Annotated in this window: 197 protein-coding genes, 6 pseudogenes, 1 riboswitch and 1 other annotated feature (2 of these 205 only partly in view); of the genes and pseudogenes, 96 read left to right on the top strand and 107 right to left on the bottom strand. The window is 67.3% G+C overall.

Annotated features, from left to right (window positions below):
* The 5 genes from MBR110_RS19860 to MBR110_RS19840 form a co-directional block, all read left to right on the top strand.
* Positions 1-559 carry the 3' portion of a hypothetical protein gene (locus tag MBR110_RS19860; protein ID WP_181709276.1) on the top strand. It extends 134 nt beyond the left edge of the window, so 559 of the gene's 693 nt are visible here — the last part of the coding sequence; its start codon lies off the left edge, out of view; its stop codon occupies positions 557-559.
* Between the two features lie 100 nt (positions 560-659).
* The gene (locus MBR110_RS19855) at positions 660-1,493 is read left to right on the top strand and encodes an arylamine N-acetyltransferase family protein (RefSeq protein ID WP_014725258.1); all 834 of its coding nucleotides are present in this window, start codon (positions 660-662) and stop codon (positions 1,491-1,493) included.
* A 102-nt stretch (positions 1,494-1,595) separates the two neighbouring features.
* Entirely contained in the window at positions 1,596-1,739 is a 144-nt protein-coding gene (locus tag MBR110_RS19850) for a hypothetical protein (RefSeq protein ID WP_158348939.1), read from the top strand.
* A gap of 1 nt (position 1,740) precedes the next feature.
* A complete protein-coding gene (locus MBR110_RS19845) occupies positions 1,741-1,902 on the top strand; it encodes a hypothetical protein (RefSeq protein WP_166677067.1) in 162 nt (53 codons plus the stop codon).
* Positions 1,899-2,756 (top strand): class I SAM-dependent methyltransferase, encoded by an 858-nt coding sequence (locus tag MBR110_RS19840; RefSeq protein WP_059463107.1) that lies wholly within the window; start codon positions 1,899-1,901, stop codon positions 2,754-2,756. The genes MBR110_RS19845 and MBR110_RS19840 overlap by 4 nt, the downstream gene beginning before the upstream one ends.
* A 21-nt stretch (positions 2,757-2,777) precedes the next feature.
* Here MBR110_RS19840 and MBR110_RS19835 read toward each other — a convergent pair whose 3' ends face one another.
* The 8 genes from MBR110_RS19835 to MBR110_RS19805 all read right to left on the bottom strand — a co-directional run bounded on the left by MBR110_RS19835 (position 2,778) and on the right by MBR110_RS19805 (position 14,257).
* Positions 2,778-7,619: an NAD-glutamate dehydrogenase gene (locus tag MBR110_RS19835; RefSeq protein ID WP_181709275.1), complete on the bottom strand. Its 4,842-nt coding sequence runs from the start codon at positions 7,617-7,619 to the stop codon at positions 2,778-2,780.
* A gap of 171 nt (positions 7,620-7,790) precedes the next feature.
* Complete coding sequence (locus MBR110_RS32205) at positions 7,791-7,913, bottom strand: hypothetical protein (protein WP_258569974.1); 123 nt, start codon at positions 7,911-7,913, stop codon at positions 7,791-7,793.
* Positions 7,914-7,924: 11 nt separating this feature from the next.
* Entirely contained in the window at positions 7,925-8,818 is an 894-nt protein-coding gene (locus tag MBR110_RS19830; RefSeq protein WP_181709274.1) for an urea transporter, read from the bottom strand.
* Positions 8,819-8,993: 175 nt separating this feature from the next.
* Entirely contained in the window at positions 8,994-9,857 is an 864-nt protein-coding gene (locus tag MBR110_RS19825) for an alpha/beta fold hydrolase (RefSeq protein WP_181709273.1), read from the bottom strand.
* Positions 9,858-9,861: 4 nt separating this feature from the next.
* On the bottom strand, positions 9,862-10,767 hold the full coding sequence (locus MBR110_RS19820; RefSeq protein WP_014725254.1) for a metal-dependent hydrolase: 906 nt from the start codon (positions 10,765-10,767) through the stop codon (positions 9,862-9,864).
* Positions 10,764-11,702, bottom strand: a complete 939-nt coding sequence (locus MBR110_RS19815; RefSeq protein ID WP_175658269.1) for an SDR family NAD(P)-dependent oxidoreductase — start codon at positions 11,700-11,702, stop codon at positions 10,764-10,766. The genes MBR110_RS19820 and MBR110_RS19815 overlap by 4 nt, the downstream gene beginning before the upstream one ends.
* Positions 11,703-11,723: 21 nt before the next feature.
* Positions 11,724-13,337 carry a flavin-containing monooxygenase gene (locus tag MBR110_RS19810; RefSeq protein ID WP_059668688.1) on the bottom strand — a complete coding sequence of 538 codons (1,614 nt, stop codon included), beginning with the start codon at positions 13,335-13,337 and terminating at the stop codon, positions 11,724-11,726.
* Positions 13,338-13,585: 248 nt separating this feature from the next.
* Positions 13,586-14,257: a lysoplasmalogenase gene (locus MBR110_RS19805; RefSeq protein WP_014725251.1), complete on the bottom strand. Its 672-nt coding sequence runs from the start codon at positions 14,255-14,257 to the stop codon at positions 13,586-13,588.
* Between the two features lie 347 nt (positions 14,258-14,604).
* On the opposite strand from MBR110_RS19805, the gene speB reads away from it, so the two are divergent.
* On the top strand, positions 14,605-15,567 hold the full coding sequence (speB, locus tag MBR110_RS19800; protein WP_181709272.1) for an agmatinase: 963 nt from the start codon (positions 14,605-14,607) through the stop codon (positions 15,565-15,567).
* A 192-nt stretch (positions 15,568-15,759) separates the two neighbouring features.
* Here speB and MBR110_RS19795 read toward each other — a convergent pair whose 3' ends face one another.
* From MBR110_RS19795 to MBR110_RS19780, 4 genes are all read right to left on the bottom strand, one after another.
* On the bottom strand, positions 15,760-16,740 hold the full coding sequence (locus MBR110_RS19795; protein WP_034195219.1) for a sulfonate ABC transporter substrate-binding protein: 981 nt from the start codon (positions 16,738-16,740) through the stop codon (positions 15,760-15,762).
* 123 nt (positions 16,741-16,863) lie between these two features.
* Positions 16,864-17,730: a MerR family transcriptional regulator gene (locus MBR110_RS19790; protein ID WP_011882470.1), complete on the bottom strand. Its 867-nt coding sequence runs from the start codon at positions 17,728-17,730 to the stop codon at positions 16,864-16,866.
* 9 nt (positions 17,731-17,739) lie between these two features.
* Entirely contained in the window at positions 17,740-18,300 is a 561-nt protein-coding gene (locus MBR110_RS19785) for a GNAT family N-acetyltransferase (protein WP_011882469.1), read from the bottom strand.
* A 96-nt stretch (positions 18,301-18,396) separates the two neighbouring features.
* Complete coding sequence (locus tag MBR110_RS19780) at positions 18,397-19,494, bottom strand: LysR family transcriptional regulator (RefSeq protein WP_181709271.1); 1,098 nt, start codon at positions 19,492-19,494, stop codon at positions 18,397-18,399.
* Positions 19,495-19,619: 125 nt separating this feature from the next.
* Between MBR110_RS19780 and MBR110_RS19775 the strand changes: the two genes are divergently transcribed.
* Positions 19,620-20,618, top strand: coding sequence for a quinone oxidoreductase family protein (locus MBR110_RS19775; RefSeq protein ID WP_181709270.1), 999 nt, complete (start codon positions 19,620-19,622; stop codon positions 20,616-20,618).
* Positions 20,619-21,071: 453 nt separating this feature from the next.
* Here the strand turns inward: MBR110_RS19775 and MBR110_RS19770 are convergent, their stop codons facing one another.
* On the bottom strand, positions 21,072-22,586 hold the full coding sequence (locus MBR110_RS19770; protein WP_181709269.1) for an MDR family MFS transporter: 1,515 nt from the start codon (positions 22,584-22,586) through the stop codon (positions 21,072-21,074).
* A 233-nt stretch (positions 22,587-22,819) separates the two neighbouring features.
* Here MBR110_RS19770 and MBR110_RS19765 point away from each other — a divergent pair, with 233 nt between their 5' ends.
* Complete coding sequence (locus MBR110_RS19765; protein WP_041494308.1) at positions 22,820-24,379, top strand: methyl-accepting chemotaxis protein; 1,560 nt, start codon at positions 22,820-22,822, stop codon at positions 24,377-24,379.
* A gap of 87 nt (positions 24,380-24,466) precedes the next feature.
* Here the strand turns inward: MBR110_RS19765 and MBR110_RS19760 are convergent, their stop codons facing one another.
* A complete protein-coding gene (locus tag MBR110_RS19760) occupies positions 24,467-26,134 on the bottom strand; it encodes an ATP-binding domain-containing protein (protein WP_045577880.1) in 1,668 nt (555 codons plus the stop codon).
* Between the two features lie 111 nt (positions 26,135-26,245).
* The gene (locus tag MBR110_RS19755; RefSeq protein ID WP_011882463.1) at positions 26,246-27,100 is read right to left on the bottom strand and encodes a helix-turn-helix domain-containing protein; all 855 of its coding nucleotides are present in this window, start codon (positions 27,098-27,100) and stop codon (positions 26,246-26,248) included.
* A 385-nt stretch (positions 27,101-27,485) separates the two neighbouring features.
* Here MBR110_RS19755 and MBR110_RS19750 point away from each other — a divergent pair, with 385 nt between their 5' ends.
* The gene (locus MBR110_RS19750; RefSeq protein WP_034195215.1) at positions 27,486-27,695 is read left to right on the top strand and encodes a hypothetical protein; all 210 of its coding nucleotides are present in this window, start codon (positions 27,486-27,488) and stop codon (positions 27,693-27,695) included.
* Between the two features lie 209 nt (positions 27,696-27,904).
* Positions 27,905-28,186, top strand: a complete 282-nt coding sequence (locus MBR110_RS19745; RefSeq protein ID WP_034195214.1) for a hypothetical protein — start codon at positions 27,905-27,907, stop codon at positions 28,184-28,186.
* 104 nt (positions 28,187-28,290) lie between these two features.
* On the opposite strand, the gene MBR110_RS19740 is transcribed toward MBR110_RS19745, so the two are convergent.
* Entirely contained in the window at positions 28,291-28,620 is a 330-nt protein-coding gene (locus tag MBR110_RS19740) for a hypothetical protein (RefSeq protein ID WP_175999515.1), read from the bottom strand.
* Between the two features lie 200 nt (positions 28,621-28,820).
* On the opposite strand from MBR110_RS19740, the pseudogene MBR110_RS19735 reads away from it, so the two are divergent.
* The 4 genes and pseudogenes from MBR110_RS19735 to MBR110_RS19720 all read left to right on the top strand — a co-directional run bounded on the left by MBR110_RS19735 (position 28,821) and on the right by MBR110_RS19720 (position 32,032).
* Positions 28,821-29,471: pseudogene (locus MBR110_RS19735) on the top strand (diguanylate cyclase).
* Between the two features lie 165 nt (positions 29,472-29,636).
* Positions 29,637-29,954, top strand: coding sequence for a co-chaperone GroES (locus MBR110_RS19730; RefSeq protein ID WP_011882458.1), 318 nt, complete (start codon positions 29,637-29,639; stop codon positions 29,952-29,954).
* 80 nt (positions 29,955-30,034) lie between these two features.
* Positions 30,035-31,657, top strand: coding sequence for a chaperonin GroEL (gene groL, locus MBR110_RS19725; protein WP_181709268.1), 1,623 nt, complete (start codon positions 30,035-30,037; stop codon positions 31,655-31,657).
* A gap of 96 nt (positions 31,658-31,753) precedes the next feature.
* Positions 31,754-32,032: a hypothetical protein gene (locus MBR110_RS19720; RefSeq protein WP_045577884.1), complete on the top strand. Its 279-nt coding sequence runs from the start codon at positions 31,754-31,756 to the stop codon at positions 32,030-32,032.
* Between the two features lie 18 nt (positions 32,033-32,050).
* On the opposite strand, the gene MBR110_RS19715 is transcribed toward MBR110_RS19720, so the two are convergent.
* From MBR110_RS19715 to MBR110_RS19700, 4 genes are all read right to left on the bottom strand, one after another.
* Positions 32,051-32,569, bottom strand: coding sequence for a ferritin-like domain-containing protein (locus MBR110_RS19715; RefSeq protein ID WP_011882455.1), 519 nt, complete (start codon positions 32,567-32,569; stop codon positions 32,051-32,053).
* Positions 32,570-32,637: 68 nt separating this feature from the next.
* Positions 32,638-33,543 carry a manganese catalase family protein gene (locus tag MBR110_RS19710; protein ID WP_041494193.1) on the bottom strand — a complete coding sequence of 302 codons (906 nt, stop codon included), beginning with the start codon at positions 33,541-33,543 and terminating at the stop codon, positions 32,638-32,640.
* 527 nt (positions 33,544-34,070) lie between these two features.
* The gene (locus MBR110_RS19705) at positions 34,071-34,355 is read right to left on the bottom strand and encodes a hypothetical protein (protein WP_014725235.1); all 285 of its coding nucleotides are present in this window, start codon (positions 34,353-34,355) and stop codon (positions 34,071-34,073) included.
* A gap of 373 nt (positions 34,356-34,728) precedes the next feature.
* The gene (locus MBR110_RS19700) at positions 34,729-35,376 is read right to left on the bottom strand and encodes a hypothetical protein (protein ID WP_045577885.1); all 648 of its coding nucleotides are present in this window, start codon (positions 35,374-35,376) and stop codon (positions 34,729-34,731) included.
* Between the two features lie 194 nt (positions 35,377-35,570).
* On the opposite strand from MBR110_RS19700, the gene MBR110_RS19695 reads away from it, so the two are divergent.
* From MBR110_RS19695 to MBR110_RS19670, 6 genes and pseudogenes are all read left to right on the top strand, one after another.
* Positions 35,571-36,905 carry an NAD(P)/FAD-dependent oxidoreductase gene (locus MBR110_RS19695; protein WP_034195208.1) on the top strand — a complete coding sequence of 445 codons (1,335 nt, stop codon included), beginning with the start codon at positions 35,571-35,573 and terminating at the stop codon, positions 36,903-36,905.
* A gap of 81 nt (positions 36,906-36,986) precedes the next feature.
* Positions 36,987-38,081, top strand: a complete 1,095-nt coding sequence (locus tag MBR110_RS19690) for a potassium channel family protein (protein ID WP_011882450.1) — start codon at positions 36,987-36,989, stop codon at positions 38,079-38,081.
* A 101-nt stretch (positions 38,082-38,182) separates the two neighbouring features.
* Positions 38,183-38,457, top strand: a pseudogene (locus MBR110_RS32200) (IS3 family transposase); the annotation flags it as partial.
* Between the two features lie 560 nt (positions 38,458-39,017).
* Positions 39,018-40,208, top strand: a complete 1,191-nt coding sequence (locus MBR110_RS19680; protein ID WP_011882448.1) for an EAL and HDOD domain-containing protein — start codon at positions 39,018-39,020, stop codon at positions 40,206-40,208.
* A 211-nt stretch (positions 40,209-40,419) separates the two neighbouring features.
* Positions 40,420-42,117: pseudogene (locus tag MBR110_RS32525) on the top strand (methyl-accepting chemotaxis protein).
* A gap of 654 nt (positions 42,118-42,771) precedes the next feature.
* A complete protein-coding gene (locus MBR110_RS19670; protein WP_046423489.1) occupies positions 42,772-43,647 on the top strand; it encodes a helix-turn-helix transcriptional regulator in 876 nt (291 codons plus the stop codon).
* An 11-nt stretch (positions 43,648-43,658) separates the two neighbouring features.
* Here the strand turns inward: MBR110_RS19670 and MBR110_RS19665 are convergent, their stop codons facing one another.
* The 7 genes from MBR110_RS19665 to MBR110_RS32185 all read right to left on the bottom strand — a co-directional run bounded on the left by MBR110_RS19665 (position 43,659) and on the right by MBR110_RS32185 (position 51,410).
* Positions 43,659-44,567: a D-aminoacyl-tRNA deacylase gene (locus MBR110_RS19665; protein WP_258569992.1), complete on the bottom strand. Its 909-nt coding sequence runs from the start codon at positions 44,565-44,567 to the stop codon at positions 43,659-43,661.
* 79 nt (positions 44,568-44,646) lie between these two features.
* Positions 44,647-45,249 (bottom strand): LysE family translocator, encoded by a 603-nt coding sequence (locus MBR110_RS19660; protein ID WP_011882443.1) that lies wholly within the window; start codon positions 45,247-45,249, stop codon positions 44,647-44,649.
* The gene (locus MBR110_RS19655) at positions 45,250-46,062 is read right to left on the bottom strand and encodes a formyl transferase (RefSeq protein WP_034195176.1); all 813 of its coding nucleotides are present in this window, start codon (positions 46,060-46,062) and stop codon (positions 45,250-45,252) included.
* On the bottom strand, positions 46,059-48,641 hold the full coding sequence (locus MBR110_RS19650; RefSeq protein ID WP_181709496.1) for a lyase family protein: 2,583 nt from the start codon (positions 48,639-48,641) through the stop codon (positions 46,059-46,061). Before MBR110_RS19650 ends, MBR110_RS19655 begins: the two co-directional genes overlap by 4 nt.
* Positions 48,642-48,644: 3 nt before the next feature.
* On the bottom strand, positions 48,645-49,619 hold the full coding sequence (locus tag MBR110_RS19645; RefSeq protein WP_258569991.1) for a PLP-dependent cysteine synthase family protein: 975 nt from the start codon (positions 49,617-49,619) through the stop codon (positions 48,645-48,647).
* A gap of 39 nt (positions 49,620-49,658) precedes the next feature.
* Positions 49,659-50,561, bottom strand: a complete 903-nt coding sequence (locus tag MBR110_RS19640; RefSeq protein WP_011882439.1) for a GHMP family kinase ATP-binding protein — start codon at positions 50,559-50,561, stop codon at positions 49,659-49,661.
* Between the two features lie 483 nt (positions 50,562-51,044).
* Positions 51,045-51,410 (bottom strand): hypothetical protein, encoded by a 366-nt coding sequence (locus MBR110_RS32185; RefSeq protein WP_258569990.1) that lies wholly within the window; start codon positions 51,408-51,410, stop codon positions 51,045-51,047.
* Positions 51,411-51,422: 12 nt separating this feature from the next.
* On the opposite strand from MBR110_RS32185, the gene MBR110_RS19635 reads away from it, so the two are divergent.
* From MBR110_RS19635 to MBR110_RS19555, 17 genes are all read left to right on the top strand, one after another.
* Positions 51,423-51,971, top strand: a complete 549-nt coding sequence (locus MBR110_RS19635) for a hypothetical protein (protein ID WP_224022606.1) — start codon at positions 51,423-51,425, stop codon at positions 51,969-51,971.
* A 69-nt stretch (positions 51,972-52,040) separates the two neighbouring features.
* Positions 52,041-52,877 carry an alpha/beta fold hydrolase gene (locus MBR110_RS19630; protein ID WP_069240307.1) on the top strand — a complete coding sequence of 279 codons (837 nt, stop codon included), beginning with the start codon at positions 52,041-52,043 and terminating at the stop codon, positions 52,875-52,877.
* A gap of 82 nt (positions 52,878-52,959) precedes the next feature.
* Positions 52,960-54,561: an amino acid adenylation domain-containing protein gene (locus MBR110_RS19625; RefSeq protein ID WP_059463126.1), complete on the top strand. Its 1,602-nt coding sequence runs from the start codon at positions 52,960-52,962 to the stop codon at positions 54,559-54,561.
* Positions 54,494-54,751 (top strand): acyl carrier protein, encoded by a 258-nt coding sequence (locus MBR110_RS19620; protein ID WP_034195170.1) that lies wholly within the window; start codon positions 54,494-54,496, stop codon positions 54,749-54,751. The genes MBR110_RS19625 and MBR110_RS19620 overlap by 68 nt, the downstream gene beginning before the upstream one ends.
* Positions 54,752-54,780: 29 nt before the next feature.
* Positions 54,781-55,704 carry a chlorinating enzyme gene (locus MBR110_RS19615; RefSeq protein ID WP_011882434.1) on the top strand — a complete coding sequence of 308 codons (924 nt, stop codon included), beginning with the start codon at positions 54,781-54,783 and terminating at the stop codon, positions 55,702-55,704.
* Positions 55,705-55,793: 89 nt separating this feature from the next.
* Positions 55,794-56,030 carry a phosphopantetheine-binding protein gene (locus MBR110_RS19610; RefSeq protein WP_011882433.1) on the top strand — a complete coding sequence of 79 codons (237 nt, stop codon included), beginning with the start codon at positions 55,794-55,796 and terminating at the stop codon, positions 56,028-56,030.
* Complete coding sequence (locus MBR110_RS19605) at positions 56,027-56,932, top strand: alpha/beta fold hydrolase (protein ID WP_181709494.1); 906 nt, start codon at positions 56,027-56,029, stop codon at positions 56,930-56,932. Before MBR110_RS19610 ends, MBR110_RS19605 begins: the two co-directional genes overlap by 4 nt.
* A 104-nt stretch (positions 56,933-57,036) precedes the next feature.
* On the top strand, positions 57,037-57,507 hold the full coding sequence (locus MBR110_RS19600; RefSeq protein ID WP_230939021.1) for a GNAT family N-acetyltransferase: 471 nt from the start codon (positions 57,037-57,039) through the stop codon (positions 57,505-57,507).
* Between the two features lie 65 nt (positions 57,508-57,572).
* Complete coding sequence (locus MBR110_RS19595; protein WP_011882430.1) at positions 57,573-58,196, top strand: LysE family translocator; 624 nt, start codon at positions 57,573-57,575, stop codon at positions 58,194-58,196.
* Positions 58,197-58,217: 21 nt separating this feature from the next.
* Entirely contained in the window at positions 58,218-59,045 is an 828-nt protein-coding gene (locus MBR110_RS19590; RefSeq protein ID WP_014725218.1) for a thioesterase II family protein, read from the top strand.
* A gap of 98 nt (positions 59,046-59,143) precedes the next feature.
* A complete protein-coding gene (locus tag MBR110_RS19585; protein ID WP_258569988.1) occupies positions 59,144-60,616 on the top strand; it encodes a gamma-glutamyltransferase in 1,473 nt (490 codons plus the stop codon).
* A gap of 34 nt (positions 60,617-60,650) precedes the next feature.
* Complete coding sequence (gene ilvA / locus MBR110_RS19580; protein ID WP_059734383.1) at positions 60,651-62,174, top strand: threonine ammonia-lyase, biosynthetic; 1,524 nt, start codon at positions 60,651-60,653, stop codon at positions 62,172-62,174.
* 31 nt (positions 62,175-62,205) lie between these two features.
* Positions 62,206-62,802, top strand: coding sequence for a LysE family translocator (locus MBR110_RS19575; protein WP_230681291.1), 597 nt, complete (start codon positions 62,206-62,208; stop codon positions 62,800-62,802).
* Positions 62,803-63,165: 363 nt separating this feature from the next.
* Positions 63,166-63,969, top strand: coding sequence for a transporter substrate-binding domain-containing protein (locus MBR110_RS19570; protein ID WP_041494186.1), 804 nt, complete (start codon positions 63,166-63,168; stop codon positions 63,967-63,969).
* A 5-nt stretch (positions 63,970-63,974) separates the two neighbouring features.
* Entirely contained in the window at positions 63,975-64,709 is a 735-nt protein-coding gene (locus MBR110_RS19565; protein ID WP_060082317.1) for an ABC transporter permease, read from the top strand.
* Positions 64,706-65,470, top strand: a complete 765-nt coding sequence (locus tag MBR110_RS19560; RefSeq protein WP_059668585.1) for an ABC transporter permease — start codon at positions 64,706-64,708, stop codon at positions 65,468-65,470. Before MBR110_RS19565 ends, MBR110_RS19560 begins: the two co-directional genes overlap by 4 nt.
* Positions 65,471-65,496: 26 nt before the next feature.
* Positions 65,497-66,879, top strand: coding sequence for an LLM class flavin-dependent oxidoreductase (locus MBR110_RS19555; protein WP_059475849.1), 1,383 nt, complete (start codon positions 65,497-65,499; stop codon positions 66,877-66,879).
* Between the two features lie 413 nt (positions 66,880-67,292).
* Here the strand turns inward: MBR110_RS19555 and MBR110_RS19550 are convergent, their stop codons facing one another.
* Positions 67,293-67,481 (bottom strand): hypothetical protein, encoded by a 189-nt coding sequence (locus MBR110_RS19550; RefSeq protein WP_126220882.1) that lies wholly within the window; start codon positions 67,479-67,481, stop codon positions 67,293-67,295.
* 156 nt (positions 67,482-67,637) lie between these two features.
* Here MBR110_RS19550 and MBR110_RS19545 point away from each other — a divergent pair, with 156 nt between their 5' ends.
* The 3 genes and pseudogenes from MBR110_RS19545 to MBR110_RS19535 all read left to right on the top strand — a co-directional run bounded on the left by MBR110_RS19545 (position 67,638) and on the right by MBR110_RS19535 (position 70,016).
* Entirely contained in the window at positions 67,638-68,825 is a 1,188-nt protein-coding gene (locus tag MBR110_RS19545; RefSeq protein ID WP_181709493.1) for a porin, read from the top strand.
* A gap of 222 nt (positions 68,826-69,047) precedes the next feature.
* Positions 69,048-69,507 (top strand): annotated as a pseudogene (locus MBR110_RS19540) (hypothetical protein); the annotation flags it as partial.
* Between the two features lie 176 nt (positions 69,508-69,683).
* Positions 69,684-70,016, top strand: coding sequence for a cupin domain-containing protein (locus tag MBR110_RS19535; protein ID WP_059894053.1), 333 nt, complete (start codon positions 69,684-69,686; stop codon positions 70,014-70,016).
* A gap of 89 nt (positions 70,017-70,105) precedes the next feature.
* Here the strand turns inward: MBR110_RS19535 and MBR110_RS19530 are convergent, their stop codons facing one another.
* Together MBR110_RS19530 and MBR110_RS19525 are read right to left on the bottom strand one after the other, a co-directional pair.
* The gene (locus MBR110_RS19530) at positions 70,106-71,035 is read right to left on the bottom strand and encodes an alpha/beta hydrolase (protein ID WP_059464063.1); all 930 of its coding nucleotides are present in this window, start codon (positions 71,033-71,035) and stop codon (positions 70,106-70,108) included.
* 61 nt (positions 71,036-71,096) lie between these two features.
* Positions 71,097-72,200 (bottom strand): OpgC domain-containing protein, encoded by a 1,104-nt coding sequence (locus tag MBR110_RS19525; protein ID WP_034195153.1) that lies wholly within the window; start codon positions 72,198-72,200, stop codon positions 71,097-71,099.
* A gap of 389 nt (positions 72,201-72,589) precedes the next feature.
* Between MBR110_RS19525 and MBR110_RS19520 the strand changes: the two genes are divergently transcribed.
* Positions 72,590-73,744, top strand: coding sequence for a porin (locus MBR110_RS19520; RefSeq protein ID WP_011882406.1), 1,155 nt, complete (start codon positions 72,590-72,592; stop codon positions 73,742-73,744).
* Positions 73,745-73,799: 55 nt separating this feature from the next.
* Here MBR110_RS19520 and MBR110_RS19515 read toward each other — a convergent pair whose 3' ends face one another.
* Entirely contained in the window at positions 73,800-74,186 is a 387-nt protein-coding gene (locus tag MBR110_RS19515) for an ester cyclase (protein WP_045577908.1), read from the bottom strand.
* Positions 74,187-74,239: 53 nt separating this feature from the next.
* Positions 74,240-75,136 (bottom strand): LysR substrate-binding domain-containing protein, encoded by an 897-nt coding sequence (locus MBR110_RS19510; RefSeq protein WP_034195151.1) that lies wholly within the window; start codon positions 75,134-75,136, stop codon positions 74,240-74,242.
* Positions 75,137-75,653: 517 nt separating this feature from the next.
* Between MBR110_RS19510 and MBR110_RS19505 the strand changes: the two genes are divergently transcribed.
* The 3 genes from MBR110_RS19505 (at position 75,654) to MBR110_RS19495 (ending at position 78,656) form a co-directional block, all read left to right on the top strand.
* Positions 75,654-76,514 (top strand): peptidoglycan DD-metalloendopeptidase family protein, encoded by an 861-nt coding sequence (locus MBR110_RS19505; protein ID WP_175983924.1) that lies wholly within the window; start codon positions 75,654-75,656, stop codon positions 76,512-76,514.
* A 216-nt stretch (positions 76,515-76,730) separates the two neighbouring features.
* Positions 76,731-77,630 (top strand): class A beta-lactamase, encoded by a 900-nt coding sequence (gene bla / locus MBR110_RS19500; protein WP_181709492.1) that lies wholly within the window; start codon positions 76,731-76,733, stop codon positions 77,628-77,630.
* 153 nt (positions 77,631-77,783) lie between these two features.
* Entirely contained in the window at positions 77,784-78,656 is an 873-nt protein-coding gene (locus MBR110_RS19495; RefSeq protein WP_059459402.1) for a LysR substrate-binding domain-containing protein, read from the top strand.
* 25 nt (positions 78,657-78,681) lie between these two features.
* Here MBR110_RS19495 and MBR110_RS19490 read toward each other — a convergent pair whose 3' ends face one another.
* From MBR110_RS19490 to MBR110_RS19480, 3 genes are all read right to left on the bottom strand, one after another.
* Positions 78,682-79,017, bottom strand: a complete 336-nt coding sequence (locus tag MBR110_RS19490; RefSeq protein ID WP_059474845.1) for a hypothetical protein — start codon at positions 79,015-79,017, stop codon at positions 78,682-78,684.
* Positions 79,018-79,377: 360 nt separating this feature from the next.
* Positions 79,378-79,686: a hypothetical protein gene (locus MBR110_RS19485; RefSeq protein ID WP_034195148.1), complete on the bottom strand. Its 309-nt coding sequence runs from the start codon at positions 79,684-79,686 to the stop codon at positions 79,378-79,380.
* A gap of 336 nt (positions 79,687-80,022) precedes the next feature.
* Positions 80,023-80,958, bottom strand: a complete 936-nt coding sequence (locus MBR110_RS19480) for an NmrA family NAD(P)-binding protein (protein ID WP_045577910.1) — start codon at positions 80,956-80,958, stop codon at positions 80,023-80,025.
* 117 nt (positions 80,959-81,075) lie between these two features.
* On the opposite strand from MBR110_RS19480, the gene MBR110_RS19475 reads away from it, so the two are divergent.
* Positions 81,076-81,972 carry a LysR family transcriptional regulator gene (locus MBR110_RS19475; RefSeq protein WP_059894064.1) on the top strand — a complete coding sequence of 299 codons (897 nt, stop codon included), beginning with the start codon at positions 81,076-81,078 and terminating at the stop codon, positions 81,970-81,972.
* A 147-nt stretch (positions 81,973-82,119) separates the two neighbouring features.
* Here MBR110_RS19475 and MBR110_RS19470 read toward each other — a convergent pair whose 3' ends face one another.
* The 8 genes from MBR110_RS19470 to sapR all read right to left on the bottom strand — a co-directional run bounded on the left by MBR110_RS19470 (position 82,120) and on the right by sapR (position 89,390).
* On the bottom strand, positions 82,120-82,374 hold the full coding sequence (locus MBR110_RS19470; protein ID WP_011882395.1) for a GlsB/YeaQ/YmgE family stress response membrane protein: 255 nt from the start codon (positions 82,372-82,374) through the stop codon (positions 82,120-82,122).
* Between the two features lie 137 nt (positions 82,375-82,511).
* Positions 82,512-83,273: an ABC transporter ATP-binding protein gene (locus MBR110_RS19465; RefSeq protein ID WP_014724754.1), complete on the bottom strand. Its 762-nt coding sequence runs from the start codon at positions 83,271-83,273 to the stop codon at positions 82,512-82,514.
* Positions 83,270-84,184, bottom strand: a complete 915-nt coding sequence (locus tag MBR110_RS19460; protein ID WP_059669038.1) for an ABC transporter ATP-binding protein — start codon at positions 84,182-84,184, stop codon at positions 83,270-83,272. The genes MBR110_RS19465 and MBR110_RS19460 overlap by 4 nt, the downstream gene beginning before the upstream one ends.
* Position 84,185: 1 nt before the next feature.
* The gene (nikC, locus tag MBR110_RS19455; RefSeq protein ID WP_011882392.1) at positions 84,186-85,100 is read right to left on the bottom strand and encodes a nickel transporter permease; all 915 of its coding nucleotides are present in this window, start codon (positions 85,098-85,100) and stop codon (positions 84,186-84,188) included.
* A gap of 66 nt (positions 85,101-85,166) precedes the next feature.
* Positions 85,167-86,237, bottom strand: a complete 1,071-nt coding sequence (locus MBR110_RS19450; RefSeq protein WP_014724756.1) for an ABC transporter permease — start codon at positions 86,235-86,237, stop codon at positions 85,167-85,169.
* A 10-nt stretch (positions 86,238-86,247) separates the two neighbouring features.
* Positions 86,248-87,849, bottom strand: a complete 1,602-nt coding sequence (locus MBR110_RS19445; RefSeq protein WP_181709491.1) for an ABC transporter substrate-binding protein — start codon at positions 87,847-87,849, stop codon at positions 86,248-86,250.
* A 73-nt stretch (positions 87,850-87,922) separates the two neighbouring features.
* Complete coding sequence (ddpX, locus tag MBR110_RS19440) at positions 87,923-88,486, bottom strand: D-alanyl-D-alanine dipeptidase (protein ID WP_046426370.1); 564 nt, start codon at positions 88,484-88,486, stop codon at positions 87,923-87,925.
* Positions 88,487-88,502: 16 nt separating this feature from the next.
* Positions 88,503-89,390 carry a sap1 transcriptional regulator SapR gene (gene sapR, locus MBR110_RS19435; RefSeq protein ID WP_059459397.1) on the bottom strand — a complete coding sequence of 296 codons (888 nt, stop codon included), beginning with the start codon at positions 89,388-89,390 and terminating at the stop codon, positions 88,503-88,505.
* Between the two features lie 255 nt (positions 89,391-89,645).
* On the opposite strand from sapR, the gene MBR110_RS19430 reads away from it, so the two are divergent.
* From MBR110_RS19430 to MBR110_RS19415, 4 genes are all read left to right on the top strand, one after another.
* A complete protein-coding gene (locus MBR110_RS19430) occupies positions 89,646-89,894 on the top strand; it encodes a helix-turn-helix domain-containing protein (protein ID WP_011882387.1) in 249 nt (82 codons plus the stop codon).
* A 3-nt stretch (positions 89,895-89,897) separates the two neighbouring features.
* A complete protein-coding gene (locus MBR110_RS19425; RefSeq protein WP_011882386.1) occupies positions 89,898-91,232 on the top strand; it encodes a type II toxin-antitoxin system HipA family toxin in 1,335 nt (444 codons plus the stop codon).
* A gap of 319 nt (positions 91,233-91,551) precedes the next feature.
* Positions 91,552-92,808: an oxalate decarboxylase family bicupin gene (locus MBR110_RS19420; protein WP_181709508.1), complete on the top strand. Its 1,257-nt coding sequence runs from the start codon at positions 91,552-91,554 to the stop codon at positions 92,806-92,808.
* A gap of 94 nt (positions 92,809-92,902) precedes the next feature.
* A complete protein-coding gene (locus tag MBR110_RS19415; RefSeq protein WP_045577914.1) occupies positions 92,903-94,180 on the top strand; it encodes an Nramp family divalent metal transporter in 1,278 nt (425 codons plus the stop codon).
* Positions 94,181-94,408: 228 nt separating this feature from the next.
* On the opposite strand, the gene MBR110_RS19410 is transcribed toward MBR110_RS19415, so the two are convergent.
* The 4 genes from MBR110_RS19410 to MBR110_RS19395 form a co-directional block, all read right to left on the bottom strand.
* Entirely contained in the window at positions 94,409-95,998 is a 1,590-nt protein-coding gene (locus MBR110_RS19410) for an ABC transporter substrate-binding protein (protein ID WP_011882383.1), read from the bottom strand.
* Between the two features lie 103 nt (positions 95,999-96,101).
* Positions 96,102-96,434 (bottom strand): hypothetical protein, encoded by a 333-nt coding sequence (locus MBR110_RS19405; RefSeq protein ID WP_011882382.1) that lies wholly within the window; start codon positions 96,432-96,434, stop codon positions 96,102-96,104.
* A 202-nt stretch (positions 96,435-96,636) separates the two neighbouring features.
* Entirely contained in the window at positions 96,637-97,557 is a 921-nt protein-coding gene (locus MBR110_RS19400) for a bestrophin family protein (RefSeq protein ID WP_011882381.1), read from the bottom strand.
* A 12-nt stretch (positions 97,558-97,569) separates the two neighbouring features.
* Positions 97,570-99,894, bottom strand: coding sequence for an FdhF/YdeP family oxidoreductase (locus tag MBR110_RS19395; RefSeq protein ID WP_059734401.1), 2,325 nt, complete (start codon positions 99,892-99,894; stop codon positions 97,570-97,572).
* Between the two features lie 162 nt (positions 99,895-100,056).
* Between MBR110_RS19395 and MBR110_RS19390 the strand changes: the two genes are divergently transcribed.
* Positions 100,057-101,478 (top strand): aminotransferase-like domain-containing protein, encoded by a 1,422-nt coding sequence (locus tag MBR110_RS19390; protein ID WP_059464072.1) that lies wholly within the window; start codon positions 100,057-100,059, stop codon positions 101,476-101,478.
* Positions 101,479-101,555: 77 nt separating this feature from the next.
* Here the strand turns inward: MBR110_RS19390 and MBR110_RS19385 are convergent, their stop codons facing one another.
* The 6 genes from MBR110_RS19385 to MBR110_RS19360 form a co-directional block, all read right to left on the bottom strand.
* Positions 101,556-102,995 carry a DHA2 family efflux MFS transporter permease subunit gene (locus MBR110_RS19385; protein WP_034195136.1) on the bottom strand — a complete coding sequence of 480 codons (1,440 nt, stop codon included), beginning with the start codon at positions 102,993-102,995 and terminating at the stop codon, positions 101,556-101,558.
* Positions 102,992-103,555 carry an isochorismatase family protein gene (locus MBR110_RS19380; RefSeq protein ID WP_011882377.1) on the bottom strand — a complete coding sequence of 188 codons (564 nt, stop codon included), beginning with the start codon at positions 103,553-103,555 and terminating at the stop codon, positions 102,992-102,994. Before MBR110_RS19380 ends, MBR110_RS19385 begins: the two co-directional genes overlap by 4 nt.
* A 70-nt stretch (positions 103,556-103,625) precedes the next feature.
* Positions 103,626-104,081 (bottom strand): MarR family winged helix-turn-helix transcriptional regulator, encoded by a 456-nt coding sequence (locus MBR110_RS19375; RefSeq protein ID WP_046426380.1) that lies wholly within the window; start codon positions 104,079-104,081, stop codon positions 103,626-103,628.
* A gap of 115 nt (positions 104,082-104,196) precedes the next feature.
* Entirely contained in the window at positions 104,197-104,433 is a 237-nt protein-coding gene (locus tag MBR110_RS19370; RefSeq protein ID WP_046426382.1) for a DUF7661 family protein, read from the bottom strand.
* Positions 104,434-104,463: 30 nt separating this feature from the next.
* Complete coding sequence (locus MBR110_RS19365) at positions 104,464-105,555, bottom strand: serine hydrolase (protein WP_181709507.1); 1,092 nt, start codon at positions 105,553-105,555, stop codon at positions 104,464-104,466.
* Positions 105,556-105,734: 179 nt separating this feature from the next.
* On the bottom strand, positions 105,735-105,977 hold the full coding sequence (locus tag MBR110_RS19360) for a hypothetical protein (protein WP_224019912.1): 243 nt from the start codon (positions 105,975-105,977) through the stop codon (positions 105,735-105,737).
* Between the two features lie 93 nt (positions 105,978-106,070).
* On the opposite strand from MBR110_RS19360, the gene MBR110_RS19355 reads away from it, so the two are divergent.
* Entirely contained in the window at positions 106,071-106,946 is an 876-nt protein-coding gene (locus tag MBR110_RS19355) for a LysR family transcriptional regulator (protein WP_034195132.1), read from the top strand.
* Between the two features lie 71 nt (positions 106,947-107,017).
* Positions 107,018-107,302, top strand: coding sequence for a hypothetical protein (locus MBR110_RS19350; protein ID WP_034195131.1), 285 nt, complete (start codon positions 107,018-107,020; stop codon positions 107,300-107,302).
* Positions 107,303-107,349: 47 nt separating this feature from the next.
* On the opposite strand, the gene mgtA is transcribed toward MBR110_RS19350, so the two are convergent.
* Together mgtA and MBR110_RS19340 are read right to left on the bottom strand one after the other, a co-directional pair.
* Complete coding sequence (mgtA, locus tag MBR110_RS19345; protein ID WP_081056100.1) at positions 107,350-110,133, bottom strand: magnesium-translocating P-type ATPase; 2,784 nt, start codon at positions 110,131-110,133, stop codon at positions 107,350-107,352.
* Positions 110,134-110,853: 720 nt separating this feature from the next.
* Positions 110,854-112,500, bottom strand: a complete 1,647-nt coding sequence (locus MBR110_RS19340; protein ID WP_181709490.1) for a S8 family peptidase — start codon at positions 112,498-112,500, stop codon at positions 110,854-110,856.
* A gap of 429 nt (positions 112,501-112,929) precedes the next feature.
* Here MBR110_RS19340 and MBR110_RS19335 point away from each other — a divergent pair, with 429 nt between their 5' ends.
* A complete protein-coding gene (locus MBR110_RS19335; RefSeq protein ID WP_011882367.1) occupies positions 112,930-113,826 on the top strand; it encodes a glutamate/aspartate ABC transporter substrate-binding protein in 897 nt (298 codons plus the stop codon).
* An 87-nt stretch (positions 113,827-113,913) separates the two neighbouring features.
* On the opposite strand, the gene MBR110_RS19330 is transcribed toward MBR110_RS19335, so the two are convergent.
* Positions 113,914-114,453: a hypothetical protein gene (locus MBR110_RS19330; RefSeq protein ID WP_011882366.1), complete on the bottom strand. Its 540-nt coding sequence runs from the start codon at positions 114,451-114,453 to the stop codon at positions 113,914-113,916.
* A 422-nt stretch (positions 114,454-114,875) separates the two neighbouring features.
* Here MBR110_RS19330 and MBR110_RS19325 point away from each other — a divergent pair, with 422 nt between their 5' ends.
* Entirely contained in the window at positions 114,876-116,123 is a 1,248-nt protein-coding gene (locus MBR110_RS19325) for a multidrug effflux MFS transporter (RefSeq protein ID WP_041494112.1), read from the top strand.
* Positions 116,124-116,173: 50 nt separating this feature from the next.
* Here MBR110_RS19325 and MBR110_RS19320 read toward each other — a convergent pair whose 3' ends face one another.
* The 3 genes from MBR110_RS19320 to MBR110_RS19310 all read right to left on the bottom strand — a co-directional run bounded on the left by MBR110_RS19320 (position 116,174) and on the right by MBR110_RS19310 (position 125,259).
* Positions 116,174-116,854 (bottom strand): hypothetical protein, encoded by a 681-nt coding sequence (locus tag MBR110_RS19320; RefSeq protein ID WP_181709489.1) that lies wholly within the window; start codon positions 116,852-116,854, stop codon positions 116,174-116,176.
* A 124-nt stretch (positions 116,855-116,978) separates the two neighbouring features.
* Complete coding sequence (gene pbpC / locus MBR110_RS19315) at positions 116,979-119,207, bottom strand: penicillin-binding protein 1C (protein WP_059568394.1); 2,229 nt, start codon at positions 119,205-119,207, stop codon at positions 116,979-116,981.
* Between the two features lie 10 nt (positions 119,208-119,217).
* Positions 119,218-125,259 carry an MG2 domain-containing protein gene (locus tag MBR110_RS19310; protein WP_181709488.1) on the bottom strand — a complete coding sequence of 2,014 codons (6,042 nt, stop codon included), beginning with the start codon at positions 125,257-125,259 and terminating at the stop codon, positions 119,218-119,220.
* Between the two features lie 302 nt (positions 125,260-125,561).
* Between MBR110_RS19310 and MBR110_RS19305 the strand changes: the two genes are divergently transcribed.
* From MBR110_RS19305 to MBR110_RS19285, 5 genes are all read left to right on the top strand, one after another.
* Complete coding sequence (locus MBR110_RS19305) at positions 125,562-126,068, top strand: sugar dehydrogenase complex small subunit (RefSeq protein ID WP_011882361.1); 507 nt, start codon at positions 125,562-125,564, stop codon at positions 126,066-126,068.
* Positions 126,068-127,687 (top strand): GMC family oxidoreductase, encoded by a 1,620-nt coding sequence (locus tag MBR110_RS19300; RefSeq protein ID WP_011882360.1) that lies wholly within the window; start codon positions 126,068-126,070, stop codon positions 127,685-127,687. Before MBR110_RS19305 ends, MBR110_RS19300 begins: the two co-directional genes overlap by 1 nt.
* Before the next feature lie 2 nt (positions 127,688-127,689).
* On the top strand, positions 127,690-128,967 hold the full coding sequence (locus tag MBR110_RS19295) for a c-type cytochrome (RefSeq protein ID WP_011882359.1): 1,278 nt from the start codon (positions 127,690-127,692) through the stop codon (positions 128,965-128,967).
* 166 nt (positions 128,968-129,133) lie between these two features.
* A complete protein-coding gene (locus tag MBR110_RS19290) occupies positions 129,134-129,553 on the top strand; it encodes a DoxX family protein (RefSeq protein WP_043292263.1) in 420 nt (139 codons plus the stop codon).
* A 90-nt stretch (positions 129,554-129,643) separates the two neighbouring features.
* Positions 129,644-130,720 (top strand): porin, encoded by a 1,077-nt coding sequence (locus tag MBR110_RS19285; RefSeq protein WP_441301375.1) that lies wholly within the window; start codon positions 129,644-129,646, stop codon positions 130,718-130,720.
* Positions 130,721-130,805: 85 nt separating this feature from the next.
* On the opposite strand, the gene MBR110_RS19280 is transcribed toward MBR110_RS19285, so the two are convergent.
* Complete coding sequence (locus MBR110_RS19280) at positions 130,806-132,128, bottom strand: MFS transporter (protein WP_014724782.1); 1,323 nt, start codon at positions 132,126-132,128, stop codon at positions 130,806-130,808.
* A 42-nt stretch (positions 132,129-132,170) separates the two neighbouring features.
* On the bottom strand, positions 132,171-132,404 hold the full coding sequence (locus MBR110_RS19275) for a hypothetical protein (RefSeq protein ID WP_045577924.1): 234 nt from the start codon (positions 132,402-132,404) through the stop codon (positions 132,171-132,173).
* A gap of 180 nt (positions 132,405-132,584) precedes the next feature.
* On the opposite strand from MBR110_RS19275, the gene MBR110_RS19270 reads away from it, so the two are divergent.
* Together MBR110_RS19270 and ppnP are read left to right on the top strand one after the other, a co-directional pair.
* Positions 132,585-133,487, top strand: coding sequence for a LysR substrate-binding domain-containing protein (locus MBR110_RS19270; RefSeq protein WP_014724784.1), 903 nt, complete (start codon positions 132,585-132,587; stop codon positions 133,485-133,487).
* 163 nt (positions 133,488-133,650) lie between these two features.
* A complete protein-coding gene (gene ppnP, locus MBR110_RS19265; RefSeq protein ID WP_014724785.1) occupies positions 133,651-133,971 on the top strand; it encodes a pyrimidine/purine nucleoside phosphorylase in 321 nt (106 codons plus the stop codon).
* A gap of 123 nt (positions 133,972-134,094) precedes the next feature.
* On the opposite strand, the gene MBR110_RS19260 is transcribed toward ppnP, so the two are convergent.
* The 4 genes from MBR110_RS19260 to MBR110_RS19245 all read right to left on the bottom strand — a co-directional run bounded on the left by MBR110_RS19260 (position 134,095) and on the right by MBR110_RS19245 (position 138,345).
* The gene (locus MBR110_RS19260) at positions 134,095-134,427 is read right to left on the bottom strand and encodes a hypothetical protein (RefSeq protein WP_174479779.1); all 333 of its coding nucleotides are present in this window, start codon (positions 134,425-134,427) and stop codon (positions 134,095-134,097) included.
* A gap of 401 nt (positions 134,428-134,828) precedes the next feature.
* Entirely contained in the window at positions 134,829-136,616 is a 1,788-nt protein-coding gene (locus tag MBR110_RS19255) for a chloride channel protein (RefSeq protein ID WP_011882351.1), read from the bottom strand.
* 28 nt (positions 136,617-136,644) lie between these two features.
* Entirely contained in the window at positions 136,645-137,058 is a 414-nt protein-coding gene (locus MBR110_RS19250; protein WP_011882350.1) for a MarR family winged helix-turn-helix transcriptional regulator, read from the bottom strand.
* Positions 137,059-137,169: 111 nt separating this feature from the next.
* The gene (locus tag MBR110_RS19245) at positions 137,170-138,345 is read right to left on the bottom strand and encodes an HPP family protein (RefSeq protein WP_181709487.1); all 1,176 of its coding nucleotides are present in this window, start codon (positions 138,343-138,345) and stop codon (positions 137,170-137,172) included.
* Here MBR110_RS19245 and MBR110_RS32180 point away from each other — a divergent pair.
* The 3 genes from MBR110_RS32180 to MBR110_RS19235 all read left to right on the top strand — a co-directional run bounded on the left by MBR110_RS32180 (position 138,284) and on the right by MBR110_RS19235 (position 140,752).
* Positions 138,284-138,412 carry a hypothetical protein gene (locus MBR110_RS32180; RefSeq protein WP_014724788.1) on the top strand — a complete coding sequence of 43 codons (129 nt, stop codon included), beginning with the start codon at positions 138,284-138,286 and terminating at the stop codon, positions 138,410-138,412. The two genes, MBR110_RS19245 and MBR110_RS32180, sit on opposite strands and share 62 nt — an antisense overlap.
* Positions 138,413-138,706: 294 nt before the next feature.
* Positions 138,707-139,675, top strand: coding sequence for a LysR family transcriptional regulator (locus MBR110_RS19240; protein WP_011882348.1), 969 nt, complete (start codon positions 138,707-138,709; stop codon positions 139,673-139,675).
* Between the two features lie 171 nt (positions 139,676-139,846).
* Positions 139,847-140,752 carry a LysR substrate-binding domain-containing protein gene (locus MBR110_RS19235; RefSeq protein WP_014724790.1) on the top strand — a complete coding sequence of 302 codons (906 nt, stop codon included), beginning with the start codon at positions 139,847-139,849 and terminating at the stop codon, positions 140,750-140,752.
* A gap of 79 nt (positions 140,753-140,831) precedes the next feature.
* Here the strand turns inward: MBR110_RS19235 and MBR110_RS19230 are convergent, their stop codons facing one another.
* The gene (locus tag MBR110_RS19230) at positions 140,832-141,920 is read right to left on the bottom strand and encodes a calcium:proton antiporter (protein WP_011882346.1); all 1,089 of its coding nucleotides are present in this window, start codon (positions 141,918-141,920) and stop codon (positions 140,832-140,834) included.
* 529 nt (positions 141,921-142,449) lie between these two features.
* Here MBR110_RS19230 and MBR110_RS19225 point away from each other — a divergent pair.
* The 5 genes from MBR110_RS19225 (at position 142,450) to MBR110_RS19205 (ending at position 148,160) form a co-directional block, all read left to right on the top strand.
* The gene (locus MBR110_RS19225) at positions 142,450-144,003 is read left to right on the top strand and encodes a 3-hydroxyacyl-CoA dehydrogenase (protein ID WP_059734412.1); all 1,554 of its coding nucleotides are present in this window, start codon (positions 142,450-142,452) and stop codon (positions 144,001-144,003) included.
* A gap of 58 nt (positions 144,004-144,061) precedes the next feature.
* Entirely contained in the window at positions 144,062-145,384 is a 1,323-nt protein-coding gene (gene paaK, locus MBR110_RS19220) for a phenylacetate--CoA ligase PaaK (protein WP_059497075.1), read from the top strand.
* 40 nt (positions 145,385-145,424) lie between these two features.
* Positions 145,425-146,225 (top strand): enoyl-CoA hydratase-related protein, encoded by an 801-nt coding sequence (locus MBR110_RS19215; protein ID WP_014724795.1) that lies wholly within the window; start codon positions 145,425-145,427, stop codon positions 146,223-146,225.
* Between the two features lie 115 nt (positions 146,226-146,340).
* A complete protein-coding gene (locus MBR110_RS19210) occupies positions 146,341-147,015 on the top strand; it encodes a MarC family protein (protein ID WP_011882342.1) in 675 nt (224 codons plus the stop codon).
* Positions 147,016-147,179: 164 nt separating this feature from the next.
* Complete coding sequence (locus MBR110_RS19205; RefSeq protein ID WP_059464082.1) at positions 147,180-148,160, top strand: aldo/keto reductase; 981 nt, start codon at positions 147,180-147,182, stop codon at positions 148,158-148,160.
* A gap of 48 nt (positions 148,161-148,208) precedes the next feature.
* Here the strand turns inward: MBR110_RS19205 and MBR110_RS19200 are convergent, their stop codons facing one another.
* From MBR110_RS19200 to MBR110_RS19185, 4 genes are all read right to left on the bottom strand, one after another.
* Positions 148,209-149,075, bottom strand: a complete 867-nt coding sequence (locus MBR110_RS19200) for a CPBP family intramembrane glutamic endopeptidase (protein WP_014724797.1) — start codon at positions 149,073-149,075, stop codon at positions 148,209-148,211.
* Positions 149,076-149,161: 86 nt separating this feature from the next.
* Positions 149,162-149,818 (bottom strand): VC0807 family protein, encoded by a 657-nt coding sequence (locus MBR110_RS19195; RefSeq protein ID WP_011882339.1) that lies wholly within the window; start codon positions 149,816-149,818, stop codon positions 149,162-149,164.
* 477 nt (positions 149,819-150,295) lie between these two features.
* Positions 150,296-151,360, bottom strand: coding sequence for a 2,3-butanediol dehydrogenase (locus MBR110_RS19190; protein WP_034195115.1), 1,065 nt, complete (start codon positions 151,358-151,360; stop codon positions 150,296-150,298).
* A gap of 517 nt (positions 151,361-151,877) precedes the next feature.
* Entirely contained in the window at positions 151,878-153,077 is a 1,200-nt protein-coding gene (locus MBR110_RS19185) for a GNAT family N-acetyltransferase (RefSeq protein WP_181709486.1), read from the bottom strand.
* 168 nt (positions 153,078-153,245) lie between these two features.
* Between MBR110_RS19185 and pdxR the strand changes: the two genes are divergently transcribed.
* Positions 153,246-154,772 (top strand): MocR-like pyridoxine biosynthesis transcription factor PdxR, encoded by a 1,527-nt coding sequence (pdxR, locus tag MBR110_RS19180; RefSeq protein WP_181709485.1) that lies wholly within the window; start codon positions 153,246-153,248, stop codon positions 154,770-154,772.
* A gap of 118 nt (positions 154,773-154,890) precedes the next feature.
* Here the strand turns inward: pdxR and MBR110_RS19175 are convergent, their stop codons facing one another.
* A complete protein-coding gene (locus tag MBR110_RS19175) occupies positions 154,891-156,144 on the bottom strand; it encodes an MFS transporter (protein ID WP_181709484.1) in 1,254 nt (417 codons plus the stop codon).
* Between the two features lie 154 nt (positions 156,145-156,298).
* On the opposite strand from MBR110_RS19175, the gene MBR110_RS19170 reads away from it, so the two are divergent.
* From MBR110_RS19170 to MBR110_RS19160, 3 genes are all read left to right on the top strand, one after another.
* Positions 156,299-157,174, top strand: coding sequence for a LysR family transcriptional regulator (locus MBR110_RS19170; protein ID WP_046426409.1), 876 nt, complete (start codon positions 156,299-156,301; stop codon positions 157,172-157,174).
* A gap of 275 nt (positions 157,175-157,449) precedes the next feature.
* Positions 157,450-159,069 carry a trypsin-like peptidase domain-containing protein gene (locus MBR110_RS19165; protein ID WP_181709483.1) on the top strand — a complete coding sequence of 540 codons (1,620 nt, stop codon included), beginning with the start codon at positions 157,450-157,452 and terminating at the stop codon, positions 159,067-159,069.
* 4 nt (positions 159,070-159,073) lie between these two features.
* Positions 159,074-159,196 carry a hypothetical protein gene (locus tag MBR110_RS19160; RefSeq protein WP_341767260.1) on the top strand — a complete coding sequence of 41 codons (123 nt, stop codon included), beginning with the start codon at positions 159,074-159,076 and terminating at the stop codon, positions 159,194-159,196.
* Between the two features lie 126 nt (positions 159,197-159,322).
* On the opposite strand, the gene MBR110_RS19155 is transcribed toward MBR110_RS19160, so the two are convergent.
* The 7 genes from MBR110_RS19155 to cobA all read right to left on the bottom strand — a co-directional run bounded on the left by MBR110_RS19155 (position 159,323) and on the right by cobA (position 165,404).
* Positions 159,323-160,021 carry a fumarylacetoacetate hydrolase family protein gene (locus tag MBR110_RS19155; protein WP_011882330.1) on the bottom strand — a complete coding sequence of 233 codons (699 nt, stop codon included), beginning with the start codon at positions 160,019-160,021 and terminating at the stop codon, positions 159,323-159,325.
* A 128-nt stretch (positions 160,022-160,149) separates the two neighbouring features.
* Positions 160,150-161,118 carry a helix-turn-helix transcriptional regulator gene (locus MBR110_RS19150; RefSeq protein ID WP_011882329.1) on the bottom strand — a complete coding sequence of 323 codons (969 nt, stop codon included), beginning with the start codon at positions 161,116-161,118 and terminating at the stop codon, positions 160,150-160,152.
* Positions 161,119-161,250: 132 nt separating this feature from the next.
* Entirely contained in the window at positions 161,251-162,033 is a 783-nt protein-coding gene (locus MBR110_RS19145; protein ID WP_011882328.1) for a YkgJ family cysteine cluster protein, read from the bottom strand.
* A 22-nt stretch (positions 162,034-162,055) separates the two neighbouring features.
* Positions 162,056-162,700, bottom strand: a complete 645-nt coding sequence (locus tag MBR110_RS19140) for a uracil-DNA glycosylase family protein (RefSeq protein ID WP_011882327.1) — start codon at positions 162,698-162,700, stop codon at positions 162,056-162,058.
* A gap of 112 nt (positions 162,701-162,812) precedes the next feature.
* Positions 162,813-163,856 carry a CmpA/NrtA family ABC transporter substrate-binding protein gene (locus tag MBR110_RS19135; RefSeq protein WP_011882326.1) on the bottom strand — a complete coding sequence of 348 codons (1,044 nt, stop codon included), beginning with the start codon at positions 163,854-163,856 and terminating at the stop codon, positions 162,813-162,815.
* A 5-nt stretch (positions 163,857-163,861) separates the two neighbouring features.
* Entirely contained in the window at positions 163,862-164,455 is a 594-nt protein-coding gene (locus tag MBR110_RS19130; protein ID WP_011882325.1) for an ANTAR domain-containing response regulator, read from the bottom strand.
* Between the two features lie 178 nt (positions 164,456-164,633).
* Positions 164,634-165,404 carry a uroporphyrinogen-III C-methyltransferase gene (gene cobA / locus MBR110_RS19125; RefSeq protein ID WP_034195107.1) on the bottom strand — a complete coding sequence of 257 codons (771 nt, stop codon included), beginning with the start codon at positions 165,402-165,404 and terminating at the stop codon, positions 164,634-164,636.
* 670 nt (positions 165,405-166,074) lie between these two features.
* Here cobA and MBR110_RS19120 point away from each other — a divergent pair.
* The 6 genes from MBR110_RS19120 to MBR110_RS19095 all read left to right on the top strand — a co-directional run bounded on the left by MBR110_RS19120 (position 166,075) and on the right by MBR110_RS19095 (position 179,002).
* Positions 166,075-167,400 (top strand): MFS transporter, encoded by a 1,326-nt coding sequence (locus MBR110_RS19120; protein ID WP_045577938.1) that lies wholly within the window; start codon positions 166,075-166,077, stop codon positions 167,398-167,400.
* A 21-nt stretch (positions 167,401-167,421) separates the two neighbouring features.
* Positions 167,422-170,004 carry a nitrite reductase large subunit NirB gene (gene nirB / locus MBR110_RS19115; protein WP_181709482.1) on the top strand — a complete coding sequence of 861 codons (2,583 nt, stop codon included), beginning with the start codon at positions 167,422-167,424 and terminating at the stop codon, positions 170,002-170,004.
* A 37-nt stretch (positions 170,005-170,041) separates the two neighbouring features.
* Positions 170,042-170,389, top strand: coding sequence for a nitrite reductase small subunit NirD (gene nirD / locus MBR110_RS19110; RefSeq protein WP_014724812.1), 348 nt, complete (start codon positions 170,042-170,044; stop codon positions 170,387-170,389).
* 16 nt (positions 170,390-170,405) lie between these two features.
* A complete protein-coding gene (locus MBR110_RS19105; RefSeq protein ID WP_181709481.1) occupies positions 170,406-174,614 on the top strand; it encodes a bifunctional nitrate reductase/sulfite reductase flavoprotein subunit alpha in 4,209 nt (1,402 codons plus the stop codon).
* Positions 174,615-175,130: 516 nt separating this feature from the next.
* The gene (mprF, locus tag MBR110_RS19100) at positions 175,131-177,725 is read left to right on the top strand and encodes a bifunctional lysylphosphatidylglycerol flippase/synthetase MprF (protein WP_011882318.1); all 2,595 of its coding nucleotides are present in this window, start codon (positions 175,131-175,133) and stop codon (positions 177,723-177,725) included.
* Entirely contained in the window at positions 177,722-179,002 is a 1,281-nt protein-coding gene (locus MBR110_RS19095) for a virulence factor family protein (protein ID WP_014724816.1), read from the top strand. Before mprF ends, MBR110_RS19095 begins: the two co-directional genes overlap by 4 nt.
* Before the next feature lie 179 nt (positions 179,003-179,181).
* On the opposite strand, the gene MBR110_RS19090 is transcribed toward MBR110_RS19095, so the two are convergent.
* Positions 179,182-180,615, bottom strand: coding sequence for an aminotransferase-like domain-containing protein (locus tag MBR110_RS19090; RefSeq protein ID WP_059738626.1), 1,434 nt, complete (start codon positions 180,613-180,615; stop codon positions 179,182-179,184).
* A 229-nt stretch (positions 180,616-180,844) separates the two neighbouring features.
* Between MBR110_RS19090 and MBR110_RS19085 the strand changes: the two genes are divergently transcribed.
* Positions 180,845-181,981, top strand: coding sequence for an extracellular solute-binding protein (locus tag MBR110_RS19085; protein WP_181709480.1), 1,137 nt, complete (start codon positions 180,845-180,847; stop codon positions 181,979-181,981).
* On the top strand, positions 181,978-183,753 hold the full coding sequence (locus tag MBR110_RS19080; protein WP_181709479.1) for a diguanylate cyclase domain-containing protein: 1,776 nt from the start codon (positions 181,978-181,980) through the stop codon (positions 183,751-183,753). The genes MBR110_RS19085 and MBR110_RS19080 overlap by 4 nt, the downstream gene beginning before the upstream one ends.
* 105 nt (positions 183,754-183,858) lie before the next feature.
* On the opposite strand, the gene MBR110_RS19075 is transcribed toward MBR110_RS19080, so the two are convergent.
* From MBR110_RS19075 to MBR110_RS19065, 3 genes are all read right to left on the bottom strand, one after another.
* Positions 183,859-184,161, bottom strand: coding sequence for a DUF4148 domain-containing protein (locus MBR110_RS19075; protein ID WP_011882313.1), 303 nt, complete (start codon positions 184,159-184,161; stop codon positions 183,859-183,861).
* Positions 184,162-184,379: 218 nt separating this feature from the next.
* Entirely contained in the window at positions 184,380-184,640 is a 261-nt protein-coding gene (locus MBR110_RS19070; protein ID WP_011882312.1) for a hypothetical protein, read from the bottom strand.
* Between the two features lie 117 nt (positions 184,641-184,757).
* Positions 184,758-185,597, bottom strand: a complete 840-nt coding sequence (locus MBR110_RS19065; protein ID WP_041494124.1) for a sulfite exporter TauE/SafE family protein — start codon at positions 185,595-185,597, stop codon at positions 184,758-184,760.
* 217 nt (positions 185,598-185,814) lie between these two features.
* Between MBR110_RS19065 and MBR110_RS19060 the strand changes: the two genes are divergently transcribed.
* On the top strand, positions 185,815-186,711 hold the full coding sequence (locus MBR110_RS19060; RefSeq protein WP_059894110.1) for a LysR family transcriptional regulator: 897 nt from the start codon (positions 185,815-185,817) through the stop codon (positions 186,709-186,711).
* Between the two features lie 125 nt (positions 186,712-186,836).
* A complete protein-coding gene (locus tag MBR110_RS19055) occupies positions 186,837-187,469 on the top strand; it encodes a LysE family translocator (RefSeq protein WP_014724823.1) in 633 nt (210 codons plus the stop codon).
* Positions 187,470-187,606: 137 nt separating this feature from the next.
* Here MBR110_RS19055 and MBR110_RS19050 read toward each other — a convergent pair whose 3' ends face one another.
* The 3 genes from MBR110_RS19050 to MBR110_RS19040 form a co-directional block, all read right to left on the bottom strand.
* Positions 187,607-189,310, bottom strand: a complete 1,704-nt coding sequence (locus tag MBR110_RS19050; RefSeq protein WP_014724824.1) for a purple acid phosphatase family protein — start codon at positions 189,308-189,310, stop codon at positions 187,607-187,609.
* A gap of 488 nt (positions 189,311-189,798) precedes the next feature.
* Complete coding sequence (locus MBR110_RS19045; protein WP_045578418.1) at positions 189,799-191,187, bottom strand: DHA2 family efflux MFS transporter permease subunit; 1,389 nt, start codon at positions 191,185-191,187, stop codon at positions 189,799-189,801.
* 1,113 nt (positions 191,188-192,300) lie between these two features.
* Positions 192,301-193,380 (bottom strand): linear amide C-N hydrolase, encoded by a 1,080-nt coding sequence (locus tag MBR110_RS19040; protein ID WP_059696255.1) that lies wholly within the window; start codon positions 193,378-193,380, stop codon positions 192,301-192,303.
* Between the two features lie 462 nt (positions 193,381-193,842).
* Between MBR110_RS19040 and MBR110_RS19035 the strand changes: the two genes are divergently transcribed.
* Both MBR110_RS19035 and infA read left to right on the top strand, forming a co-directional pair.
* Positions 193,843-194,046 carry a cold-shock protein gene (locus MBR110_RS19035; protein WP_011882304.1) on the top strand — a complete coding sequence of 68 codons (204 nt, stop codon included), beginning with the start codon at positions 193,843-193,845 and terminating at the stop codon, positions 194,044-194,046.
* A 462-nt stretch (positions 194,047-194,508) separates the two neighbouring features.
* The gene (infA, locus tag MBR110_RS19030; RefSeq protein WP_011882303.1) at positions 194,509-194,772 is read left to right on the top strand and encodes a translation initiation factor IF-1; all 264 of its coding nucleotides are present in this window, start codon (positions 194,509-194,511) and stop codon (positions 194,770-194,772) included.
* Between the two features lie 277 nt (positions 194,773-195,049).
* On the opposite strand, the gene MBR110_RS19025 is transcribed toward infA, so the two are convergent.
* Entirely contained in the window at positions 195,050-196,438 is a 1,389-nt protein-coding gene (locus tag MBR110_RS19025) for an MFS transporter (RefSeq protein ID WP_181709478.1), read from the bottom strand.
* A gap of 395 nt (positions 196,439-196,833) precedes the next feature.
* Here MBR110_RS19025 and MBR110_RS19020 point away from each other — a divergent pair, with 395 nt between their 5' ends.
* On the top strand, positions 196,834-197,082 hold the full coding sequence (locus tag MBR110_RS19020; RefSeq protein WP_014724831.1) for a hypothetical protein: 249 nt from the start codon (positions 196,834-196,836) through the stop codon (positions 197,080-197,082).
* Positions 197,083-197,102: 20 nt separating this feature from the next.
* Here MBR110_RS19020 and MBR110_RS19015 read toward each other — a convergent pair whose 3' ends face one another.
* Positions 197,103-198,266, bottom strand: coding sequence for an MFS transporter (locus MBR110_RS19015; RefSeq protein ID WP_181709477.1), 1,164 nt, complete (start codon positions 198,264-198,266; stop codon positions 197,103-197,105).
* Positions 198,267-198,544: 278 nt separating this feature from the next.
* Here MBR110_RS19015 and MBR110_RS19010 point away from each other — a divergent pair, with 278 nt between their 5' ends.
* From MBR110_RS19010 to MBR110_RS18985, 6 genes and pseudogenes are all read left to right on the top strand, one after another.
* Complete coding sequence (locus tag MBR110_RS19010) at positions 198,545-199,189, top strand: DUF1326 domain-containing protein (protein ID WP_011882299.1); 645 nt, start codon at positions 198,545-198,547, stop codon at positions 199,187-199,189.
* Positions 199,186-199,977, top strand: coding sequence for a DUF2182 domain-containing protein (locus tag MBR110_RS19005; protein ID WP_011882298.1), 792 nt, complete (start codon positions 199,186-199,188; stop codon positions 199,975-199,977). The genes MBR110_RS19010 and MBR110_RS19005 overlap by 4 nt, the downstream gene beginning before the upstream one ends.
* A 181-nt stretch (positions 199,978-200,158) precedes the next feature.
* Positions 200,159-201,231, top strand: a pseudogene (locus MBR110_RS19000) (IS630 family transposase).
* Positions 201,232-201,251: 20 nt separating this feature from the next.
* Entirely contained in the window at positions 201,252-201,494 is a 243-nt protein-coding gene (locus MBR110_RS18995; protein ID WP_011882296.1) for a DUF6429 family protein, read from the top strand.
* Between the two features lie 32 nt (positions 201,495-201,526).
* Positions 201,527-201,676: pseudogene (locus MBR110_RS18990) on the top strand (integrase core domain-containing protein); the annotation flags it as partial.
* A 352-nt stretch (positions 201,677-202,028) separates the two neighbouring features.
* Complete coding sequence (locus tag MBR110_RS18985) at positions 202,029-202,364, top strand: MFS transporter (protein WP_014724836.1); 336 nt, start codon at positions 202,029-202,031, stop codon at positions 202,362-202,364.
* A gap of 69 nt (positions 202,365-202,433) precedes the next feature.
* On the opposite strand, the gene MBR110_RS18980 is transcribed toward MBR110_RS18985, so the two are convergent.
* The 12 genes from MBR110_RS18980 to MBR110_RS18930 all read right to left on the bottom strand — a co-directional run bounded on the left by MBR110_RS18980 (position 202,434) and on the right by MBR110_RS18930 (position 211,404).
* Positions 202,434-203,654, bottom strand: a complete 1,221-nt coding sequence (locus MBR110_RS18980) for an MFS transporter (RefSeq protein WP_081064113.1) — start codon at positions 203,652-203,654, stop codon at positions 202,434-202,436.
* A 33-nt stretch (positions 203,655-203,687) separates the two neighbouring features.
* On the bottom strand, positions 203,688-204,224 hold the full coding sequence (locus MBR110_RS18975) for a GNAT family N-acetyltransferase (protein ID WP_011882294.1): 537 nt from the start codon (positions 204,222-204,224) through the stop codon (positions 203,688-203,690).
* Positions 204,225-204,262: 38 nt separating this feature from the next.
* The gene (locus MBR110_RS18970) at positions 204,263-204,817 is read right to left on the bottom strand and encodes a carbamoyltransferase C-terminal domain-containing protein (RefSeq protein ID WP_258569987.1); all 555 of its coding nucleotides are present in this window, start codon (positions 204,815-204,817) and stop codon (positions 204,263-204,265) included.
* Between the two features lie 24 nt (positions 204,818-204,841).
* A protein-coding gene (locus tag MBR110_RS18965) for an IS3-like element IS1416 family transposase (protein WP_105819029.1) occupies positions 204,842-206,079 on the bottom strand; the annotation gives its coding sequence in 2 pieces (ribosomal slippage) (positions 204,842-205,788 and positions 205,788-206,079; 1,239 coding nt in all).
* Positions 205,682-205,798 (bottom strand) — a sequence feature (AL1L pseudoknot). Its footprint overlaps the gene before it by 117 nt.
* Positions 206,080-206,230: 151 nt before the next feature.
* Complete coding sequence (locus MBR110_RS18960; RefSeq protein ID WP_148278585.1) at positions 206,231-206,878, bottom strand: DUF386 domain-containing protein; 648 nt, start codon at positions 206,876-206,878, stop codon at positions 206,231-206,233.
* Between the two features lie 76 nt (positions 206,879-206,954).
* Positions 206,955-207,653, bottom strand: coding sequence for a hypothetical protein (locus MBR110_RS18955; RefSeq protein ID WP_011882291.1), 699 nt, complete (start codon positions 207,651-207,653; stop codon positions 206,955-206,957).
* Between the two features lie 62 nt (positions 207,654-207,715).
* Positions 207,716-207,991, bottom strand: coding sequence for a hypothetical protein (locus MBR110_RS18950; protein ID WP_146125945.1), 276 nt, complete (start codon positions 207,989-207,991; stop codon positions 207,716-207,718).
* Positions 207,992-208,328: 337 nt separating this feature from the next.
* Entirely contained in the window at positions 208,329-208,631 is a 303-nt protein-coding gene (locus MBR110_RS32175) for a hypothetical protein (protein ID WP_226103202.1), read from the bottom strand.
* A gap of 61 nt (positions 208,632-208,692) precedes the next feature.
* Positions 208,693-209,367: a hypothetical protein gene (locus MBR110_RS18945; RefSeq protein ID WP_258569986.1), complete on the bottom strand. Its 675-nt coding sequence runs from the start codon at positions 209,365-209,367 to the stop codon at positions 208,693-208,695.
* A 93-nt stretch (positions 209,368-209,460) separates the two neighbouring features.
* Positions 209,461-209,703: a DUF6429 family protein gene (locus MBR110_RS18940; protein ID WP_181709475.1), complete on the bottom strand. Its 243-nt coding sequence runs from the start codon at positions 209,701-209,703 to the stop codon at positions 209,461-209,463.
* A 20-nt stretch (positions 209,704-209,723) separates the two neighbouring features.
* Entirely contained in the window at positions 209,724-210,794 is a 1,071-nt protein-coding gene (locus tag MBR110_RS18935) for an IS630 family transposase (RefSeq protein WP_011882297.1), read from the bottom strand.
* Between the two features lie 145 nt (positions 210,795-210,939).
* The gene (locus tag MBR110_RS18930; RefSeq protein ID WP_011882286.1) at positions 210,940-211,404 is read right to left on the bottom strand and encodes an Lrp/AsnC family transcriptional regulator; all 465 of its coding nucleotides are present in this window, start codon (positions 211,402-211,404) and stop codon (positions 210,940-210,942) included.
* Between the two features lie 115 nt (positions 211,405-211,519).
* On the opposite strand from MBR110_RS18930, the gene MBR110_RS18925 reads away from it, so the two are divergent.
* Positions 211,520-212,158, top strand: coding sequence for a LysE family translocator (locus MBR110_RS18925; RefSeq protein ID WP_011882285.1), 639 nt, complete (start codon positions 211,520-211,522; stop codon positions 212,156-212,158).
* A gap of 80 nt (positions 212,159-212,238) precedes the next feature.
* On the opposite strand, the gene MBR110_RS18920 is transcribed toward MBR110_RS18925, so the two are convergent.
* The 4 genes from MBR110_RS18920 to MBR110_RS18905 all read right to left on the bottom strand — a co-directional run bounded on the left by MBR110_RS18920 (position 212,239) and on the right by MBR110_RS18905 (position 216,996).
* The gene (locus MBR110_RS18920; RefSeq protein WP_059991578.1) at positions 212,239-214,167 is read right to left on the bottom strand and encodes a TonB-dependent receptor domain-containing protein; all 1,929 of its coding nucleotides are present in this window, start codon (positions 214,165-214,167) and stop codon (positions 212,239-212,241) included.
* Positions 214,168-214,377: 210 nt separating this feature from the next.
* Positions 214,378-214,570: riboswitch (cobalamin riboswitch) on the bottom strand.
* A 246-nt stretch (positions 214,571-214,816) separates the two neighbouring features.
* Positions 214,817-215,794 carry a threo-3-hydroxy-L-aspartate ammonia-lyase gene (locus tag MBR110_RS18915; RefSeq protein ID WP_011882283.1) on the bottom strand — a complete coding sequence of 326 codons (978 nt, stop codon included), beginning with the start codon at positions 215,792-215,794 and terminating at the stop codon, positions 214,817-214,819.
* A 45-nt stretch (positions 215,795-215,839) separates the two neighbouring features.
* Positions 215,840-216,478, bottom strand: coding sequence for a helix-turn-helix transcriptional regulator (locus MBR110_RS18910; protein ID WP_011882282.1), 639 nt, complete (start codon positions 216,476-216,478; stop codon positions 215,840-215,842).
* Positions 216,475-216,996 carry a YbaK/prolyl-tRNA synthetase associated domain-containing protein gene (locus MBR110_RS18905; RefSeq protein WP_011882281.1) on the bottom strand — a complete coding sequence of 174 codons (522 nt, stop codon included), beginning with the start codon at positions 216,994-216,996 and terminating at the stop codon, positions 216,475-216,477. Before MBR110_RS18905 ends, MBR110_RS18910 begins: the two co-directional genes overlap by 4 nt.
* A 396-nt stretch (positions 216,997-217,392) precedes the next feature.
* Here MBR110_RS18905 and MBR110_RS18900 point away from each other — a divergent pair, with 396 nt between their 5' ends.
* Together MBR110_RS18900 and MBR110_RS18895 are read left to right on the top strand one after the other, a co-directional pair.
* Positions 217,393-218,979 (top strand): isocitrate lyase, encoded by a 1,587-nt coding sequence (locus tag MBR110_RS18900; RefSeq protein ID WP_011882280.1) that lies wholly within the window; start codon positions 217,393-217,395, stop codon positions 218,977-218,979.
* Positions 218,980-219,659: 680 nt separating this feature from the next.
* Positions 219,660-221,525 (top strand): phosphoenolpyruvate carboxykinase (GTP), encoded by a 1,866-nt coding sequence (locus tag MBR110_RS18895; protein ID WP_014724844.1) that lies wholly within the window; start codon positions 219,660-219,662, stop codon positions 221,523-221,525.
* 166 nt (positions 221,526-221,691) lie between these two features.
* Here the strand turns inward: MBR110_RS18895 and MBR110_RS18890 are convergent, their stop codons facing one another.
* The 3 genes from MBR110_RS18890 to MBR110_RS18880 all read right to left on the bottom strand — a co-directional run bounded on the left by MBR110_RS18890 (position 221,692) and on the right by MBR110_RS18880 (position 228,485).
* A complete protein-coding gene (locus MBR110_RS18890; protein ID WP_011882278.1) occupies positions 221,692-223,356 on the bottom strand; it encodes an acid phosphatase in 1,665 nt (554 codons plus the stop codon).
* Positions 223,357-224,170: 814 nt separating this feature from the next.
* Positions 224,171-225,577, bottom strand: coding sequence for an alpha,alpha-trehalose-phosphate synthase (UDP-forming) (otsA, locus tag MBR110_RS18885; RefSeq protein ID WP_046426467.1), 1,407 nt, complete (start codon positions 225,575-225,577; stop codon positions 224,171-224,173).
* 886 nt (positions 225,578-226,463) lie between these two features.
* Entirely contained in the window at positions 226,464-228,485 is a 2,022-nt protein-coding gene (locus MBR110_RS18880) for a TonB-dependent receptor (RefSeq protein ID WP_181709474.1), read from the bottom strand.
* A gap of 474 nt (positions 228,486-228,959) precedes the next feature.
* Between MBR110_RS18880 and adhP the strand changes: the two genes are divergently transcribed.
* Positions 228,960-229,988 (top strand): alcohol dehydrogenase AdhP, encoded by a 1,029-nt coding sequence (adhP, locus tag MBR110_RS18875; protein ID WP_014724850.1) that lies wholly within the window; start codon positions 228,960-228,962, stop codon positions 229,986-229,988.
* Between the two features lie 67 nt (positions 229,989-230,055).
* Here adhP and MBR110_RS18870 read toward each other — a convergent pair whose 3' ends face one another.
* Positions 230,056-230,686, bottom strand: partial view of a sialidase family protein gene (locus tag MBR110_RS18870; protein WP_080938646.1) — the 3' portion only. The gene runs 854 nt beyond the window's last position; only the last 631 of its 1,485 coding nucleotides appear in the window; its start codon lies off the right edge, out of view; its stop codon occupies positions 230,056-230,058.

The following is a 230,686-nucleotide window of genomic DNA, read 5'->3' as shown; positions in this document are numbered from 1 at the left end:
TCAGCAGCAGGCCGCGCCTTCGCAGGGCGGCATTGCGCAGCTGATGCAGGCCTACCTCGGCGCGAACCAGCAGGTGCTGGCCGGCCAGTCGTCGCTCGCGTCGGCGATGGGGCTCACCGGTGCGGCCGGCCAGGCGCAACAGGCCGCCAGCCTGCTGGGCGGCGGCAATGCGCTGACGCCGGCCGTGCTGTCGCAGATGGGCGGCGCGCAGCAGTCGGTGTCGCAGGCGCTCGGGCAGGCGTTCGCGAGCGGCGGCGCGACGCATGGCGCGGTCGACAAGCAGGCGTTCAGCAACGGCCTCGCGTCGCTCGGCCAGGGCCTCACGCAATATTCGAAATTGCAGTCGGGGCTGAGCGGCCTCGGTTCGACCAGCGCCGCATCGCTGCTGCAGGCCGGGCTCGATCCGCAAAACATGCAGGCCGCGTCGTATATCGCGCAGAGCGCGCCGAGCCAGTTGCAGTCGCTCGCGTCGACGCTCAGCCAGGCCGTGCAGTTCGCGACGAGCCAGGGCATTTCGGTGCCGCCGGTGGCGTCTTCCGCGCTGAAGCTGCTGCCGTAACGCCGGCGGCGCGCGCCGCCGCTGCGCGCGATGGCCCCGTGCAACCGGGGGATTTCGCGCGATGCTATCGTGACGTGTTCTCCGCTTCCGGTGCCGCTTCATGACTGACTCGTTCGACCTTTCGCGCTACTTCGCCCGCATCGGCTACGACGGCCCGGCCGAGCCGACGCTCGACGTGCTGCGCCGCCTGCATCTGCTGCATCCGCAGGCGATCCCGTTCGAAAACCTCAATCCGCTGACCGGCGCGCGCGTCGCGCTCGACGTGCCGGCGATCGTCGCCAAGGTCGTCGCGCGCCGCCGCGGCGGCTATTGCTTCGAACTGAACAAGCTGTTCTACACGGCGCTCACGACGCTCGGCTTTCGCGTCACGCCGCTGATTGCGCGCGTGCGCTGGATGCGGCCGCCCGAGGCCGTCACCGCGCAGACGCACATGCTGCTGCGCATCGATCTGGACGGCGCGGCGTGGCTCGCCGACATCGGCTTCGGCAGCGCGACGCTCACCGCGCCGCTGCGCTTCGCGCCGGGCGAGCGGCAGCTGACGCCGCACGGCGCGTTTCGCGTCGTCGACGCACCGGTCGACGGCGAGTTCGACATGCAGTTCGAGATTCCCGACGGCTGGCAAACCACCTACCGCTTTTCGCTGAAGCCGGCCGAGTGGATCGATTACGACGCCGCGAACTGGTTCACGTCGACCTATCCCGAATCGATCTTCGTGAACGACCTGATCGCGTGCCGCGTGCTGCCGACCGGCCGCGCGGCGCTGTTCAACACCGTGCTGACGCTGCGCGACGCGGCCGGCGCCGGGCGCACCGTCACGTTCGACGACGCGGCCGCGTGGGGCGCGTGCCTGCGCGACACGATCGGCATCGACACCGCCGGCTTCGATCTCGACGCGCTGTTCGCGCGGGTCGCCGCGCGGGCCGGCAACATCTGAACGCGGATTGCGCGGCCGTGGGGCCGCGCCTCGGCGTTTGACTTTTGCTATTTTGCCAGCACGCTGGCAATCACGAACGACGAAGAAGGGAAGCAGTTCAACGTGTACCTGCCGCTCAGCCTGATCCGGCAGGGCAAGTTCCGGGCCATCGAAGCGCAGCAGTCGTTGTCCGCGCTGGTGGCCGACGCATTGCGCGCCTATCTGGCCGCGCCGCAGTCGGGGCGGCCGCCTGCCGAGGAGGAATGACGTGTCGTCCGAGCGAATCGAAGCGGCGTATCTCACCACGCACAACTGGGGCAAGTCGGCGAAGTTCTTCCCGGCGCCGGCGTTCACGCTGGAATTCGAGACCGATCACAACAACTCGCTTGCAGGCGCCGCGCCAGCCGGCCGCGTGAGGGGACGGCGATGAGCGATGCGAAAGCAGCACCCGACAGCACCGCCGCGCGCGTCGCGCTGTGGCGCGCGCTGCACGTCGAGCTCGACGCGCCGCCGCACGTGCTCGCCGACGAAATCGGCTTGCGCCTGCTCGCGCCGGCGCCCGGCTGGCAGCAGCGCGGCGACATGGACCCGAAGTTCACGCGGCCGTTTCGCGCGTCGATCGTCGCGCGGGCGCGCTTCATCGAAGACCTCGTCGTCGAGCAGGCCGCGCAGGGCGTGAGCCAGTACGTGATCCTCGGCGCGGGCCTCGACAGCTTCGTGCAGCGCCGGCCGGAGATGGCGTCGCGCGTGACCGTCTTCGAAGTCGATCCGCCCGCGCCGCAAGCGTGGAAGCGCCGCCGGCTCGTCGAGCTCGGTTTCGGCGTGCCGGACTGGCTGCGCTTCGTGCCGGTCGACTTCGAGGCGAAGCAGTCGTGGCGCGACGCGCTGGTGCGCGCCGGTTTCGACGCGGGCAAGCCGGCGGTCGTGGTGTCCACCGGCGTCAGCATGTACCTGACGCGCGAAGCGAACGCGGCGGCGTTGCGCGAAGTCGCGTCGCTCGCGCCGGGCACGACGTTCGCGATGACGTTCCTGCTGCCGCTCGAGCATGCGGACCCGGACGTGCGGCCGGGGCTCGAGATGGCCGAGCAGGGCGCGCGCGCGAGCGGCACGCCGTTCATCAGCTTCTTCATGCCGGACGAAATCCGTGCGCTCGCGACGGCCGCCGGCTTCGCGCGCGCCGAGCACGTGTCGGCCGACGCGCTCGCGCGCCGCTATTTCGCCGGCCGTGCCGACGGCCTGCGGCCGCCGAACAACGCCGAAGAGCTGCTCGTCGCGACGGTCTGACGCCCGTCGCGTTGCCGCCCGTCACGCGCGTTCGAGCACCGCGATCTCGCGCACGACGACGAGCAGCACCGCGAGGCTCGCGCCGCCCGACGCCCGCAGATCGGCGAGCAGGTGGTCGTAGCGCTGCAGCGCGGCGTCGCGCCGCTCGCGCCATGCGTGGACGATCGTCTCGGGTGCCGTCGAGTCGGCCGATTCGGCGAGCGCGCTGGTCGCGAGCGTGCGCTTGAGCCGCGCGATCTCGGCCAGCGCGGCGGCGCGCGCGAGCATGTCCCAATGCGTCGGTGTGGGCAACGTGGCGGCCCGTTCGGCGATCCAGCCGTAGTTCAGCAGCGTGCCGAGCGAGAAGTACACGCCCGCGACCAGTTCGAGACTGCGCTCGCAGGTGGCCGCCACTTCGGCGATGTCGAGCAGCGCGGCCGAGATGTCGCCGCTCGCGACGCGCGCGGCGAGCGTGCCGTCGACGCCCGCGTCGACCAGCACGCGTTGCCGCTCCGACAGCGCGTCGAGGTCGCTCGCCGGCAGCAGCGACGGCAATTGCGGCGCGATGCGCTGCACCGCGTCGCGGCAGCGCGCGATCAGCCCGGCCACGCTGCCGTCGGCCACCGCGCCCGACTGCAGGTGCCGCAGGAACCACAGCGCCGCGCGTTCGAGCAGCCGCGCGACGTCGACGAACATGCGCGCCTGCACGTCGTCGGCGACGCGGTTGTCGAGCGCGTCGATGTCGCGCCACACCGCATCGAGATCGAACACGTCGCGCGCCATGATGCACGCGCGCACGATGTCGCCCGGCTTCGCGTCGGTTTCCTCCATCAGCCGGTGCACGAACGCGCAGCCGACCCGGTTGACGAGCGCGTTGGTGAGATGCGTCGCGAGAATCTCGCGGCGCAGCGGGTGGCGCTGCATCGGCTCGCTGAAGCGCTGCTGCAGCGGCTTCGGGAAATAGTCGACCAGCATCGCGGCGACGAGCGGATCCTCGGGCACGTCCGACTCGAGCAGCGCGTCGTACAGCCACATCTTGCTGTACGCGAGCAGCACCGCGCGCTCGGGCGACGTCAGCCCCTGTTTCGCCGCGTGGCGTTCGGCGATCTCGTCGTCGGTCGGCAGGAATTCGATCACGCGGTTCAGCCGGCCCGCGCGCTCCAGCCAGCGCATCAGCCGCGCCTCGGCGTCGAGCAGCTCGACGCCGTAGCGGCCCGCGATCGACAGCGCCTGCGTCTGGTAGTAGTTGTCGCGCAGCACCAGCAGCCCGACTTCGTCGGTCATTTCCGCGAGCAGCGCGTTGCGCTGCTTGTCGGTCATTTCGCCGTCGCCGACCACGAGCCCGAGCAGGATCTTGATGTTGACCTCGTGATCCGAGCAATCGACGCCGGCCGAGTTGTCGATCGCGTCGGTGTTGATGCGCCCGCCGCGCTGCGCGAACTCGATGCGGCCGAGCTGCGTGCAGCCGAGGTTGCCGCCTTCGCCGACGACCTTGCAGCGCAGCTCCGCGCCGTTCACGCGCACCGCGTCGTTCGCGCGGTCGCCGACCTGCTGGTGCGTCTCGTGGGTCGCCTTCACGTAGGTGCCGATCCCGCCGTTGTACAGCAGGTCGACCGGCGCCTGCAGGATCACGCGGATCAGCTCGGTCGGCGGCAGCGCGTGCGCGTCGATGCCGAGCGCCGCCTGCACGGCGGGCGACAGCGCGATCGTCTTCGCGGTGCGCGGGTAGATGCCGCCGCCCGCCGAGATCGTCGACGCGTCGTAGTCGGCCCAGCTCGAACGCTCGAGCGCGAACATCCGCTGGCGTTGCGCGAAGCTCGCGGCCGGATCGGGATCCGGATCGAGGAACACGTGCCGGTGGTCGAACGCGGCGACGAGCCGGATATGCGGCGACAGCAGCATGCCGTTGCCGAACACGTCGCCCGACATGTCGCCGATGCCGACCACGGTGAAGTCGGTCGTCTGCGTATCGACGCCCATCTCGCGGAAATGCCGCTTCACCGACTCCCACGCGCCGCGCGCGGTGATCGCCATCTTCTTGTGGTCGTAACCGACCGAGCCGCCGGACGCGAACGCGTCGTCCAGCCAGAAGCCGTATTCGTGCGAGATCGCGTTCGCATAGTCGGAGAAGGTGGCCGTGCCCTTGTCGGCCGCGACGACGAGATACGGATCGTCGGGATCGTGCCGCACCACGTCGGGCGGCGGCACGATCGCGTTGCCGGCGAGATTGTCGGTCAGGTCGAGCAGCCCGCGCAGGAACGTCTGGTAGCACGCGATGCCTTCGCGCAGCCATGCTTCGCGATCCGTCGGCGGCGGCGGATTCTTGACGACGAAGCCGCCTTTCGAGCCGACCGGCACGATCACGACGTTCTTCACCATCTGCGCCTTCATCAGCCCGAGCACCTCGGTGCGGAAGTCCTCGCGCCGATCGGACCAGCGCAGGCCGCCGCGCGCGACGCGCCCGCCGCGCAGATGCACGCCCTCGACGCGCGGCGAGTACACCCAGATCTCGAACATCGGCTTCGGCTCCGGCAGGCCGGGCACCTTCGCGGGGTTGAACTTGAACGACAGGTAGGGCTTCGCTTCGCCGTCGCCGTCGTGCTGGAAGTAGTTGGTGCGCTCGGTCGCGTTGATCACGCCGAGGAACTGGCGCAGGATGCGGTCTTCGTCGAGGTTCGGCACCTGGTCCAGCGCCGTCTCGATTGCCTTCAGCATGCGCTCGACCTGCACCTCGCGCGTGCCGCCGGTCGCCGGGTCGAAGCGCAGCAGGAACAGCTCGACGAGCTGGCGGGCGAGCGCCGGGTTGCCGGTCAGCGCGCGCTCGATGTACGCGTCGCTGAACGTCGAGCCGACCTGACGCAGGTATTTCGCGTACGCGCGCAGGATCGTCACTTCGCGCGCGCTCAGATGCGCGCGCAGCACGAGGCGGTTGAAGTCGTCGTTCTCGATCCGGCCGCTCCAGATGCGGTCGAATGCGTCCTCGAACAGATCCTTCACGCGTTCGATGTCGAACTCGGTGTCGTCGGCGAGCTCGAGGCCGAAGTCGTGCACCCACGCATGCGCGCCGTCCTGAGTGTGGATCCGGTACGGGCGCTCCTCGTCGACGCGCACGCCGAGATGCTCGAGCATCGGCAGGCTGCGCGACAGCGCGATCGGGTCGCCCGCGCGATACACCTTGAAGCGGAACGCGCGCGCGCCGGCCTCGATCGGCCGGTACAGGTTCATCGCGAGCCGGCCGGACGCCTTCACGCGCTCGATCAGCTCGATGTCGCGCACGGCGGTGCGCGCCGGATAGTCGTCGCGATAGCCGGCCGGGAACGAGTCCGCATAGCGCTGCAGCAGCCGGTTGCCTTGCTCTTCGCCGAACGCGTCGAGCAGCGCATCCGCGAGGTCGTCCTGCCAGCGGCGCGTGACCTGCACGAGCCGCGTTTCGAGCTCGCGCGTGTCGACGTCCGGCATCGTGCCCGGTTCGGCATGGACGACGAAGTGAATCCGCGCGATCGCCGATTCCGACAGCAGCGGCGTGAACTCGACGTTCACGCCGTTGTACGCGTCGACGAGCAGCTTCGCGATGCGGCGCCGCAGGTCCGTGTTGTACTTGTCGCGCGGCACGAACGCGAGACAGGACACGAAGCGGTCGAAGCGGTCGCGCCGCACGAACAGGCGCGTGCGCTGATGTTCCTGCAGTCGCAGGATGCCGAGCGCGATGTCGTAGAGCTCGTCTTCGTCGGCCTGGAACAGTTCGTCGCGCGGATAGGTCTCGAGCACGGTCACGAGCGACTTGCCGAGATGCCCGTTCGGCAGGAAGCCCGCGCGCTGGACGATGTTCGCGCATTTGCGCCGCACGATCGGGATGTCGGCGTACGAACCGAAATAGGCGGTCGACGTGTAGAGGCCGATGAAGCGGCGCTCGCCGCTGACCTTGCCGTCAGCGCCGACCAGCTTCACGCCGACGTAGTCGAGATAGCCGGGGCGGTGGACCGTCGCGCGCGAATTCGCCTTCGTCACGAAGATCGGCCACGCGCCGGTGATGATCTCGGCGGCGGCCGGCGGCAGCGGCGTCACGTCGGTTGCGCCGGGCGGGCGCAGCGATTCGCGCAGCAGGCCGAAGCCCGAGCCTTCGACGCCGCGCAGCGCGAAGCCGTTGCCGTCGGCCACGAGCGCGTAGTCGCGCTGGCCGAGGAAGGTGAAGTGATCGGCGACCATCCACTCGACGAACGCGCGCGCCTCGAGGTCTTCCGCGCTCGATTCGCGCGCCTTCATGTCCTTGATCGTCGCGCGGGCGATGTCGACGATCTTCGGCCAGTCCTCGACCGACGCGCGCACGTCGCCGAGCACGCGCGCGATGTCGTTGCGCAGCGTCTCAAGCAGCGTCGCGTCGCCGCAGCGATCCACCTCGAAATGGATGAACGACGCGAGCTGCGAGCTGCCGTCGCCGGGCGTCGCGCCGCCGGCGTCCACGCGCTCGATCGCGCCGTTGCCGCCGCGCCAGATGCGGAACACCGGGTGCAGCGCCGAGTGCAGTGCGAGGCCGAGGCGGTTCACCGCCATCGTCACCGAGTCGACCAGAAACGGCATGTCGTCGTTGACGATCTCGATCACCGTGTGATCGGAATGCCAGCCGTGCTGTTCGAGGATCGGGTTGTAGACGCGTAACCGCTCGCTGCCAGGGACGAATTTCTGCGCGGTCTGCCAGTGCGCCATCGCGGCGCCGTAGAGATCGGCGATGCTGCGGTTCTGCAGATCGTCGGCGTCGACGAAATCGTAGTAGTGGCGCAGGAACGGCTCGACGATCCGGAACGTGGCTTCGGGCAGGCGGGCGCGCGCGAATTCGACGACGTCGGAGAGCAGATGTGCGACCACTTCCTCGTTCTTCGCTTCCATGGCGGTCTCCTGGACGGGTGGCCATCGGCTGCTGCGGGTGTGTTCGGCATTATGCGCCGATTGGTGTGCCGATCGCGTCACCGCGCGATGTGCGGACGCACAACGGCGGCCTGCGCAGAGCGCCGCATGCTGCGTGCCGGCCGATAGGGTCACGCGGCCGCGCGGCGACTGTCAGCGCGCGTCGCTCGACAGCTTGCCGGCCGTCGCGCGGTTGTCCTTTTTCATGTCGGTGAGCGCGATGTACAGCGAGCGCCGCTTGCAGCTGGCGCTCGGCAGCCGAGACCGGGCCGCCACGCTTCACGGCGTCAGGACGGCGTGCGAACGACGATATCGGTTTCACCGAGGGATAAGCGTCGCGCGACGGCCACCGTGATCCACGATGCGAGCGCGAACGGCGCGGTGAGCGCGACGAGGCCCACACGCATCGCGAGCCACTGGAGCAATGCGGCGAGCGCGGCTGCGGCGAGCGCCGTGCGGGTGCCGCGCGACATCAGCGCGAGCGCCGCGAGTGCGCCGTTGACGCCGAGCTGGCCGGCGTCGAACGCCGCGCCGCTGGCGCCGAACGCGACCAGCAGCACGCTCGACACGATCGCGCCGCCGAGCGCGAACGCCGCTGCGCGGCGCGATGCGGCCGCGATGCCGGCGACGATCAGCGCGGCGGGCCATGCGCCTTGCGCGAAGGTGGTCTGCGCCATCCCTGACGACAGTGCGCACGCGATCGACGCAGGCGTCAGCGTCGCGCTCGTCGCCGCGTCGATCGGGTGTTGCACCGCGACAAGCGGCATCCATAACGCGGTGGCCGCGATGTACGGGGCGGAATACGGGCACTGCCGCCATTTGGCGAGCGGCGTGCGCAGCGCACGCTGCACGAGCGCTGCGCCGAGCGCGGCCGACGGCGCGAGCGCGAGCGCCGCGAGCGGAGCAGGCGCAAACGAAACGGCCGCCAGCGCGGCCAGCGCGCCGTTGAAGCCGTGCCGGCCCTGTTCGACGTGGCAATGCGCGGCGCCGCTCAGCGCCGCCGTCAGGTTCGCGACGGCCGCGCCGACGAGTGCCGCGCCCGCGAGCCGCAAGTCGGTCAGCGCGAGCGCGGCGATCAGCATGACTCCGGTGAACGCGTTGGCCTGCAGCACGATCTGCCCGATGCTGCGCAGCAGAATGCGCAGGGCGGTCGACGGGCTGGCTGGATGGGCGGTAGGCATGGCAGCGGACGAACAGGGCGAGCCGCGAGCATAGGACACCAACCGCCGCTTCGGAACGGGGTATTCCGGATACCGGGAATTTGTCGTCGAGCACAGACGTGGCCGATTACGACACGCCTGGCGACGCTGAATTGCCGCTACCGCTCATCGCCCGCCCGTGCGCCCCTGCGCCCGCTTATGCGACCGTGACCGCGCGCCTTTCATGCATGGTCGCGAATCGGTCGATCCGCGCCGCGATCAGATCCGGATGGCGCAGCACGACCCAGTGCGCGCCGTCGATCTCCTCGCGCACGTACTGCCCGAGCCAGCGATCGAGACCGACCGACATCTCGGGCGTCACGTAGCGATCGCGCACCGGCGCGAGAATCTGCACGGGCGCCTGCGCATATCGCTCGCGCGGCCGTCGCGCCGTGGCGATGAAGTTCGCGCGATACAGCTGCAAGCCGTTCAGCGCATTCTTCAACTGCGCGGGATCGCGCGCGGGCCGCACGCGCTCGGTCAACTGCAGCCAGCGCGGCCACAGTGCGGCGCCGCCGAGCCGCCACACCAGCGACGGCACGACCGGCAGATGAAAGAACGCGATGTACCACGATTTCAGGCTTTGCTCGAGCCGCATCTTCGCGCGGAACACGTGGTCGAGGCATGGCCCGGAGATCGACGTATACGACGCGATGCGGCCGCGCCACGCCGGATCCGTGACGGCTTCCCAGCACTGGATCGAGCCCCAGTCGTGTCCGACCAGATGGAACGGCCGGTCGCCGCAGGTCGCGGCGGCGACGGCTTGCAGATCGTCGGCGAGTCGCGCGAGCGCGTAGTCCGCGCGCCGGCGCGGCGCATCGGACGCGCCCGCGCCGCGTACGTCATAGGCGATCACGCGGTAGCGCGTCGCGAGCCGCGCGCGCACCGGCGCCCATACGGCCGCGGAATCGGGATAGCCGTGCACGAGGATCAGCGGCGGCGCGCGTCGCGGGCCGCTGACGTAGACGGCCAGTTTCACGTCGCCGGAGCGAACGGTCAGCATCTCGCTTGCGCGCGCCATCGCGTCATGCCTGTGCGGCCGGGTGCAACGGCACGCGGCGCGGCGCGGCCTGCGCCGAGTAGCGCGCATTGGTCGCATCGATGTTCGCGAGCAGCGTGTCGAGCCCCTGCAGATACTGATGGTTGTCGTGGTCCCACGGATGGAAGCCCGGCCGGAAGTAGTCGAGCCATTCGCGCGCGATGCTCGGGAACACGCCCGTTCTCGGGCCGTACAGATACTTGACGAGGCGGCCCATCCCGCCGAACCGCCCGTGCTTGCGACGGTGCGCGAGCATCAGCCGCACGTGGAAGTCGAACACGATGGTCCAGAACATCGCGGTGGTCAGCAGCATCGTGCCGGTGCGCAGCAGGTAGCTGCCGATTCCCGGCTTCATCACCGCGTTCCATACGTCGTACGACACCGCCTTGTGCTCCGTTTCCTCCATCGCGTGCCACATCCACATCTGCTGATAGCCTTCGACCGAGCCGTCGATCCGGTGCTCGTGGCCGGACAGCAGCTGGTTCGCGAGGATCGCCGTATAGTGCTCGAGCGCGATGGTGATCGCGAGCTGCATCGAATGCGGCAGCACCTTCTTGAAGAAGCCGAGGATCGCCCACAGCCGCTTGTCCAGCTTGTGCGCGGGCAGGCCGGCCGACTGCAGCAGGTCGTTGTACTCGATGTGCTCGCGCGTGTGCATCGCTTCCTGGCCGATGAAGCCGAGCACCTGCTTCTTCAGCTGCGGATCCTCGATGCGATCGCGGTAGTTGCGCACCGAATCCATGAAGAAGCGCTCGCCGGCCGGAAACAGCAGCGACAGCGCGTTCATGAAGTGCGTGACCGGCACGCCCTGCACGTGCCAGTCCTTCGCGCGTTCGGGCGGCAGCGCGAAACGGATGTCGCGCCGCACCGGCATCATGTTCGGGGTCGTCATGATTGTTCTCCTCCCTGATTGCCTGCGTTGTTGTAAGTCGCGTTCAGCGGCGCGCCGGCCGCGGCGCCGTAGCGGGCCGCCGCGCGGCGCGCCTTCGCGGCCTCGCGGCGCGTCGCGAGCACGACGAGTGCCTGGTATGCGGCCGGCAATACGCGCGCCATCCAGTCGGCGGCCTTCGCGTCGCGGCCGATCAGCACGCGGCGCTTGTTGCCGCGCACGCCCGCGAGGATCGTGCGCGCGGCGTCGTCCGCGGTCGTGATGAAGAACTTCTCGAAGCTGTCCTTGCCTTGCTGCTCGCTTTCGACGATGAAGCCGACCATGTTCTTCGCGACGCGGCTCGACTGCGCGATGTTGGTGCGGATGCCGCCCGGATGCACGCAGGTGGCCGACACGCCGCACTTCATCATGTCGAGCTCCTGGCGCAGCGATTCGGTGAAGCCGCGCACCGCGTACTTCGTCGCGTTGTAGCCGCTCATCCCCGGCTGCGCGAAGATGCCGAAGATGCTCGACGTGTTGATCACGTGGCCTTCGCCCGACGCCTTCAGATACGGCAGGAACGCCTTCGTGCCGTGCACGACGCCCCAGAAGTTGATGTTGACGATCCACTCGAGGTCGGCGTAATCCATTCCGTCGATCGTGCTCGACAGCGCGACGCCCGCGTTGTTGAAGATCAGGTTGACCTTGCCGTGTTCCTGCGCGGTGTCGGCGGCCCACGCGTACATCGCGTCGCGGTCGCCGACGTCGAGCACGCGCGTCGACACGCGCACCTTCGGCGCGATCGCGCGCACGATCCGCTCGGTTTCGGCGAGGCCGACGGCGTTCTTGTCGGCGAGCGACAGATGGCAGCCGGCCTGCGCGAGCTGCACCGCGAGCGAGCGGCCCATCCCCGAGCCCGCGCCGGTGATCGCGGCGACCTTGTTGGAGAAATCTCTCATGTCGGTTGCTCCTTGTCTGTCTCAGGCCGCTTCGGCGGAAGTGGATGCGGAAGTGGATGCGGAAGCGGCCGGCGCTGCTGCGGGCCGCGCGCCCGCAGCGTGCTGCGGCGCGCGGTACGCGTGGTAGTCGGCGATCGAGAAGTGCGCGGTCGCCTGCCGGAAGCGCCACGTGAAGCCTGGCCACAGCGTCGTGTTCTTGCCGGTGCGTGGATCGAGGTACCAGCTCTTGCAGCCGCCCGTCGACCAGATCGCCTTCTTCAGCTTGCCCTGCAGCGCGCTGTTGTACTGCGCCTCGACGAGGGGGCGCACCTCGATCGCGTCGGCGCGTTCGCGCTGCATCGCGCGCAGCGCGCCGAGGATGTACTCGATCTGCGATTCGATCATGAACACCATCGAGTTGTGGCCGAGCCCCGTGTTCGGGCCGACGATCATGAAGAAGTTCGGGTAGCCGGGCAGCGTCGTGCCGAGATACGCATGCGCGCCGTCGCGCCACGCATCGACGATGTCGAGGCCGCCGCGGCCGATGATCGCGCCGCGCGGATACGGGTCGGCGACCTGGAAGCCGGTGCCGTAGATCAGGCAGTCGACCTCGTGCCGCTTGCCGTCGGTCGTCACGACCGCATCGGCTTCGATGTGGTCGATGCCGGTCGTGATCACGTCGACGTTCTTGCGCGACAGCGCCGGGTAGTAGTCGTTCGAGATCAGGACGCGCTTGCAGCCGAGCGTGTAGTTCGGCGTGACGGTCCTGCGCAGTTCCGGATCGGGGATCTGCTTGCGGATGTGCCGCAGCGCGAGCTTCTGCACGTTCTTCATCAGCGACGGATGGATCGCGAAGCCGAGCACGCGCGATTCGAGCATCCAGTAGATGCCGCTGCGCACGAGCTTCTGCGTGAACGGCAGCGTGCGGAACAGCCACTTCTCGACGCGCGTCAGGTTGCGGTCGGGCTTCGGCATGATCCACGGCGGCGTGCGCTGGAACAGCGCGAGGCTTTTCACGCGCGGCGCGATCTGCGGCACGAACTGGATCGCGCTCGCGCCCGTGCCGATCACCGCGACGCGCTTGCCTTCGAGCGGGTAAGCGTGGTCCCACTGCTGCGAGTGGAACGCGCGGCCCTCGAAGGTTTCGATGCCGGCGATCGCGGGCAGCGCGGCGCGCGACAGGCCGCCCATCCCCGACACCAGCACGCGCGCCGACAGGCGCTTGCCGTTCGCGAAGGTCAGGCGCCAGCGCTGCGCGGCTTCGTCGTACTCGGCGCGCTGCAGCTCGTGGTTCATTCGCAGATGCGGACCGATGCCGAAACGCTGGACGCAGTCTTCGAGATACGCGCGGATTTCCGGCTGAGGCGCGAACATGCGCGTCCAGCGCGGGTTCGGCGCGAACGAGAACGAGTAGACGTGCGATTGCACGTCGCAGGCACACCCGGGGTAATGGTTGTCGCGCCACGTGCCGCCGACCGACGCGGCCTTCTCGAGGACGACGAAGTCGGTCGCGCCCGTCTGCCGCAGGCGAATGGCCATCCCGAGACCGGCGAAGCCGGTGCCGATGATGGCGATGTCGGTGGTTTCGTCCGGGCCGTCATGACCGTCATGACCGTCATGGCCGGGCGGGCCGAAAGGCAACGTGCGAGCATTCATCCGGGTGTCTCCGATCTGGCTCATTTTTGAATGTTACATTGGTTGATGTAACGATAGGGCGTGAACCGGGAAACCGCAAGCGCCTAGAACGCTCGCTCTAATGGCCGGAAGCCGCGTGGCAGAAGGGTTTTCGCCGTTTGGAACGGTATGGTGTTGCGGCGGTGCGGGAGGGCCGCAAGCACCCGCCGGCGGTGTTCGGCCGCGCGGCCAGATGAGAGCCGGTCGGCGGCCGCCCGTTTGAAACACGCTCAGGGCCGGATCGTTGCGCCCGTCGTCTCATGGAAAACCCCGGCCACGATCGTGAGCTGCGCGAGCGCATAGAGGCCCCAGATCAGCAGCTCGATACCCGGAAACACGCCGATGAAGCGGCCGACGCCGATCAGCGTGTCCGAGCCGACGAAGATCAGGCTACCGAGCGCGACCAACGGCCCGCGCGTGCGGGCCGCGAGCGCGAGGCTCGCCATCGTGCACAGCGCCAGCATGTAGACGGCCACCGGTACGAGCAGATCGCCGAGGTGTGCGAAGAACGCGACGTAGCAGGCGGCCGCCGCGATCCACAGCGCGATCGAAGCGCCGACGCGCCAGCCGCGCGGCCGCGCGCGCCAGCGCAAGAACAGCGCGCAATAACACAGGTGCGTGAGCAGGAACGCGCCGAGGCCCAGCACGAACGACGGCGGCCACGCGGGCAGCGCGAGCAGCACGTCGCCGAGCACGGCGGTGGCGAGCGCCGCGCACAGCCACGCGCGCTCGCGCGGCGCGGGGCACGCACTGCCCGCGGCGAGCAGCAGGATGCCCATCGCCGCTTTGGCGACGGGTTGGCCGGGATAGGGCGCGGTGACCAGCGACAGTCCGTACAGCAGCGCGGCGACGGCGGCGAGCGGCCAGAGCCGGCGATAGGGGGCGGGAAGCGTGGCGATCAACGCGGTGTCTCCGGATCGTGGTGGTCTGCGATGGTTTGCGATGGACGGCGCGCGGGCGAGCGCGCGGCTGCACGCATTATCGGGAACAAACGGCGCGCGAAAACTGGCGAATCCCTCTAGGAAACGACGGCGCGCGAGCGGCGCGACCGAGCGGTTTTTTTGCACGTTGCCCCGGTCGCGCCGGGGCAAGGGTTGCGGTCCGCCTTGCTATGCTCGCCTCGGTATTGACGTTGTCCCGCCCGGCCGTGCGTAGCGATGCGCGCCGGTGCGAGCCCGATGAACCCGTGCCCGGCCCGCGCCATTGCGCAGGACGGCCTCCACGCATTCCACGCATGATAGGTCCCACCATGACCGAATTTCTGCATGGCGACGGCGCGATCCGTCGCACGACGCCGTACGGCTCGTCGATCGAGAACACCTACGCGGGCGTGCTGTCGTTCATGCGCCGCAACTATTCGCGTGTGCTCGACGGCGTCGACGTCGCGATTTCCGGCGTGCCGCTCGATCTCGCGACGACCTATCGCTCCGGCGCGCGGCTCGGGCCGGCCGCGATCCGCGCGGCGAGCGTGCAGCTCGCGGAGCTGCATCCGTATCCGTGGGGCTTCGACCCGTTCGACGATCTCGCGGCCGTCGACTACGGCGACTGCTGGTTCGACGCGCACAATCCGCTGTCGATCAAGCCGGCGATCGTCGAACATGCGCGCACGATCCTGCGCTCGGGCGCGAAGATGCTCACGCTCGGCGGCGATCACTACATCACGTATCCGCTGCTGGTCGCGCATGCGGAGCGCTACGGCCGTCCGCTGTCGCTGATTCATTTCGACGCGCACTGCGATACCTGGGCCGACGACGAACCGGACAGCCTCAATCACGGCACGATGTTCTACAAGGCGGTGAAGGAAGGGCTGATCGATCCGGCGACGTCGGTGCAGGTCGGCATCCGCACGTGGAACGACGACTTCCTCGGCATCGAGCGGCTCGATGCAGCGTGGGTGCATGACCATGGCGCGCGCGCGGCGGTCGAGCGCATCGTCGGGATCGTCGGCGCGCGGCCCGCCTATCTGACCTTCGATATCGACTGTCTCGACCCGGCGTTCGCGCCCGGCACGGGCACGCCGGTTGCCGGCGGGCTGTCGTCCGCGCAGGCGCTGGCGATCGTGCGCGGGCTCGGCGCGGTGGAGCTGATCGGCGCGGATGTGGTCGAGGTCGCGCCGGCCTACGATCATGCCGACATCACGGCGATCGCGGCCGCACACGTCGCATGCGATCTGCTGTGTCTGTGGCGCCAGAAGAAGGTGGCTGGACGCTGAGGTGGCGCGTCGTGCACGCGTCGCGCAGCCGGCAAGGTCGGTGGCCGCGAGCGTTCGCCGATGGCGGCTTGCGTGCGACGTCCGCACAGCAGACGCAGAACGCGTGTATCGCAGCGCGCGGCACCGATGAAGCACGAAGGCCGACGGGCAGCGCGCCCGTCGGCCTGTTTCGAGCGGATGCCGCCGCGTGTATTACTTCGCCGCCAGCGCGCCTGCCACCCGCTTGTCGGTCCACGCATTCTCCGCCACGCTCAGCTTCTGCGGAATCAGCTTCGCTGCATAAAACGCGTCGGCCACGCGCTGCTGCACGGCCACGATGTTCTCGTCGATCGGCACCGCGCCGAACGGTACGCGCTGGATCCACGTCTGCACGAGCGGCAGCGGCAGGCCGACCTTCGGGGCGATTAGCGCGGCCGTCTCGGCCGGATGGCCGTTGACCCACAGGCCCGTCTCGCGCACCTGCTTCAGGATCGTGCCGACCACGTCCGCGTGTTGTTCGGCGAACGTGCGCGTAGCTTCGTAGAAGTTGTTCGCGGGCGTGAGGCCCGTATAGTCGGACAGCGTGCGCACCTTCAGCGAATTCTGGGCGGCCGCGTAATACGGGTCCCACACGGCCCATGCATCGACGTTGCCGCTTTCGAATGCGGCGCGCGCGTCGGCGGGCGGCAGGTAGACGGGGCGAATCTCGTCGTAACGCACGCCGGCCTTCTTCAGCGCTTCGAGCAACAGATAGTTCGCGCTCGAACCCTTCTGCAGCGCGACCTTCTTGCCGCGCAATTCGGACAGCGAGCGAACCGGCGAATCGGCCTTCACGAACACCGCTTCGTTGTGCGGCGACGGCGGTTCGGCGGCGACGTACACGAAGCGCACGCCCGCGGCCTGTGCGAACACCGGCGGCGGTGCGCCCGTATAGCCGAAGTCGATGCTGTTCGCGTTCAGCGCCTCGAGCAGTTGCGGGCCGGCCGGGAATTCGAACCACTGGACGTCGTAGCCGAGCGGCTTCAGCCGCGCCTCCAGCGCGCCCTGGCTTTTGAGCACCGACAGCAGCCCGGCCTTCTGATAGCCGATGCGTACGACCTTGTCGGCGCTGCCTTGCGCGAGCGCCGATGTCGCGGCGGCGACGGCGAGCGCCGTCACGGCGATGCGGGCGATCCAGCGGGTGAAACGAATCATCGAACGGACTCCATGCGAGACGTCTTCGGAAAGCGGCGTGTGCCGCTCGGTTGGAAGAATCGTCGCACGGGCGACCGGGCCCGCAAACCAAGCATTGCCGATATGAATATGACCGCGGCGGTCCTATGCTTTGTCGCCGTTGCCTTTCCTGGGCGAGCGGCCGGCGTGCTCGGAAGGGGCGGATGCGCTGGCCTGTCGCGCGGCTTCGTCGCTGAGCTTCTTGTCGAGGATCGTCGCGACGCGGCCGCCCAGATAGGCGCTGGCCGCGTTCTCGAGCGCGCGGTTGGTCTCGGCTTCGACGAACACGGCCGCGAGCGGACGCAGCCGCCAGATGGCGTCGACGAGCGCCGGCACGTCGGTGACCGGCGGCAGCGTGCCTTCGTCGTAGCGGTCGAGCCGCTTCACGACGAGATCGACGAGCAGCCGCGCGATCGCGTCGAAGTGCGGTCGCGCGACGCTGATCACGTCGAGCAATTCGCGCGGCGGGATGCCTTCCTTCGTCATCGCGGCCGCTGCTTCGAGCAGCGCGGGGCTTTTGGCGACGAACGACAGGCCGTGCCGTTCGAGCAGCCCGAACTCGGTTACGCGCGACAGCTGGGACGCCGTCTGCGGGCCGAACATCTGGGCGAGCGCGGCCAGCGAGTAGGTCTTGGGCCGTTCGTGCGACCACCGTCCGCCGATCGCGGTTTCCAGCCCGAGGATCGAGCGCAGGTCGTGGCCTTCGTCGATCGCCATGATCAGATCCTGGATGTTCGACAGCGTGTAGCCGCGCGCGAGCAGGTGGTTGATCAGCTTCAGGCGGGCGACGTGGGTGTCGTCGTAGATGCCGACGCGCCCGCGCTTCTCGGGCGGCGCGAGCAGCCCGCGATCCTGGTATGCGCGGACGTTGCGCACGGTCGTGTCGGATACGCGAGCGAGTTCGTCGACCGTGTACTCGTTGCGGGAATCCGCTGCGGCCTCGTCAGGCGTGTTGGGAGTCTGTTTTGGCATGCGGCCATTCTAGCGCGACGCGCCGGCGTCGGGCGTCGCGGGGAGCGTGCGCGCGCCGTCGCCGAGCGCGCGTTGCAGCAGCGCGGTATCGATCCAGCGGCCATGCTTGTAGCCGACCGCCTTCAGCACGCCGGCCGGCTCGAAACCGAATGCGCGATGCAGCGACGTCGAGCCGCCGGTGCCGCCGTCGGCGATCACGGCGATCATCTGCCGCCACGGGCCGGCCTCGCAACGCGCGATCAGCGCGGCGAGCAGCGCACGGCCGATGCCGCGGCCGCGCTGCGCGTCGTCGATGTAGATCGAATCCTCGATCGTGTGGCGGTACGCGCTGCGCGTGCGATACGGCGTCGCATACGCGTAGCCGGCCACGCGGCCGTCGCATTCGGCGACGAGATAGGGCAGGCCGTGGCGCAGCACCGCGTCGCGGCGTGCGCGCAATTCGGCGACGTCGGGCGGGGCTTCCTCGAACGACGCGACGCTGTGGCGTACGTGGTGCGCATAGATCGCGTGAATGGCGTCGAGATCGGCATCGGTCGCGTCGCGGACGGTGCAGGCGGGAGCGTCGGGCATGGCGGCAAGGCGGGCGGATGAAAACGCTACTATGCCGGCCGTCGGGCGGCGCGGTAAAGGCGGTGGTCAGCGGGCGCGCTGCGTGCGGCGCCGGCTCTACAGATGGCCATCCGCGTCGCGGACCGCTTCAGCGATCGCATCGGCGACGCGTTGCACGCGTGGCGAACGGCGCACGTCCGGGTGGACGACCAGCCAGATCTCGCGCTCGATTTCGCAGCGCGGGGCGGATGTCAGTTCGATTAGGGCGGGTGCGTGGGCGGTGGGGCGATTGGTTGAAGTGGTTTTGGTGATCGAAGCGGTTGTCGCGATCGAAGGGGGCGAAGTGGTCGAAGCAGGTAAAGCACCCGAAGCACCCGAAGCACCCGAAGCACCCGAAGCACCCGATGCGCTCGATGCGCTCGAAGTGGTCGAGGCGGGCGGCGCAGTCGAAGTGATCAAAGTGCCAGGCGCACCCGAAATGCCCGAAGCGACCGAACCCGCCTCCATCCCCGGCAAATCGACGAGAAACCGCGGCAGCAGCGCGATGCCCGCGCCCGCCACACACGCGCGATGCAGCGCGGCGAGATCGTTCGAGATGAACGCGAAACGGCGCCCGGCCGCGAAGCGTTCGAGCCACTGCTGCTGCGGCATTTGCGCGAGCGCGTCGTCGTAACCGACGAACGCCCACGTATCGGGCGGCGCGGCGGCCCAGTCGGGCGACGCGCACAGTGCGAAGCGCATCGTGCCGAGCCGGCGGGCGGCCAGGCCCGGCTCGCTCGGCCGCGACAGGCGCACCGCGAGGTCGGCTTCGCGCGCGTACAGGTTGGCCGCATGCATGTCGCCGATCAGGTCGATCCGTAGCGCCGGCCACGCGCGCTGCGCGCGGGCGAGCCGCGGTGCGAGGAAATGACTCGCGAACACCGGCGACGCCGACACGCGCACGACGCCGTCGAGCGTCGCCGCGCCCTGCGCGGCGCGCGCGAACGCATGCACGTCGGCCTCGACGCGCGCCGCATGCTCGGCCAGATGCAGACCTTCGTCGGTCGGCGGCCAGCCGCGCGGCAGCCGGTCGAACAGCCGGATGCCCAGCGCCGACTCCAGCGCGTCGATGCGCCGCGCGACCGTCGAATGCTGGACCTGCAGCGCGCGTGCGGCGGCGGACAAGCTGCCGCCGCGCATCACCGCGAGGAAGTAACGCAGATCGTCCCAGCTCATCGCCGGCGCGGAACCGCTGGATGGATCGGTCGAATTTTGCACAGGAAGTGGGTGGGAAACGGGAATTTCGCTCGATTATGCACGATGGGATGATCGCGTCACTTCATACGAACGCGAGGAATGCCATGACCCGAACTGAAACCGCGATCCGCATCGGAATCGACCGCTACGGCGACGCCGGTGCGCTGCGCCGCGTCGATGCGCCCGTCGCGCCGCCCGGCCCCGGCGAAGTGCGGATTCGCCAGACCGCCGTCGGCGTGAATTTCGTCGACATCTATTTCAGGACGGGCGCGCATCCGTTGCCGGCGCTGCCGGCTGCGCTGGGCGTCGAGGCCGTCGGCGTGGTGGACGCGGTCGGGCCGGGCGTGGACGCCGTCGTCGCCGGCCAGCGGGTCGCCTATGCGGGGTTGCCGACCGGCAGCTACGCGAGCCTGCGCACGCTGCCCGCCGAGCGCGTGGTGCCGGTGCCAGACGGCGTGAGCGACGAAACGGTGGCCGGCGGCCTGTTGAAGGGGATCACCGTCTACATGCTGTTGCACCGCGTGCGGCAGGTGGCGGCTGGCGATAGCGTGCTCGTCCACGCGGCAGCGGGTGGCGTCGGCCTGCTGGCGACGCAGTGGGCGCACGCGCTCGGCGCGCGCGTGATCGGCACGGTCGGCTCGACGGCCAAGGCCGCGCTGGTGCGCGCGCATGGCGCGCAGGCGGTGGTCGATTACCGTGACGAGGATTTCGTCGCGGCCGCCCGCGCATTCGGCGGCGGCGCGGGCGTCGACTACGCGATCGACGGGATCGGCGGCGACGTGCTGACCCGCACGCTCGGCGCCATCCGGCCGTTCGGGATGGTCGCGAGCATCGGGCAGGTGGCCGCGATCGGCGCGCGACAGACGATCGATCTCGACGAGCTCGGCCCGGCGCGCTCGATCGCATTGGCGCGGCCGAGCGTGCTGGGCTTCATCGCGCGCGACGTGGCCGGCTATCGGGACGCGGCGCACGCGACGCTCGAGCGGTTCGCGCGCGGGATGCACGTGGAGGTCGGCGCGCGGCTGCCGCTAGAACAGGCTGCCGATGCGCACCGCCTGCTTGAATCGAGGCAGACGACCGGCGGCGTGGTGCTGCTGCCGTGAGCGCGGGCGGGCAGGGCTGCCGCTCGAGCAGGCCGCCGCCGCGCATCGCTTGCTCGAAACGCGGCAGACGACCGGCGGCGTGGTGCTGGTGCCGTGAGCGCGGGCGGCAGGGCTGCCGCTCGAATAGGCCGCCGACGCGCATCGCTTGCTCGAATCGAAGCAGACGACCGACGGCGTAGTGATGCTGCCGTGAGCGCGTGCGGCGCGACTGCCGCTCGACCAGGCCGCCGCCGCGCACCGCTTGCTCGAAATGCAGCAGACGACCGGCGGCATGGCGCTGATGCCGTGAGCGCGGCAGGCGCGGTTACCGCTCGACCAAGCCGCCGCCGCGCACTGCTTGCTCGAATCGAGGCAGACGACCAGCGGCGTGGTGCTGCCGCCTCGCGCACTTTCCGCCTCGCGCGACTACGCCCGGCCGACAGCGCTGCCGCCTCGCGCGCCGCCACCGCCAATTCAACGCCACGTCCGCAGCGGCGCGCGCTCGACGAACCACGCGAGCACGAATGCGATCGCGATCACGCCCGTCGCTGCGAGGTACACACCGTGCAGCGAGCCGGCGAACGCATGCAGGTACGCGTCGCGCACCGCGGCCGGCAACTGCTGGACGGCCGTCGGCCCGAGCGCGGCCGGCAGCGTCACGTCGGCCGGCAGCGCTTGCTCGAGCCGCGACTGCAGCCCGTGCGAGAACAGCGCGCCGAACGCGGCCACGCCGAGCGAGCCGCCGATCGAGCGGAACAGCGTCGCACCGGAGGTCGCGACGCCCATGTGCCGGAATTCGACGGCGTTCTGCACGGCGAGCGTCAGCACCGGCATCACCATGCCGAGCCCGATGCCGAGCAGCGCCATGTACGCGTAGATCGTATGCAGCGACGTGTCGAGCGACAGCGTCGACAGCAGCGCCATCGCGACACCGCCGAGCAGCGTTCCGGCGATCGGAAACGGCCGATAGGTGCCGAGCCGCGCGATCAGCCGGCCGCTCGCGACCGACATCGTCAGCATCCCGCCCATCATCGGCAGCAGCTGCAAGCCGGCCTGCGACGGCGTCGAGCCCTTGACGACCTGCAGATAGAGCGGAATGAACGTGACGGAGCCGAACAGCGCGATGCCGACGACGAAGCCGATCAGGCTCATCAGCATGAAGGTGCGCTGACGGAACAGCTCGAGCGGCATGATCGGCTCGGCCGCGAGCCGCTCCTCGTAGACGAAGCCGCCGATCGCGACCGCGCCGAGCACGAGCGTCAGCCACAGTTGCGGCGACGACCACGGCAGCAGCGAACCGCCTTCACTCGTGAACAGGATCACGCAGGTGAGCGCCGTCGCGAGGAACGCGGCGCCCATGTAGTCGATCCGGTGCTTGACGGGCGCTGCCTGCGGGCGGAACGCGACGCCGATCACCGCGAGCGCGAGCGCGCCGAGCGGCAGGTTGATCGTGAAGATCCAGCGCCACGACAGGTGCTCGACGAGGAAGCCGCCGAGCAGCGGCCCGACGATGGTGGCGAGGCCGTAGACGCCGCCGAACATCCCCTGGTAGCGCGCACGGCGATCGGGCGGCACCAGGTCGCCGATCGCTGCCATCGTGACGACCATCAGTCCGCCGCCGCCGAGCCCTTGCAGCGCGCGCAGCACGATCAGCTGCGGCATGTCCTGCGCGATGCCGCATAGCGCGGAGCCTGCGAGGAACAGCGCGATCGCGGCCTGCAGCACGACTTTGCGGCCGTAGAGGTCGCCGAGCTTGCCGTACAGCGGCAGCACGACCGTCGACGACAGCAGGTACGCGGTGACGACCCACGACAGCCGGTCGAGGCCGCCGAGCTCGCCGACGATGGTCGGCAGTGCGGTCGACACGATCGTCTGGTCGAGCGCGGACAGCAGCATGACGAGCAGCAGCGCGGCGACGATCGGCCCGCTCGGCGCGTCGCGGCCGGCCGCGGCGGTGGGCGGGACAGCAACGAGGGTATTGGTTTCCATTGAAATATCTGCCTCGGCAGTGAATCGGTCGAAATATAGGCGTATTCCGTTGTCCGATCAATGATCGTCGTGGCTCGAATTGTTGCAGCGGTAACGGGAGATTTCAGGTCAGATGAATTGACCGAGATCAGTGTGCAAGCACACTTCGCACTCAAGTTTTTTGCAGGGAAACCGTAATAAAGAATGCCGCGGTCCGATTGCCGCGGCATTTTTCATCGCTCACTCCCGACATGATGAACCTGAACGCCCTGTTTTCCCGCTTTTCGATCCGTACGCGGATCTTTTCCACGCTCGGTCTGGTGGCCGTGCTGCTCGTCGTGTCGGGCCTGATCGGCCTTGCCGGGATGCAGAGCTCGAACCGCGCGCTCGACGAGGCCTATACGCGCCAGATGGTCGCGAAGACGGCGCTGTCCGCGGCGAACCTGAACCTGATGATCGTGCGCACCACGCTCGACCGCGCGCTCGTGCATCCGGACGCGCCGGAGGTGCCCGACCTCGTCGGCAAGGCCGAAGGTTATCTCGCGAAAGCCGACGCGGCGTGGCGCACCTACGCGGCGATGCCGCACGACGGCGACGAAGCTCCGCTCGCGAGCCGGCTCGACGCCGCCCGCCAGGCGCTGATCGGGCAGGCGCTGAAGCCGATGATCGACGCGATGCGCGGCGGCCGCCGCGACGACGCCGACCGGCTGCTGATGACGGTCGCGCCGCCGCTGTCGGTCGCGCTCGCGCAGGCGACCGATGCGCTGGACGCATACCAGGCGGCGCGCGGCAAGGACGTCTACGACACCGCGCAGACCTATTACGGCTGGATGCGCATCGGCGCGCTCGCCGGCATCGCGTTCGGGCTGGCCGCCTGCTTCGGCTGCGCGGTCGGGCTGCATTTCGCGATCACGCAGCCGGTGAACCGGCTGCTCGCGCATTTCCGCCGCCTGTCGGACGGCGATCTGACGGCCGAGCTGCACTGGTCGTCGCGCGACGAGATGGCCGAGCTGGTCAAGGGCGTGACGGGGATGCAGCGCAGTCTCGCCGATACGGTGCGCCAGGTCAGCCGCGGCTCCGAATCGATCTCGACCGCCACGCACCAGATCGCGGCCGGCAACACGGACCTGTCGCAGCGCACCGAGGAGCAGGCGTCTGCGCTGCAGCAGACGGCCGCGAGCATGGAACAGCTGACGGCCACCGTGAAGCAGAACGCCGATCACGCGGTCGAGGCGCAGGCATGCGCGGACAACGCGAGCGAGATCGCGACGCGCGGCGCGACGGTCGTCGGCGAGGTGATCGGCACGATGAACGAGATCGACCAGAGCTCGCAGAAGGTCGCCGACATCATCGGCACCATCGAAGGCATTGCGTTCCAGACCAACATTCTCGCGCTGAACGCGGCGGTCGAAGCCGCGCGGGCAGGCGAGCAGGGCCGCGGCTTCGCCGTGGTCGCGGGCGAGGTGCGCACGCTCGCGCAGCGCTCGGCGTCGGCCGCGAAGGAAATCCGCACGCTGATCGGCGAGTCGGTCGAGCGCGTCTCGACGGGCTCGAAACTGGTCGGCGTGGCCGGTGCGACGATGCAGGACATCCAGCAGGCGATCGGCCGCGTGACCGGCATCATGACCGAGATCGCGGCAGCGTCGAACGAGCAGCGCGACGGCATCGAGCAGGTGAACCGCGCGGTGTCGCAGATGGACGAGGTGTCGCAGCAGAACGCGGCGCTGGTCGAACAGGCCGCGGCCGCCGCGGCGTCGCTCGAAGAGCAGGCGGAAGGTCTGCGTCGGGCGGTGGGGACGTTCCGGGTCGCGTGACGCATCGGGCGCCGGCGCATGCAGCGGCCGGCGCGGCTGCCGGCGTGCCGTTGTTGGCGTCGCCGGGGTCGCCGGGGCAGCCGTGCGTCAAGCGGCCGGCAGTTGCGCAGCCGCGCGCGCCGACGCGACGAGCAGCAGCTTCATCGTCGCGCGGGTCGCGCCGACGAACAGCTTGCGGGCCGCGCGCGCATCGAGCGTGTCGAAGTCGACCTCGGTGAGGATCACGCAGGGCGCCGATTGCCCCTTGAACCGGTAGATCGAATCGAGGAGCACGTCGCCTTCGCGGTATTCAGGGTTGCCGAACAGGTCGTACTTCCCCGTGAACCGTTTCAGCCGGTGCGGGCCGAGCTGGTCGAGCCGCGCCAGCACCGAGCTCTCGCGGCCGCGATACGACAGCACGGCGATGTCCTGCTTGCGAAAGCCGAGCGACAGCGCGTGCGTGATCGCGCGCTTGGTCGCGTCGATGCACGCGTCGGCGAGCGCGTCGTCGGCCGCGCCGGCTTCCCCGTATGACGACACGGCCGGATCGGAACCGTCGAACGGGCTGCCGGAGCGCAGCTCGGCCGCGAGTGGCTCCACCCGGCCGACGACGTCGCGCACGAATTCGAGCAGGTCGCGCGGGCTGCGATAGTTGGTCAACGCCTTCAGCGTGACCCAGCCGGGCAACGCGACGGGCTCGCGCAGATACAGGTTCTGCAGCGGATCTTCCAGCCACCACCAGGCGCCGTTCGGCGCGAGCAGGCGCTCGAGGGCCGTCGCCCACGGCGCGTGGAAATCCTGACCTTCGTCGACGATCAGCACGTCGAAGCGCCAGCGCTCCGTCACGGGCGTTTCGGCGAAGCGCGCCTCGAGCCGTTCGAACGCGCCGGGCGCGTCGAAGTCGGGCGTATAGCCGCCGTCGCGGGCGACCCAGTCGCACAGCTGATGATAGTTCGCGATCGTCGCGCCGGGCGGCGCGATGCGTGCGATGTAGTCGGCGAGCGGCCGGTTGAAGCACACGTAGAGCACGCGCTTGCCGGCCGCGAGCGCGTCGCGCATCGCCTGCACCGCGAGCTGGGTCTTGCCCGAACCGGCCGTGCCCGTCACGCGCAATCGGAACGGCGTGAACTCGAGCTGGCGCGCCCATGCGGCGAGCCCGCCCGACAGCCGCGTTACCAGCGTGCCGGCCTGGCCGACGAGCGCGCTGGTATCGGGCGTGAGCGCGAGCTCGTCCGCGAAGAAGTGATGCAGCTTCGCGGCGTTCGGCAACGGCGCGTCGTCGTCGGGGAGAATCTGCTGGATGACCTGCGCGAGCTGCGCCTTGCGCGAGGCATCGACGATGCGGTCCGCCGGGACGCCGGCGATCGCCGTGTCGCGGATCGCGTAGTCGGGGCAGTACAGCAGCGCATCGACGCCGTAGACGCCCGCGCCGAGCGCGGCCGTCAGCCGCCGGTGCAGCGTTTCCTGCGTGCGCGCGAGCTGGATCGGGACGTTGCGCTCCTTCTGCAGGTAGACCTTGACGAGGCCCTTCGGCGTTTCGCGCAGGAAGCCTGCCTTCTGCTCGATCAGCAGCACGCGGCCCGCTGCGCTGACGACCACGAAGGCCGCTTCGCCGAACACCGAGAAGCCCTGGTCGGCGCGCGTCCAGTGGACGCCGTGATAGACGGTGTAGGTGTCCGGCAGCGCGTGTTCGAGCGCGGCGAGCGTCTCGCGCTCGCGTTCGGCCGCGCCGGTGGCGGCAAGGCTTTTCCAGTCGTCGGGAATCAGGCGGGCCATGAAGTCGGGCGGCGAAGGCCGGTCGTGAACGGAATCCGGCCATTGTACTGACGAACCCGTGCGCCACCGCCGAGCGGCCTGCGCCGGCTGCCCGTCAGCGCAGGCCGGCGCTCAACTGCGGGCCAGCCGCTTCGCGAGATCGGCGCTGAGAATCGCCATGCGCGCGGGCTTTTCGTAGCAGACGACGTCGAACGCGCGGATCACTTCGCTGATGTCCGCTTCGCTCGCGCGACCGGTCAGCAGGTCGCCGGTCAGCACGAAGATCGGGGCGCCTGGATTGTCGGACGTGCGCACCGCCTTGATCGCGGTGGCGGCCGTGCCGTCGTCGAACCGCCATTCGGTGACGACCGCGTCGAACGCCTGGCCCTGCAGCGCGTCGACGAACGGCGCGAGGCCGTCGAACGCGGCGGTGGCGAAGCCTTGCCGTTCGAGATAGCGGCACAGTTCGGTCGCGCTGACGCGGTCGGGATCGATCACCGCGACGATCAGCTTGTCGCTTTCGGCGCGGCGCGGATATATCTCGATCTTGTGCACGTCGTACGCGTTTTGATACAGCACGCCGGTGTGGCGCAGCACGCGCCAGCGGCCGTTCTGTTCGTAGGCGACGAATTCGGGGCGGGCGCCCGCTTCGAGCGGCGCGCCGATCCACGCGGTGCATGGAATTTCGGCGACGCCCGCATAGAGCACGGCTTCCTGTGAACAGGCGCCGACCATGCCGGGGTCGAGCGTCTGCGCGCCGAACAGTTGGGCGGCGGGCTCGCCATAGGCTTCGGCGACTTTCTTGATCTGCGAGAGCGTCCAGGGGCTGCTGCCGCGCAGTTTGCGGTGACCCTGCGAAAAGCTCAGGTCGAGGATGCGGCACAGCTCGGTGGTCTGCTGGCGCTTGCCGATGCCGTTGCGGGTCATCAACTCGCGCACGCGCTCGGCAACCGCGAGGGAATCCGTGGTGATTGCTTCAGTGGTCATGCTACGGGAACGGATCGTGACGTTCAGAACGACGCCTTGCGGCAGTCTCGGCGGACAGTCTTGAGGACGTCCAGGGGCGAGCCGACCGGCCACGCGCGGAAACGATAACTTTACCGCAAAACTGCGGCCATTCCGTGGCCGAAAAGATGGGTTTCTGTGAAAGGTGTGTCACGACGTTACGCGATGCGCACCGCTTCGGGGCATGCATAACGGTCGGCGCCGGGCCCGGGTGCGCCGCGTAGGCCTCGGCGCGCAGCGGCGCAGCATGCGGCCCTTTTTCGATGAAATCCTCTAGCGCAACCGATGAAGTTACAGTTGCCGGGCGCTGCGTGCACGAGCCGCACGCCATGCTACGATTTCGCTCGTCTCAAAACAGATCGAAGCGATGCAGAAAAAGTTTGTGATGCGCGGGTATGAGATGAACTGCGAGCCGCGCGTGACCGAGAACGGCAAATATGCCGCGCAAGTCGAGGTGACGAAGCTGGGTTTCAGCCGCGAGGCCGCATTCCGCAAGCTGGGCGAATTCGACACCGAAGCGGAAGCCGTCGCCTACGCGAAGAAATTCTCGGAAGAATGGTTGAGCCGCTACGCATAGCGCGCCGACGGGTTGCGGAACCCTCGGGCAGTACGCTCTCCTGACAGCCGAACGCGTTCAACGAAGCCAGCCATGCCAGGCGTGCCACGTGCGATCGCCTTGATTCATTCCATATGGTTGCGAATGGCGACGTAAATTTGTAGATTGCTCAGGTGAATCGCCGGTATCGGCCGATGATTGGTAGAACGACACGCAACGGGAGACCGTCAATGTCAGCCTTGTGCATGCAGACCATCGTTCACGGCAGGACCGTCCAGGTCGTGCTCTCACCCGAGCGGCGAACCGCCAGGATCCACATCGTCGACGACGAATCGGGAAGCTATCCGCCGCGCACGATCAGCATCGAACGGTACTTGAGCGCCGGGATGACCGACGAGCAGATCGCGCGGCATGTTCTCGAAGTCGTCACGATGTCGGTCGAGCAACTCGCCAGATTGCAGCCGTTCGACCGCGCGAGCGGAAACCGCAACCGCACGCGCCATAGCCACTGATTCGGGTCGCGCCCGAATGGTGGCGTTTGCCGCCGGAGACTCCTTCCACGATTCACGCGCATCGCCGTATGCGGCACCGCATACGGCGAGCATTGCCGCGACTATCAGGTCTGCGTCTGCGGCTGCGCGCTGCCGGCATCGGCGGCCGTCGCGCCGAACCATTGACCGCACTGCGCGTATGGCTCGTTGCGGTCGTGCGCGAGCGCGGGCGGACGACCGCTCGTGCGGCGGCGGCGGGCGCCACTCGCGCCGAACGCGTCGAGCATCGCGAGCCCGCGCGGCGTCAGATGCGCGCGCCGATCGCCGTCGGCGCGATGTTCCAGCATGATCAATTGGCGTGCGAGCAGCGTGTCGATTTCGGCACGGCCGTTGTCCAGTTGATCCGGCGCATGACGGATCAGCATCAAGGTCGCAAATTCGTGTGGACTCAGCATGTTCGTCTCTCATGTCAAAGCATCGCCTGGCGGCAACCCGATGCGCGACGAACCGGTGCGCTACCATGCCGTTGCCTGCCTGGCCGATAACCCATCGAAGCACGCAGCGCGAGAACCGCGACTGCGTCGAGCGACACCTAAAATAGGTCACGCGTTGCGAATTTCAAGGGGCGTCCGCTTTCGAAAGAATGGGACGTTTCATGGACCTTTTCGACATCGTGAACCAGCAGATCGACGCCGTTCGACTGCCGCTCTATGCCGTGACCGTGACCGCCGCCGCACGTGCCGACACGCCGTTGATCGCGATCCTGCACTGGCATGGCTTGCTGCGCGAAACGCCGCTCGCGCTGCCCGGCATCGACGTGCCGCCGCGCCCGGTGCCCGGCAGCGCGATCCAGTTCGAGCGCCCGGGGCCGGCGCTCGAATCCGTCGAGGCGATGCTGCTCGATGCGGCATGGCGGTTGGGCGCATGGGAGCTCGAGCGCGTCGAGCGGCGCGCGTGCAATACGCTCGGCGCGTCGGCCGGCGAAGCGCTCGCGTGTCGCCAGGCGTTCGGCGACTACGGCGATTACGGTGCCGGCGCGTGCGTCGAGCATCATCTGGTCGACGGCGCGCCGGAGCGCGACGCGCTGATGCAAGTGGCCGCGCGCAAAGGCTACGCACGCTGGATGTTCCGTCCGGTCAAGGGCGGCCTCTGGCGCACGCTCGACGAACCCGACGACACACTCGATGCGGACGGCGGCCGACAGCCGCCGTGCCCGATCTTGCCGCGGCCATAGCGGCCGTCGCTGCAGCGCGCGGCGCCTGTTCGCTACCGGCTGGGCGAGGTGCGCCGCATCCTGATCCGTTGAAACATTTTGTTACAAACGCATCGTGCGCGCGGGTCTTGAAGCGCGTTCGCTCGCCACTATTTCGCTTTTCGCCGATCGACGGCACGACAGCGCATCGCGGCTTTCGCCGGTGGCTGCGCTGCCGGATTCCCTTATTCAGGTGATCTCATCGCTCAGGAGATGAAAATGCAGATTCGTCCCCTCTACGACCGGGTTATCGTCAAACGAATCGAACAGCAGCGGACGACGGCGTCGGGCATCGTCATTCCCGATTCCGCCGCGGAAAAGCCCGAACAGGGCGAAGTCATTGCAGTCGGCAGCGGCCGGCTGCTGCAGGACGGCTCGCAGCAGCCGTTGCAGCTCAAGGTCGGCGACCGGGTTCTATTCGGCAAATATGCAGGCCAGACCGTCAAGGTGGACGGCGAGGAACTGCTCGTCATGCGCGAAGAGGACGTGATGGGCGTGCTCGAAGCGGCATCGCCGGCTGCCCGCAAGGCGGCCTGAAGCGCGATGCGCCCGCGCCGCGCCGGCAGGCGGCCGGTGAGCGCGGCATTCCGTTCAACGACTTTACCCGGAGCAACGAAATGACTGCAAAAGACGTGAAATTCCGCGACGGTGCGCGTAGCCAGATCGTCAAGGGCGTGAATGTCCTCGCCGACGCGGTGAAGGTGACGCTCGGCCCGAAGGGCCGCAACGTGGTGATCGAACGCAGCTTCGGCGCGCCCGTCATCACGAAGGACGGCGTGTCGGTCGCGAAGGAAATCGAGCTGAAGGACCGCTTCGAGAACATGGGCGCGCAGATCGTCAAGCAGGTCGCGTCGAAGACGGCCGACGTGGCCGGCGACGGCACGACGACCGCCACCGTGCTCGCCCAGGCGATCGTGCAGGAAGGGATGAAGCACGTCGCGGCCGGCATGAACCCGATGGATCTGAAACGCGGCATCGACAAGGCCGTCGGCGTGGTGCTCGAGGAGCTGCGCACACTGTCGCGGCCGATCTCGACGCACAAGGAGATCGCGCAGGTCGGCGCCATTTCCGCGAACGCGGACGACGCGATCGGCAAGATCATCGCGGACGCGATGGAGAAGGTCGGCAAGGAAGGCGTGATCACGGTGGAGGACGGCAAGTCGCTCGACAACGAACTCGACGTCGTCGAAGGCATGCAGTTCGATCGCGGCTACATCAGCCCGTACTTCATCAACGATCCGGAGAAGCAGGCCGCGTATCTCGACGACGCGCTGATCCTGCTGCACGACAAGAAGATCTCGAACATTCGCGACCTGCTGCCGATCCTCGAAGCGGCGTCGAAGTCCGGCAAGCCGCTGCTGATCGTCGCCGAAGACGTCGAAGCCGAAGCGCTCGCGACGCTCGTCGTGAACGCGATGCGCGGCATCCTGAAGGTGGCCGCGGTCAAGGCGCCGGGCTTCGGCGACCGGCGCGAGGCGATGCTCGAGGACATCGCGATCCTGACCGGCGCGACGGTGATCTCGGAGGAAACCGGCAAGCAGCTCGACAAGGCGACGCTCGACGATCTCGGTAGCGCGAAACGCGTCGAGGTGCGCAAGGACGACACGATCATCATCGACGGCGCCGGCGACGCCGCGCGTATCGACGCGCGCGTGAAGTCGATCCGCGTGCAGATCGACGAAGCGACGAGCGACTACGATCGCGAGAAGCTGCAGGAGCGTGTCGCGAAGCTCGCGGGCGGCGTCGCCGTGATCAAGGTCGGCGCGATCACCGAAGTCGAGATGAAGGAGAAGAAGGACCGCGTCGACGATGCGCTGCATGCGACGCGCGCGGCGGTCGAGGAGGGCATCGTGCCGGGCGGCGGCGTCGCGCTGCTGCGTGCGCGCGCGGCGCTGACGGACCTGAAGGGCGCGAACGGCGATCAGGATGCCGGCATCCGCATCGTGCTGCGCGCGCTCGAAGCGCCGCTGCGCGTGATCGCGTCGAACGCGGGCGACGAACCGTCGGTGGTGATCGCGAAGGTGCTGGAAGGCAGCGGCAACTTCGGGTACAACGCGGCGACCGGCGAGTACGGCGATCTGGTGGAGGCCGGCGTCGTCGATCCGACCAAGGTCACGCGTACCGCGTTGCAGAACGCGGCGTCGATCGCCGGCCTCGTGCTGACGACCGATGCGACCGTCGCCGACGCACCGAAGGACGAACGCGCTGAAGCCGCGCCGTCCCCCGAGCTCGGTTACTGAACGCGCCGACACTGGCGCCGCCGCTGGCCGGCGCGGCACGGTTCGGTGCGCGCGATAGGCGCGCGCACCGTCTTTTTCATGTTGCAGAGACCGATCATGAAACTTCAGCTGTCGATCGATTCGAAGCCGCTGCACATCGAGATCGACGATGTCGTCGCGGGGCTGCTGGCCGCGCGGCTCGGGCTGCCGCCGGACGGCGACCACCGCGATGCGGTGGCCCGCTACCTCGGCGACGCGGCCGGCCCATGGACCCTCGACGACGCACACATGCGCAAGCGCGTGATGCGTCGCCTGATTCTCGACGTCGCGGATCCGACGCTCGTCATTCAGTACCTGATGGCCGACCAGTCCGAGCCCGGCGCAACGGGTGCGTGATCGCGACGCTCGGCGCCGTCAGCGTTTCGCGGGCGCGTCGGTCTCATCGCGGGCGAGATAGGTGCGCACGACGCCCGCCATGTTGTGTTCGAGCCACGCGGCCATCGCCTGCTCCTCGGGCAGGATCCGCTCGCAGATCGTCATCGTCTCGCGGTCGCCGACGAAGCGCGCCGCTTCGATCAGGTTGCGATACGCGGCGATTTCGAAATGCTCGAAGGTGTAGCTCGCCATGCCGCCCTTGACGATCTCGTCGGAGGCGAACATGCCCGCGAGGCCCTGCACCCACGCCATCGTCTTGGCGCCGACGTCCTTCATCGTCGACACCGATCCGCCGCGCCGTTCGATGCAGCCGCGTATCAGGCGTGCCTGCTCGCGCGTTTCTTCGATGTGTTGCTCGATGCGCCGCTTCAGATCCGGATAGTGGTCGATCCGACCGGCCATCGACGTGAGCATCGTCTCCGCCTGTTCTTCCATCGCGTGCGCGTCGCGCAGCCAGTCCATCAGGTTTTCCTCTGCTGCGGTCGTGTCCGTGGTCATTGCGTTCTCTCCGTTCGATTGAGTGAAGGGGCGTTCCGCTCGCGAGCGCACGTCCGTCGCGTGACGGTTCATGCGTCATCGGGTTCGTCGGCGGCGCCCGGCTGCGGCGTCGGTGCGCCGGAACCGAGCTCCGCGCCGGTCAGCGGATCGCTGTTGCGGTCCGATGCCAGCCGTTGCGACATCGCGTCGATCGCGTCTGCCTGCTCCGGTTCCAGCATGCCCTCCGCAATGCCGGTGCCGCCGTCGACCGCAGGCTCGCCGGGACGAATCTCCAGGCCGGCGCCGTGATTCCACGGGCCGACCAGCGGGGCAGCGTCCGGCTGCATGCGGAAGTACACGCGGTCGTAGGGCTCGACCGGCGGCAGCTTGCCCGGCGGGAAGTTCGCGGTGATCGCGTACAGCGCCTTCTCGAACGACTTCTGATGCGATACCTCGCGCGTCATCAGGAAGCCGAGCGCGTCGCGGATGCCGGGATCGTCGGTCACGTTGATGAGCCGCTCGTAGATGATTTTCGCGCGCGCTTCGGCCGCGATGTTCGAGCGCAGGTCGGCGGTCGGCTCGCCGATCGTGTCGATGTACGCGGCCGTCCACGGCACGCCGCCCGAATTGGTGAGCGGCGTGCCGGCGCCGTACAGCAGCTGCGTCACGTGGCTGTCGTTGCCCGCGCCGTGCAGCTTGCGGTACAGCTCGGCCTGCTCGTCGACGGCCTCGGCGAGTTCGCCCTTCGCGCCGCGATTGAGCATCGCGACCAGCGAGCCGATCACTTCGAGGTGGCTCAGCTCCTCGGTGGCGATGTCGAACAGCATGTCCTTGCGGCCCGGATCCTCCTCGGTGACCGCCTGCGTGAAATAGCGCATCGCGGCGGCGAGTTCGCCCTGCGGGCCGCCGAACTGTTCGAGCAGCAGGTTCGCGAGCCCCGGATTGGGCGCATCGACGCGCACCGTGTACTGAAGCCGTGTGTTGTGAATGAACATGAAGTCTCCATGAAGTGGGTTGCGCGTGAAGATCCGCGATGGCCGTACAGCAGGAAGCGATCCCGCAGTCGATCGAGCGGCCGGTTCGTCGCTCGAGCGGTTGCCGCGCAGAGCGTCTGCGCTCGCTGCGCGACGAGCGGCGTGTTCGCGAACGTAGGTGCGGTTCGACGGAGCTTGAGCGGCGTGTGCGGCGTGTGATGCCGCGCGAACGCGTCGTAGTGATGCGCGTAGCGATCGGACGATGACGGTGCGGTTCGGCGCAATGACCTGTGCGGGCCGACAAACGCTTGTGCCGCTACGGCAAAGTTCGTGGCCGTTTGAGGCGCTTTCGCGATGCGGGGAAGACGAGACGCGAGCGGCGCTTTCGCGATGCGTGCAAGCGTCGGCGGATTTTTCAAGCGCTTGTCATTTCGCTTACGCGCGGCAGAAGCAGCTTTATTGGAAGAGTCGATGCGGGGTTGCGTGTGGCCGGGCACGGCAGCCGGCCGGTGGGAAGGCAAGCCCGCGGTTTTCGCAGGCTTGCGTGCTTATCGCGCCTTCAGCATTTCGTCGGCGAGCCGATAGGCGGTAACGGCGCGCTTCGATTCATAGTCGGCGATGGACGACACGTTGCGACCGGCATCGCGCGACAACAGTCCTTGCAGTGCCGCGGCTGCGAAAAAATCGCGCAGATCGGGCATCGGCTGCTGCTCCGGTTGCGGCGCAGGCACGTCGATCGGCGGCGCGGGCTTCCAGAAGGTGGGCGAAGGCTCGGCGGCTTTCGCTACGGAAGCGGGTTTTCTGATGCTCACATCCTGGGACGGCGGCGTCATTTCTTCCCCTTCGATCGGATATCAGTTCGCGAAACAACGTAAGTCCTCGTTTTGCTCGGAGAGCGGCGTATTTTTTGTGTTTTGAAGAAGTACTAACCGATGGATCGACGCGAATATTCGCCGGTTATGCCGATCTCGTCAAAGAAAATAAATGAGTCCCGGCAGGCGGTGTGGCGCAGCACGTTTCGTTCCCGGCCGCGGCAAGGACGACATACGGTGCGCCGCGCGTGGTTGATGGTATGGCCGTGCGAGTGACGTCGCTGTGACACGTGCAACGTGCGATGGCGAACAGACGTGTGCGCGATTTTCGTGGTGATGTAGCGGCCGCGAGCGGATGCATCACCGTACGAACTCGCGCTACGGGACGAACGCGTCAGGACGGCAAGTACGTGAACGGCTCGCCGTCTTCGCGCTCGACGGACAGCAGCCGCCTGAGCTGATCGAGCGCGAACAATTGCTTGCCGTCGGCGGCGGCTTCGTCGATCGCGTCGTCGACCAGTTTGCGCGCACGCGCGAGTATCACCACGCGCTGTCGCGCAATCTCGAGCACCATGCGTCGTTCGAGGCTGTAGTGGCTCGATTGCCGGTCGCTCGAGTGACGCCAGCGTTCGCGCAGTTCGGCCCACGTGACGCGCTCGAACGCCGGCACCGTGCGTACGCGTGCGCCGGCTTGCGCCGGCCCCGGTTGCGCGCGCAATGCGCAGCGCAGCGCTTCGCGAGCGCGCCATTCGTCCGAAAACGGCGCATAGACGTCGCGCGAGCGGCCGATCGGATTGGCGCGTTCGATTTCCTTTTCGAGCAGGTAGGTCAGCCGCCGCAGCGCGGAGCCGTGCGTGAGCATGTCGGGATCGAGCACGCGAATCCGGCGCGATGCGTCGGCGACGTGCGCCTTCAGTTCCCACAGCGTCAGACGCAGATGCTGGACTTCCAGTATCAGGCGCTGCACGTCCGCATAGGTGCACTTCGTCCACCATTCGGTGAGGTCGTTCAGCTTCGGAGGATCGAATGGGGGGAGGATCATTGCCACTGCACAAACACTGTATGGATATACAGTTTAGCGCGCGGTAACATAGCGCCGTCAAGACGAAAAAATGGGGACGGCCGCTCGCATGCCTTGCCGTGCGTTCGCGCACGATCCGACCTTCGACAGCCCGATTCGGCGGCGACCATCGCGAATGGCGATGCGCGGCCGGACACCTCACGCCACCGAGAACGATGACGACCACTTATCCGTTGCACGATGCATTGACCCGCGCCGACGCGGCGTTTCCGGCCGAAGCCGACGTGGTGATCGCCGGCGCCGGCATCATGGGCTGCGCTGCCGCTTACTACTTGGCGCTGCGCGGACTGAAGGCCGTCGTGCTCGACAAGTCGCGCATCGCCGGCCAGCAGTCGACGCGCGCGTGGGGTTTCGTGCGGCAGCAAGGCCGCGAATCCGCCGAAGTGCCGTTGATGATGGCCGGCATGCGGATCTGGGAGGGGCTCGAGCAGACGCTCGGCTTCGACCTCGAGTGGCGCCAGGGCGGCTGCCTGTACATGGCGGACAACGAAGAAGACTGGGCGTCGTTCCAGGCGTGGCTCGCCGTCGCCCGCGAGCACGGGCTCGATACGCGCACCGTCACACGCGCGGAGATCGACGGGCGCGTGAGCGGACTCTCCGCGCACGTGCGCACGCTCGGCGGGCTATATACGGCTTCGGACGGCCAGGCCGAGCCGCGCCGCGTGGCCGCCGCATTCGCCGCGCGCGCGGCCGAAGCCGGCGCGCGTTTCTTCGAAGGCTGCGGCGTGACGGCGATCGAGACGGCCGGCGGCGCGGTGGTCGGCGTCGCGACCGAGCGCGGCACGATCCGCACGCGGCGCGTGATCTGTGCGGCCGGCGCGACCAGCTTCCGGCTGCTCGACGGCGTCGGCATCCGTCTGCCGCAGCACGCCGTGCGCGGTACCTGCATGCGCACCAACGTGCTGCCCGCCGTGTCGGCGTCGACGATCTGGGGGCACGGCCTCGGGATCCGCCAGCGCCGCAACGGTGCGATCAATCTCGCGGACGACATGCAGGTCGACGTCGATCTCACCGTGGGCCATCTGCGCGGCTTGAGCCTGTTCTGGCCGGAATTCTGGTCGCACCGCGAGAAATTCCGGCTGCATCTGAACGGGGCGGCGTGGCGCGACCTCAGCGCACGGGTCCGCGGCACGATCGGGCCGATCGAGCCGCGCGACCCGCAGCCGCAGCCGAATCCTGCGCATGCGCCGCGCGCGCTCGGGAAGCTGAAGGCGATCTTCCCCGCGCTGAAGGACGCGCAGATCGTCGAGGCGTGGGGCGGCCTGATCGACGTGCTGCCCGACGGGATTCCGGTGATCGATGCGCCTGAGGCGCCGTCGGGGCTCGCGATCGCGACCGGCTTCTGCGGGCATGGCTTCGCGATGGGGCCGATCGTCGGCCGGCTGCTCGCCGAATGGATCGACACGGGCGAGCCGTCGCTGGACCTGTCCGCGTTTCGTGCGCGGCGGTTCGTCGACGGAACGATGGTGCGTCCGCGCAGCATGCTGTGACGCGCGTGGGCGCGCACGCTCGCGTCGTAGCCCGTCGTAGCCCGTCGTAGAATCGAGCCCGCATTGTTCAGGAGAATCCCGTTGGCAACGCCTTCCGACCAGCGCCGTTCGTTGCGCTCACGCCTGCGTCGCGCGCGCGAGCCGTGGCAGGCGCCGCGCGTGCGCACGCTGTTCACGCGGCCCGCGACGTCGCCGCGTCGCACGCTGCTGTTTCGTCTCGGCGCGGTGGTCGTGCTGTGCATGCTGGCGTTCCTGGTGCTGTATCTCGACCGTGACGGCCTGCGCGATTCGACCAAGAGCACGCCGATGGGCGTCGCCGATCTCGTGTACTTCACGATGGTCACCGTCGCGACGGTCGGCTATGGCGACATCGTGCCGGTCACGGCGCGAGCGCGGCTGATCGATGCGTTCTTCATCGTGCCGATCCGCATCGGCATCTGGTTCATCTTTCTGGGCACGGCGTATCAGTTCGTGATCCAGCGCGTCATCGAGGAATTCCGCATGAAACGGCTGCAGAAGCAACTGTCCGATCACATCGTCGTGTGCGGATACGGACTGTCGGGTTCGATCGCCGTGCGCGAACTGCTCGAGAGCGGCGTCGACCCGGCGACGATCATCGTGATCGATTCGCAGCAGCAGGCGCTCGAAGCCGCGACGTCGCTCGGCGTGACGGGGCTGCTCGGCGATCCGGCGCACGAGGATCTGCTGCAGCAGGCGCAGGTGCGCGCGGCAAAGGCGGTGATCATCTCGGTGACCGACGATCCGACCGCGATCCTGCTGACGCTGTCGGTGCGCAGCATCGCGCCCGAGACGAAGATCGTCGTCCGGATCCAGGAGAATTTGTACCAGCGTCAGTTGCGGCAGGCGGGCGCGGACGTGATCGTGTCGTCGACGAAGATCGGCGCGCTGTTGCTCGCCGATGCGGTGCACAGCCGTTATATCGTGCCGTTCGTCAACGACATGCTGTCGACGCGCGGCCGGGCGACGCTGGTGGAGCGCACGGCGCTGCCGCATGAGGTGGGATGCATGACGAACGTCGTGCCGGGGGCGATCGTGGTCGGGCTCGATCGCTGCGGGAAGATCCATTCGTTTTATGAGGATCCGCCGTGCCGGATCGAGGCGGGGGATACGCTGGTCGTGATTCAGTCGGCGAGGATTCCGGAGGGGGATGGTTGAGGGATGCTGCCTCTGATTAAATCCAAATTCGCTCGCAAAAAAGATTGAGTTGCACCTTGCGCGCATGAGGTGGCGATGCATGCGCGGTCCAGTAGTGACATTTGGCCCACGGGCGCTGCTTCCGGTTGTTCAACGTGATTGAAGATTTCAACCGCGAAGCCCTTGATATCGAGATCGACTTTTCGCTGCCGTCAGAGCGCGTGAGCCGTGCATGGCGAGGCCCAAAACGCTGCGGTGTGGTAACGCGCCGGAGTCTCTGAGCGCGGCGATTTTCGAATGGGCTCGACAGTACGACATTCGGCTGGACTACAGCCGTCCGTGCAAGACGCAGCAGAACGCATACCTCGAACGATACAACCGAACCGTTCGGTACGAATGCTGCCGGTTTTCCGCTCCCCGCGGATGAGATCGATCGCCTTCGCTGTCGGCACTTCATCGATCTTCACGAATCGATGAGGGTTTATCTGCCGTATCCGCGGACGTTGCAACGACGCGGAAGAAAGATTCATCGATTCCCAATTTCATCTGACGATTTAAACATTTCTCATTACGTCCAACACAATATTTTTCTCATCAGCCAATAAAAAAATTAATTCGCAGTTGATCGTTTGCGAGGGCTGGCAGTCACGCTGACGCGTCCGCGTGGTAGGGCAAGCGAACCGATTTACTCGGCCGTCTTGAGAAATGTCTCCTTGGCCGGCGAGCGCATCAATTACAGTAAGTTTGCAATGTGCCGACATACCGGTAAGAAGCGGAAGAAGAGCACGGGCAGGCGTGTACCTGGGTATCGAGCGACCGGCGATTGTCCGGAACATTTCGTACAGATGGCCCGCACCGCAACGCATCCGAACCGCCCATCGATACGTATACGTTGCAGGAACCGCGCAGCGCAGCCAGCGACAGCAATAAGAGACGAAAAAAACGGGGAATCAGGGAATGATCCAGGCTTGGCAACGGGTACTCAATCAGGGCGCATCGACGTTCGTCGCACGCCAGCCTATCGTCGACCGGGACGGCCGGACCGTCGCCTACGAACTGCTGTTCAGGAACGGCCACACGGCCACCGCCGATGTCGTCGACGGCTTCGGCAGCACCGCACATGTCGTCGAGCGTACCGTGGGTGCGTTGGGCCTCGATACGGTGCTCGCGGGCCTCGACGGATACCTGAATTGCACGTCGCATTTCCTGCACTCCGATGTGCCGCAGATCTTGACCGGTCCGCGATTCGTGCTCGAAGTCCTCGAATCGTGTGAACTCGACGAGTCGCTGAAAAAGCGCTGCAATGCATTGCGCGCAGCCGGCTTTCGCGTGGCGCTCGACGATGTCGCGAAGCTCACGCCCGACATCGTCGCGTTCCTGCCGGCAGTCGACATCGTCAAGCTCGAGTGGCCGGCATTCGACGCGCCGAGCGCGCGCGCGATGGTGGGCGATCTGAAACGCGCCGGCAAGATCGTGGTCGCCGAGAAGATCGATAGCCACGAGCAGTGGCATGCCGCAATCGGCAGCGGCTGCGACATGGTCCAGGGCTTTTACTTCAGCAGACCGCAGGTGATGGAGGCGCGCCGTCTGGTGCCCGACCTGGGGCAACTGGTGGATCTGCTCAACCTGCTGATCGAAGACGCTGGCGATCATCGCGTCATTCACGCGCTATCCGACATGCCCGTGCTGGTGGCGCAGGTTCTGCGCCTCGCCAACTGCTCCGGCAATGTGAATCCGAAGCGCACGGCCATCGCTTCGCTGCATCACGCACTCGCTGCGATCGGCACTACACGGCTATTCCAGTGGTGCAGCCTGCTGCTCTACAACCATCCCGATCCTGAGACGGTCTGTCGAGATCCGCTGATCGCGCTGGCGAGACAACGTGCTTCCTTCATGCTGGACGTCGCGCTCTTCGAGTCCCCGAACGAGACGGCCTTCGCACAGACCGCTTACCTGACCGGCATGCTGTCGCTGTTGCACGTCGTCTACGGCCGGCAACAGGATGAGTTCGCAGAAGAACTGCCGCTCGAGCCGGGTATGAAAGCGGCCCTTACCGGGCGGTCCGGCAAGCTCGGAGAACTGCTTGGCGCCGCCGAGATATTCGAGCGCGGACGGGATTCCACATCGGAGGGGCAAGGACAGAGATAGCCGATGGCACTTCCTTTGCCCGGCACGTCTGCGAAGGCCGAATGCGTCTCGCGGACCACTCGCCGGCCGAAGGAAGTCGCCAGGCGACCCGGAATACCGGGCGCAACTGCAGTGATTTCGATGGCGATCGGATGCGTCGATTTTGCGCTCGATCGCCGGTCGGCTTGATGAGACTAAGTCGTTATATGGAACGTCAAATGGAGAATGGCTTATGAAGTACTTAGTTAACCTGCGCATTGGAACTCGCCTCAGAGTGGGCTTTTGGCATCACGTTGCTGCTGCTGATGGTGACGGGCGGACTTGCCATGTTGCAGGCATCGCGAATTTATGGGGGCACCCGTGAGATCGCCGACAACTGGCTCGTCAGCGTTCAGACATTGGGTGAAATCAGGGCGCTCGCCAACGGTGTCCGGCGGGCTACGCTCCGGTCCGTGCTGGAAAGCGAGGCTTCGGCGAAGAACAGCCAGCGTAGTCAGCACGATGCCGCGCTGGCATCCATGAAAGCTGCGATGGCCAGCTATGAGAAGCTCGTTTCTTCGCCCGAGGAGCGACAGCTTTTCGACAGTATGGGTAAAGCATGGAGCGCATTCCTGGCCTCCGACGCTAAACTTCTGGCGCTGTCGGAATCGGGCGATGCCGGATTTGCTGCGGCCAGATCGCTTGCGACAGGGGAGTCTGCAATGCTGTTCGCGCAGGCATTGACCTCGTCGAGCAAGATGTGAAGCTGAACCGCGCGGGCGCGGGCGTCGCGACGGCCGAAGCGGCAACCAACTATCACTCGACGCTCCTGTTGACCGGTGTGTTGTGCGGCACGGCGCTACTGCTGTCGGTCGCTGTCGCATGGTTGATTACCCGTTCCATCGTCACACCGCTTGGTCGCGCAGTCGGCATCGCGGAGACGGTCGCGCGCGGCGATCTCACGTCCAATATCGAAGTATCCGGTCGCGACGAGACGAGCCAGCTTCTGCTGGCGCTGCGGAATATGAACGCGCGGCTGCAGGACGTGGTGGGGCGCGTGCGCTCGAGCAGCGAAAGCATCGCGTCGGGCTCCGCGCAGATCGCTGCCGGCAACACCGATCTCAGCCAGCGTACCGAGGAGCAGGCGGCCTCGCTCGAGGAAACCGCGGCCAGCATGGAGCAGTTGACGGCGACGGTCAAACAGAACACGGAGAACGCGCGGCAGGGGAACACGCTCGCCGGCAATGCTTCTGAGGTCGCGGTCCGAGGCGGGCAGGTGGTGGCGAAGGTCGTCGATACGATGCACGACATTTCCCACAGCTCGGCAAAGGTCGCTGAAATCATCGCCGTCATCGAGGGCATCGCCTTCCAGACGAACATCCTCGCACTGAACGCGGCCGTTGAGGCAGCCCGGGCCGGCGAGCAAGGTCGGGGCTTTGCCGTGGTGGCGAGCGAAGTGCGGGCGCTTGCGCAGCGAAGTGCTTCGGCGGCCAAGGAGATCAAGGAGCTGATCAGTCAGTCGGTGGCCAAAGTGGAGGCCGGCACGTCTCTCGTCGACAACGCCGGCGCCACGATGAACGAGGTCGTCGTCGCGGTAAAGCGTGTCACCGACCTCATGGGCGAAATTGCGTCGGCGTCGGTCGAGCAGCATACCGGCATCGAGCAGGTCAACCAGGCGGTCATGCAGATGGACGAGGTCACGCAACAGAACGCCGCGCTCGTGGAGGAGGCGTCCGCCGCGGCGCAGTCGATGGCATCGCAGTCGAACACGTTGCGCGAACTGGTTTCGATCTTCCGCCTGCCTGACGGGATGGCGGTTACGGCAAGCCAACCGGAGCGTGCGGCAGAGGTCCAGCCGCGCCCGAAGCCGGCTGTGCGAAAGACGGTTCAACGCAAAACCGAGGCCGCAGTCGTTGCCAATGAAAGCGCTGCGAGCTGGCAGTCGTTCTAGTCCGTGATGTGTTCTGGTTTCTGATGGACCGCCGGCGGGCGCATGCGCCCGCCAGCGTCGTTTCTTGTTGAACGGGGCGCTGTGACTCAGACCAGTAAAAATTGCCGACTTCAAAGTAGAAATTTCCGGCGTGACATTGTCATCGAGACGAGGAGTCACCCCGTGAAAACGGGCAAGTTCACCGAAGAGCAAATCCCCTGCGCGTATTACCGCCAAAGCAGTGGCCGACCATGGCCGCTTAGTTTCTGCTTCTGAATTCCACGTAAAGCGGGGATTATCACGCCAGCCTTCTCCGGGACAGCATTCATCGAATCCCGCTGGCTTCGTTCGCTGCGTGCATTTTCCGACAAATTTCGCCGAGATGGCGTTCCTCGCTTTGCGATTCAGTCCAATCATCTGTCCCGTTCCGAATTCGCGCGATATATACCCGTGCAGTCCGGCGCGAATTCGCGACGCATCGTTCGACCATTTGGGGCGCACTTAAGGTAATCTAACGACGCATGACTACACTCGCCGGTGAGGACAGAGCGGCTTCGCGCGTCACTGGCGGAGCTTCCCCGGCGTGGTGCAACGTGCTTCAGAACGCGCGTGCGGTATCTCTCCGGCAGGAAAGCCGTCGTTTCGCATCAGATTCCCAACCTACGATTGCGACACATGTCTTCTTCAAACTCGATTACGGTTCGAGGCGCGCTGAATTCGGCTGGCGCCGAAGTCGTTCGATCCATGCAATTGCCGTCGGGCATCATCCTGTCAGAATGGACAGGTCATAACACGCTGACCGAATATAAGAGTTCGTCCGAGAACGTGCTGAGCGTCTATTTGTCCGGTGGCGAGAATTGTGCGCAGGTCGATGGCCGGCACATCGTACGCCGAGGCTTTAAAAGCGCGGTCTGTCTGTTCCCGGTCGGCGAAGGCGAATCGCAGTGGCGGATTACCGAGCGCCTCAATTTCCTGCATATTTATTTCGATTTGCCCAATCTGGAGCCCAGTCTGATTCGGTCCTTGCGCCAGCCGGCGGAGGCTTACCGGTTCCGCGAGGTATTCCAGGAGGCGTCCCCCGTCATCAGCGCGGCCGCGACCAGCATCGCGCAGGCCGACTGGAACGACGACACGCTGTCGCTCGGCATCGATAGCCTGATGAGCTGGATTCTGCTGAATGCGATCAGCCGTTACGCGATGGCCGACCTGGAGCGCGTGGATGCGCGCGGCCGGCTGTCGGCGAAGCAGGCCGAGCAGATCCGCGAATATTGCAACGCCAATCTCGGTGAGGCCGTGCGGCTCGAGCATCTTGCCGATCTGGTCAATCTCAGCCGCTATCACTTCCTGCGCAAATTCAAGAACACGTTCGACCGGTCTCCGCACGCATTCTTGACCGAATTGCGGATGCATCGCGCGCACGACCTGCTGAAACATACCGATCACAAGATCATGAGCATCGCACTCGAGTGCGGCTACGCCCAGCACAGCCGGTTCTCCACCGCGTTCAAGCGGCATTACGGCTATTCTCCCGGCGCGGTGCGCGGAAAGTGACAACGCCGACGTCAAGCGACGGTTTTCGCATCGTTGATCAGGCCGGCCAGATCGGGTGACCTCAATTTTCGATGCGAGAGCGCGGGAACGCCAAGTTCGCTCGCGAGACTACGCACCTGCTGCTTGTGCGCGCCCTTCAGGTTGTCATGAAACGCGATCGCATCGACACCGCCCTTGATCGATCGGGCACACGCGAGCAGGTCCGCCAGTCGTTCGGGCGAATCGTAACCGTACGCGACCAGCCAGTGATTGGGCAGCACGTGCGATAGCGCGAGTCCTTGCGTGTCGCCGTAATCGCGCAGCAGTTGCGTGAAGCCGGGCTCGAAGTGGACGCCGCCGATACAGAGCAGCGAGATCGCCGGTCGAGCGATTCGCTCGCCTACCGTCAGCAACGCGCGTGCCAGCACGTCGACGGCATCGGGGCACGCCCAAGCGTCCGCGGTGCTGCCGATTTCCAGATCGATGACCGACGGCTCGACGGCGGAGACCAGGCAACCGGACTGCGCGCCGTAGAGCGGGCCGGACCAGTGCGTGGCTTCCATCCAGGTCGAATACGAATCCAGGCCCGCTTGCTGGCGCGCGTGCTCGACAGCCAGAAACAGGCTGCGTGTGACGGCCGGGTCCACCGGGCTGAACGTTCCGCTTTCCATGTCGCCGGTGGTCTGGATCGTGAAGATCCGGTCGGGCGCGTTTTTCCCTTCATGCCAGTTGACGATCACGATCGCGTCGGCGTCGGCGAAGACGCTGTTCGCCAGCGGGGCGTAGCGCCGATAGTCGTGGCTGAACACGTTGTCGAGTTGCAGGAGGCTGTAGCGCACCGCGCCGGATTGCGTGTGCAGGATGGGGCGTCCGTCCACGACGCCATCGGCGTGCCAGTCGATGCCTGATGCCAGAAGTCGCGCGAGCACGCGCGACGACACCGGGTCCTTGTCGAGATCGGTACAGAATGCCAGGACGATGTGATTCACGGTCGAGCGTTTCCTTGAGGGGCGAGCGAGTTCAGAACAGCAGGAACACGATCGAAGAGGCGGACAGCAGCGCCATGATGCGCTGGAGCGTCTTGCCGTGCAGCATGCGGTGCATCATGAGACCGCATACCGCCCAGATCGAGTTGCACGGGAAGAAAACGATCCCGAGCGTGAGCGACAGGAGCGTCGCGTCGACGTAGGCGTTCCCCGTCAACGGCAGGAACGTCGACGCCGCGCTGGCGCCGAGCAGCCAGATTTTCGGATTGACGATCTGGAGCAGGGCTGCCTCGCCGAACGTGATGGGACGCTCGATCGAGCGGCGTTCGGCGTGTTCGGACTGAGCCGTGTAGAGCTTGTAGGCGAGGTACAGGATGTACGCGGAGCCGACCACCTTGAGTGCGTGTTGCAGCAACGGGTGACGGCTCATCACGCTGAACAGCCCGAGCGCGACGACCATGAACAGGACGACCACGCCGACCGAGATGCCGGTCAGCGATGGCAGCGTACGCCGATAGCCGAATTGCGCGCAGTTGGCGGTCGTCATCAAGTTGTTCGGCCCCGGCGAAATGATCAGCGGGGTCGAGAACAGGATGATCTGCAGCAACTTGCCGACAAGTGCATCGTCAACGTTCATCTAACTGGTCTCCTTGCCGCGATTCGGGCCTGCCGCCAGCCGGCGGCGAATGGCGCCGAGGTGATGCACGAGTTCGACGAGCGGGCCGCGGTCGCGCATGCGATAGGTGGAGCCGACGTTCGGCTGCGGCTCGCTGCTCCATGCGGCGATGTCGGGTTCGCGCTTCAGGCGCGCCACGAGGCTGTCGATTGCGGCTCGTTCGGCGCGCGAATAGAGCGTTTCCGAATTGTCGTCCGCGCAGAACCGAACCGAATGGCGGCTGATGATGGCGCCGGTATCGAGGCCCGCCGACACGCGGTGGATCGTCGTGCTCAGCTTGTCGAGTTCGCCGTGGTGCAGCGCAAAGAAGAAGCAGTGATTGCCTCGGTAGTACGGCAGGTGGCCACCATGGATGTTGATGATGCGGTCGGCCGGGACGAGCGACAGCAAGGCCTCGCCGATCTTCTTGGTGCCCATCACGATATAGACGTCGGAAAGGTCGTCGCGCAGCGCATCGAGCACGGTCGTATCGTTGATCCATGACGTTTCCAGATACCGCACGCCCGCATGACGTCGAAGCGCGTCCCATGTGCGCGGTTCCCGCTCGCGAACGAAGTAGCGCCGCCGGTACGCGTCATAGCCGAACAGCCTGCGTCGCCATTCGTGATAGCGCGTCCACAGATACGCGCGATAGTGGCCGTTGCGCAGCAGGCGCGATGCCTGTTCTCGCCCGGGCTCGACGATGACGCGAACGCGTCCGAACGCGTCGAGGATTTCCGCGGCGAGATACAGATGATGCGGGCCGTCCGAACAAAGCAGTGTGATGTCCGTCATGCTTGCACACTCATGAAGCACCGATCGAGCGCCTGCCTTACCGCTGTCTCGCGCGATTCGCACGATCGCTGGCGTCGGCGCTGCTCCAGCAGGCGGGCGGCGAGTATCGTCAGCGCGGCGTGCGTGTTGCGCGTCGACGGTCCGCCGCCGCCGTCGAGCCGGTCGAACACGTGCGCCCCTTCGAATTCGTCATGGAGACGCCCGAGCAACGCGGCCGCGGCGGAGCCGAGCGGATCCGCTGTGGCATCCGGCGCGGCATCCGGCGGGCTCGACAGTGCACGACCGACCGCCGCGTGGGCGTCCCTGAACGAGGCCATGCGTTGCTGCACCAGCGATTCCGCAACGAGCGTTGCGCCTGCGTTGCCCATGTCGATCGCGCGGCGCGCGGCGCCGGCGTCGAAGCGGATGCCGTCGATCGAATAGACGAGCACGCTCAGCATGTCGATGACGAGTCCGCTCATCTCGCTGACGGTTTCCACCGCAGTGCGACTTGCCTGATAGGAGTTGCCGGTCGGCAGATGCGATAGCGAAGAGAGCGCCGTGGCGCAATGTCCGGCGATGCGATCGTGGCCGAGGCGCAGCCATTCGAGCAGATACGGATTGCGTTTTTGCGGCATGTTGGACGAGCCGCCGTACATGCCGTCGGGCAGCGTGACGATCGCGATTTCGCGCATCGACCAGAGCTGAAGATCCGTCGCGATACGGTTCAGATTGCTGCTCAACTCGGTCAGCAGGCAGGCGCAGCGCAGCGCCGGATTCTTGTCGGTGATCGCGCTCAGCGAGTTGAGCGGCCCCGTCGAGAAGCCGAGCAAAACCGCCGTGCGCCGCGGGTCGGTGACGAACGTGGTGCCCGCACCGGCGCACGCGCCGAGCGCAGAAGAGCCAAGACCGTCGCGCAGCGACGCCAACGCATCGAGCGTGCCGAGCAATATCTCGCACTGCGCGACGAGATAGTGGCCCGCCGACCCCGGCATCGCGGTCTGGTATTGACTGTAGATCGGCAGCAGGACCTCGGCCGAATCCGCGGCGCGTCGTGCGAGCGTCTCGCCGAGATCGACGACGCGCCGCGTGACATGCGACAGCGCCTGACGCACGGTCAGCAGGAGGTGCGTGGCATTGATGTCATTGCGTGAGCGCGCGGCCTGAATCATGCCGCCCGTGTCTCGTCCGCAGCGGTCGATCACGTACTGCTCGTAGTCGAAGTAGTCTCCGCGACCGGAAACATGTTCGCTCAACAATGCCGGATTCGCCTCCAGCGTCGTTACCGCTTCTCGCAGCGAGCGAAACTGTTCCGCGCTGAGAATCCCTTGTTCCCGCAGCATGATCAGATGGGCCTTCTCGATCGCGAGCAGATTGACCGTGAGCTTGCCGAAGCATGGGGGAGAGGATTCGTAGACGATGTCGTGAATCGCGTCGCGGTCGGGAGTCGTCCGCTCCGGATCGTCGTACAGCACGCGCGAACGCTTCCGCAGCGACAGCGCTTTCCGGAGCACCGAGGACGCGCTGCGGCCGACCGAAATCACGTAGCCGGCGCGATCCGAAAAGTCGAACTTGCCGGCGTTGACGCCTTCGTCGCGAAACAGCCCGGCATCCGCGCAGTCGTCCGGAAAATCGATACCGACGTAGCGGCGCCCGACTTCCGGCACGACGAACGCAACGGCGCTGTACAGCGCGGGTGTCGGTACGACGAACTGGCTGCGACGCGACAGATGGCTGCGCACGTACAGGTCGGCGATCGACCACCCATACGCACGTTCCATCAAACGGGGAATCATGCCGCCGGCCAGGCGCGCATTGATCTCGATGATGGTGATCGTGTCGCCGTGGACCTTCAGTTCCGTGTGCGCGGGACCGAACGCGTAACCGACCGCATCGAGCGCCCGCCGCACGGTATCGACGATGCGGGCCTGGGTCATCGCATCGAGGTCGGCAGGCAGGACGTGCGCCAGCTCCAGGAAATGGGGCGGTTTGGTCAGGAACTTGCGTGTGACTGCGAGCACATGGTGTCCGTCGGCGTCGCTGAACGATTCGACGGAGAACTCCGCGCCCGGAATGAAGCGCTGGCAAATGAACGCGCCGCCCGATGTGTCCGGAAAGTCCTGCTCGCGTTCGACAAGGCGCACGCCGATGCTTCCGGTGCCCTGCCTGGGCTTCACGATGACCGGATAGGTCAGCTTGCGCGCGGCATCCGCCGATTCGATCGCCGTCGTGTACGGGTACGGGACGCCATGGTCGCGCAGCGTATCCTGAAGCCGCAACTTGTCCCGGCATAATGCGACGGCCTCCGCGGGCGTGCCAGGCAGGCCCAGGCGCTGCGACAGTCGTGCGGCGTTCTCGATGAACGCGTCGCTCGTCGACGCGATATAACGCACGTCCGGAATCTCGCCGACGACGCGCTCGAGCGCGTCGATAGACTGCGTGTCGCAATCGATCACGCGAACGGCAGGCGACAGTCTCGCGAGAAAGGGATAGCGCGCGCGGTCGCGCACGAGAAAGCAGGTTTCGTCATGGTTCAGCGACGCGTCGAGCAGGCTTTGCCCGAACCCGGTGGTGTTCGATTCGATGTAGACGATCGCCATGATTCATTGAAACCGGTGAATGTCAGAGCGATCCCATTTCATCCACGCCCATTCCGTATTCGCGTCGTACGCGGTGGGGTGCCCGATCTCCACGGGTCGCAGCTGATCGTAGGCCGGGCTGTCGTCGTTGCTGGCGAAGGTCGTGTCGACATAGCGGGAGCCATCGTCCGGGCTCAGGAATACGATGGGTGCATCCGGATATCGGTTGCGCACGAAGCGGACGACGGCAAACGCGGCGCCGGTGGTCGGCCCGCGAAAATGGCCGGTGGCCTTGTAGAGTTTGCGCGTGAAGTGATCGGCGAGTTCGGAGCTGACCCAATGCACGTCGTCGAACAGCATGTGCTTCAGGTTGCCGGGCATGATGGTATTGCCGAGCCCGCGCAACTTGCGCGGGCCGTCGATCTGGCCGAACAGGACGCTGTTGAATGTGTCTACGCCGACGAGCGTGCAATCCGCACCGCCGGCGCGCAGCGCGGCCGCGATCCCGCAGCTCGATCCGCCGGAACCGACCGGTGCGACGAGAATCAGGCGAGGGCCGACGATTTCGAGCAGTTCGCGCGCGATGTTTGCATAAGCGAGCCCGTTGTTCTCGTTGTCGTACTGGCGGCACCAGAAGGCACCTTGCTCGGCGACGAGGATCTCTTGCAGCCGGTCCAGTCGTGCCTTCTGGTATCCCTGGCTGCCCTTCTTGTCCGTGACGATTTCAACCCGGCCGCCCAGCATTTCGAGCTGGCGTTTGAACGCCGGATCGATCGCGGGATCGCCGATCGCCACGAACGGATGGTTCAGGCGGTTGCATACGATGGCCATCCCGAGCGCAAAGTTGCCGCTCGACGTTTCCACCACGGTCTTGCCCGGCTGCAGGTCGCCGCGATCGCGCGCCTTGCTGATGATGTAATGGGCCGGCACGATCTTCATCGCTTTGAACGACACCATGTGCAAGGCTTGCCCGATCGGAAACAGCACGGCGTCCCGCATCGCATCCAGCGACGATTCGTATTGAAGCATGTACGATTCCTATACCGTTGTGTATTGAATGGATTCGATTCGACGGACCTGCAGGCGCGCTTGGGCATAGGCGGCCGCGGTCGCCGTTTCGGGAGCGTTCGCGTCGTAGAGCAGCCCGACGCACGTGCCGGAATGGGTCGCGACGAGGCCGAGCGCGTCGGTCTCGGCGCGCAGCTTGCGCAGGACGTCGATGTGCGGATGAGGATTGAATGCCTGCGACAACTGGCAGCTGCGCGTCGCGATCTCGCCGAGCTCGCGCAGGTCCTGGGCGCGAACCGCCGCTTTCATCCGCATCAGCATGCCGCGATATTCGTCGCGCACTTCCGCGGACGGATCGCGTTTCTTCCGGTTGAACTCGATCGTGTCGCATTCGCCGCCGCGATCGGCGCTGACGATCACGAGCGCGGGGGTCTTGCCGAGTCGCTCGTCGAGCTTTACCTCGCGGTGATAGAACGACACGACGCCGTCGTACATCACGCCGTCCGTCGGTTCGATGGCGCGCAGGATCGACTCGATGGTCTCGGGCGCCGGTGTTCGGCCGTACGCGTATGCGGCCGCACGGATCGCCGCGACCATGTCGGCGGACGAACTCGCCAGCCCCTTGCCGACCGCGAACATCGACTTGAAATGCAGCATGCCGCCCGGTGGCAGCCCGTGCAGGCGCAGATAGTCCTGAACCGCGCGACATGCCTTGGTCTTGAATCCGACATCCACGGCAACGCGATCGGCGCCGGTGATCTCGAACTCGACGACGCTCTTCAGGTTGACCGGCAACGTGACCAGGAAATGTCGATTGTCCGGCAACACGCCCTGCATCAGCTCGCCGAACGTTCCGTGACATTCGCCTCTGGGGAAAAGCGACAGGAACGCGTCGTTTCGTAGCGCATCGTCTTGCTCTGACAGAACGGCCATTTTCTCCTCTCGGAATGAAGGCAAATCGTGATGTCGAGCCCAGAGCATAGCGACGGCCGCTCGTCCGCTTCTTTATGAAAATTGCGCACTAGTATCGAAATGTTGCTCAGCCGCGCGTGGCGGCGCGAGCCGGATCGATTGAAAAACGCGTGCGGCCGGAGCGGATTCCGTCTCGCCAAAAGCGCCGACGAAGCGCTTCGGATCCTTGCTGGGTATGGGTTTGAGGCCGGGTGAGCCGTGCAGCGTCAGGGACGCTGAGATCGCGCGGCGATGCCGGTGGCGTGGCGAGCTCGAGCGAGTCGACCGCTCTTTACGTACGCGGCCGGTGCGGGATAGAGTGTTTCCACCACGGAAGACGGCGTGCCCACTCTCGTTGCAACGAGGCGGTGCGCACGGCATCCGTCATTGCCCGAGTTTCGTCGAAGTCGACATCGCACGATCGAACATGGATCGGACCGCCGTGTCGATGCGTAGTTATCCGATTCAATTCAATCGAAGCTTCGTTTGCGGCGTCGACGCGTCGACGGGTTTTGACTTTCGAGTCAGGACGCGTCGGTTCGCGGGCACGCGGAAATCACTCAACCATTCTGGAAACGTGAAATGGAAACGGTATTCGCTGGCCGGTTTATGACATTCGACGGACAAGGCGTCGACAGGCGCATGACGCTGCGCGAGGCCGCCGAGTGCGTGCGGGATCGGGAAGTTGCCGTGGCATTGCTGGATGTGGTCGGCCCCGACGAAATCGATGCATGGTGGAACGATCGCGGCTTCCCCGATTTGCGCAACCACCAGTACCACCGCGCGCTGAACGCAACCGGGATAACGCTCGGTCAGCTTCAGCGCTCCCATCCCGAATCGTTGGTGAGCAATATCGCCGAGTACTTCGGCCATGCCGGCGTCGCGAATATCCCGATGCGCGACACGCGCTTCATTCAGTTGTTCATGAAGGAGCTGGGCGCGGAAACGCTCCAGTTCGGCAACTGGAGTCAATTCATGCTGGCGACGAAGCGCGAATATCCGCCTTTCGAAGGCGATCCGTTCAGCTTCGCGCCGCACTGCGACTGCATCGACTTCGGGCGCGACGTCGAACGGTGGCCGTTCCGGCTCAATCTCGAGCAGCTGGGCGCCTTCATCACGATACAGAAGGCCGAGAACGAAGCGGGCTTCGTTCTGTGGAACATCCGCCCGGAATCGCGTCGCCAGCTCGACCAGTGGGCCGAAGAGTATGCGCAGCACAAGACGCTGGGCGTGCTCGACGGGGTCGATGCGCTGACGGTGCGGCCACGCAGCGGTCAGCTGTGTGTCTTCAATAGCCGCAATCTGCATGCGGTCGAGCGCTGCTCGTCGCTGCGCCGAACGATCGGCACGTTCCTCGTGTATCACGAGGCGGGCTGGAAACTACTGCACTAGTCCGGTCGACGTCCATCACGCCCGCTCGTCCATCGCAAGATGCATCCAGTCTCGACGAAAACCCTGTCTATGTACGAATCGTTCATTACCGCGTCCGATGGAAAGCAGCTGCGCGTACTGCATGGCGACTGGCTTGAAACGAGGCCGTTCCTGACGTTGATACTTCCGTTCGGGCTTCGCGTCGATGCCGCGCGCACGCTGTTCGCGCTGTTGGCGAGCGAATTCAATGTGCTCACCTGGCAAGGGCGCTCGTTGTGCGATCGGCCCCTCGCGCCGCACGAGAGCGGAATGACGCCGGAGGCGCATGTTCGGGACATGTGCTCGGTGCTGGACGCATTTGACGTGCGCAAGACGGACGTCGTCGGGTTTTGCTCGGGCGCCGGCATCGCGCTCGTCGCCGCAACCATCGAGGGACATCGCATCGATCGTCTCGCGCTGGTTTGCGGAGAGTACATGCTGAGCCCCACGGTCTGCCCGCAATCGAATTTTCAACGGGAAGTCGACAGCCTGTTGCCGCTGGCGGCGCAAAGCCTGAATCATGCGGCCGCCTTGTGCGAGAAGCTCACGGCGAGCCGCGTGCGCGCGCCGGCCAGGACCGAATTCGACGAGGAGGTTCTCGTGCCGTTCTCGTCGGCTGCACGTCTGCATCGCCACGGGTTGAATTACCTGACGTATCGCGGCACCGATTTCATGGCGTTGGCCGGCGGCGTACCGCACCCGACGCGGCTGATCTCGACCGACCGCGACGAACAGGTGAGTGCCGCCAGCTCGCGGGTCATTGCGGCGCTGTTGCGCAATGCCGAGCAACACGTCGTGGTGCCGGGCGATCACTACGAGATCCTGCGGGGCAGGAACGCGGTCAACGATTCGATCGTCGAGTTCCTTGGCGGTAGAGGAGCGGCATGACGACGTGCGCCTTGGTTCGCTACGGACGATTCGTCGGTCCCGAAGCGAGTGTCTGTTTGATGTCGAGCCGGCAGGACTGGAGATGAGCATACTCGAGCGATTCGGACAGATGGTCCGGCGTCATGCCGAGCACACCGCGCTTGCCGCGGAAAGTGCGCGGTACACCTACGCGCAACTTGACGCGCTGTCCGATCGGTTGGCGGCGCGCCTCGCCCGATCCGGCGTTACCGCGGGTTCGCCGGTCGTGCTGCTGTTGCCGCGTTCGCCCGGCGCAGTGATTGCGATGATTGCCGTGCTGAAGGCCGGCGCCTACTACGTTCCGGTCGATCCGGCCGGCCCGGCCTCGGTGCTGAACGAGCAGCTGCGCGAACTCGGTGCGCGCGTCGCACTGACGTTGCCCGAGTCCGTCGCGCAGGTGAGATCCGATCTGGATCTCGCCGGCATCGCGCTTGTCGAGATCGGGCGCGATGGGGTCTTGCCGGACCGGCGCGACGGCGCGCAGACGAGCGCACCCGTGCAGGCGCCGACGCCGATCTCGCCGGCCTACGCGATGTTTACCTCCGGCAGCACGGGCAAGCCGAAGGGCGTACTGGTGCCGCATCAGGCGGTCCACCGTCTGGTCGTCGAGACGAACTACATCGCGCTGAGTCCGCACGATCGTGTGCTGCAGATGGCGCCGATCACGTTCGACGCATCGACGTTCGAAATATGGGGAGCGCTGCTCAACGGCGCGACGCTGGTGGTCGAGGAATCGCCGGTGCTCGATCTGAACGCGCTGGGCCGTCTGTTGCGCGACGAGCGCGTGACGGTCATGTGGTTGACGGCTGCGCTGTTCCATCTGGTGGTGCGCAATCGGCTGCCGCTGCTATCGGAACTTCGCGTGCTCCTCGCGGGCGGCGACGTGGTCCAGGCCGACGCGGTCGCACGCGTGCTCGCCGCATTTCCCTCGCTGACCGTGATCAACGGATACGGACCGACGGAAAACACGACATTTACCTGCTGCCATGTGATGACGGCCGCTGCACCGCCGGTCGCGACGGTGCCCATCGGCAGGCCGGTCACCGGTACCACGGTATGCGTGCTCGACGCGAGCGGGCAGCCGGTACGCCCGGGCGAGGTGGGCGAGCTCTATGCGGGCGGTATCGGCCTCGCGCTCGGTTATCTGAACGATCCGGAGAGAACGAGGGCCGTGTTCGTCGACGATCCGCACGGCCGGGATCACAAGCTTTACCGGACGGGCGATCTCGTGCGGGAAGGCCACGGCGGCGCCTACGAATTCATCGGTCGCGTCGACAGGCAAGTGAAGATACGCGGCTATCGCGTATCGGTCGAACAGGTGCAGCAGGTGCTCGCGACGGCCGACGACGTCGAGGACGCGATTGTCGACGTCGGACGCGACGAGCTGGGGGAAAAGCGTCTCGTCGCGTTCGTGCAGTCGTCGCGGGATCCCGCCGAGGTCAGGGCGGCCGTCCGGCGCCACCTCGGGCGACATCTGGCGAGCTACATGATTCCCGACGTAATCGAAGTGCAAGTGGCGCTGCCGTTGACCGTCAATGGCAAGGTCAACCGGCGGAGCCTGATGAGTTCGCAGGAGAACCGCAATACCGGAGATGAACATGAGCGAATCGCTGCAATTCAAGGAACCCATTCGGAAACGACTGGCCGAGTTGTTGAAGGATCGTGAGATCGGCGACGACGACGACTTTTTCGACCTGGGCGCCAGTTCGCTGTCGATCGTCGAGCTGCAAGTCAAGATCGAGGAGGATCTGGGCGTGACCGTACCCACGGCCAAGCTGATGCTGGCGCCGACGCTGGCCGGCTGGACCGGGCTTTATCGAGCGGCAGCCGTTGCCGCAACCGCCGTAGAGAAATAGCGCAAAGCGACTCAACCGAGAGGATCGACATGACGCAGTTTTCACTGACTCCAGACGAACTTGCCCGATTCCGTGCACAGGGCTTTTTCGGGCCGTTTCGCGTGTACTCGCCCGACGAGGCGCGCGAGCGCTACAGGGCGATTCGCGCCGAGCTGTTCGACAGGGAACACGCCATCTACGATCTGCCGGCGACGAGCCCGATCGCCAATTACGATCGTCACCTCGACGTGAACCTGCTCAGCGAGCACATCGGCCGGCGCGAGATCGTCGATCGCGTCGCGAGCATGCTCGGGCCGGACCTGTTGTGCTGGCGATCGGAGATGTTTCCGAAGTACCCGGGCGACGAGGGGACGGACTGGCATCAGGCCGATACGTTCGCGCATGCATCGGGCGCGCCGCAGATAGTCTGGCCTGGCGAAAGCCGTTTCGGCGGGGCGATTACCGCCTGGACCGCGTTCACCGATGCGACCGAGGAGAACGGCTGTCTGCGCTTCATTCCCGGCACGCACGAGGAAATGTTCTACGACGAGTCGAAGAAGATGGCCTACGACGCTTCGAAGATCAATACCCAGGAGAAGGACGGGATCAAGCGCGGGTTTTTCGGTTACGACTACCGCTCCCTTCAGAAGGATCCGTCGTGGAAGCCGGATGAGTCGCAGGCGGTGTCGATCACGATGCAGGCCGGCGAGTGCGTGATCTTCTGGTCCACGCTGATGCATTCGTCGTTTCCGAATTCGACGGCCGACGTGACGCGGCTCGGCTACGCGAGCCGCTACGTTCCGACCGGCGTGAAGGTGTATCCGGATACGAACGTCGTCGAGGAGTACGGCAGCGCCATTTCGCTCGACAAGTATGGCGTCGTGCTGGTCTCGGGTGAGGACCATTACGGTCACAACCGGCGCGCGCTCAGCAATGCGCGAGGGCGGGCGTTTGCTTTCGACGACCGCGGCTGACGGCCGACGGCTCGATACCAGCGATATCCGGATCGTCGCCGCGCGCGCGGCGACGGCGGTGGCGATCCGATTCACGTGATGGAGTGAACATGCAGACAACCAGGGCACTCGTGAAGCGCCTGTTTTCCGAAGCGCTCGGCGTCGAGCACGTCGCGGCCGATGCGGACTTCTTCGTGCTCGGCGGCGGGTCGCTGGCCGCGGCGGTGCTGGTCACGAAGGTCGAGCAGGCGTGCGGTATCGAAGTGTCGTTGCTGGACTTCATGAATCATTCGACGGTCGACGGTTTCGCCGCGGTCGTCGAACAACGGCTGAGCAACGTCGCATGAGTCACGCAGCCTGCTTGTCGAACCCGATGGACGTAACGCGCGGCGCGATCGACGCGAACGGCATCGAGATTCATTATTTGAGGCAAGGCAGCGGCCCGCTGGTCATCTGCTCGCACGGCTTTCCGGACCATGCGCGCTCGTTCCTGCCTTTGCTCGCCGAGCTGGCGCACGCGGGTTTCACGGCCGTCGCACCGTACCTGCGCGGCTACGCGCCGTCCGGCACCGCCCCGGCGGATCAGTACCACACCTGCTACATGGCGCATGACCTGCGCGCGTTGATCGACGCGCTGGGTGTCGAACAGGCGATCCTGGTCGGGCACGACTGGGGCGCACAGGCGTCCATTGCGGCGGCCATTCTGTTTCCGGAGCGCGTCACGAAGCTGGTGGCGCTCGGATGGAGCCGTCCCGACGCGGCGCAGCGGCTGCACTACGACTACCTGAAAGGCATCTGGCACACGTTCTTCTTTCAGTCGCCGTCGGCCGAGCAGGTGCTGGCCCACGACGATTTCGCGTTCATCGAGGCGTGGTGGCGCGATGCTTCGCGCAACTGGGACGTGCCGCGGGACATCGTCGAAGCGGTCAAGACCACGTTTCGCCAGCCAGGCGTGCTCGACGCGGCGCTCGCGCAATACCGCTGTCGCCATGTCGCGCTGCGCGACCCGGAGCGTCGTGAACAGCAGGCCCGCATCGCCGCCGGGCCGGTCACCGTGCCGACGCTCCTGATGCACGGCACTCACGATCGCGAAGGGCGTCTCGAAGCATTTTCCGGTGACGGCGTGCCGGAATATTTTTCAGCGACGCTCACGCGCGAGATCGTCGACGGGGCCGGGCATTTCCTTCACCTTGAAAAGCCGGCCGACGTGAACCGATCGATCATCGACTTCATTGTGGCGCGATCATGAACAGGATTCATTTGCCGGACATCCGCGTCGACGATTTCGCCGAGCAAGACATCGGCCCTTGTCTCGACTACTGGTATCGGTCGCCGCCGGCGCTGATGGAGTCGATGAACGTCGACGTCGACAAGCTGCCGAGCGAGCAACGCATGCGCGAGTTGCTGACGATTCTGGTACGGCGGGCATGCGGCGGTGTCGCGCCTGCGCCGATATTGACGATCCGTCACATGGGTGAGGCGATCGGCGTCCACGAGCTGACGCACCTCGACCCGGGGCGCAGTGCCGTGATGCACGCCCATATCTGGCAGGCCCGATACCGCGGCGCCGGCATCGGACCGGTGTCGTATCTGGCAGCCATGCGCATCTTCTTCGATCGATTCGATCTGGAGAGCATCCGCTTCGAGACGCCTGCCGAAAACGTTTCGGCGCAGCGCGTCAAAAGCAAGCTCGGGATCGAGCCGCACGGCGAGGGCGTCATCGACATGCCGATGCTGCGCAATCCCGTTAAAACGGTCAGCTATCGCGTGCTGCGCGCAGAACTCGACGCCATCGAGAAATTCGTCAGATCGACCGCACGCTGATCTCGATTCGCCGGCAGCGCGTGCTGTCTTCGTAACGCCGTTGAAATGTCCGTCAGGGGGACCTCATGTCGTTTGCTCTTGCATCAGGAATCGAACAATTCAAGCCGCTGGCCGTCGCCGCGTATATTCTCGCGCTCTCGATTACGCCTGGCCCGAACAACGTGATGCTTGCCGCGTCCGGCGCGAACTTCGGATTCGTGCGCACGTTACCGCATTTGCTGGGCATTACGGTGGGCGCAACCGTTCTGGTCGCGCTGAGTGCGACCGGGCTCGGGGTCGTGTTCACCGAATATCCGGCGGCAAGACTGGCGTTGTTCGTGGTTGGCGCGCTCTATCTGGCATACCTCGCGTTCAAGATCGCGAACGCCGGGCGGCCCGCGGCCAAGGACGCGCAAACGAAGCCCTTTTCGTTCGTTCAGGCCGCGACGTTCCAGTTCGTCAATCCGAAAACCTGGCTGATGGCCGCGAACCTGATCATTCTGTTCTCGGTCGACGGTCAGGGCTTCATTTCATCGGTAATCGGAATCTGCATATTGATGGTGGCGATCAATTTTCCGGCCGTGTCGGTGTGGGCCGCGCTCGGCGTCGGGATGCAGAAGCTGCTGCATACCGATCGTGCGCGCGTGATCTATAACCGCACGATGGCGCTGCTGCTGCTCGCATGCGTGCCGTTGCTGTTCTGGAAATAGGCGCGCGCGGATATGCCCGTCATGCCCGAAACCACGCGGCTTCCCCGCGGTATCGTGTCCTTTCCCACCGACGGGCACGCGGACGCCCGGATTTTCTGTCTGCCCTACGCGGGCGGCAGTGCCTCGATCTTCGCCGGCTGGCGACACGCGCTGCCCGCGAGCCTCGAAGTCTGTGCGATCGAATTGCCCGGGCGCGGCAGCCGATTTGCCGAACCGGCGCTGACGCATATGGATGCCGTGGTCGACGAGCTGGTTCGCATGGTCGGCGACTGTCCGCCTGCGCCGTTCGCGTTGTTCGGCCACAGCATGGGGGCCGTCGTGGCGGCTGAGCTGGCACGTCGGCTGGTCGAGCTCGGGCGGCCTCCGATCGCCCTCGTCGCGTCGGCATGTGCCGCGCCGCACCTGCCGATTCGGCGTGAGCACGTGCTGCATTTGCTGCCGCGCGACGCGCTGATCGAAGCGTTGATCCATCTCGACGGGCTGCCGCCCATTGCGCGCGAGCGCAGGGATTTCCTCGATACCTTCATGCCGACGATTCGCGCCGACCTGCAGTGCCGGGAAACCTGGCGCAGCACGCCGCACGATCTGCGCATACCGGTCCACGTGCTGACCGGCGCGGACGACGGGCTGGTATCGGAAGCGGATGCGCTGGCGTGGCACGCCTTCACGTCGACGGAGTTTTCGATACGTCGTTTCGACGGCGGACATTTTTTTATCCATTCGGCAATGCAAGCCGTACTGGATCACCTGGCTGCGATCGTCCAGCATTCGCTGGCGCTTCGTCACGGCGAATCCGTTGCGCCGGCACGCCATGCGTGTGCGCCCGATCACGACAGAGGGATGAAGTGACGCATCTAGAAAATTGGCAGATCCGCAAGGCCGCGATTTCCGCATCGGGCGGCATCGTCGTGAGCCAGCACTACAAGGCATCGAGCATCGGCGCGGCGGTGCTGGAGGACGGCGGCAACGCGGTCGATGCCGCGATAGCCGCGAGTTTCGCGATCGGCGTGCTCGAACCGTGGCAAAGCGGGTTGGGCGGCGTCGGGCATATGGTCGTTGCGCCGGCCGGCCGAACTGCATTCAGCATCGACTTCGCAGCGAGAGCGCCGTTGGCGCTCGAAGCCGACGACTATCGCCTGACCGGAGAACCGGCGCGGGGCATGTTCGGGTGGCCCGCGGTCGTCGACGACCGCAATCTGGAAGGTCCGTTCTCGATCGGCGTTCCGGGGCAGGTCGCCGGCATGACGCTGGCACATCGCGAATGCGGCTCGTTGCCGTGGCGGCGGCTGGTGGAGCCGGCGGTTCGTTGCGCGCGGGAAGGACTCGAAATCGATTGGTACTTGACCTTGAAGATCGCGTCCGTTGCCGCGGGGCTCGCACGTTATCCGGGAAGCAGTGCATGCTATCTGCGGGACGGACACGCGCCTGCGTCGGACTGGGCGGGCGCGGCATCGCCGATCGTGCTGGAGGATCAGGCGGCCACGCTGGAGGCGATTGCCGAGCGCGGCGGCGACGATTTCTATCGTGGTGCGCTCGCTCACCGAATCGCCGCCGATTTCGCAACCGTGGGGTCGCGTCTGAGCTTCGACGATCTCGCCGCGTATCGGGCCGAAATCACGCCGATCGAAGCGCTGCGCTACCGCGATGCATCCATCCTGACCTCATCGGCGCTCACGGCAGGACCGGCGCTGACGCGCGCGCTGTCCCTGTTCGCGCGGCAAGCGGACGCCGACGGGACGGCACGTCCGGACGCGCGATTCTTCTCGCGCATCGCCGACGCGTTGACGCAGACCTATGCCGAGCGGATCGGCGGCGCGGCGCCGGGCGACGATGCGCGACGCGGGACGTGCACGACGCATATCAGTGTCGTCGATCGACACGGCAACGCGGTCGCGCTGACCCAGACGCTGTTGTCGATGTTCGGCTCCAGAGTGACGTTGCCGCATACGGGGATCGTCATGAATAATGCCGTCATGTGGTTCGATCCGCGACCGGGGAAGGCCAACTCGATCATGCCGGGCGCCGTGCCGCTGTCGAACATGTGCCCGACGGTGGTCAAGCGCGCGACGGGGGACGTACTGGCGCTCGGTGCGTCGGGTGGCCGACGGATAATGCCGGCCGTCATGCAACTCGTCGCGTATCTGGTCGATTGCGGCATGTCGATCGAGGACGCGATTCACTTCCCGCGTGTCGATGCGAGCGGCGACCCGTGGGTCACGATCGACGATCGCTTCGACGCATCGGTTGCGCAGGCCATCGGAGCGGCTCACGAAGTCAGGCGGGCCGCCAATCTCGTCGCACCCAATCTGTTCGGTTGCCCCAACGTCGTCCTGCGCAATGGCCAAACCCGCCAGCTGACCGGGGGCGCCTTCGTCTCGTCCCCGTGGTCGGCGGCGGTGGCCGAGCGCGACGCACATTGAGGCGGCCGCGATTCAGTTCACGTCCGATCACACCATGCACGAAGACTTCAATTATCTGACCAGTATCCTGAACGCTCCCGTCTACGACGTGGCCGTCAAGACCCCGCTCGAATCCCTGTCGCGGCTGTCCGAACGCCTGGGCAGTCGCGTCTTGCTCAAGCGGGAAGACATGCAGCCGAGCTTCAGCTTCAAGGTCCGGGGCGCCTATACGCTGATGGCGCGGCTGTCCGCGGAGGCGCTCGCCCGCGGGGTGGTGACGGCCTCCGCCGGCAATCATGCGCAGGGCGTGGCGCTCGCGGCACACACGCTCGGGTGCCGCGCGCGCGTGTTCATGCCGCACACCACACCCGACATCAAGGTCCAGGCCGTCGCCCGCTATGGCGCCGAGGTCGTGCTGTACGGCGACAACTTCGACGATGCCTGCGATGCCGCGCTGGCCGATGCGCGCGAGCGCGACAGCACCTTCGTGCCGCCGTTCGATCATCCTCACGTGATTGCCGGCCAGGGGACCGTCGGGATGGAAATTCTCCAGCAGACGACCCAACTCGATGCGATTTTCGTGCCGATCGGCGGAGGAGGGCTGGCCGCCGGAATTTGCGCGTACGTCAAGCGCGTGAAGCCGCAGATCAGGATTTTCGGTGTGGAGCCGAGCGACGCCGACAGCATGTATCAGGCGCTCGAGGGCGGTGCGCCGGTGCGGCTGGCGCACGTCGGCCGCTTTTGCGACGGCGTGGCGGTGCGTCAGGTCGGCGCCTATAGCTTCGAGCTGTGCCGGCAGTATCTCGACGGCGTCGTGCGCGTCGACAACGACGAGGTTTGCGCAGTGATCAAGGACGTCTTCGTCGATACGCGCTCGATTCTCGAGCCGTCGGGCGCTCTGGCGCTCGCCGGCTTGAAGGCGTGGCAACGACGCGAGCAGAAGGGCGGGACGCTGGTCGCGATCGCATCCGGGGCCAACATGAATTTCGATCAGCTGCGCTATATCGCCGAGCGTTCGACGCTCGGCGAAAACCGTGAGGCGCGCTTCGCTGTTTCGATCGCCGAGCGTCCCGGGAGCTTTCGCGCGCTCATCGAGCAACTCGGCGATTGTGTGGTGACCGCGTTCGACTACCGCCGCGCAACGGGCGGCGACGCGCAGGTTTTCGTCGGCGTGCGGACGCCGGGAGCCGAGGGCGCGCGCAAGATCGTGCAGGATCTGGCGGCGGCCGGATACCGGGCCACCGATCTCGGCGGGAGTACGCTCTGGCGCACGCATGGTCATCAGCTCGTCGGCGCGGACGCGTTCCGCATCGACGACGAGAAGCTCTTTCAGGTGATGTTCCCCGAGCGCCGCGGCGCCTTGCTGGAGTTTCTGCGCAAGCTCGACGATGCGTGGGACATCAGCCTGTTTCACTATCGTAACGAAGGGTTCGACTACGGGCGCGTACTGATCGGCATTCGCTGCGGCGAGGCGGATTCGGCCCGCCTGTACGGGGCGCTGGAGGCGACGAATTTCGAGTTCAGCGAGCAAGCCGATGCGTCGCCGTATCTGGCTTCGCTGCAGGGCGAGCGACGCTGAAAGACCGGTCACTATCTCGGGCGAGGCTACGTTGAACTCCCATCAATTGATGACGATGTGCTTCTACACGATCCTGGTATTGATCGTTCCGGGGCCGACCAACACGCTGTTGTTTTCGTCGGGAATCAGCGTTGGCCTGGCGCGCACGCTGCCGCTCGTGCTTGCGGAAGCGGCCGGGTACGTCATCGCCATTTCCGTCTGGGGCGTTTCGCTGCTGGCGTTCGCGGCGCAGCATCCTCACGTGCTGAGCGTGATCAAGGTCGCCTGTTCGTCGTACCTGCTGCTGTTGGCCGCCAAGATGTGGACGCGAGGCAGGCTGGAGGAAGATCGACGTCCGAAGGCGGTGACGTGGCGGAATCTGCTCGTCGCCACCTTGCTGAATCCGAAAGCCTTTCTGCTCGCAAGTACGGCGTTTCCATGGCAGACGTTTCACGATTCGAGCAGCGCGGCCCAGGCATTCGGCGTGTTTCTGCTCGTTCTCATACCGGTTGGGACCGGATGGGCCAGCCTGGGGCGCGCAACGCGCATGCTGACATCCGGCTCGCACCATGTCACTGCCGTGCTTCGCTTTTCGTCGATGGTACTGGTGCTGTTTTCAGGGACCGTGCTGTATTCGCTCGTCAAATGAGTTGCTGACGTTGCAACGCGACGATGAACGGCGGGGCGGGGCCGGCTGTGATCGAACACGGCTGCTACCGGCGAGGCGGTGTCGAACGGCGCGGTCGTGGGCAACGTGAAGATCCTGACAGTTGCGCTGGGTGCCGGTCGAGCGGGCTTTCTGCCGACGTTCAACGGCAACTGCCGACGGTGTCGGCGCAGCGCCGAACGGCTTGCTCGTAGCCCCCGCGCGATGCTCGACTCGCCACATATCGTCCGAACAGATATTCATCGAAAAAATAACCATTTGGTACACGCGTCGGCACGCATTACAGTCTCGCCTCGTGCCGGCTGCGGCGCCGGTTGTTCCGACGTTTTTCCAGAAATTCGCCACATGAATCGTTCGATGCTCTCTCCGGTCCGCCGTGCCGCGGCCGCGTTGTTCGTGCTCGGCCTCGTGCCGGTTTCCCATGCAGCCCAGCCGACGCTGCGCGTCGGCATCGATGCCGAGTCGTATCCGCCGTTCTTTTCGAAGGACGCTGCCGGCAAGTGGAAAGGCTGGGAGATCGACCTGCTCGATGCCGCCTGCGGCAAACTGAACGTTCGGTGCGAGCTGACCGACATTGCGTGGGACGGTCTGATTCCCGCATTGCAGAACCGCAAGATCGACGTGATCTGGTCATCGATGACGATCACTGGCGAGCGGCAGAAGGCGATCGATTTCAGTCGTGCATATTACGAATCGCCGACGGTGTTCGTCGGCGCGAAAAGCGACCGGCGTCGCGTCGACTGCGCGGTACCCGCGACTTTCAAGGGGCGTGTGATCGGCGTCGAGGCCGGTACGAACTTCTCGGCGTTCCTCGATGCCCGCTTCAAGCAGGACGCGCAGATCAAGGCGTTCGACAAGTTCGACAACGCGCTCGCGGATCTGGTGTCCGGCCGCGTCGACTACGTGCAGGAAGGCAAGGGACTGTTTACGGCGTTCCTCGCGTCGCGCGACGGCAAGGACTTCGAGATCAAGGCCACATGCGCGGACAATCCGGTGCTGGGCCTCGGCATCGGCGCGGGCCTGCGTCGCGGCGATGCACTACGCGACAAGCTGTCGACCGCGATCGCGCAACTGCAGCAGGACGGCACGTGGGATGCGATCACCGCCCGCTATCCGAACCTGAAGGGCTCGATCGAGAAGGGCCGCTGACGCCGATGGCCGCTGACGATTCACTGCTTGCACTGCTCGCATTCGGCGACGGCGGTTATGGCCGCATGTTCGCCAGTGCATTCGCGTTGACGGCCGCCGTCGCGGCAGCGTCGTTCTGCACCGGCGCGCTGCTCGGCGTTGCCGGCGCGCTCGGCAAACTGTCGCGGCACGCATCGCTGGCATGGCTCGCGCGGCTCTACACGACGCTCGTGCGCGCGCTGCCCGAGCTGTTGTGCCTGCTGCTCGCATTCTATGTGGTGGCGCCGGCCGTCGAGCGTGCGCTCCGCGACAGCGGGATCGTGTCCGACGGCTTCGCATTCGATCCGTTCGTCGTCGCCGCTTTATCGCTTGGATTCATTCAGGGTGCGTATCTGACCGACATTTTCCGTGCGGCCCTCGTCAACGTCCCGGTCGGTCAGGTCGAGGCCGCGCACGCGTACGGGATGACGCCGTGGCAGACATTGACGCGCATCCGCCTTCCGGCTGCTGCGCGGATCGCATTGCCGGGCGTCGGCAACGTGTGGCTGAACGCGACCAAGGATGCGTCGTTCATCAGCGTGCTCGGCTCGTTCACGGATCTCCTGAGGGCGAGCCAGCTCGCGGCCGGCGCGACGCGGCACTACGTGTTCTTCTATTTGGTGACGGCCGCGCTGTTCCTGCTGCTCAGCATCGCGTCGACGGGCGTCTTCGCAGCGCTCGAGCGGCATGCGAATCGTGGGACGAGGCGCGCAACAGCATGATTTTCTCGCTGCCGTTCCTGTTCGATACGGTGATGCCTAAGCTGCTCACCGCAGTGCCGACGACGCTTGCGCTGACGCTCGTGTCCGGCTCGGTCAGCGTGCTGCTGGGCGTACCGCTCGCGCTTGCGGCCGATGCCCGCCATACGCCGCTGCGCTGGTCTGCACGCGGCTGGCTCATGCTGATTCGCGGTACGCCGCTGCTCGTCCAGCTCTACCTGTTGTATTACGGATTCGGCCAGATCGTACCGCGCGAATGGATGCGCGACAGCTGGGCATCGCCGCTGCTGCGCGACGCGTTCTGGTACGCGATCGTCGCGTTGAGCGTGAACGAGAGCGCGTATGTGGCGACGATCCTGCGCGGCGCGATTGCCGGCGTGCCGGCCGGCGAGATCGAAGCCGGTCACGCATACGGGATGACGCGCCTGCAGGTGCTGCGCCGGATCGTCGGCCCACGTGCTTGGCGACTCGCGCTACCGGCGCTCACCGGCGAGGCGATCCTGCTGCTGAAATCGACTGTCCTTGCATCGACCGTCACCGTGTTCGACGTGATGGGGACGGCCAATACGCTGCGCTTCGAGACGCTGCGCGTGTACGAGCCGCTGGGCGGCGCGGCGATCGTCTATGTCGTGCTGGTCGCGCTGTTCACTTTTCCCGCTGCTCGTCTCGAGAAGCGCGTCAATCGCCATCTGGCGCGCGCGCCAGAACCCGGGGTGCCGGTCCGGCACCGCCCGTCATCCGGCGCGTGGGCGGCGCCCAATTGATTCCTGTCTTGATAGCGAACTACACGATGTCCGATCCTCGCCCCTTGTTGTTCACCCTGTATGAGCAAGCCAGCGTCGGCTGCGGTGGCGCGCCGAGTCTGTGGACCCATCCGGCCGACGAACGGCTGCGCGCCAATACGCTCGCGTACTGGTCGGACCTCGCGCGTACGGCCGAGCAGGCGGATCTCGACATGCTGTTCTTCGCGGACGTGCTCGGCCTGTACGACGTTTATGGCGGATCGGCCGACGCGGCACTGCGATGGGCGGTCGAAGCGCCCGCGAACGATCCGATGATGCTCATTCCGGCGCTCGTCGCGCAGACTGAGCGGCTCGCGTTCGGCGTGACAGCGAGCACGACCTATGAGCACCCGTTCGCGCTCGCGCGCCGCTTCAGCACACTCGACCATCTCAGCAACGGCCGGATCGGCTGGAATATCGTGACGTCGTACCTGACCAGTGCGGCGCGCAACTTCGGGCTCGACCGGATGATCGGCCACGACGAACGCTACGCGCGCGCCGAGGAGTTTCTCGACGTCGTGTACAAGCTGTGGGAAGGGAGTTGGGCCGACGACGCGGTCGTCGCCGACAAGCACGCGCCGCGCTATGCACGCGGCGACCGTGTGCGGCCGATCGCGCACGAAGGCGTGCACTATCGCGTGCACGGGCCGCACGTCTGTGCGCCGTCGCCGCAGCGCTCGCCCGTGCTGATTCAGGCCGGCTGGTCGGGGCGCGGACGGGAATTCGCCGCGAAGCACGCGGAGGTGGTGTTCGTCGCGAAGTCGAATCCGCACGAGATCCGTGCGGGCCTCGACGAGATTCGGCGGCTCGCGACGGAACGCGGCCGCGCTGCGGACGATGTGAAATCGCTGACCGTGCTGCGGATAGTGACCGCGCGTTCGTCGAGCGAGGCGAAAGAGAAATACCATTCGCTGCAGCAGCACTATCACCAGCATGCGCAACTCGTCAGCTATGCGGGCGACACCGGCATCGACATCGACCGCTATGCCGACGACGAACCGCTGACGACGCAGACGGAAGGGCTCACGTCCTACGTGGTGCGCGCAGACGGAAGCGGCAAGCCGCTCACTGCCGGCGACGTGCGACGCAAGTTTGCGAGCGTCACGCGCGGCACCGACCTCATCCTCGTCGGTTCACCGGACGAAGTCGCCGACCAGATCGCCGAACATGCGCGACAGTCGACCACGAGCGGCTACATGCTCAATCCGCTGATCAGCCCCGGTACGCTCGACGATTTTGCCGAACTCGTCGTGCCGGAGCTGAAAAAGCGCGGCCTGTATCGGACCTCGTCGCCGGCTGGTACCTTCCGCTCGCGGCTCAGTGGCCGCGACAGGCTGCCGGATACCGCGCATGGCGCATCGTTCCGGCAATCGGCATCCGGCGGACGCTGACGAACGGTTAGCGACGGAGCAAAGATCGGCGCGTTGCGCGGCATGGATCGTGACGCGCTGTTCCGATTGCGAATCCACCGCTCGCGCGAACCGATTCTACCGGTGTCGCTAGCGTGGCGAATGAGTGGAACGGTCCGATGCGCGGCGGTCGATCACATCGGCCGCCATTGCAGCCCATTCTCGCGGCGGCGAGCATCTGACGGTACGCCGACGAGCGACAAGACCGACGGGTCGTGCCGACGATCAGCCGCGTTTCCGTGAGCCGCACGGCGGCACTGCTCGTCGGCCGTGGCCGCCGCGATTAGCCGGCCGACGCAGCGGTGCCGGTATATGCCGCGTCGATCCATGCGTGCCGACGGTGATCGGCGTGGTCCAACGAATCCCGCCACGATGCGCAGGCCCGGCGGTTTCTCTCACAGCGCACCGTGCAATGCGACGTGACGCACGCCCCCGGCGAATCTGCCGCCCTGAATCGATGACGCTGTCAAACGAGAAATCTGGAAATCCATATAGATAAAAAGCGGATCGAGAGCTGTGGCTTGCACCGTATGGACACCGATGCGTTTGATGCACGCGACAAAGGACTCTTCCAGCTTTTGCACTATATCGAAACGTGCGTCGTCGCGAATATTTGCCGACTGGCAATCTTGCTTGCCGCAGCCGTGCTGCGTGGCCAGTGACAGAATCGTTCAAGCATGAATTCGTATTTACTAATTCGTAACCCGAATTGACGGTGACCGGAAGGCAGGCAGCGGAAGATGACGCAAGCAGCACTTTTCAGAACGAGCCATACCATTGCATTCGCGGGCGCGTTGTTGGCGACGACAAGTTCCGCGACGCAGGCGCAGAGCGCCGTCCAGATGTCGGGGATCATCGACGCGGGCATTGCGTACGTGAGCGATAGCGGCAATACCCACGGGCATCAGAGCGCGTGGCAGGCAAAGAGCGGGGACATCAACGGTAGCCGCTGGATCCTGTCGGGCAGGGAAGACCTCGGTGGAGATCTGAATGCGGCGTTCATGCTGGCGAACGGCTTTGCGCCGATGACGGGCACGGCTTCGCAGCAGGGCCGGTTGTTCGGCTTCCAGTCCTGGGTTGCGTTGCAATCGCAACGGCTCGGCTCGCTGATTGCGGGGCGCCAGTTCGACGAGGTCGTGCAGTTCGTCGAGCCGTTTTCTCTGGGAGGGACGCGATATGGCGGCACGGCATTCGCGCACGTCTTCGACAACGACAACCTCGACAACTGGACGCGCATCAACAACTCGGTCAAGTACGTGAGCCCGCTGCTGGGCGGCCTCAAGCTGGGTGTGCTGTACGGCTTTTCGAACCGGGCCGGCGGCTTCGACGACAACCGCGCGTATAGCCTCGGCGCGTCGTATCAATACGGCAATCTCGATCTGGGCGCGGGCTATGTGCAGTTCAACAACGCATCGAATCTCTCCAGCGCCAACGTGAACGGCGCGGCACCGGCCGGCGCACCGTTCAACGCGGCGCGCCAGCGTACCTGGGCCGCGGGCGGCTTGCTCCATTTCGGCAACGGTGCGGCCGGCTTCGTGCTCAGCGAGACGCGGCTCGATCACACCACGTCGATCAACGACGTCGTGGACACGGCGGTCAGCCTGCCGGGCGACGATGTGCGGTTTCAGAACGTCGAGGTGAACGTGCGCTATAGCGTGCTGCAGAACTGGGACGTTTCGGCCGGTTATACGTTTACTGCGGGCCGCTTCGCGACGCCGGCGGGCGTTCGTTATCCGAAGTGGCATCAGGTCGGCATCGTCAACACCTACTTCCTTTCGCCGACGACGGACATCTACGCCGAGGCGGTCTATCAACGGGCCAACCAACTGGCCGGAACAGGTATCCGCGGCGCGCAGATCGCAAACTTTTCACGGGCGTCCGGCGCGAACCAGCTCATTGCATCACTCGGTTTGCGACGCCGATTCTGATCGGTCGCGCCGGATGGGCGCCTGTGGTGGACGCCGCGCGTTTTTCCTCGGCGGCTTGCATCCTACGTCGATTGGATACACGAAGCGCTGCCGGTTATGACGAAGGCCGGCACACGACGCCGGATCCATCTACGCCGCGAGCGGCGCGCCGTCGCTGAGCATGGACCGATTGGCGTGCAGCGTGATGCAAGGTCACAACCCACGAAGTTCAACGCTTATCCGCCCACCCCCACACAAATAGTGCTGTTCGACAACGCGATGACCGCGCGCTTTCTCGGGTCGATGCTGGTGCTCGATGCCGACGGTAACGTCGTCCTCGATTCGGCTACCGACGTGCCGCGGCGCGCCGAGCATCGGCCTCACGCGGCGAATCTCGAACCCGGACGGCTCGTTTGCCGGCGTCGTCCTCATCGCACTGAACCTCGAATACTTCCACCCGCTGTTTACCGGCCTGTCGCTCGGACAGCACGGCTCGATGTCGCTGATCCGCGACGACGGCGCGCTGGTCGCACCGTTCGGTGCGGCGTTCATCGCGGTGTCGGTGATGCCCGGCGCGCAGCTGCGACGCCGGATGTGCGCGGAATCGGAGCTCGTGCTGCTCGCGCGCACCGACGGTCTCACCGGCCTAGGCAATCGCCGCAGCTTCGCGGAAGGTCTGGATCGCGAATGGCGTCGCGCACGGTCGGCGATGAAAAAGCCGACAGCATGATCAAGGCCGCGGATCGGGCGCTATACCGCGCGAATGCGACCGGGCGAAACAAGGTTGCGGCGTTCCGGCCGTCGACATGACGCTGCGCGACAGTGGGCTACAGTGAGCGTCAACCGCCTTGACCCAAGGGCGAACACGAGGATCAGACGATGCAACTTCACACCGGCAACCTGTTCAGTCCCGAAGCAAGCCGCAGCAGCGACGAGCAGGTCGACGTGCTCGTCCACGGCGCGCGCGTCGATATCGAGCGAATCGTGTCGATGGGCCACGCGAGTCCCGCTGGGTTCTGGTACGACGATACGCGCGCCGAATGGGTGGCGTTGCTGTCCGGCGCGGCGGTGCTCGAGTTCGAAGCCGATGGGTCGCGGCTCGAGATGCGTGCCGGCGACTACCTGCTGATCGAACCGCACTGTCGTCATCGGGTCGCATGGACGCATCCGGACGAGCCGTCCGTATGGCTCGCCGTCTATCACGAACGCTGACGCGCAGGTCTGCCGCAAGCGATCGGCCCGTGACTGCGCCCACCGGTGCCAGCGCCGATGCCGGGCGGCCCGCGCAAGATCCCGCGTCCTTACCTCACGCATTCGAGTACGTATCTCAGCCCCTGGCCGAGCAGCCCGCGCCACACGTCCCACGTATGCCCGCCGTCGACGACGCGCAGTTCGGCCGGATTCTGCGCGCGGCGCAGCTGCGTGTACAACAGGCTCGATTCGGCCTGGATCGTGAGGTCGTCGTCGCCGGCCGCGATGAACATCGGCACGCGCCACGTGCGCGTGAAATAAGCGCGCATCAGCGCCGGATAGTTGAGCTCGTGCCATACGCGCGGATCGAATTGCCGGTCGCCGAACACGCCCACATAACGCGCGGCGGAATTCAGCGGCGGCTCGTTCGCATAGATCGCGGGGCTCAGCAGCATCGCGCCGCAGAACAGGCCCGGTTCGAGCAGCGCGAAGCGCAGCGCGCCGAAGCCGCCCATCGACACGCCGCCGATCGCGCGGCCCGCGCGCTGGTTCGACACCGCGAAATGCGCCTCGACCTCCGGCAGCAGATCGTTGAGGAACGCGCTCTGCATCTTCTCCTTGCGGTCGACGTACCAGTCGGTGCCGCCCTGCGGCATCACGATCACGACGGGCGGGATCTCGTGGCGCTCGATCAGCGTGTCGGCCGTGACTTGCAGGCGGCCCTGCGTGATCCAGTCGTTCGCGTTGCCGGCGTTGCCGTGCAGCAGATACAGCACCGGATAGCGCGCGCCTTCCGCGTTGTAGCCGGGCGGCAGGTACACGGTGTACGACCAGTCGCGCTTCAGCGACGCCGACCGGAACGAACGCAGCGCGATGCTGCTGCCCGGATTGAGCGCCGGCTCCTGAGCGGCCGGCGCAGCCGCGGCGGGCGCGGCGAACGACGCGCCCGGCGACACCGCGGGCCCACCGGGCGTGGCATGAGCGGTGGCGAGCGTGGCGGCGAGCAGCACGGCGGTGATTGGCAGGACGAAGCGGCGCATGGCGAAGCGTTTCAATGGAGGCGACCGCTATCGTAGCAGCCGCGCATGACGGCTCGGCCGGTCATCGTCGCGAACGGAACGGCGACGGCAGCCGCGACACGAGCGGCCCATAGAGTTTCGCGACCAGATACAGCAGCCCCATCGCGACGACATCGGCGGTGAGGCCGAGCGGCACGTCGAGATAGCCTTCGGTCGCCTGGTACAGCAGCGAGTCGACCGCGAGCGAGATGCCGGTGCCCGCGACGAAGCACAGCAGCCCCTGGCGGCCGATCGTGCCGATCCACGGCATCGCATGCGCGACCTTCTTCATCCAGCCGAGGTGGACGAGCTTGGCCGCGAGCCACGCGATCGCGACGAAGTTCGCGAGCCGCAGCGCACCGAGGTTCTGCTTGATCGACGGATCGGTCGGGAACGGCTCGATGCGCAGCCGGTAGTACGCGCCCGCGGCGACGATCGCGAGCGAGACGGCCGTGAGCAGCCAGCCCTGCGGTTTCGGCGCGAGCGTCTGGTAGACGGGCTGGCAGCGCGCGATCACGCCGAGCACGAACAGGAACTGCCACGCGAACGGGTTGAAGTCCCAGGGCACGCCTTCGACGGTCGGCAGGAAGCGCGCGGCATGCGGCGCCGCGTACCACAGCGAGCCGCTGAACGCGAGCAGCAGCCACGGCTGCGCGCGCGCGAGCGGCAGCGCGAGCGGAACCAGCAGCGCGAAGAACGCGTACATCGGCAGCACCGACGCGAGATACGGCTGGCGACGGAACAGCAGGATGTCGCGCAGCGCGACGAGCGGCTTCTCGAGCAGGCCGTCGAGATCGTTGGTCGGCATGTTCGGGCCGTCGATCGAGAACGCGTTCAGCATGGCCGTGATCAGCAGCATCAGGCCGGCCGTCACGAGGAACGCACGATAGATCTCGAACGCGCGCCGGATGAAGCGCTGGCGCGCGGCTGCCTCGTCGTGGCGCTCCGCAAGCGAGTTGTAAGCGATGGCGGTCGCGAAGCCGCCGAGGAACACGAATACCTCGGCCGCGTCGCACAGCGCATACGCGTGCAGCGTGACGCGCGACAGGATGCTGCCGCCGATGTGGTCGACGACGATCACGAGCAGCACCAGGCCGCGGAAGAAATCGAGCTCGGCGTAGCGGCCGGCCCGGGCCGGCGCGGTCATCGGAGCGCCTCCCGGCGCCCGCCGCATGCGCGGCTGGCACGTGCCGCGCAGGAATCGGGGTGAAGCATGACTTCGTGAAGAAATGGCGAACGGATGCGCATTGTGCCACCGATGCCGCTGCCACCGGGTTTACGCGGATGGCGGCCCGTCCGGCCAACGCCGGCAAGCCGCGGCGGGCCGCCGGCGCAGTACGCCGCAGTACGCAGTTGGACGAGCGCAACGGTTTGCGCCGCGCACCCGCAGCCCGATGGACGGACGATTTCCGACGTGACACCATTTTGTCCTCACGCGGCCGCACACCGCGTCGTCCGCACGGCGGGCCACGTAAACAACAGACCAAACATGCGCCGGTTGCTCGACCAACCCGGCCCAGGCTCCGGAGATTCGTCATGAAGAAGCACGTCATTCTCACCGCCGCGCTGGCCGCTTGCGCCGCGCCGGTCCTTGCGCAGAACAGTGTGACGCTGTATGGCCTGATCGACGAAGGCTTCAACTACACCAACAACGTGAACGTCAACGGGCTCGGCAAGACCAATTACCAGCTCGCGAGCGGCTACGCGCAGGGCAGCCGCTGGGGCCTGAAGGGCAGCGAGGATCTCGGCGGCGGGCTGAAGGCGATCTTCACGCTGGAAAACGGCTTCGACGTGAACAACGGGCGGCTCGGCCAGGGCGGCCGCATGTTCGGCCGCCAGGCGTTCGTCGGGCTCAGCGAATCGCGCTTCGGTACGCTCAGCTTCGGCCGCCAGTACGACTCGGTCGTCGACTACCTCGCGCCGCTCACGGCCAACGGCAACTGGGGCGGCACGCTGTTCTCGCATCCGTTCGACAACGACAACACCGACAACTCGTTCCGCGTCAACAACACGGTCAAGTACGCGAGCGCCGACTGGAACGGCCTGACGTTCGGCGGCACCTACAGCTTCAGCAACAGCACCGGCTTCTCGAACAACCGCCAGTACAGCCTCGGCGCGCAGTATTCGCTGGCCGGGCTGCAGGTCGCGGCCGCGTATCTGCAGGCGAACAACCCGGGCGCCGGTAACGCCGGCGCGATCGCCGCCGACGACGCGAACTTCGTCGCCGACCGCCTGCGCATCTTCGGCGGCGGCATCAACTACACGTTCGGCCCGGCGACGGTCGGCTTCGTCTATACGAAGACGGACGTGAAGAACCCGGTGTCGACGGTCTACCTGCCGGCATCGACGTTCTCGGGGCTCGGGCTGAGCGCGACCAAGTTCCAGAACTTCGAGGTCAACGGCAAGTACCAGCTCACGCCAGATTTCTATCTGGGCGCGCAGTACGTGTACACCGACGGCAAGTTCGACGCTGCGGCCGGTTCGTTCAAGCCGAAGTACCACACCGTCGGGCTGATGGCCGACTACAGCCTGTCGAAGCGCACCGACGTCTATCTGCAGGGCGCCTGGCAGAAAGTGGCCGGCGACAAGACCGGCACCGCGGCGGACGGCGGCTATGTCGTCGGGACCGACGGGCCGTCGTCGTCGTCGAACCAGTTCGCGGTGCGCGCCGCGATTCGCCACAAGTTCTGAGCGGGCAGCGTAGTGCAGCGCCGGCCGCCGCCGCGCCCGCGGCCGCGCGCGACCATCACAGCTGCGCTTCGATCGCGGCCTTGTCGATGACCGACCAGACCTGCCGGATCCTGCCGTCGTCGAACTCGTAGAAGACGTTTTCGGCGAAGGTCACGCGCCTGCCGTCGACGGCAAGCCCCATGAACGTGCCTCGCGGTGAACACGCGAAGCGCAGCCGCGCCGCGATGCGCGGCGGCTCGCACACGAGCAGCCGGATCTCGAAACGCAGGTCCGGGATGTCGCGGAAATCCTGCTCCAGCATCGCGCGGTAGCCGGCCAGGCCCAGCGGCCGATCGTTGTGGATCACGTTGTCGGCGACGTAGTCGCCCAGCGCCGCCCAATCCTGACGGTTCAGGCAGTCGATGTATGCGCGATAGCGGATCGCGAGGTCGGATTCGGTCATGATGGCAATGCCTCCTCGTATGTCCTCCGGTTGCTTCGATGGCCGCGCGTCGCTCAGCGCGGCGGCGTGTCGTTCGACAGAAACGATACGAACGCCTGCGTGTATTTCGGCAACTGGTCGAACGAGCGCGCGCACAGCGTCAGCTTGCGATGGCTCCATGCGTCGGACAGCTCGACGAGCCGCACGTCCAGCGTCTGCGCCGCGCGCTCGGCCGCATGGCGCGACACGATGCCGATCCCGACGCCGCTTTCGATCACGCGGCAGATCGCGTCGAAGCTCTTCAACTGGACACGGTAGCGGATTCGCTTGCCGAGCGCACGCGCCTGCTCGGCGAGATGGACCTGCAGCGCGCTGCCGTCGGTGAGCCCGATGAAGTCCGCATCGACGATTTCGTCGAACGCGACGTGCTCGCGTGCGGCGAGCGGATGCGCGGCCGGCACGACCGCGATCAGCCAGTCCTCGCGGAAGCGCTTCTGCTCGAGCCCGTCGAGGCCGACCGAATCGGCGACGATGCCGACCTCCGCGGTCTTGTTGCGAATCGCATGCACGATCTCCTGGCTCGAACGCTCCTCGACGCTGATCGACAGTTTCGGATGATGCGGCAGGTATGCGGCGAGCGCGTCGGGCAGGTATTCGCTCAGCGACGCCGTATTGCACAGCAGCCGGATGTGCCCGCGCAGCCCCTGGCCGTATTGCTGCAGCTCGCCGCGCATCTGATCGATCTGTTGCAGCACCGTGCGTGCGTGATGCTCGAGCGCATGGCCGGCATCGGTCGCCTGCACGCCCGACTTCGCCCGGTGCAGCAGCGGTACGCCCAGTTCGTCCTCCATGCCGCGGATGCGCTCGCTCGCGGCCTGCAACGTGATGTGGGTCCGCTCGGCGCCGCCCGTGATCGTGCCGGCCTCGCAGATGTTCAGAAAGAGCCGCAGGTCGGTCAGATCGAAGCGCATGGTCGGAGCGGGGCGTCAGGACGGGAATGGCCGATAAGTTAGCAGGAACGGCCGCGCCGGTCTCGGGCCGGCCTCGTGCCTCAGGCTGAGCCTGAGACACGGTTCGCCGCTTCCGCATTTTCGGGGCGCGATCGGTCACCGATCATCGCCGCATATCGATCCAGGAGGAGACCGGGATGCGCGACGAGCCGTCGTGGGGTGTGTCGTTCAAGATCGCGTTGCACCTGTTGTTCCTGTGCATCGGCGTCGCATGGGCCTGCGCCGAGCTGGTCGACTGGCTGCGATGAAGGCCGCGCCGGCCGTCCGAATGCCGTTCCGGCGGTCCGCAGGCGAGAAAATTTCCGCCTGGCGTGCAGGAAACCGTCAAGTTTTTCCGATTCCGACCGTATTACCGAGAACGAAGGTCCCGCCGACGCGTGCCTCGTGATCGTTTGTCATCATTGTTTGCATCCGGTTACACGTCGGCCGTTCCGTTTTTGAGATGCTTGAAAGATTGTCAAACGGGAGTCGATCGTCCATGAAACTGTGCGAGATGTACCGCAACGCGGCCTGGCTGCCCGGCCTGGCCGCCGTGCTCGTCATGGCCGGTTGTGCAAGTACGGTACCCGTTCCGCCGAGCGATACGCTCGCGGGACCGTCGTCGGAGCAGCCCGCCGCTGCACTGCCGGCTACACCGGCGCCGCCGGCTGCCCCGATCCTCGTCGTACGGAAGTACGTGGTGAAGCGCGGCGACACGCTGAGCGCCATCGCGGCCGCCCACGCTTGCAGCGTGGCCGAGCTGCGCACCTGGAACAAGCTCGATGCGCACGCCAGATTGCGGCGGGGACAGGTGCTGCGCATCGTCCGGCAGCAGCAGCCGGCACCGGCGCAGCGCGCGAGCGACGCGACGGCTGGTGCCGTTCCGGCCGCTCCCGCCGCGCAGACCAATCCCGCGGCTGCCGCGCAGCCGAACGTGTCGCCGGCGAACGAGCGCCGGGTCGTCAACGAAACCAGGCGGCACGCGAGCGCGGTGTCGCTGACGTGGCCGGCCCGCGGCAAGATCGTCGATGCGTTCCGTCCCGGCCAGAACCGCGGCATTCAGATCGCCGGCCGGCCGGGCGACCCGGTGCGCGCGGCCGCCGACGGCCGCGTGATGTATGCGGGCACGGGCCTGAACGATTACGGCAGCCTGATCATCGTCCAGCACAATGCGGATTTTCTGACCGCGTACGCGCATAGCCGCCGGGTGCTCGTGAAGACCGGCGACATCGTGCGCCAGGGCGATGCGATCGCCGAAATGGGCGACGTCGACAGCGCGCATGTCGCGCTGCTGTTCGAGGTGAGGCGCGACGGCAAGCCGGTCAATCCGATGCCTTATCTGCCTTCTTCGCAAGGCTGAAGCGGCGCGCCGCTGGAACGCGGCGGCGCTCGCTGCTACGCTAGGGCCTGTTCACGCGAGGGCCGCCGTTCGCGGCGGCGACGAACGTGTCGCGCGAGGCGCGGCCATTTCGTCGCGAGCCGGCCGCCGCCATGAACGCGCGCGTGCCTCGCCAATGCCCGCGCGTATTGCGCCATGCACCGCTTCGCCACCGTTTCCGACTGAACGCCTTCATTCATGGACCATTCTCCGACTCGTCGTTCGCTGTTGCTCGCCGCCGTGTCCGCGCCGTTCGTCGCCGCGTGCACGTCGGCGCCCATTGCCGATCAGGGGCGCGCGCATGTTGCCCGCAGCGAGCTCGCCGCACTCGAAAAGGCGTCGAACGGCCGGCTCGGCGTCGCCGCGCTCGACACGTCGAACGGCACGCGCATCGCGCATCATGCGCGCGAGCGCTTCCCACTGTGCGGCACCTATGCGGTCGTCGCGGCCGCCGCGATCCTCGCGCGTGCGTCGCTCGATGCATCGCTGCTGCCGCGTCGCATCTTGTATCGCCGTTACGAAGTCGTGGCCGGCTCGCCGGTGACGGAGAGCCACGTCGACACGGGCATGACGATCGCGCAACTCTGCGCCGCAATGCTGCAGTCGGGTGACAAGGGCGCGGGGAACCTGCTGATGAACGTGCTCGGCGGCCCGCAGGCCGTCACGGCGTTCGCGCACGAAAGCGGCGACACCGTGTTCCGGCTCGATCGCTGGGAGCCCGAGCTGAACCGTGCCGCGCCCGGCGACGAGCGCGACACGTCGACGCCGGTCGCGATGGTCGATACGCTGCAGCGGCTGCTGCTCGGCGACACGCTGCAGCAAGCGCAGCGCACGCAGCTCACCGACTGGATGACGGCCGGCGCGCCCGACGCGACCGGCATCGCGGCCGGCGTGCCGCCGGGCTCGCGCGTGGCGGCCAAGCGCGGCACCGGCGGTTACGGCACGACGACCGAGGTCGCGGTGGTGTGGCCGCCGTCGCGCGCGCCGATCGTGCTCGCGGTGTCGTTCACGCAAGCGCAGGCCGACGCCGCTGCGCGCGCGGACGTCGTCGCGTCGGCGGCGCGCATCGCGACCGGAGCGCTCACCGCCACGGCCTGAGCGCGCTGCGCGAGCGACGCGGCTCGCGCAACGCCGCCATTTCGCTTATCGTGTCGGTCAGCCCGCGCCCGTCCCGGCGCGCGGTGTGCCTGCGCGATGCGCGCTTCATGCGCGCCGTTGGTTCGCGCAGTTCGTCTGCTTACCTGCCTCGCCATGCGCCGACTTCCGCCTCTGCACGCGCTGCAGATCTTCTCCACGGTGGCCCGCCACCGCAGCTTCACGCGTGCGGCCGAGCAGCTGTGCGTCACGCAGGGGGCGGTGAGCCGCCAGATCCAGGCGCTCGAGGCGCACTACGGTTTTCCGCTGTTCAAGCGGCACGCGAAGGGCCTTCTGCTGACGCCGGAGGGCGAGCAGTTGCTGCCGGTCGTCAACGAGAGCTTCGCGCGCATCGAGGACATCTCGATGAAGCTCACGCGGCAGCGCACCGATCTCGCGCTGAAGGTGCCGACCTGCGTGATCCGCTGGATGCTGCCGCGCATCATGCGGTTCCAGGGCGAGCATCCGGATCTGCACGTGCAGATCACGACCGCGTGGCAGCACGTCGTCGATTTCTCGACCGAGCCGTTCGATGCGGCGATCGTCTACGGTACGTCGCCGGGCGCGGGCGTCGTCGCGCTGCCGTTGTTCGACGAGCGGCTGACGCCGGTGTGCGCACCGGAGCTGCGGCACGCCGCGCCGCTCGACGCGGTCGGCGATCTCGTGCGCCATACGCTGCTGCATCCGACGCGCGATCATCGCGACTGGCGCGCATGGCTCGAGCATGCGGGCGAGCGCGGCGTCGACGCGCAGCGCGGCCCGACCTTCGACACGCTCGACCTCGCGACGAACGCGGCGATGCAGGGCTTCGGCGTCGCGATCGGCGACGTGACGCTCGTCGACGACGACGTCAGCGCACACCGGCTCGAGCGGCCGTTCGACATCGTGCTCGAGACCGGCGCGCGCTACTACTTCGTCTATCCGGAGAGCATCGGCAGTCAGCAGAAGATCCGCGCGTTCAGCGACTGGATCGCCTGCCATCGCGACTGACGCGCGCAGTATCGGGCGACGCTTCCTACTGGTAGGTGACGACGGCGATCAGCGGCGCATGGGCGGTGCCGGCGCGCTCGGGGACGACGATCGTGCGCGAACCCTGGGAGAACGACGTGGTGGCGACCGTGTGCAGCGTGGCCGCGTCGACGAACGCGACTTGTCCGGTGGCCGGGCGCGGGCAATCGGGACGCATGCGGGCGTGCTCCGCATCGGCGCTGTCGACCGTGAACGAGCAGGGCGGCTCGACGATCATGCCGGTGAAGCGAACTATGCCGGACGCGCCGGCCGCGAAGGAAGACGATGAAACCAGAAGCGCGGCAGCGAGGGCGAACGAGGCGGTAGCACGGCGATGCTTCATGACAGGCTCCAGAGTGGAAGCGCGTCGCAGCGAGGCCGCTCGAATGGCAGGCCGTCAACGCTGCGGTGCTGTATGCGTAAACGGCAAGTTCATCGAACCTCTTGAGTGAGAACGGGGAGACGACGGCACGCAAGGGACGTCGGGTTCCGGTGATCAATCTATCTCGAACTTGTACTACTGCAACTCGGGGTAGTACGGATGGCGCATGCAAGCGCTGTGGAAGGAACGGCGGTTTGCCGGCCAATCGTTGGGGAGTCAACCAACGGCGATCGTGTGGATCGCAGTACCAACAATGGGTTCGTCGTGGTCGCCGTCGGTAAATTGCGCAGGTGGGCACTCGCGTGCCGACGTCGTGCACGCTCAAAACAAGCCTTCGCGGCGTACACGGCCGAAGTGAACCGATGAGAAGACACCTATGACCAGCACGCCGGCGAGCATCGCCGCGCTATCTACGTTCACCCCGGGCGGGAACGGATGATGGAGCAGCAGCGCCAAGCCGATCAGTGCGTTCAGAAAGCCCCAAAGGACATTGACGAGCGGCGACGATGGCCCCTTTCCGTGCGGCTTCGAAAACGGAGACGGAAAAACTTCGCCGCGCAGACCGGCAGTCAGGTGCGGCATCGCGTTGCACAAGAAGGCACCTGCAAAGAAGGCTGAAACGAAGCTCATGACTCGTCCTTTCGAAGGGAGTGAAACGCATGAATGGATAGGGACGCGCGGAATCGCCGAGTCGGCAGCCGAAAGGATTGGCAGCAGCCCGGGTCGCGACGTCGTGAGGCTCGAACTGTCTCGATCGACATCTGCGAGGAAGGCTCTCGCGGTCCAGGCGGGCAAGCCCGCTGGAGCGCGACAGATTCGGTTCGCCGGAATCGATGAACCACGACCGGTGCAAGAAAACTGGCCGACCGCCAACGTCAGGTCAGAGGCGGCACCTTCCAGCGCAAGGCGGCGCTCCCGAGCGCGGCCGTGCGAAAAGCATAAATCACGACAGTCTAACTTGCAAGTTTAGCTGTCGAATTTCGTGCGTGCGCCTTCGTAGTGACGTTTCATGAAGTCCAGGAGCGATGTCGGCCGCACGGTCGGATATTGGTCATTTGCGATGTCGCGCAAGGTGCCTTCGCCCGACATCATCGGCAGCAGATACTGGAGCGGCAGCATTGCCATCGGATGAGCACCGGCCTTCGCCATTCGCCGCAGCTCGGCATAGCCGTCCGCGATCGAGCCTCGACGCACCCGATGAAGCTCCTTGCCGGTCGCTGCTGCATAGTCCGCTGCGATCTGGGCAATGGTGCGGCAGTCGCCTGCCACGGACACTATCCTGTTAGCCGCCGCCGGATCCTCGACGGCAGCCACGGTCCAGGCTGCAACGTCGTTCATGGACGTGAAATCGAGGGGCACCTCGTCGTCGCCCCAGTAAGCGATCGTGCCCGCTTTGGCGTCGATCAGGCCGGGGTTGGAGAACACGGCCTCCATGAAGCCACCGTTCAGGATGTGGGTGTGGCCGATGCCGCTCGGCGCGACCTTGCGATCGAAGGTCCGCCGCATGTCGAGGTAAGGGTTGATGCCTTCCGGAATCGAGAACAGGTTCTCGGAGAAGTCCGACGGGACCAATCGCCGGACGCCTGCCGCGAGCGCTGCCTCGAGCAAACGGGCCTGGCCATCGACGATGATGTCGGGGCCACCCTGAACTGCCGAAATAACGGTATCGACGCCGGCACAGGCTTGCTCGAGGCTGAGCGGGTCGTCCAGGTCGGTATTGACGACGGTTACGCCGTTCGCAAGCCACTGCCTTGCACGATTGCCGTGTTTACCTGCTGAACCGCCGCGCACTCCCGCGCGGATCTCACCGGCGGGTCGCGTGCGAAGTAACGCATCGATGATTCGGTGCCCAAGATTGCCGGCGGCGCCGACGACCAAACAGCTCGTGTGTGTATTGTCCATGACTCCCTCGGTTCGTCACGACGCTCGGTGGACGGCGCCGAGGAGAAGTCTAGGTCGTGCCGAATTTGAATATAAGATGGCTGAATCGAGACTCCGCGTTCCGGAAAACGACACGAAATGGACCAGGCCGACCTCATCATATTTCTTCGCTTAGCCGATAGCGGAAGCCTTTCAGGCACGGCACGCACGCTGAAGTCGCCCAAATCGTCCGTAAGCCGGGCACTCGTCCGGTTGGAGACGGAGATTGGATCGGCGCTCTTCGACCGGTCCACCCGACACTTCCGGCTGACCGATGCGGGAAAACTGCTGCTGCCCTACGCGTCGCGGGCAGTTCACGACCTGCAGGAAGCGCAGGCGATCATCGATGGCTACGCGGGGGAACCGCGCGGGCTGCTACGCATCAACACGACGCAATCGTTCGCACACGGACTCGTTGCGCCCATGCTGCCCGAGTTTCTCGACCGCTATCCGGCGCTCACCGTCGAGCTGACGACGGACTCGAACTACGTCGACATCGCGCGCGAAGGTATCGACGTAGCGGTGCGCGTCGGTACACTTCCCGACTCGTCGCTCGTCGCACGCAGGCTGCCGCCGGTCGAATTGTGGCTGTGCGCAAGTCCATCCTACCTGTCGCGGTCGGGCGCGCCGATGGCGGCAAGCGAGCTTCATGGACATCGGCTCGTCGTTCGAGAGGCGCCCACGAGCTGGGTGTTTCAGGATGGCCAGGCGGAATTGACCATACGGCCGCGTGGTAGCGCAATTATTCCTGATGCGGCTGCGCAGAAGATCGTGCTTGAAGGCGGGGGCGGGATTGGTTTTCTTCCAAGCTACCTCGCTGCTCCCGCCTTGAGGGCAGGTACCTTGGTGCGGGTGCTTCCGTCATTGAGACGAGAACCCATCGAGCTTCACGCGCTGTATCCGACTCACCGCAGTATGTCGGCAAAGGTCCGCGTTTTCATCGATGCCCTTGTTGGTCACCTCGAGACAGTCGGGCTAACGTCCTCGCGCGTCTAGCGGCTGGGGTGTACCAGGCGAGCGCCAGGCAATCGATACAGGCAATTGAACTGGCCGATCACCGACGTGCCTCTTCTGCACTCCACGAAGAACCCAAAAAAACGGCCGCCCATTCCGGGCGGCCGCCTCGTGCTACCGCAGCTTCGCTCAGCCCGCGCGCTTGCGTACGGCCCCGACGATCACGAGCAGCACGATCGCGCCGACGATCGACGCGATCCAGCCCGCGCCCTGGCCGGGCGCATACCAGCCGGCGGCGCGGCCGACATAGCCCGCGATGAGCGAACCGACGACGCCGAGTACGATGGTCATCAGGATGCCCATCTTGTCGTCGCCGGGTTTGAATGCGCGCGCGAGCAGGCCGACGATGAGCCCGACCACCAGCGTTTCGATGAATTGCAGCATGAACGCCTCCCTGTTGCCATTGAGTTGTTGACGAACAGCAATGGACCAGCGCGCGCTGCGCAGGTTCCATTGCTCGGCACACCGATGCACCGGCGCGCGGGGTGCCGAGCATTGCACGCCCATGCGTCGCGCGCGTGTCAGGCCACCGGATCGAGACGGCGATACCCTTCGGTCGCGCGCAGCAGCGTGCGCGTGTAGTCGCGCGCGACCTGTCCGGCACGCACGTCCTCGATCCGCAACTGCTCGACGATCTGGCCGTGCTGCATCACCGCGACGCGCTGACACAGAAAACCGATCACCGCGAGATTGTGGCTCACGACGATCATCGTCAGCTTGCGTTCGCGATGCAGGCGGCGCAGCAGGTTCAGGATCTCGGCCTGCACCGACACGTCGAGCGCGGAGGTCGGCTCGTCGAGCAGCAGCACGCGCGGCTCGACGATCAGCGCGCGCGCGATCGCGACGCGCTGGCGCTGCCCGCCCGACAGCTGGTGCGGATAGCGGAAGCGGAACGTCGGCCCGAGTCCGACCTCCGACAGCGCCCGCGCAATGCGTGCATCGGCGTCGTCGATCCGGTGGATCGACAGCGGCTCGCGCAGCGTCTGATCGACCGTGAAGCGCGGATGCAGCGATGCGTACGGATCCTGGAACACCATCTGCACGTGGCGGCGCGAGGCGCGATCCGGCGTGCCGCCGACGGCCCGGCCGTCGATCGACAGGCTGCCGCCGGCGAGCGGGACGAGGCCGGTCAGCGCGCGCAGCAGCGTCGACTTGCCGGAGCCCGATTCACCGACGAGCCCGAACACCTCGCCGTCGCGGACCGCGAAGCTCGCGTCGCGCACCGCATCGACGTGGCCCGTGCGAGTGGGAAAGCGGATCGAGACGTGGTCGACGTCGATCATCGTGTGGCCTCCGGTGGTTGCATCGGCATGCTTGCGGGCGGCGCGGCCTCGAGCCACGCAGGATCGCGCCGCAGCACGGGGAGTTCGTCGGGCGGGTTCACGAGCGGCGGATTCGCCGCGAGCAGCCCGCGCGTATAGGGATGCGTCGCATCGCGCAGGTCGCGCGCCGCGCAGGTTTCGACCACGCGGCCCGCATACATCACCGCGACGCGATCGCAGAACGACATCACGAGCGGCAGGTCGTGGCTGATGAACATCAGCCCCGTGCCGTGCTGCGCGATCATCGCGTCGAGCACCGCGAGCACCTGCATCGACACCGCGACGTCGAGCGCCGAGGTCGGCTCGTCGGCGATCAGCAGCCGCGGGCCGGTCGACACCATCATCGCGATCATCACGCGCTGGCCCATCCCGCCCGACAGCTCGTGCGGATACGCATCGGCGACGCGGGCCGGATCGCGGATCTGCACGGCCGCGAGCGCGTCGATGATCCGCTCGCGCAACGCGCGGCCGCGCAGCCCCGGCTCGTGCCGCCGGAACGCTTCGGCCATCTGCTTCGCGACGGTCATCACCGGGTTCAGCGAATACTTCGGATCCTGCAGGATCATCCCCATCTGGCTGCCGCACAGCCGACGGCGCTCGCCGGGCGTCATCGCGAGCAGGTCGCGGCCGGCGAAGCGCATGGTGCGCGCCGACCAGCGCGCGGCGTCCGGCAGCAGCCCGAGCAGCGCGCGGCCGGTCAGCGATTTGCCGGAGCCCGATTCGCCGACGATGCCGAGCCGCTCGCCGGGCGCGAGCGTCAGCGACAGGTCGCGCACCGCGTCGGACACGACGCCGTCGTGCCCGCGAAAGCCGATCTTCAGCCCGTCGATCTCGCAAAGCGGCGCGGCCGTTTCAGTGGAATTCGCTTGCATGTCACGCTCCATGACGCGGATCGAAGACGTCGCGCAGCCCGTCGCCGAGCAGGTTGAACGCTAGGCTCACCAGCAGGATCGCCGCGCCGGGCAGCGTCGCGACCCACCACGCGTCGAGCAGCACGTTGCGGCCCGACGCGACCATGAAGCCCCATTCGGGGCTCGGCGGCTGCGCGCCGAGGCCGAGGAAGCCGAGGCCCGCGACCGTCAGGATGATGCCGGCCATGTCGAGCGTCGCGCGCACGATCACCGACGACATGCACAGCGGGACGATGTAGCGCAGCAGGATGCGCGGCCCCGACGCGCCTTGCAGTCGCGCCGCATGAATGTAGTCGGCCTGCGCGATGCGGATCGTCTCGGCGCGCGCGAGCCGCGCGTATGCGGGCCACGCGGTGATCGAAATCGCGACCACCGCGTTGATCACGCCGGGCCCGAGCGCGGCCGCGAACGCGAGCGCGAGCACGATCTTCGGGAACGCGAGCGCGATGTCGGTGATGCGCATCAGCACGCTGTCGACGAAGCCGCCGCAATAGCCGGCCGTGGTGCCGATCAGCAGGCCGATCGGCACCACGATCACGACCACCAGCAGCGCGATGCCGAGCGTGATGCGCGAGCCGCCGATCAGCCGCGACAGGATGTCCCGGCCGAGCTGGTCGGTGCCGAGCCAGTGCGATGGCGAGCCGGGCGGCAGCAGCCGGTCGGACAGCACCTGACGCAGCGGATCGTGCGGCATGATCAGCGGCCCGACGATCGCGACCGCGATCAGCGCGACCAGGATCGCGAGCCCGAACAGGTTCAGCGGATTGGTGGCGAAGCGGCGCCAGCGACGGTACGCGAGGCCGAACGCGGCCTGCGAACGCGACGCGGGGGCGTCGGAAAGAAGCCAGGCACGCAGCGTGGGACGCTCGATGTTCATGGGCGGACGATCTTCGGCAGGAAGGGAAGGGCAGCGCAGCAGGAAGCGGTCATGGCGAAGCGGCCCTCAGCGCGCACGCGGATCGAACACGCGATACAGCGCGTCGGTCAGCAGGTTGACGGTGATGAACATCGCGCCGATCACGAGCGTCGCGCCGAGCACCGCGCTCATGTCGGCATTCAGCAGCGCGCCGGTCAGGTACGAGCCGAGGCCCGGCCACGCGAACACGATCTCGGTCAGCACCGAGCCCTCGAGCAGGTTGCTGTAGGTCAGCGCGATCACGGTGAGCAGCGGCACCGCGATGTTGCCGAACGCGTGCCGCCAGATCACGCGCCGCTCCGACAGACCCTTCGCGCGCGCGGTGACGATGTATTCCTGGCTCAGCTGGTCGAGCATGAACGAGCGCGTCATCCGGCTCAGATACGCGACCGAGTAATAGCCGAGGATCGCGGCCGGCAGCGCGATGTGCGACACCGCGTTGCGGAACACGTCCCATTCGCCCGCGAGCGCCGAGTCGATCAGCAGGCTGCCGGTGCGCGGGTCGACCATGCCGTCGTACACGGGATCGAGCCGGCCGGGGCCGGCCACCCAGTGCAGCCGCGCATAGAACAGCAGCAGCCCCATCAGCCCGAGCCAGAACACCGGCACCGAGTTGCCGATCAACCCGACGAAGCGCGCGATGTGGTCGACCGGCCGGTTGTGCCGGACCGCGGCCACGACGCCGAGCGGCACGCCGAGCGCGATGCCGATCAACGTCGCGATGGTCGCGAGCTCGAGCGTCGCGGGGAACACGCGGCGGATGTCGTCGAGCACGGGGTTCGACGTCAGCAGCGAGATCCCGAGATTGCCGTGCAGCACGTCGCGCACGTAGATCAGGAACTGCGTCGCGAGCGGCTTGTCGAGGCCGAGCGCGATGCGCTCGGCCGCGTAAGCGTCGGCCGACGCGCGATCGCCGAGGATCGCGAGCACGGGGTCGATCGGCACCTTGCGCCCGATCACGAACGTCAGCGCGAGCAGCCCCGCGAACGTGACGGCGAGCGTGAGCGCCCAGCGCAGCACGCGCAGCGCCCAGCGTACGGCCGGGCGCCGCGCGGGCAGCGTGCGCAGCGCTTCGAGGGAGGAGACGGGAGTCGACATGCGGCGAGTGTTATTGCTTCTTCAGGTTACGGTACGACACGAGATCGTTGATCGGCCCGACTTCGAGCCCGCTCACGCCCGGCCGCGTCGCGACCTGCGCGACCTTCTCGAACATGATCACGAACGGCGAGCGCGCGAGCATCGCCTTCTGCATCGCCCGATAGCGCTGCGCGCGTTGCGCGGCAGTGGGTTCGGCGAGCGCGGCGTCGGTGTCCTTCGTCAGTTGAGGAATGTCCCAGCTGTTGCGCCAGGCGAGCATTTTATAGCTCGACTTGTCGGAGTTGTCGGGGTTCCAGGCGAAACCCTGCGCGTTGCTGTGCGGATCGATGTAGTCGGCCGACCATTCGCCGATGTAGATGTCGTGCTGGCGTGCGCGGTACTTCGCGAGCGTCTGCTTGTTGTCGCCCGGAATCAGCTGCACCTTGACGCCCGCCTGCGCGAAGTTGGCCTGCACGGCCTGCGCGATCTCGGTGTACGGATAGTCGTTGCGCACGTCCATCGTCACCGAGAAGCCGTTCGGCACGCCGGCCTTCGCGAGCAGCGCCTTCGCCTTCGCGACGTCGAGCTTGTACGGGTTCGAATTCAGCGTGCCGAGGAAGCCTTCCGGCAGGAAGGTCTGGTGCACCTTGTAGGTCGTCTTGACGACGTTGGCCTGGATGCCGGAATAGTCGACCAGCCATTTCAGCGCTTCCTGCACCTCCGGCTTCGCGAGCGTCGGGTTCTTCGTGTTCAGGCCCAGATACAGCAGCGTCGCCTGCGGCGAGGCCGCGACCTTCGCCTTGCCCGACTTCACGACCGACGCGAGATCGTCGGGGCTCAGGTCGCGCGCCGCATCGACGTCGCCGTTCTCCAGCAGCAGGCGCTGGCTTGCCGCTTCCGGCACGTGGCGCAGCACGATGCGCTTCATCGCGAGCGGCAGCCGGTAGCCGTCGAAGCGTTGCAGCACGATGCTGTCGCCAGCCGTCCACTTGACGAGCCGGTATGCGCCGGAGCCGGCCTCGTTGGTCTTCAGCCACGCGTTGCCGAAGTCGTTGCCCTGCTGGTGCGACAGCAGCAGCTTGCGGTCGAGCACCGATGCGGGCCACGAGCCGAGCACGTTCAGCACGAAGGTCGGCGCGTACTTCTGGTCGGTCGTGATCGACACCGTCTGGTCGTCGAGCTTCTTCACGTTCGCCGCGACGTTCGCCTTCGTGAGGCCGATGCCGGTGAGCACGGCCGCCGGCCCCTTGTCGAGCAGCACCGTGCGCTGGATCGACCACGCGACGTCGTCGGCGGTCAGCGGATTGCCCGAGTGGAACTTCAGGCCCGTGCGCAGCTTGAACGTATAGGTCAGCCCGTCGGCGCTGACCGTCCACGATTGCGCGACGTCGCCGTTGAATTTCGACGGGTCGCGCAGGTCGACTCGCACGAGGCGATCGTAGGTGTTCGCCACGTATTCCTCGGGCACCAGCTCGTAGATCTCGCCGGGGTCGAGCGTCGTGAATTCGTCGAGCAGCGTCGCCATCACGAACATGTCCTTCGGCGTGGCCGCGTGCGCGGCGCGAAGCGGAACGGCGGCGAGAACGGACGCGGCGGCGAGCGCCGCGACGAGCCGGGAGATCGGGAGTTTCATGGGCGCTTCTCCATCTTTCGTTGAAGTCGTTGAAGTCGTTGCACGTGCATCGAAACGGCGGCGTGCCTCGCCGCTACATCAGTCGCCACGGGCCGCTCGCGGCGTTGTCGATCTGCGGCAACGCGCGTGAGCCGGGCAATTCGTAATGCCACCACTCGCTGTCGATATGCGCGAAGCCGGCCGCGTGCATCACGCCGAGCAGCAGCAGCCGGTTGCGCTGCACGTGCTCGGGCAGCCCCGCATGGAAGTGGCCCGACGCGGCCACCATCTCGTCGAAGCCGGTGCCCATGTCGAGCGGCGCGCCGTCCGCGCCGACCAGCGTCAGGTCGAGCGCGGTGCCGCGGCTGTGGTTCGAGCCGCGGCCGAGGTCGGCGACGAAGTTCGGATCGGGCAGGAAATCCCACAGCACCTGCTGCGCCTGCGGCGGCCGATACGCGTCGTAGATGCGCAGCGTGAAGCCGGCCTGCGCGGCGACGTCGATCGCGCGACGCAGCGCGGCTTCCGCCGGTTCGAGCAGCAGGCAGTGCGCGTGGCGGTAGATCGGCTTGCCGGTCAGGTTGCGCGCGCTCGCGTAGACGAGATCGATCTCGACGCGATGCGTGGCGGGGGTGATTTCGACGAGGCGGTGAGGGTTCATCGGCGGTCCGGTTCGCTCAGGATTCGAATTGGTCGAAGGTGCGCTGCAACTCGCGGTTGCGCGCGACGCGCCGGTCGATCGCCGGACCGAGGCGATCGACCACCGCGGTGATCAGCAGGTTGAACAGGCAGGTGAGCGGCGCGAGCGAATCCCAGAACTGGCCGACGTCGGTCTTCACCTGCAGCAGGTCGGCCGGCCATTCGCGCGCCCACGGGCAATACAGGTCGGTGACCAGCGCGAACGGCTGGCCGCGCTCGGCGGCTGCCTGGCAATAGCGGCGCGCGCTGCGCGAATACGCGCGCGTGTCGGTGACGATGCAGTACGGCCGCTCGAATTCCGAGTTCAGCGAATCGACGTACGAGCCCGACTGGCCGTCGGAATAGAACACGCGCGGGCGCAGGTATTCGAGGTAGCTGCTGAATGCGTTGCTGATGCCGCGCGTCGACTGGATGCCGAGGATGAACACCGCGTCGGCGTCGGCGATGCGGTCCGCGACCTGCGCGAACACCGGTTCTTCGGCAAGCCGGTACACGTGGCGGATCGCGTCGAGCTCGCGCTCGAGCGATGCGGCGAGCGGGCTGCCGCTGCGATCGCCGTCGCGCGCGTCGGCGGTCGCAGGCGCGGCGGCGGCGCGGCGGTATTCGTCGAGGCGGTCGGTGATCATCCACGGGCGATCGCCGCCGCCGCGCAGTTCGCGTTTCAGGTCGTCGAGGTTCCGGTAGCCGATGCTGCGCAGGAAGCGCCCGACCGAGATGCCGCTGGTGCCGGTCTGCTGCGCGATCTGGTCGGCGGTTTCGAGGCCGAGCCGGTCGAGGTTCGCGAGCATGTAGCTGGCGATGCGTTTCGCGGTCGGCGTCAGCTCGGCAAAGTGCGCTTCGACGGTGTGGGCGAACGTGCAGGTCATCGGCTGTTAGATAGTTGTCATTTGACGATTCGGTGTCATCTATCTGACAAAGCCAAAATCATCTGCGCCAGCGAATAAAAACTATGGTCTGACGAGAGGCGATAGGGAATTGGCGTGCGCGCAAGGGCCGGCAGCAACGCGCTGTACGGCGGAAATATTCCTGTCAGGAATATTTTGTGTTTATGTCTATCAGAGATAATTTACGTTTATGCCTGTCAGAGATATACTGCATAGATTGCATCCAGGACGCCCGCCGTGAATCTCATCGTCAATACCCCTGCTCAACTGGGCGAAATCCTGTCGTCCGCGCGTCAGGCCAAGGGGCTGACGCAAGCCGAGGCGGCGGCACGCATCGGCGTCGGCCAATCGCGCCTGTCGTCGCTGGAAACGATCCGCACCGAAAGCCTGTCGCTCAAGCAGTTGCTCGAACTGACCGCGCTGTACGGTCTCGAGCTCAGCATCCGCACGAAGGACGGGCGCGACGCTGCCGACGTCGAGTGGTAATCGATGGGACGCAAATCGCACAGCCGCGCGCTATCGATCTGGGCCAATGGCGTGCGGGTCGGAATCTGGCGGATTCCCCCGCGCGGCGACATGGAACTGCTGTACGACGCCGGCTGGAAACAGTCGGATGCCGGCCGCCCGCTGTCGCTGTCGCTGCCGTTCGGCATCGGTCCTGCGCCGTTGCGCGGCGAGCGCGTGAATCACTACTTCGACAATCTGCTGCCCGACAGCGACGCGATCCGGCGCCGGCTTGCGTCGCGGTTCGGCACGGCGACGACCGAGCCGTTCGATCTGCTCGCCGCACTCGGCCGGGACTGCGTCGGCGCGGTGCAGTTGCTCGGCGAGGATGAAACGCCGACCGGCCATGACCGGATCGACGGTACGCCGTTGTCCGACGACGACGTGGCGCGCGTGCTCGATCAGGCGAGCGGGGCGGCGGGCGGTGCGCAGGACGACGACGACTTTCGCCTGTCGCTGGCCGGCGCGCAGGAAAAGACCGCGCTGCTGTTTCACGACGGGCGCTGGATGCGTCCGCATGGCTCGACGCCGACCACGCATATCCTCAAGTTGCCGCTCGGGCTGGTCGGCAACAAGCGTGCGGATCTGACGACATCCGTCGAAAACGAGTGGCTGTGCCTTGCGATCCTGCGCGCGTTCGGCCTGCCGACGGCGCATGCCGATATCCTGCGTTTCGGCGCACACAAGGTGCTGTCGGTCGCGCGCTTCGATCGCGCGCTGCATCGTGACGGCGGATGGCTGTTGCGCTTGCCGCAAGAGGATTTTTGCCAGGCGCTCGGCGTGCCGCCGCATCTGAAATACGAATCGCAGGGCGGCCCCGGCGTGCCCGAGCTGGCCGGCATCCTGCGCCGGTCGGAAACGGCGCAGGCCGACCTCGACACGCTGTTTACCGCGCTGGTGGTGTTCTGGATGCTCGCCGCGCCGGACGGGCATGCAAAGAACTTCAGCCTGCGCCTGCTGCCGGGCGGCCGCTTCCGGCTGACGCCGCTCTACGACGTGATGTCGATCTGGCCGGTGGAGGGGGACGGCGCGAACCAGTGGTCGTGGCACAAGGCGAAGCTCGCGATGGCCGTGCACGGCAAGCGCAAGCACTACGCGATGCGCGACATCACGCGTCGGCACTTCACTGCGATGGCGGAGTATTGCCTGCTCGGCGATATCGCCACGCCGATCGTCGAACGACTCGTAGCGATGACGCCGCACGTGATCGAATCGGTCGGCGCGGCGCTGCCGGCCGGGTTTCCGGCGCGGATCGCCGAACGCATCCTCGGCGGATTGCGCTTCGCTGCGCAACGACTTGCCGACCTGCCGCGGGAGTGACCCGGCCGCCGCCCGGACTCGGCAGCTGAAAGCCGGCGCATCCGCACTTTCGCGTTCCCGTCGATGGCATCGAGCCGCCATCGCGCGGCGCGCATCCCGCTCTCTTCTCCTCTCCTCGACATTCATCCGCTGCTGCATCGCAATAATTACAAAATTAAAGTCGATCAGTTTTATTCATTAATTCAGCTTAATAATTCATTTAATTTTTAGATGAATATGGATTTAATTTGCGTCACGGGACGTTCGATTTTAGATGATTCGAAAACGGCCGGTATTCCGTAATGGGAATTCTCTCGAATGTAAAAATGAAGAGGAAATCATGACGAATCTTTCTCGACGCAGAATGTTGACGAGTACGGCCGGCGCAATTGCCGCCGCGGGCATTGCGGTAACGGCGAAGGCCGCTTCGTTCGGTAACCCGGACAGCCCGCCGGAAGGCGCGGTGAATGCCCGCAACCGCCAGAGCCTGTCCGACCCGGGGCCTAAAAATCCGGCCATCGCCAATCAATTCCCGTCTTTTCAGGATCCGCCGGCCACCGATATCAACGGGATGCCGTCATTCTGGGCGTCTTTCAATAATGCCCATAAACGCATTCAGAATGGCGGATGGGCGCGCGAAGTGACGCAGGACGATTTCGCGATTTCCGAAACCATTTCAGGCGTCAATATGCGGCTGACGCGCGGCGGCATTCGCGAGATGCACTGGCACCAGCAGGCCGAGTGGGCCATCATGCTCGACGGCCGTTGCCGGATCACGGTGCTCGACGAGCTCGGACGGCCGTCGGTGCAGGACGTCAAGACCGGCGATCTGTGGTATTTCCCGCCCGGCCTGCCGCATTCGCTGCAGGGCCTCGGCAGCGACGGCGCCGAATTCCTGCTCGCCTTCGATAACGGTCGCGCGTCGGAATTCAACACGCTGTTGCTGACCGACTGGATCGCGCATACGCCGCCCGACGTGCTCGCGCTGAATTTCGGCGTGCCGGCCGACGCGTTCAAAAACGTGCCGCTCGACAACCTGTGGATCTTCCAGGGCGACGAACCGGGCCCGCTCGCGGACGCGCAGCGCGCGTCGGCCGCGTCGGCCGGTGCGCCGCCGCATCCGTTCGTGTTTTCGCTCGGCGACATGAAGCCGGTCAGGAAGACGCGCGGCGGCGAAGTGCGGATCGCGGACAGCACCAACTTCAACGTGTCGACGACCGTCGCGGCGGCGCTCGTCACCGTGCACCCGGGCGGCATGCGCGAGCTGCACTGGCACCCGAACGCCGACGAATGGCAGTACTACCTGCAGGGCGAAGCGCGGATGACCGTGTTCGACACGGGGCCGAAGGCGCAGACGGCCGACTTCCGCGCGGGCGACGTCGGCTATGTGAAGAAGAGCCTCGGTCACTACGTGCAGAACACCGGCCGCACCGACCTCGTGTTCCTCGAGATCTTCAAGGCCGACCGCTATGCGGAGGTGTCGTTGTCCGACTGGCTCGCGCACACGCCGCCGCAGCTCGTCGAAGCGCACCTGAACATCGCGCCGGACGTGATCGCGCAGTTCCCGCGCAATCGTCCCGACGTCGTGCCGCTGTAACGCCGCCAGCGTCCTGCCGTGGCCGGCATGCGGCTTGCTGGCTTGGCGGGCCGAACCCCGAATCGGTCCACTTCATTCGAACGGAATACTCACCATGATTCCTGTCCCGAGCAAAACCGCCGGCGGCTTCGCGCTGAACGGCCGGTCCGCCCAGCCCAGCGACGGCGCGGCGCGCGCCGCGCTGCTGCCGTTCGTCGGCCCGGCCGTGATCGCGTCGATCGGCTACATGGACCCTGGCAACTTCGCGACCAACATCCAGGCCGGCGCCGCGTACGGCTACCGGCTGCTCTGGGTCGTGCTGGCCGCGAACGCGATCGCGATGCTGTTCCAGGCGATGTCGGCGAAGCTCGGCATCGTGACCGGCCGCAATCTCGCCGAGCTGTGCCGCGCGCGCTTCCCGGCGCCCGTCGTGTGGGGCATGTGGATCGCGTCGGAGATCGCCGCGATGGCGACCGATCTCGCCGAATTCCTCGGCGGCGCGCTCGCGTTCGGGCTGTTGTGCCACCTGTCGCTGTTCGCGGGGATGATCGCGACCGCGTTCGCAACCTGCGCGATCCTGGCGCTCGAAAAACGCGGTTTCCGGCCGCTGGAGGCCGCGATCGCGGCGCTGGTCGGCGTGATCGGCGCGTGCTATCTCGGCGAACTGCTGATCGCGCCGCAGAACTGGCAGGCAGCCGCGTTCCATCTGGTGGTCCCGCAGATTCCGGACCATGCGGCGCTGACGATCGCAGTCGGCATCATCGGCGCGACGATCATGCCGCACACGCTGTATCTGCATTCGGGGCTCACGCAGGATCGCGCAGCGCCGCGCAACGACGCAGAGCGGCGGCGGCTCGTGCGCTTCTCGAACCGCGAGGTCGTGATCGCGCTGGGGCTCGCCGGGTTCGTGAATCTCGCGATGGTGATGATGGCGTCGTCGGCGTTTCACGCGACCGCGCCGGGCATGACCGACATCGGCGACGCCTATCACACGCTGATCCCGGTGCTCGGGCCGGCGGCCGGCGCGCTGTTTCTCGTCGCGCTGCTGACCTCCGGTGTGTCGAGCTCGGTGGTCGGCACGATGGCCGGGCAGGTCGTGATGCAGGGCTTCATCCGCCGCCGCATGTCGATCTGGCTGCGGCGCGCGGTGACGATCGCCCCCGCGTTCGTGGTGGTCGCGCTCGGCTGCGACGTCACGCGCGCGATGGTGGTCAGTCAGGTCGTACTGAGCTTCGTGCTGCCGATGCCGATGATCGCGCTGCTGATGCTGTCGGCGCGCACCGACGTGATGGGCGCTTACGCGATGCGGATGCCGCTGCGGATCGTCGCCGGCGCGGCGACGGTCGTGATCGTCGGGCTGAACGCGTACCTGGTATGGGCGGCATTCAATTGAACGCGATACGGGCGGGCAGCTTGCTGCTGCAGGTCCGGCGCTGCGCGGGCACGGCACGCGCGTTTCGCACCACGCGCGGTCGTTGTCGTCGATCGCTACGCATAGCGTGTGCTCGTCCCGCAACGCGTACCCGGCGTGGTATCCGCGCGATGCCGGTCGTTGAAGATCGCCGCCGCGCGCCGCGCGACGATTACCCGCGCGGCGACGTGGCCGCGCCGGCGGCGACGATTACTTCGCGAGCGTCCGGTACGACACGAGGTCGTTGATCGGCCCGATCTCCGGCCCCGTCGTGCCGGGACGCGTCGCGACCTGCACGACCTTCTCGAACATGATGATGAACGGGGAGTTCGCGAGCACCGCCTTCTGCAGCGCTTCGTAGCGCTGCGCGCGCTTCGCCGGCGACGGCTCCACCAGCGCGGCCTCCGTGTCCTTCGTGAGCTGCGGGATGTCCCAGCTGTTGCGCCACGCAAGCATCTTCGTCTTCGACTGGTCCGAGTTGTCCGGATTCCACGCGAAGCCGCGCGCGTTGCTGTTCGGGTCCATGTAGTCGGGCGACCATTCGCCGATGAAGATGTCGTGCTGGCGTGCGCGGTACTTGCCGATCGCCTGCTTCGCGTCGCCGGGGATCAGCTTCACGCGGATGCCTGCTTGCGCGAAATTCGCCTGCAGCGCCTGCGCGATCTCGATGTACGGGTAATCGTTCGGCATGTCCATCGTCACGTCGAAGCCGTTCGGCAATCCGGCCTTCGCGAGCAGCGCCTTCGCCTTCGCGACGTCGAGCTTGTACGGATTCGATTTCAGCGTGCCGAGGAAGCCTTCCGGCAGGAAAGTCTGATGGACCTTGTAGGTGGTGCTGACGATGTTGCGCTGAATGCCGTCGTAATCGACGAGCCACTTCATCGCCTGCTGCACGTCGGGCTTCGCGAGGTTCGGGTTCTTCGTGTTCAGGCTCACGTACAGCAGCGCGGACACCGGCCACGATGCGATCCGGATCTTGCCGGCCTTGCTCAATGCGGCGAGGCTGTCGGGGCTCAGGTTGCGCGCGGCGTCGACGTCGCCGTTTTCGAGCAGCAGCCGCTGCGCGGACGCCTCCGGCACGTGGCGCAGCACGATGCGCTTCATCGGATACGGCGTGCGGTACTTGTCGAAACGCTGCAGCACGATGCTCTCGTTCGGCGTCCACTTGACGAGCTGGTACGGCCCGGAGCCCGCGTCGTTGGTCCTCAGCCAGCCGCTGCCGAAGTCGTTGCCCTGCTGATGCGACATCAGCAGCTTCTTGTCGAGCACCGACGCCGGGCACGCGCTGAGCACGTTCAGCACGAAGCTCGGTGCGTATTTGCGGTCGGTTTCGAGCACGAAGGTTTGCGGATCGACCGCGCGCACCTTCTGCATCACGTTCGCCTTCGTCAGGCCGAGATCGGCGAGCACGCCGGCCGGGCCCTTGTCGAGCAGCACCGTGCGTTGCAGCGACCACGCGACGTCGTCGGCGCTGACCGGGTTGCCCGAATGGAACGCGACGCCGGGCCGCAGCTTGAACGTGTAGGTCACGCCGTCGGCGCCGACCGTCCACGATTGCGCGATTTGCCCGTCGAAGCGCGTCGGGTCCTTCAGGTCGACCCGCACGAGCCGCTCGTAGGTGTTCGCGACGTACTCGGACGGCACCAGCTCGTAGATTTCGCTCGGATCGAGCGTCGTGAATTCGCCGAGCTGGGTGGCGACGACGAAGATGCCGGGCGGCGTCGCGGCCTGCGCCGGCAACGCCGGAACGAGTGCGACGAGCGCGGCGCTGACGAACAGGCGGGACAGCAGATGCTTCATGCGGGCTCCGTGGAAAGGCAATCGTGGTGCGATTCTCTCATCGACGCCGGCCCGGATGAAAATATTCGGCGGTGCGGGCGGACGCTTGCCGCCCGCGCGGCGCTCAGATCGCGCAGCGCGCGATCGCGAAGCGCATCGCTTCCTCCGCCGGCTCGCTGCCCGAGCCGCGCACGACCTTGATCACCGAGCCGTTGGCCGACGGCGTCAGCGTGACGAAGTAGGAGCGCGACCCGACGGTGATGTCGGTCACGCCGTTGTGCTGCGACCGCTCGGTGTCGGACAGGCGGTTGTCGAGGCAGCTCGCGATCGCATAGGCCGGGCGCGCCGACGACACGTAGATCATCGGCGCCGAGCCGGACGAAGCGGAGTCGGACGACGGCGCGGAGCCGCAGGCGGCGAGCAGGGCGGCGGGAAGGAGCAGCAGGAATCGTTTCATGGTCGGGATCGTCGTGCAGGTCGTGTCGGGGCCGGCGAGCGGGGGACGCGAAACGGGCGGCTTCGCGACGAAACCGCCGGCATCGCGCCGACGGTGACGGTCGACACGGCAGGCGGCTGGATTGACGTCGGAGTATACCTGCGGCATACGACGCGAGTTGACTGCTGAAACGATTCGATACAACCGGCGCGGCCGCATCACATCACGTGAGCCGATACGACGGCCCTGGCGTCAGCTCGTCCGGCAGCGGCTCCTGATTCAGCTCGAGCAACGAGCGCTCGATCGTGCGCGCGATCGCATCGAGTGCCAGATGGTTCGGGCCGTCGCCGAACGGCTCGGCGATCGCATGAGCGATCGCGTCGAGCGCGATCAGCGTATAGGCGACGAACACGGTGACGAACGGCGTCGCCGCGCCGATCGAGTCGACCAGACCGAACGGCAGCAGCGCGCAGTACGCATAGATGGTCCGGTGCAGCAGCACGTCGTAGGAGAACGGGATCGGCGTCGACGCGATGCGCTCGCAGCCGCTCACCATCGCCACCAGTTCGTCGAGCCGCGCATCGAGCATCCACAGCCGCGTCTCGGCGAGCTTGCCCGCGTCCGCGCGTGCGCCGAACGCGCCGCGCAGTTCATGGACGAGCGCGACCGGCGCGAAGCGCGCGGCGGCGATGCGCGCGCAGGCCTCGTCGTCGAGCCGCGCACGCAGGTCGGCCGCCGGATCGGTGCCGCGCAGCTGATGCTTGAGCGCATAGACGAACGCGACGACCTTGTGCACGAACGCGCGGCGCGCGGCCGCGTCGTCGCCGATCGCGCCGTAGCAGAGCGCCTGCGACACCAGTGTGCGCGTGGCGGTCAGCATGCCGCCCCACAGTTGCCGCCCTTCGCGGTAGCGTTCGTAGCTCGCGTTGTTGCGGAACCCGGCGAAGATCGCGAGCGTGAGGCCGATCAGCGTGAACGGCGTCGGATTCAGCGGCACCTTCTCGCCGAGCACGCGGCCGCCGCCCCACACCGCGACGAGGCTGATCGCGAGCGTCAGCACCAGTTGCGGCAGGATCGTCGGCAGCACCGAGCCGTTCCAGACGAGCAGCATCCGCAGCCAGTGTTCGCGCGGGCGAATGATCATCGCGGCGCTCCGTCAGGCGGCGGCCGCCGCAGGCGCCGCCGCGCGATGCAGCAGCACGGGCACCGACTTCGACGTCGGCGTGTTGCAGACGTCGCCGACGCTGTCGAGCGGCACCAGCGGGTTCGTTTCCGGGTAGTACGCGCCGATGCAGCCGCGCGGGATGTCGTATTCGACCAGCAGGAAGCCGTCGGCACGCCGCACGATGCCGTCGTGCCAGACGGTCTCCATGTCGACCCATTCGCCGGCCTGCAGCCCGAGCATCGCGAGGTCGTCGCGGTTGACGAACACCACGCGGCGCTGGCCGTATACGCCGCGATAGCGGTCGTCGAGCCCGTAGACGGTCGTGTTGTACTGATCGTGCGAGCGTGTCGTCATCAGCGTCATCAGGCGTTCGCCGTGCAGCGCGCGGGCGCGCTGGATCGGCGTGTCGGCCGGCAGCGCGTGCGCGATGAAGTTCGCCTTGCCGGTCGGCGTCAGCCATTCGCGATCGCGCGACGCGACGCGCAGGTGGAAGCCGCCCGGCCGCGCGATGCGCGCGTTGTAATCGTGGAAGCCGTCGAAGGTCGCCTCGATCGCGTCGCGGATCTTCGTGTAGTCGTCCTTGTACGCGAGCCAGTCGATCGTGCCGCTGCCGAACAGCGCATGACCGAGGTGCGCGACGATCGCCGGCTCCGACATCAGGTTCGCCGAGGCCGGCTGGTTCATCCCGTACGACACGTGCACCATGCTCATCGAATCCTCGACCGTCACGCCTTGCGCCACGCCGTCCTGCAGGTCGATCTCGGTGCGGCCGAGCGTCGGCAGGATCAACGCGTCGCGGCCGTGGATCAGGTGGCTGCGGTTCAGCTTCGTCGTGATGTGCACGGTCAGGTCGCAGCGGCGCATGCCTTCCCACGTGCGCGGCGTGTCGGGCGTCGCCATCGCGAAGTTGCCGCCGAGGCCGATCAGCACCTTCACGCGGCCGTCGCGCATCGCTTCGATCGTCTCGACGACGTCGTAGCCGTGCGCGCGCGGCGGCGCGAAGTCGAACACTTTGCCGAGCCGGTCGAGGAACGCCTGGGTCGGCTTTTCCTCGATGCCGACCGTGCGGTTGCCCTGCACGTTCGAATGGCCGCGCACCGGGCACAGGCCCGCGCCCGGCCGGCCGATGTTGCCGCGCATCAGCATCAGGTTGGTCAGCATCTGCACGGTCGCGACCGAGTGCTTGTGCTGCGTGATGCCCATTCCCCACGTCGCGATCACCCGTTCGCTGCGCGCGTAGCGCTGCGCGAGCGCGTCGATCTGCTCGTACGGCACGCCGCTTTCGGCGCTCAGCGCGGCCCAGCTTTCGTCGCGCAGATCGGCGGCGAACGCGTCGAAGCCGGCCGTGTGCGTGTCGATGAATGCGGTGTCGAGCACGCGCGGCGTACCGGCGGCGCGTGCGGCGTCGTCGAGTTCGAGCACGCGCTTCGCGATGCCCTTGAGCAGCGCGAAATCGCCGCCGATGGTCAGCTGGATGAACGTCGAGGCGATCTTCGTGCCCGACATCGTCAGCATTTCGAGCGGGCTTTGCGGATCGGCGAAGCGCTCGAGGCCGCGCTCCTTCAGCGGGTTGATCGACACGATGGTCGCGCCGCGCTTCGCGCATTCGCGCAGCTCGCCGAGCATGCGCGGATGATTGGTCGCCGGGTTCTGGCCGAAGATCAGCAGCAGGTCCGCATGCTCGAAATCGTCGAGCGTGACGGTGCCCTTGCCGACGCCGACCGACGCCGGCAGCCCACGGCTCGTCGCCTCGTGGCACATGTTCGAGCAATCGGGGAAGTTGTTGGTGCCGTACCGCCGCACCAGCAGCTGGTACAGGAACGCGGCCTCGTTGCTCGCGCGCCCGGACGTGTAGAACGCGGCCTGGTTCGGGTCCGGCAGCGCGCGCAGGTGGCGCGCGATCAGCGCGAACGCGTCGTCCCAGGCGATCGGCACGTAATGATCGGTCTGCGCGTCGTACACCATCGGATCGGTCAGCCGGCCGTGCTGCTCGAGCTCGAAATCGGATTGCTCGAGCAGTTCGGTGACCGTGTGCGCGGCGAAGAACGCAGGCGTCACGCGCTTGCTGGTCGCTTCGGCGGCGACCGCCTTCACGCCGTTCTCGCAGAATTCGAACGTCGACGCGTGCTGGCGGTCCGGCCACGCGCAGCCGGGGCAGTCGAAGCCGTCCGGCTGGTTCTGGCGCAGCAGCGTGCGGTAGTTGCCGCCGGCGACCTTCTCCTTGATCAGGTTGATCGTGACGGCTTTCAGCGCGCCCCAGCCGGCGGCCGGGTGCGTATATGGTTCGATGCGCGCAGTGGCGGTTTTCTTTTTCATGATGCGTGTGTCGGGGTTGGTGCGTGCAGGGTACGCGCGGCGCCGTGACCGCTGTGTGTACACCTTCTCATATCAAAAAAGAGTACAGTTGCGGCCATTCGGGCCGTACGAGCCATTCGGGCCCGCGACGGCATCGTTGAAGGGAAGCTGAAAGGAGCGCGCGTGAAGCGATACGAACGACTCGCCGACGATCTCCAGGCGCAGATCGAGCGCGGCGTGTACCGGCCCGGCGAGCGCATTCCGTCGGTGCGGCAGGCGAGCCGGCAGCAACAGCTCAGCGTGACGACCGTGCTGCGCGCGTACCTCGTGCTGGAAAGCCGCGGGCTGATCGAAAGCCGGCCGCAGTCGGGCTATTTCGTGCGCGCGCGGGCCGCCGCGCCGGCCGACGCCGAGTTGCACGTGTCGACGCCGGCCGCCGAGCCGTCGGCCGTCGACGTGAGCCGGCTCGTGCTGTCGACGCTGCGCTCGATCGCGCGCGACGACGCCGTGCCGCTCGGCTCACCGTATCCCGACGCGTCGCATTTCCCGGTGCAACGTCTCGCGCGCTACGCCCAGGCGATCGGGCGGCGCCGCACGCGCTGGGGCGTGATCGACGACTTGCCGCCCGGCAACCAGGAGCTGATCCGCCACATCGCGCGGCGCTATGCGGAGCGCGGCGTGGCGGTCGAGCCCGGCGAGATCGTGGTGACGATCGGCGCGACCGAAGCGATCAACCTGTGCCTGCAGGCCGTCGCGAAGCCGGGCGACACGATCGCGGTGGAGTCGCCGACCTTTTACGCGATGCTGCATGCGATCGAGCGGATGGGGATGCGCGCGCTCGAAGTGCCGACGCACCCGGGCGACGGCATCGATCTCGATGCGCTCGCACGGATCCTGGCGAGCGAGCGCATCGCCGCGTGCATGGTGATGCCGAATTTCCAGAATCCGCTCGGCTTCGAGATGTCCGACGCGCGCAAGCGCGCACTCGTCGAGCTGCTCGCGCAGCACGGCGTGCCGGCGATCGAGAACGACGTCTATCACGAGCTGCATTTCGGCGATACGACGCCGAGCGCGCTGAAGTCGTACGATCGCGACGGGCTCGTATTGCATTGCGCGTCGTTCACGAAGAGCCTGTCGCCGCGCTACCGGATCGGCTGGGCGATGCCGGGCCGCTATCGCGACCAGGTCGAGAAGCTGAAATTCCTGAACACGCTCGCGACGCCCGCCATCGAGCAACTCGCGATTGCCGAATACCTGAAGTACGACGGCTACGATTTCCATCTGCGGCGCATGCGCAAGCAGTATGCGCAGCAGGCGAGCGTGATGAGCGCGATGGTGCGGCGCTTCTTCCCCGAGGGCACGCGGCTGTCGCAACCGCGCGGCGGCTACGTGCTGTGGGTCGAGCTGGCGCCGCAGGTCGACGCGATGAAGCTGTATGCGCTCGCGCTCGCGCAGCGCATCACGGTCGGGCCCGGCCATATGTTCTCGGCGAGCGGCAATTATCGGCACTTCATCCGGCTCAACTACAGCTACCTGTGGTCGCGGCAGATCGAGGAGGCGTTGAAGGTGCTCGGCCGGCTCGCGGCCGAATGCGCGGCGCGGTGAGCGGCGGGATGAGCGCGCGCTGTGCCGCGCCGCGCGATGGCGGGCGGCGGCCCGTTTGCCGACCGCTGCGTCGAACCTCAGCGCGTGCCGCCGGGCGGCCGTTCGCCCGCACCGCTTGCCCGCAGCGGCAGCCGCAGCGCCGTCGCGAAGCTCGCCGCATGCAATGCGCACAACAGGCCGAAGGCCCACGCGTACGCGACGCTCGGCGAGCCGCTCGTCGCCGTCTCGACGTGCAGCCGCCACGCGAGAAACAGCGTACAGAGCGTCGTGAAGGTCGGCCCGCCGAGGCGCTGCACGATATTCAGCGACGTCGTCGCCATCGGCAGGCTGCGCCGTTCGACCGACGCATACGCGGCGGAAATCGACGGCGTGCCGATCGCGCTCTGACCCATCCCGCGCAGAAACAGCGCGGGCATCAGCACGTCGCGATCGAAGCCGTGCAACGCGAGGTACGCGAACGGCAGCGTCGCGATCAGCGCGAGCAGCGCGCCGGCGGCGGCGACCCGCCGCACGCCGAACCGGCTCGTCAGCGCGCCCATCGACGGATAGGTGACGAGCATGCCGAGCCCGAGCGGTGCGAGCAGCCAACCGATCTCGCCGGGCGAGCGGCCGCACGCCTGGATCAGAAACACCGGAATCAACATCTGGCCCGCGTAGACCGCGCCGTTCGACAGGAACTGGGTGGCGGCGGCCGCGCCGAACACGCGCGAGCGAAACAGCGCGACGTCGATCAGCGCCCGTTCGCGCAGGCGCCGCTCGACACGCAGGAACGCGGCGAGCAGCAGCATCGCGGCCGCGACGGCGGCGATGCCGGGCGCGGCTTCGATCCGCTGCGCGCCGTACAGGAACAGCACGAGCGCCGGCGACAGCAGCGCGAGGCCGACCCAGTCGAGCGCGCGGCGCTGCGTCTCGTCGCGGTCGGCGGGCAGCAACCAGACGGCGAGCCCGAGCGCGAGCACGCCGACCGGCAGGTTCACGAGAAACAGCCAGCGCCACGAGGCGTGCTGCAGGACCGCGCCGGCGACGACCGGGCCGAGGAGCGGTGCGAGCAGAACCGGCACCGCCGCATAGCCGATCACGCGCGCCATCTGCTGGCCGGCCGCGCGCGCGATCATCATTTGCGCCATCGGCGCGAGCAGCCCGCCGCTGACGCCCTGCAGCACGCGGAACGCGATCAGCGACGCCGCCGACCACGCGAGCCCGCACAGCGCCGACGTCAACATGAACGCGGAGAAACACCACAGGTACAGCGCCTTCGCGCCGATGCGCCCGACCAGCCAGCCGTTCAGCGGCAACACCAGCGTGAGCGCGAGCAGGTAGCCGCTCGTCACCCATTGGATCGTCGACAGGCTCGCGTGCAGGTCGGTCGCGAGGCTCGACAGCGAGACGTTGACGATCGTCGCGTCGAGCTGCGACAGCAGCGCGCCGAGCGTCGCGACCGCGCTGACTTTCCAGACCGTCGGATCGAGCGGGGCGGCCGGGCGGTTCTCCACCGGCTGCGCGTGTCGCTCGCTCACGCGTCGCGGCGCGCGAGCAGCGCGACGATGTCGCGCGTCGAACCCGTTTCGCCGAGGCGCGGAAACACCCGTTCGACGCTGTTCGCGTGCGCGTCGGCGCTGAGGTCGGTCATCGCGTCGACGGCGAGCGTCACGTTGTAGCCGAGGTCGTATGCCTGCCGCGCAGTCGATTCGACGCCGATGCTGGTCGCGATCCCGGCGAGCACGATCTGCGTGACGCCGGCGGCTTTCAGGTACGCGTCGAGATCGGTCGCGGTAAACGCGCCCCAGGTGTGCTTCGTCACGACATGGTCGCCCGGCTGACGGTCGAGCTCGGGCAGCAGTTCGGTCCAGTCGGGCGGCAGCGCCGCGGTGCGCGGCGGTTGTTGCGTGCGGCCCGGTGCGCCGCCCGCGACGTTGACGAGCACGACCGGCAGGCCGCGGCCGCGGAACGCGTCGAGCAGTTCGCGCGCGTGCGCGATCACCGTGGCGCTCGGATGGCAGGCCGGCAGCGCGACGATGCCTTTTTGCAGATCGATGACGACGAGCGCCGTGTTCGGGTCGAGCCGGGTCGTGCTCATGGTGTCGATGCTCCGTGAAGGGGACGATGGAACGCATGCGCGCGACGGCCGCGCGGCATGCGGGCGGCGGTCATTGCTCGCCGAGACGCCGGATCAGCGCGATCGCGTCGGCGAGCGTGCGCATTTCGTCAGGTTCGAGCTTGCCGATCGCGGCGCCGAGCCACGCGTGCTTCGCCGCGTTGCGCTTGCGCCGCGCTTCGCGGCCGGCCGCGGTCAGCAGGAACAGGATTTGTCGGCCGTCGGTCGGATGCGGCTCGCGTTCGACGAGCCCGTCTTCCTCGAGGCTCGCGAGGATCGCCTTCATCGACTGCGGCTTCATGGCCTCGGCGCGCGCGAGCTCGGCGGTCGTCATCGGGCCCTGTCGTTCGAGCCGCGCGAGCGCGCTCGTCTGCGACATGCCGAGCCCTTCGGAGTCGATTTCGGAGCGCAAACGGCGGATCAACTGGCCGACCGCGAGCGTCAGGTCGGTGGCGACGGTGTCGGCGGTAACGCCGGGTGTGCGTGGCGGATTCATGCGGCCAAGCATAGAACACGACAGGCTAACTTGCAAGTTTGACTGTCGATATGGGGCGGCATGCGGCTACGAGTTGAGGCAAACGAGAGGGCGTCGCGTCGCGGCTTTGAATCGGCGAGACGCGCCGCTACCCGCCCGCGGGCGGCGCAACGGGCACGACGTCGGGGTACTTCGGCGATGCATGCTCGTGGAGCAGGTCACCGAGATATTGGGCGAGTTCATCTGCCGCGAGCGTCGCCGGAATCTGCAGGCCGGCCGACCTGCGCTTGCCGTCGGCGCCGAGATCGAACACGCGCCAGCCGTCGCCTGTGCGGACGACGGCAAGCAGGCGGCCGAACGCGTTGAACCGGTACTCATGCTCCATCGCATCGCTCCTGCGCCGGAAGAGCGGCGCTTACTGAATCGAGCAGCTCAGCCAGCGATGGATTTTCAGCGCATCGCTGGACACGCCCGCGCGCGTCGGCGCGCCGAGCAGCACGATGGTTTCGCGGCGCCCGTGCACGCGCGTGCGCATCACGACGCCATGCCCCGATTCGTTGATGAAGCCGGTTTTCTGCAAACGGATCGGCAGCCGGCCGTAGCGCACCAGCGGATCGGAATTCACGTACAGCAGCTCGCCGTCGCCGGCTTCGATGGTCGTCGACGTGTCGGTCGAGAAATAGCGGATCAGCGGGTCGTGCGCGGCGGCGCCGACGAGCCGCGCGAGATCCTCGGCGGTCGATACGTTGTGCGGCGACAGTCCGGTCGGTTCGCGGAAATGCGTCGCGCGCATGCCGAGCTGGCGCGCTTTGCGGTTCATCGCGCCGACGAAGGCGGCGCGGCCGCCCGGATAATCGCGGCTCAGCGCGGCGGCCGCGCGGTTTTCCGACGACATCAGCGCGATATGAAACATCTGCCGGCGCGACAGTTCGGCGCCGACCGGCAGCCGCGAGCCGGTGAACTTGATCGTGTCGCGATCGCGTGTCGTGACGCGCAGCACGCCGTTCAGCGGCCGGTCGGCATCGCGGGCGACGAGCGCGGTCATCAGCTTCGAGATCGATGCGATCGGCCGCACCGTGCGCGCGTTGCGCGCGAGCAGCGGCGTGCCGGAGTCGACATCGACTACGTACGCGGCGCGCGAGTGCAGTGTGCGCACGGCGCGCGGCGTGTAGCCGCAGCTTGCGAGCAGGCGTGGCGGTTCGATGCGACGCGGGCGGTTCGCGTTCGTGCGGGGCTTGCGATGCGTGCCTTTGGCGCGGCGATGCTGCGGCGCGGGCGCCGCGTGATGCTTGACCGGATGGTGCGTGACGCGCGGCCGGCGGTGCTTGATGGCCTTGTGCGCGCGATGCGCGGCCTTGCCCTTGACGACTTTGGGATGCGCGTGCGTCGACGCGGTCCGATGCGCGTTCGCGGCCGACGCATTGGCCGCGAACGCGAGCGTCACGAACGACAGCGCGATGATCAGAGGGGTGCGGGCGCGGCGCAGGCGCGCGATGAGGCCGATCAAGCGAAGTACTCCTTCTCGCGTGCGCGACGGCAGCGCGAAACACGTGGACAGTGGACGGGAGCGGGAAATTATACGGTCGATCGCAGGGCGATGACGATCGATGCATGCGGGTTCGTGAGGGTTCCTGCGATGCGTCGCGGCCGATCGGAGCGGAACGTGCAAGGTAATCGTCGGCGACGTCAGCGCGGCCAGTGTCGCCGCGACACGACCGCGAAGCTGAGCGCGATCGCGCCCGTGACGCGTTGCGGCGGCGCGTCGTCGGGCACGTCGCCGAAGCGCACGCGGTGGCCGCGGCCGCCCGCGCGCGCCGCGCGCCGCTCGTTCGCTGTCGCGTCGGCGTCGGGCTTCGCTGCGGATTCGTCGACGACCGCCGTGTCGGATGAATGATCGGCCGCGCATGCGGCCGCAGGATCGAAGGTCATCGCGGTATGTTCAAGGAAGGGCATGTGCGTATTGAACGCCATCGGATTCGATCAGTAAAATGAATGTTTTGATCGATTGGATTCCTTCGAAGAATGGAATTGAAACTGCTGCGCACCTTCCTGACGGTCACCGAGCTGAGTCATTTCAGCCGTGCGGCCGACGCGCTGCACATGAGCCAGCCGGCATTGAGCAAGCAGATCGGTGCGCTCGAGGCGAGCCTCGGCGGCCGGCTGTTCGAGCGCGGGCGTCACGGTGCAGAACTCACGGCGTTCGGCGAGCGCTTCCTGCCTGATGCGCAGGCGCTCGTGCACGATGCCGACGAGATGCTCGCGCGTGCGCGCGAGGTCACGAGCGGCCAGCGCGGGCAGTTGCGGCTCGGCATCTGCCTGTCCGTGCTGACGCTCGTGCCGAAGCTGATCGCGGAATTCCGGCGGTGCAATCCGGGCATCGCGATCACGCTGAGCGACCTGTCGTCGTCCGAGCAGACGCGCCGGCTGCGTTCCGGCAAGCTCGATGCCGGCTTCCTGCGCTTGCCGTCCGACGAAGGTCTGTCTTCGTTCAGGGTGACCGACGAGGCGCTCGCGCTCGCCGCGCCGCCGCATCTCGGCTTCAAGCGCGTGCCGACCGATCTCGACGCCCTCAACGAAATCGGCTTCATCGCGCTGCAGCGTGCGCGCGGCCCCGGCCTCGCCGCGCAGATCGAGCAGTGGTGCGGTGCGCGGCGCTTCGTGCCGCACGTCATGCAGCAGGCGGAAGACGTGCAATCGGTCCTCACGTCGGTCGCGGCCGGCGTAGGCGTTGCGTTCATCCCGTCGAGCGCGCAATATCTGCTGCGCGATGCGACCGTGCTGCCGCTCGCCGGTCGCGACGCGAAATGGCGCGTCGGCCTGGCGTGGTTGTCCGGCCGCGACGATCCCGTGACCACGCGCTTCGTGTCGTTTATACGCGCGGCGTTGAAGGGCGCGTGAGCGCACGCAGCGCGTCCGCCACGCACCTGCTGCCTGAATGCCGGTCGGCACCGGCGCACCGATCTCGATCCATGACTTCAGAACCTGACGACTCCCCGCTGGACCCCGCGCTCGTGGCGACGCTCGCGACGCTGAACGAGGCCGCGCACGCGCCGTCCGGCGGTACGTGGTCGCTGCCGAAGATCGCGAAGCGCGCGCAGTTGCCGATGAGCATGCTGCGTCGCGTGCTGACGCAGCTCGACGCGGCCGGGATCACCGCGACGACGTTGAACGACGACGGCACCGGCCGCGCCGCGTTGACCGACGAGGGCCGCGTGCTCGCCGCGCAGCTGTTCGGCGCGAACGATGCGCGATAAAAAGCGGGCCGCCCGAAGGCGGCCCGCTGCGCTACGTTCGACGCGGTTCAGAACCACTGCTTGTAACGGCGCACATAGAGCGTCTTGACGATCTGCGCGAGCAGGATGTAGCCGGCCATCGTCGCCGCGAGCCAAAGCCAGTACGTGCCGGGCAGATGCATGAAGCCGAGCGCGTCCGCGAACGGCGAGAACGGCAGCCAGCAGCCGACGGCGATCGCGGTGAACGTCGACAGCAGCACCGGCAGCGCGGCCGTGCTCTGCAGGAACGGGATCTTCTGCGTGCGCAGCAGATGCACGACGAGCGTCTGCGAGACGAGGCTCTCGATGAACCAGCCCGAGTTCATCACGATCTGGCCGCCCGCGCCGCCGTGCAGGTGATACATCGCGCCGGCGCCGAACACGGTCCACATCAGCACGTAGGTCGTGATGTCGAACACCGACGACGTCGGCCCGACCCACAGCATGAAGCGGCCGATGTTGCCGGCCTCCCACTTGCGCGGCTTCTTGAGGAACTCGGGGTCCATCCGATCCCACGGCAGCAGCATCTGCGACGTGTCGTAGATCAGGTTCAGCACCAGCAGCTGGGTCGCGAGCATCGGCTCCCACGGCAGGAACGCACTCGCGACGAGCACCGAGAACACGTTGCCGAAGTTCGAGCTGGCCGTCATGTTCAGGTACTTGAGGATGTTGCCGAAGGTCTCGCGGCCCTTGATCACGCCTTCCTCCAGCACCATCAGGCTCTTTTCGAGCAGGATGATGTCGGCGGTCTCCTTCGCGATGTCGGCGCCGCTGTCCACCGAGATGCCGACGTCGGCGTCGCGCAGCGCCGGCGCGTCGTTGATGCCGTCGCCGAGGAAGCCGACCGTATGGCCGTTCGCCTGCAGCGCGCGGACGATGCGCGCCTTCTGCAACGGCGTGAGCTTCGCGAACACCGTCGTGCGTTCGACGGCCTGCGCGAGCGTCGCGTCGTCGAGCCCATCGATGTCGGCGCCGAGCAGCGGCGTGCCCGGCTGCAACCCGACCTGGCGGCAGACCTTGATCGTGACGGTCGCGTTGTCGCCCGTCAGCACCTTCACCGCGACGCCGTTTTCGCGCAACGCGGCGAGCGCCGGCGCGGCCGATTCCTTCGGCGGATCGAGAAACGTCAGGAAGCCGCGCACGACGAGGTCGCGCTCGTCGGCGGTGCGGTACTGCTCGCGTTGCTCGGCGGGCGGGATCGCGCGCGTCGCGACCACCAGCACGCGGAAACCGTCGTCGTTGTACGCGCTCGCCTGTTCGAGCAGCCGCTCGCGCGCGACGCTGTCGAGCGGACGCACGCCGTGCTCGTCCTGCACGTGGGTCGACACCGCGAGCATTTCCTCGACCGCGCCCTTGCAGATCAGCAGATGCGCGCCATGCGCATCGCCGACGACGACCGACAGGCGGCGCCGCACGAAGTCGAACGGCAGTTCGTCGATCTTCGTGTAGCCGTGCGGCTTCACACGGTCGCCGAGCTCGTCCGCGCGCGCGACGATCGCGACGTCGATCAGGTTCTTCTGACCGCTTTGATGGAAGCTGTTGAGCCAGCCGAGCCGCAGGATGTCCTCGTCGCGCCGTCCGGCCAGGTCGAGATGGTGCTCGAGGATGATGCGGTCCTGCGTGAGCGTGCCAGTCTTGTCGGTGCACAGCACGTCCATCGCGCCGAAGTTCTGCACCGAGTTCAGCCGCTTCACGACGACCTTGCGGCGCGCCATCGCGATCGCGCCGCGCGCGAGATTCGCGCTGACGATCATCGGCAGCATTTCGGGCGTGAGGCCGACGGCCACGGCGAGCGCGAAGGTCAGCGCGCTCAGCCAGTCGCCCTTGGTCAGCCCGTTGATCATGAACACGACCGGCACCATCACGAACATGAACTTGATCAGCAGCCAGCTCACGCTCGCGACGCCGCGATCGAAGCTCGTCTCGATGCGCTTGTGGCTTACCACGTTGCGCGCGAGCGTGCCGAAGTAGGTATCGTCGCCGGTCGCGACGACCACGGCCGTCGCGGTGCCGCTGACCACGTTGGTGCCCATGAAGCAGACGTTCTCGAGATCGAGCAGCGACGTCGACGCGGCGGGCGGCGTATCATGCGGCGCGCCGGCCGCAGCCGGCGCATGTGCTTGCGCCGACTTGCCGGCGACCGCGCCGAGCGTGTCGTACTTCTCGACCGGCAGCGCTTCGCCGGTCAGCACGGCCTGGCTGATGAACAGGTCGCGCGACGTGATGAGGCGCACGTCGGCGGGGATCATGTCGCCGGCCGACAGATGCACGATGTCGCCGACCACCACGTCGCGCATCGGCACGTCGCGGCGCGTCGGCTCGCACGTGTCGGTTGCCGCGCGCTGCACGGTGGCCGTCGTCCGCACCATCGCCTTGAGTTTCTCGGCGGCGCGCAGCGACCGGAATTCCTGCACGAAGCGCAGCAATGCGCTGATCGTCACCATCGCGAGCAGGATCGTCATGCCGACGTAGTCGCGATCGTCGGGCGCCGCGAACCAGACGTCGGTGCAGAAGCTGATCGCGGCGAGCACCAGCAGCACGTAGACGAACGGATTGTGAAACGCGTGCAGCAACTGGCGCGTCCAGTGCGGCGGCTTGTCGTGCGCGATTTCGTTGGGGCCGTGGTGCTGCAGCCGGTCGGCGGCCTGGCCGTGCGTGAGGCCGCGTGCACCGGTACGCAGCGCCTCGAAGGTCTGCTCGAGCGGACGGCCGGCTTCCTGCGCGATGCGCATGATGCGTGGTTCGTTCTGCCGGCCGTTGCCGGCGCCGACGAAGCCGCGCTGCGGGTTCCTGGATGGGTTTCGTTGTGTCATGACTCGCTCCTGGCGCATGCGGCGGCGCGCCGGGAGCGGTCGCGACGTTATCGACGCGCGAACGCTTCCCGCCGCGTCGCGACACGCGCGATCGGCTGTGGATCGGAAAAGGGGGAAACGCTCGCCGGCGCGGCGACTGCGCGCGCAGAGCCGATGCGCAACGCCGCACCGGCGAGCGGTAATCGACTACTGTCGTCTGCGTTCATCTGCGCTCCTTCGGTCGTGGATGGGCGGCACGAGCGATCGGCGGCCGCGCACGCGAGCGTGCGCACGGCCGGTCGGCACGTGAATGAAATACGCGCGGCAGCGCGCAGTGCGTCGCGCGAATGCACGCACGCGACAGCGTGGTGCTGCGCGGCGACGCGCTTCGGCGTCAGCGAAAAATCGGGCGGGGATTCTGGCCGGTCAGGCCGGAAGGACGCCGCATCCTGCTATCCAGGGATGCGGCAGAAGACGAGGCTCTGCGCGTTTCCTCAGGCAGCAGTCGGGTTGGTCGACGACCAACTACAACTCGCATCGGTGTTCACGGAACACTCCATGTAATCAGACGGGGGCGATGGTAATGGTTCGTTACGCGAAGCGTCAACCCTTTACCCGCTTTACCCGCGTTTTTACGGCGTTTTCATCGATGCATCGGCGTGCAGCCGCAACCCGCGGCGATGAAAAAACGCGCGCACGCCGGGCCGGCATGCGCGCGTTCGTGTCGCGGGGACGCAGCGCTTATTGCGCGGCGGCCGTGACGGCCGCGCCCGCATCGGCGATACCGGCGCCGGCCGGCAGGGCGGTGCACGACGTCGTGGCGGCGGGCAGCATCGCCGCGCGTGCGCCGCCTTGCAGCTTCTGCTGAATCTGCACCGGCGTGAGGTTGCCGTTCACCGCCAGCATCAGCGAGACGATGCCCGACACCTGCGGCGTCGCGAGGCTCGTGCCGCTCGCGGTGCCGTACGAGTCGGCACCCGGCACGGTCGTGCCGCTGTTGGCGGTCGACAGGATGCCCACGCCCGGCGCGCTCAGCGAGACGTCGGCGCCGAAGTTGCTGAACGATGCGCGCCGGCCGGTCGCGTCGGTTGCGCCGACGCTGATCACGCCGCGGCAGTTCGCCGGCTGGTCGAGGCCGGTCGACAGGCCGTCGTTGCCGGCGGCCACGACGACCGTCACGCCCTTCGCATTCACGTCGTCGATCGCCTGCTGGAACGTCGTGCTGCACGCACCGACGCCGCCGAGGCTCAGGTTGATGACCTTCGCGGGCGTCGGATTCGTCGGCACGCCGTTGACCGGAATGCCGGCCGCCCAGCGCATCGCGTCCGCGATGTCGCTGGTCGTGCCGCCGCACTTGCCGAGCACGCGCACCGGCAGGATGCGGCCGAGCCACGACACGCCCGCCACGCCGATCCCGTTGTTCGCGCCGGCGCCGATCACGCCCATCACGCGCGTGCCGTGCCAGCTGCTGTTGTTCGGTTCGCTCGCGCAGTGGTAGTACGGGCCGGTCGCGTCGTCGAGTTCCTGCTGCGTGACCCAGTCGCCCGGGTCCGTCGCGTCGTTGCTGCGCGCCTGGCCGTTGTTGCTGGTGTTGGCGTTCGAGATGAAGTTGTAGCCCGGCAGCAGGTTCGCGACGAGATCGGGGTGCGGCCGGTAGCCGGTGTCGAGCACCGCCGTGACGACGGTCGGCGCGCCCTTGGTGCGCGTCCATGCGGGCGGCGTGTTGATGCCGACCGCCGGGTCGGACAGATACCATTGCTGGCTGTACGAGGGGTCGCTCGGCGTGTCGCGGACGTGCATCGGGTGATCCGGTTCCGCGTAGTCGACGTCGCTGTCGGCCGCGAATGCGGCGGCCAGTGCGGCCGCGTCGTCCGATGCGATGCGCTGGCCGATCGACAGGACGGCCGCCCCGTTCGCCAGCGTGCGCTCGACCTGCACGTTCAGCGACGTCGTCGCGGCCGCATAGGCACGCGCGGCGCCGGTGGTCGTCGGCGCGCTCCAGCGCGTCATCGAGCGCTGGATCACCGCGTCGAGCCGCGTGCCGACGTCGAGCGCGGCCATCGCGCGCGTTCCCGTCGACGGCTTCAGCCTGACGATCAGATGATCGACCGGCGGCTCGGTCGGCGCGACCGTCTGCGCGGCCATCTGCACCGCGGCCTGCTGGGCCGCACAGGTGGTGCCGTTGGTCGGCGCGGGCGCGGGCGCCGGAGCAGGTGCGGGAGCCGGCGTCGGCGCGGGGGCCGGCGCTGCGGTCGCCGGGCTCGAGCCGTCGCCGCCACCGCCGCCGCAGCCGGCGATGGGGAGCAGGGCGGCTGCCGACAACATGCCGGCGAGCACGCGCGCGTGAGCGGAGCGGGCCAGTGCGAAATCGAAACGATTGGCTCTCATGGTGAAACTTCGTCCTCGTGGATAACCGTCGTGCCGGCGGTAGTGCGTGGTCCGGCCGATGCCGGATCTGGTCTTTTTTGTCTGGCGATTGCAGCGGCTTGCTGCGACGCGCCATGCATTGGGTAACGGCCGTCCAGCGGGGTTCTTGAGTATGTTTTGGTAGAAAAGGCAGCGTTTGCGCAAACGATTTCGTTGCTGCATCGCAGCGGTGTGTGCGATTCCTGTCGGGCCGCGCGCTCGCCCGTGCGCGACCGGATGCGCTGCGGCGGCCCTGATGACGGAGAGGACGAGGTTTGCGCGCCACGGCAACGCGCGCGCCCGCGCGGCGCGGGTCGCCGGCTCGACGTTTCACTACGCGTTGGCCGATGCGGCGCGAATATTGTCGGGCGTAGGATCGCGATTCGATCAACGTTTCGTCAGGAGAAAAGCATGGATCGCCGCTTTCGTTGGCTGGCCCTCGTGCTGGCCGGTGCGCTGGCCGGCGCCGCGCACGCGCAGGCGCTGACCGGCACGCTGAAGAAGATCAAGGACACCGGCGTCGTGTCGCTGGGTATCCGTGAATCGTCGGTGCCGTTCTCGTATTCGGACAACCAGCAGAACAACATCGGCTACTCGCGCGACATCGCGGCGCGCATCATCGACGCGCTGAAGGCCGAATTGAAGGCGCCGAACCTGACGGTGAAGGAGATTCCGATCACGTCGCAGAACCGCATTCCGCTGCTGCAGAACGGCACGATCGACTTCGAATGCGGATCGACGACCAACACGCTGGAGCGCCAGAAGCAGGCCGCGTTCTCCAACAGCATCTTCTTGTACGGGATCCGCTTCAGCACGCGCAAGGATTCCGGCGTGAAGGACTTCGCGGATCTGGCCGGCAAGACCGTCGCGACGACGGCCGGCACGTCGGACGAGCGGCTGCTGCGCAAGCTCAACGAAGAGAAGGCGATGAACATGACGATCATCAGCGCGAAGGACCACGCCGAAGCGTTCATGAACGTCACGACCGGGCGTGCGGTCGCGTTCGTGATGGACGAGCCGCTGCTGTACGGCGAAATCGCGAAGGATCGCAATCCGGGCGCCTACACGGTGGCGGGCACGCCGCTCGTCCACGAAAACTACGCGTGCATGCTGCGCAAGGACGATCCCGCGTTCAAGCAGCTGGTCGATCGCGTGATCGCGCAGTTGCAGACCTCCGGCGCGGCCGAGCAGCTCTACGACCGCTGGTTCATGCAGCCGATACCGCCGAAGGGCGTGAGCCTGAACTACCCGTTGTCGCCCGAGATGAAGCAGCTGTTCAGAAACCCGACCGATCGCGCGCAGTACTGAGCAGGCCGCGGCGACACGGTTGCAAACGAAAACCGCCGGCGCGGCGGCCGGCGGTTTCGGTTTTGGTTTTGTGCGGGGTCGCTCGCGTCAGGCCTTGATCTCCGGCCCGCGGGCCGCGGGCCTGGCCGGCGCCGACGGTGCAGGCGCGACCGTACGTGTGGACGGCTGCGCCGGCACGATCACGACGACCGGCTCCGGCATTGCCCACATCGGCATCGCGAAGCCGACGGGTTGCGGCGCCGGCATCGCGAACAGGTTGGCGAGCGCCGCGTGCTGCAGCGCCATCATCTGCTGCATGGCGGCCATCTGCGCCTGAGCGGCCTGCATCCGGTACTGCGCGGCCTGCATCTGCCGCCATGCGGTTGCGGGCGCCACGTCGCCCGACGTCGACGACGTCTGCATCTCGAAGCTCGCGCCGCCATGCGGGCTGTGCCAGCTCCACGTGCTGACCTTCATCGGGCCGAGCGCCGTCTGGACGACGCGCGTATCGGCCTTGACCGGCACGGCCTGCCCATCGACGTTGACGAACACCGGTTGTGCGGCCGGCGCCTGCGCGGCTTGCCCGGCGATCGCGAGCACGGGCATCAGCGCTACCGCGCCTGCCGCCATATACGAACGGAATCGCATATTCGTATCTCCATCAAACGATACTGATCGAATCAACATTGAACGAATCGTGCGGCTCACGGACGGAGCCATCGGCGACTATGCGTGGGTCGGCTTAAAACAGGATTAAAACCGCGGCGTAGCCGGTCGGATGGACGTAGGCGGGACGCTGCAGCCGACGCCTGCAACGCCGAGCCGACAGCTCGCAACGCCCAGCCGACAGCTCGAAGCTCGAAGCTCGCGGTGCACGGCGCACCGTGCCGCCATGCCACCGGCGCCTATGTCCCCCCGCGCCGCCGCCCCATTCGACCTCTCCCGCGCCAGGGGATTCCGGCCGGCGCGCGCAACAAAGGGCACAATAGGCGCTTCGCTGCGCACGGCTGTTCGCTATCCGAACGCGCCGGCATGCAGCGATGCCGCCGCCCGTATCCTTCCCGCCCGTCATGAACGCCTCGCTCACTTCCGCGCGCGAATCGAATTCGCCGCGCTTCCTGTTGTTCCTGATCTGCCTGTTCTCGTCCGCCGGCCAGCTGGCGATCGACATCTACGTGCCGGCGCTGCCCGACATGGCGCGCTCGTTCGCGACCACGCCGCAGGCGATCCAGTCGAGCGTGTCCGGCTACATGGCCGCGTATGCGCTGGGCCAGCTGATCTTCGGCCCCATCGCCGATGCGTACGGCCGCAAGCGCGTGCTCGCGTTCGGTCTCGTGATCTACACGATCGGCTGCCTGCTGTCGCTCGGCGCGCCGAACCTCGAGACCTTCCTGCTCGCGCGCTGCCTGCAGGGCTTCGGGATCGCGACGACGAACCTGCTCGCGAAGGCGATCATCACCGATTCGTTCTCGGGTCAGGCGCTGATGCACGCGTTCACCTACATGTCGATCGCGTGGGGCCTTGCGCCGATCGTCGCGCCGGTGATCGGCGCACACCTGCAGGAATGGTTCGGCTGGCGCGCCTGCCTGGTGTTCCTGCTGGTGTACTCGCTCGCGATGTGGGCGCTGCTGTGGCGCTATCGCGAGACCTTGCCGAAACCGGTGCATCTCGCGCCGCGCACGCTGTTCGCGAATGCGGGCCGGGTGCTCGCGAGCCCGGTGTTCCAGAGCTGCTTCCTCGCGCAGGGGCTGTGCTACAGCATCCTGCTGGTGTTCAACATCGTCGGGCCGTTCATGGTGCAGACCACGCTGCACAAGCCGCCGACCTTCTTCGGCTATCTGGCGCTCGGCATCGGGCTGATGTATTTCCTCGGCGGGCTGTCGAACCGGATTCACGGGCGCGGGCTGCCGAGCGCCGAGCAGCGCTTGCGTATCGGTGCGCGCGTGATGGCGGGCGCCGCGGTCGCGATGCTGGTGCTCGCGCTGACCGTCGGCCTGCGCGTGTGGACGCTCGCGACGCCGGTGCTCGTGATGGGTTTCTGCGCGGGCGCGATGTATCCGACGCTGATGGCCAAGGGCAATTCGCTGTTTCCGCATATCGCCGGGCTGACCAGCGCAATCCTCGGCTGCGCGCTGCTGCTCGTGTCGTCCGCGATGATGGGGCTGGCCGGCTTCGTGTCGATTCACGTGCTGACGCCGCTCGCGGTGTTCTTCGTCGTGCTGGCGTTCGTCGTCGTGTGGATGGTGACGAAGCTGCTGCGCCATCTGACCCAGCAGCAGCCGGTCAGCGTCGCGTGCGCGAGCGGGGAAGCGACCTGAGCGCGGCCGGCGCGTGACTTGAGACTTGTGCGCGGCGGCGCGCCGCCCGCTCACAGCGGCTGCGCGGCGCCCGCCTGCGTCAGCAGCGCAACGGTGGCCGCGGCCGGCATGCCGCTGGCGTCGATCGCACCTGCGGCCGCGAGCGCGCCGAGATCGCCGTCGACGCCCGGCTGTCCGACCACGAACGGCGTCGTCAGGAAGGCGGGCGTCGACAGCGTGACCGAATAGCGCTGCTGCAGGTTCGCCACGACCGCCGATTGCGCGGCCAGCACCGTGTTCGCGCTGCCCATTGCCTGCTGGAAATGCGTATTGCGCGGAAAATTGCCGATCAGCCCGGCCGGGTTCGCGCCGAGCTGCGCGGCGAGATAGACGAGCAGCAGCTCGGTTTCGGGCGTCGTGTTGAACGTGCCGCCCGCGTACGCGAGCGAATGCAGGCTCGTGCCGCCCGACGCGACCGCGATCACGCACGGCAGCGCGGCGTTGAGGGCGACGCGGTAGTTGCCGCCGCCGTCGGTCAGCGTGGTGGCCGAGCCCTGCACGCAGCTCACCGTCACCGCCGCGCTCGCGAGCGGCGCGCCGGTGGCGGCCGTGCCGGACAGCGCGACCGATGGCAGGGTGTCGTTGGAGCACACGTCGACGCCGAAGCAGGCTTCGCCGTTGCAGCCTGCGAGCGTGGCCACGAAGGCGGCGCCCAGGATGGGCCGGAGCAAGCGCGGAGGTCGGAGGTTCATGGTCGGGCGATCGGCGGATCGTGAGAGGGGACGCGGCGCGCCGACGCGCCGGCGCACGCTTCGTATTCTAGGTCTGCGATCCGCGTACTGCTTACCCTTTCGTGCGCTGCCGGCGCAGACGGCATCACGGTTTGCGCGCGCCCTTGCGCGCGAACGCGCCGCGCACCTCGAAGCCGATCGCGTCGGCGACGTTGCCGCGCGCATCGACGAGTTCGAGCCGGTGCCGGCCCGGCCACGGCATCCACGCAACGCGGTCGGCATGTCCGATCACCCGATCGTCGAGCCGCCAGGCGAACCGCGCGGCGTGCCCCGACGAACGCTCGAACCAGATCCGCTGATTGTTCGGCGGAATGTCCGGATCGATCGCGAAGATCGTGCCGTCGGTCGGCGCGCCGATCGCGAGCGGCGCACGCGCGCCGTCGTGACCCGGCGTGAGGGGCGCCGCGAGCCGGATCGTGTCGAGCGCCGTGCCCGCGACGAACCACTCGTTGCGCGACGGCTCGACGTCGCGCTCGAACGTGATGCGCCGCGTTTCGACGCCGGCCGGCGGCGCCGGCGCGCGGCTCGGCAGCGCGCGGTGCAGATAGCCGACCACGGCCGACCACACCGGCGACGCGCCCGTGACGCCCGACACGTCCCACATCGGCGAGCCGTCCGCGTTGCCGACCCACACGCCGACCGTGTAGCGCGACGTGAAGCCGACCGTCCAGTTGTCGCGCATGTCCTTGCTCGTGCCGGTCTTGACGGCCGAGAAGAAGGGCGTCGCGAGCGGGTTGTCGAAGCCGAACGTGCGCACGCGCGCGTTGTTGTCCGACAGGATGTCGGTGACGACGAAGCTGGCCGCTTCGCTGAACACGCGCGTGCCGCCGTCGGCGCGCGCCGACGGCGCAGCGGGCAGGTCGACGACCTTGCGCGCGACGCCGCCGTTCGCCAGCGCGCGATACGCGTTGGTCAGCGCCAGCAGCGTGACGTCCGCGCTGCCGAGCGCGAGGCTGAACCCGTAGTAATCGCCTTCCTGCGCGAGCGGCAGGCCGAGCGCTCGCAGCGTGCGCGCGAAGCGGTGCGGCGTGACGAGCACGAGCGTGCGCACGGCCGGCACGTTCAGCGAGCCGCCGAGCGCGCTGCGTACGCTGACCCAGCCCTTGAAATCCTTGTCGTAGTTCTGCGGAATGTAGAGGCCGCCGCCGGCCGCGAGGTTGATCGGCGCGTCGTCGAGTAGCGACGCCGCCGTCAGCCGCTTCTCGTCGAGCGCCTGCGCATAGAGGAACGGCTTGAGCGTCGAGCCGGCCTGACGCGGCGCGAGCACGGCGTCGACGTCGCGCGCGCTCGACAACGCGCCCGACGAGCCGACCCACGCACGAATCTCGCCGCTCGCGTTGTCGATCACCACCACCGCGCCGTCCTGCACGTTGCGCCGGTGGGCCGGAGCATTCAGCTCGGTCAACGCGCGCAGCAGCGTGTCGCGCGCGAAGCGCTGCAGCGGCGCATCGAGCGTCGTGCGCACCTGCGCGCCGGCCGCGGGCCTGACCTCGGCCGCGATCCGCCGCGCGAAGTGCGGGGCGAGCGCGGCGCCGTCGTCGCGCACGCTGTTGGCCGGGCGCGCGAGCACGAGCTGCACGTAGCCGTCGAGCGACGTGCAGGCCTGGCCTGCCTGCATGTCGCGCAGGATCCGGCACGCGCGCTCGGCGACCTTCGCCGGCGCGGCGTTGGGCGCGCGCACCAGCGCGGCCGCGATCGCGGCTTCGCGCGCGTCGAGGCCGGACGGCGCCTTGCCGAACAGCACCTGCGACAGCGCGGCGAGCCCCACCGTCTCGCCCCGGAACGGCACGAGATTCAGGTACGCCTCGAGGATCTGATCCTTGCGCCAGCCGCGTTCGAGCAGCAGTGCGTTCATCGCCTGCGTCGCCTTCTGCGGCAGCGAGCGCTGCCCCGAGCGGCGCGGCGAATCGCTGAGCAGCCCGGCCAGCTGCATCGTCACGGTCGACGCGCCACGGGTGCGCTCGTTCCACAGGTTGCCCCAGGCCGCGCCCGCGATCCCGCGCCAGTCGACGCCGCTGTGCGCGTAGAAGCGCTTGTCCTCGGACACGACGATCGCGTCGCGGAACGCGGGCGACACGTCGGCGAGCGACACCCAGTCGCCGCGCCGTTCGCTGAGGTCGACGCGGGTGCGCTGCAGCGGCGTGCCGTCGCGGGCGAGCAGCACCCAGTCGGAGCTGCGCCAGTTGCGGCGCACGTCGTCGTAGCCCGGCAGCGCGTGCGCGACGAGCGGCGCGGCCAGCAGCACGGCCGACACCGCGGCGGCCCATGCGCGAACGGCGAAACGCGCCGGCCGCGCCGATGCACGATCGTTCATCGCGCGCCCGTCACTTGCCCGCGTCGGCCGGCTTGACCGTCATCGGCGGGTTCGGCCACAGCCCGTACACCGACGGCGCATACAGCGCCTCGACGCGCGTCGGCGGCAGCCCGAAGGTGCCGACGTTGTTCAGCCGCACCGTGTACTCGACCGAGAATTTGCCCTTCGGCAGATAGTCGTAATACGCGCGGTAGCCGTCGAAGTCGCGCTCGACGAAGGCCGGCCATGCGCCGTCGGGCCGCTTCTCGTCCTGCGTCGCGGCTTCCGAATCGCGGCCGAGGCCCGAGCCGAGGATCGTCGCGCCGGACGGAATCGGATCGTTGACGACCACCCACGTCATGTCGCTCTGCGCGTCGATGTCGAGGCGCACGCGCACCACGTCGCCGCGGGTCAGCACGCCGCGCGCGGCCGGCGACACGGGCGTGATCGTCTTCGCGATCCGGTAGCCGGCCGCGAACGGCGCGCGCAGCGGCACGGCCGCGAGGCTCTCGACCGTCGCCCACGGGCGGCCGGTGCCGTCCTGCGTGACCGACAGCGTGGCCGGCCCCTGCGTCGCGCGCGGCCACGGCATCAGCACGCTGCGCGCGGCGGCCGCGCGGGTCGCCGCGGTGGCCGCGGTGGCCGATCCGCCCGCATCGGCTGCCGGCGCCTGCGACCACGAGATCGCGCGCTCGCTGCCGCCGAGCGCGACCTTCGTCGTGCCGGCGACCGGCGTGCTCTCGTAGGTATGCGAGAAGCGCTCGACGGCGAGCTGGCCGAGTGCGTTCGACGTGGTCGTCTGCCACGCGCCCTGGCGTTGCAGCGCGAGCAGGCCGGCCGTCACGCGCGGCATCTCGTCCTTCCACGCCGGGTCGCCGGCGAACTCGAGCGCGAGGCGCGCGGCGTTGGTCTCGTTGCTCGTCATCAGCCACCACAGGTCGTCGTCGCGCGCGGTCGAGAAGACGAGCTGCGTACCCTGGTAGGTCAGGCGTGCGCGCAGGATCTGTTCGGCCTGCGCCAGTTTCGCGTCGCGCTGCGGGATGTCCTTCACGCGCCTGAGGATCGCGTGATAGTCGATCACCGCCGACGTCGGCCACTGGTTCGGCGCGATTTCGATCGAGCCGAGCATGCGGCCTTGCGCGGCGCCGTACCGCGACAGCGCCTCGATCGCGGCGAGCTTGCGCAGGTCGCGATCCTGGCGCGGCGCCCAGGCGTTGCGCTCGACGCGGCCGTCGACGAAGCGCGCGAGGCCGGCTTCGAGCTGCGTGCGCAGGTCTTCCGGCAGCGCGAAGCGCGGGTCGAGGCGGCCGGCTTCGTCGGCGACCACGAGCAGGTACGACGACAGCGTCGGACTGCCGTAGTGCGCATCGTCCGACGGCGGCGGGAAGTAGCTGGCGAGCCCGTCGCTGTCGAGATAGACGGGCATGCGCGCGACCAGCGCCTGCCATTGCGCGGCATCGTGCAGGCCGATCGCGCGCGACGTCTGCTGTTCGAGGCAGCGGTACGGATAGCGCTCGAACCAGCGGCGCACGCCGGGCAGGCCGTCGGCGAGCTTCGCTTGCAGCGATACGGCGATGCCGCCGCGCGTCGCGCCCTGCGCGTCGCTCACGGCGCCCGCGGGCGGCGCGACCGGCAACGTCAGCGTGCCGTCGACCTGCGCGAGCGTCGCCTGCTGCACGGTGACCGGCAGCGCCGGCACGACCTTCTGCGTGACGGCGAGCGCGTCGGACGCATGCTTGCCACCTTGCTCGGCCGCGTCGATGCGCCAGTTCAGCGCGCCGGCCGCGTCGAGCGCCTGTTGCGGCACGGTGATGGTCCACGCGACCTCGGCGGCCGCGTTGGCCGCGAGCGAGACGGACTGCGGCGCGACGTCGAGGCCCGTCACGTGCGGCGTCACGACCACCTGCATCGCGCGCTCGGTCGTGTTGCGCAGCGTGAGCTGCGCGCGGAACGCATCGCCTTCGCGCACCAGCGGCGGCAGGCCGGAAATCAGCTGGAGATCCTGCGTGCTGCGGATCGACGTGCTGCCGGTGCCGAAGCGGTCGGGGCCGACCGCCGCGATCGCGACGATCCGGAAGCGCGTGAGCGCGTCGTTCAGCGGCACCTCGACGGTCGCGCTGCCGTTCGCGTCGAGCGTCACGCGCGGATTCCACAGCAGCAGCGTGTCGAACAGCTCGCGCGTCGGCGCACTGCCGCCGCCGCCGCCGGCCGGCACGGCCTTGCGGCCGAAGTGGCGGCGGCCGACGATCTCCATCTGCGCAGTGGCCGTCTCGACGCCGTAGGCACGGCGCTGCAGCATCGCGCCGAGCAGGTCCCAGCTGTTGTTCGGCATCAGTTCGAGCAGCGCCTCGTCGACGGCTGCGACGGCGATCTGCGTGCCGGCCGGGGCCGACTGTCCGTTCGGCAGCGTGACCTTCACGTGCGCCTGCGCCTTGCCGCGCACCGTGTAGCGCGTCGCGTCGGTGGTCACGGTCACGCCGAGGCGATGCACGGCCGTGCCGACCTTGATTTCGCCGAGGCCGTAGCGGAACGCCGGTTTCGACAGATCGACGAACGCGGTCGGCGCCTCGTAGTGGCGGCCTTCCGTCCAGAACGCGCGCGCCCATTCGACCGGCGCCTTCCAGCCCCACGTGAAGAACGAGTACCACGGCACTTCGCGTATCCGGCCGCGCAGCGCGAGCACCGACACGTAGACGTTCGGCCCCCACGATTCGCCGACCTTCAGGTCGACGGTCGGGTTCTTGCCGTTCAGCTCGACGATGTGCGTCTCCATCACGCCGCCGCGTTCGACCGCGACCAGCGCGGTGGCGTAGCGGAACGGCATGCGCACCTGGAAGCGCGCGGTTTCGCCCGGCTCGTACGAGGTTTTCTCCGGAATCACGTCGATCCGGTCGGTGTTGTCGCCGCCGAACCACAGGTCGTCCTCGCGCGTGACCCACACCGACGTCGCCGCGTTCGACACGCGGCCGTCGCCGTCCTTCGCGACCGCGATCAGCTGCACGTTGCCGGCCTGTTCGAGCTTCGCGTCGCAGGCCATGCGGCCCTTGTCGTCGGTCTTGCCCGAGCACAGCACGCCGATCTCGCGCGTGTCGCTCTTGTTGTCGTACGCGTAGAAGCCGCCGACCATCCGCTTGCGCGACGACGTCGTGACGTGCGCGACGCCCCTGATCTCGATCGGCACCGACGCGCGCGGCTTGCCCTGCAGGTCGACCGCGAGCGCCTGCACCGGCACGCGCTGGCCGACCGACACCCAATGGCCGGCCTTGATGCCGGCCACCACGGCGGCCGGCCAGAGGATCGTGTCGCCGCGGATCGTCTGCACTTCGCCGTTCGGGTCCGCGAAGGTGGCCTCGAGCGCGACGCGCTTCGGCGCGTCGACGTCCGGCAGGCCCTTCAGCGTGACCGAGCCTGCGCCGTTGCGGTCGAGCGTGAGCGGCAGCTTGTCGGCGATCAGGCGGGTCGCGTCGGGATCGTCGTTCGCGGCCGGCGTGTTGTCGCCGTCCTGCGCGTCGTCGTCGGCGTTGCCGTCGCTGCGCTCGGGACGATAGGGCGCGAAGCTGAAGTCCTCGAAGCGGTCGGCGAACGGCGGCGACGCCCATTTCATCAGCGCCGACACCTGCACCGGCAGGTTCGATGCGCCGCCGCCCGACACGTAGTCGATCTGCACCGCGAGCGGCGCTTCCTTGACCGCGACGAGCGGGCTCTTCTGCGCGTCGCGCGCGCCGATGGTGCCTTTGAGCACCGGCAGGCGGAACGCCTCGACGCGGAAGCTGCCGCTGTAGTAACTGGAGGTGGGCGCGTCGTCCGGGCCGCCTTCGAGCGTGACGCTGTATTCGCCGAGCTTCGCCGCCTGCGGCAGCGTGAACTGCGTGTCCGCGCTATGGTCGGCCGACCACGTGAGCGGCAGCTTGTAGGTCTGGTCGGAGCCGAGGTGGCGGATCGTCACGCGGCTCGGGTATTGCGCCGGGAACGCGAGGCTCTGCAGCGTCTCGGTGCGCACGAAGTGCTTCATCGACACCGTCTCGCCGGCCCGCAGCAGCGTGCGGTCGAACACGGTATGCGCACGCACGGTCGGCGCGCTGTCGGTGTCGGTCGGCACGTTGAAGCGCCACGCTTCGATCCCGCGGTTCCAGTTCGAGCTGACGAAGGCCATGTCGGGGCCCGTCTTCGGATCGTCGACGCGCGCGGACACGAAGTAATCGTCGAAGCCTCGCTCCGACGTGTGGCATTCGCGCTGCGGCTCGAACGGGCCGTCGATCTTCAGCAGCCCTTGTGCGTCGGTCTTGCCCGCTGCGATTTCGTCGCCGTTGCAATCCGAGACGCGAATCTGCGCGTTCGGCACCGGCTTGCCCTTGTCGAGCGTCGTGACCCACACGAGGTTGTTCTCGCGGCCCTGTTTCAGGTGCACGCCGAGATTGGTGACCAGCACCGTGGTGCGCACGTACATGCTCGACGGCTTCGCGAGCAGCGAGCGGCCGAGCGCCGGCGACGCGAGTTCGAGCACGTAGAAGCCCGGCTTGTCGATCGGTACGCCGACGATCTCGAACGGGCGCAGCGTCTTCGGATCGGCCTTCGGCAGCGTCAGCGCGTGCGCGCCCGGTGCGCCGGCGAGCAGCGACAGCGAGCGCACGTCGATGCGGCGATCGGCCGGCGCGGGCATCTTTTCCCCGGCCTGCAGCGGCACGTAGACGGGGTGCTGGCCCTTGCGCCGCAGCAGCCCCGGCATCTGCTCGTCGATCGTGCCGGCCGTCATCGACCAGTTGTCGAAGCGCGCGACGGTGCGCATCCATTCGCGGATCGCGGTGTCGTCGTCGACCTTCAGGTTCGAGAATTGCGCACCGGCCGTGTTCAGGCCCGCGACGTGGAGATCGGCTTCGACGTTGCGCAGCGTGACGGGCACCAGCGCAGGCGTGCCGGGCTCCGCGAAGCGTTCGACGATGCCGAACGTGCCCGACGAAAATTTTGCAAGCGGCGGCATCGGCGCGGTACGCGTTGCAAGCGGGAACAGGTCGGCGTTCGCGAGCGGCCGGTCGGTCACGTCGCGCAGGCCGGACGGCAACTCGAGCGTCAGGTTCGTCTGCGCGGGCAGCGGCGGGTTGAACGTGACGGTCGTCACTTCGTCGCTGTGGTCGTCGGCGGCGAAGGTCGGTGAAAGCGAACCGTCAGGGCCGCGCAGCCGGATCGCTTCGGCGTTCTTGCGGGTGATCGGCGCGTTGAACGACAGCGTGAGCGGCCGCAGCGGGGTGCAGGGCGCCTTCGCGTTCTCGCGCTCGCACGAGAAGCTCGCGGCGAACGGCTCGCGCACGGTGAAGTCGAAGCGGCGCTCGGTGTCGTTCGCGATGCCGCTCGGGCTCGCGACGCCGCGGCCGTAGACGAGCTGCATCTTCGCGCTGGCGGGCAGCGCCTGCGCGCACGACAGCGTCAGCACGCGCGCGGCGTCCTTCTTGAGCCCGAAGTGATCGAGCAGCGCGGCGCGGGTGGTGTCGTCGGCGGCGGTGACCGGAATCCGGTTGCCGATGCCGGCCGCTTCGCACCAGATGTTGGCGAGCGCGGAGCGCGGCTCGGCCGGGCCGTTCAGCTTCAGCACGAACACCTGGCGCTCCTCGATCTCGTGCGAGCCGGGGCGGACGCTGACCGGGAACGGGCCGCCGGTTTGAAACATGAAGCGGCGGGGGCCGGCGAGCGCATTGCCGGCGACCGAGCGCAGCGTGTCGTTGAGCGCGAGCGAACAGCGCACGCCCGGCGGCAGGTCGTCCTCGAAGTCGTAGACCCAGGTCTTGTCGTCGAGCCAGTGGCCCTGGCCGCGCGCGGCGGCGGCATCGGTGCAGGTCATGCGCGCGGGAGCCGGCGCGGACGCCGAGCCGAACGGGACCATCGCTTCGTCGAACTTGACGACGCTTTGCCGGACTTGCGTGGCGGTGCCTTGCGGCGACACGCTCACGGTGCGCGCGGCGCCGGCGTGCAGCGACACCGCGGTCGCGGCGCCGAGTGCGGCGAGCGCGCCGATGCGCCAGAGCAGCCGTGTGATGTGGTGAGTTCGATTGGCTTTGTTGTGTTTGTCGTGCTGCTTCATCGCTCGATGCCCTCGGAGGGAAGCTTTCTGTTTGATTGCACGGGATTCTAACCGACGGGCAGGCGAGCGGAGGGCGGGAAGCGGTGTGTGACGGGCTTGCGACAGCGCGACCGGGCGCGCCCGTTGTCGCGCGGCCGACACACAATCTCGGCGAAATCCGGATCGTGTCGGATTGCGGAACAATTATTGAACTATAAAAGGATTGTCCAATTCGGATTGAGCGCGTACATTTCAGGGCCGCGCGAAAGTTTGATAAATATCAAGCGTGGTTTTCCCGAATCCGGTGTTCGAGAGAAGGAAACATGCACAACGACAACACCCCCCAATCGCGTCGCGACAGCGACGCAGCCGCAAGCGGCATCACGCGGCGTCAATGGCTGCAGGGCGCACTGGCGCTGACGGCGGCGGGCCTGACCGGCTCGCTGGCGTTGCGGGCCCTGGCCGACAGTCCCGGCAACGCGCCGCTCGACACGTTCATGACGCTCTCCGAAGCGTTGACGGGCAAGAAAGGGCTGAGCCGCGTGCTCGGCGAACGCTATCTGCAAGCATTGCAGAAGGGCTCCTTCAAGACCGCCGACGGTCTGTCGCAGCTCGCCGGCGCGCTCGCGTCCGGCTCGTTGAGCGCGGACCAGGAAGCCTCCGCGCTGACGATTCTCGGGGCGTGGTATCTCGGCATCGTCGACAACGTCGTGATTGCCTACGAAGAAGCATTGATGTTCGACGTCGTCTCCGACACGCTCGTGATTCCTTCGTATTGCCCCAACAAACCCGGCTTCTGGGCCGAAAAACCGATCGAGAGGCAAGTCTGATGGCCGGTACCGATACGCAAAAAGCCGACGTCGTGGTCGTCGGGTCCGGTGTCGCGGGCGCGATCGTCGCGCACCAGCTCGCGTCGACCGGCAAATCGGTGATCCTGCTCGAGGCAGGCCCGCGCATGCCGCGCTGGGAAATCGTCGAGCGCTTTCGCAACCAGCCGGACAAGACGGACTTCATGGCGCCGTACCCGTCGAGCCCCTGGGCACCGCATCCGGAATACGGCCCGCCCAACGACTACCTGATCCTGAAGGGCGAGCACAAGTTCAATTCGCAGTACATCCGTGCGGTGGGCGGCACGACGTGGCACTGGGCCGCGTCGGCGTGGCGCTTCATCCCGAACGACTTCAAGATGAAGACGGTGTACGGCGTCGGTCGCGACTGGCCGATCCAGTACGACGATCTCGAGCATTATTACCAGCGCGCGGAGGAAGAGCTCGGCGTGTGGGGCCCCGGCCCCGAGGAAGATCTGTACTCGCCGCGCAAGCAGCCGTATCCGATGCCGCCGCTGCCGTTGTCGTTCAACGAGCAGACGATCAAGAGCGCGCTGAACGCCCATGACGCGAAGTACCACGTGGTCACCGAGCCGGTGGCGCGCAACAGCCGGCCGTACGACGGCCGGCCGACCTGTTGCGGCAACAACAACTGCATGCCGATCTGCCCGATCGGCGCGATGTACAACGGCATCGTGCACGTCGAGAAGGCCGAGCAGGCGGGCGCGAAGCTGATCGACAGCGCGGTCGTCTACAAGCTGGAGACCGGCCCGGACAAGCGCATCGTCGCCGCGATCTACAAGGACAAGACGGGCGCCGACCATCGCGTCGAGGGCAAGTACTTCGTGCTCGCCGCGAACGGCATCGAGACGCCGAAGATCCTGCTGATGTCGGCGAACCGCGATTTTCCGAACGGCGTCGCGAACAGCTCCGACATGGTCGGCCGCAACCTGATGGACCATCCGGGCACCGGCGTGTCGTTCTATGCGAGCGAGAAGCTGTGGCCGGGCCGCGGCCCGCAGGAAATGACGTCGCTGATCGGCTTCCGCGACGGTCCGTTCCGCGCGACCGAAGCCGCGAAGAAGATCCACCTGTCGAACATGTCGCGCATCAACCAGGAGACGCAGAAGATCTTCAAGGCCGGCAAGCTGATGAAGCCGGCCGAGCTGGACGCGCAGATCCGCGACCGCTCCGCGCGCTACGTGCAGTTCGACTGTTTCCACGAAATCCTGCCGCAGCCCGAGAACCGCATCGTGCCGAGCAAGACGGCGACCGATGCGATCGGCATTCCGCGTCCGGAAATCACCTACGCGATCGACGACTACGTGAAGCGCGGCGCGGTGCACACGCGCGAGGTCTACGCGACCGCCGCGCAGGTGCTGGGCGGCACGGACGTCGTGTTCAACGACGAGTTCGCGCCGAACAACCACATCACCGGCTCGACGATCATGGGCGCCGATGCGCGCGACTCCGTCGTCGACAAGGACTGCCGCACGTTCGACCATCCGAACCTGTTCATCTCGAGCAGCGCGACGATGCCGACCGTCGGCACGGTGAACGTGACGCTGACGATCGCGGCGCTGGCGCTGCGCATCTCGGACACGCTGAAGAAGGAAGTCTGACCGTGCGGAAATCTACTCTCACCTTCCTCGTGGCCGGCTGCCTCGCGCTGCCGGGCTTCGCGCGCGCGGCCGACTCGGCCGATCCCGCGCAGATCAAGCGCGGCGAATATCTCGCCGTCGCCGGCGACTGCATGGCATGTCACACCGCGAAGGGCGGCAAGCCGTTCGCGGGCGGCCTCGGCATGCCGGTGCCGAAGCTCGGCAAGATCTATACGAGCAACATCACGCCCGACCCGGACACCGGCATCGGCAAGTGGACCTTCGAGGACTTCGAGCGCGCGGTGCGCCACGGCGTGTCGAAGAACGGCGACAACCTGTATCCGGCGATGCCGTACGTGTCGTACGCGAAGATCAACGACGACGACGTGCAGGCGTTGTACGCGTACTTCATGCACGGCGTCGAGCCGGTCCGCCAGACGCCGCCGAAGAACGAGATCCCCGCGCTGCTGAGCGCGCGCTGGCCGCTGAAGATCTGGAACTGGCTGTTCCTGAAGGACGGCGCGTACCAGCCGAAGCCATCGCAGAGCGCCGAGTGGAACCGCGGCGCGTACCTCGTGCAGGGCCTCGCGCACTGCAGCACGTGCCACACGCCGCGCGGCATCGCGATGCAGGAGAAGTCGCTCGACGAAACGGGCGGCAGCTTCCTGTCGGGCTCGGTGCTGGCGGGCTGGGACGGCTACAACATCACGTCGGACCCGAACGCCGGGATCGGCGGCTGGACGCAGCAGCAGCTCGTCCAGTATCTGCGCACCGGCAGCGTGCCGGGGCTCGCGCAGGCGGCCGGCCCGATGGCCGAGGCGGTCCAGCACAGCTTCTCGAAGATGACCGACTCGGACATCGGCGCGATCGCGACGTATATCCGCACGGTGCCGGCCGTCGCCGACGGCGATGCGAAGCAGTCGCGTTCGTCGTGGGGCAAGCCGGCCGAGGACGGGTTGAAGCTGCGCGGCGTCGGGCTCGCGTCGTCGGGCATCGATCCGGCGCGGCTGTATCTCGGCAACTGCGCGACGTGCCATCAGATGCAGGGCAAGGGCACGCCTGACGGTTACTACCCGTCGCTGTTCCACAACTCGACGGTCGGTGCGTCGAATCCGTCGAACCTCGTGCAGGTGATCCTGAACGGCGTGCAGCGCAAGGCCGGCAGCGAGGACGTCGGGATGCCCGCGTTCCGCAACGAGCTGTCGGATGCGCAGATCGCCGCGCTGACGAACTACCTGACCGGGCAGTTCGGCAACCCGGCCGCGAAGGTGACCGAGCAGGACGTCGCGAAGGCGCGCTGACGCGCGCGGCAGTCGCGGCAACACGGACGACAGGAGGAGCACAGCACATCGGTTGGCCCCGATGCCGGTTGTTGCAGAGCGGGGCGGGCGGCGCGAGCGTCGTTCGCCCCGGTTCACAGGCAATCCGGTGCGTGCGGTTGCGCGCACCGCTTTCGTTGATCACACCATGACACCGAATCAACCGTTTCTCGCGTCCCAGCGCGATGTGCTGCTGCTGCTGTCCCGCATCCTGCTCGTGATCCTGTTCGTGATGTTCGGCTGGAAGAAGATCGTCGACTTCTCCGGCACGATCGCGTTCATGGGCAGCGAAGGCGCGCCGGCGCCGATCGTCTCGGCGGCGATCGCCGTCGTGATGGAGCTGTTCGCCGGCATCGCCATCCTGGTCGGGTTCCAGACGCGCGCGCTCGCGCTGCTGCTGGCGCTGTATACGATCGGCACCGCACTCATCGGCCATCGCTACTGGACGATGACGGGCGGCGCGCAGATCGACAACATGATTCATTTCTACAAGAACATCGCGATCGCCGGCGGCCTGCTCGCACTGTGCGCGGCAGGCCCCGGACGTTTTTCGGTCGATCGAGGATGAACGGGCCGCCGGCGCGCGCATGGGGCGCGTGCCGGACGGTCGAGACTCCGAGGGGGCATCATTTTGCGACTCAAACACTTCGCATGGCTGATGGCAGCCGCCGCGCCGGCCACCGCGCTCGCGCAGACGAGCGTGACGCTGTACGGCCGCATCGACGGCGGCGTCGAATACCTGAACCACATCGCGACGCCGAGCGGCAGCGCGACGCGCTGGAGCGCGGAGGGCGGCGACTGGGGCACCAGCATGTTCGGCCTGAAGGGCTTCGAGGATCTCGGCGGCGGGATGTCGACGGTCTTCAATCTGGAAACCGCGTTCCAGGTGATGAACGGCACGACGGGCGGCGGACGCATGTGGTCGCGCCGCGCGTACGTCGGCCTGAAGAGCGACACGTGGGGCCAGCTGCAGGCTGGCCGCAACCTGTTCATCGACAGCGACGGCGTGTGGGAATTCGATCCGTTCGTCCAGCAGGCGTTTTCGTCGGCGTCGCTCGTGCGCGGCCGCAACTGGCAGCAGAGCAGCAACAACGTCGAATATCACAGCCCGGTGATCGGCGGCTTCGACGTGCAGGCGCAGTATGCGTTCGGCAACCAGTCGCGCGGCTTCAACTACGGCGCGGCCGACGATTTCGGCCGCTCGGACGGGATCATGATCTCGTACCACTCGCCGCTGCTCGACGTGCGCGGCATCTACGACGAGCTGCGCGACCGCAACGGCAAGATGAGCAACATCTTCACGGCGTCGCGCGAGTATTTCGTCGGCGCGAACGTGAAGGTGTCGCAGTTCAAGATCCAGGGCGCGTATACGCACTACCAGGCGCCGGACAGCCCGGCCGGCGTCGCGGACCGTGCCGATCACTACTGGCTCGGCGCGACCTACACGGCCACGCCGCAGTGGGCGGTGACGGGCGGCGGCTACTACGTGAAGGTCGGCGACGGCGGCGGCGATGCCTCGCACGATCCGTCCGGCCACGCGATGATGTATGTGCTCGGCACGACCTACAACCTGTCGAAGCGCACCTTCCTGTACGGCACGGTCGCGTACGTGCGCAACGGCGGCAATTCGAACTTCTCGCTGCTCGCATCGCCGCGCGACGCGACGTCCGGCACGAGCCCGCTGACCGGCGAATCGCAGACCGGCGCCTACGTCGGGATGATGCACACGTTCTGAACGTCGCGCGAGCCGCGGGCAATGCACGGACGATGATGGGCCGTGCGTTGCCGCGGTCGTTCATGGCGGGCGCGTCACGCGCCGCTCAATCGAGCGATTTGCCGGCCTTCTCGTCCATGGAGCGGATCGCGAGCAGCGTCAGCGTGCCGCATCCGATCGCATACCACGCGGGCGCGTTCGGATTGCCGGTCGCCGCGATCAGCCACGTGACGAAGAACTGCGCGAAGCCGCCGAAGATCGCGACGCCCACGCTGTACACCAGCGCGCCGCCGGTGGCGCGCACCGCACGCGGAAACAGCTCGCCGAGCATCGCGCCGGTCGCGCCGATGTTGATCGCGTGCACGATCGACAGCGCGGCGATGATCGACAGCAGCGACGCGGCGCCCGGCCAGCGATTCAACGCGATGAACGCCGGATAGATCGCGACCATCAGCGCGATGCGCGTCCACCAGACGATCCGGTTGCGCCCGTAGACGTCCGACAGATAGCCGCCGATCGGCGTGACCAGCATCAGGATCGCGCCGGCGACGCAACCGGCCGTCATCGACAGCCACGTCGGCAGATGCAGTACCTGCACGCCGTAGATCGCCATGTAGAACACGATGATGTAGTGGATCGACGTGCCGCCGATCGTCACGCCGAGCCCCGCGAACACGGCCTTGCCGTGATGACGCAGCACGTCGGCGAGCGGCAGCGATGCGACCGCGGGTTGCGCGGCGTGCGTTGCAGGCGCGGCGGCCGGCACTTCGTCGACGGTGCGGCGCAGCCAGTAGCCGAGCGGCACGAACAGCGTGCCGATGACGAACGGCACGCGCCAGCCCCAGCTTTCGAGCTGCGCGGCAGTGAGCGTCGAGGTCAGCGCGACGCCGGTGAGCGCACCGGCCAGCGCGGCGAGCCCCTGGCTCGAGAACTGGAACGACGCGTAGTAGCCGCGGCGATGCTGCGGCGCTTGTTCGAGCAGCAGCGTCGTCGACGCGCCGACTTCGCCGCCCGATGCGAACCCTTGCAGCAGGCGCGCGAGCACCAGCAACAGCGGCGCGGCGATGCCGATCTGCGCGAAGGTCGGCGCGACCGCGATCGTCGCGGTGCCGAGCGCCATCAGCAGCAGCGTGACGATCATCGCGTTCTTGCGGCCGGCGCGATCGGCGTACATGCCGATCACGAGGCCGCCGAGCGGCCGCGTGACGAAGCCGACACCGAAGCTCGCGACGGCCAGCATCAACTGCCCGAACGACGAATGCACCGGAAAGAACAGCTTGCCGATCAGGATCGCGAAGAAGCTGTAGACCGTGAAGTCGTAGAACTCCAGCGCATTGCCGACGGCGGCGGCCGCGATCAGGCGGCGCTTGTGCGCGGCGGCGCGCGCATCGGCCGGCGAGCCGGCGAGCGGAAGGGCGGACGTTTCCATGAGGTTCCCCTGCTGAGGCGCAGAACTGCGTGATGAAGGCCGTCAGGCCGCGAGCCGGCGTTCGGCCGCGCGCACCCGCTCGCTCGCGGCGATCGCGACGATATCGTCATAGAAATCATGGCCGCAGTCGTGCGCCATGCAGCCGCCGAACGCAGCGCTCGCGAGCGTCTTCTCGACTGCGGGGTGCGGGTGAGCGTGGATGCGGCGATGCGCGTCGACCGGCTCGGCGGCGATCGCGGCGATGCCCGGAATGACGGGGTTCACGGCTTGCAGCATGGACTCTCCTGGCGGCGCGGTGGGATGCTCGATAGGCATATGACGAGCAAGCATATAAATTTCTTTCGCGCACCAGAAGCTGCTAAATTGCTTTGGTGCTCACCACCGGTTGCCGCCCGGGAATACCCCGAGCCGGCCTGCGTCGCGGGGCGCGGGCTTCCCCGATTCACGCGTGTCCCCATGAAATACCATCAACTCAAAGCATTCGTCACCGTTGCGGACGAAGGGAGCATCCGCGCGGCCGCGCGGCGCCTGAACGTGTCGCCGGCAGCGCTGACGAAGGCGGTCAAGGAGCTGGAAATCGCGCTCGGCGTGTCGCTCGTCGTGCGTACCGCGCGCGGCGTGCAGCTGACCGCGTTCGGTCAGCAACTGCAGGTGCGCGCACGGCTGATCGTCGCCGAGATGCAGCGGGCGCGCGACGACATCGAGCAGGCGCAGGGCGCGATGACCGGCTCGGTCGCCGCGGCGATCACGCCGGCCGCCGCGGTGACGATTTTGCCCGATGCGTTCCGCGCGTTTCGGCGGCGCTTTCCGGTCGCGCGCGTCAACCTGATCGAAGGCTTTCCGGGCGTCGCGCTGCCGCGGCTGCACGACGGCTCGCTCGATTTCGCGGTGGCCGTCGTCGTGCCCGAACTGCTCGCGGCGGAATTCGATCACGCGGAACTCTACGCGAGCCGCTCGCTGATCGTCGCGCGCAAAGAGCATCCGCTCGCGTCGGCCACCTCGCTCGCCGAGCTCGTCGATGCCGACTGGTTGATGAATCCGTCGCCGGAAAGCTCGACCCAGGTGCTGTTCAATTCGTTCGTCGCGTATGGGTTGCCGCTGCCGCAGCGGATCGTCGAATGTCCGAGCTTCGGGCTCGCGCACAGCCTGATGACCGGCTGCGATCTGCTCGCGTCGATGCCCGAGCAATTGCTGCAAGGCGAATGGGCGCGCGACCGGCTCACGGTGCTGCCGATTCGCGAGCGGCTGCCGGCCGTGTCGGTTCAGGTCGTCACGCGCCGCGACAGCCCGCTCACGCCGGCCGCCGCGATGCTGCTCGACTGCCTGCGCGATTCCGCGCGTCGCAAGGGGCTGCGATGAACCGCATGGCACGTCGCGCACGACGGACTGGAGGGAAATCCGGATGATCCGGTACGGCGGCCGATCGACCGCCGCCTGCGAGCCGGTATCATAGCGGCCGGCCTGCCGCCCCGGCCGGCTTTCGACAACACGCCAACCGGCATCCAGCAATCAGAGGCATCACATGACCAGTGCAACCCAATTCGACAACGTATCGGTCGTCAAGCGCGCGAACGTCTATTTCGACGGCAAGTGCGTGTCGCATACCGTGCTCTTCCCGGACGGCACGCGCAAGACGCTCGGCGTGATCCTGCCGTGCGCGCTCAACTTCGGCACGGACGCGCCCGAATTGATGGAAGTGCAGGCCGGCAAGTGCCGCGTGAAGCTCGCGGGCAGCAACGAATGGCAAACCTACGGCGCCGGCGAATCGTTCTCGGTGCCGGGCAACAGCCGCTTCGACATCGAGGTGCTCGACACGCTCGACTACGTCTGCAGCTACCTGTAAGCGCGAACGCAGGCACGCCGGCCGCGATGCATGGTGCGCGCCGCGGCCGGCGCGCAAAAATGACAAGCCCCGCAGAAGCGGGGCTTGTCGCATCGGGACGGCGCAAGGCCGTCCGACTCGCCGTTACAGACAGGCGTTGATGTCGCCGGCCGATGCCGCGTCGCCGCGCATGCCGACCCACGTTTTCGCGCCGGGTTGCCGCGCCGGGCGCACCATCGCGGCCGCGCCGTTCGGCGGCTGCTGGCCCGGTGCGTAGACGTCGGTCGCGAGGCCATTGGCCAGCACGTTCTGCGAAATCACCTGTTGCTGCGACTTGTCGGCCCAGGTCTTCGCGATGCACGCAGACACGTCCTGAGCGGGCTTCTGGCTTTGTCCCACGTTCTGCATGGCCGGATCGGCCGCATGTGCAGAAATTGCCACGGTCAGTGCGATGAACGGTAAATATTTCAGATTCACGTTGTATCTCCCTCGAGTCGTGATTGATTGAGTGGGATGCGCAGCAGAACTGCGTGCTTGTGAGATTGCGTCCGACATATGCGGTTCCGGCGATTGCGCAACAAGTTGTTAACGCGCTTGCCAAACTGCAATCCGCACGTTCGCGGTGTCGCTGCATGCGCAACGATGCGCTGCGTGGTCCGCTCGCTGCCCCGAGGGTGTGGTGGTGTGATACGGCGGCGCGCTGCATGTGCCTGCAAGTCGCGCCGCGTCTTTATTGAATGACGAGTGGAATGGCTGAATGGTGGCCCCGTCGCATGAGCATCATGATGACAAAATTTCGTCTGACGAATTGTTAACGAAGTTTAAACGCGACGATGTTCGGGGCGCGGGACGGCGGGGCAGTGCGCACGCCGCGGCGCTCAGCCGGCGTTGCGTGCGCGGGCGTTGCGCAGGTTGACCGGTACGACGGGACGGAACCGCTCGCGCTTGTGCTCGTCGTCGAAGTGCTGGAGCGCGGGTTTGATCAGGTCGCTGCGCGACACGATGCCGACGATGCGCAGCGACTGCGGATCGTCGACGACCGGCAGCCGTTCGAGCCCGAGCATCGCGAGCCTCGACGCGACCACGCGGCACGTCTCGTGCGCCTGCGCGACCGCCGGCGCACGCTCGGCGAATACGCTGGCGAGCGTGGCGCCGGGGCCGGCTTGCGCGCGATGCGCGTCGAGCGTTGCACGATCGACGACGCCGAGCAGGCGGCCGTTCTGCACGACGGGGTACGCGCGATGGGTCTGCTTCGCGCCGAAGTACTGCGCGTCGACGGCGTCGAGCGTCGTGGCGCCGTCGACCGCGACGAGCGCCTCGGCCGGCGTCATCACTTCGGCCACGTCGTGCCGCTCGAGCGGATCGACGCCGTATTCGCGATAGATGTGATAACCGCGGCGCGCGATCTTCTCCGTCATGATCGAGCGCTTCATCACGACGGTCGCGAAGCCGTGCGCGACGAGCGTTGCCGCGAGCAGCGGCAGCAGCGCGTTCGCGTCGTGCGTGAGGCCGAACGCGAACACGATCGCCGTCAACGGCGCGCCGAGCGTGGCGCCGAGCGTCGCGGCCATGCACACCAGCGGCCACAGCGCCGGATCGCCGCCGGGCAACACCGGCGACAACACGGTGCCGAGCCCCGCGCCGAGCATCAGCAGCGGCGCGAGCACGCCGCCCGAGGTGCCGGAGCCGAGCGCGATCACCCACATCACGGCCTTCACGATCAACAGCGCGAGTGCGATCTTCAGCGCGATGTGCTGGTGCAGCAGATCGCCGATCACGTCGTAGCCGACGCCGAGCGCGCGCGGCTCGAGCCAGCCGCCGATGCCGATCACCACCGCGCCCAGCGCCGGCCACCACATCCAGTGGACCGGCAGTTTCGCGAAGCCGTCTTCGACGCGGTACAGCGCAGCGGACAGCCCGCACGCGAGCATCCCCGACAGCAAGCCGGCGGCGATGCACGACAGCAGCGCGACGGGCGTCGGCGACGCGGTGGTCAGCGCAAACAGCGGCTCGACGCCGAAGAACAGGGCGCGCGCAAAGCCGGCCACGGCGCACGCGAGCGCGACCGGCAGGAAACTGCGCGGGCGCCATTCGAACAGCAGCAGCTCGACCGCGAGCAGCACGGCCGCGACCGGCGTGCCGAACACGGCGGTCATGCCGGCCGCCGCGCCGGCCACGAGCAGCGTCTTGCGCTCGGCGGCCGTCACGTGCACGCATTGCGCGATCAGCGAGCCGAGCGCACCGCCCGTCATGATGATCGGGCCTTCGGCGCCGAACGGACCGCCGCTGCCGATCACGACACCCGACGACAGCGGCTTGAGCACCGCCACCTTCGGCGACATGCGGCTCTTGCCGAACAGGATCGCCTCGATGGCTTCCGGAATGCCGTGGCCGCGGATCTTCTCGGAGCCGAAGCGCGCCATCAACCCGACGATCAGCCCGCCGATCACCGGCACCACGATCACCCACGCGCCGAGCGCGTTGGCGGCCGGCGAACGATCCGCAAACGAAAACTGCTGGAAGAAGAACAGGTTCGTGAACAGATGGATCAGGCTCAACAGCACGAATGCGGCCAGCGTGCTGAGCAGGCCGATCACGGCTGCCAGCAGCGCGATCCTGGGCAGGCGCTCGTTGGTCGAGAAATCGCGTTTGTGCGGTGCGTTCATCGGAGTCGGAAGGGTGATAATAGGTGGTTCAGAAATCGATCTGCGGGACCTGGAACGTGCCCTTGAGCGATTTGAGCTCGGCACGATGCATCGCCGCGAGGCGCGCGAGCAGCGTCTCGCCCGCTTCTTCGAGGTGTACCTCGACCTGGCGGCGGTCGGCTTCGCTCGTCTTGCGCCGCACGAGCCCCAGCGCCTCGCACCGCGTCACCAGCGCGACGACGCCGTGATGCTGCGCCTGCAGGCGCTCCGCGAGTTCGCCGATGGTCGCCCATTCGCGATGCGGATAGCCCTTGATGTGCAGCAGCAGCAGGTATTGCAGCGGCGTCACGCCTTCGCTTTGGGCGGCGCGTTCGGAGAAGCGTTCGAAGCGGCGCATCTGGTAGCGGAACTCGGACAGTTGCTGGAAATCGCTTTTGGTCAGGGCGCGTCGGGTATCGGTCATCGCAGTCGGTGTGCAGGCAGTTTCGATAGCGCAAAATATATCACAACATGATATAAGCGGCCGTTTTTCTGCGAAATGGCTGTATTTTCATCGTCGGTGGCGGTTACACGATTACGCGGCTTCTCGCATGCGGGTTTGCTGGTACAGGCCCGTGACGAGGTCCGTCTGCGTAATGATCCCGACCAGCCGGCGCGACGCGTCGACGACCGGAATGTGGTGATGGCCCGAATGCGTGAACAGCGGCACCAGCGCGGTGATCGGCATGGTCTGCGGCACGCATGCGACGTCGCGCGTCATCACCGACGCGACGCTCGCCGGCTGGCCGCCGAACGATTGCGGCAGCCGCGCGGACAGCCGCTGCCACAGCGGCGGCGGGCGGCGCCACGGGCGCGTGAGGTCGGCGCGCGTGACGATGCCGATCAATCGGGCCTCGCCGTCGACCACCGGCAGCGCTTTCACGCGATGGCGATCGAGCAGCGTCAGCGCGGCGGTCACCGACGTGGACGGCGAGACTTCGATTGCGTGCTTCGTCATCAGGTCCGCGCAGCGCAGCTCGCCGAACGTGCGCGTATACGCCTGCATTTCGGTTTCGCGCAGCAGCGTTTCGAGGTCGTCCGCATCGACGTCGAGCCATTCGCCGCGGCGCTTCAGCACTGCATCGAGATCGGCGCGCGTGAAGCCGCCGCGCGGCGCGGCGCCGCCGGCTTGCGATTGCGCGTCGGGGCGCACGCCGCCGTGCGGGTAGCGATGGCCGGTGAGCGCGTGATAGACGAGCGCCGCCGACAGCAGAATGGCCGATTGCAGCGCGATGGGCACGACCACGAAGCCGAAGCCGAGCGCGTGGATAGCCGGGCCGCCGAGCACGGCCGTCAGCGCGACCGCGCCGGACGGCGGATGCACGCAGCGCAGCGCGAACATGCCGCCGATCGCCAGCGCGACGGCGACCGCGGCCGCCGTGATCGGATCGGTGATCCACTGCGCGCAGGCGACGCCGACCGTCGCCGCGACGAGATTGCCGCCGACGATCGACCACGGCTGCGCAAGCGGGCTGGCAGGCACGGCGAACAGCAGCACGGCCGACGCGCCCATCGGCGCGACCAGCAGCGGCACGAGCCCCGGTACGCCGGGCAGCAGCCGCATCGTCACGCCGACCGTCGCGATGCCGACGAGCGCGCCCGTGCACGAACGCATGCGCTCGCGCCAACCGAGCGTCATCGGATGGGGAATGAAGCTGTGCAGCCATTGGCGCAGCGTGCGGCGCGGCGACGGAGTGGGGCCAGACGACATGGACGTATACAAAAAAGAGGCGGCGCTGATCCAGCGCAAGGAAGCCGCAGATTATATCGCGTTGTGATACAAAATGTGCCGCTGCGTCAACGCGTTGCGGGTGCGGGACGTACGGAGTGCGCGGCAAACATTTCATCTGATGAAAGATTCGCACGACGCAATTGCACAAAATTCGTGTGCGGCGGCGTACAATTCAGGCCACCGAATTCCCCGATATGCCACAAGCACGCACGCGATGACCGCTCTCCCGCCCGTACCCCGGCATGGCGATCGCGTGCGCTTGGTCTGCGCGCCCGAGTCGAACCCCGCCTGACGCGAGCGCTGCCGACGTTTCCTCACCGACACTCCCAAAGCCAATTCAATGGACATGCTCGAAAACATGCGCCTGTTCGTGCGCGTCGTCGAAGCCGGCAGTTTCACCGCGGTCGCGAAAGAAATCGATGCGACCACCGCGCAGGTGTCGCGCGCGGTTTCGAACCTCGAAGCGCACGTGCAGACGCGTCTGCTGCATCGCACGACGCGCCATCTCGGCCTCACCGAAAGCGGCGAGCGCTACTTCGAGCGTGCGAAGTCGATCCTGGCCGAGTTCGACTATGCGAATGCCGAAGCGCGCAACGCGCTGCTGCGGCCGAGCGGCAAGATGCGCATTCACGCGATGACGGGGCTCGGGCAGAGTCACGTCGTGTCGTCGATCGTGCGCTATCAGGAGGACAACCCGGACGTGTCGGTCGAGCTGACGCTCGCGCAGAGGATGCCGAACCTCGTCGAGGAAGGCTACGACGTGTCGATAGTGACGGCGTCGCAGCTGCCCGACTCCGGCTACGTCGCGCAAACCTGCGGCACCAGCTGCAGCGTGCTGGTCGCGTCGCGCGAGTATCTGGCGCGTCACGGCACGCCGCAGACGCCCGACGACCTGCCGAACCACGTCTGCCTGCGCCTCGATACGCCCGCGTCGCCGGCGAGCGAGTGGCGGCTCGAGCGCAGCGACGGCGAGGAGACGGTCTACGAGCTGCAGCCCGCGCCGTTCCAGGTCAACGTGCCGGACGCGCTGTGCGTGGCCGTGCGCGCGTCGCGCGGGATCGCCTGCGTGGCGCTGTACACGGTGCTCGACGACATCCGGGAAGGGCGGCTGATCCGCGTGCTGCCGGAATACCGGCTGCAGACGGTGAGCGTCTACGCGGTGTATGCGACACGCCGCTATCTCGACGCGAAGATCCGCACGTTCCTCGACCATCTGCGCACGACGCTCACGCCGGCGCTGGAGAACGACCTGCGCGAACTCGACCGGCTCACGCTCGCGCAGATGCCGGCTGCCCGCCAGAGCGCGTGACGCCCGCCGTGCGGGCACGCCGGGCGGCGCTGCCTGCACTTTCCGCGCTTCAAGCGGCGTGACGCCAATCCGCTCGAAGCTGCCGCACGCCGCGCATCGCGTCCGCTGCGGATGGGAATCGAATCGATATCGGTCTAACATCGATGCGCTATCGATCGATTCAGGACGCGAATGATTGAACTGAACCAGCTTCGCTGCTTCGTCGCGGTGGCCGAGGAGCTGCATTTCGGCCGCGCGGCCCGGCGGCTCTTCATCACGCAACCGCCGCTCAGCCGGCAGATCCAGCTGCTCGAACACGCGCTGGGCATCGCGCTGCTCGAACGCAGCAGCCGGCAGGTGAGGCTCACGGCAGCCGGCGAGCGCTTTCTGCGCGACGCCCGCCACATCCTCGAATTTTCCGCGCGGGCCGAACAGGCCGCGCAGCGCGTCGCGCACGGCCGTGAGGGGCGGATCACGCTCGGCTTCACGGCCGTCAGTGCATACCGGATGATTCCGGCGCTGCTCGCACACGCCGCCCACGCGCTACCGGACGTCGATGTCGAGCTGCGCGAAATGGTGTCGACCGTGCAGATCGACGCGCTCGCGTCGCGCATGCTCGATGCGGGTTTCGTGCGCCAGCGCGCCGCGCGTCATCCGCTCGAATACCGGCTCGTGCAGCGCGAGCCGATGCTCGTCGCGGTGGCGCAGGGCTCGCCGCTGGCCGCGCATGAGCGGATCGGCCCGGACGAACTCGACCGCCAGCCGTTCATCGCCTACTCGCCGAACGAAGGGAAGTACTTCCACGACATGATTTCGGGGATGTTCGCCGGTGCCGGACGCCTGCCGAACTACCTGCATTACGTCGGGCAGACGCACACGATACTGGGACTCGTGCGCGCCGGGCTCGGCGCGGCGCTCGTGCCGGCGTCGGCGCGCGAGCTGCACGTCGACGGGGTCGTGTTCCGGCCGGTGGCCGGCGTCGACGTGGCGGCGGAGCTGTATCTCGCGTGGCGCGCGGACAACGACAATCCGGCGCTGCCGGTGTTCAACGCGATGGTCGGTCAGTTCCTGACCGAAGGCGCGGCCGACGGCGTCTAGCCCGGCGGGCTGAAGCGGCGAGCGCGCCGCGCGTTGCGGGCGCGGCGCAGCGCCGCCGTTGCGCCGGGCGGCCCGCCGCTCAGTGCGTGACCGACAGGAACAGGTACGCGGCGAACAGCGACAGATGCACGACGCCGTGCAGGACGGTCGTGCGTCCCTGGCTCAGCGTGAGCGTGCTGACGAGCAGCGTGAGCGCCAGCAGCACGGTTTCCATCGGGCCGATGCCGAGCGTGAGCGGATGTCCGACCCAGATGAACACGGCGGCGACGGTCGGAATCGTCAGCCCGATGCTGGCGAGCGCCGAGCCGAGCGCGAGGTTCATGCTGGTCTGGAGCCGGTTTGCCCGCGCGGCGGTGACGGCCGCGAGCCCTTCGGGCAACAGCACGAGCGCGGCGATCACGATGCCCACGGCGGCCTCCGGCGCGCCGAGCTTCATCACCGCGTGCTCGACGGCGGGCGACAGCAGCTTCGCGAGCAGCACCACGGCGACGAGGCTCGCGAACAGCAGCAGCATGCTGACTGCCGCGGTGCGTGCGCTGGGCGGCGTCGCGTGGATCGATTCGTTCGCACTGTCGTGACTGGCGAGAAAGTAGTCGCGATGGCGAACCGTCTGCACGAACACGAACACGCCGTACAGCACGAGCGACGACACGCCCGCGAACGCGAGCTGCGAATTCGAGAACTGCGGGCCGGGCGCCGCGTTCAGGTAGTTCGGCATCACGAGCGACAGGACCGACAGAGAGGCGAGCACCGCCAGCGCCTTGCTCGCGCCGCGGCCCTGGAAATCCTGCTCGCCGTGCTTCCACGCACCGACCAGCAGGCACAGCCCGACGATGCCGTTGCAGATGATCATCACGGCGGCGAACACGGTGTCGCGCGCGAGGCCCGACTTTTCCGGGCCGGCGCCGAGCATCACCGACACGATCAGCGCGACTTCGATGACGGTCACGGCGACCGCGAGCACGAGCGTGCCGAACGGCTCGCCGACGCGGTGCGCGACGACTTCGGCGTGATGGACCGCGGCGAACACGGCGCCGGCGAGCGCGGCCGCGAACACCGCGATGACGAGGCCTTCGGCCGGCACGGCGCGCGACAGCGCGAGGACGAGCCATGCGGCGAGCGGAGCCCAGAGGGTCCAGCGCGGCAGCTGATTGGACGAAATCGGCATGAACGGTTTCCTATGCGAGCGGCGGCGCGACACGCGCCGTCACGGGTTGACGAAGCCCGGCCGGGTGATGCGCCGAACGATGACGATGAAGCTCAACGGATGACAGCACGAAACCGTGCTGCGTCGGGTCTGCCGCAGCGGGGCGGCGAGGGGTGCGGGCGGGCCGAAGCCCGTCGCTGGATGAAGCGAGTTGATGCGACCGGCTACCGATGATGGGATGCGCACGCCGACAAGCAGAGCGGCTGACGACCGACCCGAACGCCACAACGGCGGCGAGAGGCGGCTGCGCGCGGTTCCCCAGGATGCTGCAATTTGTCTGATTTTATCACACGTTGAAGGTCTACTGCGCGATTTTCCAGAGATTTAGTGAATTTTCGTTCGATAAAGCGCGCCGTTGCCGCATGATTCCTTTCCTGCAGTTTCCGTAAAGCGGCATTGCCCAACGAATTCGGGCTGGCCCTGACATAAATCTACCGACCGGCCGGTTTATAATTGCTCGCACTTCCACTTTCATGACGGATCGCAAGCGATGGCTGTTTCTTCTGCACATTCGGTGAACTCGGGCGCGCTGGCGCCATCGGCGCTCGTCGGCGTGATCGGCGCAGGTGCGATGGGCGCGGGCATCGCGCAGGTCGCGGCGGCGGCCGGTCATACCGTGCTGCTGTACGACCTCGACGAGGCCGCGTGCGACAAGGCGCTCGCCGGCATTCGTGCGCAGTTCGCGAGGCTTGCGGAGAAAGGCCGCCTCGAGCCGGCGCAGGCGGACGCAGCCGGCAGCCGCATCCGCGCCGTGCGCGCGCTGGCCGAGTTCGCCGGCGCCGCGCTGATCGTCGAGGCGGCGGCCGAGCGGCTCGACGTGAAGCGCGAGATCTTCGCGACGCTCGAACGCCATGTCGACGAGCGCTGCGTGCTCGCCACCAACACGTCGTCGATCTCGATCACGTCGATCGCAGCCGGCCTGCGCGCGCCGCAGCGCGTGGCCGGCCTGCACTTCTTCAATCCGGCGCCGTTGATGGCGCTCGTCGAGGTGGTCAGCGGGCTCGCGACGGCCGCGGAGGTCGCACAGCTGCTGTACGACACGGCCGCCGCGTGGGGCAAGCGGCCGGTGATGGCGAAATCGACGCCGGGATTCATCGTGAACCGCGTCGCGCGCCCTTATTACGCGGAGGCGCTGCGCGTGCTGAACGAGCAGGGCGGCACGCCGGCGTCGATCGACGCCGTGATGCGCGACGCCGGCGGCTTCCGGATGGGGCCGTTCGAGCTGATGGACCTGATCGGTCACGACGTGAACTTCGCGGTGACCGAGTCGGTGTTCCGCGCGTACTTCAACGATCCGCGCTACACGCCGTCGTTGATTCAGCAGGAACTCGTGAACGCCGGCTTTCTCGGCCGCAAGTCGGGGCGCGGCTTCTACTCGTACGCGCCCGACGCGCCGCCGCCGGCGCCCGAGTTCGAAGCGCCTTGCGTCGCACCGGCCGACGTCGTGCTGTTCGAGCAGGAAGGCCCGGCTGTGGCGCTCCACGCGCGCTTTGCCGAGCGCATCCCGAACGCGCGGCAGAACGGCGCACACGCCGACGAGCTGATCGCGGTGGCCGGCCGCGCATCCATCGCGCTGACCGACGGCCGTACCGCGACGCTGCGCGCCGCGCAAACCGGCGTGGCCGATCTGGTGCTTGTCGATCTTGCGCGCGACTACGCTCGGGCCGGCCTGGTCGCGCTCACGCGCGCGCTCCAGTGCAGCGACGCCGCGTACGCGGACGCCGTCGGCCTGTTCCAGCAAGCGGGGTTCCGCGTCGTCGGCGTCGGCGACGTGCCCGGCATGGTCGCGATGCGCACCGTCGCGATGCTCGCGAACGAGGCGGCCGACACCGTCAATCAGGGCGTGTGCTCGCCCGCCGATCTCGATCTCGCCATGGAAAAGGGCGTGAACTACCCATGCGGCCCGCTCGCGTGGGCCGATGCGATCGGCATCGGCCGCGTGCATCGCGTGCTGTCCCATCTCGCGGCGAGCTACGGCGAGGACCGCTATCGCGTGTCGCCGCGCATCGCCGCGCTGCACGCGGCCGGCCGCACGTTCCGTTAGCCGCCGCCCGCATCCCCTCGATCACGACAACGACATCACTCCACTGGAGGAGCACCCCATGACTCACCCGACGCATCCCGCCGCCGCGCTCGAGCCGATCGAGACCGCCAGCCGCGACGAACTGCAGGCGCTGCAGCTCGAGCGCCTCAAGTGGTCGCTGCGCCACGCGTATGACCACGTTGCGCACTATCGCCGGACGTTCGACGCGGCCGGCGTGCACCCGGACGATCTGCACACGCTCGCCGATCTCGCGAAGTTCCCGTTCACGACCAAGAGCGACCTGCGCGACAACTACCCGTTCGGCCTGTTCGCGGTGCCGCGCGAGCAGGTCGTGCGCGTGCATGCGTCGAGCGGCACGACCGGCAAGCCGACCGTGGTCGGCTACACCGCGCGCGACATCGACACGTGGGCGAACGTGACGGCGCGCTCGATCCGCGCGGCCGGGGGCCGGCCGGGCGACACGCTGCACAACGCATTCGGCTACGGGCTCTTCACCGGCGGCCTCGGCATTCACTACGGCGCGGAGCGGCTCGGCTGCATGGTCGTGCCGATGTCGGGCGGGCAGACCGAGAAGCAGGTGCAGCTGATCCGCGATTTCGAGCCGAAGATCATCCTCGTCACGCCGTCGTACATGCTGAACCTGATCGACGAGATGGTGCGGCAGGGGATGGACCCGGCCGACTCGTCGCTGAAGATCGGCATCTTCGGCGCGGAGCCGTGGACGCAGGCGCTGCGCGACGAAGTCGAGACGCGCGCGGGCATCGACGCGCTCGACATCTACGGGCTGTCGGAAGTGATGGGGCCGGGCGTCGCGTGCGAGTGCGTCGAGACGAAGGACGGCCCGGTGATCTGGGAGGACCATTTCTATCCGGAGATCATCGATCCGGCGACCGGCGAAGTGTTGCCGGACGGCAGCGCGGGCGAGCTCGTGTTCACGTCGCTGACGAAGGAGGCGATGCCGGTGATCCGCTACCGCACGCGCGACCTCACGGCGCTGCTGCCGCCCACGGCGCGCGCGATGCGCCGGCTCGCGAAGATCACCGGCCGCTCCGACGACATGCTGATCGTGCGGGGCGTCAACGTGTTCCCGAGCCAGATCGAGGAGATCGTCGTCGCGCAGGCACGGCTGTCCGGACAATTCCAGGTCACGCTGTCGCGCGACGGCCACATGGATCGGCTCGAGCTGGCGGTCGAGCTGCGCTCCGAAGCCGCGGCCGGCATGACCGACGGCGATCGCGCGGCGATCGCGCGCGAATTGCAGCACCGGATCAAGACGATGATCGGCGTATCGGCCGGCGTGACCGTGCTCGCGGCGGGCGGGATTCCGACGACCGCGACCGGCAAGGCGCGGCGCGTGATCGACCGCCGTCAGGCGGCGTGAATCCGACCGTCACCCGTTCTACCCCAAGGAAACCCGTTCGATGGATGGATTGAAGACTTTGGCCGTCGCGGTCGACGCGCGCGGCATTGCGACCGTCGCGCTGCGGCGCGGCGACGTGCTCAACGCGTTCGACGAGACGATGATCGCCGAGCTGACCGACGCCTATACGACGCTCGGCGCGCGCGACGACGTGCGCGCGATCGTGCTGCGCGCGGACGGCCGCGCGTTCTGCGCGGGCGCTGACCTGCAGTGGATGCAGCGCGCGAGCGCGAACGATGCGGCCGCGAACCTGCGCGACGCCGAGCGCTTCGCGGCGATGATGCGTGCGATCCGGCAGTGCGCGAAGCCGACCGTCGCGCGCGTGCAGGGCCACGCGTTCGGCGGCGGCGTGGGCCTGTGCGCGGCCTGCGACATCGTGATCGCGAGCGATCAAGCGCGCTTTTCGGTGAGCGAGGCGCGCTTCGGCATCCTGCCAGCGGTGATCGGCCCGTATCTGGTCGAGGCGGTCGGCCAGCGCCAGGCGCGCCGGCTCGCGCTGACCGCGACGCAGCTCGGCGCGAGCGAAGCCGTCGCGATTGGGCTGATCCATCAGGCCGTGCCGCTCGATGCGCTCGATGCGGCGCTCGAGCGCACGCTCGCCGAGCTGAGCCGCAACGGGCCGAACGCGCTGATGGAGATCAAGCGCTTTTTCGATGCGATCGGCGAATACCCGCCGTCGGCCGAGCGCGCGGCATTCACCGCGCAGACGATCTCGCGCGTGCGCGCGACGGCCGAAGCGAAGGAGGGGTTCGCCGCGTTCTTTGCGAAGCGGCCGCCGGCGTGGGAGCCGGGCGTCGAATAAGGCGGCGCGGGCCGGCTGCGGCGCCGCACGATTTGCGGCGCGCGCGCGGGCGCTTGCTCTACAATGCGTGACCCCCGGCACGCCGCCGGCCCAGCCCTGTCCGTTGATTTCCTCGATGATCGTCAACCGTCTTGTTTCCGAGATCCTGTTCGGCTTCACCGGCCTGATCGGCATCATCAATCCGATCGGCATCGCCTTCCTGTTCCTCGAGCGCACCGAGGCGCTGACCGAACACGAGCGCAACCTGCTCGCGCAGAAGGTGGCGTTCAACGCGTTCATCGTGCTGCTGGTCGCGTTCTTCGCCGGCACGCCGGTGCTGCATTTCTTCGGGATCTCGATGGAAGCGCTGCGCATCGGCGGCGGCTTCGCGGTCGCCGTCGCCGGCTGGCAGATGCTCAACGAGCCGGACGGCCCGGCCGGCGGCGGCGACACGCCGATCAAGCCGATCGATGCGAGCGCAATCATGACGCGCGCATTCTTCCCGCTCACCGTGCCGCTGACCGTCGGTCCCGGTTCGATCGCCACCGCGATCGCGCTGAACGCAAACCGCACGCACAAGCTGTCTGAATTCATGCTGTCGAGCATCGTGTCGATCACGGTGTCCGTGCTGGTTGCGGTCGTGATCTGGCTGACCTACAGCCGCGCCGCGCTGCTCGCGCGCTATCTCGGCACCGAAGGCACCAAGGTCGCGAAGCGCGTGTCGGCGTTTCTGCTGCTGTGCATCGGCGTGCAGATCATGCTGACCGGCTTCTCCGAGTTCCTCCAGCCGCTCGCCGACCAGATCAAGTAAGCCGCTTCGTCGTGGGCCGCATCGGCCGGCGCGGCGTCGGCCCCGCGTGGTGCGGCGGCGCCGCCGCGCGCCGGCGCGTTCGCGCGCGACGGGATACCATCCAGCGTCCGGCCGGCGCGCGATGCGCGTACGGCCGCCATTCCACTTCAACGACGAGGCGTGCGATGCAATACGTGAAATTCGGATCGACCGGGCTGGACGTGTCGAAGCTGGTGCTGGGCTGCATGACGTTCGGCGAGCCGTCGCGCGGCACGCATCCGTGGACGCTGCCGGAGGCGGACAGCCGCCCGATCATCCGGCGCGCGATCGAGGCCGGCATCAACTTCTTCGATACCGCGAACATGTATTCGGACGGCACGTCGGAGGAGATCGTCGGCCGCGCGCTGCGCGACTTCGCGAAGCGCGACGACGTCGTGATCGCGACCAAGGTGTTCTACCGGATGCGGCCGGGGCCGAACGGCGCGGGCCTGTCGCGCAAGGCGATCATGACCGACATCGACCAGAGCCTGAAGCGGCTCGGCACCGACTACGTCGACCTGTACCAGATCCATCGCTGGGACGACGCCACGCCGATCGAGGAGACACTCGAGGCGCTGCACGACGTCGTGAAGGCGGGCAAGGCGCGCTACATCGGCGCGTCGTCGATGTACGCGTGGCAGTTCGCGAAGGCGCTGTACACGTCGAAGCAGCATGGCTGGACGCGCTTCGTCAGCATGCAGAATCACCTGAACCTGCTGTATCGCGAGGAGGAGCGGGAAATGCTGCCGCTGTGCGAGGCCGAAGGCATCGCGGTGATCCCGTGGAGCCCGCTCGCGCGCGGCCGCCTGACGCGCGACTGGAGCGAGACGTCCGGCCGGCAGCAGAGCGACGCGGTTGGCCAGCGGCTCTATGACGCGACGGCCGACGCCGATCGCGCGGTGGTCGAAGCCGTCGCGGCGATCGCGGCCGCGCGCAACGTGCCGCGGGCGCAGGTCGCGCTTGCGTGGGTCGCGCACAAGCGCGGCGTGACCGCGCCGATCGTCGGGATCTCGAAGCCGCATCATCTCGACGATGCGCTCGGCGCGCTGCAACTGAAGCTGAAGGACGACGAGATCGCGGCGCTCGAAGGTCCGTACGTGCCGCACGCGGTGGCCGGCTTCAACTGAGCCGTCGCCTGAGCCGGAGTGGCGCGGCGCCGCCGCGCGGTTCGGCGTTCAGTGCGCGGCGGCGAGCATCGGGTAGGTGAACAGCCCGAAGTGAATCGCGTTCAGCCCGGCATGCGCGAGCGCGGCGGCGACGAGGCCGCCGCGTCGCCATGCAAGCCCGTAGCCGACGCCGGCGAGCGTGCCGAGCGCGATCCACGGCCAGCCGCCCGCCGCGTGCGCGGCGCCGAACAGCAGTGCGCCAACGGCCAGCGCGGCCCACGGCCCCCAGCGGAAGCGGCCGAGCGCGCGGGTCAGCCCGCCTTGCACGTAGCCGCGGAACAGCGCCTCTTCGGCGAGCGTCACGAGCAGCACGTTGTTGACCAGCCAGAGCCAGCCCGAGGCCGGCCATTTCGGCGCCCAGCCGACCATCCCGAACGCGAGCGCGCCGACGAGGCAAGCGGCTGCCGTACCGACGGCCGCCATCGCGCCGACGCGCAGCGCGCGCCGGAGGGGCACCTCGGGCGCCACCCACGGCAGCGTCCACAGCAGCCACAGGCCGACCAGCGGCTTGTCGAAATTCAGGTACATCGTGAACGGCACGGCATCCGGCGTGAAGCGCGTCGGCGCGATCACGCGCGGGTTGTGGAAGCCCGGTATCAGGTGCAGGCTCAGCGCGATCGCGAGCGCCGCGAACACGAGGTGCGCGGCGATCCGCACGGCGAGCGGCCGGCGCGGCGCGACACCCCACGCGGCGGCGGCCAGCAGCGCGAGGGGCGCGAGCGCGATCGGCGCCAGCTTGCCGAATGCGAGCGCGAGCGCATAACCGAACCCGGCGACGGCGACGCTGGTGCCGTGCAGCGGGCGCAGCCAGGCGAGTGCGGCGGCCGTGAACAGCGCGAGCCAGATCGTGGCGAGCGGGAGCAGCGAGAGGGACATGGGGCGATGCAACGGGCGAACGGGACGCCGCGCATCATACCTCAGCGAAGTCGCGATGCTGCGCCGCAGCGTCGCGGCGCGAGCGCTCAGCGGCCCGCGGTTTCGGTGAGGCCGTCGCGGGTCGGGATGTCGACACTGTTGCGCTCGCGGATGCGCCGCCGATACCAGAACGTCCACAGCAGCAGCGTGCCGAACACCGTGTAGCCCATGATCGGTGACACGACCAGCACGCGCTCGACGGGCCACGTCATCACCATCCACAGGCGCAGCAGCATCTCGAGCGTCATGCAGGTGCCCCACACGAACGTCATCAGCCGCAGCATGCGGCGCAGGTACGGTTGCTCGGCCCAGACCGTCTCGAAGCGCTCGGCGCCGCCGGCCATTTCGCGTGCGACGGTGGCACGCGCGAGATAGAAGATCAGCGGCCGGTCGCGAAACAGCGACAACAGGAACACGACGCCGATCGAGCCGGACGCGAGCGATTCGCGCATCAGCAGCGTGCGCGCGTCGCCGCCGAGCGCCATGCCGATGAGCGACAACGCGATGCCGAGCAGCACGATCGCGGCCACCGCATCGACGCGGCGGGAGCGGACGAATTCGACGACGGACCAGACGATCGGCGGAACCGCCGACGCGTAGAGCGCGCCGGTTTCCCCGAAATGTGGATGCGCGACCCGGTAGGCGACCCAGGGCAGCAGCAGATTGACGACGAGTTCGAGGAGCAGGCCGGCGCGTGGTTTCACGGGAGCGGGGCGCGGCGGGCGCGCGGCTGTGAAGGCGTTTCGAGTATATCGAAGTCGGACCCCGTGCGTGGGGTGTGGGGTGTTGGCGGCGGTGTGGGGCGCAGGGGCGGCTGTGAAGGCAGGCAAGGCGGCGGGCGATGCGCGGGTGTCGGCCGGCGCGGCGGCGGCTCAGGGCGCAGTGGCCACCTGCCCGCTAAGCCGATGGTGGCTTGCCCGCCGCGACCTACCGCCGATCGCCCAACGCGTAGCGCGAACTGCCGAACGCCGAACGCCGAACGCCGAATGCCGAACGCCCAACGCCCAACGCCCAACGCCCAACGCCCAACGCCCAACGCCCAACGCCCAACGCGAACTGCGAATGGCCAGTCGCCCATCACCCATCGCCCGCGGCCCGCTGCGCGTTGCCCGTCATTCGCCATCCAGCGCCCATCGGAGCGCGGCACCCGCGCGCCGCGCCCCAGCCGCCTCGAGCGTCCGTCAGGCTGCCACGGGCTGGACGATGATTTTCACGTTGCGGTCCTTGTGATTGACCAGCTCCTCGAAGCCGCGCGCGACGATGTCGCCGAGCGCGATGCGTCCGGTGATGAGCGGCTGCACGTCGATGCGGCCGTCCGCGATGAAGCGGATCACGTCCGCGAATTCGCCGTTGTACGCGAGCGAGCCGATCACTTCCTTCTCGGTCGACACGATGTCGAAGAAGTTGAACGACGTCGGCTCCTCGAAGATGCCGACCATCACCGACTTGCCGGCCTTGCGGATCACGTCGATCGCGAGCTTCGCGGTGGCCGTGTGGCCGATGCATTCGAACGACACGTCGGCGCCGTAGCCGCCCGTCAGCGCCTTGACCTCGGCGATCGCGTCGGACGCCTTCGGGTCGATCACGACCGTCGCGCCCACTTCGAGCGCCTTCTGCTTGCGCGCGGCCGACATTTCCAGCGCGATCACGCGTCCGGCGCCCGCGGCCTTCGCGCACATGATCGTGCACAGGCCGATCGTGCCGGCGCCGACCACGACGACGGTCTGCCCGACGATGTTGCCGGCCTTCTTCACCGCGTGCATCCCGACCGCGAGCGGCTCGATCAGCGCCCCGGCCTCGGTCGGAAAGTTGTCGGGCAGCTTGTACAGCAGTTCGGCCGGCACGTTCACGTACTCCGCGAACGCACCGTTGTTCATCAGCCCGGTGAACGCCAGGTTCTCGCAGATGTTGTACATCCCGTGCCGGCAATACCAGCAGGTGCCGCAATGCTGGCACGCGTCGGCCGTCACGCGCTCGCCGAGCGCGAAGCCCGTGACGCCCGCGCCGAGCGCCGCGATTTCGCCGCTGAATTCGTGGCCGAGGATGCACTGGCCTTTCAGGCCCGTGAGCGGGTGCGGCGCATCGACGGGGATGAACACCGGCCCGGCGACGTATTCGTGCAGGTCGGAGCCGCAGATCCCGCACCAGTGCACGCGGATCTGGACCCAGCCGGCCGGCGGGTGTCCGGGGACGGGAACCTCCTCGACGCGGATGTCGTTGCGGCCGTGCCAGACGGCGGCCTTCATGCTGGGGGCGGTATGCGGTGCCGGTGTACTCACGTTGCTGTCTCCGTCAGATTGTCGTCGGGCGCGCGGCAGGGTGCCGGTGCGTCCGTCGCGCGATTGCGCGAACGTCCGATATGCAGGAATGGGGCCAGCGGGATGAGGCAGCTTGCGCGGCGATGCGGCAGGGCTGTCGATGTGCAATGCAGCACGCCGCGCTGCGTCGACATCGCGCCGGTGGCACGCGAAACCGGCGCCGGATTTGCTGCAATTGCGACGGCACCGTGCGGATGAGACGACGCGACGGTCGTCTCACGCATTTGAGACGGAATGCGAGACGCGGTACGTGCTCGTTGCTGTTGGCGTGGGCGGTGGCACGAGCGTTCTGCGCCGGGGCGCGAGGGGGAGCCGAGCGCCGTATACCAAGCGCCAGCCGGCGACCACCGCCACAAGCCCTCAACGCACGCCGCCGCCAGCGGCCAAAACGCGCCGCCCCATCACACAGTCGCAGCGTGATCCACGTCGCGGCTGCGCCGCACCGTCAGCCGAGATCTTTCCGGTACTGGATGAATCCCGCGTCGTGCGCGAGCTTGTCGTACAGCGCGCGCGCCGAGGTGTTGGTTTCGTGCGTGAGCCAGTACACGCGGCTCGCGCCGGCTTCGCGGGCCCGCTCGTACACGGCCTCGATCAGCGCGCTGCCCGCGCCTTGCCCGCGCGCGTCGGCCGCCGTGAACAGATCCTGCAGATAGCAGTACGGCCCGTCGGTCCAGCACGAGCGGTGGTAGATCGCGTGCACGATGCCGACCAGCTTGCCCGCCGCGTCGAACGCGCCGAGGACGAACATCGGCTCGGCCGGGTCCAGCAGCCGCGCCCACGTCGTCGCGGTCACCGCGTCGCTCGCCGGAGACCGGTAGAACTGTCGATAGCCGTCCCACAGCGGCCGCCACGCGGCTTCGTCGGCGGCGGCGAGCGGGCGCACCGTGACGTGCGTCGCGCGGCTCCCGCGCTCGGCCGCGTCGCGCGCACGGGCTTGCCGCTCGCGGATCGCGACGAGCGATTCGCGTTGCACGCCGTCGGCGTCGAAGTTCGCGGGCGCGAGCCACGCTTCGAACGCGGCGCGCACGTCGGGCCACTCGCCGTCGACGATCGAGAACCATGTGGTGTCGCGATTGCGGCCCTTGTAGACGATCGCCTGCCGGAACGTGCCTTCGTAGCGGAAGCCGAGCCGTGCCGCGGCCTTGCGCGACGGCGCGTTGAGCGCATCGCACTTCCATTCGTAGCGGCGGTAGCCGAGCGTGTCGAACGCGTACTTCATCAGCAGGTATTGCGCGTCGGTCGACACCGGCGTGCGCTTGAGCAGCGGCGAGAACGTGACCGAGCCGACCTCGATCACGCCGTTGGCCGGATCGATGCGCATCAGCGCGAGCGTGCCGACCGCGCGGTTCGTCGCGCGATCGATCACCGTGTAGTGCAGCGGATCGGCGCTCGCCGCCGCGCCGCGCAGGTAGTCGCGGAAGCTCGACTCGTCGGCGTACGGCCCGTGTGCGAGATAGGTCCAGTCGCCGGCGTCGGGCGCTTGTGCATACGCGGCGTACAGCTCGGCGGCATGGCGCTCGGCATCGAGCGGTTCGAGCCGGCAGTAGCGGCCTTCGAGCACGATGCGCTCCGGGCGCGGGCGCGCGGACCAGTCGGGAACGGGACGGCCGATGGGTTGCTGCAAATCGTTGGTGGGCGTGGACAAGATCGATCTCGCGTCGGTTGGCGGTTGGCGGCCGGCGGCTTGCCGGCATGCAGACGATCGTAGTCGCGCCGAGGTACCATGAAAAGCGCCAGACTCATGCAAATTTATGGTGCCACGCGTGCCGCCTCGCGTGGTGCGCACCGCGATACCCCGATGCCGCGAGATTCGATGACGACCGACATTCCTTCCCACGACGCGCCCGCGTTGCCGCTCGACGCGCCGCTCGCCCGCACGGCAGGCGCGCCGTCGTTGCAGCGCCAGCTGCTGCGCCGCGTGCGCGATGCGATTCTCGGCGGCGCGATGCCGGCCGGCACGCGGCTGCCCGGCACGCGCGCGCTGGCCGATACGCTCGGCGTGTCGCGCAACACGACGGCGGCCGTGTACGAGCAGCTCGTCGCCGAGGGCTTCCTGCAGTCGGATCGGCGCGGCACGCGGGTGGTCGGCCTGTCGCGGCCGGCCGCGCCGCGCCGGCCCGCGGCGCCGCCCGCCGTCGCGCAGCGGCTCGGCCGGATCCGCCCGAGCCTGATCGGCAGCGGCGAGTCCGAATTTTTCCGGCCGGGCGTGCCCGCGTTGTCGCACTTTCCGGTGGACGCATGGCGGCATGCGATCGACCGCGCGCTGCGCCGTACCGGTCACGAGCTGCTCGCGTACGGCGATCCGCTCGGCGAGCGCACGTTGCGCGAATCGATCGCGCGACACCTGGCCGTGACGCGCGGCGTGCGCTGCGCTCCCGAGCAGATCGTGATCACCGAGGGCGCGCAGGGCGCGATCGCGTTGTGCGCGCAACTGCTGACGAATCCCGGCGATACGGTGTGGGTCGAGGAGCCCGGCTATCGCGGCGCGCGCAGCGCGATGCAGGCGGCGGATCTCGATGTCGTGCCGATGCCGGTCGACGCGGAGGGGTTGCGCGCGGACGATGCCGACTGGGCCGAACGCACGCCGCGGCTCGTCTACACGACGCCGTCGAACCAGTTCCCGACCGGCGCGGTACTGTCGATCTCGCGCCGCCTCGCGCTGCTCGAGGCGGCACGCCGGCATCGCGCGTGGATCATCGAGGACGATTACGACAGCGAGTTTCGCCATACCGGCGAGCCGATAGGCGCGTTGCACGGGCTCGCGGCCGATTCGCCGGTCGTCTATCTCGGCTCGTTCAGCAAGACGATGTTCCCGGCGCTGCGGATCGGCTTCCTCGTGCTGCCCGACGCGTTGCTCGCAGCCGTGCGCGCCGTGCTGCCCGAAATGCTGCGCGGCGGCACGCGCCACGTGCAGCTCGCGCTGGCCGACTTCATCGAGACCGGCGAATACGGACGGCATCTCGGCCGGATGCGCCGGCTGTATCGCGATCGGCGCCGGCTGCTGCTCGCCGCGCTCGGCGACGCGTTCAGCGTGCCGCACGAGGTCGAGGGCGGCCCGTGCGGATTGCATCTGACGCTGCGGCTGCCGGCGCGCTATCCCGACCGCGCGATCGTCGCGGCGGCGCGCGAGCACGGGATCGGGCCGTTTCCGCTGTCGGGTTTTTCGATCGCTACGGCGCCGGCCGACAACGGGCTCGTGCTCGGCTTCGGCAATACGTCGGCCGATGCGTTCGCACCGATGCTGCGGACGTTGTCGACGATCGCGCAGCGTATCGCGCAAGCGCCGCGCAGCGAGCCGGTTGCGTATGCAGACGATGAGCGGGGAGCCGGCGCTCGGTGAGCGTATGGTGCCGAGGCTATCGGCCGTTGCCGCCTACAAGACGTGCGATGCGCCGCGCAGCGCCGGCATGTCGTGCGCACGCTGCAGCGGACCCGTGCGTTTCGACAGCGCCCGACACTCAGCGCGCCGGTTCCGCGCGCACGATCCGGCGCGCGGCGGCCAGGCCCAACAGCAGCAGAGCCGCCACATACGCGACGACCGCGCCCCACGCGCCGTGTTGCCAGAACGTGCCGCCGACCGAGCCGAGCACGCTCGATCCGACGTAATAGGCGAGCAGGTACAGCGACGCCGCATGCCCCTTCGACGCCCCGGCGAGATGCCCGACCCAGCCGCTCGCGACCGCATGCGCGACGAAGAAGCCGATCGTGATGAGCACGATCCCGACGATGATCGCCACGAGCGACGGCGACAGCGTCAGCGCGAGGCCCGCTGCGAAGACGAGAATGCCGCTGACGAGAACCGGCGCACGCCCGACGCGATCGGCGAGCGCACCCGCGCTCGACGACGACACCATCCCGAACAGATACGCCGTGAAGATCAGCCCGCACGCGGTTGCGCTCAGGTCGAACGGCGGCGCGATCAGCCGGAAGCCGACGTAGTTGTACACGGTCACGAACGCGCCCATCACCAGGAAGCCGATCGCGAACACGAACGGCAGGCGCGGATGACGCAGCTGCGCGCTCCATAGCTGCAGGTGATGACGCAGCTTCAGGTCGGTGCGTTTCACGAAGCGGCGCGACGGCGGCAGCAGCACGACGAACGCGATGGCGGCGGCGAGATCGACGACGCCGATCGTCAGCATTGCGGTGCGCCACGAGAAGTACTCTTCGAGCGCGCTCATCCCGATCCGGCCGATCATGCCGCCGAACGCGGTGCCGCCGACGTACAGCCCCATCGACAGGCCGAGCCCTTCGGGCGCGATCTCCTCGGCGAGATACGCCATCGCGACGGCCGGCACGCCGCCGAGCGCGAAGCCTTCGAGCGCGCGCCACACCAGCAGCAGGTGCCAGCTCGGCGCAACGGCGGCCAGCAGGTTGAACAGCGCGGCGAGCGTCATCGACGCGAACATCGGCCCGCGCCGGCCGACGCGCTCCGACAGCGCGCCCGCGCACAGGATCGACACGGCCAGCATGCCGGTCGACAGCGACAGCGACAGCGAACTCGACGCCGCGCCGACGTGGAATTCGCGCACGAACGCGGGCAGCAGCGGCTGCACGCAGTAGAGCAGCGAGAACGTCGCAAAGCCGGCCAGAAAGAGCGCCAGCGCGATGCGCAGGTAGGCGGCCGAGCGCGGCGACACGCCGGCCGGCAGCACATCGGGCGCGATGGTCGCGCCGCGCGCCGCCGCCGGCGGGTTCGTAGAAGAAGGCATGAGATGCACTGAATGGGCTGGGGGAGGCGGCCATTCTTGCGCATGGTCAAACATATGTCCAATATATGAAAGAAACCGTAGCGATATGTTTTGCATCTGGCTGCGGCCGCTCGTTGCGGCTGCATCTTCCCGTCCACCGTCGATCGCATTGCGCATGGAACTCAGGCATCTCCGCTACTTTCTGGCCGTCGCCGCCGCGTCGAACTTCACGAAGGCCGCGCAGGCGCTGGGCATCGGCCAGCCGCCGCTGAGCCAGCAGATCAGGGCGCTCGAGGACGAACTCGGCGTCGAGCTGTTCAAGCGAACCGCGCGCGGCGCCGAACTCACCGTTGCCGGCGAGGTGTTCGCGGAAGAGGCGCGGCGCGTGCTCGACGACGCCGAGCGTGCTGCCCGTGCGGCGAAGCGGGCGGCACGCGGCGAAATCGGGCAGCTGCGCGTCGGCTTCACCGGGACGGCGGCGTTCAATTCGAAAGTCGCCGACCTGATCCGCCGCTTTCGCGAGGCGTTTCCGGATACCGAGCTGACGCTGCTGGAGGCGACCTCCGGCGTGCTGTTCGACGCGCTCGAAGCTGGCCGGCTCGACGTCGGGATCGTGCGTCCGGAGCGCCGCATCGCCGATACGCTGCACGCCGCGGACTGGGACGAGGAGCCGATGTTCGTCGCGCTGCCGGTCGCGCATCGGCTCGCGCGGCGCCGTCGGATCGAGCTTGCCGAACTCGCCGACGAGGCGTTCGTGCAGGTGCCGCGCGAAGCGGGCAGCGCGCTGTTCGACGACATCGTCGCCGCCTGCAATGCCGCCGGCTTCCAGCCGCGCATGGCGCAGCCCGCACCGCAGATCGCGTCGGCGGTGACGCTCGTCGCGGCCGGGCTCGGCGTGTCGATCGTGCCGATGGCGATCACGCAGGTGCAGGTCGCGGGCGTCGTCTATCGGCCGGTGGCCGGCGACGGCCTGCGCGCGCGGCTCGCGATCGCCTCGCGACGCGACGCGCAGTCGCCGGTGGTGCGCAACTTTCTCGCGTTGGCGTGGTAGCCGGCGTGCCGCGGCGCGTTGGCCGAATTGGCATCGACTCGCGGCTGCCTGCACGCCGTGCACCGTGCGGTGAATATGCCGATTGACGAACCGGCGAGTTTGTCCGGAACGAACGCTGTCGCGGTTGCGGCGCGGCGCGCGTGGTAGGCATCCGGGTTTCGATGCGTAGGTCCGCGACGCGGCGTGGACTATAAATGGAGACGTGTACCGGTGCTTGTCGGGCGTACGCGCGTGCCGCGCGGGTCCGCGCCGCGATCGCCCGGGGGAGGTGCACCGTGGTTCGCCAGACGCTTGCTCGCGCCGTGCTTCACGGCGCGTTGATCGGCGCCGTATTCGCGTGGTCGTGCGCGCCGTCGCCGCTCGTTGCCGGGACCGTCGCGGCGCCGCGCACGCCGCCCGGCATGAAGGTCAGGACGGCCGCGCCGCCGTATTCGATGCCGGTCGATTTCCCCGCGATCGTCGATCGCTACGGGCCGGCCGTCGTGACCGTCTCGACGGCCGCAGCGGAGTCGCAATCCGGCGGCCCGTCGTTCATGGAACTCGATCCCGACGATCCGCTCGCCGCATTCTTTCGCCGCGCAGCGTCGCCGCCGTTGGCCGCGCCACGCGCCCAGACGCCGGCGCAGCCCTCCGATGCGTTGCCGCGCGCGATCGCCGGCAGCGGGTCGGGTTTCATCGTGAGCGCCGACGGGCTGATCCTGACGTCCGCGCACGTGGTGGCCGATGCGACCGACGTGACGGTGCGCCTGGCCGATCGCCGGATGCTCAAGGGCACGGTGCTGGCCGTCGATCCGCAGAGCGACGTCGCGGTGCTGCACGTCGACGCGACGAAGCTGCCGGTCGTGCATCTCGGCGACTCGTCGCGGGTGCGCGCCGGCGAACCGGTGATGACGATCGGCGCGCCGGACGGCGCGGGCAATACGGTCACGGCCGGCATCGTCAGCGCGACGTCGCATCTGTTGCCGGACGGCGGCGCGTTTCCGTTCTTCCAGACCGACATCGCGGTGAACCCCGACAACTCCGGCGGCCCGGTGTTCAACCGCGCGGGCGACGTGATCGGGATCGCGATGCAGGTCTACACGGACGCCGATCGCTACGCGAGCACGACGTTCGCGATTCCGATCGCGCTCGCCGTGAAGGTGCGCGCGCAAGTACAGGCGCAGATGCGCAGCAATGCGCAGGCGCAGCGCGCGGCGTCGGGGGATGGGGCGGGCAATGGGTCGGCTAATGCACTGGGTGTGGACGTGCAGGATGTCGGCGTCGGACTGGCGGCCGCGTTCGGGTTGCCGCGCGCGGCGGGCGCGCTCGTGAACACCGTCGATCCCGGCTCACCGGCCGCGTTGGCCGGCGTGAAGCCGGGCGACGTGATCGTGAAGTTCGGCGACCGGCCGATCGGCCGCGCGGCGGAGTTGAACGATCTGGCCGCGGCGTTGCCGGCGGGCGGGAAGGCGACGCTGCGGGCGATCCGCAATCGCGTGCCGAAGACGCTGGTGGTCACGGGCGCGGCCACGGGCGCCGACGACGCGATCGACGATGCGGCGTCGGCAGGCGTGCCAGGTGCTACGGGGCCGGTCGGCGCCGCCGGTGCGACGGCGCTGACGGTGGCCGCCGCGCGGCCGGCCGACGGCGGCGATCGGCTCGGACTGACGATGCATCCGCTGAGCGACGCGGAACGCCGATCGACCGGGCTCGCCGTCGGAATGATGGTGGATGCGGTGCACGGGCCGGCTGCGCGCGCCGGCATCCGGCCCGGCGACGTGGTGCTCGAACTCAACGATACGTTGCTCGAAACGCCGGAAGACGTGCCGGCGCTGGAAGCGCACGGCGGCAACGTGATCGCGGTGCTGATCCAGCGCGACAACGCGCGCAGATTCGTGTCGGTGCGGGCGCGGTAGTGCGTTGACCGGCGCCGTCCTGACCACCGGCAATGCGGCGTATGCGCCGCTCGCGACGATGTCGCTGTCGACGCTCATCGCGTTGGCGGCGGCGATGTGCATCCGGGCCTTCGATGCCCGCGCGTGAGTCATGTGCGCCGCCGCGCGCGGCCGGCGCGCCGATCAGGCGCAATGTGCGCGCCGCGCCGACCGGAGCCAAACGACGCGACGCGCAGCCGTTCCCGCTGGCGCCCGCGCATCGCCACTACAGTCGTTACGGCTTCGCGCCGACCACGAACTCGAACGTCGCGACGCCGTCGACCCCGCCCGTCACGCGATCGCCCGGCTGCAGCGCGCCCACGCCGGCCGGCGTGCCGGTGAAGATCAGGTCGCCGGCCTTCAACGCGACCGAGCGCGACACGTAGGCGATCACGTCGGGCACGGCCCAGATCATGTCGGCGAGATCGCCTTGCTGACGCGTGTCGCCGTTCACCGCGAGCCAGATCCGCCCGCTCGCCGGGTGGCCGGTCGCGCTCGCGGCGCGCAGCGGGCTCATCGGCCCCGACGCGTCGAAGCCCTTCGCCCAGTCCCACGGGCGGCCCAGCTTCTTGGCTTCGGCCTGCAGGTCGCGACGCGTGAGGTCGACGCCGACGCCGTAACCCCACACGTGCGACAGCGCGTCGGCCGGCTCGATCGAGCGGCCGTCCTTGCCGATCGCGACGACCAGCTCGATCTCGTGATGGAGGTCGTTCGTCAGCGGCGGATACGGGACGGTGCCGGCGGCCGGCACGACCGCATCGGCCGGCTTCGTGAAGAAGAACGGCGGTTCGCGGTCGGGATCGGCGCCCATTTCCCGCGCGTGGTCGGCGTAGTTGCGGCCCACGCAGAACACGCGGCGTACCGGAAAGCGCGCGGACGATTGATCGACTTCGACGGAAGGACGCTCGGGAGCGTCGATGACGTATGCGGACATCGGATGGCCTCGTTCGAATGGAAGACGGATACCGGCCGCCACCCGACGGCGGCGGCCCGGCATGCCTGCAACGATACCGGAGCGCCGCGCGCCGCGATGCGACGCAACTGCGCTTTAACCGGACAAATCTACGCGTCCGCGGCCGGCGCCGCGTCGGTTGCATCGGCCGCATCCGCCGCAGCGACTGCATCGGGCAGCGCGGCGTTCGCGTCGCGGTACGCCTTCGGCGACATGCCGACGCGCGCGCGAAAGCGCCGTGCGAAATACCCTTCGTCGCGGAAGCCGACCGCACGGGCGATGTCCGCGATGCGCCGGCTCGTATGCGCGAGCAGCGATTGTGCGAGCGCGATCCGGCGCTCGGTCACCAGATCGGTGAAGGTGCTGCCGGTCTCCTTGCGCACCAGATGCGCGAGATAGTTCGGCGACAGGAACGCGGCCTCGGCGGTGGCCGCAAGCGTCAGGTCTTCGCGCGTGAGGTTGGCGCGCACATGGCGCAGCACGCGTGCGAGCGCGTCGCGCCGGCCCGCGCGCTGGGCGCCGCGCTGCGCGAGCTTGTCGAGCGCGCCGGCGTACTGCGTGCAGACGAGCCCGATCAGCTGCAGCAGATAGCCGCGCAGCAGCGTGGTCGACCCGAAGGTGCGGACCCGGTCGGCGTCGAGCATGCACAGCGCGAGGCGGCGTGCTTCGTCGAACGCGTCGCCGGTCAGGATGAAGTCGAGATGCTCCTGGAAGCGAAACGGCGTCAGTTCGGGGACGCGGTGCGCGGGCACGTCCTCGAGATCGAGCGGATCGACGTCGAGATCGGTGCGCAGGAACGCCTGGCTGAAGTTGATCACGATGAAGTGAGCGCCTTCCGGATGCGGAATCAGGTGTTCGCGATGCGGCAGCACGAACGCGAGCGCGCCGCGCGGAAACGGCCGCGTGACGCCGCCGATCCGCTGCTCGGTGTCGCCGCCGAGATTGAACTGGATCTGGAAGTAGGTGTGCCGGTGCGGTTCGGTGATCGCCTGGCGCGACGCCTGGTCGCGGATGTAGAAATCGAGCCGGTCGCTGCGTTCGGGCATCCCGTACAGGCGCGGCGGGGCGGAGGAGGGCATGAAGAATTCGGCTGGTCGAGACGCGGTTGAGCCGCGATGGTACAGCGAACCGGGCGCCGCCGGAATCGGCGGGCGCCGGGCGACGGCTCCGCGGGGCGGCTCGACGCTTCGCGCCTCGCTGCACCGGATCGGCTATGCGTCCGGATGGAAGCCGAGATAGCGCACGCGCGGGCCGGCAAGCGCGGCGGCGCTGCGGCTCGCCGCGCCCACCGCCGCGAGCGCGTCGATCGTGGCGGTGCGATTCGACGTCAGCGTCCACTCTGTCGCTTGCGCGTCGTCGGCGGCCGGCGCCGCGCGCACGGCCGTCAGCGCGGCGAGCAGCGCATCCGCGGGCGGCGCATGAACCGCGAAGCCCTCGTTCGCGACGGCCGCCGTATCGATGCCGAGCATCTCGCACAGCCGCGCCCGCAGCGGCGTCTCGGTCTCGCTCGCCGTTCGCGAACGTGCGACGTGCTCGGCCGTCGCCGCGTCGACGAGCGTGCCGCCGCGGAGCAGCGGCGCCTGCTGCCATGCGTCCGACGGACATTGCTTGCCGGGCGGCGCGAGCGGCACGAACGGGTTGATTTCGGCCGGGTAGATGCGGCATACGAGCGGCCGATCGTCGTAGATCCCGCAGCGGAGGTCGTCGCGCAGGTTGGGGCACGGCCCGGCATGCGATGCGACGAGCACGGCCGTCACACGCAGCGGCAGCGTGCCGCTCGAGGCGGGCGTCGAGCGCGCCCGCTTGTACGCGGCGAACGCGTTGCCGGCCTCGGGCTCCTCGAGCCACGGCATCGCGTCGCACAGCAGTTCGACGTGGCCGCCGCGGCGCAGCCACGCGATCGCTTCGCCGATCGTCAGTGGAATGCGCAGGTCGCGGCAGCAGCCGCCGCAGCCGGTGCACGCGAAATCGAGGTCGGCCGGCGTGTCGTTCATGCGCATGTGTCGGGTGCCGCGTTCAAGCGGGAAAGGATGGCGCCGCAGCCGGCGGCCCGGTACATGCGTCGCGCGCCAGCAGCGGCGCGACGCGCCGACGCAGCTCGGGCACGACCTCGGCGTCGAACCACGGATGATGCTTGAACCATCCCTGGTTGCGCGGCGACGGATGCGGCAGCGGCAGCACACCGGGCCCGTAGTCGCGCCACGCTTGCACGGTGTCGGTCAGCGTCGCCTTGCGCGCGTCGCGCAGAAAATGCCGCTGCGCATACTGGCCGATCAGCAGCGTCAGCCGGATCGACGGCAATTCGGCCAGCAGCCGGTCGAGCCACAGCGCCGCGCATTCCGGCCGCGGCGGGTTGTCGCCGCTCGCGCCGCGGCCGGGATAGCAGAACCCCATCGGCACGATCGCGAAGCGCGTCTCGTCGTAGAACGTGTCGGCATCGACGCCGAGCCAGTCGCGCAGCCGCTTGCCGCTCGCGTCGTCCCACGGGATGCCGCTCGCATGGACGCGCGCGCCGGGAGCCTGGCCGACGATCAGCACGCGCGCGTCGCGATGGGCGCGCAGCACCGGGCGCGGCCCGAGCGGCAGCTCGGCTTCGCATGTGCGGCACGCGTGGATTTCGGTGAGCAGCACGTCGAGCGACGTGCGCGTTCGTTTCGGCATCGATTCGGGACCGGGGACGGAGTGGCGATACGGGTGCAGCGGTACGGGCATTGGGCGCCCGCGCATTGCGCTGGGCGGCGGGCCGGCCGCCGCCGCATCTCCGCGGAGGGAGTCAGCGGCCGGCCGTACCGTCTTCGGCGACGGCAGCATCATACAACGCCGTCTGCGCGATCGCCGCGGCGATCTGCGCGTCGTCCTGCGTGCCCTCGAGCATGCCCCAGCGCCGGTATTGCGACAGGAACCACCGCGCCTCCTGCGGATCCGGCCGGTTCACGCCGCCGCCATCGTGGAAACGGATCGGCAGCGGCGGCTGCGCGAACGGGCCGGCGCCGTAGTCGCCGAGCAGGCGCGGCGCGATCAGGCGGGCCGGCACGCCGAGCGCGTCGGGCGACGCGAGCCAGTCGGCGGCGTCGCGGCGGTGCGCCGGGTCGTCCAGCCACGCGCACGCATCGACGACGGTGCGGATCAGCGCGCGCGCGGTCGCCGGATACAGCGCGACGAAATCGCGCCGCGTCGCCAGCACCTTCTCCGGATGATCGGGCCAGATCTCGCTGGTGACGGCGACGGTGCGGCCCGCGCCGCAGGCCTCGGCCACCGCGTGCCACGGCTCGCCGGCGCAGAAGCCGTCGAGTTCGCCGCCCGCGAGCGCGGCGACCATCTCGGGCGGCGGGATCACGACGCTGCGCACGTCGCGCAGCGGATCGACGCCGTGCGACGCGAGCCAGTGGTTCAGCCACATCGCGTGCGTGCCGGTCGGGAAGGTCTGCGCGAGCAGCGGCTTGCGGCCGAGCGTCGCGAACGCGGCGCGGACGTCGCCGCTGGCGCGGTAGGCGTCGGCGAGGCCGCGCGCGAACGTGATCGCCTGGCCGTTGCGGTTCAGCACCATCAGCGCGGCCATGTCGGCCTGCGGGCCGCCGATGCCGAGCTGCAGCCCGCAGACGAGCCCGTACAGCGCGTGCGCGGCGTCGAGTTCGCCGCTCAGCAGCTTGTCGCGCACGGCGGCCCACGACGGCTGGCGGTGCAGCTCGAGCGTCAGCCCGTGGCGCGCGCCGAGATTCAGGCGCTGCGCGACGATCAGCGGGGCCGCATCGCTCAACGCGACGAAACCGAGACGAAGATGCGCGCGTTCGGGCGCGGCGGGAATCGGAGGGTTCATGGTGGTCATTGTGAAGGCGCGTCGAGCAGTTGCCGCGCGACGTCGACGATGCGCAGCCCCTGATCCATCGCGCGCTTGCGCAGCTGCGCGTAAGCATCGTGTTCGGACAGGCTGCGCCTGTCCATCAGCAGGCGTTTCGCGCGATCGATCAGCTTGCGTTCGGCCAGCTCGCGCTCGACGTCGGCGAGCCGGCGACGCAGCGCATCGTCGTGGGAGAAGCGCGCGAGCGCGACTTCGAGAATCGGCGCGAGGCGCTCGGCCGACAGCCCTTCGACCAGATAGGCGCTGACGCCGGCGCCGACGGCCGCATGAATCAGCGCCTGATCGGCGTCGTGGCTGAACATCAGCACGGGGCGCGGCGCGGTCGCATGCATCACGGCCAGTTGCTCGAGCGTGTCGCGCGACGGCGAATCGGTATCGATGATCACGACGTCGGGGCGCTGCTCCTCCACGGCGGCGGGTAGGCGCGCCGGCGTCGCGACGTCGTTGAGCATCTCGTAGCCGAGGCGTGCGAGCGCGTCGCCGAGCTCGCCGATCGGCTTGTCGGTATCGGTGACGAGCAGCACGCGCAGGCGGGCGGGCGGAACGGACGAACTCATGACGCGAACGGGGACGGACGGGCTTCGGTGCAACGGTTGAACGGATCGGCCGACGTCCGCGCGGAGCTTGCCGCAGCGGACGCGTCGAGCGCGTCGGGCAAGCCGCACCGGCAGCCGGCGCGAGCGCGCCTGCCGTGAGCGCAATGGTGATGCGGACGATGCCGCGCGGCGCAGCCCATCACGCGGCCCACGACATCGGTGCGGCTGCGGTGTCGGGATCGGTGTCGGTGCGCTGCGCGCACGCTGCACCGATCGCGCCGCCCACGAGGATCACGGCCGGGCTGCCGAGCCGCGCGTCGTCGATGCCGCGCGCGAGGCCGCCGAGCGTGCCGGTCCAGCGGCGTTCGTGCGGCGTGCCGGCCCATTGCACGGCGGCGGCCGGCGTCGCGGCGGGCAGCGCGGCGAGCAGGCCCGTCGCGATGCTGTCGACGCGGCTCATGCCCATATAGATCGCGAGCGTGGTGCCGGTGGCCGCCAGCGCGGCCCAGTCGGGCTCGCCGTGATCCTGGCGGTGCGCGGTGACGAACGTGACGCCCTGGCAATGTTCGCGATGCGTGAGCGAGATGCCGAGGCTCGCGGCGGCCGCGAACCCCGACGAGATGCCGTTGACGATCTCGACCGGGATCGCGGCGGCGCGCAGCGTCGCGAGCTCCTCGCCGGCGCGGCCGAACAGCAGTGCGTCGCCGCCTTTCACGCGCACGACGTGCGCGCCGCGCAGCGCGTAGCGGCGCATCAGTTTCTCGATGAACGCCTGCGGCGTGGAGCGGCAGCCGCCGCGCTTGCCGACGCGGATCACGCGCGCCTGCGGCGCAAGCTCGACGATGCCCGGCGCGACGAGATCGTCGAGCAGCAGCACGTCGGCGGCGGCCAGCGCCTTCGCGGCCTTCAGGGTGAGCAGATCGGGGTCGCCGGGGCCGGCGCCCAGCAGCGTGACTTTTCCAGTCGTCATGTCGTGTTCCTGTGCCGCATGCGGCGGCGATAACGCGTTGTTGCTCGCGGCGGCGGGCGGTCGAGGCGACCACGGCGTTCCGCCGTGCCGAGCACGGGCTGGACGCCGTTGTCCACGTCGGTTCTGCCGGCCCCGCCTGGATCGGCCGGGACGGCATGGGGAAAGACCGCCCACCGGCGCCGTTGCCGGTGTCGACAACGGATTCAGCAATAAACGGGCCAAGCGTCGCGTCGCGGCCCGCGCCCGTGGCGACGTGCGGCGCACGACGCCAGCGCGGCACGCGAACGCATGCACTCGCATGCGGCGCCGCCGCGCATCCGATGCCCGCGCGACGTGCATCGCGACGCACCGGCACGCACCGCGACATCGCACGGCGATAGTGCTGCAGCGCACCACATCTGTGCCGCGATGCCTCCCGACGTATCGCGGCCGATTCCGCGCAAGCCGGCCGACGGCGCCCGGCGAGCCTTGTACGACAGGGCGCTCGCGGCGATTTCGCGTTGCATGGCACGCCGCTTGCGTTAGCTGGCTCGGGCGAATCAACGGCGATTCGTCCGCAGTACCGAATACTGACGCGCCCGGCAACGGGCTTCATGGGCAACGGCGTCCTACACATCGGGTCTCGACGAGATCGGATGTGCAGGACGCCGTTTTTCGTTTGGCGGATGACATGACCGACAAAGCTACCCGTATCGATCTCTTCAGCTTCCGCAGCGCGCCGATGCGTGCGTTCCACATGACGTGGATGGCGTTTTTCGTGTGCTTCTTCGCGTGGTTCGCGTGTGCGCCGTTGATGCCGCTGATCTCGCGCGAATTCCATCTCACCGCGGCGCAGGTCGCGAACATCAACATCGCCGCGGTGGCCGCGACCATCGCGGTGCGGCTGCTGGTCGGCCCGCTGTGCGACCGCTTCGGCCCGCGCCGCGTGTACGTCGGTCTGCTGCTGCTCGGCGCGATCCCCGTGTTCGCGGTGTCGTTCGTGCACGACTACCTGTCGTTCCTGATCTGCCGGCTCGGCATCGGCGCGATCGGCGCCGGCTTCGTGATCACGCAGTACCACACGTCGGTGATGTTCGCGTCGAACGTGGTCGGCACCGCGAACGCGACGACGGCCGGCTGGGGCAACGCGGGCGCAGGCGCGACGCAGGCGATGATGCCGCTGCTCGTCGCGGCCGGCCTGCTGCTCGGCTTCGGCGACGACGCGTCGTGGCGCATCGCGCTCGTCGTGCCGGGCATCGCGATGCTCGCGATGGCGTGGGCGTACTGGCGCTTCACGCAGGACTGCCCGCAAGGCGACTTCGTCGCGCTGCGCAAGCAGGGCGTGACGGTCGACAGCGGCAAGAAGGGCGGCTGGGCGAGCTTCTTCGCCGCGTGCGGCAACTATCGCGTGTGGATGCTGTTCGTCACCTACGGCGCGTGTTTCGGCGTCGAGGTGTTCATCCACAACATCGCCGCGCTGTACTACGTCGACCACTTCAAGCTGTCGCTGAAGGACGCCGGCTTCGCGGTCGGCCTGTTCGGGCTGCTCGCGCTGTTCGCCCGCGCGCTCGGCGGCTGGCTGTCGGACCGGATCGCCGCGCGGCGCAGCCTCGACGTGCGCGCGACGCTGCTGTGCGCGCTGATCATCGGCGAAGGGCTCGGGCTCTTGTGGTTCTCGCATGCGCAAGGCATCGGCATGGCGCTCGTCGCGATGCTGACGTTCGGCCTCTTCACGCACATGGCATGCGGCGCGACCTATGCGCTCGTGCCGTTCATCGACCGCCGCGCGCTCGGCGGCGTCGCGGGGATCGTCGGCGCGGGCGGCAACGTCGGCGCGGTGGCCGCGGCGTTCCTGCTGAAGGGCGTCGGCGACGTGCAGCACGCGCTGAGCCTGCTCGGGCTCGTCGTCACCGCGACCGCGCTGTGCGCGATGGCCGTGCGCTTCAGCGCAGAACACAAGGCACGCGAGGCCGAGCTGCGCGACCGCGCGCTGGCCACCGCCAATGCCGCGAACTGATCGACCGAGGGAAACGTCATCATGAAACTGATCGTCATCGGCCACGGGATGGTCGGCCACAAGCTGCTCGAATGCCTCGCCGCGCAAGCGGACGCGGCCGGCACGCTGCAGGTCACGGTGCTCGGCGAGGAGCCGCGCCCGGCGTACGACCGCGTGCACCTGTCGGAATTCTTCGCGGGCAAGTCGGCCGACGACCTGTCGCTGGTCGAGCCCGGCTTCTTCGAACGGCATCGGCAGTTCGACCTGCGGCTGAACGCGCGCGTCGCGTCGATCGACCGCGACGCGCATACGGTCACGCTCGCATCCGGCGCAACGCTCGCGTACGACAAGCTGGTGCTCGCGACCGGCTCGCGGCCGTTCGTGCCGCCGGTGCCCGGCCACGAGCGTGACGGCTGCTTCGTGTACCGGACCATCGAGGATCTCGAAGCGATGCAGGCGCGCGGCGCGCACGCGACGCGCGGCGTGGTGGTCGGCGGCGGGCTGCTCGGCCTCGAATGCGCGAAGGCGCTGCGCGACATGGGGCTCGACACGCACGTCGTCGAATTCGCGCCGCGGCTGATGGCGGTCCAGGTCGACGACGGCGGCGGCCGGATGCTGCGCGCGAAGATCGAGTCGCTCGGCGTGACCGTGCATACGGGCAAGAACACGCTGGAGATCGTCGAGGGCGAGCAGCACGCGCACCGGATGGCGTTCGCCGACGGCTCGCATCTCGATGCCGACATGATCGTGTTCTCGGCCGGCATCCGCGCGCGCGACGAACTCGCGCGCGCATGCGGCCTCGACATCGGCCCGCGCGGCGGCGTCGCGATCGACGACGCATGCCGCACGAGCGACGCCGACATCTATGCGATCGGCGAGTGCGCGGCGTGGAACGGCATGGTGTACGGCCTCGTCGCGCCCGGCTACGACATGGCGCGCGTGGTGGCGAAGCAACTGGGCGGCAAGATGACCGATGCGGCCGATGCGGCCGATGCCGCATTCGCTGGCGCCGACATGAGCACCAAGCTGAAGCTGATGGGCGTCGACGTCGCGAGCATCGGCGACGCGCACGGCGCGACGGCCGGCAGCCGCACCTACCAGTACGCGGACGAGCGCCGCCAGGTCTACAAGAAGCTGGTGGTGTCCGACTGCGGCAAGTTCCTGCACGGCGCGGTGATGGTGGGCGATGCGACCGAATACGGCACGCTGCTGCAGATGATGCTGAACCGCATCGAGCTGCCGGCGCAGCCCGAGTTCCTGATCCTGCCGTCGTCGGACGGCGCGGCGAAGCCCGCGCTCGGCGTCGACGGGCTGCCGGACGGCGCGCAGATCTGCTCGTGCAACAACGTGTCGAAGTCGCAGATCTGCGCGGCGGTGGCCGACGGCGCGACGAGCCTCGGCGCGCTGAAGTCGTGCACGGGTGCGGGCACGTCGTGCGGCGGCTGCGTGCCGCTCGTCACGCAGATCATGAAGGCCGAGATGAAGAAGCAGGGCCTCGCGGTCAACAACCATCTGTGCGAGCACTTCGCGCATTCGCGCCAGGAGCTGTTCCATCTGATCCGCGTCGAGCGCATCACGACGTTCGACGAACTGCTGCACAAGCACGGTCGCGGCCTCGGCTGCGACGTGTGCAAGCCGGCCGTCGCCGGCATCCTCGCATCGTGCTTCAACGAGTTCGTGCTGAAGAAGGAGCATGCCGGGCTGCAAGACTCGAACGACTACTACCTCGCGAACATCCAGCGCGACGGCACGTACTCGGTCGTGCCGCGCATGGCGGGCGGCGAGGTGACGCCGGAAGGGCTGATCGCCGTCGGCCAGGTCGCGAAGAAGTACGGCCTGTACACCAAGATCACCGGCGGCCAGCGCGTCGACCTGTTCGGCGCGCGCGTCGAACAGCTGCCGTCGATCTGGGAGGAGCTGATCGCGGCCGGCTTCGAATCGGGCCACGCCTATGGCAAGGCGGTGCGCACGGTGAAGTCGTGCGTCGGCTCGACGTGGTGCCGCTACGGCGTCGACGATTCGGTCGGCCTCGCGATCGACATCGAAAACCGCTACAAGGGCCTGCGCGCGCCGCACAAGATCAAGTTCGGCGTATCGGGCTGCACGCGCGAATGCGCGGAAGCGCAGGGCAAGGACGTCGGCATTATCGCGACCGAGAAGGGCTGGAACCTGTACGTATGCGGCAACGGTGGGATGAAGCCGCGCCATGCCGAGCTGCTCGCCTCCGACCTCGATCGCGCCACGCTGATCCGCTACATCGACCGCTTCCTGATGTTCTACGTGCGCACCGCCGACCGGCTGCAGCGCACCAGCGTGTGGCGCGACAACCTCGAAGGCGGGCTCGACTACCTGATCGATGTGGTCGTGCACGACCGGCTCGGGATCGCGGCCGAGCTCGAGGCCGACATGCAGCACGTGGTCGACACCTACGAATGCGAATGGAAGAAGGCCGTCACCGATCCCGAGACGCGCAAGCGCTTCCGCCACTTCGTGAACAGCGATGCGCCCGACACGACCATCGCGTTCGTCGAGACGCGCGGCCAGATCCGCCCCGCGACGCCCGACGAGCGCCCCGGCGGCAAGCCGGTCGCGATCCCGGTCGTCGCGGAACCCGCCACCGCCTGAGCTGGCCGACGCCAGCGCCTCATTCAAGGAGCCCATCATGAACGATCGTCTTCCGCTGTCCTGGACCCGCGTATGCCCGCTCGACGACATCGTGCCGAACACGGGCGTATGCGCGCTCGTCAACGGCGAGCAGGTCGCCGTGTTCCACGTCGCGCACGCCGAAGCCGGCGGCGTGTTCGCGATCGACAACGTCGATCCGGTGTCGCAGGCCGCGGTGATGTCGCGCGGGTTGATCGGCAGCCTAGGCGAGCGCATCGTCGTCGCGTCGCCGTTGTACAAGCAGCATTTCGATCTGCGGACCGGCGAATGCCTCGAAGCACCCGACAAATCGGTGAGCGCCTATCCGTCGCGGGTCGAGGACGGTTTCGTGTGGATCGCCGCCTGAACGTCACGGAGCACGCATGAGCGCCACCCCCGTCAAGAGCGTGTGCCCGTACTGCGGCGTCGGCTGCGGCATGGTGCTGCACGTCGAGGATGACGAAGTCGTCAAGGTGTCCGGCGACTCCGAGCATCCGACCAACTTCGGGCGGCTGTGCACGAAGGGCTCGTCCGCGCACGTCGCGCTGCGCCGCTCCGGGCGGCTCGATCGCGCGTTCGTGCGGCGCGCCCGCGAGGACGACCTCGTCCCGTTGCCGGCCCGCGACGCGATCGCCGAGACGGCGCGCCGGCTGCGCGCGGTGCTCGACGCGCACGGGCCGGACGCGCTGTCATTCTATGTGTCGGGGCAGATGTCGATCGAGGCGCAGTACCTCGTGAACAAGCTCGCGAAGGGCTTCGTCGGCACCAACAACATCGAGTCGAACTCGCGGCTGTGCATGGCGAGCGCGAGCACCGGCTACAAGCAGTCGCTGGGCGCGGACGGTCCGCCCGGTTCGTACCAGGATTTCGATCGCGCGAACCTGTTCTTTGTGATCGGCGCGAACATGGCCGACTGCCATCCGATCCTGTTCCTGCGGATGATGGATCGCGTGAAGGCCGGCGCGAAGCTGATCGTCGTTGATCCGCGCCGCACCGGCACGGCCGACAAGGCCGACCTGTTCCTGCAGATCCGGCCCGGCACCGATCTCGCGCTGCTCAACGGGCTGCTGCATCTGCTGCACGCGAACGGCCGCACCGACGCCGCGTTCATCGACGCGCATACCGAGGGCTGGGACGCGATGCCCGCGTTCCTCGCCGACTACACGCCGGAGTGCGTCGCCGAGATCACCGGCCTTGCGCCGGACGACCTCCGCACGGCCGCGCAGTGGATCGGCGATGCGCCGGAATGGACGAGCTGCTGGACGATGGGGCTCAACCAGAGCACGCACGGCGTGTGGAACACCAATGCGATCTGCAACCTGCATCTCGCGACCGGCACGATCTGCCGGCCCGGCAGCGGGCCGTTCTCGCTGACCGGCCAGCCGAACGCGATGGGCGGCCGCGAGATGGGCTACATGGGCGCCGGCCTGCCGGGCCAGCGCTCGGTGGCGTCCGACGACGACCGCCGGTTCGTCGAAAACCTGTGGCGCGTGCCGGCCGGCACGCTGCGCCAGGAGACCGGCAGCGGCACGGTCGACCTGTTCGAGCGGATGGCGGCCGGCGACATCAAGGCGTGCTGGATCATCTGCACGAACCCGGTCGCGACGGTGCCGAACCGGCAGAACGTGATCGCGGGGCTGCAGGCGGCGGAGCTGGTGATCGCGCAGGACGCGTTCCTCGACACCGAAACCAACCGTTATGCGGACATCCTGCTGCCCGGCGCGCTGTGGGCCGAGGGCGACGGCGTGATGGTCAACTCCGAGCGCAACCTGACGCTGATGCGCGCGGCGGTGGCGCCGCCGGGCGACGCGCTGCCGGACTGGCGCATCGTCGCGGAAGTCGCGCGCGCGATGGGCTTCGGCGCTGCATTCGACTATGCGTCGGCGGCCGACGTGTTCGACGAGATCGTGCGGTTCTCGAACCCGGCGACCGGCTACGACCTGCGCGGCGCGAGCCATGCGGCGCTGCGCGACGGGCCGGTGCAATGGCCGGTTGCGCCGGGCGCCGCGCGCGAGCGGCATCCGATCCGCTATCTGAACGACGGCGTGAGCCAGACGCTGCGGCCGGCGGCCGACGGCGGCGCCGCGCCGCGCATCGCGTTCCCGACGCCGTCGGGCCGCGCGCGCTTCTTCGCGCGGCCGCACGTCGCGCCGGCCGAGCTGCCCGACGCTACCTTCCCGATCGTGCTGAACACCGGCCGCCTGCAGCATCAGTGGCACACGATGACGAAGACGGGCAAGGTCGCGATGCTGAACAAGCTGAACCCGCGTCCGTTCGTCGAACTTCATCCGGACGATGCGCGCGCGCTCGGCATCGCCGCGAAGGACAGCGTCGAGATTCGCTCGGCCCGCGGCCGCGCGGTGCTGCCGGCCGTCGTGACCGAACGCGTGCTGCGCGGCAACTGCTTCGCGCCGATGCACTGGAACGACGTGTACGGCGACGAGCTGTGCATCAACGCGGTGACGAACGACGCGATCGACGCGGAATCGCAGCAACCCGAACTGAAATACTGCGCGGTCGCATTGACGCGCGCGGACACGAACGCGTTCGCGCCCGCCGACGACGACACGGCGCGACCCGATGCGGCCGCAGCCGATGCCGCCCACGCCGCCGCAGCAGCCGATGCTCAGGCTGCGCCGGGATCGCTCGCGGCTTCACAGGAATCCGACATGGCAGACCTCGACACTTTCGCGGCGGCGCTCGGCGTGGCCGATCTCGCGCCGCCGCCGCTCTCCGACGCGGAGCGCCTGTACGTGGCCGGCCTCGTCGGCGGGCTGCGGGCGAGCGCGGGCCGCCGCGACGGCGGCGTGCCGGTGCTGCCGGCCGGCGCGCCGCTCACGCCGCCGGTGCGCTACTGGCTCGACGGGATGCTCGCGGGGCTGTTCAGCCGCTCGGCGCCCGCACCCGCGACGGAACGCGCGGCGCCCGCGCTGCCGGCCGACGCGGCCGCGCCGGGCGGCGTGCGGATCGTGCGCACGCGGCCGAAGGTGACGCTGCTGTGGGCGTCGCAGACCGGCAACATCGAATCGTTGACCGAGGATTACGCGACGCAGCTGATGAACGCCGGCTTCGAGATCCGCACCGCGTGCATGTCCGATTACCCGGTCGCGTCGCTGGCGAGCGCGCAGTATGTGCTGCTGATGACCAGCACGTTCGGCGACGGCGACGCGCCCGACAACGGCAGCGAGTTCTGGGACGCACTGCAGGCGGCCGGCGCCCCGCGCGTCGAAGGCATGCAGTTCGCGGTCCTCGCGTTCGGCGATCGCAACTACGACCAGTTTTGCGGCCACGGCCGCCGGCTCGACGCGCGGCTCGCAGAACTCGGCGCGACTCGGCTGTGTGCGCGCGTCGATTGCGACGTCGAGTTCCAGCGCGACGCGGACCAATGGCTCGAACGCGTGGTCGCGCGGATCAAGGAGGCCGACGCGGCGCTGCACGCGGTGCCGAGCGCCGGCGCGAGCGCGTCGGGGCTGCTGCCGAGCAAGGCGCATCCGGCGCCGTCGAAGCTCGTCGCGAACCTGCGGCTGAACCGGCCGGGCGCGGCGAAGGACACGCGCTACGTGTCGCTGTCGACCGAAGGCGCGAACCTCGAATACGAGGCCGGCGACGCGCTCGGCGTGTGGCCGACCAACTGCCCGGAACTGGTGGACGAGCTGCTGGCCGTCACCGCGTTGAAGGCCGACACGCCGGTGTCGGTGGCGGGCGTCGGCGACGTGCGCCTGGCCGATGCGCTGGCGCGCCACTTCGACATCACGCGCCCGCATCCGGACACGCTCGCGTTCATCGCGTCGCGCAGCGCGAACGGCGCGCTCAAGGCGCTGCTCGGCGACGATCGCAAGGCGGACCTCAAGCAGTGGTTGTGGGGACAACAGCTGGCCGATGTGCTGCACGAGTTTCCGGTCGAGCTGTCGGGCATGGAACTGGTCGGCATGCTCAAGCGCCTGCAGCCGCGGCTGTATTCGATCGCGTCGAGCCCGAGCGCGCATCGCGGCGAGATCCATCTGACGGTGTCGGCCGTGCGCTATCACAACGGCCGGCGCGCGCGTAAAGGCGTCGCGTCGACGTTCCTCGCCGATCGCGCGGACGACGGCCGCGTGCCCGTGTTCGTGCAGAAGTCCGCGCATTTCCGGCCTCCGGTCAACGGCGACGTGCCGGTCGTGATGGTCGGCCCCGGCACCGGCGTCGCGCCGTTCCGCGGCTTCCTGCACGAGCGGCAGGCGCGCGGCGCGCGCGGGCGCAACTGGCTGTTCTTCGGCGAGCAGCACGCGCAGACCGACTTCTATTACGGCGACGAGCTGAGCGCGATGCGCGACAGCGGCTTCCTCACGCGGCTCGATCTGGCGTTCTCGCGCGACCAGGCCGACAAGATCTACGTGCAGGACCGGATGCGCGAACACGGCGCGGAGCTGTACAGCTGGCTCGAGGACGGCGCGCATTTCTACGTGTGCGGCGACGCCGCCCGGATGGCCAAGGACGTCGATACCGCGCTGAAGGCAGTGGTGGCCGAACACGGCGGAATGTCGGACGAAGCCGCGAACGACTACGTCGCGCGGCTCGCGAAGGCGCGGCGCTACGTGCGGGACGTGTATTGAGCGGGTGGGGCGGCCGTCGCGCTTCTCCATCCGCGGCGGCCACGTCGAGCGCCGTCGGTCATGCGAGCCGCTTCGACGTGACCGTCGGCGTCGGCCGCCTGCGCTGAAGGGTGCGCCGGCTGGCGCCGAATACGCGCTGCGTCGTGCCGAGCGCTTCGCGCCCCGTTTTCCGCCGGCCGCGTCGCCGCACCGACGCCGCTCGCGGACCCAGCCGCCGGCAAGAATCTCCCGCCGCACACCCCTCCCGGTATTCTCCTGATGAAAACCCCCGCCGCTTCCCGGTATGATTCGCAGCGCGCATTCTTTTTACGGATTTTTGATGCGCGCGGCGTGTCCAACCCGCCCGACGCCAAATCGAAACATTCTGTAATGTAAATTCCGTATACTCGTAATTTCTGACCCAGGCGTCGCCTGCCATCGTCTCAGGCGGACCGCCCATGCAGAACAACCAGCCAGATTCGTCGCCGCCCGGCCGTCCCGCGCCGCGACTTGCTATGCACCACCACTGAACAACCTATGTCTTCCCGCCACCCTGGGCCGCCCGGCCGTGCCGCGGCGGCGATCGCCCGTGTCTCGGCGCTGTTGCGCAACGAGCGCGTGCTGTCCCCGCTGCTCGCGCTCGGCATCGGCCTGCTGCTGATCGTGGTCTTCCAGCACCTGTCGCAATCCGTCGACTATCGGTCGGTGATCCGTCAACTGCGTCAAATGTCCGCCCGCGAATGGGGCGCGTCGCTGGCCGCGACGGCATTCAGCTATCTCGCGCTCGTCGCGCGGGACGCGGTCGGCCTGCGCTACGTCGGCGCCGCGGTGCCGCGTGCGGCGCTGTGGACCGGCGCGATCGCCGGCTCCGCGCTCGGCAATGCGACCGGCTTCGGCGCGCTGACGGGCGGCGCGGTGCGCGCGCGCGTGTACGGCGTGTCGGGCGTCACGCCCGCGCAGATCGGTCGCATGACGGTCTTCACCAGCGGCACGCTCGCGCTCGCGCTGGTGCTGATGACGGCACTCGGGATGGTCTGCGTGCCGCAGACGCTCGCCGCGATGCTGCACGTCGCGCCGGCCGTGCCGACGTGGAGCGGCGCGGCGCTGCTCGCGGCGCTGGCTGCGATGACGGCGATGTGCGGCCGCACCGCGCGACCGGTCGTCACGCGCTTCAAATGGCTGTCGTTCGACGTGCCGGCGCGGCGCGACCTCGTCGCCCAGGTCGTGTATGCGGTGCTCGACGTCGTGGCCGCGGGCCTGACGCTGTGGGTGCTGCTGCCGGCCGCGCCGGTCGGCTTCCCGACCTTCATCACCGTGTACGCGGCCGCGCTGCTGCTCGGCATGATCGGCCACACGCCGGGCGGGATCGGCGTGTTCGAGGCCGCGATGGTCTTCACGCTGGGCCGCGAAGTGCCCGCCCATGCGATGGTCGCCGCGCTGATCGCGTACCGCGCGATCTACTTCGGCGTGCCGCTCGTGCTGTCGGCCGGCCTGCTGGCCGGTTTCGAAGGCCGTGCGCTGCGCCACCGGCTCGTGTCGCGGCAGGCCGCGCGCGTGTCGCAGCTCGCGCCGCTGTTCCTGAGCCTCGTGACGTTCGCGGTCGGCGGGATGCTGGTGATCTCGAGCGCGACCCCGGCGTTCTGGCATCGGATCGCGATCCTGCGCAACATCGTGCCGCTGTGGGTGCTCGAGGGTTCGCAGGTGATCTGCAGCGTGCTGGGCGTCGCGTTGCTGTTCGTCGCGCGCGGGCTGCTGCGCCGGCTCGACGGCGCATGGTGGATGACCTTCGCGCTGACGCTCGCGAGCCTCGCGCTGTCGCTCGCGAAGGGGCTCGCCTTCGTCGAAGCCGGCGTGCTCGGCACGCTGCTCGTGCTGCTGCTCGTGAGCCGCCGCCGCTTCAACCGGCATTCGTCGCTGCTGGCCGAACGCTTCACGGTGAGCTGGTTCGTGTCGGTGACGATGGTGCTGATCCTCGCCGTGTGGGTGCTGTGCTTCGCGTTCCGCGACGTGCCGTACACGCGCGACCTGTGGTCGCATTTCTCGTTCGACGCGCGCGCGCCGCGCGCGTTGCGGGCGACGCTCGCGGCCGGCGTGTTCGTCGCGATGTTCGCGTTGTGGCAATTGCTGAGGCCGGCGCCCGGCCGTTTCGTGAAGCCGGCCGCGCAGGACCTGCTCGACGCCGAGCAGATCATCCGCGCGCAGGAATGCAGCGACGCGGGCCTCGCGCTGATGGGCGACAAGTCGTTCCTGTTCTCCGAGTCGCGCCGCGCGTTCCTGATGTATGCGAAGAACGGCCGCACCTGGGCCGCGCTGCACGACCCGGTCGGGCCGCGCGAGGAATGGCCGGCGCTGATCAGCAAGTTCATCGCGCTCGCACACGCGCACAGCGGCCGCGCCGCGTTCTACCAGGTGCGCGCCAACGCGCTGCCGCTGTATCTCGACGCGGGCCTCACGCTGATGAAGCTCGGCGAGGAAGCACACATCGCGCTCGACCGGTTCGACCTGAAGGGCTCGAACCGCTCGCACCTGCGCTATGCGCTGCGCCGCGGCGAGAAGGACGCGCTGTCGGTCGAGGTGATCGCGCCGCACGACGTGCCTGCCGCGCTGCCGGCGCTGCGCGACATCTCCGACGGCTGGCTCGACAGCCGCGACGCACGCGAGAAGAGCTTCTCGGTGGCCGCGTTCCACGACGGCTATCTGGCCACGCAGTCGGTGATGCTGGTGCGCCAGGCCGACAAGCCGATCGCATTCGTCACGTTCATGACGACCGACCTCAACACCGAGGCGACCGTCGGCGTGATGCGCCATCTGCCGGAGGCGTCGCCGTATGCGATGGAGTATCTGTTTACGCAGCTCGCGCTGCATCTGAAGGAAGCGGGTTTCCTCAAGCTGAGCCTCGGCATCGCGCCGTTCTCGGGCATGGGGGCGGCGAAGATGCCGTCGCCGTGGCACCGGTTCGGACTGATGGTGTGGCGCTTCGGCGGCCGCTTCTACAACTTCCGCGGCTTGCGTGCGTTCAAGAGCAAGTTCGAGCCGCACTGGGAGCCGCGCTATCTGGCGGCCTCGGGCTCGGTCGGCGTGTTCGTCACGCTCGCGGATCTGTCCCTGCTGGCTGGAGGTCGGCGTTCATGATGTTGAAGAAGGGTATCGCGCAGACGGCAATCGTCTGCGCGGCAATGATGCTGGCCGGCGCCGCGAGCGCCGCACAACCTGTCGCGGCGAAGCCGGAAACCGTCTCCGGCGGCCGCTACGGCCCGGTGACCGTCACGAAGCCGAGCGGCCCGCTGCGCGGCTTCGTCGTGCTGTTCTCGCGCGAGCGCGGCTGGGGCGCGGCCGACCAGCAGGCGGCCGATGCGCTCGCGCAAGCGGGCGCGATGACGGTCGGCGTGGATTCGGAGCGCTACGCGGCCAATCTCGCCGCGAAGCAGGAGACCTGTCACCACCTCGACGGCGACGCCGAGGCGGTCAGCCACCAGCTCGAGCGCCTCGCGCAATCGGCACGCTATTACACGCCGATCGTCGCGGGCGTCGGGCAGGGCGGCGCGATCGCCCGGCAGATTCTGTCGATGGCGCCGGAGAACACCATCGCCGGCGTCGTGTCGGTCGAGCCGGCCGCGAAGCTCGATGCGCGCTTCAAGCCGTGCCCGCCCGATCCGACGATCGTGCGGCGCGCGATGCCGGGCTTCGTCGAAACGGCCGCCGCCGGCGACACCGCGAAGCTCGTGTCGCTCGTCACGGCCCATCTGCACGACACCAGCAGCAGCGACGAACTCGACGTCTCGGACCTGCCGCTCGTCGAGCTGCCGGCCAAGGGCGGCAGCGATCGCCTCGCGATCGTGATCTCGGGCGACGGCGGCTGGCGCGATCTCGACAAGACGATCGCCGAGGCGCTGCAGCGCGACGGCGTGTCGGTGGTCGGCATCGACAGCCTGCGCTATTTCTGGAGCGAGAAGCCGCCCGCCCAGGTGAGCCGCGACCTCGCGCGCGTGATGCGCACCTACACGGCGCGCTGGCATGCGAGCCGCGTTGCGCTGGTCGGCTACTCGTTCGGCGCGGACGTGATGCCGTTCGCCTACAACCGGCTGCCGGCCGAGCTGCGCGAGAAGGTCGCGGTGATGGCGTTGCTCGGCTTCGCGCCGGCCGCGGATTTCCAGATCCGCGTGACGGGCTGGCTCGGGATGCCGGCGAGCGACAAGGCGCTGAAGGTCGCGCCGGAAATCGCGAAGGTGCCGCCGCAGCTCGTGCAGTGCTTCTACGGCGCCGAAGAGAAGGACACGATGTGCCCGGCGCTCGTCAATACCGGCGCCGACGTGATCAAGACCGGCGGCGATCATCACTTCGGCCACGACTACATCGCGCTCGAGAAGAAGATCCTCGGCGGGTTCGGCAAGCCGGTGCCGGCGCGCTGATCGGCGGCGCCCGCGTCGCGGCGGGCGCGGCACGCAGGATGAGCGGAACGGGCGGCCTGAGGGTCGCCCGTTTTCATTGGTGGGCGGGGTGGCCGCCGTGCTCACGCGTCGAGGGAGCGAAGGGCTTGCACCGCACCGCACCGCGTACGTGCGCCGCCTGCACTGCGTGCGCGTGACGCTCAGCCGGCCTTGCGCACCGACGGTTCGGCGACGAGCTCGCCGAGCACGCGAATCGCGCGCTCGATGTCGCTGCTCCACGGATGGCCGAAATTCACGCGCACGCAGCGCTCGAAGCCGTGCGCGGCCGAGAACAGCGGCCCCGGCGCGAAGCTGATGCCGCGCGCGATCGCCTGCCGATGCAGCTCCATCGCGTCGATCGCGTCGGGAAACGACAGCCACAGAAAATAGCCGCCGTCGGGCCGCGTCCATTCGACGCCGGCCGGCAGCCAGCGCCGCAGTGCATCGTCCATGCGCGCGAGCTGCGCGTGCAGCGCGCCGCGCAGCTTGCGCAGATGACGATCGTAGCCGCCGTGCTCCAGATAGTTCGCGATGCCGGCCTGCGCCGGAATGCTGGCCGACAGCGTGGTCATCAGCTTGAGCCGCTGCACCCGTTGCGCGAAGCGGCCGGCCGCGGCCCAGCCGATCCGGTAGCCGGGCGCGAGCGTCTTCGAGAACGAGCTGCAATGCATCACGAGGCCGTGCCGGTCGAACGCACGCGCGGGCAGCGGATAGTCGGGGCCGAAATGCAGCTCGCCGTACACGTCGTCTTCGATCAGCGGCACGTCGCGCGCGGCGAGCATGTCGACCAGCGCGCGCTTTTTGTCTGCTGAAAGCGTGACGCCGGTCGGGTTCTGGAAATTGGTCATGAACCAGCACGCGCGGATGTCGTGCTGGGCGAGCGCGTTCGCGAGCGCGTCGAGATCGAGGCCCGTGCGCGGATCGACCGGAATCTCGACCGCGCGCAGGTCAAGCCGCTCGATCGCCTGCAGCGCCGCATAGAAGCCGGGCGATTCGACGGCCACCACGTCGCCGGGCCGCGTGACGGCCATCAGGCACAGGTTCAGCGCCTCGAGCGCGCCGTTCGTGACGACGATCTCGTCGACGGGCTGCGCGATGCCGGTCGCGAGATAGCGCCGCGCGATTTGCCGGCGCAACGCCTCGTTGCCGGGCGGCAGATCGACGACCGTGCTCCACGGACTCACGAGCCGCGTGGCCTGCGCCAGCGACTTCGCGAGGCGCGGCAGCGGGAACAGTTGCGGCGACGGAAACGCGGAGCCGAGCGGCACGATGCCGGGCTGCGTCGCGGCGTCGAGCACCGAGAACACCAGATCGCTGATATCGACCTTGCGCGTGGCGCCCGCGCGCTGCGCGCCGTCTTGCGCGGGCGGCTGCGCTGCGGCGGCCGCACCGGGCGCGACGTAATAACCGGAACGTTCACGCGCGCGAATCAAGCCCCACTGCTCGAGCAGGTAATACGCGCGGAACACCGTCGACTGGCTCACGCCGTGCTGCGCGATGATCTGGCGCAGCGACGGCAGGCGCGTGCCGGCCGCGAGGTTGCCGTCGCGGATTTCGTCGGCGATCGTATGGGCGAGGGTTTCGTAGCGTTTCATCGGTACGGGCGCGGGCAGGGTGTCGCCGTGCAGGTGCGCCGACGCGGCGCGGCATCGGCGCGCCATTGTCCGATGCGCGGCCGGAAAAGGAAAGCGCGCGCGCAGCCGCGTCCGTCGCTCCCGCGAAGCCCGACTGCACACCGCTTGCGTACGGCTTGTTCCGATTGCATACGCATTGTTTTTATGGTCTTGTGGCACGATAGGCATCGACTCTAAAAAGGACAGTCGGATGCATTCGGGGAACGCGGGCGGGGACCGATTGATCAGGGGAATCGGCGTGGGTCAGCACGTGCGTCTGCACGCGAGCCGGGTCGTGTGCCGGCTGTTCGTCACGGCGCTGCTGTGCGTGCCGGGCGCTCGCGCATCCGCGGCCTCGGCCGAAGCGGCCGGCGACAACGTGCTGCGTGTGCTCGCGTGGCCGGGCTATGCCGACAACGATGTCGTCAGTGCCTTCGAGACGCAATTCCATGCGCGCGTCGAAGTGACCTTCGTCGATTCGGACGAGGCGCTGTGGAGCCGCATGCACAGCGCGTCGCCGCCGCCGTACGACGTGCTGGCGGCGAACACCGCCGAGATCCAGCGTTACGTGCGCGACGGCCTGCTCGCGCCGATCGAGCTTTCGCAGATCCCGAACCGCCGGCGGCAACTGCCGAATTTCCAGCAGCTCGACACGATCGGCGGCCTCGTCAGCAACGGCTTCGCTTATGCGATTCCGTTCACCTATTCGTCGATGGGCCTGATCTACGACCGCAAGCAGGTGCCGGTCGCGCCGCACTCGATGCTGGCGCTGTGGGACGCGCGTTACCGTGGCAAGGTGCTCGATTTCAACAGCGCGCAGCACAATTTTTCGTTCGCCGCACTTGCCCTTGGCTATCCCGAGCCGTTTCGCCTGACGCCCGCCCAAACGCTTGCCGTCGCACGCAAGCTGGTCGACCTGCGGCGCAACCTGCTCACCTACTACACGCTGCCCGAAGAAGCGACCGCGCTGTTCGTCGCGCATCGTGCGGCGCTGATGTTCGGCAACTACGGGACGCAGCAGGTCGAGCAGCTGCGTCGCGCGGGCGCGGACGTCGGCTACGTGATTCCGGACGAAGGCGCGCTCGCCTGGCTCGATTGCTGGGGCGTCACGCGCGGCGCGCAGCATCGCGCGCTCGCGTTCGCCTGGATCAACTACATGCTGGAGCCGGCGGTCGGCACGCTGCTGACCGAGCGCCAGGGGCTCGCCAACACGCTGCAGCCGACGCCCGGTCTCGACGCCGGGCACCAGCATCTGGTGTGGCTGCAGCCGGTGGAGGACATCGCGCGGCGCGAGGCATTGTGGAGCCGCATCGTGTCGGGCGATCGCCCGGAGCGGTTCGACAAATGATCAGGCTCGGGCTCACGTCGAAGCTGTCGGTGCTGTTCGCGTGCATCGGCGTGATCGCGGCCGGCACGACCGGCTACTACGCCTATCGCGCGAACCGGACGATGCTCGTGCTCGAGGCGCAGCACAGCCTGCTGATGTCGACGCACCTGCTCGGGAAGCGCTTCACGACCGCGCTGTCCGACGTCGCCGACGATGCGCTCGTGCTCGCGCAGCTGCCTTCGTCCGCGCGCGTCGCGCTCGGCACGGACCCCGACCGCGCGCCGCGCACGCGGCTCGAGCAGGTGTACGTCAGTTTCATGCGCAACCATCCCGAGTATCTGCAGATCCGGCTGATCGCGCGCGCGGATTTCGGGCTCGAGCGGCTTCGCGTCGACCGCGACGCGCACGGCGTGGTCGTGTTGCCGGAGACGATGTTTCAGGAGAAGGGCCAGTTTTCATACGTCTTCGACACGCTCGCGACGGCGCCCGGCCACATTTACCTGTCGCCGATCGGCATCGATCACGAGAACGGTTCGCACGAAGCGGAAGGGTTGCCGATGCTGCGGGTGGGCACGCCGGTGGTCGACTTGCACGGCCGGATCGTCGGCGCGCTGGTGATCGACGTCGAGCTGTCGCGCATGTTCGAACGGCTGGAGCGCGACCTGCCGCAGGACTATGCGGTGTACATGGCGAACGAGTGGGGCGACTTCATCGTGCATCCCGATCCGTCGCAGACCTTCGGCTTCGATCGCGGCCGGCGCGTGCTGATGCAGGACAGCTTTCCGGCCACGCGGCTGCTGTTCGGCGGGGTGCGCACGAACGTGACGCTCGACGGGCTCGCCGAGCCCGACACGCTGCCGGGCGAGATGGCGGCGTTCGTGCGCACGCCGTTCGGCAACGCCGAAGGCAACCGCTTCGTCGTGCTGGGCGCCTCGCGCCCGCTCGCCGACGTGCTGACGCCGGCCGGGATTCTCGGCGAGCGGATCGTCCGGATGGTGCTGCTGATGAGCGTCGCGGCGGTGATTCTCGCGATCCTGTTCGCGCGCGCGATCACGCGGCCGCTGCAGATGCTCGCGCGCGCGGCGACCCACGTGTTCGACGAGCGGGCCACCGAGCGGCTGCCCGTCGCGCGCGCCGACGAGATCGGCGTGCTCGCGCGCTGCTTCGACAGCATGCGCGTCGAGATCCGCACGCAGGTTGCGATGTTGCGCGCGAAGCAGCAGGAGCTCGCGCATCTGGCCGGTCACGATCCGTTGACCGGACTGCCGAACCGCCTGTTGTTCATGGAGCGCCTCGAGGAGGCGATCGGGCACGCGGCCGCGACGCGCGACGGGCTCGCGGTGATGTTCGTCGATCTCGACCGCTTCAAGCAGATCAACGACCAGCACGGGCACGCGGCCGGCGACCGCGCGCTCGTCGCCGTCGCGACGCGGCTGACTCAGGTGCTGCGCACCGGCGACATGGCGGCGCGGCTCGGCGGCGACGAATTCATCGTGCTGATCGCCGACGTGCGCTCGCCGACGGTCATCGACGAGATCGCGTCGCGTATCCAGATCGTGATGGCGCAGGAGATGAAGTTCGGCGACCGGCAACTGGCGGTGGGCGCGAGCATCGGCGTCAGCGAGTATCCGGCCGACGGCACATCGGCCGAGGAACTGCTGGTGAAGGCCGACGCGGCGATGTACGCGGCGAAGGCGTCGGCGCAGAGCGCATGCGTGCGGTATCAGACCTTGCTGGGCAGCGGAGGCGCCGCCGACGGCGCGCAGCGCGCGGCGGCCGAGGACGGCTGCTGAGCGCGGTCCCCGGGCAGTGGAAGCCCGACGATGAAACGGCGCGAGCCCGTCTCGCGACGGGCTCGCCGGATCTGCGTCGGCCGCGCGATGCGCGCGGCGGCACGCTTAGTGGCCGAAATAGACCGAGTCGTGTGCCGGGCGCACCTTGACTGCCGCCGGTGCGCCGCCTTCGACTACCGCAGCCGGCTGTGCGCCGTAGCCGCTGTCGTCGACCGCATGTACGCGGGCTTGCGCGGCCTGGATGTCGGCAGGATAGTGCGGGCTCGACTGGCTCGGCGTGTAGCCTGCGTGTTCGAGTTGAACCAGTTCGTTGCGCAACTGCGCACGGGTGACGGTGCTTTGCGCGTATGCGCCGACCGAAGCGGACAGGGCGACAGCGGCAACGACTGCGGAAACGAGCGACTTCATGATGACCTCCGATGTTCTATTGAGTTCGCCGGCGACACCGTGTCGTGAGCGATTGATTACATCGTAGGCGTCGGAAGATTCAGGGTAAACGCGGGTTTCGACGAAAGATTCTTTTGGTGAGGGCAATAATCGCGGGCGCAAACGAAGGCGAAACGGGATTCGTCCCCGCATGCATCCCACGCGGGTCGACGGTGGACGGCGGAGGCCAGCGGCCCGTTTCAGACGCCGTCCGCGTCGTCGATTTCCTTGCGCTCGCGGCGTTCCTCGTTGCCGCGGCGCGCGCGCAGACGCTGGCGCGACAGGACCGCGATCACCTGCTGGGTCGGCGCGTCCGACGGCAGTTCGTTGCGGATGCGATCGGGCACCATCGGCAAGCCCGCGCGCTGCCGGCGCAGTGCCTTCGCGATCGCGCGGCGACACTCGTCGCCGTGGCAATCCCATTCATCGCGGATTCGGTGGCAGTAACGGCATGGTTCCATGCCGGACAGTCTAACGCGTGTTGCGGATCGAGGCCGGATGGCGGCAGCGGCGGCGGTGCGGCAATCCGGATACCGCGCGTGCGGCGATCCAATGAACCGCGCGGCGCGCGGCGGCCGTCATTTTCCGTCGACGCGCGCGCGATCGGCATGAGCCACCGGCGCAGCGGCAGGCCGCAGCACGGCCGATTTCCAGATCATCTGCGCGGCGGCGGCCAGCACGAACAGCAGGACGACCGTGCGAAACACGCGCGGCGACATCCTGTCGCGCAGCGGCCGGACGAGCCACATGCCGGCGATCGCGGGGACGCTGGCCGCGGCCGAAATCGCGAGGTCCGCGCCGCTCGCATGCGCGGCGCCGCTGAACGTCGTGATCAGCGTGACGATCGACACGACGAGGATGATCGCGATCTGCTTCGTGAACGCTCGGCCGGTCGCGCCCGCCGAAATGAGGTACGTGGCGAGCAGCGGGCCGGGCACCGATGCGATGCTCTCCATCAGCGCGGCGCCGAAACCCAGCACGAAGCCGACCGGCCGTTGCCATGCGGGCGGCAGCGTCAGCTTCGGCGCGCTCAGCATCAGCGCGGCGGCGACGATCAGCAGCAGGCCCGATGCGGCCTGCGCGTGACGCGCGTTCATCGCCAGCAGGATGACGACGCCGACGATGTTGCCGAGTACCGTGCCGACGATCGGCGCGGCGATCTTGCGCGCGGTGGCCAGCAGTTGGCCGCCTTCCAGCGCCTGCGGGATGTTGCCCAGAATGATCGGCATCGACAGCAGCAGCACCGCATCGCGAATCGGCAGGAACTGGCTGAGGATCGGCATCGCCACCAGCGGCACGCCGATGCCCGTGATGCCCTTGACCATGCCGCCCAGCAGCAGCGCAACCGCGATGCCGGCCAGATCGGGCAGCGAGAGCCCGTGCAGGGCGGATACCAGCACACCTTCAGTCAGATTCATGTCGATTGCCGACGCGTGCGCGCGTGCACGCGGTTGTCGTGTTGTCGGGTTGTCGGATCGAGCCGGGCCGTGCTGTTGCAGCGCGCGGCCCGATGCGACGCCGCATGTTACCCGAGCCGCGCCGGCATCGCGCACATGCTGCAGCGCCGCTTCGGTCCGGTTCATGTAAATCGACCGTATCATGCAGACGGTTCACGCATCGAAACAAGGAAACCAGATGACGCTTGCGCAGTTGCAGGCGCTGGCTACCGTCGTCGAACTCGGTTCGCTGACGGCAGCGGCCGAGCGGCTCAGCCGCAGTCAGTCCGCGATCAGCCACGCGCTGACCGAGCTCGAGGACCTCACCGGCGTCAAGCTGTTGTTGCGCGACCGCCAGCCGGTCGTGCTGACCGCTTCCGGCGAACGCCTGTGGCCGTACGTGCAGAACGTCGTCCGCGACGCGCATACGCTGCGTCAGCAGTTCGCGCTGTCGCGCGGCAAGCTCGAAGGCCGGCTGGTGGTCGCGTCGCTGCCGAGCGTGTCGCTTGCCTTCGTCGTGCCGGCGCTGGAGGCGTTGAAAGCCGCGCACGCGGGCGTGACCGCGGTGCTGCTCGAAGGCACCGATGCGGAGGTCGAAGGCTGGATCGACGACGGGACGGCCGACATCGGCGTGGTCGCCGGCGCGAAGACGTTCCCGAACACGCTGCCGCTGCTCGACGAGGAGTTCGTCGCGGTGACGGCGCCCGACCTGTTCGAAGGCCGCCACAGCGTGTCGCCGAAGCGGCTCGCCGCGCTGCCCTTCATCTTCTCGAAAGCCGGCTGCGGGCCGGTGATCGCGGATTACTTCGCGCGCAACGGCGCGTCGCTGCGCGCGGCGTTCAACGTGGTCGAGATGCGTACGATCCTGTCGATGGCGGAAGCCGGGATGGGCGTCTCGATCGTCCCGCGCATCACGCTCACGTACTCGCGCTTCGGCGGTCGCGTGCTCGAGCTGTCGCCGCGGCTGCACCGGTCCGTGCGCTTGGCGTGGAAGGCGGCCGGCAACGCGGTCGTCGACGAATTCGTGGGGCTGGTCGACGCGCAGCGTGCCAGGACCGGGAAGACCGTCCGTACGCGGGCGAAGAAGGCGAAGTAGGGCGCCGGCCCGCGCGATGCAGACTGCTCATCAGAGGCTTGCAGTTTATTCATGCCGACGCAGGCCGACATGCACTACATTGTTCGACGTTCACCCGTCACCCGATATCGCGCAAGGAGCCCGCCGTGCCGACGCTGCCCACCCTGATTGCTTTTGGACTCGTATCGCTCGGCATGGCGCTCACGCCCGGCCCGAACATGCTGTACCTCATCTCGCGCTCGATCTGCCAGGGCCGGCGCGCCGGGCTCGTGTCGCTCGGCGGCGTCGCGCTGGGCTTCGTGTTCTACATGTTCTGCGCGGCATTCGGCATCACCGCGCTGTTGCTGACGGTGCCGTACGCGTATGACGCGCTGCGTTTCTGCGGCGCCGCATACCTGCTGTATCTCGCGTGGCAGGCGCTGCGGCCCGGCGGTCGCTCCGCGTTCGAGGTCCGGCAACTGCCGCACGACAGCGGCGCGCGACTCTTCGCAATGGGCTTCGTCACGAACCTGGCGAACCCCAAGATCGCGGCGATGTACCTATCGCTGCTGCCGCAGTTCATTTCGCCCGCATACGGCAGTGTGCTCGCGCAATCGCTGGCGCTGGGCTGCGTGCAGATCGCGGTGAGCGTCAGCATCAACGCGCTGATTGCCTGCATGGCCGGCTCGATCGCCGGCTTCCTCGCCGGCCGGCCGCTGTGGGCGCGCACGCAACGCTGGCTGATGGGCACCGTGCTGGCCGGCCTCGCCGTGCGTATCGCGGTCGAATCGCGCAACTAGCGCGCGGCACGGTGCGTGACGATCGGCATCGCGCGGATCGTCACGCCGTGCCGATGAGTCATCGCGCGCACCGCGCGACCGTCCGCAGCGTCGGCGCGAGGCCGCAGCGCCGCGCTGCGCGGCGTGCGGCCACCGGATCAATGCTCGCGGCGCTGCTTGCGCAACTCGATCGTCTCGAACAGCTCGTACTGCGGGCTCGGGTGCTGGTCCGCACCGGGCGCATGGTAGTAGCGCATCGTGATCGTCGTGTGGCCGCCGGGCTTGCCCGGATCGTGGTCGAACACCGCGATCCCGTACCCGGTGCCCGTATCGCGTCGCGCCGACCAGATCGCATCCTCGAGCGCGTCGGCGGGCTTGCGCACGAACGTGTTCGGCGCCGTGCCGGGCACCGGCCGGTTCGGTTTCGTGAAGACCTTCGCCTGCGCGTAGCCGGTCGCCGGGTTTTCTCCGTACACGTCGAGCGGCGCGCTGGTGCCGCCGCCGCCGAGGATCAGATGGATCGTGCCGGCGCTCGTGTCGAACGTGGTGCGGTCCGGTTCGGTCGGGCCGACCGGGCGCGGCTGCAGCGTTTCGACCACTTCGCCGGTCGAGGCGTCGACCCCCGCGCGGTGATTGCAGCCGCGCACCGGGTAGCTGCGCTCGTAGTCGTGATCGTGGCCGCACAGCACCAGATCGACGCCGTAGCGGTCGAACAGCGGCAGCCACGCTTCGCGGATGCCCTTGTCGGAGCCGTTGCCCGTCTTCGACGAACTCAGTGCGTCCTGATGCATCTGCACGACGATCCAGTCGATGTCGTCGTCGTGCGCCGCGTGGCGCAGCGTGTGCTCGAGCCAGCGCGTCTGCTCGCCGTTGCTGTAGCCGCGCACGTAGAACGACGTGCCCGGCTCGATCGGCGCGTGCCCGGTGCTCGCGGCCGGCACCAGCGGCGCGGGGCCGGCGACGAACGCGGCGGCATCCTGGTAGACGACGTCGTCGGCGTCGAGCGAGATGAACAGGACCGAGCTCACGCGGAAGCTGTACCAGCGGCCCGGAAAGCGCGTGCCGTTCTCGGGTAGCTGGTAGCGCGCGAGATACGAGTCGAGCCCTTGCGGGCCGTTGTTGAACTCGATCTCGTGATTGCCGGGGCACGGCATCCACGGCCGGTTCGCGGCCGACGACTGGTTGTTGTTGCCGAAGTCGCGCCATACCTCGGGCTGGTGCGCGGGGTTCAGGTTCGCGTAGCAGAGGTCGCCGTTCAGCAGGTGGAACAGCGGCTGGAATTGCTCGACGGCCTGCACCGCGAAGCGGCTCTGCGGCGACGACAGCACCCATGCGCCGTTCGGCGTCGCGAGGTCGCCGTAGCTCGTGAAGCGGAACGGCGCGCGCCCGCGCGGAGCGGTTGCGAACGTCGCGGCGAACGGCTGCGCGGCGTTGCTGTCGTTGTCGGCGGTGAGCTCGTAGCGATAGCGCGTGTTCGGCTTGAGCCCATGCACGCGCGCGTGGTAGGTGAACACCGTTTCGCCGTTCAGGCCGTCGGTGTAGATGCGTTGCACGCCGTGCACGGTGCGTGCCGGTTCGCCGTCGGCGACGATGCGTGCGCGCGGGTTGACGGCCGGCGCGAGCGACGCCCACGAGATCGCGACTTCGGAGCTCGGGTCGTTGCCCCACGTCAGATGCACCTGCTCGGGGGTGCCGTCCGGCGTCGCGGCGGCCGCGCGTGCGGCGCCGAGGCCGCTCGCCGCAGTGGCGAGGCTGGAGACGCCGGCCAGTTTCAGGAAGCCGCGACGCGACACGGAAGCGGCCGGCTCGTTCGACGCGTTCGATTCGTTCGACTCGGCGGTGAAGGTGTCCTGGTTCGACATGATCGGATTTTCGTTGGATGACACGCGCAAGGCGGAACCGTCCGGCCGTGCGCATGCACGCCCGGAGGAGCGGCCGGAAACGAGCGGGAATCCGGTGCCACGCATTGTCGAAGCGCAGTTTTGCCGCGGTGTGACAGACGACTTTCGACACGTGGACGGGATGCTTCGGATGGCAGCGTCGCGCGTGCCGGTCGCCGGAGGTTCAACGGCGGCGTCGCGATCAATTTGCCCGCTTGCAGCGTTGGACGGCGGTGCGGTCGCGTCGGTCGATTCGGTCACTTCCGCAGATGGACGGTGCTGCGACGCCTTTCATTAAGCCGTCAATTTCATTACGTTCTGGCGTGCGATGAACGGCTGCGCTCGCTTTGGCTCGGGGGCGAGCCGGAACGCGCGATAGGCGGCCAGATCGTCGTGCGAACCGACGTCTTGCGACGCCGAAGCCGGCTGCGCCGCTGACCATTTGCGGCACGACTCAGCCGCGCCGTCGCTCACGCGGACGGCCGCGATGCGGCGGGCGTCGGCGACGCGCCGGCGTCGATGCGACGGAACACGACCGACGACAGCAGCGTAACCGCGCCCATGCAGACGAACGACAGCATGAAACCGCTCGCCATCGCGCCCGATTGCCGCGCGAACAGGTTCACCAGCCCGCCGCCGATCGACACGCCGAGCGCCATCGCGAGCATCTGCATCATCGTGAACAGGCTGTTGCCGCTGCTCGCGTCGGCGTGCGACAACCCCTTGAGCGTCACCGCGTTCATCGCGGCGAACTGCATCGAGTTGGCCGCGCCGAACACGATCAGCAGCGCGATCTCCAGCGCCGGCGCCGGCCGCGCGCACACCAGCGCGAATCCGGCGATCGCCGTGCCGACGATTGCCGTGTTCACGACGAGGAATGCCGAATAGCCGAACCGTTTCGCGAGCGGCGCGATCCATCGCTTCGCGATCACGCCGGCGATCGCGGCCGGCAACATCATCGTGCCCGACTGCAGCGGCGTGTAGCCGAGCTGCACCTGCATCAGCAGCGGCAGCATGAACGGCACCGCGCTCGTGCCGATCCGGCACAGCAGGTTGCCGAGCAGCCCCGCGCCGAAATTCGGCTCGCGAAACAGGCCGAGCCGGAACAGCGGCTGCGCGCGGCGGCGCGCATGCGGCAGATAGGCGAGCGCGCTCGCCGCGCCGAGCGCGGCAAGGCCGGCGGCCCACGCGGCGCGGTGTGCGGCCATCGGCGGATCGATCGCGAGCGACAGCGCGATCATCGCGGCCGACAGCAGCGCACAGCCGGCGAAGTCGAAGCGCGGCGGCCGGGCCGCCCGATCGTGCGGCAGAAAGCGCTGCACCATGACGAAGCCGAGCATGCCGACCGGTACGTTGACGATGAACACCCAGTGCCATGAGATCGCCTGCGTGAGCCAGCCGCCGAGCGTCGGCCCGACGATCGGCCCGAGCTGCCCGGCGGTCGACACGAACGCGATCGCCGCGACGTACCGCTCGCCCGGCACGCGCCGCAACACGGCGAGCCGCCCGATCGGCAGCAGCATCGAGCCGCCGACGCCTTGCACGGCGCGTGCGAGCACGAGCTGACCGAGCGAGTGCGACGCGGCGCAGGCGACCGATGCGAGCGAGAACATCAGGATCGCGACCGAGAACACGCGTCGCGTGCCGAACCGGTCGGCGAGCCAGCCCGACGCGGGCGTGAGCATCGCCATCGTCAGCGTGTACGCGACCACGACCGGCTGCATCGCCAGCGGCGATGCGTGCAGGCTGTGCGCGATCGACGGCAGGGCGGTGTTGACGATCGTCGTGTCGAGCGACTGCATGAAGAACGCGGCGGCGACGATCCACAGCAGCGCGGCGTGTGAGGGTTCGCGGGACATGAAGGAATTGGGCGAGCGGTGGCCGGCGACGCGCAGGTTGGCGCGGCCGCGGCGGGCGCGCGTCGGCGCGTGCGCCGGTTGACGAGACCACGATGGTACCGATTCCGGACGGCGCCGGAAAGCCGCGGCGATCATGCGGTGCACATGAGCGCTGGGTGGATGCTGGTCGATCGCGCCGTGCGGTTCGCGGCATGCGCGGTGGTGGACGATCTGATCGTCACCGGCTGCCGCGCAGTTGCGGGCCTGCCGGCGTAGAGCGCACGACGTGCACGGGCGCGAGGGGGCGTCGGACGCGCAAGCCCGACCCGCAGCCTCACTTCGGCAATGCCGGATCTGCGTCGCTCCGACGGGCAGGCCTGGCACCGGATGCGTACCCGTGCATGCCGATTCGTTTCCCGCAGACTGGTTGCGTGCGCATCGTCCGCGCGATTCGTTTCCGCTTCGCCCCGAGCCATCGCCCGTTGTCACATCGATGAAACGCTTTTCCCCGACGAATGCTGCCGCGCGAGCTTGTCCTTGCGCGTTGCAGTACGAGCCACGGCCGCTGCACCGCGCCGCCGCCCGTGACTGGCCGGAAACGGATGCGTTCCTGCAACATTTCCATCGGCTGCGCTGCCGAACGACAGCCTACGCCCAACGGCGATGCTTGCGCCGCAACGGTCTGCGCCGTCTGGCACGTGCCTTGCGGTGATGCCCGTGCCGCTCGACACCGCGACAGATGGCAACGACGAATCGCGGGAGCGGCGCAAAACGACATCGAAATATCGGGGTATCGGATCGAGCCGCAGGATCGCGGCGGTTCGTGTCGGACGCAGGTTGCGTCGTATCGGCGACATGAACGGGCTGCAGGTTCGCTCCGTCAAACAGCAAGCTTGCTTGCGGGATGTCGTGCCGGGGAGGCCCGCTGCGGGTGGCGCATGGCGCTGCACGCAGCGGGTCGGCGCGCTTCGAGGAAGCTGGCGCACGCGCGCGGAAAGCGGATTCTTCACAACCGAAGCGCTGCGCTCAGCACGGAGCCGACGCGGGCCGTTACCGTTCGCGCGTATTGTGAGCGAGCCCATCGCGGGTAGCCATGGACCATGCCGCCCGTGTCGAGCCGCGTGCGACGCGGTGTCAGCGCGCCTGCGCGGCGCCGAGCCCGAGAAACGGAAACGGCCTGGCCGGACGGAACGCGGCGGAAACCTCCCCACTGAACGTATTGCGCTGCTCTTTGCCGAGGTCGAGGCGCTTGACCGGCGCACCGGCGGCGAAGTCGACTTTCTTGAGATCGATCCAGAAGGTGTTCGGCGTCAGCGCCGATTCGAAGAAATAGAGCATGCGCTTGTGGTCGGCAACGGTGCGCCACCGCGTCGACGAGATGTTCGGCTCGTCCGGTGTCGTGATGCCGTACGGGACCGACACGTTGCGGATCACGCTGAACACGCTCGCGAGTGCGATGCCCGGATCTTCGCTCTTGGGTATCGCGTCGATGTAAAACGACGCGCGCGCAAACCGGTCGGCCGCGCGATTGGTCCCCGGTAACCAGACCGTGCCGCCGATCTGCTTCCAGTAGGCGTTCAGCGCGAGCTGCGCATCGAACGTCGGCGAGTTCGTCATGACCTGATACTGCCGGCCGTGATGGATGACCTGCCGGCCGTCGATGTACTCGACGATCGCGCTGTCGCCGGTGGCGTCCGACATCGACAGGTGCAGGGTGGCGAGCCGCTGTTCTCCAGGGACGTTGTCGGTGACGATCGTGAACGGCTCCTTCTCGAGCGCGCTGACCGCTTCGGCAACGGTCGCGAAGTTGTCGAGCACGTACTGCGCCCATGCCGCAATGGTCAGGCCCGGTTTGGAATTCCGGTCGAACGCCGGGTATTTCGATTCGACGAGCCAGAGCAACTCGGCCGCGAGCCCCTTCTCGTTCATCCCGTCGGTGGTCGACACGTCGTAGCCCGTCGCGACGACGCTGCCGTATCGGGCCACCCATTTCAGCGAGTTCGGCCCGGCCTCGCCGCTGCGCTCGATGCCGCGCGGCAGGATGTAGAGGTTCGTGGCGATGTCCTGTTTCCAGTCCATCGAGCGGGCCGTGATGACGTCGTCGTCCGCACCCAGATACACGACCCGCGTGCAGGCGGGCGATGAAACGGGCGTGGCGGCGAACGTCGCGGCGGCGGCGATGCAGGGCAAGACCGAACGAAGCGGGCGGCGCATGGTGGCTCCTGTTGTGGTTATGAGACCCGGGAAGCTCGACGCCCGGTGCGTGCCGCTCGGATTCGGCGCGCATCGGGTGGCACGAGTGTAATCGATGCGATGTGGTCGCGCGGCCGATGCGAGCGCAGCGCGCGCGGGATCGCGAGTCGCCGCGGTTGCGTCGCGCGTTCGGCCCGGGCCCGCACGCCGCTGCCACCGAAAAGCGAGGCGCGTACCCCGCGTCACCACGCGGCCGACGCCTGTCGGGCAACGCGCAAGCACGCGTCTCGCCCGCCGGTCTCACCGAAAGAGCTTGACGTATCGCTCACTACCGCGTAGTGTCTGAGGCCGAAGTCTTCAAGAAGTCCGATTGCTCATCATTGGCCGCGCGATGTCGTGCGGTGCACGTTGGTCTCTCCCTCTTTGATTCTTTCTGTGCCCGTCACGGGCGCATGTCTTTTCATTTGTGTTAAGGAAGTATTTGTGGATACCGGTACCGTCAAGTGGTTCAACGAAACCAAAGGCTTTGGTTTCATCTCCCCGGATAACGGCGGCGACGATCTGTTCGCCCATTTCTCGGAAATTCGCGGCACGGGCTTCAAGACCCTCGCCGAAGGCCAGAAGGTCAGCTACGAAGTGAAGCGCGGCCCGAAGGGTCTGCAAGCATCGAGCATCACGCCGCAGTAAGCCGTGTCGGCAGCGGTCGCCCCCAGGGCGGCCGCCGCGCCACGGATCGCGCACGGACGCCGGCTCGCGCCGGCGTGCTGCGCATTCGACGCACACGACCGATGCATCGCGAAATCGCGCGATGCATCGGTCGTGTGCTTCCTTCATCCTTCGCATGTCGATACGACGTGCGATCCAATGCCCTCGCGATGCGTTCGCCGCGTCGCGAGCGGCCGTGCTGCAACCCGAGTAGACCGTCGCCACGCTGCACGCGGCGCGGTCCCGACTTCGCGCGGTGCTGCTCGCATCACCGCCATCGACCGCCCGATCATCGCATCGCACCGGGCTCTGCTTGCAGGACGGGCGCGTCGCCCGTCCGAACGACTGGAATCCCGGCATCCGCCGGCTGCCGTCCCGTTACCGGGTACGGCGCCGACGAACGCGCAGCCGTCGCGGTCATTCACCTTGTCTGGAGGAATTGGTTTGGCAAAAGAAGAACTGCTGGAACTCGACGGGATCGTCGACGAAGTGCTGCCGGACAGCAAATACCGTGTGACGCTCGAAAACGGCGTCGTGGTCGGCGCATACGCGTCGGGGCGCATGCGCAAGAATCACATCCGCATTCTCGCCGGCGACCGTGTCACGCTGGAACTGTCGGTGTACGACCTGACGAAGGGGCGCATCAACTTCCGTCACAAGGACGCGAATTCGCCGCGTCCGCCGCGCGCCGGTCAAGCGCGCCGCTAAGTCGTAACGGTCGGGCGCGCCACGCTGCTCCGACCGCAATTACGTCCGGTCGCGACTAGCGGCCGGGCCACCGGGCCGCAGGCGGGCAGCGGGACGAGCCGCGCGATTCGCGTCGTGCACCCGATCGAATGCCCGCGTGTGGCCGTATGTGGGCCGTAGTGGGCCGCAGGTCGCGCGCTGCTCCGCGCGCGGACGTCGCCCCGTACACTCATCGGCATGCGCGGTCGCGCTGCAGGCCATAGCGGTGCCGCGACCCTCCGTAACGCGCTCCACGGCATCACGCCGCCCGCTCCACACCCCGCACAGCAATTGCCGACCCGGCCGCGCCCGCAAGCTGCACCGCGGCGCCGACCAGCATCGCCACGCGCAAGCCCGCGATGCCGCCATGCGCCACCGCGAACAGCGTGCCGAGCACCGCGATCCCGAGCGTCGCGCCGGTCATCCGCGCGACGTTGACGAGCGCACTCGCGGTGCCCGAGCGCGCCGCGTCCACCGCACCCACGGCGACGGTCATCAGCGGGCCTGTCGCGATCCCCATCCCGAGCCCTGTCAGCGCGAGGCCGATTTCGGCGCCGAGCAGCTGCGGCGACGCGGCCGACGCGCCGATCGCCGCGAGCGCGCATGCGATCACCGCGACGCCGCCTGCCGTCGTCGTCCGTGTGCCGATGCGTTCCGACAAGCGCCCCGAGCACGGCGACACGGCGACGAACACCAGCGCCATCGGCAGCAGCGCGAGACCGGCCCCGGTCGAATCGAGGCGGCCGGTGCTCTGCCACATCAACGGCAGCAGAAACAGCACGCCGTACATGCCGAACGTCATCCCGGTGGTCGCGGCGATCGCGCCGCGAAACGCACCGGCGCGGAACAGGTCGAGCGGCACCAGCGCGGCGTCGCGGTGGCGCCGTTCGATCGCGACGAAGCCGATGAACGACGCGATCGCGACACAGCCCGCGATCGTGCTGCCGATCCGCGCATCGCGAAACACGATCGCCGCATACGCGAGCGAGCCCAGCGCGAGCGCACCCGTCACTTGCGCGCCGCCGTCGAAGTGCCGGCCGCGCGAATCCGACGACTCGGGCACGGCGCGAATCGCGAGCAGAATCGCCGCGACGCTCAGCGGCACGACCACGAAGAAGATGCTGCGCCATCCGAAATGTCGGATCAGCACGCCGCCGAGGGTCGGGCCGATCGCCATCGCCACGCCGTTGCAGGCGGCCCATACGCCCAGCGCGCGGCCGCGCTCCACCGGATCGCGCCACACGACGCGAACGATCGCGAGCGACGCCGGCAGCAGCAGCGCCGCGCCCACGCCGGCCAGCGCACGCGCGGCGATCAGCACCGCGACCGACGGTGCGAGCGCGCACAACAGCGACGCGACGCTAAACACCGCCGCGCCCGCCATGAAGATCCGCCGCCGACCGTAAAGGTCGGCCAGCAGCCCGCCGCTCAACAGCAGTACCGCGTAGGTGAGGTTGTAGCTGTCGACGACCCATTGCAGCGCGCCGACGCCCGCGTGGAAATACGCGCCGATCGCGCGCGTCGCGAGATTGACGACGGCCGTATCGACCTGCGCGACCAGCACGGCGATGCACAGGGTCACGAGCGTCACGCCGCGGCGCGTGGCAACGCGGCCGGCAGAAGCGGTGCGTTTTCCGGTATCGGGCATGGGGCCTTCCTCGACGGGAAATCACGTGAGCTTAGCGACCGCCTGCTGCCAGCATGGTGTCAGCAGGCCGGTGCGGAGCGCGTGAAAACGGTGTGCACGCGCGGGCAAACCGCGTGCCCGCCGCACGTCGCTGCATGGCAGCATTGCGCGCCAAGGAAACGGTGCATCGACTTCGATTTCCACGGCTGCCGGCAATGCTGCGAGAGGGCGTCGCGCCACGCGTCCATTACCGTTGCCGAGTTGTCGCGCGTTTGAGCGAAGGCCGTCTCGGGGTATATGCCGATGGCGAACGGCCGCGGGGCACGCGGATCGAGACGTTCGTCTCCGATCGATTGCCAGCCGCGACGCCGCTGTCATAAGATCGTCGTCAGATCAGCCACCGCCTCCGGCGCCGAATGAAAACGACCTTACGTCTGCGCGTCGCCGTCATCGCTTCGGCCTTCGCCGTTTATCACGTGTTCATGCACGTTCAGTGGATCGTCAGCGGTTGCATCGAATTTCTTGGCAGCCGCCGTTGCAGCTTCGAGAACGACTCGAACTTCGAACGGATGATGAACGTCGACCTGCTGCTGACCTGCGCATGGACCGCCGGCGCGGCGATGGCGTGGTTCGCCGTTGCACGCGCGCGGAGGAAAGCCGGTTAACCGGCGCGTCCTCCGGCCGCTCACTGCGGGTGCGCCGAGACCGGCCGGTCGTGCAGAATCGCGAGCGACAGCGCGGCGAGCGCGCAGCTCGAGATCAGCATCAGCAACACGCCTTTGCCCGCGTGAACCATCACCCAGCCGCCGATCGACGGAAAGCCGAACGTGCCGACGAAGTACGCGACGACGAACCACGTCAGCACGCCGTGCTGTTGCTCGGCCGCGCATCCTTCCAGCGCCTGCGCCTGAATCACCGGATACGCAAGGCCATATCCCGCGCCGAGCAGCCCCGCGGCGAGCGACTGTAGCGACGGGTGAGCGGATGCGCCGAACATCGCGAGCGCACCGAGCAGCATCATCGCGAGGAGGCTTTTCGTCGCGGTGTCGGCGTTTGCGTGACGAGCCCAACGCCCGAGCAACCAGCGCGCGGTCAACACCGCCATCGTATAAACGCTGAAGAATGTGCCGGCGCGCGCGTGCGGGTCCGGCATCAGCGACATCTGGAACGTCATCAGGCCGGCGAACACGCAGGTGCCGAGCGCGATCATCGCGATCGGCGCGGCAGCGCGCGTGCGCGATATCGCACGAAGTTCGCGTACCCAACGGCCGCCGCATACGGCGGCGGGCGGCCGAGGATGCAGGCGTCCGAATGCTTCGAGCATCAGCGCGCCGAGCACGCACAGCGCCCCCACCGCATAGAGCGTGTCGTCGATCGACCAGTGGAGTGCGCGCATTGCATATGCCGCGAAAGCCGGCGCTGCGCCGACGCCGGTCATCTGGAACGTCGCCGACCGAAAGAACCATTCGGTTCGGGCCGCGCCGGCGATCCGCTCGACCAGCATCATCGGTGCGGCGAGGTGAAACGCGCCCCAGCCGAAGCCGACCAGGAACCCGGACGGAAGATCGATGTACGGCGCACGCCCGACCAGCGCGAAGCCCGCGACGCCCGCGCCGATGCACAGCGCGCACAGCGCGGCGAGCCGCGCGGCGCCGAGCAGGCGCGCACACCAGCCGACTACCGCGAGGCCGGCGAAGGTGCCGACGGTCGCGGCGGCGAGCGCCGCGCCGGTGTCGAGATCGCTGCCGCCCATCTCGTGAAACCGCATCGACAGCAGGAAGGTCGCTCCGTAGCCGCCCGCGGTGAGCAGGGTGCCGATGGGAAACAGCAACGCACTTTGCAAGCGCATGACGGCATCCTGGACGGCGACGGTCGGACGATCGTCGACAGCGTGACAGTATGAACCGGGAACGCCGCGCGGTGCCCGCATTCGCGACGTTGCAGCCGGGCGTCGGCATTCGTCGGACATGGCGCGCAGGTATCCGAGGCGCATCCGGGCACGTATGTGTCGCGCTGCGCGTCCGTCGTCGGGCCGGTGCTGCGGTGCGGCTCGCGCGTCCTTTGCTTTCGCCTATCCGGTGCACTAGATTCGAAGCATCACGTACCGTCGACCGCGCGAGGTGAGCCATGACGCCGTGGGAGATTCGGGGAACCGAGCTGATGAACTGCAATTGTTCATACGGTTGTCCCTGCCAGTTCAATTCGCTGCCGACCCATGGCCGCTGCGAAGCGATGGGTGCGATTGCGATCGACAGCGGTTACTACGGCGACGTGGTGCTCGACGGCGTGCGCATCGCGGTCGTATTTCAGTGGCCGGGGCCGATTCACGAAGGGCGCGGCCGCTGCCAGCCGATCGTCGACGCGCGTGCGAGCCCCGCACAGTGCGACGCCGTGCTGAAGATCATGACCGGTCAGGATACCGATCCGTTCGCGACGATGTTCGCGGTGTTCGCGGCAACGCTCGAGCAGGCGTTCGAGCCGATCTTCGCGAAGATCGATTTCGACGTCGACGTCGATGCGCGCCGTGGGCGCATCAGTGTCGAAGGCGTGTTCGACGTGGTCGGCGAACCGATCCGCAATCCGGTGACGGGCGCCGAGCACCGCGCACGGATCGATCTGCCGCACGGCTTCGAATACGAACTGGCCGAAATCGGCTCGGGCACCGGCCGCTCGCACGGGCACATCGCGCTGGACCTCGAGCGCAGCTATGCGCAGTTCGCGCGGCTGCATCTGAACAACCACGGGGTGGTCCGGCATCGCGCCAGCGCATGATCCCGGTCGACGAGCTATTCGGGCGCGAGCGCGTGGTCACGCTGCTCGGCATGGCCGCGCTCGTCGCCGCCTGCTGGGGCTATCTGTGGACCGGCGCGGGGACCGGCATGTCGGCGCTCGACATGACGGCGGTCGCATTGTTTCCGCATCGACTGGCCGGCGGCATCGGCCGCATGGATCCGTCGGCGGCGACCGTGATCCTGATGTGGTGGGTGATGATGATCGCGATGATGACGCCCGGCGCCGTGCCGCTCGTGCTGCTGTACCGGCGCGTGCTGCGGCAAAGCGGCGGGCGGCGGGACGGCTCGGCGTGGTCGTCCGCGTGCCTGTTGGCCGGCTATCTCGCCGCGTGGTTCGCGTTCTCGGTCGCAGCGGCGACGCTGCAGATGCTGTTGCAGCCGGCCGGGTTGATCTCCGGCCTGATGCTGTGGTCGAAGAGCGCCGCGCTCTCGGCGATCGTGCTGGCGCTGGCCGGCGCGTATCAGTTCTCGCCGCTCAAGCGTGCGTGCTTGCGGCAATGCCGCTCGCCCGTACGCTTTCTTGCGACGCACTGGCGGCCGGGGATGTGGGGCGTGTTCGTGCTCGGCCTGCGTCACGGCGCGTATTGCGTCGGCTGTTGCTGGATGTTGATGGCGCTGCTGTTCGTCGGCGGCGTGATGAACGTCGTGTGGATCGTCACGCTGTCGCTCGTCGTGCTCGTCGAAAAGGTGCTGCCCGGCGGCGAGCGCGCCGGCCGCGCGCTCGGGGCGGTGTTGATCGGGTGGGCGATCGCGACGCTGCTGGTGTGATGCGCGCGGCGGGCGTTGGCGACGCGCTACGCGCGTTGCGATGAAACGCCGATGCGCGGGCGGCCGCTGTGGGCGCGATGCCTTCCGCATCTCGCATCTAGTGTCGTGAGTTAGAAATTCGTTGAACAAATTGCTGCCTGTAGTACCGTGTAGTGAATGCCACGGACACGAAGAGGCGGCAATGAGCGGAAGACCCAAGGCGGACCTCGTGTTGAGCGAAGCGGAACGCGAGCAGCTCACGGCTCTGACGATGCGCCGCAAGACGGCGCAAGCGTTGACGTTGCGCACGCGGATCGTGCTGACCTGCGCCGAGGGCATCGACAACAAGACGGTCGCGGCGAAACTGCGGGTCACCCAGCAAACTGTGTCGAAGTGGCGTGGGCGCTACGTGATGCATCGGCTGGACGGTCTGCTCGACGCGCCCCGTCCGGGTGCACCCCGATCGATCGACGACGCACGGGTCGATGCCGTTATCGCCAAGACGTTGGAGTCCATACCCAAAGGAGCGACGCACTGGAGTACGCGCACGATGGCACGGGAGAGATGAGTCTTTCGCAGACTGCGGTGTCGCGAATCTGGCGAGCCTTCGGGCTGCAGCCGCATCGGCAGGAAACCTTCAAACTCTCGAGCGATCCATTGTTCGTCGACAAGGTTCGCGACATCGTCGGCCTGTACCTCGATCCGCCACTCAAGGCGATGGTGCTGTGTGTCGACGAGAAGAGCCAGATCCAGGCGTTGGACCGTACGCAGCCCATACTGCCGTTCGCGCCTGGCATCCCCGAGCGTCGTACTCACGACTACATGCGCCACGGCACCACCACCTTGTTTGCCGCGCTGGACATTGGCACCGGTGAAGTCATCGGTGAATTGCACCGTCGCCATCGCAGTAGTGAATTCCTGCAGTTCCTGCGTACGATCGATGCCAACGTGCCCGCTGATCTGGAGGTGCATCTGGTGATGGATAACTACGGTACGCATAAGACGCCTTCGATTAAAAACTGGTTCGCTCGACATCCGCGTTTCCAGGTTCACTTCACGCCGACGTCTGCATCGTGGCTCAATCAGGTGGAACGTTGGTTTGCCACGCTGACCGAGAAGTACATTCGACGTGGCACGCATCGTTCGACACGGCAACTTGAAGAGGCAATCCGGCATTACCTCGACGTCTATAACGCGAATCCTCGGCCGTTCGCCTGGAGCAAGTCGGCCGATGAAATTCTCGCGAGCCTCGAACGGTTCTGCGCACGGGTCTGAACGATATTGGAATGGACGCCATGAACATCGACACCGCTGCGATCGACGACGCCGTCCTCGCGCTCCTCTACTTGACCTTGCATGACCACAACCGCGCCTGGAAGAGCTTCAATTGGGATGCGCTCAACCGACTCTATGAGTGCGGCCTCATCGGCGATCCGGTCAACAAGGCGAAATCCGTGATCCTCACTGACGACGGTTTGCGCGAATCCGAACGTCTCTTCAAGCAGCACTTCGTCACTGCAGGCAGCAAAACCGATTAATTAAGCGAATTTGCAACTCACGACACTAGTTTGCCTTCATGCCGAAGCCGGACGCAGCGACTGCAGCACGCAACTTGGCCATCGCGTTCGAGCATTACAACGAGAAGCATCCCCATAGCGCGCTGGAGTACCGCTCGCCTCGCGAGTTCCGGCGCTCAATGGATTCAGCAACCTTAGTGTGACGCTGTGTCCGGGATTACAGGGTCAACGCCATTGACATCAAGGAGGGCACGCTCAAGACGATGATGTCGAAGACTCGTGCCGAACGTAAGATTCAGCTCGTCAAGTGTCCGTGCTGTCAATTGACGGTTCCGGAGTCGCGGATCGTGGAGCAATCCCGCGATGCGATTTCCGTGCGCGCCGACGATGCAAACGAAATCGCCGTGTAGATTCTTCGTCAATGCTGGCGGGCTCCGCGTGTTTCCCGTTTTTCCCGGTCGGTTACTGAAAGAATCGCATACCTCAAGCCGTTGCCAGATTGGCCGCTTACTGCTGTGTCGAGGCAGCACTCACGCCTTTGGATGGCGGCGAACGGTGGGGATGTCGCTGTGGGGCGTCGCGTCCGGCGCGTTGCCGCTGTCCGTCAGCGTGTGGATTCCGCGCGGCACGGCGGATCTGCCCGAGGCCGGCTCGGCGATGTTTGTCTGCATCACTCTGGTCGCAATCGCGGTGGGGTCGGCTGTGGGCGGCGCGATTGTTGACCGCGCGGGCATTCACGCGGACTTCACGCTCGGGCTCGGCCTCGCGGGGTTGGGACTGATCGCGCTGCAACGGCTCGCCGCGATGGAGCGGCCCGCCCCGGCGCCGTTCGACGAGGCGGGCTGCGACGCTTCGCCGGACTTTAAGGGTGGAGCAGATCGCAAGCAATAGCGCCTACGCTGGGCCTCGGCGTACGGGTCCGAAGCTTGCCCGATATCTCAGCCACACAATAGCAACACCCTACAGCGGAGCGAGATAGATGTCGACTGTTTTAGATGGTCGGACTGCCCACAGAACGAAAGCGGTGCTAATCAAAGTGAACCAGCCACCGAAAATCAGAAGACGATGCGAACCAAATGTGTCGACAAGTGGGTTCGTTACAAGAAACGCAATCGGGTTCAAAATCACCGAAATTGAAACACACACAGCAATGACTCTCGAGAGCACCCGCTCAGGAACGTACCTTTGCAAGGCAACGTCAAGCAAAACACCGTACACGGCGGTGCAAAAACCGAACAGCAAACTCGCCACAATGAGGATCGGCACGGGAAATCCAAGCCCCAATGTGAGCATGGGCAAGCAGGTCCCAAGCACGAGAACCTCTGCGACAAAGAGGATGTTTTTCACGCGTACTGCCGCAGCAAACCAAGAGCCAAGCAATGCACCGGCGCCTTCCACGGACACGACGGCGCTCCAAAGTTCAATGCCGTGCAGCCGTGACGACATGAGTTGCGGTCCAATCAAAGCGAAAGGAACCGAAACAAGAGCCTGCAGGAGCGAAATCTGAACCGTCATAGCCACCAACCACTTGCGCGACGCAAATTCGCGGCATCCCGCGGCGATATCTTTGAGCGTACGCCGGTATCCCTTCGTATCACCTAACTCACGACGACTAGGGTTGTGCGTAATGAGTGCGATAAGAAGCGCATTAAGTATGAAGGTCGCTGCATCCATGATGACGACACCGCCCATCGAGATGCGGTTTGAGAGCAGTGCGGCGGCCAACGGCCCGACAATGCCGGAAAAGGAGTCTATGGCGGAAAGCTGTCCATTGGCTAGTGGAAGGTCGTTATCGTCCTCTATTAGTACACGAGTCATGCCACCGAGCGCAGGTCTCCCCAAAGCCTGTCCCAAGCCGGAAACGAACATCATTGCGGAGATCACGGGTACCGCTTGCACGCCTTTGAGCAAAATAATTCCAACCGCTCCGACGCTAAGAAAGCGAATCAAATCAGAAATAATGATTGTGTGCTTTCGGCTTATTGAGTCAGCAGACCAGCCGCCAAATATGCTAAGGAGGGCGGACGGAGCTGTTCGAGCTGCTAATACGGTTGCGAGATTCAGGAGGCCATTTGGTTGCCCAACCATCGCGAAGGTTAGCGCAACCGGCGTCATATAGTTGCCGAACGATGAGAAAAGATATCCCAATAGAAACTTCTGAAAATCCCGATTTTTGAGCATGGCTAATCCCGGAAGATAAGGCAACTATCAATACTACTTCGCGCGCGCACAGACGATCTTCTGCCATGCGCTTCGGGTCGTCTCAAAGACCTCATCATTGTTTGCCTCATCGAAGGATTTGTGGATGAAACCCATTTTCTTTACAAATTCCAGTGACGCATGGTTCCTAGTGTCGATCTCGGCTTGGATGAAAGTAAACGGATAAGTAGCGAATAACTCTGTTATGAGATGGAGGCACGCCTCACTGCCGTAGTGCTGCCGCCAGTATGGTGAACCTATCACATAGCCAATTGAGCAGTAATTATCCTGAATTGTGGCCTGAAAATACCCGATAGGCACCTTGCCATTTTTGATGAACAAAATCCAGTTTAGCCACAACTCGCTCGGATTCCTCGTGTTGCCGCGGACCAACGCTTGATATCGCTCGCGTAGCCTTTCAACCGACTCCGGCTTCTGGTCCGGGATATGCTCGTATATCCGTTGGTCCTGCAATAGAGGGAACATCAACGAGGCATGCTCCTCCTTCAACGGCTTGCAGATCAGGCGGGGCGTAACAATAGCATCGGACATATATGAGGTGGTAAGAATGTGATTGCAGAAGGTTTTTTTCAGCCCGCGACATCGAGCGACGAGGATGATTCGTTTCTTGCTTCCTCAATACCTGGGGCCATAAATTTCAAGATACCTAGATCGAAGCAGTCGCGGACACAATCTCTGTCGATGCGCGATAGTCCGTTGATTTCGCCGAGAAGGCAACAATATTTGGTCGGAGTGAATGCGGCTTCGAGAATCAGAAACACACCAACGGACACTGTCGTGCTTCGTCCTCCGCTGCCAACGATCCAGCCGCGCCCATGTCTTGCCCGTGCAACGATCAAAGATGGCGCAGTATGTACCACCGTGTTGGGATGAATCACCGATAGAGGATCGGGGTGGCGTGCAATTTCGAAACGATCTAGGAGCAAACGATCAACGTCAGGATTTTGACGAAAGAACCCAATTGCGTCGACAGCAGTTTCGATCATCGGCTCGGCCGGACCATTTAACGACGTGTTCAAAATGATGGGGAACCCCGTCACCTCTCCTAGCTCATAGATGATTTGGTACAGTTCTGGGTCGTCTTCTCGCTTCAACGTCTGGACACGTGTCGAACTGAACCGCACCGGGAATCGTGGAGGCCGGTTGGTTTAAGTTAATGCAGGCACTTCAGCAGCATTTCTGAGTTGCCTGTAGTAGTTTGCCTCAGCCTCGGCGGGCGGGATATAGCCGAGCGGTTCCATCAGCCGATGATGGTTGTACCAGGCGACCCATTCCAGCGTTGCCAGTTCGACGGATTCCCTCGTTTTCCAAGGGGCGCGCCGATGAATCAGTTCCGTCTTGTAGAGACCGTTGATCGTTTCAGCCAGCGCGTTATCGTAGCTGTCGCCACGGCTGCCGACGGACGGCTCGATACCCGCCTCGGCCAAACGTTCGCTATACCGAATGCTGACGTATTGAGCCCCCCTATCGGAGTGGTGTATCAAGGTCCCATCGTCGCCCGGTTGGCGCGCGTACAGCGCCTGTTCGAGCGCATCCAGAACGAAGTCCGTGCTCATCGACGAACTGACGCGCCAACCGACGATGCGACGGGCAAACACGTCGATCACGAACGCCACGTACAGCCAACCCTGCCATGTCGAGACATAGGTGAAGTCAGACACCCAGAGCTGATTTGGGCGCTCAGCCTTGAACTGCCGGTTGACCCGGTCCAGCGGGCGCGGGGCGCTCGTATCGGGATTCGTCGTGCGAACTCGCTTGCCGCGAACTGTGCCTCGCAAGCCCTGCAGCTTCATCAGCCGCCCGACCGTGCAGCGTGCGACCACAATGCCCTCCCGGTTCATCTGCTTCCAGACCTTCGGCACACCGTAGACCTGCATGTTGGCCCGCCAGACACGCTTGATCTCGGGTTGCAGGACCTCATCGCGTTTGGCACGAGCGCAGCGTTTGGACGGATCACGAAGCTGCGCAGCATGGCGTCGGTAGCCCGACGGGGCGATCCGCAATACCTTGCAGATCGGCTCGACCCCGAAGGTGTCGCGATGCTGATCAACGAAGGCCTTCAGGACTTGAATCGGCGGTCGAGCTCCGCCTGGGCGAAAAACGCGCTCGCCAGCTTGAGAATCTCGTTGGTACGGCGCAGTTCCTTGACCTCACGCTCCAGGGCCTTGATGCGTTCACGCTCGGCCGTGCTCACGCCATCACGTTCCCCACGATCGATCTCCTCGCGCTTGACCCAATCCAGCAGCGTCTGCGGCGTACAGCCGATCATCGGCGCAATCGATTCGACCGCCGCCCACATCGACGGATGTTCGCTACGCTGCTCACGTACCAGACGCACTGCGCGCTCCCGGACTTCCGGGGAAAACTTGGTTGCCTTCTTGTTCATGGCTCGATTCTCTCAAGAATCCGAGCCTCCACAAAATTCGGTGCGGTTCACGTATGACGTTCTTGCTGTGTCGCAGCGAGTACTTTGCCATCCGCGACGACAGCACACGCCGAATCATGCCCGACATGTATACCAAGTGAGATATTCGCCATTAAAGAACAGCCTGAGGTTGAAATCCAAAAGTCAATATTGTCACTTTTTCGTTTGTATGCAGCGGCTTGCGACCATGCATAACGCCACCCGCGTAGAAAATGACAATTTCGCCCGGCTGCAAATGGACGACTGTCTTTGGTCCATCCGGGGGGAAAAGCACTAGATCAGAACGCCGTTCATGATCAAAATCGTGTTCTAACATCATCAAAATATTTAGCGCGAAAATGTCAGTATCGACGTGAGGGGGAATGCCTTGTCCCTCTTGATCGTAATAGATGAAACTAGCGACCCCCGTCGCGATCGCGGGCCCTACTGCCGCCTCAACCAATTCAACCATTTCCTTTGAGGTGGCAAGCCGGTTCGCGATCTCGCCGTTATAACCAAGTGTGTGATCACGATAGGATGTGGCAGTTGCCCGCAGGCGGCGCGCCTCATGCTGTAAGTTTGAGAGCAATTCGTCTGTCACAAAATCAGGGCGTCCCTTCCAGGCGATCCCATTTTCGGTGACCGGTTTTCCATAAGTATGTAGGCCGACTAGAACCTTGCTTACGATACTATAAGCGTCGTGTTTGTCTAGGGCGCGGTCTTCTATAAAGCCTGGCGAGAGAGTCGTGGCGGCCAGCGACATTAGCAGCTTGTAGCTCATCCTTTCACTTGCCGTCAGGTCCGACGAAAGTCTCTTGAGTTGGTTCAATAGCATGGATTCCATTCCTACCCTCTAATCATTCAATACGAAGCCCAAAGGCTAATATGGTTAATTGCTCGTTTTTTTCTAACGGAGATCGATAGTGGATAAAGCTTTCTCCGTGAAATACGATGATTTCACCCGGTTGTAGAAAATACGAGATCGGCTTGAGATGTTTGTTGAAAATGCAAAGCGCTGACTTACCATATACCCTATCGCGAGGGTATTCATGAGATAGACACAATATCGCATTAACGGGATATTCATAACTGTCGATGTGCGGTGCAATTCCAGATCCCTCCTGTTCGTAATACGCGTAGTTCGCGTATCCAGTTGGCTCGAGAAAAGCGTCATCCATTAGTGCAATAGATCGGAAATTGACGGTCAATGCGAGTTCAAGTGCTCTTGGTCCTCCTTTGATAGATAGCTGGCGTCCCACGACTTCGGCTTTTTCACGACGTCCTCTAGCTTCTTCTCGCAACTGGATCATGACGTCATGCGTGAACTCCGGCAGAAATCCTTTAAATATGACTCCAGTCTCGCTTTTTTTTGCAGCCGGAGATCGAATGGGAGCAAGCAAGTCGTTGAGCCTTAAGAAGAACGGTTCAGAAGCCTCTTTCTTGCATGATCCTGCTGAGGTGAATCGGGCCTTGCAAGCGTTCGATATCAGGATCTTCAAGCACTCTCGTTCGAGCGCAGGGAGGTTAGACAGTGCGCCCACCATCGTTCTGTTCATCGCGCTTCCCGCGGACTATAGGTGGGACCAGCGCATGCGCCATCGCCGGCCCCACGCAAAAATTAACGCAGCTTTTCGGCCAGCATGATCACCTGCTCGCAAACCGCCGGAGCACCGATAACCGACATAGGCTTCAGAAATATAAACTGAGCATCGGGCTTCGGCTCGTGCAGACCGTCGATATCGGCTGCGGCGGCTTGTGCCACTGCCGACAGCAACTCCCGGTCGTCCTCAGACAAATCTTCGCGGAGGGCCTGCAGTTTCTTCGAGAGCGAAGCCATAGCCATGGTCATTTCGGCATCCGAAGTGTTATGGAGATACACCTTGACTTGATTCACGGAAAGTCCTTTGTATAAAAATGAAGTGACTACTGCATGGCCGGCCGAACGACATCGCACTTAGAAGTCGATGTGCATACAACGTTATTCGACAGGATCAAGCTCCCCGGAGAGCTAAGGCAGGGTAATCAACCAAAATATGGTTCGTCAAACTTTTTTTGATAAGAGGAAATATTTGCAACTTGAGGGGATTGCATCGCGTTCGTCCGGCAAGTAACTGATTTTTATGAAGTTTAATTTATCGACTGGAGCATCCCCCCAAAATTATCCGAAAATGAAATATGTTTGTATTTGAAGTGTAATAATGCACATGCGTTTCGCATCATCTTTAGAGGAGTTATTCAAATCGTCTTGCCATCGCGTTCGGCACGCCCACGGGATCGTGAGACTTGGCACCCTTGTTCCGCGCGGGATTGGTCCCACAACGCCCGTTTTTGCCTCCGTATATTGATTCCGGACCGACGAATCGGCCGGTGCACGCCTGCCGGATCGCCGGTGCCGACACATCGCTTGGTCGATGCCAAAGTCGGGCATACCGATTCGGATCGGCCATCATCAGGTACACGAGCGCGGCCGGATTGCTGATGCCGGCAAGCGTGCCCGCCGGAACGAAGGCAACCGTCTTGATGCCGGTCAGCACCGTACCCTTGGCGAAGAGAGTGTGACGCTTCACAAAGCCGGCAACGCCCGAACCGACGCCGCTATTCAGGTAGTTCGCGTCGATCGCCGGGGTGCAGTTGCTGTCCGAGGTATCCGTCGCGCGGGCCTGAACGTCCGACGCGCAGGCGGCAAGCGAGGCTTGCAAGCTCGCCAGATAGTTTCGCTCGCTGGGCCGGTGCCGCGAGTGCGGCGGAGACGGTCGTTCCGGAATTGAGCTGGATGGCTGTATCGGGATTGGCGAGGCTCGTGATTTGCAGGCCGGAACCCGTCGCCGACGGCGTGACGGCGATGGAGTCGATCACCGCATCCACGCCGGTCTGGTTCGGCGTGAAGACCGTGCCGACCGGATCGGGGCTGGTGGCAATGTCGTTGGCGGAGAGGATCGGCGCGATCGCGGCATCGAGCGCGGTCTCCGCTGTGGCAATTGCCGATGGTGTGATGGCGGATGCGTTATTCGCCAGCGTTGCTGGATTACCGGACAGCGTCATCAGCGCGGAAACTGCGGTCGTCAGGGGCGTGACGTTTGCCGTGGCGGGCGCGCCATTGTTCGTACTGGCGCTGGCCACCACCGAATAGAGCATCGACGGCACACCGGACGGTTCAGTCGCGGTAATCAGGAACGGTGCGGTCAGCCCGGTCAGCGAGACATTGTAGGTACCGTTTGCGCCGGAAGTCGCTGCCGCGCTCTTGCCGGCCGAGCTGGATCCGATTTTCATTCTTCTATGGTCCTTGCTGGTTGGGTCGTGTTGCGAAGGTAGCCGTCCGGTCGCGGACGGCTTCCTAGTGTCGTGAGTTGCAAATTCGCTTCATTAATCGGTTTTGCTGCCTGCGGTGACGAAGTGCTGCTTGAAGAGACGTTCGGATTCGCGCAAACCGTCGTCAGTGAGGATCACGGATTTCGCCTTGTTGACTGGATCGCCGATGAGGCCGCACTCATAGAGTCGGTTGAGCGCATCCCAATCGAAGCTCTTCCAGGCGCGGTTGTGGTCATGCAAGGTCAAGTAGAGGAGCGCGAGGACGGCGTCGTCGATCGCAGCGGTGTCGATGTTCATGGCGTCCATTCCAATATCGTTCAGACCCGTGCGCAGAACCGTTCGAGGCTCGCGAGAATTTCATCGGCCGACTTGCTCCAGGCGAACGGCCGAGGATTCGCGTTATAGACGTCGAGGTAATGCCGGATTGCCTCTTCAAGTTGCCGTGTCGAACGATGCGTGCCACGTCGAATGTACTTCTCGGTCAGCGTGGCAAACCAACGTTCCACCTGATTGAGCCACGATGCAGACGTCGGCGTGAAGTGAACCTGGAAACGCGGATGTCGAGCGAACCAGTTTTTAATCGAAGGCGTCTTATGCGTACCGTAGTTATCCATCACCAGATGCACCTCCAGATCAGCGGGCACGTTGGCATCGATCGTACGCAGGAACTGCAGGAATTCACTACTGCGATGGCGACGGTGCAATTCACCGATGACTTCACCGGTGCCAATGTCCAGCGCGGCAAACAAGGTGGTGGTGCCGTGGCGCATGTAGTCGTGAGTACGACGCTCGGGGATGCCAGGCGCGAACGGCAGTATGGGCTGCGTACGGTCCAACGCCTGGATCTGGCTCTTCTCGTCGACACACAGCACCATCGCCTTGAGTGGCGGATCGAGGTACAGGCCGACGATGTCGCGAACCTTGTCGACGAACAATGGATCGCTCGAGAGTTTGAAGGTTTCCTGCCGATGCGGCTGCAGCCCGAAGGCTCGCCAGATTCGCGACACCGCAGTCTGCGAAAGACTCATCTCCCGTGCCATCGTGCGCGTACTCCAGTGCGTCGCTCCTTTGGGTATGGACTCCAACGTCTTGGCGATAACGGCATCGACCCGTGCGTCGTCGATCGATCGGGGTGCACCCGGACGGGGCGCGTCGAGCAGACCGTCCAGCCGATGCATCACGTAGCGCCCACGCCACTTCGACACAGTTTGCTGGGTGACCCGCAGTTTCGCCGCGACCGTCTTGTTGTCGATGCCCTCGGCGCAGGTCAGCACGATCCGCGTGCGCAACGTCAACGCTTGCGCCGTCTTGCGGCGCATCGTCAGAGCCGTGAGCTGCTCGCGTTCCGCTTCGCTCAACACGAGGTCCGCCTTGGGTCTTCCGCTCATTGCCGCCTCTTCGTGTCCGTGGCATTCACTACACGGTACTACAGGCAGCAATTTGTTCAACGAATTTCTAACTCACGACACTAGCATCTCGCACCTCACATCGCGCGACTTGCCCCCACGTTCCCCGACGCCTGCCGAAACCGCTTCACCGCCTCGCCGGAAAATCGCTCGCGACGGCCGGCCGCGCGAGCCCGCGCGCCGGCAACGGCGTCGACATCACGATCGACGTGCGCGTTTCCCCATACAGATTGACGCGCTCGATCAACTGTTCGAGATGCGCCATGCTGACCGCGACGAAGCGCATCACGTACGAGTCGGCGCCGGTCACGTGATGGCACTCGACCACTTCGGGGATCGTCTCCAGCAGCTTCAGGAATTTCGCCTTCGCCGGCTGCGGCACGGTGATGCCGATCAGCGCGCTGACCGGATAGCCGGCGGCGGCCGGATCGATGCGCGCCGTGTAGCCGTCGATCACGCCGGTCGACTCGAGACGCTTCACGCGCTCCGTCACCGCCGGCACGGACAGGTGAACCTGCCGCGCGAGTTCCGTATAGCTGATGCGGCCGTTGGCTTGCAGCAGCGCGATCAGCTTCCAGTCGAGTTCGTCCATCGTGTCGGAGTTTTTAAGGTGAAAGCGCCATTTTTCCTTAAAAACCGGCTTCAGCGGCGATCGGATTTTCCCTACGATGGTTTCTCCAGTCACCACGCATCGCCAGGAGCCGGTCATGCTGTTCATCAAGTCCGTCGTGATCGGGTTGTCGATCGCGCTGCCGGTCGGCCCGATCGGCATGCTGTGCATCCAGCGCAGCCTGAGCCGGGGCTTTCAAGCGGGGTTCGCGACGGGCCTGGGCGCCGCATGCGCCGACGCGCTCTACGGACTGCTCGGCGCGCTCGGTGTGGCCGGCGTCGTCACCGCGTTTCCGATGCTGACCGTCGTGCTGAAGATCGGCGGCGGCGCGTTTCTCATGTGGCTGGCCTGGACCATCGCGCGGCAGGGAGCGCCTGCGCCGGCCGCGCGCGCCGAACTGCCGCGCACGACCGCGCTGCGCGATTTCGTCACGACCTTCGGCCTGACGCTGTCCAACCCGATGACGATCCTGTCGTTCGTCGGAATCTTCGCGGCGCTCGGCCCGCTGGCCGGCGCGCACGACAGCGGAATGCGCGCGACGGTCGCGATGATGGTGGGCGGCGTGTTCGTCGGTTCGGCGGCGTGGTGGCTGTGCCTGAGCGGCACGAGCGCCGCGCTGCGCACCAGGATGCCGCCGGCGCTCATGTACGCACTCGCGCGCGTGTCCGCGGTCGTGATCGCGGGATTTGGCGCGATCCAGCTGATCGCAGGCGTGCGTGGCGTCGCAGGGGCGTGACGCGCATCGCGGCGCGACCGCGTATGCACGAGGACTCGATGCGGCACCGCCCGCGCGGGCCAGTGCCGTACCCGGCGCGATCAGAACGTATAGCTGATCTTGCCGAACGCAGTGCGGCCCAACGTGTTGTAGCCGTAGGCGGTCATGTACTGGCGGTCGAACAGGTTCGACAACGTGGCCGACACCGTCAGATGCGCGTTGACCTTGTACGACGCGCGCAGGTTCACGCTCAGGTACGACGGCAGATAGGTCGTGTTGGCCGGGTCGTCGAACGTCGTGCCGCCGTAGCTAAGCGTGGCGCCGGTACTCAACGCATGCAGGCGCAATTCGTCCCACGTGTGGTCGACGCTCGCGCTGAAGGTCTGGCGCGGCCGGCGGCTCAGCCAGCTTTCGTTGGTCACGTCCTGCGGATTCAGGATGCCCACCGCGATGCTGACCGGCGTCGACCGGCCGATCGTCCCCTTGTACGACAGGTCGATGCCGCGGATATGCGCGCGGCCGATGTTCATCGGCGAGAACGTCGCCGGGTTGTACGCGATCAGGTTGTTGACGCGCGTGTCGTAAATCGCAGCGCTGAACGTGCCGTATGCCGTATTCGCATCGAGCGCCGCCTCGACCGAATCGCTGCGTTCGGGGTTCAGGTTCGGATTGCCGTAACCGGGGTAGTACAGGTCGTTGAACGACGGCAGGCGGAACGCATTGCCGTACGAGACGCGCGCCGCATACACCGGCGTGATCGCCCACGACAGCGCGACGTTACCCGTGTTCACCGCCTTGCCCATGATGATCTCGTGCCGGCCCGCGACGAACATCGTCACGCTGCCGAGCGTCGCCGACTGATGCAGCGAAAACGCCGAGTCGTTGCGCGTCGGTATGCCGTCCGGCAGGTCGGCAGGCAGGAACGCCTGCTCGCGCGTGAAGTCGTAGGCCAGCTTCGTCTCGCCCGACAGCGGCAGCCCGAACAGCCGGAAGCCGTGCTCCTGATGCGTGAGCGACGTCGACACGCTGATGCGCTGCGAATCGATCTGGTCGGTCGGGATGGTCGGATCGTTCGCATACAGGAACTGCCGGTCGCTCGCATAACCGAACGACTGCGCGAACTGCGTGTCGCGCGTGATGTCGAGATGGAACGCGACGCCGGTCGTCAGCTGATGGTCGAGTTGGCGATTCGCGAAGCCTGCGTTGTCGTAGGACAGGTCGGAGCGGTGATACAGCGCGAACGTCGAGACCGACCAGTTGCCGCGTGCATAGCCGAGACGCGCATCGAGATCCTGCGCGTGATACGGATTGCGTCCGGCCTCGTGGTACGGCAGCACTGGCTGCGTGGCGTCGATGCCGGCGGTGTTGTAGTCGTGCAGGCCGAGCGAGTAGGTGAGGCCGCCGAGCGCGGCGAGCGGGCCGGTGGACGGCACGGTGCCGGACGTGCGCAGCTGCGTATCGAAGGTCTTGTTCGAGCCGCCGCCGAACGACACGCTCGTCTGGTTCGGCTGACCCGCGGCGCGGCGCGTGAACAGCTGCACGACGCCGCCCATCGCGTTCGCGCCGAACGACGCGGCGGCCGGCCCGGAGATCACCTCGACGCGCTCGAACGCTTCGGTCGGCAGGTCAGCCCACGGCGCGATGCCGGTGGTCGGCGAGCCGATCGGGATGCCGTCGATGAACACCGCGACCTGGCTCGCCGACGAGCCGCGGATGCTGACCGACGCGGACGAGCCGGGGCCGCCGTTGGACGACACCGTCACACCGGGCAGCGTCGCGAGCGCCTGCGTGATGCTCGGCTCGCTGGGCGACAGCCGCTCGAGGTCGGCGCGCGTGAGCACCTGCGTCGTCGCATAGCGCTGGTCGAACGACTCGGGCAGGCGCCGCGTGTCGGTCACGGCGATGGTCGGCAGCTCCGTGCCGGCCGCGGGCGGCGACGCTTCGGCAGGCGCCGTGTCGCCGGCCGCGTGCGCGAGCGGGCAGAGCAGCGCCGATGCGGCGGACGTGGCGAGAAGGTGGCGAAGATTCATGATGCGGCGAGCGTGGTCGTGTTGCAGATGCGGCGTGCGCGCGAGCCGGCGCCGCGCACGCGGGCGGCGCAGCGGCGCGATGCTTCCGGCGCGGAAGCGAAGGCGGTAAGAATGGACATGCGAAGCGTTCAGAGGTCGGGGCCGTCCATGCAACGGGGCGACCGCCAACGGCGGTGCCGGCGCATCGGGACACCCCGCCCGGTGCGGCTGCTGGACCTCGGGTCGATGGCAGGTCTCCTGGCTTGCGGGTCGTCATCCGCGCCGGCCTTCCCGGTTTCCCAGTGGCGCGTGGTGGCGCGGATTCGCCGCTTACAGTTGCGGGGGCAGCCGCAGATTGGAGGCTCGGCCTCTGCTGCGTTCCCTTTTGATCCCGTCTCCGGGAACCATCGGTGCGCAAGCGTAAGGGCGAGCACGCCGGCACGTCAATCGTCGAATCGCGCAGGGGTGCGAAAAAACGTCACCGCGCGTCGAATGCTCGCGGATGTCGTGTCGCGGGCGCAACGGAGCGTATTTCACATCTGACGAAAGCGGCTGGCCGTGGCGGGGCGATATGAGGCTGGAACGCGCGCGTCCTCGTCGTTCGAACGAGGCGGTGGGGTGTTGCGCCGGGAGCGCGCGCCGCAGCCGCCGGCGCGCGCCCCCGGCGATTTCATGCGGCGGGACTGGAAACCAGTGCGGCGAAGTTCGCGAGGTCGACGTTGCCGCCGCTGATCACGATGCCGACGCGCTTGCCCGCGAGTTCGTCCTTCATCTTGCGTGCGGCCGCGAGCGACAGGCAGCCGGTCGGCTCGACGATGAGCTTCATCCGGGTTGCGAAGAACCGCATGCTGTCGACCAGTTCGGCGTCGGTCGCTGTCAGGATGTCGTCGACGTCGCGCCGCAGGATCTGGAACGTCAGGTTGCCCAGATGCTGCGTCTGCGCGCCGTCGGCGATCGTGCGCGGCGTGTCGATGTGCACGATCGCGCCGCTGCGGAACGATTGCTGGCCGTCGTTGCCGGCTTCGGGCTCGACGCCGTACAGCTTCGCTTGCGGCGACAGCGCACGCGTCGCGAGCGCGGTGCCGGACAGCAGGCCGCCGCCGCCGAGCGGCGCGAACACTGCGTCCAGCGGCCCGACTTCGTCGAACAGCTCCTTCGCCGCCGTGCCCTGGCCGGCGATCACGTCCGCATGGTCGTACGGCGGGATCAGCGTGAGCCCGTGCTTCTCCGCCAGCTCGCGGCCGATCTGCTCGCGGTCTTCCGTATAGCGGTCGTAGGTCACGACGTTGCCGCCGTAGCCGCGCGTGGCGGCCATCTTCGCGGCCGGCGCGTCCTGCGGCATCACGATCGTCGCCGGGATGCCGAGCATGCGCGCCGACAGCGCGATCGCCTGCGCGTGGTTACCCGACGAGAAGGTGACGACGCCGTTGCGGCGCTGCGTGGCGTCGAAGCGCGACAGCGCGTTGAACGCGCCGCGGAACTTGAACGCACCCATGCGCTGCAGGTTCTCGCACTTGAAGAACACCTGCGCGCCGAGCGCGTCGTCGAGCGTGCTCGACGTCATCACGGGCGTGCGGTGCGCGTGGCCCTGCAGGCGCGCGGCGGCGGCCGCGACGTCGTCGTAGGTGGGAAGGGTCGGGTTGGTCATCGGTGGCTCTCGTCGATAGGGCGATCATCGGGCCGGGCGTGCCCGTCATTTTGCATCGTTGTATACGGTGGCGCGCGATACGCCGAGGTGCTGCGCGACGATTTCCATCGCGCGGCGCACCTCGAGAAAGCCGTCTGCCTTCAGCATCTGCATCAGCTCGCGCCGCTGGTCGGTCTTCAGTTCGCGCGGCGTGGACGCGAGACGCGTCGCGAACGCATCGATGCGCTGCCGGATCGCGTCGGCGCCGGCCGGATCGAGCGTGTCGGCGACCGGCGCGCCTTCGACGCTGCAGAACTGGTTCAGCATCCCCCGGAAGCCGCGGAACAGCGTGACGTCCGCGTTCAGGCACAGCGCGGCCACGTAATGGCCGCTCGAATCCTTGATGCCGATCGACGTGCTTTTCGCGGTGCGGCCGTCGGCGAAGCGGTTCGCGTAGTTCGCGAGCACCTGCGGGAAGTCGTCGTCCGCGATGCGCGCGAGGCCGAGTTCGGTCGCGGGATCGCCGACCGCGCGGCCCGACAGGTTGTTGTGGATCGCGAGGATCGCGTGCTCGGGCGTGCGCAGGTCGTGCACGACGACCTCGGTGAACGGCGCGAACATCGCGCCGAGCCCTTCGGCGATGCGCAGCACCTGTTCGATCAGCGATGCCTGCTCCGGCTGCGGCGTCGGGCGGGAACGGTTCATCGCGCGGCTTCGAGCGCAGGTGCGTCGGTGGTCTCGGGACGCGTGATGTCGGCGAGCAGCGGTCGGGCGATCCGCACGTAATCGGACGCGTCGAGCACGATCGAGCGGTCGAGGCGTCCGGCGTTGAACGCGATCGCGTCGTTGCGTTCGACCAGCGCCGGATCGACGACGAGCGTCACGCTCGCGTCGAACACGAACGGCGGCACGGCGCCCATCACGCAGCCGGTGACGGCGGCCGCGCGCTCCGGCGGCGCCAGCGTCGCCTTGCGACGGCCGAGCGCGTCGGCGACCTTGCGGAAGTCGATCTTCAGATGACCGGGGATCACTGCCAGCGCGGTCGCATCGCCGCCATCCTTGAACGTGCAGAGCATCGCCTTCGCGCCCTGTTCGGGACGCGTGCCGCGAATCGCGGCGATCACGTCGGATTTGCCCTCTGCGGGGTGCTCGAGCACGCGGAACCGCGCACCGTTGCTGGTCAGCAGCTCGCACAGCCCGTTGAAGACGGGGTATTCGGTCATGTCGTGGCAGGCCGTAGGAGTGCGCGCGCAGCGCGGTCGCAATAGATGAATCATCCAAGTATAGACGTTTTGTCGCGCCGCAGACAGGAAAGGGCGTTGGACGCACGGCAGGCAAGGCGCGCGCACCGTGTACCGAAAGGCCATTTCATGTTGCGAAATGGCGTGGGCGCTTTCGTGCCGCCTGTCTTTCCGTGCCTTGAAAAAGTGTTTTGCATCGCAAAAACGCGGACCTATCTCATTGAAAATTAACAGAAATTTATATCTTATGTCTTATATAAGAGTTGGCCGAAAGCGCGCCGTGCAGCGGTACTATTAAGTCCATGCAGTTCGCTTCGTCAGACGCGGCGGACACGCGGAACCCTTTACTCAAATGCGCTTCGTTCCCAGGAGATTGACATGTCCCAATATCAAGACGACATCAAGGCAGTGGCTGGCTTGAAGGAAAACCACGGCAGCGCGTGGAATGCCATCAATCCCGAGTATGCCGCTCGCATGCGCGCCCAGAACAAGTTCAAGACGGGCCTCGACATCGCGAAGTACACCGCGAAGATCATGCGCGCCGACATGGCTGCGTACGACGCGGATCCGTCCAAGTACACGCAGTCGCTCGGTTGCTGGCACGGCTTCATCGGCCAGCAGAAGATGATTTCCATTAAGAAGCACTTCAACAGCACCGAACGCCGCTACCTGTACCTGTCGGGCTGGATGGTCGCTGCGCTGCGCTCGGAGTTCGGCCCGCTGCCGGACCAGTCGATGCACGAAAAGACGTCGGTCAGCGCGCTGATCCGCGAGCTGTACACGTTCCTGCGCCAGGCCGACGCCCGTGAGCTCGGCGGCCTGTTCCGCGAGCTGGATGCCGCGAAGGACGCCGCTGCGAAGGCCGCGATCCAGCAAAAGATCGACAACCACGTGACGCACGTCGTGCCGATCATCGCCGACATCGACGCCGGTTTCGGCAACGCTGAAGCGACCTATCTGCTGGCCAAGCAGTTCATCGAAGCGGGCGCATGCTGCATCCAGATCGAGAACCAGGTGTCGGACGAGAAGCAGTGCGGCCACCAGGACGGCAAGGTCACGGTGCCGCACGAGGACTTCCTCGCGAAGATCCGCGCGATCCGCTACGCATTCCTGGAGCTGGGCGTGGATGACGGCATCATCGTCGCGCGCACCGACTCGCTCGGCGCCGGCCTGACCAAGCAGATCGCCGTGACGAACGCGCCGGGCGACCTGGGCGACCAGTACAACTCGTTCCTCGACTGCGAAGAACTGTCGGGCGACCAGCTCGGCAACGGCGACGTCGTGATCAAGCGCGACGGCAAGCTGCTGCGTCCGAAGCGCTTGCCGAGCAACCTGTTCCAGTTCCGCGCCGGCACGGGTGAAGCACGTTGCGTGCTGGATTGCATCACGTCGCTGCAGAACGGCGCCGACCTGCTGTGGATCGAGACCGAAAAGCCGCACATCGCGCAGATCGCCGGCATGGTCAACGAAATCCGCAAGGTGATCCCGAACGCGAAGCTGGTGTACAACAACAGCCCGTCGTTCAACTGGACGCTGAACTTCCGTCAGCAGGTGTACGACGCGCTGAAGGCCGAGGGCAAGGACGTGTCGGCATACGACCGTGCGCAACTGATGAGCGTCGAATACGACGACACCGAACTGGCGAAGCTCGCGGACGACAAGATCCGCACGTTCCAGGCCGATGCGTCGCGTGAAGCCGGCATCTTCCATCACCTGATCACGCTGCCGACGTACCACACGGCCGCACTGTCGACCGACAACCTCGCGAAGGAATACTTCGGCGAACAAGGCATGCTCGGCTACGTGGCCGGCGTGCAGCGCAAGGAAATCCGTCAGGGCATCGCGTGCGTGAAGCACCAGAACATGTCGGGTTCGGACATCGGCGACGATCACAAGGAATACTTCAGCGGTGAAGCCGCGCTGAAGGCAGCGGGCAAGGACAACACGATGAACCAGTTCTCGTAATCGTCATAGCCGCGGCACACGACGCCAACCCGTTGTTCACGGGTTGGCGTTTTTTTTCAGTCGCGCTCGGTCGTGAGGCAGTCGCAGCTCACCGTCGTAGCGGCCGTCGCACGTGTTCGCCCGAATTGCAGAAAGCGCGGTTTTGAGCGGTGCGTAGGCAGCGCGCTCGCAACAGATGTTTGTGTGCGCAACCTGATTCAGGGTTTGCCTGAGTAGCGAAAACACGGATCCGCGCAACGTGCGCTTGCGTACGTGGGCCACGCGAGGCGCCGACCAAAATTGCCGCTGGCGCGCAACCCTTGCACTGCAAAGCGCCGGGCCGTTTCGTCCGCGCGGAGCATGCAGCGAACCAGTAAAAACAACCCCTCTTCAAGCGACATGCCCGACCCATCGTCACGGTTGTTTCTTGTTGCAACGCAACGCCCGCGCAATATCGGCGATGGTATGCTGGCCTGGATGGAGTTGGACGGCAGGTTGTTCGCATGGCGAAACTCGCGTTCGTACACTCACGCGATCGTTCAGATAGTTCACATACGCTCGCCCGCATCGCGGCATCGACGCGCGCTCCGCTCGCGCGTCGCGCGCTGCGTGTCGCTTCAGTCTGCACGCCCACCGCAATCCCGATCTCGCGGGCTCGCCCCGCATCCTGTATCCCCGTCCAATAATCTGGAGACACCCCCATGTCGCAAAACTCATTGGCCGAAGCGACGCACGGCCCGCTGATCGCTCCTCCGGCATTCGTCAAACATCGCAAGCTGATCGACTGGGTGTCGCGCATCGCGGCGCTCACGGAACCCGAGCGCGTCGTGTGGTGCGACGGCTCGCAGCAGGAATACGACGCGCTGTGTCAGGCGATGGTCGATCAGGGCACGCTCAAGCGTCTGAATCCGGCGAAGCGGCCGAACTCGTATCTCGCGCAATCCGATCCGTCGGACGTTGCGCGCGTCGAGGATCGCACCTTCATCTGCACGGAATCGCCCGACGACGTGGGGCCGACCAACAACTGGATCGCGCCGGATGAAATGCGCGAGACGCTGAACGGCCTGTTTCGCGGCGCGATGCGCGGCCGCACGCTGTACGTGGTGCCGTTCTCGATGGGCCCGCTCGGCTCGCCGATCGCGCACGTCGGCGTCGAGCTGTCCGACAGCCCGTACGTGGTGGCCAACATGCGGATCATGACGCGCATGGGGCGCGACGTGTACGACGTGCTCGGCGAGGACGGCGCGTTCGTGCCGTGCGTGCACAGCGTCGGTCATCCGCTCGAAGCAGGGCAGCAGGACGTGCCGTGGCCGTGCAACCCGGTCAAGTACATCGTGCATTTTCCCGAGACGCGCGAGATCTGGAGCTTCGGCTCCGGCTACGGCGGCAACGCGCTGCTCGGCAAGAAGTGCTTCGCGTTGCGCATCGCGTCGACGATGGGCCGCGACCAGGGCTGGCTCGCCGAACACATGCTGATCCTCGGCGTGACGTCGCCGGCCGGCAAGAAGTATCACGTCGCGGCGGCATTCCCGTCCGCGTGCGGCAAGACCAACTTCGCGATGCTGATTCCGCCGAAGGGCTTCGACGGCTGGAAGGTCACGACGATCGGCGACGACATCGCATGGCTGAAGCCGGGTCGCGACGGCCGCCTGTATGCGATCAATCCGGAAGCCGGCTTCTTCGGCGTCGCGCCGGGCACCGGCGTGAAGACGAATCCGAATGCGATCTCGACGCTCACGGAGAACGTCATCTTCACGAACGTCGCACTGACCGAGGACGGCGACGTGTGGTGGGAGGGGCTGACCGACACGCCGCCCGCCAAGCTGATCGACTGGCAGGGCAACGCGTGGACGCCCGAGCTCGGCAAGGAAACGGGCCGCAAGGCGGCGCACCCGAACTCGCGCTTCACCGCGCCCGCGTCGCAATGCCCGTCGATCGACGCGGACTGGGAAGATCCGGCCGGCGTGGCGATCGACGCGTTCATCTTCGGCGGGCGTCGTTCGACGACCGTGCCGCTCGTGACGGAAGCGCGCGACTGGATCGAAGGCGTATACATGGCCGCGACGATGGGCTCGGAAACGACTGCGGCGGCGGCGGGCCAGCAAGGCGTCGTGCGACGCGATCCGTTCGCGATGCTGCCGTTCTGCGGCTACAACATGAGCGATTACTTTGCGCACTGGCTGAAGCTCGGCAAGCAGCTCGAAGCGAGCGGCGCGACGCTGCCGAAGATCTACTGCGTGAACTGGTTCCGCAAGGACGCGAACGGCAAGTTCGTGTGGCCGGGCTTCGGCGAGAACATGCGCGTGCTGAGGTGGATGATCGAGCGCCTCGAAGGCAACGGCGGCGGCGAGGATCACGTGTTCGGCGTGACGCCCGCGTATGACGACCTGCACTGGGACGGGCTCGACTTCACGCGCGAGCAGTTCGATGCGGCGACGTCGATCGACGCGGCCGAGTGGCGCGAGGAGCTGAAGCTGCACGCCGCGCTGTTCGAAACGCTGAAGCTGCGCTTGCCCGCCGAGCTGACGGAGACGATGAAGAAGATCGAGCAGCGTATCGGCAACTGAAGCGCGGTGTCTGCATGACGTGCCGCGCCGGCATGCGTTGCCGGCGCGGGACGTTTTCGTTGGTGCGCGCTGCCCGTGCGTCGACGCGCGGCATCGCACTGCATCGTGCGGCTGCTACACCGGTCGCAAGCCGCACGTCGTCGCCTCGACGAACCTCAGTGGGCCGTCAACCGAAATCGAGCGCGTTCGTCAGATCGCCCGGCGGCGGCGCGCCGCGCGAGGCGAACGCACGGTCGCGCGCGGCGACGCCGTCGAGCGGCGCGAGCCCATGCACGCGGCTGATGAAGCGCAGGATCGAGTTCGTGTCGTACATCGTGTGATCGACGTGGCCCTTCTTCGCGAACGGCGAGATCACCAGCGCGGGAATCCGCGAGCCCGGCCCCCAGCGATCGCCCACCGGCGGCGCGACGTGATCCCACCAGCCGCCGTTCTCGTCGTGCGTCATTACGATCACCGTGTTCGCCCACTGCGGGCTACGGCGGATGTGCTCGATCACGTTCGCGATGTGGCGATCGCCCGATTCGACGTCCGCGTAGCCGGCGTGCATGTTGAGGTTGCCTTGCGGCTTGTAGAACGTCACGGCCGGCAGCTTGCCCGCGTCGACCGCGGCGAGGAAGTGATTGGTCGAAGGATCGTCGCCGACGCCCGCGTCGCGCAGATGCTTGCGGCGCGCATCGGTGCCCGGCGCGTAGTTCGCAAAGTAGTTGAACGGCTGGTGGTGATACTGGAAGTCGGGCACGCTCCCCGTGTCGCGATGCTCGAGCGCGTATTGCCACGCGCCGCTGTACCAGGCCCAGTCGACGTTCTTCTCCGACAGACGATCGCCGATCGTCGCGTGAGCCTGCGGCGGCATCACGCGATGGTCTGCCGGGTCCGCATACGCGGCATTGCCGGGGTCCGCCGGCGGCACGTAGCTCGGCTGGTACGGCGGGGCCATCGTATTGACGCCGTAGCCGTCGGGCGTGAGGGCGCCGTCGGCTGCGAACTTCGGCGGGCCGTCGAGCGCCGACGCGGGCGAATTGGCGGCCAGCGCGAGGCGCGTGCCGGCCGGATCGTCGCCGTCCACCTTAGACAGCAGCTTCGTCGCCTGCGGATGCTTGTGTGCGTCCGGGTAGACCGGCGGCTGCGCGGAAATCAGGAACATGTGGTTGAGCCACGATCCGCCGAATGCCGCCATGAAGAAGTTGTCGCACAGCGTGTACTGCCGCGCGAGGTTCCACAGGCGCAGCGTGTCGGCGGAGTTGCGGTAGTGGCCCATCACGAGGCCGCCCGAATCGGCCCATGCGGCGAACTGGTTGTTGCGGCCGCCGGCGATCTGCATCTGGTTCTGATAGAAGCGGTGCCACAGGTCGCGCGTGATCACGCCGTTGGGTAGCGGCTTGCCTTGCGCATCGGCGAGCCGGAACGGCGCGTTCGGCAGCTTGTCGATGTCGCGTTCGGCGATCACGTAACGCTTGCCGTCGACTTCCTGCGCCTGCGGCACGAGCCCGCCCCAGATTTTCGGGAGCACGGGCAGCGGCGTCTTGCCGTCGCGGTCGAGTTGCTGCGCCTGCTCGGGCTTCACCGCGCTCAGCGGATACTGCACGCCCGGGAAATCGCCGTACAGATTCGCGAAGCTGCGGTTCTCGGCAAAGATCACGACGATGTGACGCACGTGTCGGCGCAGTGTTTCGTCGAGCTGCAGGTCGGCGGCCGTGCGCGGCGCACGTCCCGACGTGATCTCGCAGCCGCCTAGCGCGACGCCCGCACCGAGCGTGGCGAGGCCACCGAGCACACGGCGGCGCTCGGCATCAACGGGAAGATCGTCGGGGCGGTCGGGGGTGTCGGTCACGTCGTGGTCTCCTCGAATGGGCGATGGTCGTTCGATGTGGGGCGCGCTGGGTGGTGCATGCTGGCGCGCGCGCAGGTGCACGAGAGCCGGCGTCGTGCGGGCTCACGGCGGTGTGCTTCGCGCTGTCACGAAAATGTCATGCACGCGACTATAGCGCGGTCGGCTGGGGCGATGAAAGGGATTTGTCGGAGCTAGGCGGCGACGGTGGGCGCGGGGGGCGGGAATCGAGGGTGGTGGGGTGGCAGGGCGGTTCGTGCGAGCAACATCCGCTTGTGGTGCGCTGCGTCATTCATCCGATTGAGCGACGTGGCGAGATGCGGGCGCGGTGGCATTTTTGTCTGCGTGGCTGCTCGCGTTTTGCGAATGGCGCGCACGCGTGCGCGGCCGGATGCGCGATGCGACTGATCGATACGATCTGAAGAAACGCCTTCGACAGGACCGGACTACGCAGAATTGCGGATCACGGCGGAACGTTCGCGGCGTCGGTGCTGTCGCGCGCGAACGATGCGAACGATGCGAACGATGCGAACGATGCGAACGATGCGAACGATGCGAACGATGCGAACGATGCGAACGATGCGATGCGCAATCGCACCTCGCCCGCGATCGTCAGTCAGGACGCAGCGGCCGCATAGACATCGATCGCTTCGGTCGGCGTATCAAGAAAGCGCATGCGCTACCCACGTCGCATAACGGCGTACCCGCGAACGCAAATCAGGACGCAGCCGCCGCGGCAATTTTGTCCGCTTCGGCAGGCGTATTGAGAAAGCGCATGCGCCGCCAGTGCCGCAACGCACGCGCCCGCAACCGCAACTCAGGACGCAGCCGCCGCCGCAACTTCGGCCGCTTCGGTCAGCGCATCGAGAAAGCACGTGCGCCACCAGTGCACATCGGTCTTGCGCACGATCGCCATCAGCGCGTTGTGGCGCTGGCGGCGCTCGTCGAGCGGCATCGTGAGTGCGCGTTGAATCGCCTGCGCGGTGCCCTGCGTGTCGTACGGATTGACGAGCAGCGCGGGCTTCAGTTGCTCGGCTGCGCCGGCGAAGCGCGACAGCACGAGCACGCCGGGATCAGCCTCGTCCTGCGCGGCAAGAAACTCCTTCGCGACCAGGTTCATCCCGTCTCGCAGCGGCGTAACGAGCGCGACACGGCTTGCGCGATAGAGGCCGGGCAAGCGCTTGCGCGCAACGGTCCGATGAATGTAGCGCATCGGCATCCACTCGAGCTCGCCGTAGTCGCCGTTGATCGCACCGCACAGACTGTCCATCTCGCGCCGCAGGTCGTCGTAGGCGCCGAGATCCTCGCGGCTCGGCGCGGCGATCTGGATCAACGTCGCGCGGTCGCGATTCTCCGGATACTGTTCGAGCAACTGACGGAACGCATGCACGCGTTGCGGCAGGCCCTTCGTGTAATCGAGACGATCGACGCCGACGAGCAATTGACGGCGCGAATATTCATCGCGCATCCGCTCGAACATGTCGATGCCGTCGCGATTCTCCGCCAGCGCCGCGAATTCGTCGACGTTGATGCCGATCGGAAACGCGCCGGCCGACAGCGTGCGGCCGAACGCACGCAGGCGACCGTCGGGCAGACGCGCGGCGCCGGCCTCGGCCTCGACGTAGTGCTCGAAGTGCAGCAGATCGGATTCGGTCTGAAAGCCGACGAGGTCGTACGCAAACAGCGCGCGCATCAGCCATTCGTGCTCCGGAATCGCGGCCATGATCGGCGGCGGCGGCATCGGAATATGCAGGAAGAAGCCGATCGGATTCGTGCAGCCCATCGCGCGCAGTTCGGCGGCGAGCGGAATCAGTTGATAGTCGTGAACCCAGATGGTGTCGTCCGGCCGCAGCAGCGTGCTGAGCTTGCGCGCGAACAGCTGGTTCACGCGTCGGTAGCCGTCGGCGAAGCGGCGGTCGAACTGCGCGAGATCGAGCCGGTAGTGGAACACCGGCCATAGCACGTTGTTCGAGTAGCCGAGATAGTACGCGTCGTAATCCTGCGGATCGAGATCGATCGTCGCGAGCTGGATCCCGCCGACGTTCTGGATCTGCACGTCGTCGCCCTGCGCGGGTCGCTCGCCCTCGCTGCGCAGCCTGCCGCTCCAGCCGAACCAGACGCCGCCCGATTCCTGCAGGCTGTCTTTCACGGCTACGGCAAGGCCGCCGGCGGCGGCTTTACGGGGATCTGCAATGCGATTGGATACGACGACGAGTCGGCTCACCAGCTCTCCTGCGAATGGTTGGGGAAGGTTCGTGCGGCCAGGGCGCGAGGCGGACGCCGCCACCGACGCGAGGCGCGATGGGGCCGCGGTACGATCGGCAGGGAATCAGGGGCTGCGATTCGCCGTCCGAACGTGGAGTGCTTTTTAAGCATACTCGTCATTCGCCTGATTTAAAAGTGCGCGTCCGGGTTGAACGGAATGGCGCGCGGTCGCAATATGCGTCGTGTGCCGTATCGCATCTTCGGGAATAAAAATTGCGCATCGAGCCGATAAAAACGCGCAAGCGCTGTTCGTGCGTCGCTGAATCGCGACCGCGATTGAGCCGATGGCCGGCGGCACGTTGCGCTCGGTTGCGCAGCGGTCGACGCATCCCTGCGCGATCACTACCCCGCGCTCATACGTGCAGGTTGCATACGCGTCGTCCGCACGAACAAGTTGCGCGAGCAACGGTTTGCAGAAGTCGTCGATATCGGCGCTCGCTTCGGCTTGCTTGCCGGTCCGTGCGCGAGTTCGACGATGTCGCGCGCGACGGATTCGTAGCCGGCCGCGCTCCACACGATCTCGGCGACGCGTTCACGTGCGCGATCGGTCGTGTCAGGCGCGCTCGCCATCGTGTCCTTCAGTTGGCGAGTTGATCCTGCGGATGCTAGTGCGCCTGTCGGACTTCGGTCAGCTCGAGCCCGCTGTCGGTGGTGTGTGTCCGGACCTCGTGACCACGCACTCAGTGCGCGAGACGCGCGAACGCGCAGTTTCCCGCCGCCGACCGGCCCGCGACCTGCGTCGCGGACCGGTCGGCAGTCAGAACGTCAGAACGTCAGAACGTCAGAACGTCAGAACGTCAGAACGTCAGAACGTCAGAACGTCAGAACGTCAGAACGTCAGAACGTCAGAACGTCGTACGCAGGCCGGCCATCACGCTGCGGCCGCCTTGCGGCGCGAAGCCGCGCACGACGGACGTAGCGTAGCGGATTTCCTGGTTCGTCAGGTTGTCGCCGCGCAGGAACGCGAGCCAGTGCGTCGCGCCGACGCGGAACTTGTAGGTCAGCAGCACGCCGAGCGACGTGTAGCCGTCCGTCGGGAAGTCGTTGTCGGGCACGCGATGCTGCGCCCACGCACGCGTGACCTGTGCGCGTGCGCCGAACGGGCCGTAGCCGTAGTCGGCGGCGAGCGTCGCGCGCAGCGGTGCGATGCGCGGCAGCGGCTGGCCTGTGTCGACGTTGCGCGCGTGCGTGTAGTCGGCGGTGAGTTCCAGGTCGATCGTGTGGCCGCGCTGCGCGAACGCGCGCCACTTGCCGTCGAGCTCGACGCCATAGAACTCCGCGCGCACGCCGCGGTAGATCGCCTCGTCGAGCGCATCGGCGGTGCCGGGCGCGACCGGGTCGCCGTGGTCGTCGACGATCCGGCCCGTGTTGTACTCGGCCAGGTAGTTGGAGAAGCGGTTGTAGAACACCGCGACGCTGCCACGGTTCGGGCCGCTCGCATAACGCAGCGACAGGTCGGTCGATACGGCCTTTTCCTTCGACGCGTTCGGGTTGCCGATCAGGAACTGCCCGGTCGCATCGTGCGGGCCGTTCGAGTAGAGCTCGTAGAAGGTCGGGGCGCGTTCCGTGTACGCGACGTTTGCCGCGACAGACCACACGGGCGTCAGCGACAGCAATGCGCCGGCCGACACGCTGCCGGCGTTGAAGTCGCGCGCTCGCGCGTCGGCGAACTTCGCGATCCCGGCCGGATCGGGATCGACCTGCACGTGCTCGAACCGTCCGCCGACGCTCAGCTTCAGCGCCGGGTCGACCTGCCATTCCTCGAGGCCGAACAGCGCGACGCTGTTGGTGCGCGTCGACGGCACGAGCATTTCGTCGCCGAGCGCGGAGAACGTGTTCTGGCCGAACTGCACGCCGAGTGCGCCTTCGAACGGGCCGATGCGCCGGTGCCGCGCTTCGATGCGCGCCTCGTAGCCGCGGTTGCGGAACACGGTCGCGGTTTCGCCGTCGTCGACCTCCTTGTGCCGATAGTCGGTGTATGCGAAGTCGAATTTCAGCTTCGTGAACGGGCCGTCGAGATTGCGCATCTCGGACGCGAACGCGACGCGCTCCTGGCGCATCCGCAGGCGGACGCCGTCCTCCGCGACCGAACCGTAGTTCGATTCGTAGCCGCTGTACGACAGGCCGGCGAAACCGTCGGCCCACGTGTACGCGCTGCCGACCGCGCCGCCGTGCACGCGGCCGTCGCTGTTCGGAACGCTTCCGTAGGGTTGCGGCGTGTCGGCGTCGTCCGTCGAGCGCAGTGCGCTGCTGCGCGCATAGCCGGGAATCCGCAGCTTGCCGGCCTCGCGATCGAACGCGTCGACGTGAAACGCGAAGTGGCCGTTGCCGGCTTCGACCTGGGCGGCGCCGGCGCGCACTGCGTTCGCGCCGCCGTAGCGCGCGTCGAGCGCGCCCGTCACGCCTTCGATCGCTTCGCGCGGAATGCGGTTGTCGATCGTATTGACCACGCCGCCGACCGCATTACCGCCGTACAGCAGCGCGGCCGGCCCGCGCACGATCTCGATGCGCTCGATCGACAGCGGGTCCTCCGGCACCGCATGGTCGTACGACAGCGACGACGCATCGTAGGCGGCGACGCCGTTCTGCAGCAGCCGGATCCGGTCGCCGTCCATGCCGCGGATGATCGGCCGGCCGACCATCGGCCCGTAAGTCGTGGTCGACACGCCGGGCAGGCCGTCGAGCGTTTCCCCAAGCGAATCGGCCTGGCGGCGCGTGAGCGCGTCGCCGCTCAACTGCGTGGTGGCGGCGATCGGGTCGGTGTCGCCGAGCGGGTTCGCGGTCACGAATATCGGCGCCAGCGGCGCGGGCGGCGACGTGGCAGGCGGGTCGGCCGCATGGGCGGGCGTGACGGCGGCGAACAGCATCAGAGAGACGGGCTGAAGCCGGCGAAGCGGTAGACGGCGAAGGTCGCGCATGAGCGGTGAAGACATTGGAATTTGTGTAGAAATCGGATCGGAATGTCAGCCCGGCGAGCACACATCGAAACGATATATTGTTTCATCGCGTGCGCGCACCGACCCGCTGCGGATCCGATCCGGCGGCGCCCGGCCGTGTCGATAACGCACCATGACGACGGACGAGCATCGATAATGATACGTTATATCATTTCTGATTCAAACCGGGACGATGCCGCCCATGCGCCGACGTACCGCTTCATCGGCGACGCCGGCCAACGGCCCGAGGCGGTGCTGCGAGCGTGCGCACGGCCGCGCTGCACACGACGGCGCGCTGCGAACCGGCCGCAATCGCGTGCGTTTCCCGTAGCGTTGATACGTATCAAGTCGTTGCGGTCTCGAGCCCGGATACTGGCCCGGTCATCGACCAGACAGGAGCAGGGCATGACCCAAACCATGAAAGCGGCCGTCGTTCACGCATTCGGCGAACCGTTGCGTATCGAGGAAGTCCCGGTGCCGACGCCCGGCCCCGGCCAGATTCTCGTCAACATCAAGGCGACGGGCGTCTGCCATACCGACCTGCACGCCGCCGACGGCGACTGGCCCGTGAAGCCGACGCTGCCGTTCATTCCCGGCCACGAAGGGGTCGGCATCGTCGCGGCAGTCGGCGCGGGCGTCACGCATGTGCGCGAAGGCGATCGCGTCGGCGTGCCGTGGCTGTACACGGCGTGCGGCCATTGCGAGTACTGCCACACGGGCTGGGAAACGCTGTGCCACGGACAGGAGAACACGGGCTACTCGGTCAACGGCAGCTACGCGGAATACGTGCTGGCCGATCCGAACTACGTCGGCCATCTGCCGGCGCAGGTCGCCTTCGACGAGATCGCGCCGATCCTGTGCGCGGGCGTGACGGTCTACAAGGGCATTCGCGTCACCGATACGCGTCCGGGCCAGTGGCTCGCGATTTCCGGCATCGGCGGCCTCGGCCACGTGGCCGTGCAGTACGCGCGGGCGATGGGCCTGCACGTCGCGGCCATCGACGTGTCGCCGGCGAAGCTCGAGCTCGCGCGGCAACTGGGCGCGGAGCTGACGATCGACGCATCGGTCGACGATCCGGCGAAGGTCATCCAGAAGGAAATCGGCGGTGCGCACGGCGTGCTGGTCACGGCCGTATCGCGCAGCGCGTTCGCGCAGGCGCTCGGGATGGTCCGGCGCGGCGGCACGGTCGCGCTCAACGGCTTGCCGCCGGGCGATTTTCCGCTGCCGATCTTCTCGACCGTGCTGAACGGCATCACGGTGCGCGGCTCGATCGTCGGCACGCGCCGCGATCTGCAGGAGTCGCTCGATTTCGCTGCGGACGGCCTCGTGCGCGCGCATATCCATCGCGACCGGCTCGGCAACATCAACGACATCTTCACCCGTTTGCGCGAAGGGAAGATCGACGGGCGCATCGTGCTGACCGACATGCAGTGACGCGCCAGCGTCGTATGCGCAGCCGCGACGCGCGAAACGTCGCGGCTGCGCTGCGCTTACGTGCGCATCACGGCGCGAAGAACACGTCGGTGCGGTTCGTCAGGTTGCCCGCGTTGGTCTGCACGAACAGCGGGTGGAACGACGAAGACGGCAGCACGTCGAGCCCTTGGTAGTCGCCGATGAAAAAGCCTTCCGCGTTCGGCGCGAGCTTCATGTCGAACGGACCGCCGACGCGCCGCTCGTCGGCGAACGTCGCACCGCCGTCGTGCGAGATCTTGCGCCAGAATCCGGTCGGCAGCGTCGTCGTGTTGCCGGCCGCGAGGTCGCGGAAGTCGTAGTAGGTGACCATCACCGCCCCGGCGCTGTCGACCCGCACCGACGGATTGAACGCCGCACGCCCGGTCGGCGTGTTTACCTGCAGCGGCGCGCTCCAGCTCGCGCCGCCATCCTTCGACGTCGATAGCGCGATCTCGTCGTAGTTGCCGCCGTTGAATCGACCGTCCTGCCAGACGACGTAGAGCTGTCCGGACGCGGCATCGATCGCGGGCTCCGGAATGATGTCGCCGGTGCGCACCGGTTCGCCGGTGTTCGGGTCGGTCACGCCGGCCGTCTGCAGCGCGGCGATCACCTGCGGCTTGCTCCACGTCGCGCCGTCGTCGCTCGACTTGATGAACGCGACCTTGCCGGCCGCCTTGTTG

Source organism: Burkholderia sp. MBR-1 (assembly GCF_013822785.1).
GTDB lineage: Bacteria > Pseudomonadota > Gammaproteobacteria > Burkholderiales > Burkholderiaceae > Burkholderia > Burkholderia vietnamiensis.
The sequence above is the reverse complement of the archived record's forward strand: the minus strand, read 5'-3'. Positions and strand labels throughout refer to the sequence as shown.

What these genes read in the sequence shown, in the direction of transcription:
- MBR110_RS19780 (WP_181709271.1), bottom strand. Translation starts at nt 19,494, where the DNA reads ATGAGCTGGGACGATCTGCGTTACTTCCTCGCGGTGATGCGCGGCGGC.
- MBR110_RS19240 (WP_011882348.1), top strand. Translation starts at nt 138,707, where the DNA reads ATGGACATGCTCGAAAACATGCGCCTGTTCGTGCGCGTCGTCGAAGCC.
- MBR110_RS19120 (WP_045577938.1), top strand. Translation starts at nt 166,075, where the DNA reads ATGACCGACAAAGCTACCCGTATCGATCTCTTCAGCTTCCGCAGCGCG.
- MBR110_RS19095 (WP_014724816.1), top strand. Translation starts at nt 177,722, where the DNA reads ATGATGTTGAAGAAGGGTATCGCGCAGACGGCAATCGTCTGCGCGGCA.
- MBR110_RS19005 (WP_011882298.1), top strand. Translation starts at nt 199,186, where the DNA reads ATGATCCCGGTCGACGAGCTATTCGGGCGCGAGCGCGTGGTCACGCTG.
- MBR110_RS19335 (WP_011882367.1), top strand. Translation starts at nt 112,930, where the DNA reads ATGGATCGCCGCTTTCGTTGGCTGGCCCTCGTGCTGGCCGGTGCGCTG.
- MBR110_RS19395 (WP_059734401.1), bottom strand. Translation starts at nt 99,894, where the DNA reads ATGAAAAAGAAAACCGCCACTGCGCGCATCGAACCATATACGCACCCG.
- MBR110_RS18930 (WP_011882286.1), bottom strand. Translation starts at nt 211,404, where the DNA reads ATGGACGAACTCGACTGGAAGCTGATCGCGCTGCTGCAAGCCAACGGC.
- cobA (WP_034195107.1), bottom strand. Translation starts at nt 165,404, where the DNA reads ATGACGACTGGAAAAGTCACGCTGCTGGGCGCCGGCCCCGGCGACCCC.
- MBR110_RS19255 (WP_011882351.1), bottom strand. Translation starts at nt 136,616, where the DNA reads ATGAACGCACCGCACAAACGCGATTTCTCGACCAACGAGCGCCTGCCC.
- MBR110_RS19305 (WP_011882361.1), top strand. Translation starts at nt 125,562, where the DNA reads ATGCACAACGACAACACCCCCCAATCGCGTCGCGACAGCGACGCAGCC.
- MBR110_RS19825 (WP_181709273.1), bottom strand. Translation starts at nt 9,857, where the DNA reads ATGGCGCGCGCAAGCGAGATGCTGACCGTTCGCTCCGGCGACGTGAAA.
- MBR110_RS19765 (WP_041494308.1), top strand. Translation starts at nt 22,820, where the DNA reads ATGAACCTGAACGCCCTGTTTTCCCGCTTTTCGATCCGTACGCGGATC.
- MBR110_RS19810 (WP_059668688.1), bottom strand. Translation starts at nt 13,337, where the DNA reads ATGAATGCTCGCACGTTGCCTTTCGGCCCGCCCGGCCATGACGGTCAT.
- MBR110_RS32185 (WP_258569990.1), bottom strand. Translation starts at nt 51,410, where the DNA reads ATGGGAGCGCTGAAGCTGACCGAGCGTTATCCCGGTTGCGTTCAGCGC.
- MBR110_RS18880 (WP_181709474.1), bottom strand. Translation starts at nt 228,485, where the DNA reads ATGCTGTTCGCCGCCGTCACGCCCGCCCATGCGGCCGACCCGCCTGCC.
- MBR110_RS19855 (WP_014725258.1), top strand. Translation starts at nt 660, where the DNA reads ATGACTGACTCGTTCGACCTTTCGCGCTACTTCGCCCGCATCGGCTAC.
- MBR110_RS18915 (WP_011882283.1), bottom strand. Translation starts at nt 215,794, where the DNA reads ATGACCAACCCGACCCTTCCCACCTACGACGACGTCGCGGCCGCCGCC.
- MBR110_RS19560 (WP_059668585.1), top strand. Translation starts at nt 64,706, where the DNA reads ATGATTTTCTCGCTGCCGTTCCTGTTCGATACGGTGATGCCTAAGCTG.
- MBR110_RS19065 (WP_041494124.1), bottom strand. Translation starts at nt 185,597, where the DNA reads ATGAATCTGACTGAAGGTGTGCTGGTATCCGCCCTGCACGGGCTCTCG.
- MBR110_RS19105 (WP_181709481.1), top strand. Translation starts at nt 170,406, where the DNA reads ATGAGCGCCACCCCCGTCAAGAGCGTGTGCCCGTACTGCGGCGTCGGC.
- MBR110_RS19720 (WP_045577884.1), top strand. Translation starts at nt 31,754, where the DNA reads ATGAAACTTCAGCTGTCGATCGATTCGAAGCCGCTGCACATCGAGATC.
- MBR110_RS19835 (WP_181709275.1), bottom strand. Translation starts at nt 7,619, where the DNA reads ATGGAAGCGAAGAACGAGGAAGTGGTCGCACATCTGCTCTCCGACGTC.
- MBR110_RS19070 (WP_011882312.1), bottom strand. Translation starts at nt 184,640, where the DNA reads ATGGAACCATGCCGTTACTGCCACCGAATCCGCGATGAATGGGATTGC.
- MBR110_RS19760 (WP_045577880.1), bottom strand. Translation starts at nt 26,134, where the DNA reads ATGGCCCGCCTGATTCCCGACGACTGGAAAAGCCTTGCCGCCACCGGC.
- MBR110_RS19355 (WP_034195132.1), top strand. Translation starts at nt 106,071, where the DNA reads ATGGAATTGAAACTGCTGCGCACCTTCCTGACGGTCACCGAGCTGAGT.
- MBR110_RS19325 (WP_041494112.1), top strand. Translation starts at nt 114,876, where the DNA reads ATGAACGCCTCGCTCACTTCCGCGCGCGAATCGAATTCGCCGCGCTTC.
- MBR110_RS19210 (WP_011882342.1), top strand. Translation starts at nt 146,341, where the DNA reads ATGATCGTCAACCGTCTTGTTTCCGAGATCCTGTTCGGCTTCACCGGC.
- MBR110_RS19830 (WP_181709274.1), bottom strand. Translation starts at nt 8,818, where the DNA reads ATGCCTACCGCCCATCCAGCCAGCCCGTCGACCGCCCTGCGCATTCTG.
- MBR110_RS19155 (WP_011882330.1), bottom strand. Translation starts at nt 160,021, where the DNA reads ATGTCCGCATACGTCATCGACGCTCCCGAGCGTCCTTCCGTCGAAGTC.
- MBR110_RS19535 (WP_059894053.1), top strand. Translation starts at nt 69,684, where the DNA reads ATGCAACTTCACACCGGCAACCTGTTCAGTCCCGAAGCAAGCCGCAGC.
- MBR110_RS19320 (WP_181709489.1), bottom strand. Translation starts at nt 116,854, where the DNA reads ATGAACCTCCGACCTCCGCGCTTGCTCCGGCCCATCCTGGGCGCCGCC.
- MBR110_RS19415 (WP_045577914.1), top strand. Translation starts at nt 92,903, where the DNA reads ATGATTCCTGTCCCGAGCAAAACCGCCGGCGGCTTCGCGCTGAACGGC.
- MBR110_RS19595 (WP_011882430.1), top strand. Translation starts at nt 57,573, where the DNA reads ATGTCGTTTGCTCTTGCATCAGGAATCGAACAATTCAAGCCGCTGGCC.
- MBR110_RS18980 (WP_081064113.1), bottom strand. Translation starts at nt 203,654, where the DNA reads ATGCTCAAAAATCGGGATTTTCAGAAGTTTCTATTGGGATATCTTTTC.
- MBR110_RS19040 (WP_059696255.1), bottom strand. Translation starts at nt 193,380, where the DNA reads ATGCGCCGCCCGCTTCGTTCGGTCTTGCCCTGCATCGCCGCCGCCGCG.
- MBR110_RS18895 (WP_014724844.1), top strand. Translation starts at nt 219,660, where the DNA reads ATGTCGCAAAACTCATTGGCCGAAGCGACGCACGGCCCGCTGATCGCT.
- MBR110_RS19610 (WP_011882433.1), top strand. Translation starts at nt 55,794, where the DNA reads ATGCAGACAACCAGGGCACTCGTGAAGCGCCTGTTTTCCGAAGCGCTC.
- MBR110_RS19460 (WP_059669038.1), bottom strand. Translation starts at nt 84,184, where the DNA reads ATGCAAGCGAATTCCACTGAAACGGCCGCGCCGCTTTGCGAGATCGAC.
- MBR110_RS19200 (WP_014724797.1), bottom strand. Translation starts at nt 149,075, where the DNA reads ATGTCCCTCTCGCTGCTCCCGCTCGCCACGATCTGGCTCGCGCTGTTC.
- MBR110_RS19790 (WP_011882470.1), bottom strand. Translation starts at nt 17,730, where the DNA reads ATGCCAAAACAGACTCCCAACACGCCTGACGAGGCCGCAGCGGATTCC.
- MBR110_RS19795 (WP_034195219.1), bottom strand. Translation starts at nt 16,740, where the DNA reads ATGATTCGTTTCACCCGCTGGATCGCCCGCATCGCCGTGACGGCGCTC.
- MBR110_RS19620 (WP_034195170.1), top strand. Translation starts at nt 54,494, where the DNA reads ATGAGCGAATCGCTGCAATTCAAGGAACCCATTCGGAAACGACTGGCC.
- MBR110_RS19085 (WP_181709480.1), top strand. Translation starts at nt 180,845, where the DNA reads ATGCATTCGGGGAACGCGGGCGGGGACCGATTGATCAGGGGAATCGGC.
- MBR110_RS19410 (WP_011882383.1), bottom strand. Translation starts at nt 95,998, where the DNA reads ATGAAGCATCTGCTGTCCCGCCTGTTCGTCAGCGCCGCGCTCGTCGCA.
- MBR110_RS19245 (WP_181709487.1), bottom strand. Translation starts at nt 138,345, where the DNA reads ATGTCGTCTGGCCCCACTCCGTCGCCGCGCCGCACGCTGCGCCAATGG.
- MBR110_RS19840 (WP_059463107.1), top strand. Translation starts at nt 1,899, where the DNA reads ATGAGCGATGCGAAAGCAGCACCCGACAGCACCGCCGCGCGCGTCGCG.
- sapR (WP_059459397.1), bottom strand. Translation starts at nt 89,390, where the DNA reads ATGACCTGCACGTTCGCCCACACCGTCGAAGCGCACTTTGCCGAGCTG.
- MBR110_RS19360 (WP_224019912.1), bottom strand. Translation starts at nt 105,977, where the DNA reads ATGACCTTCGATCCTGCGGCCGCATGCGCGGCCGATCATTCATCCGAC.
- MBR110_RS19475 (WP_059894064.1), top strand. Translation starts at nt 81,076, where the DNA reads ATGGACCAGGCCGACCTCATCATATTTCTTCGCTTAGCCGATAGCGGA.
- nikC (WP_011882392.1), bottom strand. Translation starts at nt 85,100, where the DNA reads ATGAACATCGAGCGTCCCACGCTGCGTGCCTGGCTTCTTTCCGACGCC.
- MBR110_RS19615 (WP_011882434.1), top strand. Translation starts at nt 54,781, where the DNA reads ATGACGCAGTTTTCACTGACTCCAGACGAACTTGCCCGATTCCGTGCA.
- MBR110_RS19750 (WP_034195215.1), top strand. Translation starts at nt 27,486, where the DNA reads ATGCAGAAAAAGTTTGTGATGCGCGGGTATGAGATGAACTGCGAGCCG.
- bla (WP_181709492.1), top strand. Translation starts at nt 76,731, where the DNA reads ATGGACCATTCTCCGACTCGTCGTTCGCTGTTGCTCGCCGCCGTGTCC.
- MBR110_RS19405 (WP_011882382.1), bottom strand. Translation starts at nt 96,434, where the DNA reads ATGAAACGATTCCTGCTGCTCCTTCCCGCCGCCCTGCTCGCCGCCTGC.
- MBR110_RS18905 (WP_011882281.1), bottom strand. Translation starts at nt 216,996, where the DNA reads ATGACCGAATACCCCGTCTTCAACGGGCTGTGCGAGCTGCTGACCAGC.
- MBR110_RS19130 (WP_011882325.1), bottom strand. Translation starts at nt 164,455, where the DNA reads ATGAGTTCGTCCGTTCCGCCCGCCCGCCTGCGCGTGCTGCTCGTCACC.
- MBR110_RS18925 (WP_011882285.1), top strand. Translation starts at nt 211,520, where the DNA reads ATGCTGTTCATCAAGTCCGTCGTGATCGGGTTGTCGATCGCGCTGCCG.
- ilvA (WP_059734383.1), top strand. Translation starts at nt 60,651, where the DNA reads ATGCACGAAGACTTCAATTATCTGACCAGTATCCTGAACGCTCCCGTC.
- MBR110_RS19740 (WP_175999515.1), bottom strand. Translation starts at nt 28,620, where the DNA reads ATGCTGAGTCCACACGAATTTGCGACCTTGATGCTGATCCGTCATGCG.
- MBR110_RS19280 (WP_014724782.1), bottom strand. Translation starts at nt 132,128, where the DNA reads ATGGAAACGTCCGCCCTTCCGCTCGCCGGCTCGCCGGCCGATGCGCGC.
- paaK (WP_059497075.1), top strand. Translation starts at nt 144,062, where the DNA reads ATGACTCACCCGACGCATCCCGCCGCCGCGCTCGAGCCGATCGAGACC.
- MBR110_RS19645 (WP_258569991.1), bottom strand. Translation starts at nt 49,619, where the DNA reads ATGCGGGACGCCGTGCTGTTTCCGATCGGGCAAGCCTTGCACATGGTG.
- MBR110_RS18995 (WP_011882296.1), top strand. Translation starts at nt 201,252, where the DNA reads ATGAACATCGACACCGCTGCGATCGACGACGCCGTCCTCGCGCTCCTC.
- groL (WP_181709268.1), top strand. Translation starts at nt 30,035, where the DNA reads ATGACTGCAAAAGACGTGAAATTCCGCGACGGTGCGCGTAGCCAGATC.
- MBR110_RS19170 (WP_046426409.1), top strand. Translation starts at nt 156,299, where the DNA reads ATGGAACTCAGGCATCTCCGCTACTTTCTGGCCGTCGCCGCCGCGTCG.
- MBR110_RS19630 (WP_069240307.1), top strand. Translation starts at nt 52,041, where the DNA reads ATGTACGAATCGTTCATTACCGCGTCCGATGGAAAGCAGCTGCGCGTA.
- MBR110_RS19490 (WP_059474845.1), bottom strand. Translation starts at nt 79,017, where the DNA reads ATGAAGCATCGCCGTGCTACCGCCTCGTTCGCCCTCGCTGCCGCGCTT.
- nirD (WP_014724812.1), top strand. Translation starts at nt 170,042, where the DNA reads ATGAACGATCGTCTTCCGCTGTCCTGGACCCGCGTATGCCCGCTCGAC.
- MBR110_RS18955 (WP_011882291.1), bottom strand. Translation starts at nt 207,653, where the DNA reads ATGAACAGAACGATGGTGGGCGCACTGTCTAACCTCCCTGCGCTCGAA.
- MBR110_RS19715 (WP_011882455.1), bottom strand. Translation starts at nt 32,569, where the DNA reads ATGACCACGGACACGACCGCAGCAGAGGAAAACCTGATGGACTGGCTG.
- MBR110_RS18975 (WP_011882294.1), bottom strand. Translation starts at nt 204,224, where the DNA reads ATGTCCGATGCTATTGTTACGCCCCGCCTGATCTGCAAGCCGTTGAAG.
- nirB (WP_181709482.1), top strand. Translation starts at nt 167,422, where the DNA reads ATGAAACTGATCGTCATCGGCCACGGGATGGTCGGCCACAAGCTGCTC.
- MBR110_RS19300 (WP_011882360.1), top strand. Translation starts at nt 126,068, where the DNA reads ATGGCCGGTACCGATACGCAAAAAGCCGACGTCGTGGTCGTCGGGTCC.
- MBR110_RS19285 (WP_441301375.1), top strand. Translation starts at nt 129,644, where the DNA reads ATGGCAGCCGCCGCGCCGGCCACCGCGCTCGCGCAGACGAGCGTGACG.
- MBR110_RS19205 (WP_059464082.1), top strand. Translation starts at nt 147,180, where the DNA reads ATGCAATACGTGAAATTCGGATCGACCGGGCTGGACGTGTCGAAGCTG.
- MBR110_RS19785 (WP_011882469.1), bottom strand. Translation starts at nt 18,300, where the DNA reads ATGCCCGACGCTCCCGCCTGCACCGTCCGCGACGCGACCGATGCCGAT.
- MBR110_RS19270 (WP_014724784.1), top strand. Translation starts at nt 132,585, where the DNA reads ATGAAATACCATCAACTCAAAGCATTCGTCACCGTTGCGGACGAAGGG.
- MBR110_RS19350 (WP_034195131.1), top strand. Translation starts at nt 107,018, where the DNA reads ATGACTTCAGAACCTGACGACTCCCCGCTGGACCCCGCGCTCGTGGCG.
- pbpC (WP_059568394.1), bottom strand. Translation starts at nt 119,207, where the DNA reads ATGAACGATCGTGCATCGGCGCGGCCGGCGCGTTTCGCCGTTCGCGCA.
- MBR110_RS19045 (WP_045578418.1), bottom strand. Translation starts at nt 191,187, where the DNA reads ATGTCCCGCGAACCCTCACACGCCGCGCTGCTGTGGATCGTCGCCGCC.
- MBR110_RS19480 (WP_045577910.1), bottom strand. Translation starts at nt 80,958, where the DNA reads ATGGACAATACACACACGAGCTGTTTGGTCGTCGGCGCCGCCGGCAAT.
- MBR110_RS19010 (WP_011882299.1), top strand. Translation starts at nt 198,545, where the DNA reads ATGACGCCGTGGGAGATTCGGGGAACCGAGCTGATGAACTGCAATTGT.
- MBR110_RS19530 (WP_059464063.1), bottom strand. Translation starts at nt 71,035, where the DNA reads ATGCGCCGCTTCGTCCTGCCAATCACCGCCGTGCTGCTCGCCGCCACG.
- MBR110_RS19670 (WP_046423489.1), top strand. Translation starts at nt 42,772, where the DNA reads ATGTCTTCTTCAAACTCGATTACGGTTCGAGGCGCGCTGAATTCGGCT.
- MBR110_RS19820 (WP_014725254.1), bottom strand. Translation starts at nt 10,767, where the DNA reads ATGACGACCCCGAACATGATGCCGGTGCGGCGCGACATCCGTTTCGCG.
- MBR110_RS19650 (WP_181709496.1), bottom strand. Translation starts at nt 48,641, where the DNA reads ATGGCGATCGTCTACATCGAATCGAACACCACCGGGTTCGGGCAAAGC.
- MBR110_RS19525 (WP_034195153.1), bottom strand. Translation starts at nt 72,200, where the DNA reads ATGACCGCGCCGGCCCGGGCCGGCCGCTACGCCGAGCTCGATTTCTTC.
- MBR110_RS19755 (WP_011882463.1), bottom strand. Translation starts at nt 27,100, where the DNA reads ATGACCACTGAAGCAATCACCACGGATTCCCTCGCGGTTGCCGAGCGC.
- MBR110_RS19175 (WP_181709484.1), bottom strand. Translation starts at nt 156,144, where the DNA reads ATGCCTTCTTCTACGAACCCGCCGGCGGCGGCGCGCGGCGCGACCATC.
- MBR110_RS19225 (WP_059734412.1), top strand. Translation starts at nt 142,450, where the DNA reads ATGGCTGTTTCTTCTGCACATTCGGTGAACTCGGGCGCGCTGGCGCCA.
- MBR110_RS18910 (WP_011882282.1), bottom strand. Translation starts at nt 216,478, where the DNA reads ATGAACCGTTCCCGCCCGACGCCGCAGCCGGAGCAGGCATCGCTGATC.
- MBR110_RS19770 (WP_181709269.1), bottom strand. Translation starts at nt 22,586, where the DNA reads ATGGAAACCAATACCCTCGTTGCTGTCCCGCCCACCGCCGCGGCCGGC.
- MBR110_RS19695 (WP_034195208.1), top strand. Translation starts at nt 35,571, where the DNA reads ATGACGACCACTTATCCGTTGCACGATGCATTGACCCGCGCCGACGCG.
- MBR110_RS18920 (WP_059991578.1), bottom strand. Translation starts at nt 214,167, where the DNA reads ATGAATCTTCGCCACCTTCTCGCCACGTCCGCCGCATCGGCGCTGCTC.
- MBR110_RS19275 (WP_045577924.1), bottom strand. Translation starts at nt 132,404, where the DNA reads ATGCTGCAAGCCGTGAACCCCGTCATTCCGGGCATCGCCGCGATCGCC.
- MBR110_RS19600 (WP_230939021.1), top strand. Translation starts at nt 57,037, where the DNA reads ATGAACGTCGACGTCGACAAGCTGCCGAGCGAGCAACGCATGCGCGAG.
- mprF (WP_011882318.1), top strand. Translation starts at nt 175,131, where the DNA reads ATGTCTTCCCGCCACCCTGGGCCGCCCGGCCGTGCCGCGGCGGCGATC.
- MBR110_RS18945 (WP_258569986.1), bottom strand. Translation starts at nt 209,367, where the DNA reads ATGAAAATCGGATCCAGCTCGGCCGGCAAGAGCGCGGCAGCGACTTCC.
- MBR110_RS19050 (WP_014724824.1), bottom strand. Translation starts at nt 189,310, where the DNA reads ATGTCGAACCAGGACACCTTCACCGCCGAGTCGAACGAATCGAACGCG.
- MBR110_RS19655 (WP_034195176.1), bottom strand. Translation starts at nt 46,062, where the DNA reads ATGACGGACATCACACTGCTTTGTTCGGACGGCCCGCATCATCTGTAT.
- MBR110_RS19730 (WP_011882458.1), top strand. Translation starts at nt 29,637, where the DNA reads ATGCAGATTCGTCCCCTCTACGACCGGGTTATCGTCAAACGAATCGAA.
- MBR110_RS19215 (WP_014724795.1), top strand. Translation starts at nt 145,425, where the DNA reads ATGGATGGATTGAAGACTTTGGCCGTCGCGGTCGACGCGCGCGGCATT.
- MBR110_RS19025 (WP_181709478.1), bottom strand. Translation starts at nt 196,438, where the DNA reads ATGCCCGATACCGGAAAACGCACCGCTTCTGCCGGCCGCGTTGCCACG.
- adhP (WP_014724850.1), top strand. Translation starts at nt 228,960, where the DNA reads ATGACCCAAACCATGAAAGCGGCCGTCGTTCACGCATTCGGCGAACCG.
- MBR110_RS19485 (WP_034195148.1), bottom strand. Translation starts at nt 79,686, where the DNA reads ATGAGCTTCGTTTCAGCCTTCTTTGCAGGTGCCTTCTTGTGCAACGCG.
- MBR110_RS19015 (WP_181709477.1), bottom strand. Translation starts at nt 198,266, where the DNA reads ATGCGCTTGCAAAGTGCGTTGCTGTTTCCCATCGGCACCCTGCTCACC.
- MBR110_RS19570 (WP_041494186.1), top strand. Translation starts at nt 63,166, where the DNA reads ATGAATCGTTCGATGCTCTCTCCGGTCCGCCGTGCCGCGGCCGCGTTG.
- MBR110_RS19370 (WP_046426382.1), bottom strand. Translation starts at nt 104,433, where the DNA reads ATGGAGCATGAGTACCGGTTCAACGCGTTCGGCCGCCTGCTTGCCGTC.
- MBR110_RS19190 (WP_034195115.1), bottom strand. Translation starts at nt 151,360, where the DNA reads ATGAAGGCCGCCGTCTGGCACGGCCGCAACGACATCCGCGTCGAGGAG.
- MBR110_RS19340 (WP_181709490.1), bottom strand. Translation starts at nt 112,500, where the DNA reads ATGAGAGCCAATCGTTTCGATTTCGCACTGGCCCGCTCCGCTCACGCG.
- MBR110_RS19140 (WP_011882327.1), bottom strand. Translation starts at nt 162,700, where the DNA reads ATGCCGAAACGAACGCGCACGTCGCTCGACGTGCTGCTCACCGAAATC.
- MBR110_RS19330 (WP_011882366.1), bottom strand. Translation starts at nt 114,453, where the DNA reads ATGCGATTCCGTTCGTATATGGCGGCAGGCGCGGTAGCGCTGATGCCC.
- MBR110_RS19505 (WP_175983924.1), top strand. Translation starts at nt 75,654, where the DNA reads ATGAAACTGTGCGAGATGTACCGCAACGCGGCCTGGCTGCCCGGCCTG.
- MBR110_RS19445 (WP_181709491.1), bottom strand. Translation starts at nt 87,849, where the DNA reads ATGAAACTCCCGATCTCCCGGCTCGTCGCGGCGCTCGCCGCCGCGTCC.
- MBR110_RS18940 (WP_181709475.1), bottom strand. Translation starts at nt 209,703, where the DNA reads ATGAACATCGACACCGCTGCGATCGACGACGCCGTCCTCGCGCTCCTC.
- MBR110_RS19590 (WP_014725218.1), top strand. Translation starts at nt 58,218, where the DNA reads ATGCCCGAAACCACGCGGCTTCCCCGCGGTATCGTGTCCTTTCCCACC.
- MBR110_RS19625 (WP_059463126.1), top strand. Translation starts at nt 52,960, where the DNA reads ATGAGCATACTCGAGCGATTCGGACAGATGGTCCGGCGTCATGCCGAG.
- MBR110_RS19145 (WP_011882328.1), bottom strand. Translation starts at nt 162,033, where the DNA reads ATGAACGACACGCCGGCCGACCTCGATTTCGCGTGCACCGGCTGCGGC.
- MBR110_RS19310 (WP_181709488.1), bottom strand. Translation starts at nt 125,259, where the DNA reads ATGAAGCAGCACGACAAACACAACAAAGCCAATCGAACTCACCACATC.
- MBR110_RS19680 (WP_011882448.1), top strand. Translation starts at nt 39,018, where the DNA reads ATGATCCAGGCTTGGCAACGGGTACTCAATCAGGGCGCATCGACGTTC.
- MBR110_RS19380 (WP_011882377.1), bottom strand. Translation starts at nt 103,555, where the DNA reads ATGAGCACGACCCGGCTCGACCCGAACACGGCGCTCGTCGTCATCGAT.
- MBR110_RS19450 (WP_014724756.1), bottom strand. Translation starts at nt 86,237, where the DNA reads ATGTCGACTCCCGTCTCCTCCCTCGAAGCGCTGCGCACGCTGCCCGCG.
- MBR110_RS19515 (WP_045577908.1), bottom strand. Translation starts at nt 74,186, where the DNA reads ATGACCGAATCCGACCTCGCGATCCGCTATCGCGCATACATCGACTGC.
- MBR110_RS19775 (WP_181709270.1), top strand. Translation starts at nt 19,620, where the DNA reads ATGACCCGAACTGAAACCGCGATCCGCATCGGAATCGACCGCTACGGC.
- MBR110_RS19555 (WP_059475849.1), top strand. Translation starts at nt 65,497, where the DNA reads ATGTCCGATCCTCGCCCCTTGTTGTTCACCCTGTATGAGCAAGCCAGC.
- MBR110_RS19080 (WP_181709479.1), top strand. Translation starts at nt 181,978, where the DNA reads ATGATCAGGCTCGGGCTCACGTCGAAGCTGTCGGTGCTGTTCGCGTGC.
- MBR110_RS19250 (WP_011882350.1), bottom strand. Translation starts at nt 137,058, where the DNA reads ATGACCGATACCCGACGCGCCCTGACCAAAAGCGATTTCCAGCAACTG.
- MBR110_RS19565 (WP_060082317.1), top strand. Translation starts at nt 63,975, where the DNA reads ATGGCCGCTGACGATTCACTGCTTGCACTGCTCGCATTCGGCGACGGC.
- MBR110_RS19425 (WP_011882386.1), top strand. Translation starts at nt 89,898, where the DNA reads ATGGGACGCAAATCGCACAGCCGCGCGCTATCGATCTGGGCCAATGGC.
- MBR110_RS19150 (WP_011882329.1), bottom strand. Translation starts at nt 161,118, where the DNA reads ATGCCCTCCTCCGCCCCGCCGCGCCTGTACGGGATGCCCGAACGCAGC.
- MBR110_RS19660 (WP_011882443.1), bottom strand. Translation starts at nt 45,249, where the DNA reads ATGAACGTTGACGATGCACTTGTCGGCAAGTTGCTGCAGATCATCCTG.
- MBR110_RS19135 (WP_011882326.1), bottom strand. Translation starts at nt 163,856, where the DNA reads ATGAACCCTCCGATTCCCGCCGCGCCCGAACGCGCGCATCTTCGTCTC.
- pdxR (WP_181709485.1), top strand. Translation starts at nt 153,246, where the DNA reads ATGACGACCGACATTCCTTCCCACGACGCGCCCGCGTTGCCGCTCGAC.
- MBR110_RS19075 (WP_011882313.1), bottom strand. Translation starts at nt 184,161, where the DNA reads ATGAAGTCGCTCGTTTCCGCAGTCGTTGCCGCTGTCGCCCTGTCCGCT.
- MBR110_RS19400 (WP_011882381.1), bottom strand. Translation starts at nt 97,557, where the DNA reads ATGATCATTCGCCCGCGCGAACACTGGCTGCGGATGCTGCTCGTCTGG.
- MBR110_RS19605 (WP_181709494.1), top strand. Translation starts at nt 56,027, where the DNA reads ATGAGTCACGCAGCCTGCTTGTCGAACCCGATGGACGTAACGCGCGGC.
- MBR110_RS19520 (WP_011882406.1), top strand. Translation starts at nt 72,590, where the DNA reads ATGAAGAAGCACGTCATTCTCACCGCCGCGCTGGCCGCTTGCGCCGCG.
- MBR110_RS19545 (WP_181709493.1), top strand. Translation starts at nt 67,638, where the DNA reads ATGACGCAAGCAGCACTTTTCAGAACGAGCCATACCATTGCATTCGCG.
- MBR110_RS19815 (WP_175658269.1), bottom strand. Translation starts at nt 11,702, where the DNA reads ATGAGAGATTTCTCCAACAAGGTCGCCGCGATCACCGGCGCGGGCTCG.
- MBR110_RS19745 (WP_034195214.1), top strand. Translation starts at nt 27,905, where the DNA reads ATGTCAGCCTTGTGCATGCAGACCATCGTTCACGGCAGGACCGTCCAG.
- speB (WP_181709272.1), top strand. Translation starts at nt 14,605, where the DNA reads ATGACCGAATTTCTGCATGGCGACGGCGCGATCCGTCGCACGACGCCG.
- MBR110_RS19700 (WP_045577885.1), bottom strand. Translation starts at nt 35,376, where the DNA reads ATGATCCTCCCCCCATTCGATCCTCCGAAGCTGAACGACCTCACCGAA.
- MBR110_RS19020 (WP_014724831.1), top strand. Translation starts at nt 196,834, where the DNA reads ATGAAAACGACCTTACGTCTGCGCGTCGCCGTCATCGCTTCGGCCTTC.
- ppnP (WP_014724785.1), top strand. Translation starts at nt 133,651, where the DNA reads ATGACCAGTGCAACCCAATTCGACAACGTATCGGTCGTCAAGCGCGCG.
- ddpX (WP_046426370.1), bottom strand. Translation starts at nt 88,486, where the DNA reads ATGAACCCTCACCGCCTCGTCGAAATCACCCCCGCCACGCATCGCGTC.
- MBR110_RS19090 (WP_059738626.1), bottom strand. Translation starts at nt 180,615, where the DNA reads ATGAAACGCTACGAAACCCTCGCCCATACGATCGCCGACGAAATCCGC.
- MBR110_RS19420 (WP_181709508.1), top strand. Translation starts at nt 91,552, where the DNA reads ATGACGAATCTTTCTCGACGCAGAATGTTGACGAGTACGGCCGGCGCA.
- MBR110_RS19465 (WP_014724754.1), bottom strand. Translation starts at nt 83,273, where the DNA reads ATGATCGACGTCGACCACGTCTCGATCCGCTTTCCCACTCGCACGGGC.
- MBR110_RS18960 (WP_148278585.1), bottom strand. Translation starts at nt 206,878, where the DNA reads ATGAGCTACAAGCTGCTAATGTCGCTGGCCGCCACGACTCTCTCGCCA.
- MBR110_RS19470 (WP_011882395.1), bottom strand. Translation starts at nt 82,374, where the DNA reads ATGCTGCAATTCATCGAAACGCTGGTGGTCGGGCTCATCGTCGGCCTG.
- MBR110_RS19230 (WP_011882346.1), bottom strand. Translation starts at nt 141,920, where the DNA reads ATGCCGATTTCGTCCAATCAGCTGCCGCGCTGGACCCTCTGGGCTCCG.
- MBR110_RS19705 (WP_014725235.1), bottom strand. Translation starts at nt 34,355, where the DNA reads ATGACGCCGCCGTCCCAGGATGTGAGCATCAGAAAACCCGCTTCCGTA.
- MBR110_RS18935 (WP_011882297.1), bottom strand. Translation starts at nt 210,794, where the DNA reads ATGAGCGGAAGACCCAAGGCGGACCTCGTGTTGAGCGAAGCGGAACGC.
- MBR110_RS19290 (WP_043292263.1), top strand. Translation starts at nt 129,134, where the DNA reads ATGACACCGAATCAACCGTTTCTCGCGTCCCAGCGCGATGTGCTGCTG.
- MBR110_RS19640 (WP_011882439.1), bottom strand. Translation starts at nt 50,561, where the DNA reads ATGGCCGTTCTGTCAGAGCAAGACGATGCGCTACGAAACGACGCGTTC.
- MBR110_RS18900 (WP_011882280.1), top strand. Translation starts at nt 217,393, where the DNA reads ATGTCCCAATATCAAGACGACATCAAGGCAGTGGCTGGCTTGAAGGAA.
- MBR110_RS19710 (WP_041494193.1), bottom strand. Translation starts at nt 33,543, where the DNA reads ATGTTCATTCACAACACACGGCTTCAGTACACGGTGCGCGTCGATGCG.
- MBR110_RS19495 (WP_059459402.1), top strand. Translation starts at nt 77,784, where the DNA reads ATGCGCCGACTTCCGCCTCTGCACGCGCTGCAGATCTTCTCCACGGTG.
- MBR110_RS19060 (WP_059894110.1), top strand. Translation starts at nt 185,815, where the DNA reads ATGACGCTTGCGCAGTTGCAGGCGCTGGCTACCGTCGTCGAACTCGGT.
- MBR110_RS19235 (WP_014724790.1), top strand. Translation starts at nt 139,847, where the DNA reads ATGATTGAACTGAACCAGCTTCGCTGCTTCGTCGCGGTGGCCGAGGAG.
- MBR110_RS32180 (WP_014724788.1), top strand. Translation starts at nt 138,284, where the DNA reads ATGAAGCTGTGCAGCCATTGGCGCAGCGTGCGGCGCGGCGACGGAGTG.
- MBR110_RS19510 (WP_034195151.1), bottom strand. Translation starts at nt 75,136, where the DNA reads ATGCGCTTCGATCTGACCGACCTGCGGCTCTTTCTGAACATCTGCGAG.
- MBR110_RS19375 (WP_046426380.1), bottom strand. Translation starts at nt 104,081, where the DNA reads ATGCTTGGCCGCATGAATCCGCCACGCACACCCGGCGTTACCGCCGAC.
- mgtA (WP_081056100.1), bottom strand. Translation starts at nt 110,133, where the DNA reads ATGACACAACGAAACCCATCCAGGAACCCGCAGCGCGGCTTCGTCGGC.